A 230,686-nucleotide genomic window follows, 5' to 3' on the forward strand; every position below is an offset into this window, starting at 1 on the left:
GGTTTGTCAGTCCGAAATGCTAGCGCGGCAAAAAATGCGCTTGCAGGCGTCATGAATGCGTCGGCAGTGGTGCTATTTTTGACTTCTCCACAACTTCATTGGCACGAGGCGCTCGCTCTGGGCTCGAGCGCAACCGTTGGGGGCTTACTGGGCTCGTGGGCGCTTCATCGAGTGAACGAAAAGGCGCTCCGCGTTATAGTTGTTTTCATCGGAGGAGCGCTAACAGTCGGCCTGTTCCTAAGGCCGATTTGACTCAAATGGACTAACAGCTACCCTGCGCTTCGCGATACCGACCCAAAACGTCCCCATGAATGCCGAACTGTTTCCATTTCCCGTAGCACCATTGATCCTATTTTGCAGCATCATTACATCGCTGACTGCGGGTTGGCTCTATGGTAGACGTCGTGTTAGCGTCGATACACCGATATTGGTCAGCGTAGCTGTTGGGCTGTTGTCTGCACGAATCTCCTTCGTCATGAGGTATTTGCCCGCTTATCGGAAAGATTTCTTGACGGTTCTAGACATCAGAGACCTCGGCTTTGACCTGATCCCGGGAATTGTCGCCGGAGGTTGTCTCATGCTCTGGTATTTCGCGCGCCAACGTTCGTTTCGAGGCCCCCTACTCGTCGCGATAGTTGCGGGGGCGACGGTATGGATCGCGGCATCCGCAGTCACGACCATATCTAAACCGCCCCAATCAGTTCCTGCAGTTTCTCTGCTGGACGTAAATGGCGAACGTGAGCCCGTTGCCGGAAGGGACGGGCACCCCACAGTGTTGAACTTGTGGGCGACGTGGTGCGCTCCTTGTCAGGCTGAGATGCCACTATTGGCTGAAGCACAGGCGAGCCATCAAGACATCAATATCGTGTTTGTGAACCAAGGTGAGACGCACGATCGCGTTTTTGACTATCTCGATTCGCACGGTTTGCAAGTCAAGCATGTTCTGCTTGACCCAGGTCTCGTCATATCGAGAGCCATTTCCGTGAGCGGTTACCCGACTACCCTCTTCTACGACTCAAAAGGTAATCTGTTGGGAAGACATGTAGGACCATTCTCGCGCGCAACCTTCGCGGATGCTATCAATCAATTTTATTCACGGACGGAAACGAGGTCCATTCCTTGACGGAAGTGTCAATGGTTGAACCACGGGCGAGCCACGCACGGTAGACCCAAAAAATAAGCTGCAAGACTCGTGACCGTCACCGTGTATACCTAATGCCGTCCATTTAGTGAGGGATAACGTCGAACGAGTTCCCTTAAACGCAGGTGTAACCGGAGCCCCGACGGTGCTAACCTCCTCCGTCATGAGTACCCGGGATCTAAATGTCTCCAGAACAGCTAGAGGTGCAGTCGGATCCTACTGATTGCACGAATATGTTCCATTAGCCTGGATCGGCAGTGCCGTACGAGCAACTGGGACAGTATGCATTTAACGTAGCGGCCGCCTACCGGTGGGCGTCTGGTTAGTCATAGCGCTCACACTATATCGACCTCAGTCCGGGTGAGACGTTGTTGACGAGCTTGGCATCGCGTTGCCCTGACCGGACCGCGCGTTCATTAGTAAAAGCGCAATCACCCAAGCTCGTCAACGCATTGAACCGCACAAGTCGAACGGCTCCTTTTAGACTCTACAAAAAAATCAGATCGCAAAGGGCGCCGATCAAGCCTCGTTTCAGGAATTAAGCTTGTCGCCATTGATGGCACCGGTCTGCGTACCGCAAAAAAAATCAACGCAATCGAAACTATTTCGGTTCTCAAGTGAGCGGGGGTGGCCGGATCGGCGCTTACCAGCAGGTCCGAGCGGTGGCATCTATGTCAATTCAAACGTCTGCTATCCGAAACCGAGTCAGGTCCGTACGGCACGAACAAGCTGCTCACTGCCCTTCAGCTTGTACCCCGCATTCGTGACCGTTCGATTACCGCGTTTCTTAAGGGTTTCATGTCGGCTCAGGTCCTCTGCTTACGGCTAAGAGGCTTCATCGGAATTCGCCGAGCACCATCTAGTCGGCCGAGGACTCGACAAGTGCATCTGTCAATATTCTAACGGCCTCGTCCAGCAGCCCTTCAAGGGGCTTGTAACTCGTATGCACGAGCCGAAGTATATTTCCTAGGGTTGCCACACCTATGGCCTGCTCCCGGTCAAGTCCCAAAGACACAGAAGGCCCCCAGATCGCCCTCAGAGTCAACGCACCATAATTTGTCGGAATCGACAAATCTCCGAGATTGCTGAGCAGGATGTCCCAATTAAAACTGTTCGTCATAAGATCAGCGATCGCAAACGCGGGCGGATTTGAAGCGATGGCAGCTTCCAGACCGCCGACGGACCTCAGTAATCGTTCGGGCGCGCGCTCTTCGCGCAAAATTTCAGTGAACTCCCTCGCTAGTCGCCAGAACGTTGAATCGCCGGATTTTAAGCTTGTGATCACTGCGGCAAGGAAAACTCCGATTGCTTCCCCGTCTCTAACAAACTCGGGTCGCATGCTTACAGGCGAGAACAGCTGTATTGGCATTGCATCGCTGGCTCCCTCCATATTTCGGCTGGCAAGCGAGAATGCTGCGCCCAGCACAGCGTGGATAGTCACCCTCTCCCCATGCGCACGTCGGATCAATTGAGCGAGGAAAGTTCTCCCCAGCGCATGTGTCTGAACCTTTGGAGGGGGGCCGTCTACCGGACGGAGATTGACCTGCTTTCGCTGCGGGATGCGCTCACTATCGACGGAATAGTCTTTAGGCAACGAGGCTAAGCGGTCTCCCAATCGAGTTTCCAAAGGCTCGGAGAGTGTTGCTCGCCTGACTGGTTGTTTTGTCAAGGCGTCAAGGATTTCACGAATCAGATAGACAACGGACATCCCATCCGCGACAGCATGGTGAGCAACCACAATCAACGTCGCCATTGACTCCCTACGCTCAAGCACAAACCGGACAAGTGGTGCGGTCGATCGAGCAAATGATGACTGTAGCTCACGTGTCACCTCTAGCTCCCATCGCCAATCGGCTTCCTCGACGATGCGCAAAGCGTTCACGGGTTTTTGCAACGGTTGGAAAAACGGTAGTCCGTCGGCATTCACCTCAATGCTTGACCGTAGTATGGAGTGCATATCTCTAACCGTATCAATGGCACGCCTCCACTGATCCAGCGATGTTACTCCCGCTATTTCCGCTACCATAGCGAAGTGCGTCGGCCGGTTTTGGTCCGCAAGCCAAAAAAAGTGCTCCAATGCGCCTAAACGGCGCGAGGGTGGCAAGGCAACGCTCGCTGAAAGTGTTTCCATGAAAATTTTCTCGAAGATTGGACGCTGTTTATGCGGCGTGGCTACGCTGCTAGCATCCTGCGTGTGGATCCCTCGCCGAACAAAAACGACGTTTTGTCGGAGGTTCGATCAAACGGTATCGAAGGCGCATCCTGCATAACACAGGTAACCGAGCTTCGACCAATAATTGAATGTACGTCTGACCGCTAATCTTGCGAATGCTCAGGCGACTCAAATACATGTTTAAACGTATCAGCAGCCTGCCTGATCAACCCAGTCCGGAGGGCCAAGATCGGTGTAGAGAGTTCGGTAATCCGTTCGTTTTACTTTGAGCCGGTAGACGGCGCGGGTCTGATCCGACACGCAGTGGGCCAACATTTGCCAATTCGCCTTACGCCGCCCGGATGCACTGAACCAGTGATCCGAACCTACACATTCGCGACGGCTTCGGCGGACGGCCTGCACAGGATAAGCGTCAAGCGCCAAGGGCCCGTTTCCGCCATTTACACGCAACGCTCGGGATAGGGAGTGTCATTGAGACGCGGGCACCGGCGGGCCAGTTCACTGTCGACGCCGCCCAGCGCCGTCCGGCGGTGCTGCTGGCAGCAGGCGTCGGGTTCGTCCGGCGTCGTTCTCTCGTACTGCACGTTCGCTAGCCGAGGGGCCCTCACGAAAGAAATCGACCAACTGGCGGCCGCCGCCAACGGCGAAGTGCGCGTGGTGCGCTTGCTGACTGATAGCAAGGGCACAGAAATGATTAAGGATTTCAGTGTTGCTGGCCGGCTCGACGTTGCGCTTCTGGGCGAGACATTGCCGTTTAATGACTACGGTTTTCTATCTATGTGGACCGGGGGGTTCATGCAGTCGTTGTATGACGACCTTCTCAAGCTAAACATCGCCGACAACAGGAGTCACGCCGACGCTTTAGGTCCAGCAGGATTGCGTCGTGAGACGGGGGCGCGAGCGATGTGGACCCTATGCATTTGCCGGCAGACCGACCGACGCCGGTCGCGTTCGTTAAGTTCGACAAGGAAGCACGGTGGAACCCCTGGGGCCGGTTCGTTGCTGTATCTTGCCGAGTCACGCGGCGTGGCCCCGGAATTCGGTTGTCGCGGTGACAGTTGTGGGACCTGCCGCACTCGCATCGTCGAAGGCTGTGGCGTACCCGGTCGTGCCGGAGTTCAGGGTGGCGACTGGAGAGGCACTTAGGCGGCTATTGCTCGGTGTTCGTCGCCGTGCATTCTCGACAGTGGTCGTTCTTAACCGGTAGCACCGTTGCAGAAGGTGACAGATAATTCTACTTAGAACCTTCTTATGCTTAGACTAAGGAGTACAGAATGCCTATAATTTCAATGATTCAACCAGACCAAGCAAACGGCGCGGCAGCAGATATCTTCGGAAAAATCAAGAAATCGTGGGTGAGGTTTCGAACGTATATCTCACAGGCGACACACATAAACCGAGGCACTAAGCGCGTCCTTTCGGCAGACGATATTGTCAGCCTAAGCGCGTTAAATGACAGGGCCACGGAGCCATTAACCTTGGTGAGCGAGGCGGTTGGATGTGACTACTGCGTGGCTGCACATACTGGAATCGGAAAGATGGGGGGCCTGTCAGAAGACGCGACCCGGAAAATCCGCGCGGCCCAACCATCTGGCAACGTCAAACGAGACGCGCCTGCGCACCTTGTGCGAAATTTGGTTCTTATACACGGACGGTCAGAGACGAAGAGCTCTCCGCGATGATTGACGCAGGCTACACGCAAGCCGAGTTGGTGGATATCGCTGTTTCTAGGAAGGCAGCCATAAAAGACGACCCCACGACGCTATTCTACGACGCAAACGGAAATCTGTTGGCGGAACGCTTGGGCCCGCTGTCTCGCGCTACCCTTGCGGTAGCATCAAGAATCTTTCAGAAAGTGAAAGAAGGTCAATGATCTGCGAATCACGGGGCTCCAGATGCTAGGAATCATCTATGGCGGACGGTATGCGCGGGTCTTAGAGAAGACGGAACGACTGAAGGCTTCTTTTCGCTCCGAGCACCGCCTTCCTTGGTGACGTGCGACGAGCACGTCCAATTCAACAAAAGGAGTTTAAATGAGCAAGACACTTTCGGGAAAAGTAGCACTGGTCACAGGCGGGTCCTTGACCTTGGCGCTGCGACGGTCTCAGCGCTAGCAGAAAGCGGCGCCGACGTCGCAATCAGCTACGTAGCATCCGAGGAAAAAGCAGCTGCTGTGTTCGAAAGCCTCGAGAAAAAGCGCGTACGAGCTGCTGCTATACGCGCAGATCAAGGCGACTCCTCGATTGCCGATTCCGCAGTCCGCAGTCCGGCAGGTCGTAGACGCGTTTGGCAGACTCGACATCCTCGTCAACAACGCGGCAATCGCCCTGCAGGGAAAGACCATCGACGATCCCCGAAATTGACAACGCCGCAATGGATAGGCAATGGTCAATCAACACAGCAGGTGTGACCGCAAACATCCGGGCCGCCGCACGAATTCTGCCGGAAGGTGGGCGGATCATATCGGTCGGTCCACGCAACATTACAGTAAACGTTGGCAGGCGGGCATTATGGACACGGACATGGCAGCAGGATCGAAAGACAATTTGCGCCGATCATCATGGACTCCCATGCCATCCGTCGGATGGCTAAGGTCGAAGAAGTCGCCGCTGCGATTGTGTTTCTGGCAGGACCTGATGCCGGGTACATCACTGGCTCCGTTCTCGACGTAAACGGTGGCTATGTAGCATAGGCGGTCGACCGTGCACGAATTTCAACTGACACAATAATGCCCGCCTAAACAGCTGGCTGCAGTTCCAGTCCGCACATGTGCACACCTCAGCTTGCAGGCGATGTTCCCATGATATTCCATCAGATTGGGAAGAGCACTCCGATGAACGACCGTGCCCGTGGGAAGAATGCATAGGTATGGTTCAACCCATGGCGGTCTGTGCATGCGTCCGGCAGTGCGCGCCCGGTCTAGGTCTCGAGTCTGGCAACTCACGTGCACCAGGCTAACGCGCCCAGGATCTCGGCCGTCTCTGCTGGATACTCGGCGTCAGCACCAAGCACAAAGCGGCAACTCCGGTAGCGCGAGCACCTCATCTAGCGACGACGACTTGTACACCGGTCAACAGGCCGCTAGCAAGCCACGGAGAAGCATTCGCTGCGCGTCCACAGTAGACGTGGCAAAATCCGATTAGCCCCCAACCGCCTGGGAGATGCGATATGGCTGAAACTCCGCAGAGTCAATGCGACGCTCCAGTGGTTGGCCAATCTAACGCTGCGATTGGCATTCCAGGGCAGGTCGTTCTTGTTTTCCAAGGTGGCGGCGCGCTTGGCGCTTATCAGGCCGGCGTCTATGAGGCGCTTCATGACGCCACGGTCGAACCGGACTGGGTGATAGGAACATCTATCGGCGCCATAAACGGCGCGATAATCGCGGGGAACTCACCCGAGAACCGGTTGCCGCGTTTAAGGAAGTTCTGGGAGGGCGTCGCACATCAACAGTCCCCAATGGCGGCATGGTTGCCAGGTTTAGCCAACTGGTTACGCGACCTAGAAGTTATCACGCAAGGCGTCCCCTCATTTTTTTTGCCACGCCCGGAAGCGTGGGCTGGAATTGGCACGCGCCTCGGCACCGATCAAGCCGCGTTTTACTCGACTGGGCCCTTGCGGGAGACCTTATGCTCGCTCATCAACTTCGAATACTTGAATCGGAAGAAGACCCGGCTAACTGTTGGTACAGTCGCCGTCGGCAGCGGACGTATGCGCTACTTCACCAATCGCGACGACGCCATCCATATTCAGCACATAATGGCATCCACGGCGTTCCCTCCCGGTTTCCCATCTGTACGGCTTGAAGGAGAGTCGTACTGGGACGGAGGCATTTATTCGAATACACCGCTCGAAGCGGTTCTTGACGACCGTCCTAGACGGGATTCAGTGATATTTGCAGTGCAGTTATGGCCATCAAATGGCCCAGAACCGCAATCCATTTTGCAGGTGATGGGCCGCCAGCGTGACATTCAGTACTCTAGCCGCTCGGAAAGCCATCTCGAGCGCCAGAAACAAATTCACAGACTGCGTCACGTCATACGCGAACTTGGACAATACATTCCCGACGCTAAGCGCGACTCACCGGAGGTTCAAAAACTGCTCGACTGGGGATGCGGCACGACCATGCAAGTATTGGAACTTGATGCACCCGCTTTCGGCGATGACGATCTGAACAAGGATATTGATTTCTCGGCGACGGGAATTGAGCGACGCTGGACTGCCGGATATGATGATACCAAGCATATGCTGGAGCGAGCGCCATGGACGGATATACCGGATCCGATGGAGGGCATTGCAATCTATCGGATCTAGCAACATGGGTAGGGTTAGCGGGGAATCCTCACATAATCACCTGGCAAGGCTGGAGCGGCTACCCCTTCGGTCCACAAATGGCGTCCCAATTCCGTCTGTTTTCCTCCAACTATCTCGCCGATATTCCAGAGATCATCGATCTGTCGAAAGCGATCAAGGCCCCATGCCCTGCGATTGACTGCGTGCTCAAGGGCGAAGGCGAACCAAAGGTCCCACCCTCACCGTGCCGAATTCCTGCTAGACGCTCCCTTCAGCTGCCGGTACGACCGGTTCGGAGCGACCTCAGTGGCCACACAATTGCATTCTTTGCAGCGGCATGCCGGCTGATTACTTTTCTTGTCACCTGCTATTTCTCACGAGGCGCACCGCCGGCGGTCGTCAACGCCTTTGCCGCAATAGTCCCCTTCGGTGGAGCTGCTTTTTTTCTGGCCGCCTTTCTCGGCGTAGCTTTTTGGGCCACGCCCTTCTTCGCCGCTACCTTTTTCGCCCCTACCTTCTTCGCCGCGAGTCGCGCCGAACCAAGCTGGCGCACGACCTCGTCCGCTCCAAGTAGCCCGGATTCTAGATCGCGGTACATGGCGGGCTGCGGCCCTTCGGTTGTCCTTCGCGAGCACCGGTGGGAAAAGTCCTTCCAGCTTTCTCAATTGCATTCTTTGCCTTGCCTGTAGCTCTTTCGCCTCTCGCAGTCACTGTGTCAGATGCGATCATGAACTTAGTTCGGTGTATTAGCCTAGGCCGGACCTGACAGGTAGTCGGGGAAGTGAATTAAGGAAGGTGATTCAGTGAGGAATCAGTTTCTCCCTGGCGAGTTCGAGTGAGTCGAGGAAGGTACGCATGGGCGTCTTGCCATAACACCATCGGCCTTGATGTTCGCGTTCATTGATGTACTGGTCAAGCCATAAGTCGAGATCGGTCTGCAAGGCGGCGATCGAGTCGTAGATCTTCCTGCGGAAGGCGATGCGATAGAACTCGTTGAGCATGGTCTTGTGAAGCCGCTCGACAATGCCGTTGGTCTGTGGAGAACGAGCTTTGGTGCGGGTGTGATCGATGTTTTCCACGGCCAGATACAGCTCGTATTCATGGTGCTCCGGGTTGCCGCAATACTCGGTACCCCGGTCGGTCAGCAGCCGTGCGAGCGGGATGCCGTAGCTGTCGAAGAACGGTAAGACGCGATCGTTGAGCAGGTCGGCTGCGGGCAGCGGTCTCTTGCGGTCGTAGAGTTTGGCGGATGCCACCTTCGAGTAGGTATCGACGAAGGTCTGCTGGTAGACGCGACCCACGGCCCTTGAGCGTGCCGACGTAAAAGATGTCTTGGGCGCCGCAGTAGCTCGGACATTCGGATTCGAATTCGCCATGCGTTTCCTTTTCCAGCTTGGCCCTCCCCAACGCGGTGAGTTGCGATTCGGTCAGCACCAGCCCCTCCTGGGCGGACTTCGCTTCTAGCGCCTTTAGACGCTTGTTCATCGAGACACTGAGGGGTTGGCGTTTGAGCACCTCGTTGGCGATACGGATCTGGCCGTAAGCGGGCAGTTCCAAGGCCAGTTCGATCACCGCCGCCTCCACCTGAGGATCCACGCGGTTCTTCAGCAGTGGGCAGTGGTGAGAAATTTCCTGCAGGGCCGCTTCGCCGCCCTTGTCGTACAGTTCCCTGAAGCGGTAGAAGCTGTCGCGGGAATAGCCGACTACCGGCAGGCCTGACTGACATTGCCCAGTTGCCGCGCCAGTTCGGGCATGCCGAACTTGGCGCGGATGACTTTCTGTTCCTGAGTCATGGTGGACTCCTTGCGGTTCGCCGCGCGCGTTGTCGCTTCGGACTACGTCCTCCGCGCCCACGCGCAACAGCACGAGAAACCGACCACTGTCAGATTTAGTCTAGGCTATTGCACCTTATACGTCCTAACACTCCTTGCTTCAGGAAGCGACGTCCGTTCGGGGCGCTTTTGCCACCGATGCGACCTCGGAAGCCGTTGCTACTTCCTTATCTTCGACGGAGTTCCTTGTCGAGCCCTTCTTGACAGCAGCAGTCTTTCTGGCAGGCGCTTTCGCACCTTTCGTGGCTGATGCCTTCGAGATTGCGGACTTCTTCGCGGCAACCTTTTTCGCAACGGCCTTTTTCGTCGCTACCTTCGCGCGCACCTCTTTTGCCGCCACCAAAGCCTGCGGCTGGGCCGCCGCTGTCGCGTCGCCTTCTTCGACTGCCGCCACGCCGGCATCAGTTATCAGGAACTTCGCGCGATTAGTGCCCAACCAGGCTGGCGCCCTGCCGCGTCCGCTCCACGTCGCCCCCGACTTCGGATCGCGATACATGGCAGGCTGTGGTCCCTTCAGTTGCCCTTTCCTGGCAATAGGTCGAGTAGCGACTGCCGATTTCCTGGTTTCAGACTTCTTCGCGCCTTTCGCGCTACTGACTTTGGCATCAGTATCATGTGCGATCAGGAATCGGGTTCGGTCTTTAGCATCAGCAATCCATGCCGGCGCCCGACCGTGACCGCTCCAGGTTGCCCCTGTCTTGGGATGCCGGTACTTCGCGTCGCCTTTAGCTTTTACTTCCGTGGCAACGCGTTGTTTACCCCCAGTGCCGGTTGCCAGGCGTTTGCCTCCTCGCCCCGGCTTTGCATTTGCTTCTATGTCAGCGGTGGTCAATCCGTGTTCAAGCATCAAGGCGCGAATCCGGTCGACAGCGGTCTGTGCTTTTTTCGCGAGCAGAACCTCCGCTTGAGCCTGGAGCTTTCGCAGTTTCGCCTGAATCTGTTCTAACGTTGCCATTACACCTCCTCTTTTTTATAGCAATCGAACTATGCCATATCTCTCGTTCTTTCCGTAGATCTGACAGGGCTTAAAATTGGCGTCAGGATGCCGCTATAGTAGATATGTCGAAAGTCCATCAAAGTGGGTGCACGGGCGATCCGCCGCCGTCTGGAAGATTTGTCATCATTTGTGCCTGAAATCAAATTCTAATGCGGCAGCAACAAACAGTGTCCGTCCGAAGTCGTCGTTCTCAAACATTTGGTCGGCTGGCTAACGGCCAACAATACGCAGCGGTCATTACGGTGCGGGAAGTCGTGCCTGTTATAGACACGCCTGCCATCAAAAATCGAGCTACGGATTTACTGGTCCGTGTCAGCGGTCGCCAACGCTCTATATTGCGAGGCTTTGGTCGACGCCTCGCTAAAGCGTCGCCCATCGTTCTGATTTCCATCGCTGTTGCACTGCCGTTTTGGCACCCTCGGTTGTGGAAGTCTGACGCAAGCGCCGCTCCGACAGGCGGATTCAACCGGTCGATGCAATAGTTTGCTGGAACCGTTCGGCAGGCGTTTCGTAGCCTGCGAATACACTGACAGCTCGGTGCCTTCAGGGAAGTACTGCCGCAACAGCCCGTTTGTGTTTTCGTTCGATCCACGCTGCCATGGATGCTGGGGGTCGCAGAAGTAGACCTGGATATCAGTGGCGACGGTGAAGCGTTTGTGCCCGGCCGTCTCTGTTCCCCGATCCCATGTCAGCGATTTATAGAGTTCCTGGGCAACTTGCTGGCATGTCTGATGAGTGCATTAATGACCGTTTCGCTATCCTTGCAGGGGATCCTGACCAGCATGACATAGCGTGTCCGACGCTCGACAAGCTTTGCTATCTGGCTGCTTCCGCTGCCGTACAGCAGATCACCTTCCCAATGCCCGGGCACCGCGCGGTCTTCAACACTCGCGGGGCGTTCGCTGATTTATACGGTGTCCCGAATCCTGCCTGATCGTCCGTCTTCTGAGTGTGATGGCGCGACCGGCGCATGGCACGGGTACGCCGTAAATGCACCAGCAACTCCTTCTTCAGGGCACCACGGGCCTAGATGAAGAGACTGCGATAGATCGTCTCGTGAGACACGTGGTGGTCCTCGTCATCTGGATACGCCCGCCTGAGCCATCCGGCAATCTGCTGCGGTGACCACTGTAACTGGAGCTTACCTGCAACCATCTGGGCCAGCATCCGGTGCTCAACCAGCTTACAGACTTTGGGACGCTGTGCCCGATCCCAGGCAAGCTGATCGGCGTAGGTCGCCCGGTAACCGCCTGGTCCGCTGTTACGTTTGATCTCCCGACAGATATGGTGGCGGGCGCTCGCGAAAGTCGTTTTGCAATTGACTGGATCGAATCGTCAGCCACAAGCCCTCGCGAGATCTCTTCGCGCTCCACCAGCGTCAACGCCAATCCCGAGCGGTGCCTTTGTGGCGGCTGGATCCCGCCTGTCTCAGCCAGAATCCCCTGAACCGACGAGTGGTTACGATCGAAGAGCTGGGCGATCTTCTGCAGAGATTCGCCGTTGCGCCAACGTTCCCACATCAGCGCTTTCTGCGTTTCACTGTAATAAATCCGGCGTCTTTGCTTCATTTGCAACACTCCTGCTGCTTGCGCAGTCTTCAGTGTGTTGCATCGACGGGTTGAATCCGCCGGGTACTACGGCCGTTCGTCCTTTCATGGCCCGCGTCATCTACCGAGGCGAGGTTTCATACCGGAAGGCTCGTGGCCGTTCCTCAATGGCCGGTTTCCCGCAGCGCGGATATGAACGTGTCGTCATAATTCGTGTTTTGCCGCAGTCAGGGGCAGCCGTTGCAAGGACATCGCCACCCGTCACCAAACAGAGCGAGTCAGCGCTAGCCGCCCAGGAGTCTACTAAAGTGAACATCGGCGCGCAGCGCCGGGCCAGTGCTTCCCCCGTACGTCGAACGTTAATGCGCAGTTGCTGTGAGCCCTTCGCTTCTGTGCGCATTCGCTTCGCCATATTGCCGGTTCAACGTCGCCGAACCAGACGATTTGCACATACCTGTTCCCGGCACTGCAAATAAACAACACTCCGTAACTTATATTTGTGCCTCAATGAAATGACACGCTACGCTCCCTTCACGGTCTTATTTTCGAACGTTGAAAAACTTCCCCAGTCAGCTTACTAATTACTGTGGATTGCTAATGAAAAAGATACTTATTTCCAGCGCCACTGGCGCGCTTTTCGCTGCTGCGGCGTCGTCGGCATTCGCACAAAGCTCGGTCACACTGTACGGCATCATCGATGAAGCCATCCGGTATCAGACGAATGCTGGCCCGGGCGGCAATGACCAGGTCGCCATGACGTCCGGCCCGGAAACCCACAGCCGTTGGGGCTTGAGGGGCAGTGAGGATCTGGGGGACGGCTGGTCCGCACTCTTCCGCCTTGAGAACGGCTTCGAAGCCTTTAATGGGCAACTACATGTCCCTGGCACACTGTTCAGCCGGCAAGCTTTCGTGGGGCTGTCGAATAAAACGTGGGGCTCGCTGACCTTTGGCAGGCAATATGCGCCGGCCTACGACACCCTGGGCGATATCTTCGACCCGCTGACCGTTGGCAACTATTGGCAAAACAGCTGGATGTATAACGGCATCGGCCCTTACCTCGAAGTCAACAACTCGGTCAAGTACAAGGGCAGCTTCGATGGCCTGGATGTCAATGCCCTTTACGGCTTTGGCAACCAGCCGGGCGCGGTCGGTCTCGGCGCCACCTATGCCGTAGAACTGACGTACACATACGGCCCTGCCATGCTCAACGCAGGCTTCCAGCAGGTCTCCGTTCCGACATCTGCGACTGGCTCTTCGGTTGGCACCAGTGTCGGCAGCTCAATCAATGGCGCCAAGACCAACTTCCTGCACATCAGCGGCGCGTTTCAGGTCACCCACGACATCCGCCTCCTGGCCGGCTGGCTGCGGGGGCAGGATCAGACTGGTTTGACCGACAGCTACATGCAGCAATCCGGCGCGCCGACACTGAAGGGTGGCAGCCCCAACCGTATCGACGACACCTATTACGTCGGTGCGAACTGGCACGCCATGCCTGCGCTGCTGTTTACGTTCGCCTACTACTACGGGCAGACGCGCAATGCTGAACTGCTCGACGGCACGCTCGGCAGGGGAGTGAACCAATCGGCTACCGTTCTCGCCGAATACTCGTTCACGAAGCGCACGGAAGTCTACGGAATCACGGACTTCGCACGCGGCACAGGCGCCTTCTCCGCCGACTACCCGGGCGGGGTCAACGGCCAGGGCGTTCCGACCAACACCGTTGGCCGAACCAATCAGGTCGGCGTAGCAATCGGACTTCGCACGATGTTCTAAAGACGCGTTCATATCCTCAGACGCGGACCCCGCGTCTGCTGCACGGGCCAGCGCAACAGCGTCGGCCCGCGCGCCCTTTCTCGATGAGGCGAGTTCCCCGCTTCGATGCTTTCAGCGGTTATCTCTTGCGAACCTGGCTACCCGACGATGCCACTGGCGTGACACCCCGTATACTAGAGGTTTGTCCACTCCGTTCGTCTTGTACCAGCGTGTTGCGCTCCGACGGTCCGCTGCCGAGTGATAGCTGACGTTCGAGTGTCCATGCGCAAGCCATGGTGAACCGCTCTAGTTGGCCGAACCTTGTCGATCGTCTTGCAATCGAACGGCTCTTGCCCTGAGCGGCGACAGGCGGACTCGTTGCCGCCGTTCGGCCCAATGCCGCCGCCCCGTCCGCTTAAGAAGTAAAGCAGCGTCAAACTTTTGATGGCCCCCTCCCATGGTGGGTGGACGAGTGCGAGGGTTCGGCCCGATCTGTCAAGATGGGCGTCACCCGATCGAAGCGTTTGTGGCAAAAATGCACACCGGATTTTTTGCGCTGAATACTTTCGCAAACGATTGCTTATACTCTGTGCACCTCTTTCTCCGAGGCGCTTCGTATGCGGCAGGAATGGCTTGAATATCTCCAGCGACTTAGCTGGAACGCTCCGATAACTTTGGCGCTAGCGTCAGCGGCAGTCGGCTCTGTCGTAACGCTAGCGTGGATTTCGGCGCGGGATGCCCGGGAGTGCAGGCGTCAGCGACGCTACACTGCACTGGAGTTGGCGTTATCGCTGGAAAGCTACGCTCGAACCTGTCGGACAATGATGCATAAGGCCGTTTGGGCGGCAGCGGAGCCGGTCGGCCCTATCAGCCGCGAAGCCAGCAAGGGCGTGTCCCTCCCTGCTTTTGCCTATCCGGACAAGCTGCAGTGGCACGTCCTGAGCCGCCGAGTTATCTCCGAGCTGCGTGAGTACCCGGCTACAGTGCACGCTGCCCGAGAGTACGTGGAGGCATTTCGGGAGTTCGGCGAGCCGACGGACCTTTGCGGTCAGGTCGAATACGAATGTGCGAAAGCCGCGATGTCAGCACTAGCGCTGGCTAGGACCACGCGCCGCCGGCACGGCGCCGCGACGTGGAAACCGGGTGCCAAAGATTCAGCCATGGAGCGAGAACTGTCCGACCTCATCGCGACCGCTGAAGAAAAGCGCAAGGCGTCGCTCCAGCGTCGAGCGGAATCCACGCTTGGTCGGCGAGCTGACGCACAGCCGTTCAAACAACCGCTAAGCGCCTGAAACTTAGACGAGACAAAGGGATTATCAATCTCAATCTATCAGGCGCCTCGCGACCCTCAACACCCTGTGGTACTCACGAGAGGTTAACGCCAGCTTCCAGGGTGTCCATGTCTTTCGGAATGACGACAAGTCCGGTCGGCCTGAGCCGACGTTCGTGTATCGACGCTGGTATGCCCGCTCACTGCTGCAGACCGGTCGTTCGCCGAAAACAACCGCGAACGGCTGCTATGGTCTTCGATGGATGCGTACTTTCGACCCACTCCGGCCAGACAGCTTTCTCCAAACCCGTCAGTCAGATGAATTCAGATTTTGCTGACTGGAATTTCACTGAGCGGCCGTTGGCGACCCCACCAAATCGGCCATAAGTAGACGATGGCGGCCTTCGCCTGACCGGCCGATGTATGCCAACGAACAGCCATTTTTTCTTGGCTACATCGAGGTCGGTTCGGCCGAGCACTTGTCGGCCTGCCCATTTCTCGCTATGCGCTCCACAACCTATTGCCGCCCATGAACGGGGCGAACGCCGAGAATGCCTTAGTTCCTATCACGCTGGCGAATTCTGATGTTATGTGTTTGGAAACGCATGAACACCGCCCCTAGGTATTCCAAGCTCCTCCTTGAGGCGAGCGCGAATGAGCGCTGGTACGTAAGACATCTCAGCATCCGGAAAATCCCTAGCGAGCTTACCGAGTTCGAGCGCGCCACACCAGCTCTTAGCGCTTTGAGCGCAGTCTCACGTCTAGCAGGGCGCGGCGAACGTCGAGATCGCGCAGAGTTCTGGCTAAAGAAGCTGGTAATCGGGAGCAACTCTTCAAATCATAATCTTCAACGTTTCCAGCTGCAATTGCCACTACTTCGACCTCCTGTCCCTTTGCTTTTACTTTCACTTTCCGGGTCTTCACATCTTTGATCCTGTTGACAATGCCCATCAGGTCGCCTGCAGCAAGAAGCGATTTGATTTCGGTGCTCTTCAAAAGGCCGTTTGGCTTTGAAGAATCAAAGAGTTCGACCTTTGAAGGTATCGCCGCGAAACATCCGCCTCGTCCTATCCGCTCCAAAAACTCCCACGCAAAAGCCGATCGATCGACCGATTCGACAGCCGACGAGAGCTTCGGCAAATGATTGTTCGTGAATTCGCGAAAGGTCCAATTCCCGAAGTCATTGCGTCTCACAGCCAAAATTCTCTGGCTAATTGCAAGGGCCTGTGTAGGATCATCCCACGCCTGACCAGGCGGCGGCGCAAACTGAGATCTCTCTTGTCTTAGCGAATCTATAAACACTTGGAATTGATGGGCAAGATCCGCGCTGGCATCGGTAGTAGTCGCCGATGCCTTCGAAACAAAATTTTGGCAGCGCTCATTTTTCGTGAAGGTATAGAAATTTTTTGCCAACCCTTGTCCCGATAGGTCGCGAACAATGTCAATGGTGGGTTGATATCTTCCACACGCGGTAACAGTCGATACGACTCCGTTGGGTCCGGAAGTGGTGGTCTCCGTGTTCGTGTCAGTCCTATGCGGGGTTAAGCCGGTGACGCCGAGGTCGGCACCCGCAAAATAGCCCAGTATATGTTCGAGGTCAGGGTGTCGTGGCGTTTGTGAACCAATTTCAGTAAAAAGCGATATCTTGCTGTTACATAAGTTATTATCGGCAGAACCCGTCCCGTTAAAACACCATATCGGCAAACCCAAACCCTTCAAAGCTTGGCTATTCGCCTCAGCATACGCAAAATACGACGGCTCAACCTCGCGAAGAGCTGCCTCTAGATCATCGAGGGACTTAAGATAGGGTTGGGTAGTGTACTTCCCGCTAGTATCAGAATCGGCCTCGTACGCCACATCGAAAACACGCTTCAATCTTTCCGCTTCATCTAAAAAGCTTCTCAGAATAGACTTCTCGTTGTCATACGGCATCTCAGGAATTCGGTCTCGAAGCTCAATAAATGCGCTTACTCCGTCCGCAAGAGCATCAGGATGAGGCAAATTGGCAAAATCACTCGCCTGTAAATCTTTTACTTTGAAATTCGATAGATTCGAAAAAATCCCCACGCGCGAGAATATTTGCGGGGTCACTCCCAAAAAATCATATACATCCGGGAGTCCTTTCAGTGTGCTTAACGTCCCGGAGTCAAAGTTAAAGTCCGCATAGTTAAAGGCTTTGTCTTTCGAGGTTTCCAGTGCATATATTTGTGACTGACTCAAACAGTTGGAAGCTTGGACTCCCATATTGGAATCTTGTTTATCCACGAATTCCCTGCCAGAGGGTGCATTCTGACAGGCTACTTGCGCGGCCTTAAAAGGCTGTGCCAAAAGCGCAATGTGATCATTCCTCATATTTCGGAATTCGTCCCCTATTTGTCGATCTAAGGCATCAATGCGATTCACAACCGCTGCGGTCGATTCAGATTGACCTTGCTTGAGTTCCTGTATTCCGGAGATTACAAGAATGATATTATCATTTGCCACGTCCAGCTTATTGTTGATAACCGTAAGCTGATCGCTTATTTGAGACAAAAATGAGATGATCTGTTTGTGATGTACTGCGCTGACATCAGGAGACTTATCGAACAAGCCTGCAACCGCGAAGGCGGCTTGTACAATATTTCCGGTCGCGGCGAGGGATAGACCCTTGTCCGTGATCGTGGCCACAGCAACCGCAATATCTATAGATGCATTACCTCCGACGTCGACTATCCGTGCTCCCTCTGGGTCGCTAATGCCTATCAATTTCGAGGCGATGTAAATGCCCGCGCGACCCTCCGCGATATCGGCATCGCGTCGCTCTTTGGCTCTTTTTATGTCGGCTTCGTTTGTTAGACGGTCAACCTGTTCATTTAGAGTGTCGATTCGTTTATAGCCATTATCAATCTTCTCGCTCACAGCGTGAAATGCGGCGTCGCTAGATCCGAACTCCTGCTGGATAAACGATTTTAACGATTCGTTTGACGAGAGGATTGCCCTCTTATCGCTATCACTCTTCATGATTAGACGTTCCGCAATGGCATTCATCGCGGTTCCGGGTGCACCGTTCAAAAGCGTCTTGATGTCGGCATTCGGGGCCGGAATGGTACCCGATTTTATCTCTTTTTCAAGTACATTTCTATAGCCAAGCTCTCTGTCCGTCAACTCATCTTTGCGTTTGCCCAAGATATCGAACGTTTTTTCGCCAAGATGGTAAAACGCGCTTGGATCTTCGTTATAGTATTCCCGTAGTTTGTTTATAGTCTGAGGCCGCCCTGGAATGCTGTCCCGCAAGTAGTCAAAGCCAAGAGGCACCTTCTTTCCTGGGAAAACGTCTTCCGCTAGTCTCTGTGGTAGATTAATCAGATATTCGTCAAAAGCTCGGTTCCTAGTCGCAACCCGGTAGTCGCGTTCGGCCTCGCTCAAGAACAGCAATTTTTCTGGTTTAGATTTTATTTTCTCGACGAAGTTCGATACCCATAGAGTGCGTCGGACGTCGTCATTCGCCATCGCATAGTTCGAAAAGACGTATGCGAAGAAAATTACGGTTGTAAGTATCGTTCTTTGCATTTGCGTTTCACCGTCGGGCTCAATGAATACGTTTGCAATACATTCCATTGCTGACAATTATTCGGCAGATGAATTGAGTTTTCACGACGCTCGGAACTGCATCAAAGTCTAGTTCAAAGTCACCAAGTTTTGTTGCAACACCACGATTCCTCCTTAAGGCGCATCGGCCTCATTGGGAGCCTTACCTCGGCTTAGGCTCACGAGAAGTGTTGAAACCAAGCACGGACCTACACCGGCAGCCGAACGCGTCTGAGCGACACGCGAGCCGTTTCACTGGTCTAGCAGTGCCGGTGTACGCTCAGACGGATGTGCGTCGGCGGCGGTAGAGATACATTCTTGGTAGGCTCGCATGGCAGGTCACGTAGGTATTTGAATCCGCCACGTTTACCCGTATTAGTCGTCTGCTATCGGCTGGCATATCAAAGGTAATGGCCGGCCGACGCCGCGCGGCAGCGCTCATTGCTCCTTGTTACAGCATGTGCCCTGGAACCGGTCATTTTCCTGACGCCGGGTCAACGGAACTCGCCTCAGAGCCCTTTCTTCCGACGACCGTTACCGGTCTGCCCCCGTTATGTGCCCGAACTCTACGGCCTTTCTGCCCGTGGCACAACGTAACTGAGCACCAGGCAACAACAGCAGGTCAGCTCTTCGCTATACAGAGCGTCAGGGTTTCTGCAGTACTGCCCCTTCTTGCTATCATGATGTCCACACGGTCGAGGGAGGATGCGTATGGGAAATTTGAAACCGGATGAGCGCCAGCAAAACCTAATCGATGCCGCCCTCGCGTCACATCGAGAGGTGCAGTCGCGCGGTAGGTATGCACCCGACCGGCTCGTCGAGAAGTGGAGCAACGAAAGTGGCATCCGTGCACTGGAAGGCCCTCCTCAACCGCTGCGCCACCCTATCCTGAGTCTGGGCGTCCTGCACTCCATTGAACATCTGATGAGCGACGCAATAAAGCGCATTACCGGTCATTAAACTCTGAAATTTTTCTAGACAGGGCCGTCTGATGACAACCTTTTTGTGTCTTCTGCCCTTGGAACTCAAACAATAACGGCCTGCCATGGTCGCTCCGTTGTCACGCGCGAAGCACTGGGCTCAGCGACTCAAAATCGTTGAGCATGTGATCAACGCCGGGAGGTTTGATTGCTTGCCAGTGCGATCACCTTGCGTGCGACTTCTACAACATCGTCGGTTCTGTCAACGCGTACCGATGGCAACTCAGCCCGAGGATAGTCGGGGGTCACTAATCCAGTTCGTGCGAGCCCATTTTTGACAACGATATCGAGGCGCACCTCCTGCGTGGCGCCGAGCTCCCCTGCCACGGACCGCGAGATTAGAACTGTTACAGCAGTTGCCCTGGGATATGGACCATCCGGCCGCACATTTCCAGCAGATTCCAATGCGTCGAGTGCGCGGCGCCAGACAGAAATACGAGGATCAATTTCGGTGACGGCCGTGCACGCGAGTGGGAGAACACGATTGCCGGCGACGTATCTGCCGACCAGCACTTCAACAAGTGTACGAGACCATTCTGAAGCCCATCCGCGAGCCTTTACGAGCAATCTTTTGTAGCCCGCATCCGTACACATCGCTTCGAGCGGAGTTACTCCACCCAGGGCGGCGTTGCGGGCAGTCAGGAAATGTAACCGGCAGTGTGGCTCTGCGGGCCACAGGATCCGACAGACTGTAGCGAGGCGTCGACGGTTGTGCCTCGGATCGGCAAGCAAGGCAGGATAGTACTGCTGTCCGTCGACCTCGACCGAAAAGATGCTTCCGCTTGTCAGAAGGCGCGAGAGTTGTCCAGCGCGGATAGGCCGTCGCCGGCAAAATCCCTCTTCGGTCAAAAGCTCGCCGTCCCGTATCATCTGTCGGCGCGCCATGAGAGATTGGCGCCGCAGCCTGTTAAAGAACGTCCGTTGTGCTTGAGACACCACCATCAGCCTCGAGTGGAATTCATCGGCGCTCACATAGCCTTCGTGGCGTTCGGTAACTGATTACGCAGCCACCCGTGAAACGGCTGAGTCTCCGCAACCGTCTCCTCCGGGACTGACGGCAAACCTTACGACATATTCGCTGGGGTTATGCGAAGTCTTCCCGGATAGGAATGAGCCATAGTCTTCATAGCAGGTACCGGAAGATCGGCGCCCCCGCGCCTGACCTTCGTTCCTCCCGAGGACACATAGAAAATCAGTGGGTAAGCCCGATATAGCGGGACACTGTTTCCGTTCCGACGGGTTGTCAGTTGCGACCGTAGGCGGCCTGCTTGCATGCATTGTTGAATCATCAGGATGTTTCGTACGGCCTACCCTGGTCCAGTCCAGTTTCCCAAGTCCAATACTCGTCGGCGGCAATTACGTCGCCCAGTGGCGCACCATCTGATGCATCCGCGTGAGGCGGGAAAATCAGCACCATCGCATCCGGATCAAGGGTCCGCCAGCGCTCCAGCAAGTCTCTCACTTTCACTGGCTTTCTCCGGATGGGCTGTACAAATGATGGCAACGGTGGTCAGCGACAGCGCATAAAAACGGCAAACATCCGGTCCACATCGCCCGCTTTTTTCAGATCAGCGGGAGGTACCTCGGGAAACCCATCCTCACAAAGGTGAGTATTTCCAGAAGGACTGTTCAGCGCTCGCCGAATTGTTCCGCAAGTCGACGCAGCAGCAGCCCCCGCGTTTCGCGATTGCCTAGCCCTAAGTGCTCCTCGCATTTCACGACGTGCTCCTCGAGTCCATCGAGGCCGTCGATGCAATCGTCAACCGCTAACCATCGTTTCAGGCGATGTACTCGAACATATCGCAAGATCTGGATTCCACGCCCAATTGTCGACCATGCCAGCGCGTCAGCGTACTTGGAATGGTAGGTCGCTCCGCGAACCCTCCGTTGGAGCGAAGTCGGGAGACATTCTTTGGCGCGGTCAAATCCGACGACAGACACCCACGATGTTGAGAGGACGATTTCCAAATCGGGGTACGGCGCCAGTAATTCATCGACAAGCGGTGCGAACTCAAAGAGTCGGATTTGTTTCGGGTCACTGCTTACGATGCCTCGTCGCGTACGATACGATGGCCCACGGTGGATCGTTCCATCGTAGTCCAAGAAGAGAACCTGGCGTTCCCGGCCTCCGTCCACCGGGCCATTCGTGTTTGCATTCATGTTGGTGTGTCCAACTCAAACGGTCCGTTTTCACTGAAAGAATGCTTCCGCTTGCCAGAAAGCGCGACAGTCGACCCACGTCGAATGGGACGCCGCGACGAAATGCATTGGGCCTGGAAAACCATCATCAGATTTCCTCAGTGCAAGATCTCGTTGTTGGCGGCAGCGCCATCATCGTCGTCTATAACCGCCCCTACTCAAAGATCATTTCACGCTCGTTCTCCGTGACCGGTCAGGCAGTGAGGCAACGAAAGTTTTACAGGCGCTACAACAACAATAGCGAGCTCCCCAGCGCGTCCTGTAAACGAGATGGGCATTCCATGCACGAAATCATTCGTACCATTTCGCATCGGGGTCGGCCCAGACGTCCGGTAATATGCGCGCCGACACTTGCAAATGGTATTTCTCAGGAAAGTGTCGAAGGACAGAACGCGCCCGATCGCGCAGGCGCTCCAGGTCTGCTCCGTCGCTCGCACGCGCGAGTTCGTCCAGCAACTGTCGTGCGACCACAACTGAAAGCGTACGCTCGTAGGGAATCGTCACAGTCGCTTCTCCGCGTTACCGTTTTTGGCCCGCGCTTGAGTAGGCAAGGTTACTCATTCGACGGACTCCGGAAGATCTCGCTTGCCTCCTGGCCCGGGACTGTGCCCATCCCACTCGGGCAAGAACCGCATTACGGCTTCCCACAGGCCATCATTCAGCCCGATGCGGAGAGGGCCGAGATCAATGCGCGGTTGACCGCTCACAACAGCGCTGACATGCGTCCCGTCGTCATCCGACAGCATGTCAAACCTGGCGATCGGTTCCTTTATTTCCGTCTCCGCACTGAGCGGGTAAATACAGACGGTCATCAGCGGCTTCAAAAGGCTGACACCGTCAATCGGCTGTTCATGCGAAGCACGTCGTTCCAGCAGGATACGCACAGCAGCGAGGATCTGTTGAACGGAATCCTGGTGGGGGGCGCCGTCATGACGCACCCATCCGGCACCAGTGATTTCAGAAATCAGCGGCATCGGAATATCAGGCCCCACGTATTCGCCCTCATGCGCCGTCGCACGGAAGTGAAAAAAACCAACTGTCATTGCACTATCCGAGGCACCCATTTCTACCTGATTGCTGCTCGTCGTGCCGGATCCATAAAAACCCTTCGCTCGCACCGAACCGTCGTCCGCAGGCTCACCATCCGGGTCAGAAACTGACTCACTCAGGGGGTATGCCTCCCTCCAGTCTGGTACGAGAGAAGGAGTAATATCGGTCCACTGCGCAATTCCCCACCCTCTCGCAGCCCGACCCCAGACGTATTCGGCGTCGCGATCACGACCGGCGCGACCAACAAGACGATAGATACTGCCGCTGGCTGTCGTGCCCGTGCGCGTCTTCGGGTCAAATGACATGATAGGCGTGCTCACCCGCCCGTCATGATGCGCAAGATCGAAACCCACGAAATGCCGCGTTCCGCAGTCGGCCTCCCGAATCGACCAACGCTCCAGACTCACCTCCTCACCGCCTGTCAGGGAATAAAGTGACATGCCACTGTCCTTACTGGAGCGTGCGAGTACACATCCACCATGAAAAATGGGTCGAACTCAACGTCCTCATAGTCTTCAGCATGAGCACCGCTCCTACCTGGTCGCCCCCTCGGATTACATACAACGCGGCATTTCCCGATTCGATAGTCGGCAGACCAATGCACATGACCGTGAACCCACAAATCAGCGCGTATTACGAGCAACTCCAGGTTCGACGCGCTTGCTGGCACGAACGCATGCTGCCGATGTTTTGGCAAAACCGAGATCGCACTCGGCAGGCGATGAGTTGCAACGACCGTTTGGTCGTCGAACGGCGCATCGAGCCGCTCCCGCAGCCATAACAACGTCTCCCGCTGATGCGAAATTGCGTCCTCGGGCCGAAATAGCTTCCCACCCCTGCCTTGCCGAACCTTCCTGTAGTCCCGACGCTATTCGCCGAGCATTCTCAAGGGAAGCCGCAAAGCGCAGTGGAAACTGGAGGTAGTCAGTCCACGTGCATGCTCCCAAAAATTCACGCCTCCGAGGAAAGAAAATGTATCATATAAGCCGTATCTTTTAAAAGGCCTAAATTCAAAATAATCTTTTGAACGAAGCCACTCCGCTCATGCCCGCGCGAACGGCACGCCGCCGGCAAATAGCAGACCCGCATCGCGTGGCCCACGACCGGGTCCCCATCGTGCTTCATCAATCGCTTACGTCGCCCGGATCCGGCCGCCCGGAGCCCTGGAATTGCTCTCTTGAGATTCAGCGCAAGGCACCGCAGCGATGGTGGAACCTACGTCAACACCCAACGACTCGCTCCAATCGATCAGAAAAGCACGCTTGGATACGGCGCTGTACGATTTTTAAAAGATACGTCCTGTATTATACATTTATGGCCACACATAATTCCCCAGCATGGCGAGGGTGAGCATTAGATGACGTGCCCGTACTCCTGCGAAACCCGGACAAACGGCGGCCCATTCTGCGCGGGTTCGACGCGGTGGAATCGGTCTGGACGCCATGAAATCAGCGCGAAAACCATGAAATTACAAATCGCTTCCGACTTGCATCATGAAATTGCGTCTGACGCACCTTTATGCGGAAACCCGTTGCCGCTGGCCAGAGGAGCCGAGGCTCTGGTTCTTGCGGGTGACATCCATGCTGGAATGGGCGCGGTTGGTCTCTACCGTGACTATGCGGCTCCGGTCATATACGTACATGGAGACAACGAACAGACTCTTGCGACGTGCGCGCAACTCGTCGCCCAGTTGCGCAAGGAAGCAAAAGGTACGTCGGTTCACTTCTTGGAGAATGGCGAAAGAATCATTGATCGCGTGCGTTTCCTGGGTGCCTATCTCCGCACCGCAAGACCATTCTCGCTCGAAAAACATGATCGGTCCCAGATTCCGCAAAGCCGCGAGACTCGACGTTTCGCTATCCCACGAAGTTGGCCGCGACATTCATGAACCGGCGGATAGATTGCGAAGCCCTGAGAGAACACTGCAATGGTTGAATCGACGCCTCGACAAGCCCTTTGCGGGCCAAACGGTTGTTGTTACATACTATGCACCGGGTGGAATGTCAGTCCCCCAAAGTCATCGGCGACGCTATTTAGGCGGTGCATTTGCCAATGGCCTTGAAGCTCTGGCGATTAAGGCGGACTACTGGATTCACGGTCACATTCACCGATCAGCGGATTACAACATCGGCACCTGCCGTGTCATATGCAATCCGCGCGGATACCCGTTCAGAAGCCAGATTGGGCATTATCGGAATATTCCGGTGAAGTAAGCCACCGGCGCGCCCTGCTGATTGGATGAAGGAAAGTCGTCGTCAAGTCGGCGGAGACGGATATCCGGTCGATTTGCTATCGCCTAGCGCCAGACGCCCTCAGCCCTTGGAATTGACGGGTACATTACACGGAGACGTTAGATATATCTAATGGATTCGGGTAACAGTCGGATCAATTCGAGTCGGCGGGTAGCGTTTCGGTCGGCAAGTGGTGTTGTTCAACGACTACCCGGTCGGAGTTCCCGCCGAAAGCCTGCTCTTGGCATTGCTTTAAAATCAATTGCTTATGGCGCTTACTACCCGGGTACGGTTTCGGTACGCTCACTCCTAGTCCGCCCCGACGATTGCGTCATCGGTGGTCGCCGTGTAGTAATTCCGTCGACGACGACCGCTCTTTATGAAGTTTGCGAGATGACCAACGGACGGAAAAAAGGCAATTATGTCGGTATATCACGTCGGCTTGGCCCAATCGTCACGGCTTATCCCGGAAGCTCACGGCCGCCCCGCCTAGAATTTGCACAATGCTATCGGTATGTCTCGTTGAGGAGCAAAAACGGGATACACGGATGGTATGGCGCTAACAATGGCGATAGAATCGCGTTGCCCGTCTCCGGTCGAGCGCCGCGAGGATGGCCTCGCGTCGATCTGAGAGGAACCGTTGCAGTTGCCGAGAGCGGCCAGGCGACCGCGCTCATGCCACAGTTCAGCAGCCAATCAATTTGACATAATATAAATTATCAACAATTACAGTGTTAGTCTCAGGTTCCGATGTCCGCACCCCCAGAGTCCGAATCTTCCCGCGCGCCGGTGCACACGGCGAAGAAAAACAGTTCATAGTTTTGATTCGCCTCGAGCCCGGTTCCAGCAGCCGTAGCCCCAAGCCTTCGCAACCCGGGCCGCCATCTGACTTAGCTCGCTATCGTTTCTCCAATCAGGACACCAGGTCCTCATGTCGAGAATGACCCCCAACGCAATGAGCCGCCGGCATCTACTGACGCTGATCGGCAGGAACCTCGGCGCGGCCGCCATGATGCAAGGTATGGGCACGCTCGGGTTCGCCGCGGCCTCCACCTACGCCGGCCCGATGCGGCTCGACGGCGCGCCCAAAGGAACGCGCATTCTTGTGCTCGGCGCGGGCATGGCCGGCCTCGTCGCGGCCTTTGAGTTGAGGAACGCGGGCTACCACGTACAGGTGCTCGAATACAACGACCGCGCGGGTGGCCGGGCGTGGACTGTCAGGGGTGGCGATCGTTATACAGAACTCGGCGGTGCCACCCAGTACTGCGATTTCGCCGACGGTCTCTATCTGAACCCCGGGCCGTGGCGCATTCCGTATCATCACCAGGGTGTACTCGACTACGCAAGGCGCCTGAAGGTGCCGCTCGAGCCGTTCATCCAGGTCAACTACAACGCCTACCTGCATTCGACAGAGGCCTTCGCTGGTCAACCCCAGCGATTCCGCGCGGTGCAGACCGACTATCAAGGCTATATTGCCGAGCTGCTTTCCAAAGCGATCCGCAAAGACGCACTCGACGATGCGCTGTCAGCCGACGATGCGCAGCTGCTACTCGAATCCCTGCGCCAATGGGGTGCGCTCGGTCGGGATGGTCGCTACCAGATGGGCGACCGAAGCAGCGAACGCCGTGGATTCGAGACCGCCTATGGCGGTGGGCTGATGCCCGAGGCCGTGCCATCGAATCTGCTGCCGCGCGAACCGTTGCTTGCATCGCGTTTGTGGCAATGGCTGTCTTCGGGCAACGAGCTGGACTATCAGAGCACCCTCTTCCAGCCCGTCGGCGGCATGGACCGGATTGCCCATGCGCTTCATTCGCAGGTCGCGAGCGCCGTGGTGTTCAACGCCAGAGTCACGGGCATCCTGCAGGACGAGCACGGCGTCACCGTGCGCTATACCGATACGACCACCCGGACCGAACGGAACGCGCACGCGGACTGGCTCGTGTGCACCATTCCGCTCTCGATTCTGAGTCAGATCGACATTGCGGTTGGCCCGGCCATGCGCGCCGCAATCGATGCCGTACCTTACGAGACATCGGTGAAAATCGGCTTGCAATTTGGCCGGCGCTTCTGGGAGGAAGACGAGCAGATCTACGGCGGCATCACGCACACCGACCTGCCGATCTCGACGATCGGCTATCCGGCAACAGGTTACGGTTCGAGCGGTCCTGCGGTGCTGCTCGGCGCCTACATGTGGGGACCCGCCAGCTATGAGATGGGTGCGCTGCCGCCGGCCGAACGGATCGCCGTGGCATTGGGCCAGGGCAGCCAGATTCATCCGCAGTACGCGCGTGAGTACCAGAACGGCTTCGCGATGAGCTGGAGCCGGTCACCGTTTACGAATGGCTGTTTCGCTGCCTGGACGGATGCGTTGAGGCAGGCGCATTACGCGAATCTCTGTCAGATCGACGGACGGATCGTCCTCGCCGGTGAGCACGCTTCCCATATTCCGGCATGGCAGGAAGGCGCCGTGCTGTCGTCACTGGATGCGATCACCCGTTTGCATCGGAGAATCGTCAATGGATAGGCCAAAGCTGATCGTCGGCGTGATGCTGATCGCCTTGTCGATGGGCGCCGCGACGGTATCGGCTCAGGCGGTGACACAGGACGCGACGCGCACCTTCGCGATTTCGCCGGGCTACCGCTTCACCGAAAAAAGCGGCGAAGCGCTTTACAACGCCAGTTGCGCGGGATGCCATATGCCGGATGGAAAAGGCGCACAGGGCGCGGGTCACTTCCCCGCGCTCGCTGACAACCCGGCAGTCGAAGCCGCACCCTACGTCATCATCAACGTACTCCACGGGCGAAAGTCGATGCCATCGTTTGGCGACGCGATGGATGACGATCAGGTCGCTGCTGTCGTCAACTACACGAGAACCCATTTCGGCAATCGGTTTTCCGGAGGTGTCACGCCGAGCCAGGTTCGAAGTTTGCGCTGAGTTGACATGGTAGGGATATGGATGCGTGGTCTCCTTTGCGCACCCTCCTCCATCTGGCCATCACGTCCTGCGAGCCGACTGAACCTGAACGGGCGATAACGCCCAACCCCGTGCCATACTTGCGGATCTCCCTGCTACCTTGACGACCGTGATGATCGCCACTTCCGCGTCCATCGGCTTTAACTTCAACCCGCTCGACCGCCACTCCGACAAGCGGGACGACCACGCCTTCATCGAGCATCTACGCAACCATTCGGCGGCGCGCTTTCTCGTCTTTCATGGCGACGTCCCTTTGCTTAAGCGAGGCAACGAGTATGACCCGTGGTTCGCCGCAGGCGAAACCACCGCCTTCGGCGAGCCGCTTCATAGGATTTTCCTGGGCGAAGAAAGCGACGGCAGCGGGCGTTTCGCGCTCGGCTTCGCGACGACGGACCCAGAGCCGGACAGCGGGCATGAACACATCGACCTTCGCTCGCTAGCGCTGCAAGACCTCGTCGCTGCTGGAGCCCTCGGCGTTCTGGCTGAGGCCAAGTCGATGCTCGATTGGCATCGCCGCCATGGCTTCTGCGCGAACTGCGGCTCCGCAAGCCGCGTCACCAACGCCGGCTGGCAACGCATCTGCGATGTTTGCGGCGCGCGCCATTTCCCACGGGTGGATCCAGTCGTGATCATGCTGGTGATAGACGGCGAACGGTGTCTGCTCGGCCGCCAGCGGCATTTCGGCAAGGGCATGTACTCGGCGCTTGCCGGTTTCGTCGAACCGGGCGAGACCGCCGAAGACGCCGTGCGCCGCGAAGTAATGGAGGAGGCCGGCGTGACATGTGCGCGGGTTGTCTACTTTGCGTCGCAGCCGTGGCCGTTTCCTTCATCGCTGATGATCGGGTGCTTTGCGCAAGCGAGTGATACGGACGTCGTCATCGATACGATCGAACTCGAAGACGCCCGCTGGTTCTCCCGCCAGGAGGTCGCGGCGATGCTGGCGGGAACGCATGCCGACAGACTGTCGGCGCCCAAGCCATTCGCCATTGCCCATCATTTGCTGCAGGCGTACGTCGAGAAGGGTGATTCGGTATTGATCGGCTGAGCAGTCAATCCGCACCGCCGCTACACGCGCCGCGATACGCCCTTCCGCTTCACGCGCGGATCCCCATTGGGCGTCTGTATGCAAGTGGAAGTTCGGAAAGCGTGTAACGCGCTAAAGCAAGCACTGCCGGCGACATGTCGGCCGCGGCTATCGACGCGCAATCTACGCGCGATTGACGGATATCGCGTAAGCGCCAGGAAATGCGGCGCATTGATTGGGATATGCTAATCTCGGTCGCCTAGCTCAACTTTATTACAAAATAATGAACAGCTTCGATTCGTCTATCGAAACATATCTGTCCAACCTACACTTCGGCCATCTCGCGACGCGATCCATTGCAAGTATCGCCGACCTTTACACATTCAAAGGCCTCGTACTCATTCCCGTGCTTTGGTGGATGTGGTTTCAGCACGACGAGCGCCGCGAATGGCGACGAGAAATGGTTTTCGCAACGCTTTTCAGCGGCCTCGCGGCGCTCGTCGTCGGAAGACTGCTGACTCACTGGTTGCCGTTCAGGGTTCGCCCCGTCTACAACGCCGAACTGCATCTGCAATTTGCAGGTAGCGATCTCAACGACGCACTGCTGAGCAACTGGAGTTCCTTCCCCAGCGACCACGCGATGCTATGGATGGCGGTCGCCACCGGCATCTTCCTCGTGTCACGTCGCATCGGCGTGCTGGCGATTCTCTATACGGCGCTGTTCATTTGCCTTCCGCGCGCCTATCTCGGCTTTCACTACCCGACCGATTTGCTGGTGGGCGCCGCTGTGGGCATCGTCATTGCCTATGTCATGACGCGAGACGCCATCCGCGTGCGCTACGCCACTCCCGCGCTGCGATGGATCGAACGCCACCCGGCGCCTTCAGGGATGCTGGCCTTTGTTCTGTGCCTCGAACTCGTTACACAGTTCGACGAACTGCGCACGCTGGCGAGCAGTGTAGTCAGAAATTTATAAACCACGCGTGGCGCTGGAAGTGTCGGTGTGGAGTGTCCAGCGCCCTCTCGCGCATGAGCGGGCGGAAAAAGCCTTGTTTTTGGCGGAACCGGTTCAGTGATCGGCGGCCGGGTGTGCAAGTATCGTTGCCAAGGCGCACACCCCACCCTTTGCGAGGTTCAGGATGGTTTGGAGACTCTGGAAGACCGAGAAGCGGCAAGATGGGACGCAAAGCTGGCCAAGCGATACGAATCAGTCGATCAAGCAGCTTCTGGGCATGTACCTGAGCAGCGATGCCGCGCCGTTCGCAGGGTGGGCCGCGCCCGGCATCACATTCACGCCGGATGTCGAACCGGTCCTGCGAAACGGAGTCCGGGGATATCAGCTCGCCCTCTGGTTCTGGCTCTTTGCCGAGAAGCACGGCACGATCGCGGCGCGCATGGTGCGTGAGTCGTTCTGTCTGTTCGCTGAGGAAGCGCAACCGTCATCCGGTGAGAGGATCGATGCCCTCCTCGACTTCGAAAATCGCCTTGCGCATTCTATCGAGGGGATTTCCTCCGGGGAGCGTACGTTCCGGCTGGAGAGCCTGCCGGTCGAACTGCCGATGGAATTCTTTCTGGCCACGGGTTTCCTCCGGCTTGCACCGGAGTCCCCTTATGCCGGAGAAAATGAGAGCGCCAGTCTGCAAGGCAACGACTACAAGCTCGCTGACTGCTTTCGCCATGCAACGGAGGAGGCGCTGGCGGTCTTCCGGGCGATGATCGACAAAGTCGAATTTGACGCGAAATCGCTATCCAACTGGAAATGGAGCGCCCATCCGGGCGCTGCCGAGCGGCATCTGCAACGACGCCACGGCAATCCCCTGTTTCCCCTGCACCGCCAGATGGTGACGGCGCATGACGTCTATGAAGCACGTCTTGCCGACACCCAGGCCCTTCACGAAATCAGCAACGAGCTCGGTGAGCTCAACCACTCGTTCGCGCAGACGACCGAACTGCCGCTGAACTGGCAATCTTTCCTCGACGGGTATCGGGACTACGTCGACCGCCTCGATGAACGCCGCCTGGCGGCGGGTGGGCAGAACGCGCCGCTCGGTGACGCAATTGCCAGACTGCGCACCGACATCCTCACGACCTGGCGCACTTCCCTTCACAGAAGCCGCCATAGCCTTGCCGCGCTGGACCACGAAGAAGCGCAAAGGGCCGAGCGACGCGCGCTTCTGTACGGATGCGACTGGACCGCACAGCTTCTCAGTAACGGTTCTCTGATACCGCCGGAAGAGGTCGTCCCGGCCCTTCTGAGTGAGTCCCCGGCTGAGCTGGAAAAAGTGGTGACCGCCCTTCAGGCGGAGCCCCGACTGCATGACACGCTCGTGCATTGCCGTGCAACCGCGCATCGACTTGACAACGAAGCACGCTCGGGCGGCCGCAATATTCCCGACATAGCCGGCAAGCTCCGTATTCTCGACGGTCCGCCCGAACAGGTGCCGCACTGAACTCGCTGCCGGCCGAAAATCCCTGGATCAGCCGGGCGAGCGCCATCACGCGTTGACGTCGGCTACCGAATCGCGCGGATCGGCGAGCCGTCTGCATAGGATGCCTGAGGTTTCCGGTCGCCATGCCGAACACCCGAACAACCCCCGTTCAAGACGACGTCGAGAACGGCTATTCGCTTTGCGCCGCCGTCGATCAAAGATCCAGCGTCACATTCGCGTCGCCGGCCACCGGATGCGCCATGCAAACCAGCGCCGCGCCGGCTTCGATTTGCGCCTCCACTTCGCCGTCGTACTTGACCTGGCCCGACAACAAACGCGTCGAACACGTCCCGCACATGCCCGACCTGCAACTCGACGGCGCGTCGATACCGTGCGCTTCGGCAAATTCAAGCAGGCTGCCGTCGCGCGGCAGCCATTGAATCGTGCGCCCGGAGCGCGCAAAGGTCACTTGCACCGCGCCCGCGTCTTGTGCCGACGTGTCCACCGGCATCGGCTCACTCTTGATGGCAAGGACACGCTTGACACTCGCCGGACCGAACGCTTCGAAACGAATCCGTTCGTCGGCGACATTCAATCCGCGCAGACCTTCATACAAGTCACGCATGAACTGCTCGGGGCCGCACAGATAGAAGTCGTAGTCATCGAAAGGAAGCGCACGCTTTAACGCGTCGATGCTCACACGCCCGGCCGACACACCTGGGGCGAGCTCATCGGCGGCGCTATCGAAAAGGTGCAGGGAAAGCGCGGTGTTGTGCGCGGCAAGCTCTTTCAATTGCGCGCTGAACGCACGTTCGCGATCGCTACGCGCACCGTGAAAGAAGAACACCCGCTTCGCTTGCGCGGCCTCCGTGCGTGATGCTGTCAAGGCATGCCGAAGCATCGCCATCATCGGTGTGATGCCGATGCCCGCCGAGATAAACACGGCAGGCCGCGGGCTGTCCTCATCGAAGACGAAAGCACCACGCGGCTTCATCGCTTCGATCTGCGCTCCGGCAATGAGATGCTCATGCAGCCATTGCGAAGCCACGCCTTCTCGCTTCACGCTGATTCGATACCGGTGCGCATCGTGCGCATCGGACAGCGTGTAGGTCCGCGACAAAGGCGTGGTGGAGTCCGCCACCGGCACGCGGATCGGCAGAAACTGTCCCGGCTTGTACGAGGGCAACGGCGCTCCGTCGACCGATTCAAAATAGAAGGAACGGATCGACGCAGTCTCCTCGACCACCGCCGCGACCTTCAGCTTGTACCACGGCGATACGGCCACCGGCTTTTGCACCGCCGCCGCAAACTGCGGCGCGTACTCGACGTCCGACCAGCGAAACGGCAGCGCGCTACGGCTGCGCCGCACTTCCTGTACGTGAAAACGGACCAGACGTTGCGCGCCTTCGAAGGCAGCCAACTGCGCGCCGTCCCACACGATTTCCGCGCGCGCCGCGATATACAGCAGATCGCCGCTTGCAAAGTCGATGAACAACAGCCCGGCGCGCGGGTCATGAATCAGGTTGCCGATCGTGTTGAAGAAGTTGTTGCCGACGAAGTCCGGCGTGGTCAGCGTGTGCTCATCGTCGACACGCACAAATCCCGGTGCGCCGCCGCGATGCGAAACGTCGACGCCGCGCGCGAGACCCGCGTCCTCAGCAAGGTTTGCGCTTGCGATGAAAAACGTATCCGCCCGCATCAGGAATGCGCGGTCGGCACCGCTGAGTTGCGTCGCAATTTCCGGCGGCACGGAAGGTTCCGACGCACTCTGCTCCACCCAGGCCGGTGTACGGCTCTGGATGTACTTGTTGCAATTGCCGAAACTCTGACGAACCTCGAGCGTCAACGCCGCCCCGTCCGCCGACGTCACCATGCCGTTGATCCGGTTGCGCCGGCGAGTCTGCGGCTGCAGCCCGAGACCGCCGATCATCGAACCCTTCTGCCAGCTAGCCGCGAGCGGATCGCCGGCTAACGCACCGCCTTCGATGCGCAACGTCTTCGCATCCGGCGACGACACAAAGCCCGGCAGCCCGGCGCGCACCGTCGCCCACGGCTGCCCGTGCGCGTCGACGCCGCCGAACACCATGAAGGGCTGCTCGGAGTAAAACTTGCGATGCTGGTCTGGCATGTAGCGCCGGATCCCCCGGCGTCCCGACGCTTCCGCCACGCTTCTCACGCCCACGCGCTGCTGGGCGGCGAGCTCGGCGGCATGAAACGGCGAGGTGTCGGCGCCCCAGCCATTCAGAGGGATAACGGTGGACATGACCGGACTCCGGTGTCGTGAAGGATCAACCATTCATTGCGCGAGCAGCCCCGCTTTTGTCGAGGGCATCGCGACGAACCGCGGCAATGCCTCGACGCGGCGCAGCCACGCACGAATGTTCGGATAGGGGTCGAGCGACACGCCGCCTTCCGGCGCGTGGGCGATGTAGGTGTGCGCGGCGATATCGGCGATCGTCACCTGATTGCCTGCCGCGAACGGCTTGTCCGCCAGTTCCCGGTCGAGCACGTCGAACAGCTTCACGGCCAGCTTCTTCGCGGTCTCGTGATCGTGCGGCGCACCAAACACGGTGACGAGCCGCGCGGTGCACGGCCCATACGCGATCTGACCGGCGGCGAGCGACAGCCAGCGCTGCACAGCCGCCGCGCCGAGCGGGTCGTCCGGCAACCAGGAGGCGTCGCCATAGCGCTTGGCCAGGTACACCAGAATCGCGTTCGAATCGGACAGGGTGATGTCGCCGTCCTGAATCGTCGGCACCTGGCCGAACGGGTTGAGCGCCAGATAGTCGGGCTTGCGGTTGTCGCCGGCCTTCATGTCCAGTTCGACCACTTCGAACGGCAGATCCAGCAAGGTCAAAAACAGCTTCACCCGATGGCCGTGGCCGGAAAGCAGGGTCGTATAGAGGCGGATCGGCTGGGCGGGTCGGGCAACGGGCATGACAGGTTCCGGAAAGGTGAAGGGATGAAGCGAGCATAATCCGCACGCACCCCTTTGCAGAAGCCTGATAATCCGGGAAACACAGTCAATCGAAGATGGACAATCCACCATGGCCGATGTACGCGACGTAAACCTGAACCGGCTGGCGATCTTCGTCGCGGTCGTCGAGGCGGGCTCGCTAACCGCCGCGGCAGCGCGGCTGGGCCTCGCCAAGACGATGGTCAGCACGCACATGCAGCGGCTCGAAGCGGAGGTGGGCGCGAGCCTGCTGGTGCGCACGACGCGGCGGCTCGGTTTGACCGAGCCCGGCCGCGCATTCTACGAAGCGAGCGTGAAAATTCTCCGCGCCACGGAAGACGCGCTGGCGGCGATCGGCGGCGAAACGGCGCCCGTGCGCGGCACGTTGCGCGTGAGCTCGCCGATCGATTACGGTTCGCTTGCGGTCGCGCCGGTATTAGTGGAATTGCGCCGCACGCATCCGCAACTCAATGTCGAGTTGCTGTGCACCGATCGTTATGTGGATCTGATCGCGGACGGCATCGACGTCGCGATCCGCCTGGGCCGGCTTGCCGATTCCAATTTCCGCGCGGTGAAACTGGGCAGCTTCGTCAAATGGATCGTGGCGAGCCCGGATTTCGTCGAGATCTGGGGGCGACCGCAAACACCCGCCGAACTGTCGGCCATGCCCTTCTGCGCGTTGACGGTGTTGCCGCGTCCGCTGACGCTCGACCTGCAACGCAACGGTGGCAAAGGCGATGGCGACGCCGAAAGCGTGCGCTGCGAAAACGCGTTACTGGTGAATACGGCCGACGCCTGCCGCGCAGCGACCCTCGCCGGCGGCGGCTTCGGCCTGTTGACGGACTTCTCGATCGGCGGCGATATCGCTGCGGGTCGGCTGATTCGCCTGCTGCCGGAATGGGCGACCGAACCCGCGAGTATTCAGGCTATCTTTCCGCCCACGAGTCATTCTCCGCCTAAAGTGCGGGCGCTGATCGAGACGTTCAAGAAGCAGCTCGAGCGCGCAGCGTAATGGCACATCTGGTGTCCCGTGAACCGGGACACCTTCGAGCCTTCGCGTGTCGACGCGTCAGAACGAATGCCGCATGCCGATCCGCACATCGCTCTGCGTGTTCGACGTGGACGGCGTGAAGCTATAGCCGATCACCGCATTCACGCCATCCGACGCGCGCAGATAATCGCCGGAGACGTAGACGTCCGTGCGTTTGGACAGCAGGTAATGCAGCCCGAGCGAGCCCTGGTTCCAGTGATTGCCTTCGAACCGCGTGTGCTGATAGCCGCCGTACAACATCAACGCGGGCGTGAAGGTGTACGAGGCGCCCGCCTCATAGACCTGCATATGCGAGGTCTCGCCGACTCCCTTGATGGTCGTGTAGGTAAAGTTGCCGCTCAACATGACCTTGCCGATCGTATAGGCCGCACCGACTGCGAACGCCCCTTGCTTGTCGACCGGAAACGGCGACGAACTGTATAGATCCGTCACCGCGCCGGTCGCCGGATCGACAGACACGGTCGGCTTGCCGAGGAACGTGCGTGTGCCGATCATCGCGTACGGATCGAATGCATAGATGCCGTTCGGATTGTTCAACTGCGTATAGGCCGCACCCATGTTGAACGCACTGTGCTCGTAACGCGCGCCCACGCTCCACGCGCTCTTGTTGTGGAAGTCACCGGCGGTATTGCCGAACGAATACATGCCGCCGAACGAGAAGCCGGCATAGTCGTTGGAGAGGAACTTGATCGAATTCGGCAGCCGGTCGCCGTTCATCCGGTCGAAGTCGCCCTGATGGATCGCGTAGCCGCTCGCCCACGCCGAGATGTTGTAGAGGTAGACGAATTCCTCCGTCATGTCGAGCTGATTACCCAGCGAGAGTTGCCCCCAGTTGTTCTTCAGGCCCACATAAGCCTGACGTCCGAACTCGGCACCGCCGAATGCAAGTTGCCCGTTGCCGACATGAAAACCCGATTCGAGCACGAACACCGCCTGCAAGCCGCCGCCGAGATCCTCGACGCCCTTGAAGCCGATCCGGTTGCCGTATGAAATACCGTCGTCGAATTTAAACTGGTGAGCGCCGCCGGCATTGTTCACGTAGGTAATGCCGGCGTCCAGAATGCCGTAAAGTGTGACGCTGCTTTGTGCATGGGCAGCCGTCGGCGCGCATACAGCGCTTGCCGCGATAGCGAGTCCCGAAAGGCTGGCGGCATTTCTCTTCTTCATCTAATTCTCCCCTGCTCTTTGCCTGCGTATTTCGTTGGATAAAGCGATCCCTGCTGCGTGCTGTTGTCCAACGCGCGGCGCTTCTCGCATGACGGGCAGTTCAGAAACCGGCTGAGACCGAGTGAAACGAATTGGAGCTATCTACGATGCATGCAATAGCCACTCACGTCCGCATTGCCGGATCAAGAATACGGGTCCAGATTTACGAAGATTCGACCGGATGCGACATAAATCTGTCGCACCGCGACCTCATCGTTAGGAATGCGGCTGTTATTTCACGCCGAGTGCGGTTTGCACCGCTTGCAGGCCATTGGCGCCGCTCGCGGTGTTTACCCCGTCGAGCCACGACTTCAATAATTCAGGGTGACGCTTGAGTGCTTCCGTGGCGGCGACATCCACGCCCGTTTTCTTTTCGAGTACTTCGGTAATCACGCCGTTTTCCAGATCGACGTTGAAGGTGAGTTGTTTGAAAAGCCGCCCGACATTCGGACACTGTGTGGCATAGCCGCTACGCGCGACCGTATTGACCGTGGCACCGCCGTAGTTGGGCCCAAAGTACTTGTCCCCGCCGTCAAGGTACGTGAGCTTGAACTTCGTGTTCATCAAATGCGGCTCCCACGCGAGAAAGACGATCCACTTCTTCTCGCGCACCGCGCGCTCCACTTGCGTGAGCATGCCGGTCTCGCTCGATTCGACAAGCTTCCAGTTGCCGAGTCCGAACGCCTTGTCATCGACCATTTTCTTGATGTTCTGATTGGCCGGTGCGCCAGGCTCGATGCCATAAATCTTGCTGTCGAACTTGTCGGCATTTTTCGCCAGGTCCGCGAAAGAATGAATACCGGCGGCAGCCACATAGTCGGGCACGGCCAGCGTGAACTTGGCGTTGCTCAGATTCGGATGCACGACCTCGATCGACTTTTCTTCTTCGAACGGTTTGACGACTGGCGCCTGCGCCGGCATCCAGTTGCCGAGGAACACGTCGATCTGCCCTTTCTTCAGGCCTTGATACGTGATCGGCACCGACAGGTTCGCGACGTTCTGCTTATAGCCGAGCGCCTTCAACAATACGCCGGTCATTGCATTGGTCGCGTCGATGTCGGTCCATCCGGGCCCGGCCATGTTGACCTGCGTGCACGACTGGGGCTCGGCGGCCGACGCGAAAGTGGCTGCCGCGCACAGCAGCGCAACGCCGGTTACCGCCTGTCTGAAGAGCTTTTTCATTATGTCGGCTTCCTGTTCGTGGGGTGGATTGGATCGTGAGCAGCATGCGGATCAACGGGCGACGGCGGGAAAGCGCGCCATTGCTTCGAGCGTATCGAGGTCGATGTGATTGCGCATATAGCGCTGGCTCGCATCGACGCGCGGTTGCCAGTCCCAGGACGCGACCGTGCCTTGCGTAGTCGACGCGAAGTGAAAATGGCGGCGCCGCTGGCTTTGCAGCACTTCGTTGTGCAGCGCGGCGAGGTCCCAGCGTTGCGCCATTTCCTCACGAAATGCCGCGACCTGCGGTGCATATTCGCTGCGCGCGGCAAGGTTTTCGCGTTCCAGCGGATCGGCTGAGACGTCATAGAGTTGATCGGGATCGGCTGGCGTGTGAATGAACTTGAACGGCCCACGCCGCAGCATCACAATTGGCGCAATCGCGCCCTCGGCCAGGTATTCGCCGATGGCTTCATCATGGCCGCCTTGCCTGCCGAGCAGATGCGGCACGAGGGATTGTCCATCGAGCGAATCGGGCCACACGGCCGGTTGCTCGCCGCGCGCCAGTTCGACGAGCGTCGGCACCAGATCGAGATGCGAAACAGAGGCCTTTACGCGATGCGCGTCGAATTGTTGCGGCGCGTGCACGATCAACGGCACGCGGCAACCGCCTTCGAAGAAAGTCATCTTGTACCAGAGGCCGCGCTCGCCGAGCATCTCCCCGTGATCGGACGTCACGACGATCACCGTATCTTGCGCGAGCCCGGCCTGGTCCAGCGCTTCGAGGATCGCGCCGAACTGGTCGTCGACGTACGAGATCGCGCCATAGTAAGCGCGGCGCGCGTTGCGGATCTGCTGATCGGTAGGCGGCGTGCGATCTGCCTCATACACATGGCGCAGACGCTTCGAGTGCGGGTCCGCGTGTTCGAACGAATCGCGAAACGCGGGCATGTCGATGTCTTCGTCACGATACATATCCCAGTACTTTTGCGGAATCGCGTACGGGTCGTGCGGATGCGTGAGCGAGGCGACCATGCAGAACGGCCGTGCATCCTTGCCCGCATGACGTTCGCGCGCGATATCGAAGAGTTTCTGGCGGGTGGTGAACGTGACTTCGTCGTCGAAGTCGAGCTGATTAGTGCGCACGCACGGACCCGCGTCGATTACCGAACTCATGTTGTGATACCACGTGGGACGTGCTTCGAAGTGGTCCCAGTCGGGTGTCCAGCCGAAATCGGCGGGATAGATGTCGGTGGTGAGCCGTTCTTCGAAGCCATGCAACTGATCGGCGCCGCAGAAATGCATCTTGCCCGACAGAATGGTTCGATATCCTTCAGCGCGAAGATAATGCGCGAATGTCAGCGTTTGCGACGGAAATTCCGCTGCGTTGTCATAAGCGCCGATCGCGGACGGCAGCTTGCCCGACAAAAAAGAAAATCGCGAAGGCGCGCACAGCGGGCTCGCGCAATAGGCCGATTCGAATACCACGCCCTGCTTCGCGAGGCGATCGAGATTGGGCGTCTTCGTCAGAGGGTGTCCGTACGCGGCCAGCGCGAACGGCGTCATCTGGTCGGCCATCAGGATGAGAATATTCTTTTTGCTGTCAAGCATGAGTGCGCGCCTCGAATAGAATCGCATGTGTCGATGCGGATGCCGTGATGGATGCAACGGCGAGCGGGCTGCCAGTGTGCCGGGCCCGCCATGAGCACTACTATTGCCGTCCAATTCGCGGCTGTGAAGACGGCAATTCGTTATGTGCCTATAAGAGGGTGTTATGTCGAGACAGGACCGCTTGCCGCCTATGCAGGCCTTGACGATGTTCGAGTCCGCCGCGCGTCTGGCCAGCTTCACGGCGGCCGCGCGCGAACTGGGTTCGACCCAGCCCGCGGTGAGTCAACGCGTGGTGCAGCTAGAGGAAGCGCTTGGCGCGCCGCTGTTCGAGCGCGGCCATCGCGGCGTCACGCTCACTGAAGACGGCGAACGGCTCTTCGAAGCGGTACGCCATGCGCTGGACACGATTCGCCACGCCACCAGCGAAATCCGGGCGCGGCGCACGCCGCAAACGCTCACCCTCTCCACCGACTTCGGCTTCGCCACCTATTGGCTGATGCCGCGTCTATCGCAGTTCAAGGCGCTCATGCCGGACGTCGACGTGAAGATCATTACGTCGCAAAGCGTGTTCGATCCGTCGCACGATCAGGCGGACATCGCCATTGCGTTCGGCGACGAACACGCGGACTGGACCGCGCGAGGCGTGGTCAAGCTGTTTCCCGAGCGCGTCACGCCGGTGTGCAGCCCGGCGTTTCTCGCGGCGCACCCGTCGCTGCACGCGCCCGCTGATCTGCTGAATCTGCCGCTCCTGCATCTCGAGCCGACCCAGCCGGCGCGCTGGCTGTCATGGGCCGACTGGTTCGGCGCGCACGAACTCGATGCGCCCGCTGCGCATCGCGGCATCACGTTCAACAGCTTTACGCTCGTCGCCCATGCGGCGATCATGGGCCAGGGCGTTGCGCTGGGCTGGGCGCCGCTGGTCGACGAACTGCTTGCCACCGGGCAACTCGTCGAACTGTTCGACCCGCCGATCGTCACGCAGCGCGGCTATCTGCTCGTCACGCGGCGCGCGGCGACACCCGTGGTCAGCGCGTTTCGCCACTGGCTGCTCGGCGAATGCGGGCTCGACGCGGAATAAGCGCTGCGCGGCGGCCTGACGCTCCCGTTCCAGCGCGACGGCGGTTAGCTTCTATCCGCGTGCCCGCCTGATTTGCTCTACTGCGAAGATGCATGCCGCGCCCCGTGGCATCGTCCTATTGTCCAAGTGGAGTGCGCATGTCCGTCGATTCCCGTCCCGATCAGCTGGTTCTCACCGTCGCCTGTCCGAGCGCGGCGGGCCAGGTTGCCGCTGTCGTCGGCTTTCTCGACCGGCATCATTGCTATATCGACGAACTGACCGTTTTCGACGACGACCTCAGTGAGCGCTTTTTCGTGCGCTGCGTGTTTCACGGCGTCGACAATCAGGAGACGCTGCACGCCACGGCCCTCAGGCGCGAATTCGAGCCGATCGCCGAGCGTTTCCGCATGACGTGGGCGATGCACGATGTCGGCACGCGCCCGAAGGTGCTGATCATGGTGTCGAAACTCGAACACTGTCTCGCCGATCTGCTGTTCCGCTGGCGCATGGGCGAGCTGAAGATGGACATTGTCGGCATCGGCTCGAATCATCGCGATCTCGAACCGTTGGCGCAGCAGCACGGCCTGCCCTTCCACCATCTGCCGATCACCGCCGACACGAAACCGCAACAGGAAGCGCGTTTGCTCGATCTGTTCGAGACTTCGGGTGCCGAACTGATGATTCTCGCGCGCTACATGCAGATTCTCTCCGGCGAAACGAGCCGTGCACTGGCCGCGCGAGCGATCAATATCCACCATTCGTTTCTGCCCGGCTTCAAGGGCGCCAAGCCGTATCACCAGGCGCATACACGCGGCGTCAAACTGATCGGCGCGACCGCGCATTTCGTCACCGACGATCTGGACGAAGGTCCGATCATCGAACAGGTGGTGGAGCGCGTGGATCACTCGTATAGCCCGGAGCGTCTGCTTGCCACGGGGCGCGACGTCGAATGCATTACGCTTGCGCGGGCTGTCAAGGCGTTTATCGAACGGCGCGTGTTTATCAACGGCGATCGAACTGTTGTCCTGCAGTAAACGAAAAGAACGCCGCTAGAAGCGGCGTTCACGTTTTTTCAGGCGTTGCCGCTTCATCAAGGCGGCAACGCTTTCGTACGAGTGTGCCCGGCAGTGCCCGGCAGAATCACTTCACCCAGCTATCCACCCGGTCACCATGCGCACTGATCCATGCATCCGCCGCGGCGGTCGGCTTCTCGCCGTTCTGCGTCGCCAGCATCACGCTGTCGATCTCGCCCGGCTTCCATTGGAACTTCTTGAGGAACGCGACGACCGGCGGCGCCTTCTTCTCGAGTTCCGGATTCACGACGCTATCCACGTGCTCCGCTTCGCCGAACACCTTCTTCGGGTCGTCGAGGAATTTGAGCTTGTACTTCGCGAACATCCAGTGCGGCCTCCAACCCGTCACGATAATCGGCTTGCTCGCCGCTTCCGAACGCGCCAGTTCAGCGGTCATCGCGCTGCCAGAACTCGGCATCAACTGATAATCGAGTCCGTAGGCCTTGATCGCCTCGCTGGTTTTCTGCATCACGCCCGCGCCGGCGTCGATCCCGACGATGCGTGAGCCGAACTCCGCCTTCTTGGCTTCCAGATCGCTCAGGCTCTTCACGTCGACGTTATCCGGCACGATCAGGCCGATCTTCGCGTCGTTGAAGTTCGGTCCGAGGTCGATCACCTTGTCCTTGAAGTTGTTCCAGTACGCGCCGTGCGTGACCGGCAGCCACGCCGACAGCGTCGCGTCGAGATCGCCGCGCGCCACGCCCTGCCACATCACGCCAGCCGCGACCGGCACGAGTGTGACCTGATAGCCGAGGCGCTTTTCGATCACGCGCGCGGCCACGTTCGAGGTCGCGACGCTATCGTCCCAGCCTTCCACGTAACCGATCTTGATGGTCGGCTTGCTATCGGCCGACACGCTCACGCTGCTTGCCGCCAGCGCCGCGCTCATGGCGCTCAACACGAATATCTTTTTGATCAGTCTCATCGCCGTTCTCCCTTTGCCGTCAAAACAACCCAATGAGCATTTAGAATCGCCAGCCAGAATTACCGGGTAGCGTTGTTTTCCGACATGCAGTTGTCCGCACGCGACTTCCCGCCATTGGACCCATCTTCTTCTCGTCTTACTTATCGACGACGAGATCGCTCAACGGCTTGCTGCAGCACAGCAGCACCATGCCCTGATCGATCTCACGCTGGCGAATCCCGCCGGCGTGTTTCATCGCGACTTCACCCGACACCAGCTTGACCTTGCAGGTGCCGCACATGCCCTGTGTACACGACGCCGGCAACCTCACGCCCGCTTTCTTCGCCGCGTCGAGCACGTGCTGGCCGCTGCCGCATTCGATCTCGCGATTGCTTTTGGCGAAACTCACCTTGAAGCGGATTTCTGTTTCGATGGAAACGGGTGCGGGCGCGAATCCAGACGCCTCCTCGCGCGCCTCGACGAAGCTGTCCGCGCTCACCGGTGCTCCAACGCTCTGCAATGCGTCCGCGACATGCGCGGTGGTCAATTGCGCGGCCACTTCACTGACCGTCTCGAACGAAAAACTTTCCTCGTGATAATGACCGCGGTCGAAGCCGCCTTCATCCAGCAGATTGCGCACGGCTTGCATATACGGCGCGGGTCCGCAGGTGAAAATCTCGCGCTCCAGATAATCCGGCGCGATGAGCTTGAGCAACGGCAAGGTCAGAAAGCCAGTCACGCCTGGCCAGTTCGTACGCGCGCCAACCCGCTCGCAAACGAACGCCGTGCGGAAATGGGCCTGATTCGACGCAATCAGATCGAGCTCGCGCGCGAAGATGATGTCGTCCGGCGTGCGGGCGCTATGCACGAACACGATGTCGCTGTCTTCACCGAGTTCGTGATGCGCGCGGCTCATCGACATCAACGGCGTGATCCCCGAACCGGCGGATAGAAACAGGAACTTGCGCGCCGGATGCCGCGCGCAGGTGAACTCGCCCGACGGCCCGAGCACACGAACCTCCGCGCCCGCATGCAGATTGTCGTGCAGCCAGTTGGAGACCTTGCCGCCCGGCACGCGCTTCACCGTGATCGAGATCGTGTGAGGACGCGTGGGCGGCGAAGAAATCGTATAGCAACGGTTGATCGATTCACCGTCGATCTCCAGTTCCAGCGTAATGAACTGCCCCGGCTCGAACACAAACGCCCGCCCGGACGGCGCACGGAAGAAAAAGCTCTTCACGTCGTGCGTTTCCTGACGAACCTGGCAGCACACCAGCGTGTCGTCGGTCTCGCTATTCCAGCGTGGCGGCAACGTCTCCCAGAACCGCGGCTGCGTGACGCGGCTCGCAGCGTGATCTGGAGCCGGTTCGGGGCTCAGTTGGAACGTCGCCTGATCGCGCATCATTGTTTTCTCCGACTCCTGGTTGCAGCGTCGCGCTCAGCGCATGAAGGACACGACTTTTTCGCCATGCGAGGCCGGCGCGGTATCGCCGGCGTCGTGGGTTTGGGGCGCATTGCTGTAATCCGCCATGCGCGCGATGTACCACTCGCAGAACTTCTCGACGAGCCCTTCCGTGAACGGCGAATACGGGCCCGGCTCATACGCGCTGCTGGTCGCGCCGCGCTGCGAGTATTCGACGAGCGCGCGATCCTGGTCGTTGGTGGCGCGCCACACGGCTGTGAGGTTGTTCACGTCGTAATCGATGCCTTCGCGCGCGTCCTTGTGAACGAGCCACTTGGTGCGCACCAGTGTCTTGCCGGCCGAGAGCGGAATCACCGAGAAGCTGACGATGTGATCGCTCATGAAGTGATGCCACGAATTTGGCTGCGTCCAGAACGACAGTCCGCCGAGATCGGCCTGCTCGAAGCCGCCGAGCAGTTTCTTCGACGCCACTTTCGCGTCGAGCGTCTGCGATTCGCCGTCGCGATCGAGCGGCAGGCGTTGCGTGCGGAAACCCGTGACCAGATCGGCCAGCCGTTCGATTTCCGCCGACGGCAGCTTCATCGCCTCCCATTGCGCGGTACGGCGCGCGACGGTCTCTTCGAACGCGGCCATGCCCTCTTCGTTGGCCGGCGTGCGTTGATAACCGAAGCCGTATTCATAGAGCGAAACGGTCAGCTCGGGATGGTTCGCGACGCAGTGATAGCATTCGCGATTGTTCTCCATCGTGAGCTTCCAGTTGCCGTCTTCGATAATGTCGATCGAGGCCGCGATCTTGCATCCGGCCAGATCGTGCGGCAGCAGATACGGTTCCATCGCGGCACGCATCACGGCGAAGTCGGTCGGCGGATTATCGGCGAGGCAAATGAAAATGAGGCCCGCCAGATTCTCGACATGCACGGACTTCAGACTATGTTTGCAGCGGTCGAACTGATCGCCCATGTGTTCGGCGAACATCAGGTCGCCGTTCAGGTTGTAGGTCCAGCTGTGATACGGGCAGACGATATTGCCGAGCGAGCCTTTGTCGGTATTGCACAGGCGCGCGCCGCGATGGCGGCAGACGTTGTGAAACGCCCTCACCTGCATGTCGTCGTCGCGTACGATCAGGATCGAATCGTTGCCGATTTCCACCGTGATGTAATCGCCCGGTTCCGGCACGTCCGGTTCCACCGCAACCTGGATCCAGTGTTGCCGGAAGATTGCGTCCATGTCGAGCGCGAAAATATCCTCGCTCGTGTAGAACGGCGCTTCCAGCGTGTAATTCTTTTTGCGGCGTTCGATCATTGCGCGAACGTCTGCCGAAACTTTCATTGTGTGCTCCGTTGCATGTCACGTCTGGCGCCGCGCCAGGCCCTCCTGGACGCGTGCTGGCCCGAACCGGAAATCAGTAATCCACCAGTTGATGCTCGCGCAAATACGCCAGGATCACTTGTGCTTTTTCGACAGAACTTCCTTCAATTACGACGCTGCCGCCACGGCTTTCGGTCGTCGTCGCCGAGAGCATGCGGGCGTGGCCGGAGCGCTTTTCGGCCGCGGCGAGCCGCACCGGTTTGGCGGCTGCCGGGTGCACGGTCCAGGCGAGATCGTCGGGGTTGGCGGCGGCAGGCGCCGCAACCGGGCGGATCGTGCCTTCGCGCAAGCGTGCATACGCGTAGGTCGGTGCGGCGTTGGCGAGCGGATGCACGGCGATCAGCGCGGGCAGCCGCACTTCCACGCGGCGGCGCAAACCCTTCGGCATGAATTGACGGACTTCCGCGCAGCCGTCGCGCAGCGTGATGTCGACGGCGGCGCCGACCAGCGGCATTTCCAGCGCATTGGCGACGCGATACGGCAGCATGCCGCTGTCGAACGCGCCTTCAGCGCGCGTGCCGGTCAGAACGAGGTCGTAGCCACGCAGACGCGCGACGAGCGGCGCCGCTGCGTCGGTCTGCAATTCAGGCGTTGCGGCTATTTCGAGCACTTCGACTGAGCGTGCGCCAAGCGCCAGATATTCCTTCAACGCAGGGTTGGACGGATCGCCCGCATGCAACACGTCGAGCGTTGCGTTGTGCGTTCTGGCAAGCGAAAGCGCGAGAGTCAGCGCGGCGGCGTCGTTGCGGCTGTAGCGGGCGGTGCCGCTCACCGGATGACGGCCCACGGAAACGAGGACGGCGATCTTCATGCGAGCGCTCCTTCGGCCACAGCCGTTGAATTCAGCAGCGCCGCACCGGTTCCGCGTGCCGTGCGCGCCGCGGCCGCCGCTTCGTTGAGCGCCGCGATGGTTTCCTGTGCGTCCGCGATCACCGTGAGATTCGCGCGTTTGGCGATCGGCGCGCTGGCGTCGAGGTTCACCGCGATCACATGCCGGCAATCCTTGATGCCTTGCAGATGCTGCACCGCGCCGGAAATACCGAAGGCGATATAGACGCTTGCCTCGACGGTCTTGCCGGTCGCGCCGATCTGTTTGTCGCGTGTGAACTTGCCGTCGTCGACGGCCACGCGGCTCGCGCCGATTGCCGCGCCCAGCGTGACCGCGAGACGCTCGAACGCCGGCACGTCGCTCACGCCGTTGCCGGCCGAGACGATGAAATCCGCTTCTTCGAGCGCCAGTTGCGCGGCGTCGATTTCCTCGATGCCCAGATCGCGCACTGTGCCGTGGCCTTGCTGCTGCGATGCAGGTTCGCCGTCGAAACGCCACATGACGCGTTCGCCCGCACCGACAAACGGCAGCTTTGCATCCACTGCGTTGGGCGCGAGCAGCACCACCTCGGGCAAAGCGCGCGAGGCGAACGCTGTATTCGCTTGAACATAGCTCGCCACATGCGCGGCATCGATCTCGACGACATGCGCCGCCACGCTTGCATTCGCGGCTGCGGCATAGCGGCGGCCGAGATCGCCGTCGCCGGTTGCGTTGTCCGGCAGGAAAATGTGCACCGGCGCGTACGCCGCGACACACGCAGCCAGCGCGTTCAATTCGTCCAGCGGCGCAAAATTGCGGCGGTCGAACATCGGCAACTCGATCAGTTTGTCGGCGCCGAGCGCGGCAGCATCGCCGCTGAACTCGCCGAATACCAGCAGCACGACTTCGGTCGCGGCGTCGGCAATCAGCGCCGCGCCGGCCAATGTCTGGCGCGCGTGGTCGTCCAATGCGCCACGGTCCGCATGCGCGGCCACGAGTATCACGCGCTGAGGCGCCGCCGTGGTGCGGCGCGGTTTGGCCTGTTCGCGGTGCAAGGCGCCGGCGCCGTGCGTGGCCGTTTCCATTGAACCGGCCGCACCCACTACGCCGAGCGTGATGCGTTTGAGTCCGTCTGCCGTGATCGTGAACGGACGGCGCGGATCGATTCGTTTGAGCGTGTTCATCGCGTTACTCCAGCGCCGCTGCAACCAGTTCGGCGACGTCCAGCACTTCCGGACGCGGCCCCACCACGCCTTCGAGCATCGCCGTGCAATTCGGACAGCCCACCGCGACGATCTCCGCGCCGACGGTTTTCGCGTCGTCGATACGGATATCCGGAATACGCCGCTTGCCCGGAATATCGGTTAAGGGTGCACCGCCGCCACCGCCGCAGCAGCGTCCGCGCATGCCATTGCGCTCCATCTCCACGACCTTGATGCCGATGGTCTTCAACAGCTTGCGCGGCGCTTCGGTCTCACCGTTATAGCGGCCCAGATAGCACGGATCGTGATACGTGATCTTGCGATCCGCGAAGGCGGCCACCGCGCGCGGCGTCAGCTTGCCGCTCGCGACCAGTTGCTCGATCAGTGCCGTGTGATGCTGCACTTCGTAGAAACCGCCCAGCGCGCGATATTCGTTGCGCAGGCTGTGCAGCACGTGCGGATCGGCGGTGACGATCTTGCGGAACGAGTACTGCGAGAGCGTGCCGATCAGCTTCAGCGCGAGTTGCTGGAAGGTGGCTTCATCACCGAGACGCCGGGCCGTGTCGCCGGTATCGGTTTCCACGCCGCCTAACACCGCATAGTCGATGCCCGCGCGATTCAGCACCTTGATCAAAGCGCGCAGCGTACGCTGATAGCGCATGTCGAACGCGCCTTCGCCGGCGATCAGCAGCACGTCTACCGGACGGCCCGGCTGCGCGACCTGCACCTGTAGATCGACGGCCCAGTCGTAACGCGCGCCGATGTCGTAGCCGTTCGCGCTGCCCGTCTCCCGCAGATTCGCGAGCGTGATCGGGCCTTTGCCCGGCACGCTGCCTTCCACCAGCGTCTGATTGCGGCGCATATCGACGATTGCGTCGACGTGTTCGATCAGCATCGGGCATTCCTGCACGCACGCGCGGCAGGTCGTGCAGGACCACAGCGTGTCCGCTTCGATCATGGTCGAGATGAGCGGCTTATCGGGCGCGCCGGCATGCTTGCCGACCGGAATGCCAGGCGTGGGACTGCCCGCGTATTCCGCGTCCGTGCCGCCCACCATGCCCGTGACCAGATCCTGAATCAGCTTCTTCGGATTGAGCGGCTGACCGGCGGCGAACGCCGGACAGGCCGCTTCGCACTTGCCGCACTGCACGCACGCATCGAAACTGAGCAACTGGTTCCAGCGAAACTCGACCGGCTTGCCGACGCCGTACTCTTTCGCGTCGAGCAGCGGCGCTTTCAATGCCGTAGGCGGCACCACGTCGTTGTAATTGCGCTCGGCAAAACGCTCCTGACGCGGATGAAACGCAAGGTGCAGCAGACCAGCGAGCGCGTGTTTCATCGGCCCGCCGCGCGCCGCGCCGAACGTCATCGCAAACGCGCCAGCGGCGATCAGCAGCGCGACGATGATCGCAAGCGCGCCGGACATCGCACCGGCAGGCAGCGCGATGAACAGCACGAGACCGAGTGCGAACGAGCCGAGCAACAGCGGCAAATGATCCCAAGGTCCGCGTGAGAGCCGCGCCGGCACCGCTTTCGCTCCATGACGCCGACGCCAGACGAACACCGCGCCGACCAGCATCACCAGCGCGGCAAGAAAGATCAGCTTGTCGAGCCACGGCGAGTAGATTGCCAGGCCGTAGTTGACGAACACCAGCGCCATCGCGAGAATCGCGCCGCCCGCAGTCGCCACGTGCGTTTTGGCGATGTACGGGTCGCGCGCCACCACATGATGCAGATCCACGAAGTAGCGCTTGGGAATCGACAGCAGATTGGTCCAGCCGTACGCGCCCGCCGCCGTCGCGCGGCCTTCGCGCCAATACGCGGCGCGTTTGACGAGCGCGAACGCCAGACCCGCCACCGACAACCACAGCAGGACGGTGATGACAAACACGGGGCTCATCGTCAGAAATCCTTGCAAAGGCGCAGCGCGTCGTAAATCGCGCCGTGAATGTTGTGCATGGAAATGCAGTCGCCGACACGGAACAGCAGGAAGCGGCCATTGCCGAGTTCTTCGCTCAAGGACGGCTGCGGCTCGGAGGCGAACAGCTTATGCACGTCCACCTGGCCGCGATTCACCGACTCCGGCTTGAGCTTCCAGTACAACTCGTCGTTCGGCGTGCTGCCGTTCTCGATCACCACCTGATCGACCGCGCGCTCTTCCTGTTCTTCGGTGTACTCGTTGCGGATCACGGCGATCTTCTTGCCGTCTTCCTCGTAGACCTTGTCGAGCCAGTAGTTCGGCGTATGGATCACGCCTTGCGCGTAGAGCCGGCGGTAGAAGATCGGGAAGGTGGTGCCGCCCACATCGTCGGCAACCTTCACGTCCGGCGTCACGATCTCGACGTTCGAACCGCGACTCGACATGAAGTCGGCCACGCCCGCGCCGGCATGCGTGCTGACGCCGTCGTACACCAGCACGTTCTTGCCCGGCTCGACCTTGCCCGAGAGCACATCCCACGAACTCACGGCGAGGCCTTCGTCGACGCCCCACTCCGCCACTTGCGACGTGAACGACGAACCGCCGGTGGCGAGCACGACGATGTCCGCCTTCTCGGCCATGATGGTTTTCTCGTCGGCGGCGACGCCGAGACGCCGGTCCACGCCGAGGCGCTTCGTCTCCATGTCGAACCAGCGCACGATACCCGCCATCTGTTCGCGCTGCGGCGCTTTCGCGGCCAGCATGATCTGGCCGCCGACGTAGTCGTTCTTCTCGAACAGCACGACGTCATGGCCGCGCGACTTCGCCACGCGCGCCGCTTCGAGTCCCGCCGGGCCCGCGCCGACCACCACCACCTTGCGCTTCGGTCCGCGCGTTTTGGCGATCACGTGCGGCATCGTTTCTTCGCGCGAGGTCGCGGCGTTCTGCACGCACAGCACGTCGAGCCCGTTGTACTGGCGGTCGATGCAATAATTCGCGCCGACGCACTGCTTGATTTCGTCCTCGCGGCCATCGCGAATCTTGATGACCATATGCGGATCGGCGATCTGCGCGCGCGTCATGCCGACCAGATCGACCATGCCGCTGGCGAGCAGGCGCTCCGCCTGACCCGCGTCGCGAATACTTTGCGCGTGCATGACCGGCAGCTTCACCACCGACTTGATGCCGGCCGCGAGATGCACGAACGGTTCGGGCGGCAGCGCCATCGGCGGCATGCAGTTGGCGAGCGTGTTATGCGTGTCCGCACCCGAGCCGATCACGCCGAGGTAATCGATCAGGCCGGTTTCGCTCATCGCCTGGGCGATTTCCTTCAGTTGTTCGTGATCGAGCCCGTCTTCATGGAACTCGTCGCCGCACATGCGCAGGCCGACGCAGAAGTCAGCGCCAACTGCTTCACGCACGGCCTTCAATACTTCCGTACCGAAGCGCAGACGGTTTTCGAGCGAGCCCCCCCATTCGTCGGTGCGAAAATTGGTGCGTGGGCTCCAGAACTGGTCGATCAGATGCTGGTGCGCTGCCGATATTTCCACGCCGTCCATGCCCGCATCTTTCACACGTTTCGCGGCGGCCGCGAAATCGCTGATGATGCGGCGAATTTCCTCGACTTCGATGATCTTCGCGTTGCCGCGATGCACCGGCTCACGCACGCCGGACGGCGACATCAGATGCGGCCAATGCTCGCCATGAAACGCGGAACGGCGTCCCATGTGCGTGGCCTGAATCATGATTTTCGCGCCGTGCGTATGCATGGCTTCGGCAAGCCGCGCGAGCGGATCGATGATCTTGTCGGTCGACAGATTCACCGACTTCCACCAGCCTTGCGGGCTGTCGATCGACACCGGGCTCGAGCCGCCGCACACCGCGAGGCCGACGCCACCCTTGGCCTTCTCTTCGTAGTAACGGATATAGCGGTCGCCGGGCAGGCCGCCCGGCTCCGCATAGACCTCCGCATGCGCGGTGCTGACGATGCGGTTGCGCAAGGTCAGCTTGTTCAGCGTGAGAGGCTTGAAAAGGTTCGGGTAACGCATTGCGATCGACCTCGGAATGGAGTGCTTTTTTGCGGTGCCGTGCGCGCTCAGGAAGCCAGCGGCGACACTTCGAACACGCAGTGGTCGTGGTGCTCAGCCGCGCATTGCGCTTCTCTCGAATGCGACGGCGGGCCCTTGCGCGCCGCGTCCGGCGCGGTGTCGTTGACCCAGTCCATCGCGCCCGCGAACCAGCCGGCGAACATGTAGCAAAGCTTGCCGACCTTGTCCGGCTGCGCCAGCACGAACGACGAGTGATGCAACTCGATGCGCGCGTGCGAACTCGACGGATCGGCTTCGGTGATCGTGAAGATGCCCCAGCCGCGTTGCGACAGACGCTTCAGGTAATGCTCGAACACCGCCATGCCGGCGAGGCCGTGCTGTTTCGCTTCCTTATCGCACCAGAAATACGCGGACTTGTAGCCGGCCTTGTAGAGAATCTCGGCATACGTGTCGAGGCCGAGCGCTTCTTCCACGGCGGTGTGGTTATTGGTGAAGAAGTGACGCGGCACGTACAGCATGGGCAGCGCGTCGGTGGTCCAGACGCCGGTGTTCGCATCGACGTCGATAGGCAGTTGGGGTTGCATGTGGAGGCTCCGTTTTTTATGTGTGCGAGTGAGGTTTCAGCAGCGCTGGAAGGTCACACCTTCCAGACTTCGCCAAACACCCGCACCCAGTTTTCACCCATGATCTTCTTGATGCGCGTCTCGCTCCAGCCGGCGCGCTCCATCGCGGCCGTCAGGTTGGGAAACTCGCCGATCGTGCGGATGCCTTCCGGATTCACCACCTTGCCGAAGTTGGTCAACTGGCGATAACGGCCTTTGTCGTGCGTGATCCAGTCGAAGAACTCCGTGCTGTAGCCTTGCGTGAAGTCGGTGCCGATGCCGACCTGATCCTCACCGATCAGATTCACCACGTACTCGATCGCTTCGATATAGTCTTCGACGGTCGCATCCGGGCCGCGCTTGAGGAACGGCGCGAACATCGTCACGCCGACGAAACCGCCCGCGTCCGCGATCTCCTTCAGTTGCTCGTCGCTCTTGTTGCGCGGATGCTCTTTCAGGCCCGACGGGCAGCAATGCGAGTAGCACACCGGCTTGTTCGACGCGGCGATCGCCTCAGAAGAAGTCTTGCCACCCACATGCGAGAGATCGACCATGATGCCGACGCGGTTCATCTCCTGGATCACCTCGCGGCCATAGCCCGACAGGCCGCCGTCGCGCTCATAGCAACCGGTGCCCACCAGGTTCTGCGTGTTGTAGCAAAGCTGCACCACGTTCACGCCGAGGTCCTTGAACGCTTCGATATAGCCGAGGTTGTCCTCGAAAGCATGCGCGTTCTGGAAGCCGAAAATGATGCCTGTCTTGTTCTCTTTCTTCGCGCGGAAAATGTCGTCCGTGGTGCGCACCAGCGTGAGAATCTCGCCGTACTCGCGAATCTGCTGCTTCATCTCGGCGATGTTGTCGACGGTCTTCTGGAAGCTTTCCCAGACCGAGACCGTGCAGTTCACCGCGGTCACGCCGCCCTTGCGCATATCCTCGAACACCGAGCGCTCGAACTTCGAAATGTTCAGACCGTCGATGATGATGCTGTTGTCGTGCAATGTGCTCATCGTGTGCTCCAAGCGTACTCAGTAGATGGGGAAGCGTTCGCACAGCGCGAAAATCTCGCGGCGCACGCGTTGTTCGGTGGCGGCATGGCCTTCGGGTTGGTCGCGCAGCGCGTCGAGCACCTCGACGATCAGCCGCCCGATTTCGCGGAACTCGCTGACGCCAAAGCCGCGCGTGGTGCCCGCGGGTGTACCCAGGCGAATGCCTGAAGTGATCGTCGGCTTCTCGGTATCGAAGGGAATGCCGTTCTTGTTGCAGGTGATGCCCGCGCGTTCCAGTGCCTGCTCGACCTGGTTGCCCTTGAGGCCCTTGGGTCGCAGATCGACCAGCAGCAGATGGTTGTCCGTGCCGCCCGTGACCAGATCGACGCCGCCTGCCTTGAGCACTTCGCCGAGCGCCTGCGCATTCGCGAGCACGCTGTCGATGTAGGTCTTGAAGCCCGGTTCCAGCGCTTCGCCGAACGCGACCGCCTTGCCGGCGATCACATGCATGAGCGGGCCGCCCTGCAAGCCAGGGAACACGGCCGAGTTGATCTTCTTCGCGATGTCTTCGTCATTCGTCAGCACAAAGCCGCCGCGCGGACCGCGCAGTGTCTTGTGCGTGGTCGACGTCACCACGTGCGCATGCTCGACCGGATTCTGGTGACGCCCAGCCGCGATGATCCCGGCAATGTGCGCCATATCCACCATCAACTTTGCGCCGACGCTATCGGCGATCGCGCGCAGTCGTGCAAAATCCAGCGCACGCGGATAAGCCGAAAAGCCGGCGATCAGCAACGCGGGTTTGTGCTGCTGCGCGAGTTCTTCGATCTGCTCGTAATCGATCAGCATCGTGTCGCGATTCACGCCGTATTGCACCGCGTTGAACCACTTGCCCGACATGGCCGGCTTGGCGCCGTGCGTGAGGTGGCCACCGGCGTCGAGCGACATGCCGAGCACCGTGTCGCCCGGTTTCACCAGCGCGAGCATCACCGCGCCGTTCGCCTGGGCGCCGGAATGCGGCTGCACGTTGGCGAATTTCGCGTTGAACAGTTGCTTGATGCGGTCGAGCGCCAGCGTTTCAACCACGTCGGCGTATTCGCAACCGCCGTAGTAACGCTTTCCCGGATAGCCTTCCGCATACTTGTTGGTCAGCACCGAGCCCTGCGCTTCGAGCACCGCGCGCGACACGATGTTTTCCGACGCGATCAGTTCGACTTGCGACTGCTGGCGCTCGAGCTCTTTCAGAATAGCGCCGCGCACCGCCGTATCGCGCGTGGCGAGCGTTGCTTCGAAGAAAGGATTCGGGTTCGACATGGAAGGTCCGTGGAGTCGTTAACGGAAGGCCGGAAGCCGCGTCTGGGCTTTGCTTCGCCCCTGCTACTACCGGTGTGCATTGGGTCTATTCTTGACGCTCGCCTCGCCCGCCAATTTATGAATTCAGACGCGTTCTTTGCCTTTTCCGCCATACGCGTCCTTTTTTCACAAGTCGGCGCTGCCGCGCTCCCTCCCATGACCGAACGAGCGTGCCGAACCCGCGTTCATGCTGCACTGCACGCGAACGCCGTGCGCGCTTCAGGTGCGCAAGCGGACCCGTACGGCTCTGTTCTGGTGCCACCTGTTTAGTTATCCGAGTCGTATACGGGCTAACCGAGGGTTTAGCCTGATGGCACGGTAGTTGCCATAGTCATCAAAATTAAAGAAGTCGCTGCTCCCCACGGCGACGTGACATTACAGATTCGAAGGAATCATTCCTCTCATGTCCACCGATCGCACGGCGTCGCTGTCGCATTTCGCTTTCATGCCGGTTCCCAACTTCACCATGATTGCGTTCACCAACGCGATCGAAGTCCTGCGCATGGCGAACTACCTCACGGGCCAAACGCTTTACCGCTGGTCGATCGTGAGTCCCGACGGCGGCCCGGTCACGGCCAGCAACGGTTTGTCGGTCGATACAGGACCGGTCGAATGCGTGGGGCAGCCGGACATCGTGTTCGTGGTCGGCGGCATCGACGTGCAGCGCGCCACCACTCCCGCCCATCTTTCCGCGTTGCGCCGCTTCGCGCGGCTGGGCTGCGTGCTCGGCAGTCTGTGCACCGGCACTTACGCGCTGGCGCGAGCCGGTTTGCTGGCGGGCTATGCTTGCGCGATTCACTGGGAGAACATGTCGGCGCTCAAGGAAGAGTTTCCCGACACGCGCTTTCTGAAAGAACTGTTCGTGATCGATCGCGATCGCGTCACGTGTACCGGCGGCGTGGCTCCGCTCGACATGATGCTGAACCTCATCGCGCCACGCGTCGGCACGGCACGCGTCACGCAGATCGCCGAGCAGTTCATCGTCGAACATGTGCGCGACACCAGCGCGCAACAGAAAATGCCGCTGGTGGCGCGACTCGGCTCGGCCAACAAGTCGCTCTTCGAAGTGATCTCGCTGATGGAGAACAACATCGAGGAGCCGCTCTCGCGCGAAGAACTCGCGCGCCTCGCCGGCATGTCGCAACGCCAGTTGCAGCGCCTGTTCCGCGAACATCTGGGCATGACGCCAACGCATTACTACCTGACGCTGCGTCTGCGGCGCGCGCGCGAGTTGTTGCTGCAAACGGATATGTCGATCATGCATATCACGATGGCATGCGGCTTCCAGTCGGCGTGCCACTTCTCGAAGAGCTATCGCGACGCGTTCGGCACGGCGCCGACGCGCGAGCGGCGCAAGCAGGCGCCATCGCTCGCGGCAGTGCCGGTACTGGCGGCTTGAGGCGATTGATAGATTGACGGCTTGAGTGCACAGCCGCCGCAAATACAAACGCGTTGAGCGGTTTTCCGTTCAACGCGTTTTTTGCAGGCCAGCAGTTTCGGCTATTCACCTTTCCGCCCGACGACGACGGCGGCGCAGCGCCGCGCGAGACCGCGCATGCAGTCCCGCCGCCACTTCATGCCGCGCTCAAGCCACGATCAAGCCGCCTTCAGCAAGCCATGCGGATCGATCACAAACTTCTTCGGCGCGCCGCCATCGAACTGACGATAACCGTCAGGCGCCTGGTCGAGCGAGACCACGGTCACGTTGACGATATCCGCGATCGGCAAACGGTCCCACAAGATCGCCTGCATGAGATTGTGGTTGTACTTCATGACCGGCGTCTGCCCGGTATGGAACGAGTGCGACTTGGCCCAGCCCAGACCGAAACGGATACTCAGGCTGCCTTTGCGCGCGGCGGCGTCGGCGGCGCCCGGATCGTCCGTGACGTACAGGCCTGGAATGCCGATCGCGCCGGCGGCCCGGGTGATCTCCATCAGCGAGTTGAGCACGGTGGCCGGCGCTTCCTCGTGCGATCCGCTGCTGCCGTGGCCGTGCGCTTCGAAGCCGACGCAGTCGACCGCGCAGTCCACTTCAGGCTTGCCGAGAATCTGCTCGATCTGCTCGCCCAGCGTGGCGTCCTTCGACAGATCGATGGTCTGGAAGCCCATCTTGCGCGCGTGCGCGAGACGCTCCTCGTTCATATCGCCGACGATCGTGCAGGCCGCGCCCAGCAAGCGCGCCGAAGCAGCCGCCGCCATGCCCACCGGACCCGCCCCCGCGATATACACGGTGGCGCCGGGCTTCACGCCTGCCATCACCGCGCCGTGGTAGCCGGTCGGCAGAATGTCGGAGAGACACGTGAGGTCGCGGATTTTCGCCATGGCCTGCGCGCGATCGGGGAATTTCAGCAGATTGAAGTCGGCGTACGGCACCAGGACGTATTCGGCCTGGCCGCCGATCCAGCCGCCCATGTCCACGTAACCATAAGCGCCGCCGGCCCGCGACGGGTTCACGTTCAGGCACACGCCGGTATGCTGGGCCTTGCAGGTCGGACAGCGGCCGCAGGCCACGTTGAACGGCACCGAAACGAGATCGCCGATCTTGAGCGTTTCGACGTCGCGGCCCACTTCGATCACCTCGCCGGTAATCTCGTGGCCGAGCACGAGGCCGACTTCGGCCGTCGTGCGGCCGCGCACCATGTGCTGATCGGAGCCGCAAATATTCGTGCTCACCACCTTCAAGATCACACCGTGACCGATCGACCGGCCACGCGGATCGACCATCTTCGGAAAGTCGATCGACTGCACTTCCACCTTGCCCTGCCCCAGATACACGACGCCGCGATTGCTGCTCATTGTCTGTCTCCATGTCTTGTGAGCGGCGCGCCCGGTTCGCCCGGTTCGTCAAAAAGCACGCCGTTCAACGAGCGTAGCGCCCGGTGAACCAGGCGCATGTACCGAACGCGACATGGGTTTGGCCGGAACCGACACGGTGAGCGGAGCCCTTGCCCATCCTGCCGCAGATGGTTTTTTATTGATTGACCGTTCAATATAAAAAACCTAACATGGTCGTTCGAATCCACGTGGACGGATTGCTTTCGTTTAACGCAGTCCGCCCGCAGTCAACGCCAGCACCCAACGCCAGCAACAGCGCCCGCACCATGCCCAAACTTGGAATGCGCGAAATCCGCCGCGCGCAGTTGATCGACGCCACGCTCCACACGATCGACCAGACCGGTCTCGCGGGGGCCACGCTGGCTTCGGTCGCGCAGCGCGCGAGCATTTCCACCGGCATCGTCAGCCACTATTTCGGCGACAAGGACGGCTTGCTCGAAGCCACCATGCGTCACGTGCTGCGCGACTTATGGCAGGCCACGTCACGCAGGCGCCGCGCGGCGAAAGCGGACCCGCGCTCGAAATTACGCGCGGTGGTCGCCGCGAATTTCGACGCCGAACAGACCAGCGGCCCGGTCATGAAAACCTGGCTCGCGTTCTGGTCCGAGAGCATGCACAAGCCGGCATTGCGGCGGCTGCAGTACGTGAACACGCGCCGCCTGAACTCGAATCTGTGCGCGGATTTTTCCAAAGCCATGCCGCGTGCCGCGGCGCGCCGTGCGGCGAGCGGCCTCGCGGCGCTGATCGACGGCCTGTGGCTGCGCGGCGCGCTCTCGGGCGAGCCGTTCGACACCAGAGCCGCGCTGCGCGTGGCCAACGACTATATCGATCTGGTCCTCGCATCGCACGAGTAAGCACAGGATCAGACCGGCGACACATTCAGAAAGGAGTTAGTCATGGCGGTATTCGCAACGCAACGTCTCTATATCGGCGGCGTGTACGTCGACGCCACCAGCGGCGAAACCTTCGACACGCTCGACCCCGCCACCGGCGAAACGCTCGCGAGCGTGCAGCAGGCTTCGGCGGCCGACGTCGATCGCGCCGTACGATCCGCGCAGCAAGGCCAACGCGAATGGGCCGCGCTCACGGCCATGCAGCGTTCACGCATTCTGCGCCGCGCCGTCGAGCTTCTGCGCGAGCGCAACGACGAACTCGCCGCGCTCGAAACGCGCGACACCGGCAAGCCGATCGCGGAAACCCTCGCGGTGGATATCGTCACCGGCGCGGACGTGATCGAGTACTACGCGGGCCTCGCCACTGCGATCGAGGGACAGCAGATTCCGTTGCGGCCCACGTCGTTCGTCTATACGCGGCGCGAACCGCTGGGCGTTTGCGCGGGCATCGGCGCATGGAACTACCCGATCCAGATCGCGTGCTGGAAGTCGGCGCCAGCACTCGCGGCCGGCAACGCGATGATCTTCAAGCCGAGCGAGGTCACGCCGCTATCGGCGCTGAAGCTCGCCGAGATCTATACCGAAGCCGGCGTGCCCGCAGGCGTGTTCAACGTCGTGCAAGGCGACGGACGCGTCGGCGCGATGCTCGCCGCGCATCCCGACATCGAGAAAATTTCGTTCACCGGCGGCGTGGAAACGGGCAAGAAAGTGATGTCGATGGCGGGCGCGTCGTCGCTGAAAGAAGTGACGATGGAACTCGGCGGCAAGTCGCCCCTGCTCGTGTTCGACGACGCCAATCTCGAACGCGCCGCCGACATCGCCATGAGCGCCAACTTCTTCAGCTCCGGCCAGGTCTGCACCAACGGCACACGCGTATTCGTGCAACGCGGCGTGCTGGAACGCTTCGAGACTCTGGTGCAGGAACGCGTCAAGCGCATTCGCGTAGGCGCGCCCACCGACGCCGACACGAACTTCGGGCCGCTGGTCAGCGCCGCGCAATTGCACAAGGTGCTGGGCTATATCGAAAGCGGCAAGCAGGAAGGCGCGCGGCTCGTGGCAGGCGGCAAGCGTCTCACCGAAGGCCACTTCGGCAACGGCCAGTATGTCGAGCCGACGGTTTTTGCCGACTGCCATGACGACATGCGCATCGTGCGCGAAGAAATCTTCGGGCCGGTGATGAGCATCCTCGTTTTCGACGACGAAGACGAAGCCATCGCGCGCGCGAACCACACCGCTTATGGTCTTGCCGCAGGCGTCGTGACCGAGAACCTGGCGCGCGCGCATCGCGTGATTCATCGGCTGGAAGCAGGCATCTGCTGGATCAACACGTGGGGCGAATCGCCCGCGGAAATGCCGGTGGGCGGCTACAAGCAATCGGGCGTGGGCCGCGAAAACGGCATCACCACGCTCGAGCACTACACGCGCATCAAGTCCGTGCAGGTCGAACTCGGCCCGTATCAACCGGTGTTCTGAGGAGACGCGCAATGGCTGCGAACGAATACGACTACATCATCGTGGGCGCGGGTTCGGCGGGCAACGTGCTCGCCTCGCGTCTGACCGAAGACGCGGACGTGACCGTGCTCCTGCTCGAAGCAGGCGGCCCCGACTACCGCTTCGACTTCCGCACGCAGATGCCCGCCGCGCTCGCCTTTCCGCTGCAAGGCAGGCGCTACAACTGGGCGTACGAAACGGACCCCGAGCCGCACATGAACAACCGGCGCATGGAATGCGGGCGCGGCAAGGGGCTCGGCGGATCGTCGCTGATCAACGGCATGTGCTATATCCGCGGCAATGCGCTCGATTACGACGGCTGGGCCGCACACGCCGGTCTGGAAAACTGGACCTATCTGGATTGTCTGCCGTATTTCCGCAAGGCGGAAACGCGCGATGCGGGCGCGAACGCCTATCACGGCGGCGACGGCCCGGTGCACGTGACCACCAGCAAGCCCGGCAATAATCCGCTCTTCGCCGCGATGGTCGAAGCCGGTGTGCAGGCCGGCTTTCCACGCACCGACGACCTGAACGGCTACCAACAGGAAGGCTTCGGCCCGATGGATCGCACGGTCACGGCGAACGGCCGGCGCGCCAGCACGGCGCGCGGTTATCTGGATCGCGCGAAGTCGCGGCCGAATCTCACCATCGTCACGCATGCGGTGACGGATCGCGTGCTGTTCTCCGGCAAGCGCGCGGTCGGCGTCGCGTATCTCCATCATGGCAATGCGGTGAATGCGCAGGCGCGCCGCGAGGTGCTCGTGTGCAGCGGCGCGATCGCGTCGCCGCAGTTGCTGCAGCGCTCGGGCGTGGGACGCTCCACGTGGCTGCGCGAACTCGACGTGCCGCTCGTTCAGGATCTGCCCGGTGTCGGCGAGAACCTGCAGGACCATCTGGAGATGTATATCCAGTACGAGTGCAAGGAGCCGGTTTCGCTTTATCCGGCGTTGCAGTGGTGGAATCAGCCGGCTATCGGACTCGAATGGCTGGTCAAGGGCACGGGAATCGGCGCGAGCAATCAGTTCGAGGCAGGTGGCTTTATCCGCACGCGCGATGACGATCTGTGGCCGAACATTCAGTATCACTTCCTGCCGGTCGCGATCAATTACAACGGTTCGAACGCCATCAAGATGCACGGCTTCCAGGCGCACGTCGGTTCGATGCGCTCGCCGAGCCGCGGGCGCGTGAAGCTTACGTCGCGCGATCCGAACGCGCATCCGAGCATCCTGTTCAACTACATGGCCGATCCGCTCGACTGGCGCGAGTTCCGCGACGGCATCCGAATCACGCGCGAGATCATGCGGCAACCGGCGCTCGACCGTTATCGCGGCCGCGAACTGAATCCCGGCGCCGAACTGACCACCGACGAGCAACTCGACACGTTCGTGCGCATGCGCGCGGAGACGGCGTTTCATCCGTCGTGTTCATGCAAGATGGGCTACGACGATATGGCCGTGGTCGATAACGAGGGCCGCGTGCATGGCATGGAAGCGCTGCGCGTGGTGGACGCGTCGATCATGCCGCGCATCACGACCGGCAACCTGAACGCGCCGACCATCATGCTGGCCGAGAAGATCGCCGACCGGATTCGTGGACGCGAATCACTGGCGCGGGTGGATACGCCCTACTTCGTGGCGAATGGCGTGGCGTCGAGAAAGCGGGAGACCGCGACGGTTTGACGTGACGCCGTTGTCCGCGCATAAGATTTTCTTTACCCGCGCGCAACTTATCCTCGATTGTCAGTGTCTGGCAAAAGCCGGATAGTGCGGCCTCAAGGCGTTTCAAAGAATCCTTTGGAGCGCCTCCGCCGACAGACAACCCAGGAAACGCGAGAGATGAAGTTCAAAGCCCTCAGCCTCACGGCAACCTTGGCCTCTGCGTTGATCGCTCCCATGAGCCACGCAGCCGATACCACGCAAGACAGCATTAAACGGACAGTCGACGCGGCGATCCAGCCGCTCATGGCGAAAGACGGTATTCACGGCATGGCGGTCGGCATTGTCGTCGCGGGCAAGCCTTATGTGTACAACTACGGCGTGGCGTCGACGGAAACCGGCAAGCCCGTAACGCGCGACACGCTGTTCGAACTCGGTTCGATCAGCAAGACCTTCACGGCGACGCTGGCTTCGTATGCGCAGGTCAGCGGCGATCTTTCCCTGTCGGATACGACGAGCAAGTATTTGCCCGTGCTTCAGGGCAGCCCGTTTGGCAACGTGAAACTGGTCAATCTGGGCACGCATACACCTGGCGGGCTGCCCCTGCAGGTGCCGGACGACATCCATAACAACGACGAACTCATGCAGTATTTCAAGGCATGGCAGCCCAGTTGCGCGCCGGGCACGTGCCGGACTTATGCAAATCCCGGGATCGGCACGCTTGGATTGATCACCGCAAAGAGCATGGGGCAGGATTTCACGGCGTTGATCGAACAGCGCATGTTTCCTGCACTGGGATTGAAGAATAGCTATATCGATGTCCCGACAGCACGGATGCTCGACTACGCGCAAGGCTACAAGAAAGACGGCGCGCCAATCCGCATGGCGCCCGGCGTGCTGTCCGCCGAAGCCTACGGCGTCAAATCCACCGCTGCCGACATGACACGCTTCATGCAGGCCAACATGAATCTGCTTCAGCTCGACGCCAAGTTGCAGCGCGCAATCACGGACACGCACACCGGCTACTTCAAGGCAGGTGTGTTGACCCAGGATCTGATCTGGGAGCAATACGCGTATCCGGTCGCGCTGAAGACATTGCTGGCGGGCAATTCATCGGCGATGGTTTTAAAGGCGACGCACGCGGTCGAAATCAAGCCGCCGCTCGCGCCTCGTTCAAACGTGTGGATCAACAAGACCGGTTCGACCAATGGGTTCGGCGCGTATGTGGCTTTCGTGCCCGAGAAGCAGTTGGGCATTGTGATGCTGGCCAACAAGAACTTCCCGAACGAGGATCGGGTGGCTGCTGCTTATAAGATTCTGACGGCGCTTACTGAGGCCACGCATTGAATAGGGGCGACTCGATCATGAACAGCTTGCGCTGCGTGCCGTTGATCGTTGCGGTCCTTATGAATCTGCCTTCGGCCAATGCCGGCGAAAAGGCGCCCGATGCCAAGGAGACCGTGGTGCTTCAACGCGTCCCCGTTCCGGGAACCGATCGCGAAATGGGCATGGGCATTGCCGAATTCCCGCCCAATGCCGTCAAGCCGAAGCACAAGGCAACCGGGCCGGAGGTCGCCTATGTGCTCGAAGGTGAAGTCACGGTGCAGGTCGAGGGGCGACCGGCGCAAGTGGTCCACGCCGGCGAGAGTTACAGGATGCCGGCGAACGTCGTTCATGTGACGAGCGCCGGACCCGCGGGCGCGAAAGTGTTGGCGACGTGGGCCTGGGTGCCTGGGAAGCCGTTTAATATTCGCGCTCGGAATTGAATTAGAAAATGAGGATCGGGGTGGCTGCCGCTCCCGTATCACGTCACCTATCCATTTTGATAGGTGTTATCGCACGCGCATCGCCTTCTATACTCTTCCCCGTTTTTGAGGAGGTGGAGAATGCCCGGTGCCAATGACAGCATGCGGATGAGTGCAGCCGGTATGCAGCCTTACGATTCAACGAGGGCGTTGTGATGCGGTACTACAATGATGCGCCGGCGAACGGTAATTGCACGTGGGGCATCGGTACGTTAGCTCACTTGGGGCCATGCACGCAGGAAGAATTGACGCGAACTGTTCTTCCGGAGCAGGTCAACGCCGTGCTTCAATCTCGAGTACGCGATGCGGAGCGCCGCGTTAAGGCAATTGTCACGGAGCGTCAGTTGACGCAGGCGCAATTTGACGCCGCCGTATCGTTCGCGTACAACTCGAGCAACGTCAATACCAGGCAGACGCTTTCACCTGCAAATGACGGCAATATGAGGGGCGTGGTTTTCACAAATGATGAGTAACGTAATGATTACCCCACGCAGGCCGGATGGTAGCGCACTGGGGCCTGCTCAGCGCAGTCAGGGACTTGTGAATCGGCGCATGCGCGAGTCCGCTCCATTCCGGCAGCCCGCGCAATGAAAGCCCGTCAGTTGGGCGCTGCCATCGCGCTGATTCTCTCGACCGGACTCGCTGGCGCGCAACAGGGCGCGTCGGAGACAACACCGTCTGCGGCGGAATTCGCGGGCAAATGGGTGGTGACTGATGTCGTGTCCTATTCCCCTGTCTCGGCGGGTATCCCTGAGGCGAGGCGAATCCTCGGGAAGGTTCTGACGATCTCGCCAACGCGTATCGAGTTCAATAACCAGAACTGCACGCCGCATAAGGGCTTTGTGGTCAGTGAGGTGGACAGCGCCGCGAAGTTGAAAGAACTTTACGACGTCTACCCGCCGGATGTCGGCCTGCCTGCGCGCACCGCGTTGCTGGACAGCGCGAACTGTACGGCCGTTTTCCGCATGGCCGATAACCGTGTCGCATTCGGTTGGAACGGCGTCATGGTGCGCGCTATCCGCAAGCAATAATCTTTACTCCCGCACCGGACTCAACCCCCCTCGCGCATCCGTCTCAACCGCTTCCGACACCAGCGTCTCGAGCGCCAACCCACGCGTCTCGAGGCCCAAAATCCACACCGCCGCCGCCGCGATCACAAAACACATCGCGCCGAGCGAGAACACGCCGCTCTGGCCGAACATCGGCAACACCACGCCCACCACATAAGGTCCGATCAGCGAACCCACGCGGCCGATCGCCGACGCGAAGCCCGAACCCGTGGCGCGCGCACCGGTCCCGTACAGCTCCGGCGTATAGGTGTACAGCACCGCCCACATCGCGAACAGAAAGAACTGCATTGCCAGCCCGGCGCAGATCAACAAGGTCGGCGTCTGAGCATGCAGCGCGGTTTGTCCATACACGTAAGCCATCACCGCACTGCCCGCGAGCGACGCGATGCAAGTCGGCTTACGCCCCCAACGTTCGACCAGCCACGCCGCGCAAATAAACCCGGGAATCCCGCCGAGCGAAATCAGCACCGTGTACAGCACCGACTTCGTCACCGCAAAGCCTGCCTGCTGCATCAACGCGCCGAGCCACGACGTCAGTCCATAGAAACCGAGCAGCGCGAAGAACCATAGCGTCCACACCATGATCGTGCGGCGCCGGTAAGCCATGCTCCAGATCTCGCGGAACGCCCCCGTGCCCTTGGCGGCCGGCGGTTCTGCAAGCATGACGGGCGCGCGCAACTGGCTCAGCCCGGCCGCTTTCATCACCTTCACTTCGACTTCGGCGAGAATCTTGTCCGCTTCATCGAGACGGCCGCGATGTTCGAGCCAGCGCGGCGACTCCGGCACGACGCGACGCACGATCAACACGAATACAGCAGGAATCGCGAGGAGCGCGAACTCCGTGCGCCAGCCGAACGTCGGCAAGACGAAGTACGACACCACGCCCGAGGTAATGAAGCCGAGCGGCCAGAAGCCATCCATCAACGCGATCAGACGGCCGCGCGACGCAGCCGGCACGAACTCCGACAACAACGTCTGCGCGATCGGAAACTCCATGCCCATGCCGAAGCCAAGCAGCACACGATAAAAGATCAACGCTTCCACGCTCTGCGCCGTCGAGCACAGATACGACGCGAGCCCCCACAACACCATGCTCCACTGAAACACAGGCCGGCGTCCGAAGCGATCCGCCAGCAATCCCGCGATCGCCGCGCCGATCACCATGCCGAAGAAACTCGCGCTGGCCACCAGCCCCGCCGTTGCGGTCGATAGGCCGAATTCCGTCTTGATCGAACCGAGCACGAACGTCATCGTGCCGAGATCGACGGAATCGAAAAAGAACGCGATGGCGATGATGATAAAAATGGTCCGGTGATAACCGGAGAACGGCAGTCGTTCGAGTCGGGCAGCAGCGCTCGCGCGCGGCGAATAGGCGGTGGACATGTCATCCCCTGGTGGATGCGGCGCTTGCCGCGTGGGTACTCCTGAGTGTTTTCAGTAGACGCCGACATAAATCGGCCACATAGAAGAAATACGTCATCGGGATGGAACGGGTGCGCCGCTCCATGCGCGGCGACGGCGGCGGCGATAGCGACGCTCAGGCCCGCAGACGCGCCCGCGCGGCGCCGGCAATGCGCGCGAGCGCATCCGCGCTCAACCGTGCGGCGATCCGTTCGACGTATTCATGATGACGCGCCTGCAACGGCGCCCCGAGTTGCTGCGCGAGGAGATAACGGATCAACGCAATGCGCCGATGCCGCAGCACGATGCTCTGATCGAGCAGCGCAAGCGCGGCATGGGCATCGCCTTCGTGGCACGCGCGCTCGGTGAGGCGCGCGGTGGCTAGACGTGTCGACGTCATGGCGAATATCGAGGGATGAAACGCGCGAGCGGTTCGAACAGGACCGCTCGCCGCGCTTTACGACATCAGCGGCTCGGCTGCGTCGAGCATCATCTTCACGAAGTAGTCCGCGAAGCTGCGGCGCACGACGATATCGAAACTGCTCGCGCCGGTAGGCAGCAGCGTCATCGATGCCTTGAAATAATGGCTCTGCGCGCACTGCCCTTCGCCGAACAGCTTGGGATGCAGATCGAGCGGACAACCGCGCGCCAGCACTTCACGCGTGCGCGTGCCGCTGAGTTCGAGCACCGTATAGCCGCTGCCGATATCCACCGCCGAAGCGAACACGCCCGCGAACGCCGCGCCGAGTTTCGCCTGCAACGGCGCGGTGCGCGTTGCGTCGTGCGCGGCGGCCGAACGCACCAGCCACTCGTCCGGACCGAGCCACATTACGTCGTAGCCGTTGCCGCGCGCCACCGTGTTCGCCTTCTCAGGCGGACGGCAGCCGAGCACGCTGTCAACGGCGCGCACGAACGCGGCGTCACGCGTATCGCCGCGCACGTTCACGAGTTCCAGAAACGGCCGCTCGTTCAATCTGAACGCCGCGTTGGCCGTCGCCTGATGCTTCTTCAGCAGCGCGTCCGTGCCGACCAGCGGCGACTCCTGCCATACGCCGGTCTGTTTGCCGACAGCCCGATCCACGACCGACGCCGTCCCTCTCGTTTCATTCCACATGTTGACGTGCTCCCTCGCTGTCGTAGAACACCGAACTGGTGACCTTCGCTGCAATCTGTTTGCCGCTCGAAAGCGGGATCGTGACCGTTTCGCCGATTTTGTCGAGACCGCCCTTGACGACCGCCATCGCGATCGAGCGCTTCAGGATCGGGCTGTAGTAGCTCGACGTGACGTGGCCGAGCATCGCCGCCGTTTCGCCCTGGAAGGGACCCGCGACGATCTGCGAGCCTTCCGGTATCACGAACGACGGATCGTCCGAGAGCAAGCCGACCAGCTGCTTGCGCCCTGCCTTCGCGGTGTCCGAGCGGGTCAGCGAACGCTTGCCGAGAAAGTCCTTCGACTTCGCGACGAGCCCGCCCATGCCGAGGTCGTACGGTGTCATCGAGCCGTCCGTATCCTGGCCGACGATGATGTAGCCCTTCTCCGCCCGCAGCACGTGCATGGTTTCGGTGCCGTACGGCGTGATGTCGAATTCCGCGCCCGCCGCCATCAACGCTTCCCACACTGCACGCCCGACGTTCGCCGGCACGTTCACTTCATAAGCCAGCTCGCCCGAGAAGCTGATGCGCATCACGCGCGAGGCCGCGCCCGCCACCGTGCCTTCGCGATAGCTCATGAACGGGAACGCCGCGTTTGCGAAGTCGATGTCCTGGCAGACCTTCTGCAGTACCTTGCGGCTGTTCGGACCGACCACGGCGAAGGTCGCCCAATGATCCGTCACCGACGCGAGCCGCACGCGCATGTCCGGCCATTCGGTCTGCAGCCAGCGTTCGAGCCACGTGAGTACACGCGCGGCACCGCCGGTGGTGGTCGTCATCATGTAGTGCTGGTCGGCGAGGCGCACCGTCACGCCGTCGTCGAAGATCATGCCGTTCTCGTCGAGCATCAGACCGTAGCGGCACTTGCCGACCTCCAGCTTGCTCCACGGATTCGTGTAGACCCAGTTCAGCAGCTTCGCCGAATCGAGGCCCTGTATGTCGATCTTGCCGAGCGTGGAAGCATCCAGAATGCCGACGCTCGTACGCACCGCGAGCGATTCGCGCGCTACTGCCGCGTGCATGTCTTCGCCCGCTTTCGGGTAGTACCACGGACGCTTCCAGTTGCCCACGTCCTCGAAAGCCGCGCCGTTTTCCACATGCCATTCGTGCACCGCCGTCTTGCGCACCGGATCGAGAAACTCGCCCAGCTCGCGGCCGGCGAACGTGCCGAAGGTGACGGGCGTGTAGTTCGGACGGAAGGTCGTGGTGCCGGTCTCGGGAATCGTCTTGCCGAGCGCCTGCGCGAGAATCGCCATGCCGTTGATGTTGCCGAGCTTGCCCTGGTCGGTGCCGAAACCCATCGCCGTATAGCGCTTCACGTGCTCGACCGATTCGAAGCCCTCGCGCGCCGCGAGGAAAATATCCGCGGCCGACACGTCGTTCTGGAAATCGATGAACTGCTTCGGCCCGCGCGTGGCCATCTCGCGGCCGCCGACCAGCCACAGCGGCTGCATCTTCGCTTCCGTGATCTCGGCCACCTGCACCGGATTCGGCCGCGCGACGATGAAGCCCGCCGCGCGCGCCGCATCGATGCCGGCATCGACTGCAAAGCGGATGCCCTGACCCAGCGTAAAGTCGCCGGCACAGGCGCCGACGCTTGTCTCCGGCTGCATCGCCTTGCCCGGCACGAAGCAGGCCTTCTCGTCATGCCAGTGCGCCTTGCCGCCCGATTGCGCGAACAGATGCAGCACCGGGCTCCAGCCGCCGGACATGGCGAGCAGATCGCAGGCAAGTTCGCTCTGCTTCGCACCGACCTGTCCGTTCGAATACGACGCGAGATCCACCGACGCCACGCGCAGTTTGCCGTGCGCCGCCGTGATCACGACACCGTTCATCACCTTGACACCGTAGCGGCGTGCCAAAGCGGGCAGCGTGCCCTTCGATTCGCTCGCGCGCGGATCGACCACTGTCACCTGGGCGCCGGCTGCTTTCAGATCGAGTGCGCATTGATAGCCGTCGTCGTTATTGGTGAACACCACCGCGTTGCGGCCCGGCAGCACCGCATAGCGATGCAGATAGGTCGACACGGCCGACGCCAGCATCACGCCCGGCAGATCGTTGTTGCCGAACACGATGGGACGCTCGTGCGCGCCAGTCGCGAGAATCACGCGTTTCGCGCGGATCTTCCACATCAGTTCGCGCGTGCCCTTGCGCTGCGACACCGGCAAATGTTCGGTGAGCCGCTGCGTCACCGTCACGAGATTGTGGTCCTGATAGCCGAATGCCGTGCTGCGGCACAGGATCTTCACTTCGGGCATCTGCCGCAGTTCGTCTTCGATCTTCTGCACCCAGTACAGTGCGGGCTTGCCGTCGATCTCCGCGCGGCACGACAGCAGCGAGCCGCCGAGTTCCGGCTGATCGTCGACCAGCGTGACGCGCGCGCCGGACAATGCGGCGGCGTGCGCGGCCGCGAGGCCGGTCGGGCCGCCGCCCACCACCAGCACGTCGCAATGCGCAAAGCATTTGTCGTAGCGATCCGCGTCCGTGTGTTCCGGCGCCTTGCCGAGGCCGGCGGCGTCGCGGATCACTTCTTCGTACTTCGGCCAGAATTTGCGCGGCCACATGAAGGTCTTGTAGTAGAAGCCGGCCGGAATGAAGCGCGCGAACTTCTGGTTGACCGCCATGCGGTCTTTTTCGATGCTCGGCTTCGCGTTCACGCTGGTGGCGACCAGTCCCTGATACAACTCGACCTCAGTCGCGCGCGCATTCGGCACTGTGTACGCGCCGGTTTCGAGTTGCACGACGGCATTCGGCTCTTCCACACCCGCCGTGACGATGCCGCGCGGCCGATGGTATTTCCAGCTGCGCGCGACGAAATGCTCGCCGTTCGCGAGCAGCGCCGATGCCAGCGTGTCGCCCTGATAGCCCTGGTATTGCCGGCCGTTGAAGGTGAACGTCAGCGGCTGGGCGCGATTGATGCGGCCGCCGTTGGGGAGTCGGTCTTTCTGGCTCATGATGCCTTGCCCTCTTGTGCCTTGTTTTGTGCCGTGCTTTGCGTGTTAGCCTCGGCGCTGTCCATGGCGAGCAACGGACGCTCGAACGTCTCGTAGCCCTGGATCTCGTAGCTCACCGTGTCGCGCTGCGCCTTGAACCAGCGGCGGCAGCCTTGCGTGTGCATCCATTGCTCGCGATGCACGCCGCGCGGATTCTTACGCATGAATAGGTAGTCGCCCCATTCGCGGTCGGTGAGTTTGTCGGTGTCGAGCGGACGGGCAATGTCCGCTTCGCCGCCGCAGGAAAATTCGGTTTCGGCGCGCGGCCCGCACCACGGGCATTCGATCAATAGCATTGGTTTTTCCTCGTCGCAGTGCGTGGCGTTAGTGGGCAACAGCGGCGGCGCCGTGTTCGTCGATCAGGTGGCCGGTATAGAAACGCTCCAGCGAAAAAGCCGCGTTCAACGGATGCGGCTCATCCTTCGCAATGGTGTGCGCGTAGGCCCATCCGGAACCCGGCGTCGCCTTGAAACCGCCCGTGCCCCAGCCGCAGTTGAAGTACAGCCCTTTCACGTCGGTCTTGCTGATGATCGGGCACGCATCCGGCGAGACATCCACGATGCCGCCCCACTGGCGATTCATCCTCACTCGTGAGAACACCGGGAACATTTCGACAATGGCCTCAAGCGTGCCCTCGATAATCTGGAAACTGCCGCGCTGTCCAAAACCCGTGTACTGGTCCACGCCCGCGCCGATCACCAGATCGCCCTTGTCGGACTGGCTGATGTACGCGTGCACCGCGTTCGACATCACCACCGTGTTGACCACCGGCTTGATCGGTTCCGACACCAGCGCCTGCAACGGATGGCTCTCCAGCGGCAGCCGCACGCCGGCCATGTCGGCAAGCGTCGAGGTATTGCCCGCCGCCACGATCGCGACTTTCTTCGCCTTGATGAAACCCTTGGTGGTGTCCACGCCGGTCACCTTGCTGCCGTTGCGGCGAATGCCCGTGACCTGGCAGTTCTGCACGATATCGACGCCTGCCTGATCCGCGCCGCGCGCGAAGCCCCAGGCCACCGCATCGTGACGTGCCACGCCGCCGCGGCGCTGGATCGACGCGCCGAGCACCGGATAGCGGCTGTTCAGATTGATGGTCGGCTCGATTTCCTTGATCTGCGCAGGTGTGAGGAACTCGGCGTCCACGCCGTTCAACCGGTTCGCGTTCACGCGGCGCTCGGTGTCGCGTACGTCCTGCAGCGTGTGCGCGAGATTCATCACGCCGCGCTGGCTGAACATGACGTTGTAGTTCAGGTCCTGCGAGAGCCCTTCCCACAGCTTCATCGCTTTCTCATAGAGCGCAGCCGACTCGTCCCACAGATAGTTCGAGCGCACGATGGTCGTATTGCGCGCCGTATTGCCGCCGCCGATCCAGCCCTTCTCCAGCACGGCGACATTGCGCACACCGTGCTCCTTCGCCAGGTAATAAGCCGTGGCGAGACCGTGCCCGCCCCCGCCGACGATCACGACGTCGTATTCACGTTTGGGCTCGGGGCTCTTCCACTGTCGCTCCCAGTTCTCGTGATAGGACATCCCGTTGCGCAACAGGCTGAATATCGAATAGCGGCTCATCGTGGGTCCTTGTTGATGCTGTCTTTGCTGATGTTTCGTGTTTGATAAAACGGGTTTCAACACTCGATGACGTTCACGGCCAAGCCGCCGCGCGACGTCTCCTTGTACTTCGTCTTCATATCGGCGCCCGTTTCGCGCATCGTCTTGATCACGTTGTCGAGCGACACGTAATGCTGGCCGTCGCCCTTCATCGCCATGCGCGCGGCGTTCAACGCCTTGATCGCGCCCATCGCATTGCGTTCTATGCACGGAATCTGCACGAGTCCGCCGACCGGATCGCAGGTCATGCCGAGGTTGTGTTCCATGCCGATTTCGGCGGCGTTTTCGACTTGCGCCGGCGTGCCGCCCATCACGGCGGCGAGCGCCGCGGCGGCCATCGAGCAGGCCACGCCCACTTCGCCCTGGCAGCCCACTTCGGCGCCCGAGATCGACGCCGTTTCCTTATAGATGATGCCGATCGCCGCGGCCGTCAGCAGGAAGTTGACGATGCCCTCGTCGTTCGACGCATGCATGAACTTCACGTAGTAGTGCAGCACCGCGGGAATCACACCGGCGGCGCCGTTGGTCGGCGCGGTGACGACGCGCCCGCCCGCTGCGTTCTCCTCGTTGACGGCCATTGCGTAGAGGTTGACCCAGTCGAGCATGGAGAGCGGATCGCGCAGCGACTCTTCCGAGCGCGAACGCAACTGTCCGCACAGATCGGCGGCACGGCGCTTCACGTGCATCGGACCGGGCAACTCGCCGCGTACCTTGCAGCCGCGCTCGACGCACGCGGACATGGTGCGCCAGATCGCCAGCAAGCCTTCGCGCACTTCCTGTTCGGGACGCGCCGCGCATTCGTTGCGCAAGGTGATCTGCGCGATCGACAACCCGGTTTCGCGGCAGACGCGCATCAGATCGTCGCCGGTACGAAACGGATACGGCACGTCCGCGCCGGCGCGCACGCCGTTCACGCGATCGCCTTCGCGATTCACCACGAAGCCGCCGCCGATCGAGTAATACTCCTTCTCCACCAGCAACTGGCCGTTTTCGTCGAAAGCCTGAAAGCGCATGCCGTTCGGATGCACGATGCCCGAACCCGGCGCGCCCGGCATCAGCTTGCGGAAAAAGCCCAGATGCTCGCGCTCGTCGAATTTGACGGGATGCTTGCCGAGCAGCACCAGTTGCCTGGACGCGCGGATCGCTTGCAAGCGCGGTTCGATCAGGTCCGGGTCGATGGAATCCGGCAGATTGCCTTCGAGTCCGAGCAGCACCGCCTTGTCCGTGCCGTGCCCCTTGCCGGTCGCGCCGAGCGAACCGAACAGGTCGGCTTTCACGCTTCGCACGAAGCCGAGCAGATTGGCGTCTTCGATATGCGAGGCGAAACGGCATGCAGCGATCATCGGCCCCACGGTGTGCGAGCTTGAAGGACCGATACCGATCTTGAACAGATCGAAGACGCTGACGTTCATGGCGTGCCTTGTGCGTTGCGATGCCTTGGGTGGATTGGCCTCTATTGCAGCGCAGGTCAAATTGAACCGATAGAATAAAAACGGCATCGCAGTGGGATAGTGGCGTCAATGGACGCGCCGGCAAAGGCCCGCGGCGTATTTACGAAGACTTCTGACGCATTTGCGACATGCGCGCGGCTTGTGGCTAGCGATGCTGACGATGCCTGCGGCACAGCGCCGGTGGTGCCGCCCGCACGGCCGGACGCGGCAGACGCCGTCCCCGGTGCTATGCTTGATCCAACTCTTTCGCTCGCTGGCTGCATGCATGAATTCCGCTGAACCGCTTCCCCCTCGATCGATCGACGGCACCTCCAGGCAGCGCATCCGCTTCGGCATCATCCTGTTGCCGAACTTCACGCTGACGGCGTTTTCGGGTTTCGTCGACCTGCTGCGCCTGTCCGCGGACGAAGGCGATTTCAGCAAGCCCGTGCGCTGTTCGTGGAGCGTGATAGGGGAAACCCTTGCTCCGGTGCGCGCGAGTTGCGGCATCCAGATCACGCCGTGGGAAACGTTCGACAGCGCCGAGCCGTTCGATTACGTCGTGGTGGTCGGCGGCCTGCTGCATTCCGGACCGGCCGCGAACGACGCGACGCTCGCTTTCATCCGCCGCGCCGCCGCCACCGATGCGACGCTCGTCGGCATGTGCACGGGCGTGTTTTCGTTGATGCGCGCGGGCGTGCTCGACGGTTACCGCATCTGCGTGAGCTGGTTTCACTACTGGGATTTCATCGAGCGTTTTCCGTCGGTGAACGAGGAAGCGCTGATCGCGGACCGGCTGTTCGTGATCGACCGACGGCGCATTACCTGTTCCGGCGGACGCGCGTCGATCGACGTGGCCGCCGCGATCCTGTTGCGTCATTTTGAAACCGCCACGGTGCAGAAGGCGCTGCGTATTTTGCTCGTCGACGATATGCAGAAAGGCAACGCGCCGCAGCCGCATCCACCGGGGCTCGCGCCGGCCACGCATCCGAAGGTCAAGCGCGCGATTCTGCTGATGGAGCAGCATGTGGGGCGCTCGCTGTCGCTCGATGAGCTTGCGGGGAAGCTTGATCTCTCGCCGCGTCAGTTGGAACGGCTTTTTAAAGCGGAAACGGGTAAGGCGCCGCAGGCCTACGCGAAGCAGGTGCGGTTGCGCACCGCCGCGTGGTTGTTGACGAGTTCGGATAAGACGGTGGCGGATATTGCGTCGAGCTGTGGGTTTTCCGATGCTTCGCATCTGGGCCGCGAATTCCGCAAGCAATTCGGTTTGCCGCCGATGATGTATCGCGAGCAGCGCGGCACGGCGGCGGAAGCTGAGGATAGTGGGGATTTTGATGAGACGTTTCCGGGGCGGGCGCAGGCGATTTGAGCCGTAGTTTGCCAGGCATGCAGTTGGCATGCCGCGGCTTTCGCGTCGCATCGACGACAACGCGAAAGCCGCGCCATAAACCGAGCTAGTTCAGCAGTTTCACTTCCCCGCCACATAAGCCTTCACAGCCGGCAACCCATCCTTCCCGTCATACGTCTTCACTCCCGCCAGCCACTTGTCCAGCACCGCCGGATTCGCCTTCAGCCATTCGCGCGCGGCCTTGTTCGGATCAGTCTTGTTCATGATCGGCAGCATGACGTGATTCTCGATATCGGTCGTGAACTGCAGATTCGACACCAGCTTCGCGACGTTCGGACAGCGTGCCGAATAATCACTCGGCGTGACCGTCAGCACTTTCGCCTCGCCGTAGTTCGGCCCAAACACGGCATCGCCGCCGGACAGATAATCGATCTTCATCTGCACATTCATCGGATGCGGTTCCCAGCCGAGAAACACAATCGGTTTCTTGTCGCGAACCGCGCGGTTCACTTCGACCAGCATGCCCGCCTCGCTCGACTCCACCAGCTTGAACTTGCCGAGTCCATATTGATTGGTGTCGATCATCTTCTTGATCAACGCATTGCCGTCGTTGCCCGGCTCGATCCCGTAGATCTTGCCGTCGAGCTTGTCGTAGTTCTTCGCGATGTCGGCGAAGGTCTTGATACCCGACTGATACGCGTAGTCCGGCACCGCCAGCGTGTATTTCGCGCCAGTCAGATTCGGCGTCGGCAACACGCTGAGCTGGCCGGACTTCCTGAACGGGTCGATCATCGGGTCCATGGTCGGCGACCAGTAGCCGAGAAACACGTCGATCTGCTTGTTCTTCACACCGGCGAACGTGATCGGCACCGAGGCGATCGTCTTGGTCGGCTTGTAGCCAAGCCCTTCGAGCACGGTCGACGCCAGCCCGGTGGTCGCCGCGATATCGGTCCAGCCGACGTCGGCAAAACGCACGTCGCGGCAAGTGGCAGGTTCCGCGGCCAGCACAGACGACACAGACAGCGCGCACAACGACGCAGCCCACAAACGTTTCATGGCGTTCCCTTAGAGTGATTGATATTCGACTGGATTGGATGAAGCGGATTGTTTTACGCCAATCATTACTCGGGTGCTAAGCGGACAAGCGCCGCTCGACGCTCGGCGCATGGCCGAACTGCGCGCGATACGCCTTGCTGAAATGACACGCCGAATGAAAGCCGCACACGCTCGTCACGCGCGCAATCGACGCGTCCGTATTGCGCAGCAACTCACGCGCGCGCCGCAACCGCAGCGTCAGATAATAATGCGTGGGCGACACGCTCAGGAACATCTTGAACATGCGCTGCAAATGCCGCTGCGACAGATGCACGAGCCGCGCGAGTTCGTCGAGCGATAACGGCTCCTCGATATTCGCTTCCATCAGCCGCACCACCTCGACGAGTTCCGCGCGCGAAAACCCGACTCGTGCGTCGACGGGAATATGCTGATAGTCGGTCGAGCCGCGAATCCGCTCGACGATGAACTGCTCGGACACCTGCGCCGCCACCGCCTGACCCAGCCGCATGCCCACCAGTTTCAGCATCAGGTCGAGCGGCGCGGTGCCGCCGGTGCACGTCATGCGATCGCGGTCGATCACGAACAGTTCGTCGGCGAAACGCACGTGCGGATAGCTCTTGTGCAACGGCGACATGTCTTCCCAATGCACGGTGCAGCGATAGCCGTCGAGCAGGCCTGCGGCCAGCAAAGCATACGGTCCCGTGCAAATGCCGCCGAGCGGTATGCCCTTTTTCGCGACATCGCGCAGCAGCGCGATCACCGTGTCGTCCACGTAATCGCGCACATGCCAGCCGGCGCAGACGATCAGCACATCCGGCATGCCGGCTTCAGCGAGCGTCGTGGTGGGCTTCACGGTGATGCCGTTGCTCGCTCGCGCCGGTTCGCCGTCCGGCGTGATCACCGACCACCGGTAGTGCTGCGCGCGGCCCACGTAGTTGGCCATGCGCAGCACCTCGACCGCGCTGGTGAACGCGATCATCGAAAAATTCGGCAGCGTCAGAAAGCCGACGTGCGCGAGGCCGGACAGCGGCGAATCGGCCTCGGGCTCGACAGGCGTGAGCGCATCGCGCTTCATGGGCGGCTCAGCCGTGTTGCGCGGCCGGCTCGCGGCGCACTTTCATGACGCTGCGCAGGCCCGACAGCAGCGGCGCGCGCGCCGTGCCCGGCGAACGGCCGAAGCTTTCCGTGATGCGGTCCAGAATGATCGCGAGCATCACCACCGAGAGTCCGCTTTCGAAGCCGAGCCCGATGTCGAGCCGCTGAATACTGGCCAGCACGTCGTTGCCGAGACCGCCCGCGCCGACCATCGACGCGATGATCACCATGGAGAGCGCCATCATGATGGTCTGGTTGACGCCGGTCATGATGGACGGCAGCGCATTCGGAAACTGCACCTTGTAGAGCAGTTGCAACGGCGTGCAGCCGAACGCCTGCCCCGCTTCGACGATCTCGCGGTTCACATGCTTGATGCCGAGCGACGTGAGACGCACCGCCGGCGGCATGGCGAAAATCACCGTGGAGAGAATCCCCGGCACGCGGCCGAGGCCGAACAGCATCGCGGCCGGAATCAGGTAGACGAAGGCCGGCATGGTCTGCATCAGGTCGAGCACGGGCCGCACGATCATCTCGACGGTGCGGCTCTTCGCGGTCCAGATGCCGAGCGGCACGCCGAGCAGCAGACTGATCAAGGTGGACGACAAGGTCAGACCGAGCGTGATCACCATCTGATCCCAGAACCCGGTGCCGTAGATCAGCAGCATGGCGAGCAGCGTGAACAGCGCGAAACGCCAGCCCACCCGCCACAGGCCAATGCCCACGAAGAACGCCATCAGCGCCCACATCGGCACTGCTTGCAAGCCGTGTTCGATCACCGCGGCAAAGCTCTCGATCACCTTGCCGATCGAATCGAAAGTTTTTGCGTCGTGGTCGAGCAGGTAGTGAACGCCGTGATCGACCCAGGCGCCAAGTGGAATGACTTCAGACATGGGAACTCCGATGGCGCGTGAGAACGTTCAGCACGTTCGTCTTGTTGACCGAACCACAGTAAGAACCGTCGGCTTCGACGACCGGCAGCGGCGCGCGGCTCGCCACCACGAGTTCGACCACATCGTCGAGCGGCGTGGTGCGGCGGATGCATTCGATCTGGTTGAGCTGCGGCGAGGCGCTGCCCATCGCATCGCGGCACACGAAGCCGCGAATCTTGCGTTCGCTGTCCAGCACGAACGCGTAGTCGGCGCTGCCGTTGAGCGTGGCGGCCACGCTCGACGCGTCGATCTGCGGCGAGTGCTGCATGAGCGGCACGGCGTCGGTCTGCATCAGATCGCCGGCGGTCAGATAACGGCTGGTGTCGATGCCTTCGAAGAACGCGCGCACGTAATCGTCGGCGGGATTGGTGATGATCTGCTGCGGCGTGCCGACTTGCACGACGCGCCCGCCTTCCATGATCGCGATGCGCGTGCCGATGCGCATCGCCTCTTCCAGATCGTGCGACACGAACAGGATGGTGCGCTGCTGTTCGCGTTGCAGATCGAGCAGCACGTTCTGCATTTCCTTGCGCTTGAGCGGATCGAGCGCGGAAAACGCCTCGTCCATGATCATCAGCGACGGATTGACCGCCAGCGCCCGCGCGAGACCCACGCGCTGCTGCATGCCGCCGGAGAGTTGCGCGGGCAGCTTCTGCGCGAACGGCGCGAGGCCGACCTGTTCGAGCACGGTCATCGCGCGCTTTTCGCGCTCCTTGCGGCCCACGCCCGCCACTTCGAGCCCGAACGCCGCGTTGGACAGCACGGTGCGCTGCGGCATCAGCGCGAAGGACTGGAACACCATGCTCATGTCCTTGCGGCGCAGCGCCGTCAGCTCGGAGCGCGGCACGCTGGCCACGTCGCGGCCGTCGATCAGCACCTTGCCGGCCGTCGGCTCGACGAGGCGATTGATCAGGCGGATCAGCGTCGACTTGCCTGAGCCGGACAGGCCCATCAGCACGAAGATCTCGCCTTCCTTGACCTCGAAAGATACGTTGTGGACGCCGACAATCTGACCGGTGCGCGCGAACACTTCCTCTTTCGTCGCGCCGCCTGCCAGCATGCCGATCGCCTGTTTCGGGTTGGTGCCGAACACCTTGCACAACCCTTCGACCACGACCTTGGGGGAATTCATTGAATACTCTCCTGTGTCGACCAGAGTTAGCGCTTTAGCGCTTACTTCGGTCCCATGCAACGCTGTCGACCGGAGTTAGCGCTTTAGCACGACGACAGCTAAAAGCGCTTACTTCGGCCCCGTGCAAGATGGTTTCTGCGGTGACAAATGCCCGTCCGCGCTGTGCATACATAGTTGCCAGAAAAAAGTATCGCTAGCCGACTATTTGCGACAACCACATGTGTAAATACGACACCCGCTTTTTGGGCACGCTGGCCAGCGTGGTGCGGAGCCTTGTGGGGCAAGGGTTTGGAGGGTGTCGAGGGGCGCTTTGACGCGTGTCGCGTTAGAGCAAGTGGAGGCGATGCGACGCGGATAAACGCTGCCCGTGGAGGTCTGCAGGCCCTGATGCGGCAACGCAGCAAGCGCATGCACCGCAAACCTGGGCCAAAAAACCGCTGTTCCTGCCATTCAACGGCGAGTTGCGCTCGCCAATGGAGCGCTCACGACACCGACACCCCCAGCAATCGCCCCACCCCAAACGTGAACGCAGCCGCGATCAGCCCGATCACGACCTGCCGGAACGCGGAGAACCCTGCACTGCGTCCGTTGAACAGCGAAGTGAACACGCCGATCGACGCGAGCGCCAGCATGCTCAGCAGTACGCACTGCACGACCGCGTTGTACCCCTGCGTCCACAGAAACGGCATCACCGGAAAAATCGCGCCCACGGAGAACAGGCAGAACGACACGCCCGCCGCCGACCATGGATTGCCGCCCAACTCCGCCGGATCGAGTCCGAGTTCCTCGCGAGTGAGCGTGTCGAGCGCCTTGCCTTTGTCGCGCATCATTTGCGAGGCGACCCGCTTGGCCTCGCCCGCGTCGAGACCTTTGGCGCGATAGATCAGCGCAAGTTCGTGCTCTTCGGCTTCCGGCGATTCTTCGAGCTCCTGCGCCTCTTTCGCGATCTGCGTGCTGGCCAGCTCGCGCGCATTGGTCACCGAGAGCCATTCGCCGAGCGCCATCGAACACGCGCCGGCGATGAGCCCCGCCAGTCCCGTCAACAGAATCGCCTTGTTGCCGGTTCCCGCACCGGCCACGCCCATGATCAGGCAGAAGTTCGAAACGAGGCCGTCGTTGGCGCCGAGCACGGCGGCGCGCAAGTCGTTGCCCGCTCCCGCGCCCTTGTGCCACGACTCGGCCGCGGTGATTCGCGCGCCCGGCGACAGGCTCGCATCGCCGCCGCCATGAGCGAGCGCCTGCACCATCGCGGCGTGATGATGTTCGTCGGCCGACATGCGGCCCGCGTCCGGCTGCCCCTGGTATTTGTTGCGATCGGCATATTCCGCGGCCGCCAGCGTGGGCAGCACGAAGCCCGCGCCGAACATGCGGACCAGACCTTTCATTAAACGTGTTTTGACGGCCTGGCCGGTGCCTTTCGGATCGAGCCCGTTGGCTCTCAGCTTGTCGGCCCAGACTTGCGCATGATCGCGCTCGGACCTCGCGAGGTCGCTGTAGACCTGCTTGCGTGTGCCGTCTTTCTCGACTTTTGCGAGCGTTTCGTACAGCGCGGCGCTGTGCAGTTCATCGGAGAGATTGGCTTTGTATCGTTTGACTTCGCGTCTGGATGCCATGGTGCTGTGCCCGCCTATCGAGTCCACAGCATCGAAGCGTAATCGATTCAGATACGCAAAAGGTCAAACCCCTAAAGCGCGTCGTGAGCGAGAACGACTACGCTTCTCATCACCATTCGAGCGGGCTGGATCATTGCGCCGCGTGCGCGGCCCGATACCCGCGCCGACCGACCGCCAGCGTGAGCAGGGCCGAGACCGCGAGACTCGCCGCCACCACGTAGAGCCCGGCGGCATACCCGCCCGTCACACTTTTGAGCCAGCCGATCACGAACGGTCCGACGAAGCCGCCCAGATTGCCGATCGAATTGATCATGGCGATGCCGGCAGCCGCCCCCGCGCCCGAGAGAAACGTGCTCGGCATTGCCCACAGCGGCGCCTTTGCCGCGCTGATGCCGACGTTTACCACGACCAGCGCCAGCACGACGCCCACCGCCGTATCCGCGAGCCCGGCCCAGCCGAGCCCGATGGCGGCCGCCACGCAAGGAATCACCACGTGCCAGGTGCGCTCGCCGCGGCGGTCCGAATGACGCGCCCACACCACCATGCCGAGCACCGCCAGCACGCTCGGAATGGCGTTCAATGCGCCTGTGCCGAGCGCGCTGAAGCCGAACTGGCGAATGATGAGCGGCGCCCACAAGCCGAGCGTGTAGAGTCCCGCGGAGGTGCCAAAATAGATCATCGACATGATCCATACGCGCGAGTCGCGCAGTGCGGCAAGCGCACCGGCGGCATGGCCCGCCTGCGATTCGCGTCCCATCCGTTCTTCGCGCAAGGTGGCGATGAGCCACGCTTTTTCATCGGCGGCAAGCCATGTGGCTTTGTCCGGGGAATCGGTGAGCGCTTTCAATACGACGAAGCCGAGCAGCACGGCGGGAATCGCTTCGATGATGAAAAGCCACTGCCAGTCCTTCAGGCCGAACAACGCGGGCATCTGCATGATCGCGCCGGAAATCGGCGAGCCGATGGCCGTCGAGAGCGGCGCGGCCGCCATGAACGCGGCGGCGGCGACGGCGCGCTGGCGGGCGGGAAACCACTGGCTCAGATAAAGGATGATACCGGGGAAAAATCCGGCCTCGGCCACGCCGAGCAGAAAACGCAGCGTATAGAACGAAGTCGGCCCCGCCACGAATGCCGAGGCCGCCGACACGAGCCCCCACGTCACCATGACGCGTGCGATCCAGATGCGCGCGCCGACCTTGTTGAGGATGAGATTCGACGGCACCTCGAACAGAAAATAGCCGAGGAAGAAAATGCCCCCGCCGAGCCCGAACATGGTCGGCGTGAGGCCGAGATCCTTGTTCATGGTGATGGCCGCAAAGCCGACGTTCACCCGGTCGAGAAAGCTGACAAAGTAAAGCAGCATCACAAAAGGCAGGATGCGCCAGGTCAGCTTGCGCACCACTCGGGCCTGCAGTTCATTGTTCATACCTGTCTCCACTCAATCTCTGCGCGATGCAGTGAGATCGCCCGTGACGGGTTCGTCCGGGCGTTATGGTTTTGTGTGACTTTTTGCGCGTGGCGGCTTCAGGCGGCCTTGACGCTCGCCGCCGGCTCCACCGGTGCAGTGGTAGACGCATTGATCGGCGACTGCGCCTCCAGGATCGCGCACACGGCATCGGTCACCTGCACGGTCGTGGCTGTGCCGCCCAGGTCGCCCGTATGCAGCGACGGGTCCGCCGTGACGCGCTCGATTGCCGCCATCAATTGCCGCGCGGCGGCGTGCTCGCCGAGATGCTCCAGCATCATCACCACCGACCAGAAGGTGCCGACCGGATTCGCGAGGCCCTTGCCCATGATGTCGAATGCGGAGCCGTGAATCGGCTCGAACATGGACGGATAGCGGCGCTCGGGGTCGAGATTCGCGGTCGGCGCGATGCCGAGGCTACCGGCCAGCGCCGCGGCCAGATCGCTGAGAATGTCCGCGTGCAGGTTGGTGGCGACGATCGTGTCGAGCGTGGCCGGCCGGTTGACCATGCGCGCGGTGGCGGCGTCGACGAGTTCCTTGTCCCAGCGCACGTCCGGAAACTCTTTCGAGACCTGCACGGCGATCTCGTCCCACATGACCATGGCGTGACGTTGCGCGTTGCTCTTGGTGATCACCGTTAACAGCTTGCGGGGCCGCGATTGCGCGAGCCGGAATGCGAAACGCAGAATGCGTTCGACGCCCGCGCGGGTCATCATCGAGACGTCGGTGGCGACTTCGATCGGGTGGCCCTGATGCGCGCGGCCGCCCACGCCGGCATATTCGCCTTCCGAGTTCTCACGCACGATCACCCAGTCGAGGTCCTTCGGCCCGCAGCGCTTCAACGGCGCGTCGATGCCGGGCAGGATGCGCGTGGGGCGCACGTTCGCGTACTGATCGAAGCCCTGGCAGATTTTCAGGCGCAAACCCCACAGCGTCACATGATCGGGAATATCCGGGTCGCCAGCCGAGCCGAACAGAATCGCGTCCTTGTGACGAATCGCATCGAGACCGTCGGCCGGCATCATCACGCCATGCTCGCGGTAGTAGTCGCCGCCCCAGTCGAAATTCTCGAAGTCGAAACCGAAGGCGTCGCTGCGCGCGGCGATGGCTTGCAGAACGCGCCGGCCGGCAGGTACGACTTCCTTGCCGATGCCGTCGCCGGGAATGGTTGCGATGCGATAGGTCTTCATTGGGCGTCTCCATGATGTTGAAAGCATGGAATGCATCGTAGAACGGCTACTGCCTGGAAAAACGCTGGTAGACTCAAAGCATCCTTAACTTCAGGTTAACAATAGGCCGCTTCATGACCTCGTCGATCCAGCCGGATGATCTCGCCTTCTTCTCCACGCTCGCCGCAAGCGGCAGTCTGACGGCGGCCGCGCGCGAACTCGGACTGAGCACGGCGGCCGTGAGCAAGCATCTGGCGCAAATGGAATCCCGGGCGGCCGTCTCGCTCGTCAACCGCACGACACGGCGCATGAGCCTCACGCCGGAGGGCGAGCTGTATCTAACGCGCGCGCGGCGCATTCTGAGCGAGATGGACGACCTCGCCCAGTTGCTCGGCGGCTCACAAGCGGCGCCGAAAGGCCTGCTGCGCGTGAACGCGACGCTCGGTTTCGGACGCAGCCACGTGGCTCCGCTGATCTCGCGGTTCGTGCGGCGCTTTCCCGAAGTGGATGTGCAGTTGCAGCTTTCGGTCGATCCGCCGCCGCTCAGCGACGACGCCTTCGACGTGTGCGTGCGTTTCGGCGAGCCGCCGGATGCCCGCGTGATCGCGCGCCGGGTCGCGTCGAACCGGCGGCTGCTGTGCGCCTCGCCGCGCTATCTTGCCGAGCGGCGGGCGCCGCGCGGTCCGGCGGAGTTGGCGCAGCACAATTGCATCGGCATTCGCCAGGGCGGCGACGCTTACGGCGTCTGGCGTTTGACCAGCGGACGCGGCGCCACGGAAAAGACCGAAACGGTCCGTGTGCGCGGCAACCTGACCACCAACGACGGCGAAATCGCGGTGAAGTGGGCGCTGGACGGCCACGGCATTCTGATGCGCGCCGAATGGGATATTGCGGAGTATCTCGCCGATGGCCGGCTCGTCCAGGTCTTGCCCGACTACCGCACCCCCGGTGCCGATATCTACGCAGTGTACCCGCAGCAGTTACAGATGACCGCGCGGGTCAAGGCGTTCGTGGACATGCTGGTCGAGACGCTCGGCGCGCGTTGAGCGGGTCTTAAGTGGGTGGTTGAGTATAGGCGGCTGAAGCAGGGCTAAGTTGTGTCGCCTGACTCGCGCACGCGATCCATACCGGCAGCCGCGCGACGTTCAGTCTCGCCGCGCGGCTGCCTGGACGATTACTGGCTCGCGCCTGTTCCGACGCCGGCCTTCTTCTGCGCTTTCTGCAGTTTATCCGGATAGTTCGGGTCGTTCTGAGCCGGCTGATAACCGGCGTCTTCGAGCTTCTTCAGCTCGGCGTTCTTCTTGGCGCGGGCTTGCTTGCGCGCCTCTTTGCGCTCCGCTTTGGTGGGTTTCGCACTGCTCGACGCGGCAGGCGCGGCCGACATGGCAGCGTCGCTGGCGCCTTGAGCCGCGGCGAGCGGAATGGTGCCGGCGACCATGGCGGTGACGGCGAGGCCGAGCATGATCTGTTTAATGGCGAAGCTCTTCATCTTCAATTCCCCTCTCTCAAGTTGGCAAAAGCATTCAAGCGCATCCAGGCTTGTCTGTGAGTCTTCTGTGCACCACCGCGAGCCGTGCACGACACTCAGTCCCGACTCGCGCTCAAAGCTTACAGGCAAACCGTCAAAAGAGTCATTTCAGCGCCGCGAGCGAGTGTTGCGAGCGGGTGTTGCATCAGGCAGACGAATCTCACGAGCCGGCCACGCGCGCCGCATCCTCTTCCTGTAATTTGCGCCACAAGATCTTGCCGCTACCGGACTTCGGCAGCGACGTCACGAACTCGACGATGCGCGGAGCCTTATATGCGGCCATATGCTCATGCGCCCAGTCGATGATCTCCTGCGCAGTAATTGTGCCCGCATGCGCCGCGTCGGGCACCACCAGCGCCTTCACGGTCTCGCCTCGCTTCTCGTCTTTCACGCCGATCACGCAGACCTCGTGAATCGCCGGATGCCGGTACATCAGCGCCTCGACTTCAGCCGGCCATACCTTGTAACCGGACGCGTTGATCATACGTTTGAGACGGTCGGTCATGAAGAAATAACCGTCTTCGTCGATATGGCCGAGATCGCCGGTTCGCAGAAACCGCTTGCCGTCGAGTTCGATGAAGACTTCCGCCGTCGCCTTCGGATTGCCCCAGTAGCCCTGCATGACTTGCGGCGCATGAGTGACGATCTCGCCGGTCTCGCCTTGCGGCAGTTCCTCCAGCGACACCGGATCGATCACGCGCGAGTCCACGTCGAACACGGGAATGCCCAGGCACTGCGGCTTCGGACGATGCGGCGGATTGATGTGCGTGCCGGCAATCGTCTCCGTCATGCCGTAGCCTTCGACATAGTCGAGTCCGGTCAGCGCCTTCAGCTTGCGGGCAATCGCGTCCGGCATTGCCGCGCCGCCGCCGCGCGTGCCGGTTAGACTCGACAGATCGTATTCGTCGAGCTTCGGGTTCGAGAGGAAATCGACCATCATCGTCGAGATGGATTGCCACGCGGTGACGCGATATTTCTGCATGCATAGCGCGGCGGCCTCGCGATCCCAGCGCGGCAACAGCACGATGGTCGTGCCGGAAAAGACCGCGCTGTTCATGCCGCCTTGCATGCCGGTCACGTGAAACAGCGGCAGGACCGATAGATAAACGCCGTCCGGCGGCGACGAGAACCAGACGCAGCCGCCGAGCGCCGTGCTCATCACGCTGCGGTGCGTGTGCATGCAGCCTTTGGGCTTGCCGGTGGTGCCCGACGTGTAAGGCATGACGCACAGATCGTCGGGACCGGTCGTGAGCGGCCCCGGCTCGATATGTCGATCGATCACTTCTTGCCATGAGGTGACGCCGGGAAGATCGAATGTCTTGCGCGGCGCGGCGACGAATTCAGGCACGGGAATCGGCGAGATTTTCTTCAGATAATCGCTATACGTCGCGACGATTGCGTGCTCGATGCCCTTTCCAGGTCCGCTGCCGATCAGCGGCTCGACATTCGCGAACAGGCATTGCGGCGCGATGATCGTGGTCGCGCCGCTGTCCTCGACGTAGTGCGCCAGTTCGGCGGTCATGTTCATCGGATTGACCGGCACCACCACCGCGTTCGCCCGCAGGATGCCGTAGTAAGCGACGATCCATTGCGGACTGTTTTGCATGTACAGCAGCACGCGGTCGCCGGCCTTGACCTGACACGCCTGTTGCAGAAAACCCGCGATCCGTTCGGCTTCGTCTTTGAATTCGGCGAACGTGATCGGCGTGTCGTAGAAGATGATGAACGGCTTGTGGGGATAGCGCGCCGCCGAGACTTCGGCGTTATAGAAGAGATTGGTCTCGGGCAGCGTCAAGTGCAGTGGCAGTTGCGGCGGCCAATGCGGGTAATGGCGTTGGTTCATCAGCGTCTCCAGCTTTTTACTGTCGGTGCGCGTTGGCTTGCTGCCGCGCGCTTTCGTTCACATCGCCGCGTCGGATTCGCGTGGCGCTCAAACGATGATCGCGCCGCCATCCACCGCGAACTCCTGGCCGGTGACGTGGCGCGACGCTTCGCTGGCGAGAAACACGATCGGACCTTTGAGATCTTCTTCGCCGCCCAGACGCTGCAATGGCGTATGCGAGACGATCGTTTCTCCGAGCTTATCGAGCAAACCCGCCGTCATCTTCGAAGGAAAAAAGCCCGGGCAGATTGCGTTGACGTTGATGTTGTACTTGCCCCACTCCGCGGCGAGCGCCCGCGTGAAATTGATCGCGGCCGCCTTGGACGTGTTGTACGCAATCGTGTTCATGCCCGGCGGCGAACCCTTCAGGCCCGCCACCGAAGCGATATTGACGATCTTGCCGGCGCGCCGCGGGATCATGCTGCGCTTGCCGACTTCGCGAGCGAGAAAGAACGGTGCGTTGACATTCAGGTTCATGACCTTGTGCCACGCTTCGTCGGGATAGTCTTCGGCGGGTGCGCCCCATGTCGCGCCCGCGTTGTTGACGAGAATATCGATGCGGCCGTGCAGGCCCAGCACTTCATCCACGAGACCGGGGATGCCTTCGAAGCGCTGCAGATCATTGACCACCGTTTGCACTTCGATACCGAGTTGTTGCAAATGCGTTTTCGCTTCGGCAAGTTCGTCGGCCTTGCGCGCGGTGATGGCGACGTGGCAGCCCATTTCGCCGAGTGCCTCGGCCATTTGCAGACCGAGGCCGCGCGAGCCGCCGGTAATGAGTGCAACCTTGCCGTCCAGTTGAAACAGGTCCTTCACAGACATTGTGTCGCTCCTCCAGAATTGTTCTGCCCTGCAGATCGGTATGCCGTGTTTTGCGCCCATCATACGTGCCGAAATTCGGCCTGTAAATAAAAGCACGGTCATTCACTTTGAAGGTAGACTTGCACGCATCACCGCGTGGCGAAGCATCGGGAATTACCCGAATAGCGTGCTTTCCAGCTCGCGCCGAGCCGACATGTTCGCGGGCGTTTTATGCTTGCGTTGCGTCGCTGTTCCGCATAGCGGCTTACTTTTCTCAGGTCTTCTCTCATGCAAGATGCGCTGATCATCAACTCACGCGATCTCGAGTTTCAGTTGTTCGAAGTGCTCGAAGCGCAGACGCTCACACGCCGCGCGCGTCACGCCGATCACAGCCGCGAGACCTTCAACGCCGCGCTCGATACCGCGCATACGGTCGCCGTGGAAAAGTTCGCGACGCACAACCGTCTCTCGGACGAACACGAGCCGCAGTTCGACGGTGAACGCGTCGCCCTGCCCGCCGAAGTGAAAGACGCGCTCGACGCCATGCGCGCCACCGGCTTTCTCGCCGCGGGCAAGGACTATGAATGGGGCGGCATGCAATTGCCGTCGGTGATTTCGTTTGCGTGCCTGTCGCTCTTCAAGAGTGCGAACATTGCCACCGCGTCGTATGCCATGCTGACCACGGCGAATGCGAACGTGATCGAACGTTTCGGCAGCGAAACGCAAAAGCGCAAGTATCTGCAAGCACTCTTCGAAGGGCGCGCGTTCGGCACCATGGCGTTGACCGAACCGCAAGCAGGTTCGAGCCTCTCCGATCTCGTCACGAGCGCCACGCCCAATGCGGACGGCACCTATTCGATTCGCGGCAACAAGATTTTCATTTCAGGCGGCGACCACGAGTTGAGCGAGAACATCGTGCATCTGGTGCTGGCGCGCATTCCCGGCGGGCCGCCGGGCGTCAAAGGCATTTCGCTCTTCACCGTGCCGAAGTTCCATGTCAACGAAGACGGCAGCCTCGGCGCGCGCAACGACGTCGCCCTCGCGGGACTGATTCACAAGATGGGCTGGCGCGGCACGACGTCGACCATGCTCTCGTTCGGCGAGCACGGCGAGTGCATCGGCGAACTGGTGGGCGAGCCGCATCACGGCCTCGCCTACATGTTCCATATGATGAACGAGGCGCGCATCGGCGTCGGTCTCGGCGCGGTCATGCTCGGCTACCGCGGCTATCTCGCGTCGCTGGATTACGCGCGCGAACGGCCGCAAGGACGCCGCCCCGACAACAAGAATCCGCTCGACCCGCAGTTGCCGCTGATCGAACACGCCGACGTGCGCCGCATGCTGCTCGCACAAAAAGCCTACGTGGAAGGCGCGTATGCGTTGTGCCTGTACGCGGCGCGTCTCGTCGACGAACAGAACACCGGCGAGAGCGACACCGCGCGCGCCGAAGCGGGCCTGCTGCTCGATCTGCTCACGCCGGTGGTGAAATCGTGGCCGTCCCAATGGTGTCTCGAAGCGAATAGTCTCGCCATCCAGATTCACGGCGGCTACGGCTACACGCGTGAATATCCGGTCGAGCAGTTCTATCGCGACAACCGGCTGAACATGATTCACGAAGGCACGCACGGCATTCAGGCCATCGATCTGCTCGGCCGCAAGGTAACGATGAAACAGGGCGCGGCGCTCAAACAACTGGCCCGCGAAATCCAGCAGACGATTGACACGTCGCGCGAACACCCGGCATTGCATGCGCATGCCGATGCGCTCGGCGACGCATGGACCGATCTGACTGCCACCGTCGAGGCGTTGCTGGCAACACTGAGCCATGAAAGCGAACGCGCGCTCGCCAATGCGAATGCGTTCCTCGAAGCCTTCGGTCATATCGTGATTGCATGGACATGGCTGCGTCAGGCCATCGTGGCAAGCGCCGCGCTAGCTGCTTCGCATAGCGAAGCAGACGCGGACTTCTATCGCGGCAAGCTGCATGCGTGCCAGTGGTTCTTCCGCTGGGAACTGCCGCGCGTCGCGTTGATGCTTGCCACGTTGCGCACCCTTGACGACACCACGCTCAGCATGGCGCCGCAATGGTTCTAGGCGTCGCCGCATGGGCGCGCATTGACGCGCCCTGGCAAAATCGGCAACCCGATATATGGAACATCGTCGTCACTCGTGCGCAACACAAGCCGTCGCCATGATCGCCGGAATGGCCGCCAAGGCGGCGCTCCGGGCAGTTTTTCCAGCATGAGCGCTTCGGCTGGAGTATTGTTTAAGCGCGCCGGGAGCGTCGCGGCATCACTCTTCTACAAGACAGGGTGCTCCTCGTGAGCGAAAACGGCTCGCAAGCGCGTGGTTTTTTGCATGCAACGAAGCGACATCAACTTTTCGAGGATGGAGAAAACGTGAAAACAGTCAATCTTTTGAAGGCGCTCGGCATCGCATTGTGTTTGGCAATGACGGCCAGCGCCTATGCGCAGGCGAGCGACGCCATGGCAGCGTCCGGCGACATGGCGGCGCCCAGTGCCAAAACGGTCAAGAAGACGGACCGCGCGCTGGGTCTGCAAGTGCGCAAGGCTCTAGCGAAGGCGCAGGGTTTTGACGTGTCGAACGTGTTCGTCCGGGCCCGCGGCGGCGCGGTGACGCTCACCGGCTCGGTGCCCGACGGCGCGCAGATTCCGCAGGCAGAGGAAGTGGCGAAAGGTGTGGCCGGCGTGAAGTCGGTGAGCAACAAGCTTACGATCGGCACCCAAGGCGGCGGAGGTTAAGCCCGCTTTCACCCGATGAGCTGCCGGTGACCACAGGCAACGCCGCCCGTCGCTCCATGCGAGCGTGAGGCGTTGCCTGTGGTCCTGGTATCTGAAACGTCGATGAAGCACTCATTAAGCGCTCATTGAAACCTACGTGGAAGCGCCTAGCGTCGAACGAGGCCGACCACGTAACGGCACACGTCCAGGCCCGCGTTGAAGAACTCGCATTCGAGCGGCGCGCCGAGTTGCAGACAATCCCCCGCTTCCAGCCGATACACCTGCTGGCCTTCCCGGAAGGTCAATACCCCGAGCGTCACCCAGATCTGCTGATGCTGGAACACGAACGCGTCCGGCGGGTAAGGCACTTTCACGCCCGGCGGCAGCTCGATCTCCAGTAATTCCAGCACGCCACCCGTGGGCGGCGAGATGCGCCGGCGCGTGTAGCCGGTTTCCGGGTCTTGCCACACCGCTTGCTGCGCATACCGCACGAGCCGTTCGCCAGTCTGCTCGGCGAGCGCCAGCAAAGTCGACAGGGTCAGGCCAAATGCGCCTGACAGACGCCCGAGCACCGTCGCCGTGGGACTCGCCTCGCCTCGTTCGATCTTGCTGATCATCGCCTTCGACACCCCCGAGCGCTCCGCCAGTTCGCTCAGCGACCAGTTGCGCGCCTCGCGCTCGGTCTTCACGCGCAAGGAGATCGCCTGGGTCAGATCGATGGCAGCGGAATCGGACATGGAAAGATGGACGCGTTGGAGAGTGGAAAATTGGCACCGCAAATTATATCGAGGCGATAAGGGCACCGACGCTGATGTCCGCGCTCGCCTTGCCGCTCATTAAAGGCCGAAAGCAATGTCTTGCATAGTGATTTTTTGTCCACTATATTAAACGAACGATCTCGACAATAACCCGCACGGGCGTGCGCGGCTCGAACGTCAGCCGTCGACATTCGTCCACCCAGCCGGAAGACACCATGCCGAAGGAAATCGTTCTCAACGCTTTTGACATGAACTGCGTCGGCCACATCCAGCAAGGCATGTGGACCCATCCGCGCGATCAGTCCGCGCGCTATGCGGATCTGCAGTACTGGACCGACTACGCCCACACGCTCGAGGCGGGCCTGTTCGACGGCATTTTTTTCGCCGATGTCGCCGGCGTCTACGACGTCTACGGCGGCAACCCCGACGCCGCGATTCGCGGCGCCGTGCAGGTGCCGGTGAATGACCCGACGCTGTTGATTCCCGCCATGGCCGCGGTGACGCGCCATCTGTCGTTCGGTGTCACGTCCAATCTCACGGTCGAGCAGCCGTATCTGTTCGCGCGGCGCATGTCCACGCTCGATCATCTGACGCGCGGCCGGGTCGGCTGGAACATCGTCACCGGTTATCTGGACAGCGCGTCGCGCGCGATCGGCCTGACCGGCCAGATGGCGCACGACGATCGCTACGACCTCGCCGACGAGTACATGGAACTGGTCTACAAGCTGTGGGAATGCAGTTGGGAAGACGGCGCGGTGTTGCGCGACAAGGTCCAGGGCGTGTATGCGGACGCGTCGAAAGTCCATGTCATCCATCATCACGGCAAGCAGTATCGGGTGGACGCCATGCATTTGAGCGAGCCGTCGCCGCAGCGGACTCCGGTGCTGTATCAGGCGGGGTCGTCGGCGCGCGGCAAGCGGTTCGCCGCGGCGCACGCGGAGTGCGTGTTCGTCAACGGCCAGGCGAGGCCGGCCGTGCAGGCGATCGTCGACGATATTCGCGCGCACGCCGTTGCAGGCGGCCGCAAAGCCGACGACATCAAGGTGCTGCTCGGGCAAACCGTCATCACCGGACGCACGGACAGCGAGGCGCAGGAGAAGTACGCGGAGTACCGACGTTACGTCAGCTCCGAGGCGGCGCTGGTGCACGCGGCGGCGTCGCTCGGGATCGACTTCGCGCGTTACGACCTCGACGAGCCGATCGAAACCGGCAAGAGCCAGGCCATCGTCTCGAACGTCGAAGCCATGACGCGCGCGGCGGGTCCGCAGTGGACCAAACGCAAGCTGCTCGAACAGATGGTGCTGGGCAGCCGCCAGGCGCCGCTGGTCGGCTCGGGCGAACGGGTGGCGAACGAACTGATCGCGTGGACCGAAGAAGCGGGCGTGGATGGTTTCAATCTATCGCGTACGGTCGCGCCGGAATGCTTCGAGGATTTCATCGCACACGTCGTGCCGATTCTGCAGGAACGCGGCGCTTACAAGCGAGCGTATCGCGAGGGCACCTTGCGGGAGAAACTCTTCGGGCAGGCACGCCTGCCTGCCAGCCACACGGCGGCGAAGTTCCGTTCGCCGACTTGTGCCGCCGCTCCGGTTCCTGGCAATGCGTAGCAATCACGCCATCATGCACGCCTTGACTTCGTGCCGTCCGCGCCGCCATGCGGCGGCACGGCAATTCTTTCGCGGAGGCTCACATGCTTGACAGCGGCACCTTCCGCGACGCGATGGCGGGCCTCGGCGCCGCCGTCAACATCATCACGAGCGACGGCGCGGCGGGTCTGGCCGGCTGCACCGCATCCGCGGTGTGCGGCGTGACCGACGAACCGCCCACGCTGCTCGTCTGCATCAATCGCAGCAGCCGCAATAACGCGGCGTTCCGCGCGAACGGCAAGCTCTGCGTCAACGTGCTGAGCGCCGAACAGCAGACGCTCGCCGCGCACTTCGCCACCAGCACGCTGCCGATAGCGGAACGCTTTGCCACCGCGCAATGGGACACCCTCGCGACGGGCGCACCGGTCCTGCATGGCGCGCTCGCATCGCTCGACTGCGAGATCGAATCGGTCACCGAAGTCGGCACGCACACGGTGTTCTTCTGCGCGGTGAAAGCCGCGCATACTCACGGCGAAGGCGATGCGCTGATCTACTACGGCCGCCGCTATCACCGCGTCGGCGCGCGCTCCGTGCACGCGACGCATGCGGCCGAAGCCAGCGGCGCGCTCGCTGCCGAATCGGCCGGCTAACCCGACAGGCGCAAAAGGCACGAAAGGCACGCATGAAAGAAGCCTCGGCAAGCCCGCATCGACCGAGCCGCGCGACAGCCGGCAAGACGCGTTCGCTCGTGATTCTGCTGCTCTGCCAGGTGGGCGCGATGAGCGTGTGGTTTTCATCGTCGGCGGTCGTGGCGATCGTCAGGCAGGCCGAGAGTCTGTCTGCCTTGCAAGCGACCTTGCTCACGAGCGCCGTGCAGGCCGGCTTCGTGGCCGGCACAGTGACCAGCGCCCTGCTCTCGCTTGCCGACCGCTTCGATCCTCGGCGGCTTTTCATGATCAGCGCGTTGACGGCGGGCGCGGCCACCGCGTGTCTCGTGTTCCTTGCGCCGGCGAGTCCGCTCGCCATCCTGCTACGGCTGCTGACCGGCATCTGCATGGCGGGCGTTTATCCGGTCGGCATGCGGCTCGCGGCGACCTGGGCGAAAGGCGATCTCGGTTTGTTGATCGGCCTACTGGTCGGCGCGCTGACCTTCGGCTCGGCGAGTCCGCATCTGCTGGCGGCGCTCGGCGGTTCGAACTGGCGCGCGATCTATGGCATCTCGGCATGCTGCGCGCTGCTCGCGGGCGTGGCGATTCTGCTGTGCGGCGTCGGGCCGAATATGGCGCGCGCGACGCGCATCGAATGGTCCGCGCTGGCCGGCGCCTGGCGCAACCCCGCGCTGCGACTCGCGAACCTCGGTTATCTCGGCCACATGTGGGAGTTGTACGCGATGTGGGCGTGGCTCGCCGTATTCCTGCAAGCGAGCTTTGCGGCAGCCGGCATGCAAGAGCCGCGCGCGGCGGCCGAATGGCTGACCTTCGGCGCGGTCGCCGCGGGCGCGCTCGGCGCGTGGCTCGGCGGCGTGCTGGCGGACCGGCTCGGCCGCACCACGGTAACGATCGGCGCGATGTCCGTGAGCGGCGCGTGCGCGGCGCTGATGGGCTGGCTGCTCGGCGCGCCGGTCTGGCTGGTCGGCTGCGTGGCGCTGTGTTGGGGAGTCTCCGTGATCGCCGATTCCGCGCAGTTCTCGGCGAGCATTGCGGAGCTCGCCGAGCCGGCGTCGATCGGCACGTTATTGACCGCGCAGACCAGCGCGGGTTTTCTGCTGACGCTGGTGAGCATTCATCTGGTGCCGGACATCGTCGCGTTGGCGGGTTGGCGCGGCGCCTTCGGCATGCTTGCGGTCGGGCCACTGCTCGGCTGTATCGCGATGGCGCGTTTGCGGCGTCTGCCGGATGCGCGACGGCTCGCGGGTGGCCGGCGCTAGCGCCTTGGGCCGCTTTGCTCACACCCGTTCGCCACCACTACGCGCGCACGATGCCGCTCAACGGCCGACCCGCCGGCGTCGGGCCAAACAGCGCGCTCGCGGTGCGCTGCGGATCGAGCCCGAGACTTTCGCTCGCGGTGCCGGCGATCAATGCATCGAGCGAGGTGGTCGGCTTGAGATCGCGCGCCTCGTATAGATTGTGCGGCGCGAGACCCGGCCAGTCGGCGATCACGCGTCCGCCCTGCACCGAGCCGCCGAGCACCATCGCCACGGATCCCGTGCCGTGATCCGTACCGCCCGTGCCGTTGGCGGCGGCGGTTCTGCCGAATTCCGTCGCGACCAGCACCGTGGTCTTGCTCCACAGCGGGCCCATGCCGTCGCGCAACGACGCGAGCATCGTGTCGAGCGCCTTCAACTGATTGGCGAGGCGCGCGTTCTGCGCGCTGTGCGTGTCCCAACCGCCGGTCTCGATCATCGCGATCCGTGGCCCGTTCTCGCGTGACAGGAAACCCGCGGCGAGCTTGCCGAGGCTCGCCGGATCCTGGCGCGCGCCGGCGTCGCCCGCGAGGCCGCGCGCGGTCATCGCCGACTCCCACAGCGGACGCAACTGCGCGTCCTGATCGTAGAGTTGCGAGACGCGCGTGAGCAGATCGTCAGGGGCTTGCGGCAGCGCCGACGGCGCATACGACGTTACCGCCGCCGGGCCACGCAACGCCATCGGCACGGTCGGCGCGAACGCGATCGCGTTCTCACGCGTGGCCGGCAATTGCGCGACGAGCCGGTTCAGCCAGCCGTCTTTCATCTGATACGGGGACGTGCCGCCGGTCTCGAGCACGTTCTGTCCGTCGAAGTGCGAACGGTCGCGATACGGCGACGCCACCGCGTGCACGAACAGCGCCTGATGGTTCGCATACATCGCCGCTGTCTGGACCATCGCGGGATGCAGCGCAAAGGTGCCGTCCAGTCGCGACGCGTTCGACGTGTCGATGGCAAGCGCGCCGCGCAGTGTGGCGTAGGCCGGTTCGGCGTAAGGCACGACGATGTTCAGACCGTCGGCGGCGCCGCGCTGGATCACGAACACGAAACGGCTCTCGGTGGCGACGCTGGCAAACGCGATCCGCGGCGACACGAGCATCGCGCCCGCGCCGGCAGCGGCGACGCTCAGAAATTTGCGGCGTGACAGCATGGCATTCATCTCCGTTGAAAATCCGGCGAGACCAGCAATAAAGCGATCGCCGTCGACGCGCTTTCGGCGCGCGATACCGCCGTGGCCGTCGGCACACTGAGCGAACCGGCGAGCAGGGTCTGGCCGAGCGCGCGCGCATCGAGCCGGTCGCCCACTCGCGACGCAAAACGCTGCGCCACTTCGACCCGGCGCACGAGCGCGTCGGGCGCGGCCCAGCTCGCGGCGATGTCGTCGTAACCGGCGGGCGAGCCCGGACGCCATACCGGCTGGCCGAGCTGCGTGAGAATGGGCGCCGTTTGCATCTTGCCGAGGTCCTGCCAGCCGAGTCCGCGCATCGACGAAATGGTCCACTCCCACGGCGTTTTGAATTTGACGGCCGTGGGCGACCACGCTTGCGGCATGTCGATCAACGCGCGGTAGACGGCCGGCAGATCGCCGCCGCTACGCTCGAATGCGCTGGCCAGATGTTCGCTCACGCCGGGCGGCGGATTATCGGCGACGAAATGACGGGCCAGCTTGCCGCCGATATGCTTCGCGGTCGCGGGTGCGCTCGCGAGGTCGTGCAGAATCGCGAGTGCCTGTTCCTCCCCGGGCTGATCGTAGCGACGGCCCATGATGGTCCGCGAACCGGGTTCGTGCAGCGCGGCGCGAAACACGAAGGTGCCGGGCGCCGCGTTCTTCTGCATGGCTAGCCGGCCGGCGTTGCCGGGGTTGGCGGGATTACCCGCGACGCTCCAGCCGGTCAGTGCGCGGGCGAATTCGGTGACGTCGTCCTGGCTGTAGCCGCTGCGCACGCCGAGCGTGTGCAACTCCATGATTTCGCGCGCGAGGTTTTCGTTCAGACCGCGTTTGCGCTCGGGATTGCGCTGCGCGGCGCGCATGGCCGCCATGCTGTCCGGCCCGACTGAACGCGTCTGATCGAGAAACACCTGCATGGCCGGATGACGTTCGACGGCCACCAGCATGTCTTCAAAACGGCCTAGCACATGCGGGCGAATCGCTTCGGCCTCGAACGAACCGGCCAGCGCCGCGACGCCGGGCTTTTCGGTGGAGACCGCGAAGTGGTTGGACCAGAAATGCACCAGCCGCTCGACGAACGGCGTCTGCGTCGTCAGCGCACTCGTCACCCGTGCATTTACCGATGAGCGGTACATGTCGAGTATTTCACCGCGAATCGCTTTTCGTTCGGCTTGCCTGGCAGTTTGCGCGTCGGCTTGCGTTGAGTTGGCTGTGTCCGGCTGCCCGTTTGCTCGTGCGCTTGCTTGTACGTTTGCTTGTGCGTTTGCCTGAGTACGGGTTTGCCCATCAGGCGTGGTCAGGTTCTGTGCGTTCGCGGGGCCTGTCGCCGCGCCCTCGCTCGCGTTCTGACGCGCCTGCTGATTCAACTGCATGCGCTGCTGCAAGAGTTCAGTAGAAAGCGCCACCGAGTCGGGCTGATTCGCCCACGCGGCCGGCCGCGCCTGGTACTGTTCGAACTGCGCGAGCAGCCAGCCTTTCGGATCGGCGGGCGGCGTGTCGTCGGCACGCGCACCCAGGCCGAAACGGTTCAGCGCAATCGCCGCGGCGTTCAGGTTCGGTGAGTTGGCCATACCATCCTCTTCGGCTGTGGATAGTCTTTAAACGGATGTCACGCAAAAAACCGTCGCACCTGCTGCAGTTTTTTACTCGCCCGAAGTTTCGCTCGATGCCTGATTGGCCGGCTTCTTTACATTCGGCGTGGTCGCGGGTTCACGCCATTGCCCGCGCACCTTCAGGCTGTCGGCGAATTGAACCCGCTCCTCGGGCGACAAGGTCGCCGCGAAGTCGGCCACACTACCTTCCACTTGCGCACGCAGATGGCTGTCGGCCTGGCGCGTGCGTTCGAGCGCGGCGTCCAGCGCGGCACGATCGAACTGCGGCGCCGCCAGCAGACGCAACACTTCGCGCCGCCCTTCGCGGCCTTCGCGGGCATATTGCCGGCCTTCGCGGCGCGCATCTTTCAGGCCGTCGATAAAGGCTTTCTGGCGCTCGGCGGACAGCGTTTGCGCGGCAAAGCGCAGCGCGCGCTGTTGCGCCAGCACGGGCGCCGTCGCGCCGCGCGCGGCAAACCATTGATAGGCGCCCCCGACGATCGCGCCCACCAGAAACACATTCAGCACCAGCGAGGCCACCAGCACGACTTTCCATGATCGGCCGTTCATTCGTCGCTCCAATCGGCGGACGACCCACCGAAGCTCGAAGTTAAATAAGACGACTCATGCGCGAGCGGGGCCTGCACTCCGGTCTCCGTCAACACGAAGAACGATACGGCGAGAGCGCCGGCTACGCCGCCCAGCAGCCCAACGCCCGCGACCGCCGCGCCCGACCACCACAGGCGGCGTCGCGGCGCCCCCGGCTGCCGCACCGGCGCGCTGCCGAGCACGCGCTCGAGCAGCGCCGCACCCGGCGGCTCGACCTTGTCCGCTGAGAGCCACGCATCGACGCCGGCCGCCTGCGCCAGCAGCGCCTCGGCTTCGGCGCGATGCGACTGCGCCCACGCCTGCGCCGCCGCGCGCTCCTGTTGCGGCCAGCGGCGCGGCTCGGCGCCGTAGGCCTCGACGATCTGCTGAAATCTTTCGGGCGTCATGACTTATCCTTGCTAAGGCCGCTGCCGGCCAGTTGAGCGCGCAGATTGCGGCGCGCGCGTGCCAGCAGGCTTTCCAGCGCATCGACGCTGATGCCCATCAGGGCCGCGGCGTCGGTGTTCGACATCTCCTGGTAATAGTTGAGTACCAGCGCCTCGCGCTGACGTGCCGGCAACGCGGCGAGTGCATCGCGAACCTGCTGGTCCTGGGCGCGCGCTTCGAGTCCGGCCTCAGGCAGCGGCGCAGGGTCGACCTCCTCCGGCATCTCGTCGTGCGGCTCTTCGCGCCGGCCGCGCAGCCGGTCATAGCAGAGATTGAGCGCCACGCGATGAACCCACGTGTCCAACTTCGCCTCGCCTTCCCGCCAGCGCGACGCCTGTTTCCAGATGCGCACGAACACCTCCTGCGCCACGTCTTCCGCTTCCATGCGGTCGCCCAGCATGCGGGTGGCGAGCGCAAGCAGACGCGGCAGCTTGCGCGAGACGAGCGAGCGGACGGCGGCCGGATCTTGCCGGCCGACCTGTTCGAGTAATTCCGCGTCGGGGTCGCGTTCGCTCAAGACACCTCACACGGATGGTTGCGCGCGCACCGATTCGAACGGTGCGCGCGGATAGAGAAAACAGCGCCTCTCGCCACGCACAAGCGCAATCAATATACGACGACCGCCGGCCGATAGTAGGCCGGCCGCGCCGGGTACACCACACAGCCGGCGAGCGTGGCCGCCAGCAGAATCATCACGAGCGTTTTCATGGCAGTCTGCCTGGTTGGTGGACGCAGCGGGTCAAAAACGACGACAGCCGTGGTGCTACCGGGTCATGCCCAATGGCCTTCCACCCAGCGCCAGTTGGGACCACGCGCCACCCAGTGCCCCGGCACCCAGCGATGACCGACGCGCACCGCCTGCCAGTGGCCGCCCACCCACACATAACGGCCCTCGACCCAACGCCAGTGGCCCGGATCCCATGCGTAGCCCGCACGCGGCGGCGGCACCACTTCGACGCGCGGCGCAGGCGGCGCCATCGGCGCGACGATCACAACCTGCGCAAAGGCCGGCGTGGCGCTGAGCGCGGCGGCGCCGGTCAGCGCGGCAGTCAGCATGGCGGTAAGCAGGCGAACCGGTTTGGTGGATGTCATGTTGGTTTCTCCCATTAAAGCCGAAGCCGGAAAGCGGCTCCGTTTCCTGTTGAACGCGGCAGCGGAAAAAATCCGTCGCCGCGGGCGCGTCAAAAATCAAAAGGAGAGAAGGATGCGCGAAAAGCGGCGATGAAACGCGAGGCGCAGGGTCGCAGTGCATAGCCGCATCCCCGTGACGCGTCAGCGGAACGACAGCAAAGGTTAGGCAAATGAATAAGAAACGAGGGCTTCGGTAAGGTTGACGCCCCGAAATCTTAATTATCAAGTGGTCCAATGCGCGCAGTTTGTCGCGGCAAGACCACTAGCACTAGCTGTATTTCTAACAATATCCCCAGCGAACATCCACACCTACGTCGATGCAAACGCTGAACGGCGAAGTCGAATCTGGAGCCTTTCAAATGTTCCGTAGAACCCTCTTACCCATCCCGTTTGCGGCGCTGCTTACGCTCGCAGCTTGCGGCAACAACAGCGTGAACTCGCCTGCGCCGGTGGTATCGGCTCAGGACGCCGTGGCCACGGCCACGCCGATCAAACACGTCGTGGTGATTTTCGGCGAGAACGTTTCGTTCGATCACTACTTCGGCACCTACCCGAACGCGTCCAACCCGACTGGCGAGCCGCAATTCGTGGCAGCCGCGGGCACGCCGGCGGTCGACAACCTCAGCAGCAACAACCTGATCACGGCCAACCCGAACGCCTTGGCCACCTCGCCGAACACGGCGGGCCGCACGGTCGGCAGCGTGACGATCGCGGGTCTCGGCCTGCCCGCAGCCGATCTGCTGCCGTTCCGCCTGGACCGCTCGCAAGCCAATACGTCGAGCCAGAACCACGCCTACGCCGCCGAAGAACTCGCTTATAACAACGGCGCGATGGACTCGTTCCCGCTCTTCACCGCAGCCAACTCGACGATCGCCGGCAGCACCGGCGCGTTCGCGACGAAGGGCCAGGTGCTCGGCTACTTCGACGGCAACACGGTCACGGCTCTGTGGAACTACGCGCAGAACTTCGCGATGAACCAGAACGCCTACACGGACACCTACGGCCCGTCGACGCCGGGTGCGCTCGAAGTGGTGTCCGGCCAGAACAACGGCGTCGTCGTGAGCGGCGGCACGTCGGCCAATGCGATTCCCGACTCGGCAGGCAGCTTCACGATGATCGGCGACCTCGACCCGACCGGCGACGTCTGCACGATCGCGGCAAAGAGCGCGCCGACCGGCGCGATGTCGTCGAATAACAAGAACATCGGCGACCTGCTCAACGCGAAGGGCCTGACGTGGGGCGGCTTCATGGGCGGCTTCAACCTGCAGACCGTCAACGCCAACGGCACGACCGGCTGCCTGCGTTCGACCTTCTCGCCAGTGCTGAACGCGACCAAGACCGACTACGTGCAGCATCACGCTTGGTTCCAGTATTACGCGAGCACGGCCAACCTGGCGCATACGCGTCCGTCGTCGGCGGCGGTGATCGGCGCGACCGATCCGCTCGACAACACGGCCACGCCGGTGCACCACCAGTACGATACCGACGACTTCTTCGCCGCGGTGAAGGCGGGCAATTATCCGTCCGTCAACTTCCTGAAGGCGCCGGCGATCGGCGACGGCCACCCGGGCAACTCGGATCCGATCGACGAACAGGCTTTCGTGACCAAGGTGATCAACTTCCTGCAACAGCAGCCTGACTGGAAGAACACCGCCGTGATCATCGCCTACGACGATTCGGACGGCTGGTACGACCACCGTTACAAGGCACCGACGAGCGCATCGTTCGACTCGACCACGGCGCAATCCGCGGGCGGCAAGACGGTGGCGGGCACCGACAACCTGAGCGGCGTCGGTCAGTGCACGGCAGCGGGCGCAGTGCAGCCGCAAGGCGTGAACGGCGGCGTGGTCAACGGCCGTTGCGGCCCGGGTACGCGCACGCCGTTTATCGTGGTGTCGCCGTGGGCGAAGGTCAACTTCGTCGACGATACGCCGATCACGCAGGCTTCCGTGGTGCGCTTCATCGAGGACAACTGGCTGGGCGGTCAACGCCTGGGCGGCGGTTCGTTCGACGCGACGGCGGGCAGCATCATGAACATGTTCAACTTCACGGGCTCGGGCAACAATCCGCCGCTGTTCCTCGATCAGAACCTGGGTACGAAGCTGGCAGCCGCGCCGGCGATCTGATCCGCGGACGTGCGTCGCGCTCTTCTGTTCCGCTTGCCGCTGCGTGATGCGCGAGTCTCATGCGTGCCTCACGCCGCGCGGCGGCGCGCAGTGAAAAGTGTCACGCATCCAATGCCGTAGTAGGGCGTCGAGCCAGTGCAAACGTGCTGGCTCGATTTTGCTTTTTATCGAATCCGATCGAATCATCTGTCATCACCGCCATGAACCCTCCTTCTGACGCCGCCTTGCCTTCGCATCTGCCCGCGGGCGGCGAGCCCGGCCCCGTGATTACCCGCCGCTCGTGGCTCAAGCTGCTCGCGTGGAGCGCGGCCGGCATCGTGCTCGCGTGCATTGTCTACTGCGCGTACGCGCTCGTGTATCCGGAGCGCATGCCGTCCGCGGTCGGCGAGATCGTCGAGGAAATCACCGGCGCGAATCCGCATCCGGTGACGTTGATGCGTCCGCAGAATGTGCCGCTGAGCGCTGTGGCGCTGCTCGGCAAACAGATTTTCTTCGACCCGAGTTTGTCCGCGTCGGGCACGCAGTCGTGTGCGTCGTGCCACTCGCCGCAGCATTCGTATGCACCGGATAACGCGTTTCCGGTGCAGCTCGGCGGCGCGCATATGAACCAGGCGGGTTATCGTCCGCCGCCGTCGCTCACGTATCTGTATCGTCAGGCGCCGTTCAGCATCGGCCCGGATCAGGGCGACACCGACGTGCCGGTGGATATGACGCAACTGGCCACGCAAGCCGCCGGCGTGCAGCGCGCGCAGAAGACGGCGCTCGCCGCGCCCGCCGCTGCGGCGATGGTGCCGCAAGGTGGATTGTTCTGGGACGGCCGCGTCGATACTCTGCAGGACCAGGCACTCGGACCTTTGACCAACCCGGTGGAAATGGCCAATGCAACACCCGAGGACGTCGCTCACAAACTGCTGGCGACCAGGTATCTGGATCAATTCAAACAGATCTTCGGGCCGGGTATCGTCACCAATCCGAGTCTGATGATTTCCGAGGCGATGTTCGCCGTCGGGCGTTATCAGATCGAGGACCAGTCGTTCCATTTTTTCAGCAGCAAGTACGACTACTGGCTCGAAGGCAAGGCGCGCCTGACGCACGCCGAGTTGCACGGCTTGCATTTGTTCAACGACAAGGATAAGGCGAACTGCGCCGGCTGCCATTTGAGCCAGCCGAGCAAGGACGGCCTGCCGCCGGTGTTCACCGACACGCAATACGAAGCGCTCGGCGTGCCGCGCAATCCGGCGATTCCCGCCAACAAGGATCCGAAGTTCTTCGATATGGGCGTGTGCGGCCCGTTCCGCGACGACCTCGCCAAACAGACACAGTATTGCGGCATGTTCCTCACACCGACGCTGCGTAATGCGGCTGAACGCAAGGTGTTTTTCCACAACGGCGTGTACCACGATCTCAAGCAGGTGATGGACTTCTACAATCTGCGCAATACGTCGCCGGAGAAAATCTATCCGCGCGATGCGTCGGGCAAGGTGCAGAAGTACAACGATCTGCCGGCTCAGTACCATGCCAACGTGGACGTGGCCGACGCACCGTTCGACCGCAAGTTCGGCGATCAGCCGGCAATGAGCGATGAGGATATTCAGGACATCATCGCGTTCATGAAGACGCTCAGCGACGGGTACAAGAACTGAGATTGCATGTGTCGTCGTGCTGCGAAGGCCGCACACGCGGCCTTTGCGCCGCGGCGCGCGAGCCGGTGAGGTATCCTTGCCGGTTCCGCGAACTCTATCCGTACCCTGCCCGATGGCCGATTTCCCCTTCGACGCCGTACTCTTCGACTGCGACGGCGTGCTCGTCGACTCAGAGCCCATCACCAACCGCGTGCTCACCGAGATGCTGGGGGAGTTGGGCTGGCATTTGAGCGTCGAGGAGACGATGCGTATTTTCGTCGGCAAAGCCGTCCGGGACGAAGCCGCGCTGATCGAAGCGCGCACCGGCGTCGCGATCACGACCGACTGGCTCATGCAATTCCGCGAGCGACGCAATGCGGCGCTGGATCTCGAACTGGTCGCGATTCCCGGCGCACCGTCAGCCGTGCGTGCGCTTCACTCGGCGCTGAACGGACGCATTGCGGTGGCCTCGGGCGCGGACCGTATCAAAGTGGAAATGCAACTGGTGAAGGCGGGCATTTTCGACTGTTTCGAAGGACGCATTTTCAGCGGCCACGAAATGCCCCGCAGCAAGCCCTTTCCCGATGTCTATCTCGCGGCGGCTGCCGCGTTGGACGTGGACCCGCGCCGTTGCGCGGTGATCGAGGACACGGTGACAGGCGCCACGGCGGGCGTGGCTGCGGGCGCTACGGTGTTCGGCTATTGCCCGCTCGAACTCGGCCACAGCAGCGCGACCGCTTTGCATGGCGCGGGTGCCACGCATGTGTTCAGGGACATGCGCGCATTGCCCGCTTTGCTGGCAGGATGGCGCGCTGAAACGCGCTGACGAAGGTGCTGGCTTCGACGCCGGCCTTCGCGCCACAGCCCGCGTCGGCGACGGCGCGGAAAATATCGCGCCGACTCTGACGCTCTCCGCAGCCCTTACTCGAAAGCGGGATCGATGGGCACGCGGTATCCCACTGCCAATCGATTCGTCTCGTTGGCCATGCCCACGACCGCGAGCAATTCGCCGAACATCTCGTCGGTCATACCGGCGCGGCGCGCGGCCGCCGTATGGCTCGCCACGCAGTAGCCGCAATTGTTCGTCACGCTCACCGCGACATACAGCAGTTCCTTGATGAGCGGATCGAGCGCGCCGGGCGCCATCACGTCCTTCAGGCTGTCCCACGTGCGCGCGAGAGTTGGCGGATGCTGGGCGATGTACTTCCAGAAGTTGTTGACGTCGTCGACCTGACGGGTCTGCTTGATATCGTCGTACACGGTTTGGACTTCCGGCGATGCCGCAGCGTATTCGACGGCTTTGATCTGACTCATGCGTTCTCCTTTTCTTGCTGACGAGATTCGGTGAACCTTGCGCGCGAGGCGCAGGGTTCGCGGTGGCCGTCTATTGTGACGTGATTTTCAGCGCGCCTCACCACTGCATGACGCGGCAGACGGACGTCGCTGAATTGCCAACACTCGATATGCACCGAGTTGGCCGCTCGCCATCACACCACTGCGGGGAAATCGCGGAAAAGCATATGGCATGCCGCTTTGGCGCCGATGGCATGGTGCGTGCATCCAGCGGACGTGAGCGCGGCATTTTTCCGCTCTCCTCGATCCACTTGATGCACTCACTCCGCTGGAGATTCACCATGAAAACGCTCGTCCTCAAAGACCTCGCCCGCCTCGACGAACTCGATCGCGCGGCATCGCTATCCGTTCGCGGCGGCACTGCCTGCCTGACGCGCCAGGCACCTTCCGGTTGCGGCGGACTGGATCAGCCGATGCACATCGAACGCGGCTGGAGCCCATGCCCGCCCGTTCATTTCGGCTGCGGACCGGTCTACTTCCCGTTCGACCAGCTGCCTTCGCACAAGGAACTGAAGGTGGTGCCGCTGTAGTGCCGCGGCACGCCCAAAGGCAAACGGCGCCGCCTGTCCGCGCCGTGGCGTGGCGAGCGCGCAAGCCTGAACGCGCTCACCACGCCGATTTTCGTGCTACTCCGTCTGGTCGCGCAGCCGCAATATCTGGCCGCCCGCGCTGTCTTCCACCAGCCAGCCGGCCGCCGTCATCACGTCGCGCAGACGATCCGCTTCGCTCCATTGCTTCGCGGCGCGGGCTCTTTCGCGTTGATCCGCGAGGGCCTCGATCCCGGCCGGAAGCTCGGGCGTATCGACGTCCTTCCAATCGGCGAGACCCAGTCCAAGCACGACGTCGAAGCAATCGACGCTCGCCCTTCGCGTTGCCGGCGGCAGATCGCTTCTGACCACGTCCCACAGCACCGCGAGCGCGCGCGGCAGGTTCAGATCGTGATCGACCTCCTCCTTGAAGCGCGCCACGGCGGACGCATCGGCCGTACCGCCTGCCGGCCATTGCGCATAGCTGCGGCGCAAGCGGTCCAACGCGGCTTGCGCGGCATCCAGCGCGGCCTCGCTGAAGCGCAGGCTGCTGCGGTAGTGCGCGCCCAGGCATAGATAGCGATACGCGAGCGGATCGTTGCCGCGCTCGATCAGCGTCTGCAAACGTACGAAATCGCCACCCGACTTCGACATCTTGCCGGCGTCCAGCAACAGGAAATGGCCGTGCATCCAGAAGTTGGCGAGACGCGTGCCGTGGCGCGCCTGGGTTTGCGCGATCTCGTTGCTGTGATGCACGGGGATATGATCTTCGCCGCCGCAATGAATGTCGAACCACGGGCTCAAATACTTCGCCGACATCGCCGAGCACTCGATATGCCAGCCGGGAAAGCCTCGGCCCCACGGACTGTCCCACTCCATTTGCCGCGTGGCGCCGGGCGGACTGAATTTCCACAGCGCGAAATCGGTCGCGCGCTGCTTCTCGCCGGACGCGACACGTTTGCCCGCCTGCAAGCCCGCCACATCCAGACGCGCCAGATAGCCGTAGTCATCCTGCCTGCCGGTGTCGAAATAGACGCCGTCGGCCGTGCGGTAGGTGTAGCCGTTGCGCTCAAGTTCGGCGATAAAGTCGATCTGCTCCGCGATGTGATCGGTCGCACGGCACCACAGCGCGGGCTCCAGCAGATTGAGCGCGCGCCAGTCGTTCATGAAGGCCGCCGTGTACCGCTCGGCGATCGCCCACGCCGATTCGCCAGTGCGCCGGCTGCCCTTCTCCATCTTGTCCTCGCCTTCGTCGGCATCGGACACCAGATGGCCGACATCGGTGATGTTCACCACGTGCCGCACGTTATATCCGTTCAACACCAGCGTGCGCCGCAGCACGTCTTCGAACACGTAGGTCCGCAGATTGCCGATATGCGCGTGGTCGTACACCGTCGGGCCGCAGCAATACAGGCCGACGTGATCCGGATGAATCGGCGTGAATTCGCGCACGCTGCGCGTCCAGGTGTCGTACAGGCGAAGCGGCATGTGATGTCTCTAGGCGCCGGGTGTTCAAAAAAGCGTTCAAAAGCAAAAAGGCCACCGGTCGCGTGACGGGTGGCCTCAGGGATGCGGATGTGCGCAGATCGACTTGCTAGACGCAAGCTCCCCTCGGCAGGCTGCGACAGCATGCGCGCGAAGAATGCGGACGGGAAAGGATAGAAGCGATCATGGAAACGATCCTAACGCGGGTTCGCCGCTGCGGTCAATCGTCGACGCACTTTGGCGCTTTGGCGCTTCAGGCGCCTAGCGCGTTCGCGCCCGCGTTCGCCGCATGAAAAAGCCCCGCAAGACTTTCACCTTGCGGGGCTTCATGTCGAACGGGATGCTCGTTCGTTCAGCGCGACATCATGTGCATGCTGACGTTGTGCATGACCCACAACGTGCCGCCGATCACGATGACCGCGGTCAGCAGCGTGAAGGCAAACGCCATCACATTCCAGCGCTGCTCCGACGACGTATTCAGATGCAGGAAGAAAATCAGGTGCACGACGATCTGCACGAGCGCGAGGCCCGCGATCGCCAGCAGCGCATTCTCGCCCGTCAACGTGCCGGTCATGACGAGGCCGAAAGCGGCGACGGTCAGAACGACGGAGAGAATGAAACCCACCGTATAGCTGCCGATGCTGCCGTGACTTTCACCTGCGTGGGCGTTATGGCTATGGTCCATTCAGATCACGCTCGCAAGATAGACAAAGGTGAAGACGCCGATCCACACAACGTCCAGAAAGTGCCAGAAAAGGCTCAGGCACGTCAGGCGAATCATGTCGCGTTCGGTCAGATCGCGGTGGCTGATCACCTGAATGGCGAGCACCACCATCCAGATCAGGCCGCACGTGACGTGCAGGCCGTGCGTGCCGACCAGCGTGAAGAACGACGACAGGAACGCGCTGCGGCTCGGACCGGCGCCTTCGGCGATCAGGTGCGAGAACTCGCGCAATTCCAGCACGAGGAACGCGAGACCGAGCAGGAAGGTCACGCCGAGCCAGAACAGCAGTACGCCCTTGCGGTTCTTGTGCGCGCCCAGCATCGCGAAGCCGTAGGTGATGCTGCTCAGGAGCAGCATGGTCGTTTCGAGCGCGACGCCCGGAATCTCGAACAGATCCTTGCCGCTCGGACCGCCCGCGAACTGGTGGCCCATCACCGCGAACACTGCGAACAGCGCCGCGAAGATGATGCAGTCGGTCATCAGATACAGCCAGAAGCCGAACACCGATTGCGACGGTACGTGGTCCGCGTCGTGATGCGAGTGGGCATCAATAGTATTGGTCAACATCAATCCACCTCCAACGCGACCCGCGCACCAGCGCCAGAGCGTTTCTCTTCAATTTCCGCGACCGTGGCGGCCGGGATGTAATAGCCTTCGTTTTTCTGGAAGCTATAGACGATCACGGTGCCGATCGCGCCGACCAGGCCGACGATCGCCAGCCACCAGATGTGCCAGACACCGGCAAAGCCGAGCACCAGCGAGAACAGACCCGCGATCACACCCGCGGACGTATTCGACGGCATGTGAATGTCGCGATACACCGGCTTGGCTTGCGTATCCTTGCGCGACTTCATGTCGGTGAACGCATCGAGCTTGTGCACCGTCGGGATGATCGCGAAGTTGTAGACCGGCGGCGGCGAGCTCATTGCCCATTCCAGCGTGTGGCCGTTCCACGGATCGCCAGTGAGGTCGCGATTCTGCGGCAGGTTGCGATCGCGGATGCTGACGACGATCTGCAACACCTGCAACGCGATACCGATAGCAATCAGCGCCGCACCGCCCGCGGCCAGAATCAGCCACGGGTGCCACAGCGGGTTGTCATAGTGGTTGATACGGCGCGTCATGCCCATGAAGCCGAGCACGTACAGCGGCGTGAACGCCACCCAGAAACCGATCTGCCAGAACCAGAACGAAGCCTTGCCCAGCTTTTCGTTCAGCTTGAAGCCGAAGGCCTTCGGGAACCAGTAGTTGAAGCCCGCCAGATAACCGAACAGCACGCCGCCGATGATCACGTTGTGGAAGTGAGCGATCAGAAACAGGCTGTTGTGCAGCACGAAGTCCGCGCCCGGGATCGCCATCATCACGCCGGTCATACCGCCGATCGTGAACGTGATCATGAAGCCGATGGTCCACAAGATAGGCGGCGTGAACGTCAGCCGGCCCTTGTAGATCGTGAACAGCCAGTTGAACACTTTCACGCCCGTGGGAATCGCAATCACCATGGTGGCGATGCCGAAGAACGCGTTGACGTCAGCGCCCGAACCCATCGTGAAGAAGTGATGCAGCCACACGAGGAACGACAGCACCATGATCGCGCAGGTCGCCCACACCATCGTCTTGTAGCCGAACAGCGGCTTTTTGGCGAAGGTCGCCACGACTTCCGAGAAGATACCGAACGCCGGCAGGATCAGGATGTACACCTCGGGGTGACCCCAGGCCCAGATCAGGTTCAGGTACATCATGGCGTTGCCGCCGCCATCGTTCGTAAAGAAGTGCATGCCGAGGTAGCGGTCCAGACCCAGCAGCGCGAGCGTCACGGTCAGGATCGGGAACGAGGCCATGATCAGCACGTTGGTGCAAAGCGCCGTCCACGTGAACACCGGCATCTTCATGAACGTCATGCCCGGCGCACGCATCTTCACGATGGTCGCGAAGAAATTTACGCCTGTCAGCAAGGTGCCGATACCGGAGAGCTGCAGACTCCACAGGTAATAGTCGACCCCGACACCCGGACTGAACTGCAGTTCGGAGAGCGGCGGATACGCGAGCCAACCCGTTTGCGCGAATTCACCGATCACCAGCGAGATGTTGATCAGGATCGCGCTGACCGCAGTCATCCAGAACGAGAGCGAGTTGATGAACGGGAACGCGACGTCGCGTGCGCCAATCTGCAGCGGCACGATGATGTTCATCAGGCCGATCATGAACGCCATCGCCATGAAGAAAATCATGATGACGCCGTGCGCCGTGAACACCTGGTCGTAGTGATGCGGCGGCAGGTAGCCCGGGTTCGCATAAGCGAGGGCCTGTTGCAGACGCATCATGATCGCGTCCGCGAAGCCGCGGAACAGCATGATGAGTGCCACGACGATGTACATCACGCCGAGCTTCTTGTGGTCCACCGACGTGAGCCACTCGGTCCACAGGTAGCGCCACTTGCCGAAATAGGTGATCAGACCCAGCAGCGTCGCACCGCCGATGGCGATCATCGCGGCCGTGACCATGATGATCGGCTCGTGGTACGGAATCGCGTCTAGTGAAAGTTTACCGAACATGCGTTACCCCTTGCCCTTTGGCGCACAGTTGGCGTCCTTCATGTTGTCGAGGACGTTGCCGTTGTTGTATCGGGCAATGATGTTGTGAAAGAGCTTCGGATCGACGCTCGAGAAGTAGCGCACCGGCTCTTTCTCGGTCGGCGCGGACACCGTGTGGTAGCGGTCCATGCTGAGGTTGTCCGACGAAGCGCGCACTTTCGCAACCCATGCGTTGAATTCTTCAGGCGAGGTGGCGAGCGCACGGAACTTCATGTCCGAGAAGCCCTTGCCGCTGAAGTTCGCCGAGGCGCCGGCGTAGTTGCCGGCTTCGTCCGCGATCAGATGCAGGCGCGTTTGCATGCCCGCCATCGCGTAGATCTGGCCGCCGAGCTGCGGAATGAAGAACGAGTTCATCACCGTGTCCGACGTGATCGTGAAGTTCACCGGCGTGCCGACCGGGAACGCCAACTGGTTCACCGACGCAATGCCGAGGTCCGGATAGATGAACAGCCACTTCCAGTCGAGCGCGACGACTTCGACGTTGATCGGCTTGACCTGCGACTCGAGCGGCTTGTACGGGTCGAGCTCGTGCGTGGTCTTCCACGTCAACACGGCGAGGAACAGAATGATCAGCGTCGGAATCGTCCAGATGGCGATTTCGATACCCGTGGAATGCGTCCAGCCAGGACGGTAGTCGGCGCTTTTATTCGACGCGCGATAACGCCACGCGAACAGCAGCGTGAGCGCGATCACCGGAACGACCACGATCAGCATGGCCCAGGTGGACGTGGCAATCAGCTCACGTTCCGCCAGCCCCACACTCCCCTTCGGATTCAGAATATCGAGGTTGCTGCAACCCGAGAGCAACAACACGAGGCTCGCCGATACGAAACTCATCGACCCGCGCAGAGTCTTTCCTTTCATATCCATTGCCTCTTCTTTACGTCTTCAACGAACGTCATTCGACCGCTCTCCAATAGTAAGCGCTCGCATAATAGGGGCACGCCCGGTCGTAATAAACACTCGATTTAGCAACGATCTATTGCGTCGCAGCACGGTGTGACACGTTGCCGCACACTTGCGCGCGGGTCGGCAACTGAAGTGCGCCGCTGCAAGGAATCGAAGTATCGGCCGAACGAGAAAACCCCTTTAAACAAGCGCGAAAACGCGCCGCGGCCTGAGTGGCCGCGGCGCGCGTCATGCGTGCAAAGAGACTTGATCCATAAGGGAAAAGCGCATTGACGGCGCAGCACTCACCAGGTGAATGCTGCGCTCGTCCGATCAGCCCGGCGAGCGGGCGGTCGCGGCTGCCGGCGCGGGCACTGCGGCTTGCAGATGCTCGCCTCCCTCGCCGCCAGTCGGCGCCGCGTCCGACGGATGGGCCGAGCGCTCCGACTGCGCCAGCAACGTGCCGACCGACGGATCGATCGCGTCGGTGAACGGCTTCGGATTGATGCCGATGGCGAGCACCAGCAGCGCCATCGCGCCGAGCAACACGAACTCGCGCTTGCCGACATCCTTGAGATTCGCGACGCGCGCGTTGGCGATCGCGCCGAAGATCACGCGCTTGTACATCCACAGCGTGTAGGCCGCGCTCAGAATCAGCGTGGTGGCCGCCATCGCGCCGATCCAGAAATTGAAGCGGATCGCGCCCATCAGCACCATGAATTCGCCGACGAAACCCGAGGTGCCGGGCAAGCCGATGTTGGCCATGGAGAACAGCATCACGAACGCGGCGAAGCGCGGCATGGTGTTGGCCACACCACCATACTCGGCGATCGATGCGGTCTTGGTGCGGTCGTAGAGCATGCCCGTACACAACAGCATCGCGCCCGACACCACGCCGTACGACAGCATCTGCACGATCGCGCCGGCCTGGCCGATGCGGTTGAACACGAACAGGCCGAGCGTGACGAGGCCCATGTGCGCGACCGTCGAATACGCGAGCAGGCGGCGCATGTCGGTTTGCACGAGCGCGAGCAGGCTCGCGTAGATCACCGCGACGAGCGAGAGCGTGATCATCATCGGCGCGAAGAAGTGGCTGGCCTGCGGCGCGATCGGCAAGGCGAAACGCAGCAGACCGTAGCCGCCGAGCTTCAGCATGCCGATCATCACGGCGGCGCCCGTCGGGCCGTCGAGGTGGACGTCAGGCAGCCACGTGTGCAGCGGCCACATCGGCACCTTCACGCCGAACGCGGCGAGGAAACCGAGGAAGATCAGGACCTGCGGCCACGTGCCGAGGTGCGTCTCGCGCCACAGCGCGAGGTCGAAGCTGTGCGTCTGGCCGTACAGATAGAGCATCGACATCAGCATTAGCAGCGAGCCGAGAAACGACACGAAGAAGAATTTCACCGCGGCATACGAGCGGTTCGACTGGCCCCACGTGCCGATCAGCAGATAGAGCGGAATCAGCGTCGCTTCGAACGAGATAAAGAACAGCATGCCGTCGAGCGAGGTGAACACGCCCTGCATGAAGCCCGACAGCATCAGGAAGGCGCCGAAGTACTGCGCGGTCCGCTCGGTGATCGACTCCCACGAGGCGACCACGATGATGATCGTGGTGAGCGCGGTCAGCGCGACGAGCCACAGCGAGATTCCGTCCACGCCCACATGCCAGGCGATATCGAAGGTGGGCGACCAGCGCGCGTTCTCGACGAACTGCATCGACGTGACGTCGTTGCGGAAATTCGACACCAGCGGAATCACCGGCAGAAAACCCGCAATCGCGCCGATCAGCGCGAGCCACCGTGTGCGACCACGTGCCGCGTCGGATCCGGCACGCAAAACCACCACGCCGGCGACAATAGGGATCCAGATTAGAAGGCTAAGAAGAGGCAATGGCATGTGCTCTATCGAAACTTGAAGTACAAAAACGCCGCATCAACGCCTTCAAAATAGAAAGCATTGAAATGGATATGTAGGCTGGATTTCGCTGAAATTTGACGTGCAATCGGGGTTGGCCGCTACACGTTTACCCGCAGTCGAATGACCAAGGGTGGGAGATTACCAAGATAAGAATACTTTTGCAGCGCAACAACGCTGCAAAGCCGCTGGCAATGTATTGTTGCGACGCTTGGGCTTGCGGAATGGATAAAAATGTGCAGACGCACAAATCCGCCGGCGCGGGTTGCAGCGGCGGATTTTAGGGGGAAAAGCGAGCAGTTGATAGCCAGTTAGAAGCTCTTGCACAATCCTTCGGCGTGCGTCCGGAGCCGGAATAGATCATGCTCGTTCCTGACGTGGTAGCGGCGCGCATTTCGAGCTTTCGGAGAAAATTTTTTGCTTATCCGCGAGCATAAACTTTCGGACCCTCCACTCTAAATAATCCGGCGCATGGTGCCGAAAGTTCGGGACAGTAAACCGACGGTACCCGTGTGAGCGAGTTCCCCGGCACGCGCGTGGGGCGTCGGCGTGCCTTACAGAAGGCGAATATACTTCGGCGGTTCAAGGACAGATGTGCGTGCGCCGGTGCAGCGCTTTTCTGGTCTGCGTTTTGCCCATACGGACGCCGCTCACACTTTTCGGAAAACGCATGCCACGTGACGAAGGCGTCGTTCCCGCGCTCGAGTGCCGCGGGCTCAGCAAGACCTACGGCGCGGGCCGCATCGTGCTGGCGCAACTTGATTTCATACTCGGTCCGGGCGAGTTCGTCGCGATCATGGGTGACTCCGGTGTCGGCAAATCGACGCTGCTCAATCTCGTGGCCGGTCTGGACAGTGCGGATAGCGGCGACGTGATCATCGACGGCAGCGCACTTTCGCGCCTGGACGACAACGCGGCGACGCGCCTGCGGCGGCAAAAACTCGGCTTTGTCTTCCAGGCGTTTCACGTGCTGCCGCATCTGACGCTTGCGCAAAACGTCGCGCTGCCGCTGCTGCTCAACGAACTGCCCACCGCCGCCGCGCTCGACATGCTCGCGGCGGTCGGCCTCGGCGGACGCGGCGACGACTTTCCGCGTCAACTCTCGGGTGGCGAATTGCAGCGTGTCGCGATTGCGCGAGCGCTGGTACATCGCCCGAAACTGCTGCTCGCCGACGAACCCACCGGCAATCTGGATCCCGATACCGCGCACGAAGTGCTCGGCCTGTTCCGCGCGCAAAGCAAGGCGACCGGCGCGGCCACGATCATGGTGACGCACTCGGAAGCCGCCGCGGCCGTCGCCGACCGCATCCTGATCCTGAGCGACGGCGGTCTGCATGCGACGCCTCCTTCTACAGCCCTGACCTTCGGCTCCCGTAACCGCACGCCTTCCGCCGATGATGTCCGCTGATTCCCGTCTTCTACCGCGCTTGCGCGGCCATCGCGTTCTCGCGCGCTGGCTGCTGGGCGCCGAATGGCACAGCCATCGCGGACGCGCCCTGGTTGCAATGGCAACGATCGCGCTTGGCGTCGCGCTCGGTTACGCCGTGCAGTTGATCAACAGCGCGGCGTTCAGCGAATTTTCCGCGGCGGCCCGCAGTCTGTCGGGCGAAGCCGATCTGCAGGTGCGCGGCGCTCAACCGTTAGTCGACGAAGCAATCTATCCGCTAGTCGCCAACGAGCCCGGTGTCGCGCTGGCCAGCCCCGTGCTCGCACTGGATGTCACCGTGCCCGCGCGGAGCGCCGCACTGCCGGTGCTCGGCATCGACGTGTTTAAAGCGAGCCGCATTGCGCCCGATCTGATCGGCGTGCCGTCGCCGGATAAGCCGTTCGATACCCTCGCGGCCGACACCGTGTTTCTCTCGACGGCGGCGCAGCAATGGCTGAAGGTGAAAGCCGGCGACGAGGTGGCGCTGCGAAGCGGCACCTCGATCGTGCATTTGCGCATGGCGGGCGGCATCGTGAGAACACGGCCGGGCCAGCGGCTCGCCGTCATGGATATCGCCGCCGCGCAGTGGCGGTTCGGCAAAGTGGGCAAGCTCTCGCGAGTGGACGTGCAGCTCGAACGCGGCGTCGACCGCGAGCGCTTCAGACGTGAGATGCAAGCGCGGCTCGGCAACCAGTGGGTCATTGCCGAAACGCGTGACGCAGAGAGCCGCACCGATCGCCTCTCGCGCGCGTATCGGATCAATATGAATGTGCTCGCGCTGGTGGCGTTGTTTACCGGCGCGTTTCTGGTGTTTTCGACGCAGGCGCTGAGCGTCGTGCGACGGCGCGCGCAGTTCGCCATGCTGCGTGTGCTCGGCCTGACGCGGGGTCAGTTGTTGCGGCAGATCCTGATGGAGGGCGCGTTGCTGGGTCTGCTCGGCTCGCTCGCCGGACTCGCGCTCGGCTACGCCATGGCGAGCGGTGCGCTGCATTTTTTCGGCAGCGATCTGGGTGGCGGCTACTTTCCCGGCGTGCAGCCGCAAGTCGGCTTCGAACCGCGGGCGAGCGCGTTGTTTCTGATGCTCGGGCTGGCCGTATCGGTATTGGGCAGTCTCGCCCCCGCACTGGAAGCCGCGCGTGCGCGGCCCGCCACGGCGCTCAAGGCGGGCGCCGAAGAAGGCGCGTTGGCGCGGCTCGCCACACCGTGGCCCGCCCTGCTGTGTCTGCTGGCCGCCGCTGTACTGACGCAGGTGCCGCCGCTGTTCGACGCGCCGATTGGCGGTTATCTGGCCGTCGCGTTGCTGCTGGTCGGCGGGATTGCGTTGATGCCGCGCGTGACCGCGCTCATCTTCGGCGCGGCGAGCCGTGTTTTCGCCGCGCGACGCCGGACCGGCGCGGCCGTCACGCTGGCGCTCGCGCGACTGGCGAACGCGCCTGGGCATGCGTCGATCGCCATGGGAGGTGTGCTGTCGAGCTTTGCGCTGATCGTCGCGATGGCCATCATGGTGGCGAGCTTCCGGGTTTCCGTTGAAGACTGGCTGGTTCATCTGCTTTCCGCCGATCTGTATGTTCGCGTGGCGCCGAACGGCGACACCGGCGGTTTGCGGCTGGACGAGCAGAGCCGGCTCGCGGCTGTGCCCGGCGTTAGAACAGCCGCATTCGCGCGCACTTCGCATCTGACGCTCGACCCTGCGCGGCCCGACATCGCTCTGCTTGCGCGCGAGATCGACGCGGCCGATCCGGGCGCGAATCTGCAAATGACTGGTGCCGTGTTGCCGCCTGCTGAATTTGACGCGGGCGAAACACCTATTTGGGTATCCGAAGCAATGGTCGATCTGTATGGATACAAACTGGGTCAGCGCGTTCGATTGCCGTTTGGTGAACGCGGCCACGTGTTCGTGGTGGCGGGCATATGGCGCGATTACGTGCGGCAAACAGGCGCCGTTCAGATACGGCTCGCCGATTTCCGGCGCTTGACCGGTGACACGAGTGCAACCGACGTGGCCGTCACCGTTCAGCCCGGGACGAGTGTCGAGCAAATTGCCGTGGGGTTGCGCGCGCTGCCGTTCGGGGCATCGTTGGATTTGTCGCTACCGGGAGAAATCCGCGCGCGCACGCTGGTGATTTTCGACCGCAGTTTTGCGGTCACCTATCTTCTCGAAGCGGTCGCTATCGTGATCGGCTTGTTCGGCGTGGCGGCGACGTTTTCCGCGCAGACGCTCGCTCGTTCGCGTGAGTTCGGCATGCTGCGGCATGTCGGTGTGACGCGCTCGCAGGTGCTCGCCATCCTCGCGCTCGAAGGCGGCATGCTCACCGCTTGCGGCATAGCACTGGGTTTCGTGCTCGGGTTCGCGATCAGTCTGATCCTGGTGTTCGTCGTCAATCCGCAGTCGTTTCACTGGAGCATGTCGCTGCACGTGCCATGGATAGCGCTCGCTACCGTCGCGTTGGTGATGCTCGCTTCCTCGTGTTCGACGGCGGTGATTGCGGGACGCGGCGCAGTGTCGGTGGATGCGGTGCGTGCCGTGAAGGAGGATTGGTGATGAAGGCTTTATCGCGCGATCCGGCGCGGTGGGTTATGCGGGCGGTAGTGGCGCGCTTCGATCTTGCCGGCGAGGAAAGACGGTTCGTTTTGCGGCGGCGTGATCCGCGGATGGGGATCGTGGTTTTGGACGGGAACATGTCGAAGGACGCGTTGATTGGGCGCGAGGTGTCCTGGATGGGAACGTGCTTCGATTTGGCCTCCGCCGACGGGTATTGCACCGCTCTGCAACGACGTGAGTTGCGGATCACGGGCGCGGATTGGGGCGAGACTATTCCGAGCTGCGGGTCGATTGGACGCGAGGTGTCATGGATGTCGGCTCGCCGGGCTGTCGCGAGTGGCGGATCCGACGCCGCCCTGCGTTCACGTGGGCCGCAGCTGGCGTGCGCGGCGTCGGGCGAGACCGTGCCGGGCTACATGTCGAGTGCACGCAAGATGTCGTGCCAGCCGCCGGTTGAGTCCGCTCGTGTCGCGAATCGGCGCATAGGTACGCGTATTCGCGGCGTGTTGTCCATCTTGATGCTGACTGCCTGGCCCGCGTTCGCCGCGGCGCCCGAATTCGCGGCGGTCACACCCGATCACGCAATTGCCCTGCCGCAGGACACCGGTGCGCACGCGGCCTTTCGCACCGAATGGTGGTACGCGACAGGTTGGCTCACCACGCCGGATAACCAGCCGCTCGGATTTCAGATCACATTCTTCCGTTCCGCAACCGGGCATGACGCCGCCGATCCGAGTGCTTTCGCGCCTTCGCAATTGATCATTGCCCATGCCGCGTTAAGCGATCCCGCGCTCGGCCATCTTGCGCACGAGCAGCGCATTGCCCGTCAAGGATTCGGTCTGGCGTATGCGAAGCCGGCCAACACCGACGTCAAACTCGACGCATGGAAAATGGTTCGGGCCACTGACGGTCACTACGACGTCGTTGCGGACGCGAACGGTTTTTCGCTGCATCTCAAGTTGACACCGACGCAAGCACCTTTGATTCAGGGCGAACGCGGCTATTCACGCAAGGGGCCGCGGCCTGAGCAGGCGAGTTATTACTACAGCGAGCCGCAATTGCGCGTAACTGGCGGCGTAGTTCGACCGATCGCGGCAGGCGGTTCGTCGCATGGCGAGACTCCTGTGACGGGAATGGCGTGGCTCGATCACGAATGGTCGAGCACATTGCTCGACGCCAATGCGGTAGGCTGGGATTGGCTCGGCGCCAACCTCGCCGACGGCTCTGCGCTGATGGCATTCAAGGTACGAAGTCGCCATGGACACGCTGTGTGGGCGCATGCGGCATTTCGCAAACCCGACGGCGAGGTGACGACATTCGCCCCCGATCAAGTCGACTTTACGCCGCTTCGCACATGGCGCTCGCCGCGCACCAACACTTCTTATCCCGTCTCGATGATGGTCAAAACCGGTGTGCTGACGTGGAAACTCGATCCGCTGATGGACGATCAAGAACTCGATTCGCGGCAATCGACGGGCGCGGTGTACTGGGAAGGCGCAGTGCGGGTGAGCCGCGAAGGTGTGGATGTGGGACGGGCGTATCTGGAACTGACGGGCTACGCGAAAGCGCTGCGGATGGGGCGGGAGTGAAGGCGGGTTCTACGGTGGGGTTCTACGGTGGGGTTCTACGGTGGGGTTCTACGGTGGGGTTCTACGGTGGGGTTCTACGGCGGGGTTCTACGGCGGGTTTTTTTCCGTGTATGGGGGGCGGGGTAAACGCAGAAACCCCACCTTTTCGGGGTGGGGTTTCTGTCTGCTGCTGGGGAGCCTGACGATTACCTACTTTCACACGGGTAATCCGCACTATCATCGGCGTGGAGTCGTTTCACGGTCCTGTTCGGGATGGGAAGGGGTGGGACCGACTCGCTATGGTCATCAGGCATGACTTGTTGCTGCACTGCTCGTGGAGCAATACGGCCAATCTGGAAGAAGTAGTTTCTGGTGATGCTCACCAGGGGTAAAGCTGTTGGGGTTGTGTTGTTTCTGGCACAACACGATCACTTAACCTGGGTGTCCTTGCCCCCTTCGGGGTGGGATGCCCGTCAGTGCTGAAGCACTGACGATCATCGCAAAACACACCTGTTATAGGATCAAGCCTTACGGGCAATTAGTATCAGTTAGCTTAACGCATTACTGCGCTTCCACACCTGACCTATCAACGTCCTGGTCTTGAACGACCCTTCAAGGGGCTCGAAGCCCCGGGGATATCTCATCTTAAGGCGAGTTTCCCGCTTAGATGCTTTCAGCGGTTATCTCTTCCGAACATAGCTACCCGGCGATGCCACTGGCGTGACAACCGGTACACCAGAGGTTCGTCCACTCCGGTCCTCTCGTACTAGGAGCAGCCCCCTTCAAATATCCAGCGCCCACGGCAGATAGGGACCAAACTGTCTCACGACGTTTTAAACCCAGCTCACGTACCTCTTTAAATGGCGAACAGCCATACCCTTGGGACCGGCTACAGCCCCAGGATGAGATGAGCCGACATCGAGGTGCCAAACACCGCCGTCGATATGAACTCTTGGGCGGTATCAGCCTGTTATCCCCAGAGTACCTTTTATCCGTTGAGCGATGGCCCTTCCATACAGAACCACCGGATCACTATGACCTGCTTTCGCACCTGCTCGACTTGTCGGTCTCGCAGTTAAGCACGCTTATGCCATTGCACTATCAGCACGATTTCCGACCGTACCTAGCGTACCTTCGTACTCCTCCGTTACACTTTGGGAGGAGACCGCCCCAGTCAAACTGCCTACCATGCACTGTCCCCGATCCGGATTACGGACCAAGGTTAGAACCTCAAACAAACCAGGGTGGTATTTCAAGGTCGGCTCCACGCAGACTGGCGTCCACGCTTCAAAGCCTCCCACCTATCCTACACAGACCGGTTCAAAGTCCAATGCAAAGCTACAGTAAAGGTTCATGGGGTCTTTCCGTCTAGCCGCGGGGAGATTGCATCATCACAAACACTTCAACTTCGCTGAGTCTCGGGAGGAGACAGTGTGGCCATCGTTACGCCATTCGTGCAGGTCGGAACTTACCCGACAAGGAATTTCGCTACCTTAGGACCGTTATAGTTACGGCCGCCGTTTACCGGGACTTCAATCAAGAGCTTGCACCCCATCATTTAATCTTCCGGCACCGGGCAGGCGTCACACCCTATACGTCCACTTTCGTGTTTGCAGAGTGCTGTGTTTTTATTAAACAGTCGCAGCCACCAGTTTATTGCAACCCCTTCACCCTTCTGGCGCAGGCCAGTCAGGCTACAGGGGCGTACCTTATCCCGAAGTTACGGTACCAATTTGCCGAGTTCCTTCTCCCGAGTTCTCTCAAGCGCCTTAGAATACTCATCTCGCCCACCTGTGTCGGTTTGCGGTACGGTCTTGTTAAACTGAAGCTTAGAGGCTTTTCTTGGAACCACTTCCGATTGCTTCTTCACCGAAGTGAATGGCCTCGCACCCTTGAATTCCGCACCCGGATTTGCCAAAGCGCCTTCTCCAATGCAAGGACCGGGACTTCCAACACCCGGACAACCTTCCGCGATCCGTCCCCCCATCGCATTTAACAATGGTGCAGGAATATTAACCTGCTTCCCATCAGCTACGCATTTCTGCCTCGCCTTAGGGGCCGACTCACCCTACGCCGATGAACGTTGCGTAGGAAACCTTGGGCTTACGGCGAGGGGGCTTTTCACCCCCTTTATCGCTACTCATGTCAGCATTCGCACTTCCGATACCTCCAGCACACTTTCCAGTGCACCTTCGCAGGCTTACGGAACGCTCTCCTACCATGCACATAAATGTGCATCCGCAGCTTCGGTATATTGCTTAGCCCCGTTACATCTTCCGCGCAGGACGACTCGATCAGTGAGCTATTACGCTTTCTTTAAAGGATGGCTGCTTCTAAGCCAACCTCCTGACTGTTTTAGCCTTCCCACTTCGTTTCCCACTTAGCAATATTTGGGGACCTTAGCTGGCGGTCTGGGTTGTTTCCCTCTTGACACCGGACGTTAGCACCCGATGTCTGTCTCCCGTGATTGCACTCTTCGGTATTCGGAGTTTGCTATGGCGTAGTAATCCGCAATGGACCCCACAACCATGACAGTGCTCTACCCCCGAAGGTGATACACGAGGCACTACCTAAATAGTTTTCGGAGAGAACCAGCTATTTCCAGGTTTGTTTAGCCTTTCACCCCTATCCACAGCTCATCCCCTAACTTTTCAACGTTAGTGGGTTCGGACCTCCAGTACGTGTTACCGCACCTTCATCCTGGCCATGGATAGATCACCTGGTTTCGGGTCTACACCCAGCGACTGAATCGCCCTGTTCGGACTCGCTTTCGCTACGCCTGCCCTAATCGGTTAAGCTTGCCACTGAATGTAAGTCGCTGACCCATTATACAAAAGGTACGCCGTCACCCTCTTTCAAAGGCTCCGACTGTTTGTATGCATGCGGTTTCAGGATCTGTTTCACTCCCCTCCCGGGGTTCTTTTCGCCTTTCCCTCACGGTACTGGTTCACTATCGGTCGATCACGAGTATTTAGCCTTGGAGGATGGTCCCCCCATCTTCAGACAGGATTTCACGTGTCCCGCCCTACTTGTCGCATACCTAGTTCTTCCAATCTGTTTTCGCCTACGGGGCTATCACCCGCTATGGCCGCACTTTCCAGAGCGTTTGGCTAACAGTTCAGATAAAGAATGCAGGCTGGTCCCATTTCGCTCGCCACTACTCTGGGAATCTCGGTTGATTTCTTTTCCTGCGGTTACTTAGATGTTTCAGTTCACCGCGTTCGCTTCACGTAGCCTATGTATTCAGCTACGGATGACCCATACGGGCCGGGTTTCCCCATTCGGATATCGGTGGATCAAAGCTCGTTTGCCAGCTCCCCACCGCTTTTCGCAGGCTACCGCGTCCTTCATCGCCTGTGATCGCCAAGGCATCCACCACATGCACTTGTTCGCTTGACCCTATAACGGGTGTGTCTCCTGCATGATCCACTGGGAATCACACGCTCGCCACGCTCGCTACAGGTTGAGTATTCGTGTTGCGCCGTATTCCAAAAGCGATCTTTCGATCTCTCTTTTCATACATTGATACAATCACAACCCTGATTCACCTACTCGCACACCCATCTCTAAGTATGCTTTCGTGAATCTCTTTACTACTTCTTCCTGATTGTTAAAGAACGACAGCCGATATAAAGCTCTGCTTCATATCACTCTGACTGGCTCAATCGCCAATGCACAACGCTCTGCTTCTTGCACAGAACGCTACGCATTGAGGATTGGTGGAGGATGACGGGATCGAACCGACGACCCCCTGCTTGCAAAGCAGGTGCTCTCCCAGCTGAGCTAATCCCCCAGTCATGCACAGATAATCTCTACCTGCGTTGATACCCAGGGGTCTTAGTCGCCAAACTCGGCGATCAGCACACCAGACAAGACTTTGGTGGGTCTGGATGGATTCGAACCATCGACCCCCGCCTTATCAAGACGGTGCTCTAACCGACTGAGCTACAGACCCCTGAGTCTGTCCTGATTTCACAGCCGATAAGCGTGAGCGCTCAACGCATTGCTTTTACGCAACTGACACGTTCGCTCGAGAAAGGAGGTGATCCAGCCGCACCTTCCGATACGGCTACCTTGTTACGACTTCACCCCAGTCATGAATCCTACCGTGGTGACCGTCCTCCTTGCGGTTAGACTAGCCACTTCTGGTAAAACCCACTCCCATGGTGTGACGGGCGGTGTGTACAAGACCCGGGAACGTATTCACCGCGGCATGCTGATCCGCGATTACTAGCGATTCCAGCTTCACGCACTCGAGTTGCAGAGTGCGATCCGGACTACGATCGGTTTTCTGGGATTGGCTCCCCCTCGCGGGTTGGCGACCCTCTGTTCCGACCATTGTATGACGTGTGAAGCCCTACCCATAAGGGCCATGAGGACTTGACGTCATCCCCACCTTCCTCCGGTTTGTCACCGGCAGTCTCCCTAGAGTGCTCTTGCGTAGCAACTAGGGACAAGGGTTGCGCTCGTTGCGGGACTTAACCCAACATCTCACGACACGAGCTGACGACAGCCATGCAGCACCTGTGTTATGGCTCCCTTTCGGGCACTCCCACCTCTCAGCAGGATTCCATACATGTCAAGGGTAGGTAAGGTTTTTCGCGTTGCATCGAATTAATCCACATCATCCACCGCTTGTGCGGGTCCCCGTCAATTCCTTTGAGTTTTAATCTTGCGACCGTACTCCCCAGGCGGTCAACTTCACGCGTTAGCTACGTTACCAAGTCAATGAAGACCCGACAACTAGTTGACATCGTTTAGGGCGTGGACTACCAGGGTATCTAATCCTGTTTGCTCCCCACGCTTTCGTGCATGAGCGTCAGTATTGGCCCAGGGGGCTGCCTTCGCCATCGGTATTCCTCCACATCTCTACGCATTTCACTGCTACACGTGGAATTCTACCCCCCTCTGCCATACTCTAGCCCGCCAGTCACAAATGCAGTTCCCAGGTTAAGCCCGGGGATTTCACATCTGTCTTAGCGGACCGCCTGCGCACGCTTTACGCCCAGTAATTCCGATTAACGCTTGCACCCTACGTATTACCGCGGCTGCTGGCACGTAGTTAGCCGGTGCTTATTCTTCCGGTACCGTCATCCCCCCACCGTATTAGGGCAGAGGTTTTCTTTCCGGACAAAAGTGCTTTACAACCCGAAGGCCTTCTTCACACACGCGGCATTGCTGGATCAGGCTTGCGCCCATTGTCCAAAATTCCCCACTGCTGCCTCCCGTAGGAGTCTGGGCCGTGTCTCAGTCCCAGTGTGGCTGGTCGTCCTCTCAGACCAGCTACAGATCGTCGCCTTGGTAGGCCTTTACCCCACCAACTAGCTAATCTGCCATCGGCCGCCCCTGTAGCGCGAGGTCCTAAGATCCCCCGCTTTCATCCACAGATCGTATGCGGTATTAATCCGGCTTTCGCCGGGCTATCCCCCACTACAGGACACGTTCCGATGTATTACTCACCCGTTCGCCACTCGCCACCAGGATTGCTCCCGTGCTGCCGTTCGACTTGCATGTGTAAGGCATGCCGCCAGCGTTCAATCTGAGCCAGGATCAAACTCTTCAGTTCAAACCTGTTACTGTTTTTCGGTTCAGTTAAGAACCGGTCGCTCACTCAACGTACTGACGAATGATCTCTCCATCTTTCAATGGAAAAACCTTCCTTTCATTACTGTGTGAGACTTGATACTTTCGCTTCATCCGGCAGATCCCGAAGGGCCCGCCGGCGCGTCGCGCATCAAGCGCCCACACTTATCGGCTGTTAATTTTTAAAGATCGATTACGCATTCACCACCGAATCCGCACCGCAGGTCGCCAACATCACAACCACCCGGCACCGCTTCGTTCTGCGTCGCTGCATCAGCAGCAGAGAAACGAGATTATGGAGAGCGAGCGACACGTCGTCAACCCCTTCGCGCAATATTTTTCGAAAAGTTAAGAGGCACGGAAACAGACCGCTCCAACAACGCCGCCCAATTAGTTAGCCATCCGATTTAATTGACTGCTCACGAGGCAATCGTACTCGCGACGGCCAGCCAGTCGATCAGCGGCCGCGCCTCCCCGCTGTCAAAACAGCCAAGCGAGCCTCCTCACTATATATAGACACAAGGCGCACACCCGACAGCAGCGTCGAAACAACTGGAACGCCGGCACCACCGCAAAAAACTAAAGTTTCGCAGTCGCCAGCCGTCAACCAGGATACCCCGTCACTTAAATAGCCGCCGACCATGGACAATCCAGTCGAGGAACACGTCGAGGAAGCCTCATCCGCAGCGCAGACGACAGCGCTGAATCCGGAGCAGGTGCCAGTAGGCGCGCCCGTGGACTGGCCGATCGTCGACGCCGACGGCACGCTGCTGTTCGCCAGCGGCACCATCGTGGCGACCGCGGACGAGCGCAAATTCCTGTTCGGGCACTTCCGTCCGCAGCGCGGCGACTTACTGGACGCGACCGCGCAACCGCCACTGCCAGCAGAGCCGCAAGCGGATCCCAACGGCGCACTGACGCTCAAGGACATGCATCTGGAAATCGGTGCTTTGGTCGGTGTGCGCTCGCAGCTCGGCAGCGGCGCGCCCATGCACCCGTGCCGCATCATCGGTTTCGCGCCGAATCATTCGCTCTTCGTCACTCCGCCGATACACGCAGGCCGCATCTTCCCGCTGGGCATCGGCGAAAACATCGAGATCGTCGCGATCGCCAGCCATGCGGTGTTCCGTTTCGTCTGCACGATTGAAGCGATCTGCCGCACGCCGTTCGACTACGTCGTGCTGTCGAAGCCCGGCGTGGTCCGCCGCCTGCGCGAACGCAAATCGATCCGCGTCCGCGCGCACCTTGCGGTGCGTTTTGGCATCGGTCAAAGCGGGGAATCGTATGAGGGCCTTGGACTCGCGAAAGGCATCAGCGCGCTTGGCATGTCGCTGGACGCCTCGTGGACTCTGGGCGCCGTCGGCGACCGGTTGCGCGTTGCGTTCCGCCTGAAGTCGAAGGATCTCGACATGGAGATCGAAACCACGGCGCTGATCCGCAACGTGCAGAAAGGCCGCGGCTCCGGCGAGCCTTCAACGCATGGGCTCGAACTCGATCAACTCGATGCAGCCCAGCAGATGGCGATGAAAGTCTTCGTATTCGACCGTCAGGACGATGTGGTGTATTGGTCGAACGGCCTGAAATAAGCGCTCGCCCGTGAGCGGCACGGCCCGCGAGCCGCTCAGCCCATGAGCATCAGTTCTTCCGGCGTCAAGCGCCGCGCGCCCCAAGCATCGGCAAGCACTTCGCAGCGGCCCAGCCGGATCGCTTCGCGCTCGAAATCGACGAACACCACCTCGTCCGCATCCGGCGGACGCGCCGGCATGTCACGCGTGCGGCCATCGGTCAGAATCCACAACCAGCGTTGCTGCCCGGGCTTGCGGCGCGCGCAGCGATCCAGCAGCTGGGATGCACGCTGAACGCCTGCCGTCAGTGGCGTGCCGCCTCCGCCGCCCACTGGACTCAGCCACCGCTCGTTCCACCAGCGCGGCACAGCGGGGCCGAAACGCACATCCGCACCGGCGCCGCCGAAACAGACCAGCGCCGCCTCGGCTCGCGCCGCGCTTGCATGGTCGAACAAGGCGATCAGCAATCCCTTGGCGAGCGCGAGGCGCTGCCCGGCCAGCATGGAACCCGAGCAATCGAGTACGAAGCAGTGCAGCACGCCGCCGCGCGGCGCCTCGCGCACGAAATGCAGATGCCCGGCGCGCAGCGCATCCTGGCGTTTCGCGCCGAGTGTGGCCGGCCAGTCGATGCGCTTGCCCGGCTCGCCGCGCAAACGCCCGCGCGGACCGGCAGCTGTGCCCGCGCCTTGCAGCCATCGAAAACCGCTGCGCAAGTCAGCGGCGGCGCCCTTCCGATGGCTCAGCGTTTTTTTACGTTAAGCGGAATGACGCCCTTGACGTGCGTGGTTGCGGCCGGCTCGGGCGCGAGGTAGCCCCAGTCGCTATCGCCGGTCGCGGCGGCCGGCTGCGCATTGCCTTGCGCGGATGAAGAGCGGCTCCCGGCAGGCGCCTCCCGTTCGCCGTCACTCTCACGCGTCTCACCCGCCGCAGGCGACTCGCGAACATGCCGCCGATGAGCCAACACCGCCTCAGCCACCCGATCGACATGCTCCGCCGTCACCGTAGCCGCCTGTTCGAGCGCCGCCAACGCACGCGCCGCGCGCAGCATCACGAGATCGGCGCGCAAACCGTCCACGGCGGCGTCGATGCACAGCGCGCTCACATGCGCATGCACGGCGTCGTCGAATGCGAGCTGCGGCAGCGCTTCGCGCGCCACTCGAATCCGCTCGACATAGGCCGCCTGCTGCTGCGCGCAGCCCGCACGAAAACCCTGCGGATCGAGATCGAACGCCAGCCGCGCTTTCACGATCGCCTGACGCACGAGCGGTTCGAAACAGTTCTGCAACTCGACCATCAAGCCGAAACGGTCGATCAATTGCGGCCGCAGTTCGCCTTCTTCAGGATTCATCGTGCCGATCAGCACGAAGCTCGCGTCGTGGCTATGCGATACGCCATCGCGTTCGACGGTATTCACGCCGCTCGCGGCCGCGTCGAGCAAGGCATCGACAAGCGCGTCGGGCAGCAGATTGACTTCATCCACATACAGCACGCCACGATGCGCTTTCGCAAGAAGGCCGGGCGAGAAGCGCACCGAACCGTCGCGCAACACGGTTTCGATATCGAGCGTGCCGATCAGACGATCTTCGCTGGCGCCAAGCGGCAGATTCACCAGTTGCCCTTCCGGCAGCAACTCAGCCAGCGCGCGCGCCGCGGTCGACTTCGCCGTGCCACGCGGCCCGGTAACCAGCACGCCGCCCAACCCCGGATCGATGGCGGCTAACAGCAGCGCCTGCTGCAACGGCGCCTGGCCGATCAGCGCGGCAAAGGGAAAAACGGGCCGCGCGGCAGCCGCGCTCATCGCTGGATTCATGTTTGCATCCCTTCGATCTGCTGCTCGCTCGCAAGCAGATGCTGTTCGACTTGCGCGCGATAGTCGCCGGGCGCCTGCCACAAACCGCGCTGCATGGCTTCGAGCAGGCGCTCGCAGACCGACTGCAACGCGTGCGGATTGTGCCGTTGCAAGAACTCGCGGGTGTCTGTGTCGTTCAGATAAGCGTCGGTCACGAGCGCATATTGATGATCCGCGATCACGCGCGCCGTCGCATCGTAACCATACAGATAGTCAACGGTCGCGGCGATTTCGGCCGCGCCCTTGTACCCATGACGCTTCACGCCATCCAGCCATTTCGGGTTGACCACGCGCGAGCGGATCACCCGCGCGATCTCCTCATGCAGCGTACGCACGCGCGGCGCCGCAGGATTGCTGTGGTCGGCGTGATACACGCTCGGCTGATCGCCGGCCAGATGCCGCACCGCGGCGACCATGCCGCCCTGGAACTGGTAGTAATCGTTCGAATCGAGCAGGTCGTGCTCGCGGTTGTCCTGGTTCTGCAGCACCACGTCCATTGCAGCGAGACGCGCGCCGAACGCGTGACGCGCTTCTTCGCCCGCGCTCTTTTGCGTGTACGCGTAGCCGCCCCACGCCTGATACGCGTTCGCGAGATCGGCGTCGGTTTGCCATTGCCGCGAGTCGATCATGTCCTGCAGACCCGCGCCGTAGGCGCCGGGCCGCGCACTGAACACGCGCCAGCCGGCGCGCTTGCGCGCTTCGGCGGCGTCCATGCCGCGCGCGATCAGCGCATCGCGTTCGCGCAGCACGCGCGCGCGAATCGGATTCAGGTCCTCGGGTTCGTCGAGTTCGGCGACGGCTTGCACGGCGGCGTCGAATAAATGCATGACGTTGGCGAAGGCATCGCGGAAGAAACCGGACACCCGCAACGTGACGTCGATTCGCGGCCGGTCGAACGCCTCGATCGGCATAATTTCAAAATCGGTCACGCGATGGCTGCCCGGCGCCCACTTCGGCCGCACGCCGAGCAACGCGAGCGCCTGGGCGATATCGTCGCCACCGGTGCGCATGGTCGCGGTGCCCCAGACGGACAGACCGATGGCGCGCGGATAGTCGCCCTTCTCCTGCAAATGCCGTTCGATCAGTTGCTGGGCGGATTTCAAGCCGAGCGACCAGGCGGCCTGCGTGGGAACCGCACGCGTGTCGACGGAATAGAAGTTGCGGCCGGTGGGCAGCACGTCGGGCCGGCCGCGCGACGGCGAACCGCTCGGCCCGGGCGGCACGAAACGGCCTTCGAGGCCGCGCTTTAGCTGAAGCATTTCCTGCGGACCGCAGGCGTCGAGCCGCGGCAGCACGTCGTTACGCAGACGTTCGATCACTTGCTCCGCTTGCGGCAAGCCGGCGGCCATCGTGGTTACCGATGCTTGCGTTCGATCTCCGCACACGTCTCGCAGCAACTCAGCCGCCAGCAACTCCAGCCGCTCACGCGTATCGCCACAGTGCCGCCACGGCGCATCGCTCACACGCTGAAGTACATCGGGACGCGGACCGTCCCACACCGCCGCCCAATCCACCGACAACGGATCGAACAGATGATCCATCTGCAGATCACGCGCCAGTGCATCGATCAAGCCGGCCTTGCCGCCTTGCCCGTCACCGACAGGAAAACGCCCCAATGCCAGCAACGTATCGCGTCGCTGCACGCCATCGGGCGATTGCCCGAACGTATGCAAACCATCGCGAATCTGCGCTTCCTTCAACTCGCACAGCCACGCATCGACGCGCGTGAGCAGCGCGTCTTCGTCGTCCTGTCCGTTCGGTGCGGCGAGACTCAGTTCCTCATGCAGCTTATGGTCGACGATGGTCGCCAGAATCGTGCGCCGCAACAGCTTCGAGCGGCGCGGGTCGACCATCAGCGCTTCATAATATTCGTCGACCTGCCGCTCCAGGTCCTGCAAAGGCCCGTAGCTTTCGGCGCGCGTGAGCGGCGGCATCAAATGATCGATGATGACAGCCTGTGCGCGGCGTTTCGCCTGGCTGCCCTCGCCCGGATCGTTGACGATGAATGGATACAGATGCGGCATCGGCCCGAGAATCAGATCGGGCCAGCAGGTGTCGCTCAACGCGACGCTTTTGCCGGGCAGCCATTCGAGATTGCCGTGCTTGCCGACATGCACGATTGCGTCGATACCAAAGTGGTGACGCAACCAGAAATAGAACGCCAGATACGCATGCGGCGGCACGAGTTCGGCGTCGTGATAGCTCGCGTAGTCGCCCTGCTCGCGCGAACGCGACGGTTGAATGCCGACGAACACCTGTCCGCAACGCCAGCCCGCGATCATGAAGCGGCCGCGTCGCAGCGTCGGGTCCTGGTCTGGCGCGCCCCAGCGCGCGTTCAACGCCTGACGCGTTTCGGCGGGCAACGCGTTGAAGTGCGCGAGATAGTCGTCGAGTGCGAGGCTTTGCAGCGCGGGACGCAGATCGCGCACGACCGGATCGTTGGTCACGCCTTCGGTGAGCTTTTTCAGCAACGCGTCGCCGCCCGAGGGCAAATCGGCGAGACGATAACCTTCGTCGCGCAGCATCGACAGAATGCCGACTACCGAAGCCGGCGTATCGAGTCCCACGCCATTGCCGATGCGCCCTTCGCTCATCGGATAGTTGGCGAGGATCAGCGCGAGTTTCTTGTCCGCGTTATCGAGTGAACGCAAACGGCACCAGCGGCGGCTCAGTTCGGCGAGAAAGCCCACGCGTTCAAGGTCAGGCTGATAACGCACCACGTCGACCTGAGTATGCCCACAGCGGTACGCGAGTCCCTTGAAACTGATCGCGCGCGTGATGATGCGGCCGTCCACTTCCGGCAGCGCGATATGCATGGCGATATCGCGCGAATTGAGACCCTGATTGTCCTTGACCCAATCGTCGCGATTGCCGCCGCTCAGGATCACCTGGAGCACCGGGGCGTCGCCGGCGAGCGCGAGCGGCTCGGGGTCGTCGATCGCGGACGCGGCGAATGCGGTCGTATTCAGCACCAGCGCCACCTCGTGCTGCGCGCACAGCGATTGCACGACGTCGCGGCTCATCGCATCTTTCAGCGAGGTAATCGCGATCGGCAGCGGATTCAGACCTTGCGATTCGAGCGCGTCGATCAGCGCGTCGAACACGGCCGTGTTGGCGGCCTTCAGATGCGCCTTGTAAAACAGGATCGCCGCGACCGGCGCTCCCGGTTTCCAGCGCGACTGCCAGTCGGCCATGGTCGGCATATCGCGTTCCGGATGGTAGAGCGTGGCGGCGGGCAACGCGCGCGGCGGCGCAGGTTCGCGTCCCCAGCCGAAGGCGCGGTGGGCGATACAGCGCAGGAACGCCTCGGCATTTTGCGGGCCGCCTTCGCGCAGATAGCGCCACAGTTGATGGCACAGATCCGCGCTTGCCGTGCTGCGCGCGAGCAGGTTCGGATCCTCCTGCAGATCACCGGAGAACATCGCGAGCGTCTGCTGCTTGCGCTCGGCGAGCGCCACCACCTGCTCGATGCCGTAAGGCCAATACGCTTCGCCGCCCAGATGATCGACCACCACCACGCGCGCATGCTGCAAGACGTCTTCGAGATAAAAATCCACCGACGCCGGTTGCCGCAAATACGTGACGTTCGCGAGCCGCACGCTCGGAAAGCCTTCGCCCAGCCGCGGAAAAACGCTCGCCAGCAGCGACAGCGTGGTATCGGCGGAGCTGAGCACCACGATATCCGCGGGCTGCTGATCGATCCGGATCACGCCTTGCGTGTCGTCGACAAAACCGCCCGGCGTGGTGCGCAGCAAATGCATATGCGCTTACGCCTGTTGCGTTTCGACGCTCGACGGCACGCCCAGCGCCGCGTCGAACGCACGTTGCAACGCCGGCTGATCGAGGTCTTCGCCAATCAGCACGAAGCGGCTCGGGCCGCTTTCGCCGGCCTGCCAGCGTCGATCGAAATAGCTGTCAAAGCGCCGCCCAACGCCTTGAATCACCAGACGCATCGCCGCGCCCGGCAGCGCCGCGAAGCCTTTGATGCGATAGATGGTGTTGGTTTCGACCAGCTGTTGCAGCGCGGCGATCACCGCCTCGCGCGACGACGCATTCGCCTGCACGACCACGGAGTCGAACTCGTCGTGATGGTGGTCGGCGTCGTCGGCGGAGCCGTGGTGATCGTGGCGCAAGTGGATCGTGTCTTCCGACGCCGCTTCGAGGCCCAGCAATGTATGCAGATCAAGTTGGCCCATGTGCGCGCGAACGATCTTCACTTGCGGCGGAATTTCCTCGCGGATCGAAACTTCTACCGCGCTTTGCTGCGCGTCGTCGAGCAAGTCCGTTTTGTTCAGAATCACCAGATCGGCCGCGGACAACTGATCTTCGAACAGTTCGTGCAGCGGCGACTCGTGATCGAGATTCGGATCGGCCTTGCGCTGCGCATCCACGGCGACCGGATTGTCAGCAAACTGACCGCTCGCGGCGGCCGGGCCGTCCACCACGGTGACCACGGCATCCACGGTGAAGCTGTTCTTGATTTGCGGCCAGTTGAACGCCTGCACCAAGGGCTTCGGCAACGCCAGACCCGACGTCTCGATCAGCACGTGATCGATCTGATCGCGGCGCTCAACGAGCTTTTCCATCACCGGGAAAAACTCTTCCTGCACGGTGCAGCACAGGCAGCCGTTCGCGAGTTCATACAATTGGCCTTCGGTTTCGACGCCGTTTTCATCGCAACCGATGCCGCAACCCTTGAGGATTTCCCCGTCGATACCGAGCTCGCCGAATTCGTTGACGATCACCGCGATGCGCTTGCCGCCCGCATGCTGAAGAATATGCCGCAGCAGCGTAGTCTTGCCGCTGCCGAGAAAGCCCGTGACGATGGTGACGGGGATCTTGCGCATTTGAGTTTGCATCGTGAGGTCCATCCGTAGGAGTTGCACGTGCACGCCGGCGTGTTTTCAGCGCATGCCGAGGCAAACAGAGCACACGCCCGGCCAGCCACGACCATAACAAAACACGGGGACGAAAGTCGGCGTTGCCGCGACAACAGAAAAGCAGAAAGCGGGAATGAGTCATGAACGCAGCGCCGCATCCCCGCGGCGTTCGTCCTTCGTTATCTGGCCGGTATCCGGGCTGGCGAAAGCGCCGCTCCCCCTTCCCGGACGAGTGATTTCTCGCCCAGTGGTGATATGCCGACGCGGCCTTGCGCGTGGACATCGAAGCCGGCTCCGCGGCGCTAACCGACTGCGTTCGACACGGCAGTTAGCACCACATTTCGCTTACCGTTGCGGGGGCAGCACAGGTTGGCCCGATCCATGGCAGGTGGGCACCCTGTTTCCCGTTTAACTGCATGCGCACGAGCGCGCACACGAGCACCAAAGTGCGTGCGAGTGTAGGCCCGCCGCCCGGTGCCGTCAAGGAAACCCCAGGCCGCAAGCGCTTATCGGACGGGGCGCCATGTGCTATCGTATGCGCGCGTTTGGTGCCCGCACATGCATTCGCGTGTGCAGTTAAACGGGAAACAGGCAGCGCGCCATGCGCTTAACCTGTGCTGTCCCCGCAACGGTAAGCGACCTGCGGCGCGATGTTGAATCGACTCGCGCCGCGCATGCGTTTTTTAAGCCACTGTCCGGCAATTTCCAGCGAATGCGGACGGGAAGGCAAAGCGCGTGAGGCCGCCAGCCCGGATACCGGCCAGACGCGGAGGCGGCGAACCTCAGGGCAACATCACGCCGCCGGCCGCCGGAATCCGCGAGGGACGGATGCGAAGGCGCTAAAGCACGACGCAGAGTGTCCGCGTAGGCGAGTTTCGTGTGAAACTCGCTACGAACCACGCATTGCGCCATGCCTGAATCCGTAGCACTGCATGACCCCAACGTCCGCCGTCTGGCGACCCTTCGCGCTTCACCCTTTCCCGCTTGTCACGACATGGCGCCCGCCGTGCACGCCGCGATGACCCGCGCCTGGCTGATCGGCGCCGGCCCCGGCGACGTCGAACTCATGACCATCAAGGCCACCCGTGCATTGGCGCAAGCCGACGTGGTGCTGGTCGACGATCTGGTGAATCCCGAGGTGCTGCAGTTCGCGCGCGCTGATGCGCTGGTCGTCTACGTAGGTAAACGCGGCGGTCATCCGTCGACACCGCAGGAAGGCATCGTCGCGCAGATGCTCGAACATGTGCGGGCCGGGCGCAGTGTCGCGCGTTTGAAAGGCGGCGACCCGTTCGTGTTCGGCCGGGGCGGCGAGGAACAGCAGGCGCTGCACGCGGCCGGTATCGAGGTGGAAGTCGTCAACGGCATCACGGCGGGAATCGCGGCGCCCGCGGCGATCGGGATTCCGGTCACGCATCGCGATCATGCGCAGGGCGTCGTGTTCGTCACCGGGCACGGCGCGGGCAGCGGCGAGCCCGACTGGGCCGCACTCGCGGCCACGCGCATGACGCTCGTGATCTACATGGGCATGCGGCGGCTCAACGATATCGTCGGCGCGTTGCTTGCGGCCGGCATGAGCGCCGACACGCCGTGCGCGGCGATCGAATCGGCCACGCGTCCCGAGCAACGCCACGCGCTTGCGCGCCTCGGTGAATTTGCCGACACCGTCGCGCGTACCGGACTTGGGTCGCCGGCGATCGTGGTGATCGGCGGTGTGGCGTCGCTCGCGTTGGCGCGTGAGGCGGCGCATGCGGAACGCGCTGCAACGCCGCTCGCGGACGGAACGGATACGCGATGAAAACGCTCAGCGTCGGCATCGGTTGCCGTTTGCATAGCTCGGCCGAGGAGATCGAAGCCGCGGTGCGCAGCGCGCTCGGCGCGCATTCGTTCGACGAAATCCGCACCGTCGCCTCGCTCGATACCAAAGCCCGCGAAGCGGGCCTCCTCGAATTCTGCGCGCGTCATGCGCTGCCGCTGACGTTCTTCAGCCTTGAACAGATCGCGGCGTTGCCTGTCGCGGTGCCTTCGGCGGCAGCGCGCGAGCATCTCGGCGTGGACGGCGTCTGCGAGCCGTGCGCGCTGCTTGGCACTGTGGCCGACGTCGCAGCCGGGCTCGGTGAATCCGTCATAGGTAATGCGCCTCGCGCCACGCTCCTCGTGCGCAAAACCGTTTATGCCGGCGTCACCGTGGCGATCGCCTCAACCACCGCTCACGCCGCTCGCGCCGAACACCCAGACAACGACACACAGCAACAGGACCTGCCATGAAGACCGATCCCGAATCGCATCAACGCATGACCGAGCGCCGCCGCGAAGGCCACGAGAAAAAACAGGCCAACGCCACCGTCGAAAAAGGCCTGCTGATCGTCAATACCGGCACGGGCAAAGGCAAAACTACTGCCGCATTCGGCATGGCCGTGCGCGTGCTGGGCCACGGCATGCGTCTTGGCGTCGTGCAGTTCATCAAGGGCGCGCTGCACACCTCGGAGCGCGACTTTCTCGGCGCGATCGCCAACTGCGATTTCGTCACAATGGGCGACGGCTACACCTGGAACACGCAGAACCGCGACGCCGACATCGCGACCGCGCGCAAAGGCTGGGACGAAGCGCGCCGCATGATCGAAAGCGGCGAGTACCAGATGGTGATCCTCGACGAGCTGAACACGGTGCTCAAGTACGAATACCTGCCGCTCGACGAAGTCCTGTCGGTAATCAACGCGCGCGCGCCGATGCTGCATGTGGTGGTCACCGGCCGTCACGCGCCGGACGCGCTGATCGAAGCCGCCGACCTCGTCACCGAAATGCGCATCGTCAAGCATCCATATCGCGAGCAAGGCGTGAAAGCGCAGCGCGGCGTGGAGTTCTGAGCGATGGCCGCGTGCCCCGCCCTGTTCATCAGCGCACCCGCTTCGGGTCAAGGCAAGACCACGATCACGGCGGGTCTCGCGCGCTACCATCGGCGGATGGGGCGACGCGTGCGCGTCTTCAAGACCGGACCGGACTTTCTCGATCCGATGATTCTGGCGCGCGCGAGCGGTGCGCCGGTCCTCTCGCTCGATCTGTGGATGGTCGGCGAAGCCGCCTGCCGCACGCTGCTCGCGCAAGCCGCCGCCGAAGCCGACCTGATCCTGATCGAAGGCGTGATGGGTCTGTTCGACGGCACGCCGAGCAGCGCCGATCTCGCCACCGCATTCGGCGTGCCGGTGCTCGCGGTGATTTCGGCGAAGGCGATGGCGCAGACCTTCGGCGCGGTCGCTTTCGGTCTCGCGCAATTCCGGCCGCAGGTGCCGTTTTACGGCGTGCTCGCCAACCGCGTCGGCTCCGCGCGGCATGCGCAGATGCTAGAAGAAGCGTTGCCGCCGGATCTGCGCTGGTGCGGACACATTGCTGCCAGAGATGAAATCGCACTGCCCGATCGTCACCTCGGCTTGCATCAGGCGCAAGAAATCGACGACCTCGACGCGCGGCTGGATCACGCCGCTGACACTCTAGGACGCACCGCGCTCGCCGAATTGCCGCCGCCGGTCGAGTTCGGCACGCCGACACCCGAGATCCTGCCGCGCCTGCTTGACGGCAAGACGATCGCCATTGCGCGCGACGCCGCGTTCTCGTTCATCTATCCGGCGAACGTCGCACTGCTGGAAACGCTCGGCGTGCAAGTCGCTTTCTTCTCGCCGCTCGCCGACGAAGCGCTGCCGGAACACACCGACGCTGTGTATCTTCCAGGCGGCTACCCTGAACTGCACGCCGCCACGCTGGCCAGCAACACGCACAGCGCGGCGAGCATCCGCGCGCACGCGGCGGCGGGCAAACCGCTCGTCGCCGAATGCGGCGGCATGCTGTATCTGCTCGACCAACTCACCGACACGCACGGCGTGACCACACCGATGCTCGGCCTGCTGCCCGGCCACGCGACCATGCAAACGCGCTTCACCGCGCTCGGCATGCAGCAGATCGACAGCCTGCACGGGCCGATGACCGGCCACACGTTTCACTACTCGAAGCTGAACACGTCGCTCACGCCGCTGCGCTCGGCCACCAGGCCGCAGGGCGACGCGCCCGGCGAGGCCCTTTATCGCGCCGGCTCGATCGTGGCGACTTACATGCACGCTTACTGGCCCTCCAACCCGGCCTTCACGGCCGCCCTGTTCCATGGCGAAGCCTTTTAACGATTCCGAGCGCGACGCCGTCTACCGCGCAATTTACGAACGCCGCGACATGCGCCATTTCGTGCGCGATCCGGTCGATCCGGCCGTGCTGCAGCGCCTGCTCGACGCCGCGCATCACGCGCCGAGCGTCGGCTTCATGCAGCCGTGGCGGATCGCGCGGATCACCGATCCCGCGCTGCGCACGGCTTTGCATGATGCGGTGGAAAGCGAACGGCTCGCCACCGCCGATGCGCTCGACCAACGCCGCGAAGAGTTCATGAAGCTGAAAGTGGAAGGCATGCTGGACTGCGGCGAACTGCTGGTGATGGCGCTGATGGACGGCCGCGAGCGCCACATCTTCGGCCGGCGCACCTTGCCGGAGATGGACCTCGCGTCGGTGGCGTGCGCGATCCAGAACATGTGGCTGGCCGCGCGCGCCGAAGGTCTCGGCATGGGCTGGGTGTCGCTGTTCGACGTCGACGCGGTTCGCCAACTGCTGCGCATGCCCGAGGGCGCGCGTCCCGTGGCGATTCTGTGTCTCGGCCACGTCGACCGGTTTTATAGCGAGCCGATGCTGGAAACCGAACGCTGGGCGAGCCGCGTGCCGCTCGCCGATTGCGTGTTCGAAAACCGCTGGCCGGAAGACAGCGATGCGCCGGAATGAACTCGTCGCGTGTTACAGCTCTTACGGCTGAAGCGGCTTCACTGACATCACCATCGGCACGCCGCCGGTTTCGTCGGCGCGCAATTTCACGCGCCAATCGGGTGGCGCATCGAAGGGAAACCTGGCGAGCGCACTTTTGACGAGCGTCGGCATGGCATGCAGTGGGTCCGCGTCGCGGTCGCTGCTCACCGCGCTGACTTTATAGACCTCCTGTCCGCTCGCGCGCTCGAAAAACCGCAGCGTCAGCGCATGCTGGTACGCGGGACCGCCGAACAGAGAGAACGGCGCAGCGGGGCCGCGCCGGCAGTCGCCTGACGTACAGCCGCTTTCATCGACGCCGATGGTCGCCGGCCGCGTGTCGTAGGCAACCGAGAGCAGATAACGCGCGGGCTCGCCCTTCGTTTCGACAAAGCCCTGCTTCGCCAACTCGTCCACCAACAGGCGCTCGAACTGCGGACGATCCGCGCTGACTTCTTGCGACGGCATGCGCGCAATCGTGTAAGTCCGCTCGCCTTGCAGCGCGGCGGTCGCGTTCCCGGTACCGGCGGTATGCACGTCGGCGCTCAGACCCGTGCAACCGGTGAGACTCGTCGCGGCCAGCGCGGCACAGATCAGGAGTGCTTTCACCATCTTCTCGCTTCGATAAGGTGTGTGTTCGTATGTCATGGGCGCGGCGTGAACGAGGCACTCGATTGTGCGTCTTCGAGCACCGGCAGGCATATCGTGAATGCCGTGCCCTGACCGGGTTCACTCGCCACCTCGACATCGCCGCCGTGGCGCGTGACCACCGTCTTGACGAAGGCCATGCCGAGCCCTGCGCCGCCCACTTCCGGCCGCTCGGTTTCGTGAAACCGCCGGAAGCGCTCGAACAACCCGGCCTGCTGCTCTTTCGGAATGCCGTAGCCCTGATCGCGAATCGTGCACGACACGCGCGTCGCCGCCGGCACGCCCTTCGGCGTCAGGCTCGCAATGCTGCACACGATCCGCGTATCCGGCGGGCTGTACTTGACCGCGTTGTTCAGAATGTTGACGAGCGCGCGCGTCATCAGCGAACGGTCGGCGCATATCCAATGGCCGTCGTCGGCAGCATCCGTCTCCGTGTGCAGCGTGATGCGCCTGGCGTGCGCCTGCGGCCAGACTTCGTCGCTCGCGTCGATCAGCAACTCGGCGAGACTCACCGGTTCGAGCACATAGGTTTGCGATTCCGCGCGCGCCAGTTGCACGAAGTCGTCGGCCAGCGTGAGCGCGCGCTGCGCGTAGCGTTCGATGCGCTCGAGCACGCCGCGCGCGAGTACCGGCTCGCGGCGGGCACGTTCGATCTCCACCAGCGCGAGAATCGACGCCTGCGGCGAACGCATGTCGTGCGAGAGCAGCCGCAACGCGTCTTCCCGCTGACGCTCGGCCGCATGCAAGGCCGACACGTCGACGAGGCCCGCGATCCAGCCGGTCGTCTCGCCCTGCTCGTTGGTGCAGTTCGCGTAGCGCAGCAAATGGTCGCGCTCGTGGGCGTCGCGCACCTCGACGCCGTGCGCCATCAGCGCGGCGGATTCGTGGCGCGTGGGATCGAGCGGCGCCGGCCAGTGCGTGCGGGCGAGCAGATTGTTTTCGGCATCGGAGGCGGCATCGGTGTCGATCGTCTTTACGAGGGTCAAGCCGCCCAGCACGTCCTGCATCGGCCGGCCTTCGGGCAGCGGCGCGCCGAGCCGCGCGAAATGCGCCTTGGCGGCATGGTTGGCGATCAGCACGACACCGCGCACGTCGCTCACGAGGATCGGCTCCGGCATGCTGTCGAGGCTGTCCCATACGAAACGCTTCATGTCCTGCACGCGCTGCGCGGCCTGCGCCATCAGCGCCATGTGCTGCTCCAGCACGTCGCCGCCGAACTCGCGCCGGCGCTGCGGGGTTTCCGGCAGCAGATGGGGTTCGTCGGCGAGACGCTGCAGTTCTCCGCGCAGATACGCCATGGTCATTTCGAGGCGCCGCCAGTTCCAGATCGGATACACGGCCACCAGACCCACGATCGCCGGCACCGGCGACATCCAGAGCCGCGCGCCGTACAGCAAGGCGGCGCTGCCGGCCGCCGCGAGCAGACACAGTGCGCCCGTCAACAGCAACGAACGGCGCGGCGACAGTACGAGAAATCCGGCCAGCAACGCGGCAAGCGGCGCGAGCGACACCGCGAACAGCATCCACGGATAGACCGGCTCGATCTCGCGGCCGGTAAGCAGCGTGTCGAGCACGTTCGCGTGGATATACACGCCGGGCAGCGGACCGAGTTCACCCGAGACGGGCGTCGCGAAGCGGTCGTACAAGCCGGACGCGGTCACGCCGATCAGCACGATGCGGCCGCGCAACTGCTCCGGCGTCACATTACCGGCGAGCACGCGCGCGAAACTCAGCTTCGTGTAGTTCTGCGCGTTGTGACCGAATGGGATCAGGAAACGGCCTTCGCCGGCGTTGTCGGCTGTGGGGTCGGTTTCGGCTGCGGGCAAAGCGGGGCCGCGCCGCGAGCCGATCAGATGGAGCGAGCCGTGCTCCACCGCCTGGGCGACCGGCACCATCAGTTGCGGCCAGCGCGAATCGGCATCGCCCTCGTAGCGCGCGACGCTGCGCACAATGCCGTCGCTGTCGACTTCGAGATTGATATGGCCGAGCCCCGCCGCCGCATGCGCGAGCGGCGCCACCGGCTCGACCACGACGCGTCGGCCGCTGTCATCGGGCGCGGTGAGCAAGATCGGCAGATAGGTCGGACTCAGCGCGATCGCGCGGGCGAGGTCGGCGTCTTGCGGATTGGCTTCGGTGAACAGCACGTCGTAGATCACCGCGGCGGGTTTCGCGCTGGCGATCTGTTCCAGCAGCTTCGCGTGAACACTGCGCGGCCATGGCCAGCGGCCGAGTTGCGCGATGCTTGCGTTGTCGATTTCGACCACCACGATATCGCGCAGCAGAGGCGGCGCATGCAGGCTCAGAAAGCGGTCATAGACCAGGTGATCGACGCTCGCGCTCATGCGGCCGAGCGAACTGAGCAGAATCACCACGATGCCGAGACAGCCGATACCCACCCATTCGATCAGGAAGCGGCGGCCGGCGCGCCGTCCGAGACGGGCGCGCGGATCGAGGCTCAGGCGCGTAGGAGTGGTCGGCAAAGGGTTGCTTGGTTCGAAACCAGGAAGCGGGCTGATGCATGGCTCAGCCCCGTGAATCTACCAGCGTCAGCGCGCAAGCGTAAACGAGCGCACCGCACTGCTCTTTTCATAGAAGCGGCCGTTCTCGAACTGCTCGGCGACGATCGTCCAGTAATAGACGCCCGGCGGCAGATCGCTCACGCTCAGTTGTCCGCCGGACAGATCGGTGCGGTCCACGAGCGGATGGCGCAGATCGGCCGTGCTCGCCAGCACGAAACGGAAGCGTGTCTGGACCGTGGCGCGGCTGACGAACCAGCGGAATTCGTAGTCGCGGCTGCCGGCCCGCTGCGTCGCCGACGCAGCCAATCCGAGCTGGCGGCGTTCGAACGCATACACCTGCGGCAAGCCTTCGAGGCCGTGAGCGTCGATCGCGGCGATGCGTACGAAGTAGGTGCCGTCGGCCAGGTCGCCGAAATCCGCGTGCGGCTCGCTCACGCGCTGGTCGCGGATCAGGTCGAGCTGGTCCGCGTCGCGCGCGATCTGCACGCGGTAGGCCACCGCGCGGTCGGCCGGCACGAGGTCGAACGCGACTGTTTTGCCGTCCTGCACCTTGGCCGGCTGCGCGAGCGCCGGCGCGGGCAGCAATTCGACCGGGCCGCCGATCGCGCCGCCCGCCTGCGTCACACTGCCGAAGCGCGCCATCACGAGTTGTGCGGAGGCCTGCAGCGGCATGCCGGGCGGCGGCGCAAAAGCGCGAGCGCCGAGCGCGGCCGGGTCGACGCCGACCGCGCCGTCCAGCACTTGCACTGCGGTGGTTTGCGCGCCGCCGTCGTAGGCGACCTTGAAGCGCGTGCCGCGCACGCCCGCCACAACGGACGGCGAGCGGATCTGGAAGCGGTCGTCCTTTTTAGTCGCGTGCGTGACCTGGCTTTCAACTTCGCCGTTGCGCAGTTCGAGCAGGCGATCGCCGGCGCCGGTCAGCGTGGTGCGCCTCAGCGCGCCGATATCCAGCAGGCCGTTCTGCCCCACCGTAACGTGCGAGCCGTCCGGCAATTCCAGCGTCACAAAACCGTTGTCTCCCGTGCGCACGCGGTCGCCTTCGCCGAGCGTCGTGCCTTCGGCGAGCGGCACGTAGGGGTTCTTGCCGAACGCGTGCTCGGCCGGCCCGCTGGTGGCGATCACGCGGGCGGATTCCTGTTCCTGTTTGAGCTTGTCGGCGGGCAGAAGCAACGCGATGCCGGCCGGCAAGCGGCGTGGCGCGGGCACATGATTCAGGCGGCTCAGCACGGCCCAATCGCTCGGGTCGCGCAGATAGCGGCCGGCGATCTCGTAGAGCGTGTCGCCTGCGTGGGTCAGATACGAGACATAGGCGGGCGCGACGGCTTTCGCACGCGGCTTGGGGGCGCGCGACGCGTGCGACGCTTGCGCGGACGCCGACACCGGCGCGAAACAGGTCATCGCGAGCAGGCCGGCCGCCGCGAGCCATGCGCCGCTGCGGCGGCCCGGCGAAACCAGGCTGCCGCGTGCCGCCCCAGCGACGGAAATCGTCACGCCTTCCCCTCTTCAGGGCGCTCGTCGGGCGCTGCCGGCGGCGTGGCGGAATCGATTCGTTCCAGCCGGTAGCCATAGCCGTAAATCGGCGTCAGCCGGTAGCCCTGCTCCGGGCGCAGGCCGAGCTTGCTGCGCAGCATCGACACGTGGGTGTCCATGGTGCGCGACGGAATGTCGGTCGCCTGCTTCCAGATCACGTCGAGAATATGCGCGCGCGACAGCGGCCGGCTCAGATGCTGGAACAGCAGCAGCGCGAGTTCGAACTCTTTCTGCGTGACGGCGACCGTCGTGCCGCGCACCACCACGTGCTTGGCGCCCAAATCGAATTCGAATTCACCGAAGACTTCCTTCGCCGCGGGCGGCTTGAGGTGGTACGCCCGGCGCAGAAGTGAACCGACGCGCGCCAGCAAGACCGCGGCGGACACCGGTTTGACGACATAGTCGTCCGCGCCCGTGTTGAGAATCGACGTGATGTCGGTTTCGCGGCCGCGGCTTGTCATGAACAGAACCGGCAAGCGCTCGGAGAGGCTTTCGCGCACCCAGCGCAGCACCTCTTCGCCCGACATGTCGGGCACGTTCCAGTCGAGCACCAGCAGATCGAACGTCTGGCGCCGCAGTTGCCGCACGAGTTCACGGCCCGCGCCGAATGCGTGACAAATATGGCCCGCCGCCGACAGTGTCTGGCAAACCAGGTCGGCCTGAGCCGAATCGTCATCCAGGACAGCAATTCTCATAACACCCCGCAACGCGACATTCTTCGTAACTGGTGGCCGGTTAGCCGGCAGATGACCGGGATGACGGCGTAAGCACCGACGATCCGGCTTCCAATTTCATCTTCGGCTGCACATTCTTCGACTTATGGTCCCTTGCCTTGCGCCCTTTCAGGCCTGCCCGCCGCCATCTCGGTATTAGGACGCGCGATTCGCTTTATCGCGCCGGGTATCGAGGGGAAGGTCATCATAATCGAAAAACGACCGCTCTTTTCGGATGCGATTAAGCCGCTATCCGGTCCGGCTATGCGACGCCATTATTGGTATCGACCGCTTGGGTCGTGGTTCGGGTCGGCTGGTCTCGCTCGCGCGGTGATTGGCCCCGTTCGCCGCAATGCTCTCAACTTAAGCTCCGCTGGATCATGCGAGTTTGTACGCGAGATGGAAGTGGGGCTTGGCTTTTCTGGGTGGTCTTGTATAGGAGCGTGAGGGCTGTATCCGGCATCGGGTCTGGCGGATCAGTTCCAGCACACCGGCGAGGCCGTCCAGACATCGCTGGATGCGCAGAAGACACGCGCCGAGGATGGGCTTGAGTGCGCCCAGTGCATACACCCGGTTAGGACGGCTGGCATGTCTGTCGTCGTGCGGCGCATCGAGATCGCTGAGCAGGGTGAACAGGTTGTCGGCGAGGATTTTTGCGCCGAAGTCCTGCTGTAACGCCAGGTAATCGAGGCCTGTGACGGCTTCCAGCCGCAGCCGGTGCTTGAGTCGTTTGAACGCTTCCTCGACCCGCCAGCGCTGGTGATAGAGCGCGCCGAACGATGCCGCCGGATAACGCCCGCCATCGAGCAGCGAGGTCATCAGCACCCGCACGCGACCGCCCGGCGTGACGTCGCGGATCAGGCGAACAGTGGTGGGCGTACGCGCCAGTTCATAGTCGCGGGCATCCAGTTCGCTGGGCGCGTCCAGTGTCACCACACGCTCGGCTTTACCGCTGCGGGCAAAGGCGCTGACGCATTTCCAGTTACGCGCATCGACGCGCATGCAGAACGGGATTTCGCGCTGTGCGAGCGCCGCCACCATCGCGTTGCCGATATAGCCGCGATCGAGCAGCAGCAGGTCGGTATGCGGTTGCAGCACATCGAGGGCTTCGAACAGCATCTGCCGCTCGCCGCCGTCGGCGGGATGAAGTGCAGCGTGCAGGGTCAGTTCGGAACCCGGCAGGAATAGCGCAAACGCGTAGTGATCGGCGCGCAGTTCATGGCCGCGACGCGTGCCCACACGCAGGCGGCTGCCATCAGCGGCGACCAGCCTCAGGCCGTGCCAGCGCATCGAATCGATATGGGGTTGGGCCAGCGAGATCAGGCGGGCGCGGGCCAGCTCGAACAGTTCGGCAGACACTCCCCGTCGCGCCTTGCTGAAGGCCTGTGCGCTCACAGCGCGGGTGCGCCCGCCGCGGCTTCCCAGTGCGCCGAATAGCGCGTCAAGTTCGGCCTGCACACTGGCGCACATGCCCGACATCATCAGCGCGGCCATGCGCGGCAAGGTCAGTGTGCGATTGCGGGTAAAGGCGGTGGGAGAACGACGCACGCGATCGGCGAGCGCCGGATCGAACAGGAATTCGGAGAACTCAGCCAGAAGCCTTGAGGACGCTGGTATTTGAGTTCATATCGTTGATTTATCAGTGAGTTATGCGATGAAGCTTACAGGGCTAACGCCCTGTATACAAGCCCTTCGAGGCTTAAGTTGAGAGCATTGCCGTTCGCCGTTGTCGTTTCACGCCGCGTCCTGCATTCAGCTCGTGGCGATTTGACAATTTGCGAGTCAGTATAGGAACAGTCTCAAAATAAATCGTTTAAGAATTGTTAAACCGCAGGGACTCGCGGTCCGGACAAAAAAATGCGGCGCGGCCTCAATCCGAAGGCCGACGCCGCCCAAAACATCACACGCTCGCCGGGGTCTAGCCGCACGAGTGAAGTTAAATTAGCCTGTCAGAAAATTGCGCTCAAGATGAAAGAACTGCCTTTGTAACTGGCAGTGAGGTAGTTATTACGTCGGACGTAATTCTTGCGGAGGAGAGAGCTTGAGCCCTATGCGCTGAAAATAGTATGAATTGAAGCACCCGCGTCGGCGAATTTACATACGCAGCGGTTTTGTTACAGTTGCGCGATTGTCGGAGTCTTACGGTTGTCTTTAATCGATCGGGTCATCTGTTCAACCGTAACCTTTTGTCATCGGGATTCGGCCTTAGGCGCCGGCTTCCTGGCAGCGGCGTGTTGTCGCGACGCGTTCCAGCGTGACCTGCGCATTGCCCGCCGCGCCCATACCGAGCGCCTGCGCGGCGGCATACGACAGATCGACGATCCGGCCACGCACGAACGGTCCGCGATCGTTGATACGAACGATCACCGAACGCGCACCGCCGAGCGCCGTCACCCGCACGCATGCGCCCAGCGGAAAGGTGCGATGCGCCGCCGTAAGCGCGTGCATGTCGTAGCGCTCGCCGCTCGCGGTGCGGCGTCCCTGGAACTGCTTGCCGTACCACGTTGCCATGCCGGTTTGCCGGAAGCTGTTGCCGCAGGCGCAGGCGTGTGTGGACGATGCGGCATTGCCGTTCGCCGCTGGATCGGGCGTCGCCGCGTCGCTCGCGGTGCCCGATGTATTCGATGCATCGCTGTCGCCCGTTTGAGCTGCGTGCCGCGTTGCGTCGTAACCGAGGTGATCGACGGCAGCGCGGCCGCTCAGCGAATCGCGACCCGCGCCCGGTTGCGCGCATCCGGCGAGCGCGAGCAGCACGCCGAGCAGCAGAACTGCCGGCGCGCGCCGGCCTGCCGCAAAGCACTGTAGATAGAAAGTCATAGGCATTACGTCACGCGACGCGCTGGCCATGGCAAGCGCCGCGTCGCGTTCGAGTTCGAGGTCACTGCGGATGAGCGGCGGGGCCGCGAGCGCGCCGCGTTACTGGCGCTTCGGGAGGTACTTGAGCGGATCGACCGGTTTGCCATCCGCGCGCACTTCGAACCGCAGCGACGCCTGGCCTTTGTCGTCGGCGCCCATTTCGGCGATCACGTCGCCTGCCTTGACGGCCGTGCCTTCCTTGACGAGCAACGCGCGGTTGTTGCCGTACGCCGTCAACAGATCGGTGTCGTGCTTGATGATGATCAGCTTGCCGTACGCCGCGATGCGCCCGCCCGCGTAGACAACCCGGCCGCTGGACGCCGCCCGCACGGGTTCGCCGACGCGCCCGCCTATCACGATCCCCTTCGTCTTGCCCGCTACGAACGGCGCGCTCACGAGACCGCTCACCGGCCACGCGAGTCGTGCCTTTGCGGACGCAGGCTCGCTCGAGCTATCCGCGAAGATGGCTCGCGCTTGTGCGAGCGAATTCGATGGAGCGCCGGCTATGCCCGGTGCGCCGGCCATTGGCGGTGGCGCGACGCGCAGCACCTGATCGACGCGCAGGCCATCCGCCGGCGATAAGTGATTCCACTGCGCGAGCGCCGAAGGCTCGCGGCCGAACGCCTTGGCGACACCGATCTGCGTGTCGCCGGGGTTGACGCGGTAGAAGCCCGCAGGGACTTGCGAAGTGGGCACCGGCGCAGGCAACGTTGCAAGCGCGAGCGGCGCTGCATCGTCAACATGGGTCGAGCGCGCCGGCGACACGGGCAGCGCGCAACTTGTCAACGACGCGGCGAGCGACAACGCGAACACCATGGAAGAGCCCGATCTGGCAAAGCGGGACGTACAGGTTTTCATCGGGGAGATCCGGGTCAATCGATGCGGGCCGACGACTTGCGCCGGCCCGCATCGTCACATCGTCGGGCGATGCTTACGGCTTAGCCGGCGCCGCGTCGTCATTCGACGGCGCGTTTTGCGCGCCGCCGGCCGCCGAAGCAGCCTGATGGTGATGCGCGTGCTTGTGATGCTTTTTCTTGTGGTGATGCTTCACAGCCGGCGCCGAGGCCTCCTGCGTAGCCACACCGGCTTGCGACGAGACGCCGACCGGCGTGGATGCCTGGGCGAATGCGCCGATCGAGAACAAACCCGCGACGGTAGCGGCGAAAATGTGCTTCTTCATGGACGTTATTTCCTTAACGAACTGCGTTGACTGACCGCTTCACGGTCGCGTGTTCAACGAGTGTCAGGACAAAGCGTTGACGGTGGCGCCGGGAACAGGGCGTTCCTTGACGATTTGTCACGCTTGCGCTCAAGACAGCGTCAAATGTGGAGATATTTGAGCGCCCGCGAGCGGGCGCGACGTCGCGCGGCGCGGCATGCGCGCCGGACGTTTCGAGATGGCTTTCCGGCTTGCCGGTTCCTACCGGCCGCCTTCGATTTCCGGCATCGGCGCGAACAGCGCGTCGAGGTCGTCGTCCGAGAACTTTGCGGCCCCGGCGGCGTCTTCGGAAAGAATGCTGTCGGCGAGCCCGGCCTTCTGCTCCTGCAACTCGACGATCTTTTCCTCGATGCTGCCCGCCGCGATCAGCTTGTAGACGAACACCGGCTTGTCCTGGCCCAGCCGATGCGCGCGATCGGTCGCCTGATTCTCGGCGGCCGGGTTCCACCACGGGTCGTAGTGAATCACCGTATCGGCGGCGGTCAGGTTCAGGCCGACGCCGCCCGCCTTCAGGCTGATCAGGAACAGCGGCACCTCGCCCTTCTGAAAACGCTCGACCGGCGTGACGCGATCCGTCGTGTCGCCGGTGAGCATCACGTAGGGGATCTCGACCTCTTCGAGCGCTTGCGCGATCAGCGACAACATGCCGGTGAACTGCGAGAACAGCAGCACGCGGCGGCCTTCCTCGATCAGTTCGGGCAGCATGGACAGAAGCAGGTCGAGCTTGGCCGAACGCATGGCGCGCGCGCCCTTCTCGACCTTGCTTGCCCTGTCAGCTTTTTCAGGCACGTCGCCCACGTCGCCGGCTGCCTTCAGCGTTCTGACGAGTCGCGGATCGCAGCACACCTGGCGCAGCTTCAGCAAAGCGTCGAGCACGATGATGTGACTGCGCGCGAGACCCTGCGCGCTGACAGCGGCGCGCACTTTCTCCTGCATCGCCGTGCGCACGGTTTCGTAGAGATCGCGCTGCGCGCCTTCGAGATCCACCGAGCACAGGATCGTGGTCTTGGCCGGCAACTCCTTGGCGACCTCGTCCTTGCGACGGCGCAGCATGAACGGCCGGATACGGCGCGCGAGCAACGAGCGGCGCACGCCGTCGCCGTTTTTTTCGATCGGATTGCGCCAGCGCCTGGTGAAGTCTTTCTGGCTGCCGAGAAAACCCGGCAACAGAAAGTCGAACTGCGACCACAGCTCGCCAAGATGATTCTCCAGCGGCGTGCCCGTCAAACACAGCCGATGCCGCGCGCGCAGCCCGCGAATCGCCTGCGCGGCTTTGGTGGTGGCGTTCTTCACGTACTGCGCTTCGTCGAGAATCAGCAAGTGATACTCATGCTCGGCGAGCACCTTCTGATCGCGCCACAGCAGCGCGTACGTGGTCAGAATCAGTTCGTGTTCGCCGATCTGCTCGAAACGCTCCTTGCGCTGCGGTCCGTTCAACACCAGCACTTTCAATTCGGGCGCGAAGCGGCGCGCTTCCTCGCGCCAGTTGTGCACGAGCGTGGTCGGCACGACGATCAGCGCCGGCTGTGTCAGACGCCCCGCTTCTTTTTCCGCGAGGATATGCGCCAGCGTCTGCACGGTCTTGCCGAGACCCATGTCGTCGGCGAGCACGCCGGCGAGATTCTGTTCGCGCAGAAACTGCATCCAGTTCAGGCCTTGCTGCTGATAGGTCCGCAGTTCGGCCTTCAGCCCACGCGGCACCTGGACTTCACGCAGGCCCGGCCCGGCTTGCAGACGCTGCGCGAGCTGGCGGATCGAATCGTCGCCGCGGAATTGCCAGCGGCCGGTGCCGTTCAGCGCTTCCAGGCGGCCGGCGTCGACGGATGCCACGCGCAGCGGCGCACCCTCCGCCAGCGAGCCGCCGAGAGTGTCGAACAGATCGACCAGCACGCGCACCACCGGCTTCAGACGATCGGCGCGCAAACGCAGACGCTTGTTCTCCTCGGTCTTCAGCTCGATCGGCTCGTCGTCGGCGATGGCTTCGAGCGCGCCGCCCAGCCAGCGCCGGTCGCGCCGGAACAGGTCGGCGAGCAACGGTTCGAGCCGCACGTTGCGCTCGCCGATGCGAATGCCCATCTCCAGATCGAACCAGCCGTCGCCGGCCTGATGCGCGGTGCCTTCGATCGCGTCGATCTCGATCACGTTGTAGCGGAACTCGGGCGCCATCGTCACACGCCAGCCTTTGCTCACGAGTTCCGGCACGGCGTCGTTGACGAACGTGGACCACGCCTCGGCATCGGGCAGGCCGAGCATGGTGTCGGGCAGCAGCCGCGAGGCGTGGACCCGGCTGGTCGGCACCTTCTGCAAACCGGTCTTGCGCAGTTCGAGCAGACGTTTTTTCTCGGCCTCATAACGGCGGCGGATATGAATGACATCGCCGCCCGGCATCGGCACGAGCGTCACGCTGCTGTCCACGTTGATGCTCACGCCGTCGTAATCGAAACTCACGCCGGCCAGTTCGACAGCCGCGGTTTGCCGCAGCCCCGCCTTGCCCGCCGACGACGGCAGCGCGTGACTATTGAGCGAGAGCACCGGCACGGGCTCGACATCGATCACGCGAATCGCGGACGCGTCTTGCGTGGGCGGCAGCGGCAACTCGGGCGCGATCTCGCGCAGCACCGAGGCGACCAGCGGCGCTTCGGCGAGCGAGATTGGCGGCATGGCCAGATAATCGGGCAACTGCTGGAACGGCAGCGACGACTGGACAATGCCCGCCTCGTTCGCAACGCCGTCCACGTACCAGACCGGCTCGGTCGGCAGCACCATGCTCGCGCGCGGCTCGGTGCAGAGCACAGGCCGCAGACGTTCGTCGGCGAGCGGCTCCCATTCGATCCGGCCGGGCCGGTCAGCGCCACGCGACAGCGCGGTCGGGCCCGCCTCGCCGGGCGCGGGCTTGAAGTCGAAGAACAGCCGCCCCGTGGCGATCAGTTTTTGCAGCGTCTCCGCGCCGCTCGTGCCACGCAGAATGAACTGGCCGAAATCCTCACGCGAGCGGCCGAGCCACAGACCGCGCAGGATCGACAGGTCTTCGTCGGAGACGAACTTCGGCTGTTTGAGCAGCGCCGCTTCCACATTGCCCCAGGCTTCGTCGACCGCGACGACCGCGCCGGCGGCATTGCAGCGCGCGCGGTGCAGCACCACCTCGTGGCGCTTGTGGAAGCTGGACCAGTTCAGCTGGTACGCGAGCGTCTGCGTGCGTGGGGCGCTCGCCTTCTGCGCGTCGGCATCCGCGGCCTCGGCCCGGGCGCGAAAACGTTCGAGCCAACTGACCAGTTCGGGCCGCACGCCCGACGGCTGTCCCATGTGCCCCATGTGTGCAATCCGCTTCGGCGGCAGATCGCCCGCGGTCTCGCCGTCGTCCAGTTCGACCTGGGTGATATGGTCCATCTCGTCGTGATACTCGAGCTCGGCGAACAGCAGCGCGGCGACGTGCTTGCAGTTGCGGCCGACCGGACACGAGCAGTCGCCCTGCGCCCAGGGCGAACCGCCGTCGGTGCGGAACTGCACCCGCGTTTTGTACGGTGTCGGCCGGGTGCCCTGCACGTCGCCGCTGAGCGTGGCGCCGTGCCATTTCACGTTGCTGACAGGGCCGACCGAGCGCGCCTTGGCGACGGTGTGGTCCCCGAGCCACTCTGCAATCCGTTCCCGATCAAAGAAAACTGACGACATCAGCGTCCAATCCTATTCAAGCCGGCTTGGGCAAGCGCGCGGACAGAATCAGCCCGACAGCGCGCGGAGGGCGGCGGCCGGTGACTGTCTGTGCGGCATCGATTGCCTGTGGTAACCGGCCATTTTACGCGTTGGACGAAATTGCTTGTGTGCCCACCTCCACATCCACCCCCGCCGCCGCGAACACCTGAGCCAGTGCGGGCGCCGGCGCTTCGTCCGTCACCAGCAGATCGACGGCGTCGGCGCCGAACGCATGCACCAGCGCGCTGTGGCCGAATTTCGCGTGATCCGCCGCGACCACGCGGCGTTCGGCCTGAGTGAAAGCCGCCTGCGAAAACGCAGCGTCGGCGGGCAGCGCGTCCATGAAACGCCCCTGCATGTCGATCGCGGTGACCGAGACGATCGCGTAGCGCACGTAAAACTGCCGTAGAAAAGCCAGCGCGCTGTCGCCGACCGCCGCGCAATCGTCCGGCCGCAACTCGCCGCCCGTGATGAAAACCCGGTTGCCATTGCGCGGCGCCAGCACGCGCGCGACTTCGATGGAAGGGGTCACGACGGTGAGCCGCGAGCGGGCGGCGAGCGCCTGCGCAATATGCAGACAGGTCGTGCCACCCTCCAGGATCAGTGAATCGCCATCCCGCACCAGTTCGCCGATGCGCGCGCCGATTGCCCGCTTGCCCTCCTGGCTCGCCGTCATGCGCCGCTGGAACGGCGGCTCGTCGAGCCGCTCAGGCAGCATGACGCCGCCGTGGACCTTGATCAGCAGGCCGTCCGCGATCAGCGGTTTGATATTGCGGCGGATGGTCTCGTCGGACACGTCGAAACGGCCGGCGAGATCCGTGATCGTGCAGGTGCGCTGCTCGCGGAGGAGTCGCAGGATTTCGGCTTGGCGCTGGTTGGAAAACATGGCGATTGGGCGGTGACGGTTTAGTGGAGTCTAGCAAAAGACACAGTCTGCTGGGTCGGATAGCCACACGTTTCCAATCAAAACCACATTTTGGCAGTGGTAACGGCAAGTCCGGTTCTTCGGAAACACGCCCTTGGTGCGACAGCTACGTTTCAAAACCACGATCGTATGACCATTGCATGACGCCGCTCCAATCACAACAAGGTTGCGCGTTCGTTGCATTTCGTGGCTTTTTGCCGCAATCTGTTCACACTCAATCCACGCATTTCCACACATGCCCACATCCATTCCTACTCACGCTCGCGTCGTCATCGTCGGCGGCGGGATCATCGGCTGCTCGGTCGCCTACCATCTGACGAAGCTGGGTTGGACCGATGTGGTGCTGCTCGAACAGGGGCAACTCTCGTGCGGGACGACCTGGCACGCCGCCGGTCTCGTCGGCCAGTTGCGCGCCCAGGAAAGCATGACGAAGCTGATCCGCTATTCGACCGCGCTGTATGCCGAACTCGAAGCCGATACCGGCCTCGCCACCGGCTGGAAGCAATGCGGCTCACTCTCGGTAGCGCGCACGGCCGAGCGCATGACACAATTGAAACGCACCGCCGCCGTCGCGCGCGCTTACGGCGTGGCCTGCGACGTGATCAGCCCGCGCGAAGCCGGCGACCTGTGGCCGGTCATGCGCACCGACGACCTGCTCGGCGCCGTCTGGCTGCCCGGCGACGGCAAGGCGAATCCCACCGATCTGACCCAGGCCCTCGCCCGCGGCGCCCGCCAGCGCGGCGCGCGCATCGTCGAAAATACCCGCGTTACGGCGATCCATACGCGCACCGCGCAGGACGGCAAGGCGAACGGCGCGCGCGAAGTCAGCGGCCTCGCGTGGCGCAACAAGGACGGCGAGGAAGGCACGCTCGGCGCGGACATCGTCGTGAATTGCGCGGGCCAGTGGGCCAAGGCCGTCGGGCGCCTGTGCGGCGTGACCGTGCCGCTGCACTCGGCCGAGCACTACTACATCGTCACGGAACGGATTGCCGGCGTGCATCCGGATTTGCCGGTCATGCGCGACCCGGACGGCTTCATCTATTTCAAGGAGGAAGTGGGCGGCCTCGTGATGGGCGGCTTCGAGCCGGACGCGAAACCGTGGGGCATGAACGGCATCCCCGAGAATTTCGAGTTTCAACTGCTGCCGGATGATTGGGATCAGTTCGAAATCCTGATGGAAAATGCATTGCAGCGCGTGCCCGCGCTCGAAACGGCGCAGGTGAAGCAGTTCTATAACGGCCCCGAATCGTTCACGCCGGATAACAACTTCATGCTGGGCGAAGCGCCCGAACTGCGGCGCTTTTTCGTCGGCGCGGGTTTTAATTCGATGGGGATCGCGTCGGCGGGCGGTGCGGGCATGGCGCTCGCGGAATGGATCGTCGCGGGCGAGCCGACCGTGGATCTGTGGCCGGTCGATATTCGCCGCTTCGCGCGCTTCAACGGCAACGACACGTGGCTGCACGATCGCGTGAAGGAAACGCTCGGCCTGCACTACGCGATGCCATGGCCGAATCGCGAACTCGACAGCGCGCGGCCGTTTCGCCGCTCGCCGCTGTATTCGCTGCTGCGTGACGAAGGCGCCTGTTTCGGCAGCAAGATGGGCTGGGAGCGCGCCAACTTTTTCGCGCCTTCGCCTGATGAGGCGAAGATCGAGTACGCCTTCGGCCAGCAGAACTGGCTGCCGTGGAGCGGCGCCGAACACCGCGCGTGCCGCGAAGGCGTCGCGCTATTCGACATGACGTCGTTCTCCAAATTTCTCGTCAAGGGGCGCGACGCGCAAAGCGTGCTGCAAGGCATCGTCGCCAACGACGTGGATGTGCCGACCGGCACCACGGTATACACCGCCATGCTCAACGAGCGCGGCGGTTACGAGTCCGACTTCACGCTCACGCGGCTCGCGGACGATCAATACCTGCTCGTCACCGGCACGGCGCAAAGCACGCGCGACTTCGACGGCATCGAAAAATTGATTCCGCACGACAAGCACTGCACGCTCGTCGACGTGACCGGCCAATATGCGGTGCTCGCCGTGATGGGCCCCCGTTCGCGCGAACTGCTGCAAAGCATGTCGAAAGCGGACTGGAGCAACGAAGCGTTCGGCTTCGGCCAGAGCCGCGAGGTCGACCTCGGCTATGCGACGGTGCGAGCCACGCGCCTCACGTACGTGGGTGAACTTGGTTGGGAACTGTACGTGCCGGTGGAATTCGCGGTCGGCGTGTACGAGGCGCTGCACGCGGCGGGTAAAGCGTTCGGCCTCGTCAACGCGGGCTACTACGCGATCGACTCCTTGCGCATCGAAAAAGGCTATCGTGCGTGGGGCCGCGAACTCACGCCGGATACGAACCCGTTCGAAGCGGGGCTCTCGTTCGCGTGCAAGCTCGACAAGGACATTGCATTTCGCGGCCGCGACGCGCTGCTCAAATTGCGCGCCGAACCGCCGCGCCGCCGCATGGTCGTGCTGACCGCCGACGGCGCCGCGGATCGCATGTTGTGGGGCGGCGAAGCGATTTTGCGCGACGGCAAGCCGGTGGGCTTCGTGAGTTCGGCGGCGTTCGGCCACACGCTCGGCTGTCCGGTGGCAATGGGTTACGTGAACAATCCCGCCGGCGCTGCGGATGCGGCGTATCTGAACAGCGGCAGCTATGCAATCGACGTTGCGGGCGAACTGCTTCCGGCCACGCTGCATCTGAAGGCGCCTTACGATCCGCGTTCGGAACGCGTGAAGCGCTAAAGAAGCACTAGCGTTCGCCGCGCGCCATGCTCGAAAACACGCCGTCGCGCCGGATCAGCCCATGAAACAGCGCGGCCGCGAGATGCAGCAGCACGGTGGCGAACAAAGCGAATGCGAGCCACGTGTGCAACGCGCGCAGCAACGCGAACAGCTCGACGTTTTGCGGCGCGATGGGCGGCAGATGCAGCGGACCGTAGAGCGTGACCGGATAACCCGCGGCGGACAGCATCGCCCAGCCGATCAACGGCATGGCGGCCATCAACACATACAGCGGCAGATGCGAGGCCTTCGCCGCGAGCCGCTGCGGCGCGGGCATATCGTCGGGCAACCGCGGACTGCTGCTGGTGATGCGCACGCCCGCACGCAGCAGCACCAGCAGCAGCAACGCAATGCCGAGCGGCCGGTGAATCGCGATCAGCGTGTCGTGCGCGCGCGAGACGGTGGCGACCATGCCCACGCCGATGAACAGCATCGCGATGATCAGCGGCGCCATCGTCCAATGCAACAGGCGCGCGAGCGAACTGAAATGGGTGCGCGTCGAACTCATGAGTGATCTCCGTTTGTCTGGGCTTGATGAATCGCGGGATGCAAGGCTTCCTCGCGCGTGCGGCGCTTGTATGACAGCGCATACGCCGCTGAACGCGCGGCGAGCAAGGGATCGTCAGATGGCTCGATGCCCGCCGGCAGGATCGTCGGATCGAAGTTGACGTCGCGGCACGTGCCGTTTGCCTGCGAGGTCGTGTGATCGATCACGAGCGTGCCCGCGTCGATATGTTGACGATCGTCGGGCCATTGCAGCGTGGCGTCGTTAGTGGGGTCGCCGGGTTTCGCGACGGTCAGGATCAGATGCCAGCGCAAAGGTCCGTTTTGCAGGCGCTGATCGAGGTCGGCTGCGAGGAAATTCTTTTCGGCTTTTTCGGCGTCCGTGATCGGCGCATACGGCGTCTCGGGCACCATCGCCCAGCGCACTGCGCGCGTGTTGCCGGCGGCGTCGGTAAAACGGAATGCGTTGATGCTGTAGTACGCCGCATTCGCCAGACTCGACGAAGGCGGATGCGCCTTCACCCACGCCTGAAACGGCTGCGTTTCGGGATTTGCGGCGTAGAACGCCTTGAGTTTCGCCGGGTCCGGTTTGCCGGTCGCCGGATCGGGCTTCGCGGCGCTCAGTTGCTGATAGAACTGCTCGGGCGTGTGCACCGCGAACACCGGCGTCGAATTCATGCCGGTGCGCCACTGTTCGCCGTTTCGCAACTGGAACAGCAACGCGAGGCTGCGCACGGGCGAACTGGTATCCGGCGCGGACGGATTGCCGCCGGGCACCGCGAAGCGTCCTGTGACCGGCGTGCGGCCGGCCGCGAAAACCTCCGCGCTGGACAGCGACGCGCCCTCGCCGTTGCTGTCGAAATAGCCTTCGATGCACAGACCCTTCGCATGATTGCGCCGATAACCGGGATGCGGCTGACCCGCCACCGATTCGAATGTATTGACGATGCGCGGCGCGGTGAGACGCGCCGGCGTCAGCCAGCCTGCTGTGTAAGCGAAGCCGCCGGCGAGCACCAGCACGGCCGCGCCGATCACGGCGAGTCGGCAAGGCACGCAGGCAGGCGCTGGATTGGGAACGGATGGTTTTGCCACGAAAACTCCTCTGTCGGATAGATACGCTTACCGGGCAAACACACGATGCAGCGATCTATTCCATTCGATATCCGGCGCGCCCGTTCCGGTTGCGCGCCGGGTATCGCCACTTCAATTGACGCTGCCTGCTTGCGCGTCGTGATTCGCGACGCGGGGGGTGGCTGCCGCTTCTTTCGCGAGTGCTTCCTTGTGCTGCGCGACCTGCTGCGCGAACACCGGGCTCACGTCGGGATAAGATGCATCGGTGACGTAGTTCAGGCCGTTCTGCTGGGCCTGGATCAATTCCTGGTACACCTCAGCACGCGTCTTGCCTTGCGCGAAAGCGCTCGACGAAGCAGCGAGAACAACAACGGACAATGCGGCGAAAGTGATCTTCTTCATGATGAACTCCAATGAGTTTTGTGCGGGTTTGCATGAGGGAGAACCACGGGTCGGCGGCTTTTATTCCTGCCTCGACGCGAGAGAGAAAACATATTCGAAAGCGGGAATAAACGGACGCGCAACCGGGTTAGCTCGCGTGCGGCCGGCGCGGTGAGGGCTGCACGAAGATGCGCTCGCCTGAGCGCCGGCAGCGTAGAAATTGGCGTGCGAAACATATGGAATAAACTGGGGTGTGTGCGTGTTCGCCCCTCGACAGCCGAACTTCGACGCACGCCGACACCATGAACACTGACGCCCCTTCCGATTCGCCGCTTTCCGAAGCGGACATTCAGGCCTACGCCGACGGCACGCTGACGCCGGAGCGCGCCGCGTTTCTGCGGGAGTATCTCGGCAAGGATCCGGCGGAGGCACGCCGCGTGGCGTTTTACGGCAGACTGAACGCGCAGATCCAGCAGGCTTTTCAAACAACTGACGAACCGGCGCCGGGCCGTGTCAAAGGGTGGCGCCGCGTGCCGGAGCGCATCAACATGTCAAAACGCACGCGGAAGTGGCTCAACGCGCTGGCGGCGCTCGCGCTGACGTTGGCGGTGGCGAGCGGCTGGCTCGCCGCCACCCAGGTGTCCGCCCAGGCGCTGAACAATGCCGCGGTGATGGCGCTCGCGGAAAGCGCCGCCGGCCAGCTTTCAGCTGCATCGCCCACGCGCGTCGATCCGTCCGCGCCGAATCTCTCGGCGATCGGATTGCGCCTCGTGGACCGACGCGTGGTGGCGCTGGGGCCGCTGCAGCGGGTCAGCGAATTCATCTATCTGAACGGCGACAATCAACCGGTGGTGCTGCTGTCGGCTCTGGCCCTGTTCGCGCCGACGCAGGCGCAGTGGTCCGCCAGACGCATCGGCGAGATTCGCCTGTTGCTGTGGACCGCGCAGCGGCAGCGTTTCGTGGTCGCCGGCGACGCCCGCACCCACGGCCTGATGCGCGCCGCCGACGCGATGACCATGCGATGACCATGCGATGACGATGTGATTGATACAGCATGCAATTCACGACCTCAGACACGGCGGCGGAATAAAGTGCGCGCAACCGTGTTCGCATCTCAAATGCGTCTTTTCGCGCGACCGCAGTACACCTCCCTGCCCGCGGAAAACCCCACGACTGGGATAAAAAATGGATGTCCGTGACGAGTTGATGGAACATGTGCCGCGATTGCGGCGCTACGCACGAGCGCTGATCAACAATCGCGACCTCGCCGACGATCTGGTGCAGGACACGCTGGAGCGCGCGCTCGGCCGCACCGGCATGTTCCAGCCAGGCACCGACCTGCGCGCGTGGCTGTTTACGATCATGCACAACGTGTTCGCCAATCAGGCGCGCAAGGCGTCGGCGCGCGCCGTCCACGTGGCCGTCGACGACGAAAGCGTGTCCGAGAGCGAATTCGCCGTGCCCTCCGAGCAGACCCGTTCGCTGGAAATGCGCGACCTCGACTACGCGTTGCAGCGCCTGCCCATGGAGCAGCGCGAAGTCGTCCTGCTGGTGGGCCTCGAGGAAATGAGCTATGCCGACGTGGCGCTTGCGCTGAACATTCCCCTCGGCACGGTGATGTCGCGGCTGTCGCGCGGACGCGAACGCTTGCGGGCGTTGATGGCGGGCACGCAGCCCGGTGCAAAATTACAGGTGGTGCGATGAGCGACCAGACTATGCCGATCGGTGAAGAAGACCTGCATGCGTATGTGGATGGCACGCTGTCCGACGAACGCCGTGCCGATGTGGAGCGCGCGCTCGAACAGAATCCCGAGCTGGCCGCGCGCGTCAGCGATTATTTTTCGCTGAATAGCATGTTCCATGAGCGCTATGACCGCGTGCTGAACGAGCCCGTGCCGAAGCGCCTGCAAGCACCCGCGCCGCGCCGCTGGCGGCTTGCCGCCAACTGGCCGCAATTCGCCGGGATGGCGGCGGCGCTGGTGATGGGCGTGGGCATCGGCGTGGGCACGCATATGGGCCAGGACGTGATCGCGCCGGTCGCGGGCGGCCACTCGGACACGCGCCCTGTCAGTGCGGACAGCTCGGAAATGTTCGCGCGCCAGGCGGCGGTGGCGCATGTGGTTTATATGCCCGCCGTCGACCGGCCGACCGAGTTGAGCACCGACGACCACGAACAGGATTTCGTGCAGTGGCTCGCCAACCGGCTCGGCACCAATGTGCATCCGCCGGTTCTCTCGAAGAGCGGCTTCAACCTCTCGGGCGGGCGCCTGCTGCCCGGTGCCGATGGACCAACCGCGCAATTCATGTATCGCGGGCCGAACGGCGAGCGCGTCACGCTGTGCATTTCGCGTCGCCAGCAGAACTCGAATACGACGGCGTTCAAGCTGTATCAGGACGGCCCGGTGAACGTGTTCTACTGGATTGACGGCGACTTCGGCTATGCGGTGTCGGGAGGAATCGACCGCAAGGAGTTGCTGCAACTTTCACATGACGTGTATTCGCAGTTGACGGGCGCGGCGCCGGGTTGATGACCCGGCTGCATTGCGGTTTGTTTTTTATTTTGCGGGCGCGCGGCCTCGAACGTGTGGGGCTGTGCGCACCGCGCGTTTCAAGACGCTATCGCGGTATGGCAATGCTGCGGACCTGGTTCGATTCGAACTCGACAACGCTGCTTGCATTTGCCGTTGAGCGGATCAGCTCGCGCGGCGTCACGCCCAACAGGCGACCCATCCAATGCGCCATGTGACTCTGATGCGCGAAGCCCGTATCCAGCGCAATCTGGCTCGCGCTGAGCTTGCCTTGCAGCAGCAGCGTTCGCGCGCGCTCCACCCGCCGCTGCACCACGTATTGATGCACCGGCATGCCGAGCGTTTCGCGAAACAGCGCCTTGAAATGCGGCACGCTCAACCCGACGAGCACGGCCAGCTCACTTAGCGTGAGCCGCTGGTCCAGATGCGCTTCGATGAACTCGATCACGCGCGCGGCCGTTTTCGGCGCGAGCGGGCGCCGCTTGTTGTCGAGCATCGGCGCGCCGCCGATCAGGCGCACCACCATCGCCGTACACAGGCTTTCAGCGTAAAGCGGATCGGATGGTTCGTCCGCTTCGAGCTCGGCGCGCAAAGCCCACGCGAGATGCTGGAAGCGCGGATCGCGCATCTGGAATTGCGGACGCAATTGCGCATCGGCCGATTTCAACGACAGTTGCTCGACGGTCCGCTGCGCAAACGCCTCGCTGATCCACACGCTGAAAATCGTGCAGGCGGTTTCGTCGCTCCACTGCCCGTCGAGTCCGGCGGGAATCACGTCGGCGTCGCCATGCGCCTGGATTCGCGAGTGGCGCCGCTCGTTGCACAGGCAGCGCGCCCTGACCGGCGCACCGACATGCACGCCCACCCGGTGGTAATTGAATGCGGGAATACGGTGCAGCCCGGCCGACACGTTGACCAGTTCCGCGCCGAAGCCCTCCCAGCCGAGCAGCCTGCTCGAGCGCAACGCGAGGCGGGAACCGCTATGCGGCAACGGTTGCCCTACTGGTGTCGGTATCGCTGCATTCATTGTTTCCCTCGTGGGTGACGGCGAGTGAGTCTGCATTGTGCGGCGTTTTGCGCGGGTTCGCTCGACTCTACGTGATTCAACGCTTCCGCTGCGGTTCCGCATGCGAAAACCGTCATCCGAATCTGCGCGGCGCAATCCTTGCCCGCGCGCTTTCTGGCCGCTGCGTCCCTAAGATGAGGTCATACCGAGTCAACCAGGGAGCGCAACGTGTTCGTGATTTTTGGAGCCGCCGGCAATGTCGGCAAAGTAAGCGCGGCGGCATTGCGCCGGGCGGGCCGCGACGTGCGCGCGGTGGTCCCCGATCAGCAACAGGGCGAATTCCTCGCGGAACTCGGCTGCGAAGTCGTCGTGGCCGATCTGCTCGACGCCGCCACGGTGGCACGCGCCATCGAAGGCGCGCATGCGGTGCAGCTGCTATGTCCGCTGCCGCGTGGGCACGCCGATCGCGCGCAGGCAATGCGGCGCATGATCGACGTGAGCGTCGCGGCATTGCGTGTCGATCCGCCGCCGCGCATTGTCGCGCTCTCCGACTACGGCGCGGAACATCCGGCCGGCACGGGCATCACCACGCTGTTTCACGAGCTTGAAACGCAATTGCGAACGGTCGATTCGCAGTTGACGTTTCTGCGCGCCGCCGAACATATGCACAACTGGGCGCGTGTGCTGCCGCTCGCGCTCGCAAGCGGCGCGCTGCCGAGTTTGCATCATCCGTTGAGCAAGCGCTTTCCGACTGTCGCCGCACAGGACGTGGGCGCGCTCGCCGCCGAGTTGTTGCTCGACGATGGCGCGCAGCCGGTCTCGCCGCGCGTGGTGAGTATAGAAAGCGCCGAGCGCGCCAGCGCATTGGATGTGGCGCGCACGCTCAGCGAACTGGCGGGCCGTGCCGTCGTCGCGCGCGAGGTGCCGCGCGGCGAATGGGGCGCGATGCTGCAAGGCGCGGGGCTCGGCGAACACCATGCGCGTTTGATCACCGAACTTTATGACGCGCACAACGCGGGCCGTATCGACGTTGAAGCCGGCATCAGTGAGCGGCGTTTCGGCGCAATGACGCTAGCGGAAGTATTCGCGGCGATTCTGCCGCGCGCGGCCGCGACCGCGGCGACTGCCGCCGGCACCGCCCCCTGAAAAGGAGACACTGCATGCCTACCTGCCCTTTGCACCGTGGCTCGCTCGACGCGCGCAAGGTCGAAGCCCAACATCGAGCGCCGACGACGCGCACGAGCACGCACGCGTCGCGCTGGCTGGCGATGTCGGCGAATCTCGCGGGATGGTTCGGCTGGCGCGCGCTGCGGGACGTGCTTAACGCCATCCCCGATAGCAACGACGACTTCAGCCTGTTCTGATCGACGGCGCTTCGGCGCTTCGGCACTTCGGCGCTTTGGCGATTCGATATCGCGAAGCCACGAAGCAAAGCGCCCGGCATGCCGGGCGCAAGCTACTTCGAATCCGCCGCTACAGCACGGGCCGCCATGCAATACGGCGGTCTTCGCGTGAGCGGGCCTGTACGATCCTGGCCCGCTCTGCATGGAGCAAAGCGGCCGGATCGATTTGCGCTCAGCGCGGCAGAGGATGCGGCGAGTGTGCGGACGTACGTGCGCTGAGAGCAGCGGCCGCCTCATCTTCCGGCTCTGCCGACAGATCCCGCCTGAAAGTCTCAGCGAGGAAAAACGCGCACACCAGGCTCAGCAATCCGGTCGCCGCGATATAGATCGAAATGGGCAGCGTCTGGCCATACGTGGCGAACAGATAGGTGGCGATCAACGGCGTCGGTCCCGACGTGATGATGCCGGCAATTTGATACGGCAGCGAAGCACCCGTATAACGCACCCGCGTACCGAACAGTTCGGCAAACCACGTCGATTGCACGCCGTACACCGACGCCTGGCTCAACGCGATACCGCAAACGTACGCCACGAAAATCAAGGTCGGATTGCGTGTCTCGAGCAGTGGAAAGAATGCGAATCCATAGATCGCCACGAACACCGCGCCGAGCATGAAGACGGTCCGGCGTCCGATCACGTCCGACAGTTTGCCGAACAGCGGCAGCGTGATCAGGGCAAACGCGCAGCCCAGGATGATGGCGTTCAGCAGTAGACCACGCGACAAGCCGAGCCGCGTCGTTCCATAGACCAGCACGAACACGTTAATCACGTTGAAAGTGATGTCGACCGCGAAGCGCGTCCCGATCGTCAGCACGAGGTCTTTCGGATGCCGGCGCAGCAATTCGATCAGCGGCGCCTTCACGACCTGCTTGCTCGCCTTGATCTGTTCGAATACCGGCGACTCCATGACGCGCAAGCGGATGAACAGGCCGATCGCGATCAGCGCCACGCTCAGCAGGAACGGCAGGCGCCATCCCCATGAATAGAACGCGTCTGACGGCAGACTCGAAACGGCTTTGAACACCGCGGTCGAGAGCATCAATCCGAGCGGCACGCCCAATTGCGGGAACGCGCCGAAGAAGCCGCGTTTGCTGGCCGGCGCCGTTTCGACCACCATCAGCACCGCGCCGCCCCATTCGCCGCCGACGCCGAGCCCTTGCAGGAAGCGCATCGCCACCAGCAGGACCGGCGCCCAGACGCCGATCGAGGCGTAAGTCGGCAGCAGGCCGATGACGAAGGTGCCGACGCCCATGATTGTCAGCGTCGCGACGAGCGTCGCCTTGCGTCCGATGCGATCGCCAAAGTGCCCGAAGAACACGGCGCCAAAGGGCCGTGCGAGATAGCCGACCGCAAAACTGCCGAACGCCGCGATGGTGCCGACCACCGGATCGAACGAGGGGAAGAACAGCTTGGCGAAGACCAGCGCCGAAGCGGTGGCATACAGAAAAAAGTCGTACCACTCGATGGCGGTCCCGACCACCGATGCAACCAGCACACGGTTGACGGCCGACCGGCTGATAACCGGCGCGTTGCCGGATGAAATGGGCGATGTGTTCATGTCTCCTCCCTTCTCTGGGAATCTAGGTCTTGCACTGCTGCGTGCCGGCGGCGCGGGTCCGCCGGCACGTTACGATAAATTCGCTGCACTCACCAGTGCAGCTCCATCGGGAACTGGTCGAGCGTTTCGACGCCGCCCGAGGTCAACCGCACGATACGTTCCGTGCGCAGGCCGCCGACGTTCGGCACCGTGATCGTCGCCTTCAGGGTAAAGACCATGTTTTCCTGCAACACGGTCTTGTTGCCCGGCCCGATCCACGGCGCTTCTTCTTCCGGGTCCATGCCGGTGCCGTGACCGGTGCCATGGCCGCGCGCTTCGCTCGAGTATTGCTCGTAGTTCGATTTCACCAGCGCCTGCTGGATCACCGCGTTCAGTTCCAGGGCCGCCATGCCGGGACGCGCGGCGGCAAGCCCGGCTTCAACCGCGCGCGCCGCTGCCGCGACGATCGCCATCTTCTCGGGATTCGCCGGACCGTAGGTAAAACCGCGTCCGCCATCGGCTACGTACCCACGATAACGCGCACCGATGTCGGTCATGATCAGGTCGCCCGATTGCAGGATGCGGTCGGTGGGGCGCGCCAGGTTATACGCCGAGCGCGGACCGGATTGCACCATCGAATCGAACGCAGTCCGGTCCGCTCCTCCCGCGAGCATCGCGCGGTCGGCGATCAAAGCGAGTTCACGCTCGGTGTAGGGACGGCCGTCGGCGAGCGCGTCGCGAATCGCGGCCATCGCCGAATCGGTCAGGGCGGCGGCTTTGCGCATCAGCGCCACTTCGGCGTCGCTCTTGATCGCCTTGATTTCGGCCAGCACCATTGTCGGTTCGAGCTTCAGTTCGCCGAGACCGGCGTTCAGGCGCTGCAACAGGTCCGCCGGGATATAGGCGGCGCCGGCAAGGCCGACCGTGCCGCTGCGGTGCCGTGCCGAAAATGCCTGCACCTGCTGCGTGACGTCCCGCAGGCTGCGCACCTCGAAGGCGGTCACGCTGGTCGCGTAGTCGAAGCATTGATCGGACACGAACAGCACGGGGTCGCCGTCCACGGGCAGCAGCAGGATCGCGTTGGCGATGTCCGATACGCCGTCGAGCGGACGGAACTCGGTAAAGTAGCCGATATTCGCGCCACGCCAGCAATCGCCAAAGGCGAGCAGGCCGACCAGGCCCGCCTTGTCGAGTGCGCTGCGGACCTTGGCGACGCGGCCGAGGAACTCGTCGGTAGTGATGCCTTCCGGCGGGATGTCTGCGGTACGGGTGTTCATTGCGTCTTCGTCTCCTGTGCGGCTGCCTGCGCGAATGCCGGATGCAGCCGGTCTCGATGCCCATGATGGAATCCGCCCCGCATCGGAATGCGAGACGTCATCTGCATAGTAGAATCGATCGATATTCTTTTATAATGAAAAATAACTCAAAATCTATATCGATACGGAATACATGGAGACGACATCGTGACCTCGGCCATTCATCCTGATAACGGCGTGGGCGCCACCGCGACGGGACGCTTCGACCCCACGCGTCTGAAGACGCGCCAATTGGCCCTGATCGTTCAGTTGGACATCCATCGCTCGGTTTTGCGCGCGGCGGAAGCCGCATACATGACGCAGCCCGGGGCGACCAAGTTACTGCGTGAATTGGAAGAAACCATGGGGGTGCAATTGTTCGAGCGGCATCCGCGCGGTGTCGAGCCCACCTGGTACGGCGAGGTGCTGATCCGCCACGCGCGCAGCGTGCTGGCGGAGCTGCAGCACGCGTACGACGAAGTGTCCGCGCTCAAAGCCGGCCTGACCGGGCAGGCGATGATCGGCACCGAGGTTACAGCGGCCACCAACCTTGTGCCGAAGGCCGTGGCGCTGCTCAAGAAGCGCTTCCCTCAGATTCGCGTCAACATTGAAATGGAGTTCAGCGAAGTGCTGGTGCAGCGTCTGCAGGAAGGCAAGCTGGATATGATCGTCGCGCGAATCCGCAATCCGGACGACCTGGCGGAACTGCACTACGCCCCACTCGCAGAAGCGCAGCACGCGCTGTTCGCACGCGTTGGCCATCCGCTCGTCAAGCGCAAGACTCTGAGCTGGAACGAACTCGCGCCGCAAACGTGGATCCTGCCGCCTAAAGGCAACGTCATGCGCAATCAGTTCACGCAACTTTTTCTCGAACGGCAGCTCGCGTTGCCGACGGATGTAGTCGAGAGCTCATCATTGCCTGTCATCACGAGTCTGCTGCAAATGAGCGATATGATCGCGCCGCTTGCGCGCGAACCAGTGCGGCCGTATTGCATTGCCGGCGCGCTCGAACCGCTACCGTTCGAACTCGATCTGAAGCTCGGACCGGCGGGCATCGTCACACGGCGCGGCGACAGGCTCTCACCGGGTGCGCGGGCGATGCTGCAAGCGCTGCGCGAGGCTGCCGGATTCGACACCCAAGGCACCGACGCCGACAGCGACTGACTTATCGCAACGAGACTCAGCGCGCGCCGCCCACCGCGGCGCTTGCGCCTGGCTGTAGCAACCATTCATGCGCCGGCTCGTTGTGTACGTGCCAGGTGCGACGCGGACCCGCCATCACATTCAGGTAATAGAGGTCGTAGCCGTGCGCCGCGGCAACCGGATGATAGCCGCGCGGCACCAGCACGACATGCTTGTCGTACGCCGCGAGCGTTTCGTCGAGACTGCGGTCATCGGTGTAGACGCGCTGAATCGCGAAGCCCTGCGGCGGCGAGACGCGATGGTAATAGGTTTCCTCGAGATAGGTCTGCTGCTCGCCATCGTCGGTATCGTGGCGATGCGGCGGATAGCTCGACCAGTTGCCCGCCGGTGTCACGGATTCCACCACCAGCAAGCTTTCCGCCGGCTCGGTTTCCGGCAGGATGTGGCGCACGTGACGCAGATTGGCGCCAGCGCCGCGGGTTTCCTGCTTGACCTCATCAGGTGCGATGAAGCGCGGCGGCAAGCCGCCCTTCGCGGGCGCGGAACAGATGCCGAGTTCGACATCGTCCACGGCCACGATCGTGTAGCGCGTATGCGGTGGCACGTACATGGACCACGGCGCGCCATCGAATGGCGAGAGCCGCCCGCCGATTGCGCGGCTCGCGAGCCCTTCACAACCGACCGTTGCGTGCCCCTTGACGAGCACGACCACGACTTCGCGATCGCCCGTCTCACGAGTAACGGTCGCGCCAGGCTTCAGGTCGAATACATCGAAGCCGACGTATTTCCAGCCGGCGTTCGCCGGCGTGATATGGATGATCTGACCGTCTTCGGCATGCATTGACGGTTTGACGAGCAGGTCGCTCATGTCTTCCTCCATTTGTTCAGGATTGCCGACCGTCAGAAAGCGGCGGTCGTTACGGCTAGGTGAATGGCCTGACGCGGTAAAGCGTTCATCGCTTTGACGACGCCCTGCGTGCGAATCGCGTCCAGATGGCGTGCGACTTGCGCGACGAAACGCGGGTGCGCGCGCAGATCGCAACCAAAGATCGACTCGATTCCGAACAGTGTTCGTACCGCATCGACTGCATCCGCGAGCAAGGTCGAGCGGACCGCGTCGGTCAGTGTGTCGGCGAGCGGATCGGCGATCGCGTAGGTGCGGCCTGTCTCATCCACGCCGCCGAGGTACGCGATCCAGCCGGCCAGCGCAAAGGCGAGACGTTCGGTCGGCGCGCCGCTTTTCAGGTTGGCGCGCACGCTTTCCAGCCAGCGCTGCGGCAGTTTCTGTGAGCCATCGGTCGCGATCTGCTGCAAGCGGTGATCGAGCGCGGTGTTCCGAAAACGCGTGAACAGTTCAGCGCGATAGGTAGCCAAAGCGGGTCGCGACAGCGTCGGCTCCACCTCGTCGCGCAACATGCTTTCGACGAAGTTCAGCACCGCCGGCGCGCCGATCGCCTGATCGACGGTGTCATAGCCGATCAGCGACCCGAGGTAGGCGAGCGCCGAATGCGCGCCGTTCAACATCCGCAATTTGGCCTGCTCATAGGGACGCGCGTCATTCACGAGCGTCGCGCCTGCGTGCTCCCACGCCGGCCGCGGCCCCGCGAAGCGGTCTTCAATCACCCACTGCGAAAATGGCTCGGTCATCACCGGCCACGCATCGTCGGCACCGAGTTGCTTCGCTACGCGCGTGCGATCGGCGTGGGTGGTGAGCGGCACGATCCGATCCACCATCGTGTTGGGAAATGCGCCCTTTTGCTCGATCCAGTCGGCCAGCGCAGGATCCGCTTCGCGCGCGAACGCCAGCGTCAACGCGCGCATCGTGTCGCCATTGGACGGCAGGTTGTCGCACGACAGCACGGTAAACGGGCCCAAACCGGCCGCGCGGCGCAACGCCAGCGCGCGCACGACGAAGCCGATCGCGCTACGCGGCGCGGCGGCCTCGCGCAGATCATGTGCGATGTCGGGATGATCGAATTGCAATGCGCCACTCGCCGGATTGCGGCAATAGCCTTTCTCGGTAATCGTCAAGCTGACGATATGGCAGCGCGGATCGGTCATCGCATTGAGGACGGCGGCGGGCGACTGCGGCGCGACCAGCGAAGTCATCAGCGCACCGATCACCTGGAACGAATCCGCGGTGCCGTCGCGCACGTCCACCGCATACAGATGATCCTGCGGAGCGAGCGCCTCCGACGTGTCCGCGCGCCGCAGCGACACGCCGACGATTCCCCAACGGTGGTCGCCAGCACGCAACGCGTGCTCGGTGTACACGGCCTGATGCGCACGATGAAACGCCCCGAGGCCCAGATGGACAATGCCGGGTGCAAGGCTCGCGCGATCGTAGGCGGGAACGACGACTTCGCCGGCGGCGCGCGCGGCTAGCGTTGTGAGAGCAGCATTACTCAGCCGCATGATCGCCCGGATGTTTGGCGAGGCCTTCCCAGATGCCGTTCAGGTAGACCGCGCCTAGCGCGCGGTCGAATAGCCCGTAGCCGGCGCGGCCCGTTTCGCCCCAGATCATTCGTCCATGGTCCGGCCTTGCATAGCCTTCGAAGCCGGTTTCGAAATAGGCTTTGACGATTTCCGCCATGTCGAGCGAGCCATCGGCCGAGCGATGCGAGGTCTCGTGAAAGTCGCCCGCCGTATTGACTTGCACGTTACGCAGGTGTGCAAAATGGATCCGGCCACGCGCGCCGAACTCGCGCACGAGTGCCGGAATATCGTTTTGCAGGTCCGCGCCCAGCGACCCCGAACACAGCGTCAGGCCGTTAGCGGGATCGTCGACGATAGCCAGCACGCGCTGCAAATCCGCGCGATTCTTGACGATGCGAGGCAGCCCGAAAATCGGCCGCGGCGGATCATCGGGGTGGATCGCCATCTTGATGCCGGCTTCTTTGGCCACAGGAATGATCGCGCGCAGGAAGTAGTCGAGGTTGGCCCACAGACCGGCTTCGTCAAGCGCTTCATAGTCGCGCAACAGGGCCTTCAATTGCTCGGGCCGATAGCTCGCGTCCCAGCCGGGCAACTGGATCCCCTGGCTGACGTCGAGTTCGCGGATCGCTTGCGTGTCGAACGCGAGCGTTGTCGATCCATCGGGCAGCGGCATTTCCAGCGAGGTGCGGGTCCAGTCGAACACCGGCATGAAGTTGTAGCAGACCACCTTCACACCGCAAGCGCCGAGGTTACGCAGCGTCTGGCCGTAGTTGGCGATGAGTGTGTCGCGCGTCGGTTTGCCGAGCTTGATGTCCTCGTGCACCGGCACGCTTTCGATTACTTCCAGTGTCAGCCCGTGAGCCTCTACCTTCACTTTCAGCGCCAGGATCTTGTCGATCGGCCACACGTCGCCCACAGGCACGTCGTAGACCGCCGAGACAACCCCCACCATGCCGGGGATCTGCCGGATATAAGCAAGCGGCACGGGGTCCGTGTCGCCGTACCAGCGGAAGGTCATTTTCACGTTCGGGTCTCCTCGCAGACGCTCGCCTCGCCGTCGACGTCGCTGCGCACAATGAATGGTTGAACCGGCGCTTACGCATCGGCCCGGCGCGGCGGGCTACGGGCGCCGGCCGCCCCTGGCGCGCCACGCGGCGCGACCAGGAGTCTGAATACTAGCGGCGATTGACATATCTTTAAAATGAAGAAAAACCACTCTTCTATACGATTATGGAATACATTGAGGTGGCGGATTTTCTCTCGCGTCCGACAGCATCGCGACGCGGTGCATGTAACATGTACTCGCCGAAACTGACCGTTATATTGAGGAAGGCAAGGTATGAAGGCCGTCCACGACAGCACGTACGTCCTGGTGTGGCTGACGTCACGGAATGTAGCGCTGCTCCCTGAGGTCCGTCAGCATCTCTATATACATTTCCTCTGAATCGATGCAATCGTGGAAGCCATGCTTGCGCGCCTTTATCGTGCTGGTGATGTTGTCGAAGGTCGTTTTGAAAATCATGTCGCCAAACCTCCACGATACGATTTGCTCGTACGGGTAGTCTCGAAGGTTGTGCTTCCCGACCAGGCTATTCCACAGTTCTGCCTTGTCGGCCATCATCTGCTCTAACGACATGGGGAACGGCTCACCGACCGGCACATCAAAAAACTCCGCCAGTCGTGGCCAAACGCGGGACCACCTGAAGTAGTCGCCATTCGTGATGTTGTAGACCTCGCCTCGGCACGCGTCGGTTTCGCCCGCCCAATCGACAGCGTTCGCGAGAATTCGAGTGTCGGTAATCTGATAGAGCGCGTCGTACGCGGGGCGTGGGCCGGGAAATGACATTGGAACGCCCAGGGCCTTCGCCACCGTTCCATAGACAGCAATCACCATCAGCAGATTCATGGGATTGCCCACGGCAACGCCTGCGACGCCCTCGGGACGAAGTGCAGTCCAGGACCATGATTTGCCGCGTGAACTTTCCCGAAGAAAATCTTCCTGGTCGTAATAGAAGTTCGGCGGCATATGGCGCGGGTCGCTCTCCTTCGCGGGCGACGGGATCGGGCCGATATGCACGCCGTACGCCTTGCCTCCTTGCATCAGCGTGATGTGCCGCAGGTTCGGCGCGTGCTTCTCCATGACCTCCACCATGTTCTTCAGCATCCGCAGATTCACCTCGACCAGTTCCGCAGGCGTCGGCTTCTCCTGATAGGCCGCGAACACGAGATGCGTGGCTTCCGGCACTTGTGCAAGCAACGCCTCGCAGGAGTCTCGGTCCAATAGGTCAACCGCCAAATGCCTGGCGCGCGTCGGGAAATCAGGTGCGCGCCGGGAAACTGCGACCAGATTGACCTCCTCGCTCTCATAGTGTGCGAGTACTCCGCGTCCGATGACTCCGACCGCGCCTGCGACGACTACTGTTTTCATGTTCGTCTGCTCTCCAACTATTCGCCAATAGAATGTCGGCCCATCACGCCGATTACCGCGACATCGCGCATCGTGGAACCGAACCGGCGCCCTTCCATGTTCTCGCTTGCGCGCCCCACAATATCAAGCAGCGTGACGCCGCCCGCGCGCCGTGCTGAACAGCTTGATCATTTCTCGATTGAATGCGGGGATATCGTCGGGGCTGCGGCTCGTGACCAGGTTTTGGTCGACGACGACCTCCTGATCCACCCAATCCGCTCCGGCATTCTTAAGGTCGGTTTTGAGCGATGCCCACGAGCTCATGCGTCTGCCGCGCGCCGCGCCGGTCTCGATGATGGTCCACGGGCCGTGGCAGATCGCTGCCACCGGTTTGCCGTCGTCGAAAAAAGCCTTTGCGAAAGCCACCGCTTTCGGCTCCGTCCGAAGCACATCCGGGTTCAAGACGCCGCCCGGCAGGAGGAGCGCGTCGAAATCCTGCGGCTTGGCCTGGTCGAGGGCGAGGTCGACCGGGAACTCGTCTCCCCATTTAGTGAAGTTCCAGGCGCGCACGTGCTTATCCCTGGGCGAGACGATGCGGGTCTCGGCGCCGGCCTGGTCGAGCGCCTGACGAGGCTCGACCAATTCGACCTGCTCAAATCCTTCCTCGATCAGGATCGCGATCTTCAGTCCCTTGAGAGTGTCATTCGTCATGTTCCGATCTCCAATGATGAGGGTCCAATAGACTTTCAGGATGACCCCGTGATCGTGCTTGCGCGCGAGCGGGGTCTGGCATTGCGAGTCCGGGAGGGTCTCGACGGCGACTTTGCCCGGACCTCCAACAGACGACGACGTGATTGCTTGCCACGACTTCGTGCTCGATGTTCCAGCGTGATGTCGCGGATCTATCTTCGGTGCCCTCGCGAGGCGATGATCCGTCCGGTTGTCTCACTCGCCTCATGTGACGGATGGGGGTGCCTGAAGGAGAGGAGCAGTCGAGCGCCCCGTATCGTCTTCCGGCTCTATGCGGCTTTCTTCACGCTGCCGTGCGGATCGATGACGAATTTCTTCGGCGAGCCGTCGCTGAACGTCTTATAGGCATCGGGCGCCCGCTCCAGCGTGATGATCTCGGTGTTCAGCATGGCGCCAAGATAGGGCATCCGATCCCACAGGATCGCCATCATCAGGTCGCGGTTGTAGTGCATGATCGGTGCCTGGCCCGCCGTTAGTTTCGGCGATTTGATCCAGGCCTTGCCGAAGTCTATCGGAAGCTTGCCCTTCTTCGTCAGATCGGTGCTGGCCTTTGGGTCGGCGTCGGTATAGATGCCGGGAATGCCCATTGCTCCACCGGCCCGCACCACTTCGATAAGCGTGTTGATTACTGCCTCGGAGTGCTCGCTGTTCGCCTCCGGACCCGAGCCGTGCGCCTCGAGCCCGACGCAATCCACGCCGCAATCCACCTCGCGCTTGCCCAGGATCGCTTCGATCTGGTCGGGCACCGGCGTGTCGCTGGTGAGATCGACCACCTCGCAACCATTATTTTTCAGCAGGTCCAGCCTGGCCCGGTTCGTATCGGCCACGATGATGCAGGACGCGCCGATCAGGCGGGCGCCCGCCGCGGCACACCGGCCCACGGGCCCTGCCCCGGCGATATAGACCGTGGAACCCACCTTGGCCCCGGCTTCCATCAGACCGTGAAAGCCGGTCGGCAGGATGTCCGACAATAGTGTGAGATCGCGGATCTTCTCCATCGCCTGGTCCTTGTCCGGGAACGACAACAGGTTCCAATCGGCGTAAGGCACCATGAGGTAGTCGGACTGGCCGCCCTGCCAGCCGCCGAGATTGAAACCATAGGCGCCGCAATCGACGGTGTCATTGACGTTCATGCAGACATCGGTATGCCGCTCCTTGCAATTGCGGCAGCGTCCGCAAGAGACGTTGAACGGAACCGAACATATGTCGCCCACCTTGATGAACTCGACGTCCGGCCCGACCTCGATGACTTCCCCGGTCATCTCATGTCCCATCACCATTCCCTTGGGCGCGGCAAAGCGGCCGTGGTAGATGTGCTGGTCGCTGCCACAGATATTCGTCGTCACGATCTTGAGGATGGCGCCGTGATTGGCTTTCTTGCCTGTCGGTGTGACGAGCTTCGGGTAGTCGAAAGTCTGCAACTCCATCTTCATGGGACCCATGAACGTTACAACGCGATTGCCACTCGCAGCCATGATATTTCTCCGTGTTGGGTGTGTGAGCTGTTGTGCGCGCCAGACACGCGCGATTCCGGCGGCCGCCAAGCGCTGCTTGCGCGCAGCGAACAAAGCGGTGCCCACTTCGACGATTGCCTGATCCTGCCGACCCAAGCGGCAGCCCGCGACGGCGCGAACCGTCGCGAAACTCGCTGGGGCGGTGGGGATAGCTTCGGGATCGATACGTCCAGCCGAGGCCGCGTGATGATCTTCGCCGGCGGCATCTCTCTTTACCGGGAAGACATGGCGTGACCGATCTCGTCGGCCTTCGCTTCCGTCGCGGCAATGATTGAACGTGCGTGGTTCAGAGGGAGTATAGGAGCTTTATAGGATGTTCCTAGGTGATCTTAGGAGAGCCGAACAAATTAGCGGCAGGAAGCTATGTCCCTGAATGTTTGTAAACTTGCGTCGTCATGAATGAAAAACCGCGCGTCGCGATTTGTCGGCTCCCAGTATGGCTTCGCGAGATAAGGTCAAGTCTGGTGTACGGACAGTTGATAGCCGGCGACGTCAAGCGGCACGGTTTCTGCTGAACCGGTTGATCGCTTTGCACTGTCTCGCCGTCCTTGAAGGCGCTGCACTTCAGCAACAGCTTGATCTGTTCGGGCCCGTTGATGCGGCGCCAGGTGTTCCGGCATCCTCGATCAGCTTGAATGCGAGACTAAGGAAGGTGGTCATGACACGCAGTTGCGCATATGCGTCGTACGATGGCGCACCGTCACCAGCCTCCACTCGATCGCATCCGTCGTTCGCAAATGCTGGCAGTGGTCGGCCGGGAAGTCATAGAAGGCAAGCAGGCTTCGCGATTTTCTTTAACGTCTCGGCGACCTTCGGATACTTCGGGACGTTCACTGGAATCGGCTCGCCTGCCGTAGAAACTTCGCACTCCGGATATGTTGCGGCAATCTTTTCCGGGTGATGTGACAGTTTCGTGAACCACACGCGCCGTTCTCTGTCGTAGGCTGGTTGGTTAGAGATACCAATGATTCCAGGCTGGAAATGACCGAGGACTGCCTCGGCTATTTCGTTCGGATAACCAGGCGTTTCTAGCGGTGTGCGGGTGGCGCGTGGAAGATCGTGAGCGGATCAACGCGTTGCAGGGAAGCGCGGGCGATTAGGATCCTGTGCGATTTTCGATTTCTTCCGTAATCTCCGTGTTCTCCATAGCGAAAATTGCAGCGATACGTTCACGATTTCCGGTTCGTAGGCGCTTGCAAGCGCAGTCCGGGAAATCCATCAAAGGTCATGTGATCGCCGCTGGCAGGTTGGCTGCGGCACGCGGCGTAGTTTTCCTTGGCAACGCGGGGAAAACCTACGCCTACGTTGCAAGTTCAGACACACGGAGACGAGCGTCGATGTGCCGGCCGGAGCGGCCAGCACGGACACTTTCCGTTTCATTTTCAACCGCTTGCGGACTGTTTTGGCTCGCCTTGAGAGACCGCAGACCGATTCCGGATTCGCGCTACTCGTTTTCGTCGAAGTAGTGACCGAACTTCACCTGCTTGGTGCGGATATAGCGCTCGTTTTCCTCGCGCATCGGAATCGCCAGCGCGACCCGCTCGCACACCGGAATGCCGTGCTTGGACAGCGTGTCGAACTTCTCCGGATTGTTGCTCATCAGACGCACCGACGTGACCTTCAGCGTGCGCAGAATGCCCGCTGCCGAATCGTATTCGCGCGAGTCGTCCGGCAAGCCGAGATCGAGATTGGCTTCGACCGTGTCACGCCCTTGCTCCTGCAGCGCGTATGCGCGAATCTTGTTCGACAGGCCAATGCCGCGCCCTTCGTGGCCGCGCAGATACAGCAGCACGCCGCAGCCTTCCGCCGCGATGTAGCGCAGCGCGAGGTCGAGCTGCTCGCCGCAGTCGCAGCGGTACGAGCCGAGCACGTCGCCGGTGAGGCATTCGGAATGCAGGCGCGTCAACACGGACGACTGGTTGGCGACGTCGCCCATCACGAGCGCGAGATGTTCGGCGCCGCTTTCGCATACGCGGAACACGTAGGAAGTGAACGTGCCGTAGCGCGTGGGCAGCGTGGCGGTGGCGTCGAGAATGACGCATTCGCCGTTGGGTGCGCCGTCTACTGCGGGCGACGGATCGTGAGACGTGAGCATGGCGTTAGACAATGGTGCTGACATGAACCCGATCAAACCGGGAATAAGATACGGACTGGGAGTTTACCGCTAATCGGCGTCGGGCACCCGCATGCCCTTGCATGGAGCACGGAACCGCCGTCGCGTCGCGACGCTACTCGAGTTAAACGGCCGCCGCGCCACAGGTATTCCCGAAGTACCTCGGTGCCGCGTCACGCCTATACTGGAATGGCCTGTCCCTCACGACAGCGCGCCGCGCCGGCGTGCTGCACTGCGAAACGGAGCCGCTCCATGACAAGCGTCGCACAGCTTCTTAAAACGAAACCGAACAACACCACCGTTTTTACTGTCGGGGCCGACGATTCGGTCTATGAGGCAATCAAGCTGATGGCCGAAAAGGGCATCGGCGCGCTGGTCGTGACAGACGGCGACAGCATCGCCGGAATCGTCACGGAGCGCGATTACGCGCGCAAGGTCGTGCTGATGGACCGTTCGTCGAAGGCCACGCCGGTGCGCGACATCATGAGCAAGGCGGTGCGCTTCGTGCGTCCCGATCAGACCACCGACGACTGCATGGCCCTGATGACGGAGCGGCGCATGCGCCACTTGCCGGTGATCGAGAATGACCGGCTGGTCGGCATGGTATCGATCGGCGACCTGGTGAAGAACATCATCGCCGAACAGCAGTTCACCATTCAACAGCTCGAGTTCTATATTCACGGCGAGCGGCCCTGACGCACGGCCCACGCTGCGGAACCGGACGCGCAAAAAAGCCCAATCGGTCAACCGGTTGGGCGAAGCTACCTTGCGGCAGCGGAGGTTCCTTGATGGGTTGGCCGCGACACGCGCGACGCGCGTGGCACGGCGCTTTTGTGGCGCTCTCGGCCCCGCTGGCGCGAGGCGCGCTCAAGCAATTTAACGTTCGCGGTCGTGCCCGCCGTGACTGGGCGCGCGCGTTGTTGTTCTCAACTTCGAATTGCTTGCTGCGGTTTCAATTTCGACTTTCAGACACCGAGACGCTGGTCGGAGCCCTGCTGTATTGATCCGCAGGGCTCTGCGTCCTTCGGCGCCCGGCCGGCCAAGCCGGCCACTGAACGCCGAATCCGCTTGCCCGCCTACCTCGCTTAATTACCGAAGTACACCGACCTCGGGCCCGACGTCGGTTGAACCACGCCACCGGCTTGCGACGAACCACTCTTCGCGCCACCGTAGCCGCTGGTATCGGCGACCGGTTCTTGCGTCTGGGCAACAGCCGGGTTTTGCGCCTGGACGCGCTGTTCAGCAGCCTGAATGTCCGCCGGATAAGTCGGATCGTTCGACGCGCCCGGGTTATAACCCGCTTGTTCAACCCGGATCAGATCGGCGCGAACTTCCGCGCGGGTCACCGGTTGCTGGCTCGCTTGAGCGAACGAAGCGATCGGAGCGGCGAGAACGGCTGCAATGGCGACTGCCTTGATAAGCGATTTCATGATGATTTACCTCCAGACCTGGTTTTATTTGCGACGCTTGCCACACCATGTGAGAAGCGAGTGAATCCAGTCTAGTCATCAGATCGTCAAGGGAAAACCCTTGATTGTGAGATAGATAATTGTTCGAATCGCAAAAATGGTCCGGAAGTTACCGTCAGCTCCGATTCAAACCGCATCGTTGGCGTAATAATTGTCGGGATCGTAACCCTTTGTGTCTGAAGTTTGCAAACTACGTCTGATCGGGCGTCTTCTACCATCTCACGCGGCATTGCCGGGCAAATTTACGCCCCTTTGGGCGCAGCGGACTGGGGCAGCAGGAGCTTGCGCGGCCCGCTGACAAAGGCGCTACCGGGTTCAAAGAATCTGAGCGGCTGATGCATTTCGCGCGACAAGCCAATGCGCGTCGTCACACCGACCGGCACTTCGCCCCGCTCGATGACGCCGATCCACAAGCCCTGCCCCGAGCATAGATCCCAGCCGTCGAACGAAGGGCCGATGCCGAACGCCATCGTGAGCCGGCCGGGCCCGCGCGCGAGGTCGCGCAGCGGCACGCCGGGGCGCCGCGCTTCGATCAACGGCAGGCCTTCGAGCGGCTCGATCGCGCGCAACAGAATGCCGGCGCCGACTTCCTCTGCTTCGGCGGACATATTGAGCATGTACGACAGCCCATAGGTCAGCCGCACATACGCGTGCCCCGGCGCGAGAAACATCGAACCGTTATGCGGCCGACGGCCCATGAATGCATGACTGGTCGAATCGCCAAGCGGATACGCCTCGGTTTCGACGATTCGCCCGCTCACGCGGCCTTCGGGCAAATCATGCACGAGGTATTTGCCGATCATGAAACGCGCGAGTTCGACGGTATCCAGCGGTAAATCGTCACGAAACAATGGCACGATGGGGAGTTGATGTTTGCGCATGCGTCAGGCCTTATTTTTAAAGCGCGTGGCGTGGAGCTGAACAGAAATGCGGACGGCATGAAATGCGTGCGATCGGCCCACCGCCCGAGCCCTCAACGACGCGATGCGCGCCTCGGTTCCAGCGATTGCGCGCCATCGGCCAGTTTTCATCGGCCCATTCGTTGTACCAAAACCTCACTTCTGTGCAGCGCCGGCATCACCATGGCACTAATTGGAGTATCGTGTGTTTCCGGCCTGCAGCACAGCCTTTGCCGGCTCGCGTGTGTTTCGGCCCGCCCGAATCAGCACAGATAGAAAGCATTCGCACGTCCGCAGCACCGTTCCATTCAGTTTTGATCCCGATGTACCTGCTGGTGTAGCGCACTGCCTCATTCGGGGGCGGTTGTACCCATGACAATAGGAGAGAGTTGAATGAAAGCATTCCCGGCAATCAAGATGATCGGCGGCGCGCTGATCGTCCTCGCGTCCCTCAACGTGTATGCACAGAGCAGCGACGCCTCAGCCCCGGCAGCGGCAGCGCCGACGGCCAAGCAGACCAAAGCGGCCGACCGCGCGTTGGGACGCAAGGTCCGTTCGGCCCTGTCGAAGACGAAAGGCCTGAGCGTGGCAAACATCACCGTACGCGCACGCGGCGGCGCAGTGACGCTGGCCGGCTCCGTGCCCGAACAACCGCAGGTCGATCTGGCCACCCAGGCTGCTCAAGGCGTGGCAGGCGTGACGTCAGTCAAGAACGCGCTGACCATTCGCCCGGTCGGCCAGTAATCGAGTGAACGTGCTGTAGCAATGTAGCCGGACGCCAATGCCTTCTCGCAGGGCATTGGCGGCACCGGAGCGGTTTCGCGCAGTTTCGCCGGGCTTTGCGCACCCGTAATATGCTCGGCACGCCGAGCTTCGCCCCGCATCCCGCGTTCAGCCAGCGGAACCTCAATGCATACCGGTCGCCATCGCCGCCGCGCTAACCACGCACCAGCCAGCGCCCGCCACGCGTTATCCGCGCAATTCTGCGTGACCTACGATCCCTTTCTCCAGCAGTCGCCGTTTGCGCTAGTGCACGCCGGACGACGCCGTCGTCATGCGGCCCTGAAAATCGACAAAGCCTCTTGCATAAACAATTATCCTTTATAATTTAATACGTTAGACCGTGTTGCTTAGAAGTTCCATGAACATGCGCGCTCGCTTCAAGCCCACGGCGGAAGCCATTCGGCCCCGCCGGGCCGTTCCCGACAAGCGTTAAAAGGAAGCCCGAATGACCACGCCCGCAATCGTTCTGCCTCGCTGGACCATTGCCGCGCCATTTATCGCGTGGATCGTTCTCGGCATCTCGTATGCCATGCCGGGCAATGGACTGCTGCTCGTGCTGGTGGGCGTGGCGTTGTGCGCGGCGGTCTTCACCGCCGTGCATCACGCGGAAGTCGTCGCGCACCGCGTCGGCGAACCGTTCGGCACCCTGGTGCTGGCGGTGGCCGTCACTGTGATCGAAGTCGCACTGATCGTCTCGGTCATGCTCACATCCGGTCCGGAGAAAGCCGCCCTCGCGCGCGACACTGTTTTCGCCGCGGTCATGATCGTCTGCAATGGCATTGTCGGGATTTGCCTGCTGGTGGGCGGCATTCGCCATCGCGAGCAGGATTTTCAAAGCCGCGGCGCCGCTGCGGCACTGGCTGTGCTGGCGTCCCTGTCCGTGCTGACGCTGGTCATGCCGAACTACACGACCACCCGCGTCGGTCCGGTCCTGTCGCCTTCGCAGTTGGCGTTTGCCGGGGTGTCGTCGCTGGTGCTGTACGGCGTGTTCGTGTTCGTGCAAACCGTGCGCCATCGCGATTACTTCCTGGCTGCTACGCCGGATGAGGACGTCCACGCCGCGCCGCCGAGCGCCGGCCAGGCGCTCGCGGCCGGCGGTCTGCTGCTGGTGTGCCTCGTCGCGGTGGTGTTGCTGGCGAAGGTGCTCTCGCCGGTGGTCGAAACCGCGGTCAAGAATGCGGGCGCGCCGGCCGCCGTGGTCGGCATTGTGATCGCCGCGCTGGTGCTGCTGCCTGAAGGGCTGGCCGCCGTGCGCGCGGCGCGCGCCGACCGCCTGCAGAACAGCCTGAATCTCGCGCTCGGCTCGGCGCTGGCCAGTATCGGCCTGACCATTCCGACTGTCGCCTGCGTCTTCCTGTATACCGCGCAGCCGCTGGTGCTCGGCATCGACGGCAAGGAAACCGTGCTGCTCGTTCTCACGTTGATCGTCGGCACGCTCACGCTCAGCTCGGGCCGCACGACGATTCTTCAAGGCGCCGTGCATCTGTCGCTGTTCGCGGCGTATCTGTTCCTGTCGTTCGCGCCTTGAGCGTGAAGGCCTGATCGTTAAAGAGAGCATCACGCCGGCGGCCCCACGCCGCCCGCCTACTCTTCCCAGTGCGCGGCGATCCAGTCGCGGAACAGATTCAGCTTCTGCTGATGCGCGACCGAGTCCGGATAAACGAAGTAATAGCGCCAACCGGTCTTGAGCACCGTATCGAACGGCCGCACCAGACGCTTGGCCGCCACGTCCTCGTCGATTAGCGCGAGGTCGCTGATCGCCACGCCGAAGCCTTGCAGCGCGGCGTTGGTCGCCATATCGAGCGTATCGAAACTCGGGCCGTGCCCGGCGTCGATCGCCGCGCCGTTCGCGGCATCGATCTCGGTTACCTTGGCGAGCCACATCTTCCAGTCGCGATGATCGCGGGTGGGATGCAGCAGCGTATGGCGCGCGAGGTCGGCCACCTCGGCAAGCGGCTTGTCTTTCAGCAGATCGGGCGCGCAAACGGGCGTCAGACGTTCCTCGAACAAGGGCACCGCCTGCACGCCCGCGCCGGGCGAAGAACCGTAGATGATCGCGGCGTCGAACGGTTCGAGCTGGAAATCGACATCGTGCTGCCACGTGGTCGTGATCTGCACGTGCAGCTCGGGATACTCGGCCTGGAAGCGCATGATCTTCGGCAACATCCAGCGCATCACGCAGGTCGGCACTTTCAGCGCGAGATCGGTGCGCTGCCGTGTGAGACGCAGCGAAATCTCCTCGATGCGCGCGAAGCTTTCCTTGACGGCCGGCAGCAGCAATTCCCCTTCGGCGGTGAGCGTCAGGCCTTTCGCATGGCGCTTGAAGAGCGGAAACTTGTAGTAATCCTCGAGCGCGATGATTTGCCGGCTGACCGCGCCTTGCGTCAGGCACAGGTGATCGGCGGCGCGCGTGAAACTGCGATGCCGCGCCACGGTTTCGAAAATCTGCAGCGCGTTCAGCGGCGGTAGGCGTCGCATCGTGAGTGTCCAGTACGATCAGGAAAAGTCATTGCGTGAGCGTGGCGGCGCGACTCGTCGCATGCCGCCCGAATGCCGCGCACGGGCCTACAGGATACGCGATCACAAATCTCCGCACGAGGATCATGCCACGCGCCTCATGCATTCGGCTCATGCCGCCGCCAAACCGCGCGGCCCGGCAAGCTGCCATGCACCGGCACAGGGCAACGCGCGTCCCATGATCGCACCAGAACCGAGCTTTCCTCATACCTCCTGAAGGGCTTAAAGCGTCGAGGAAACATGGACGTTAACCCGCATGCGCTACTGCCTCGGCACTCCCGCCGCCTGACGGGTCCGCGCCATCGCAATTGCGCGACCGCCTCCGTATGAGCTTATGTCATGCCGTCCATGCGCATATTTCGTTTGTTGAGGGATTTTGACAAACCTAGAGTGCTTCAACACGCAGCGCAGGCGGACAACGCCAATCAGCGAGGCGACGGCGGTAATCACAGCATCATCGGGCAACAAGGCGTTCAACACAGGAGACCGCCATGCAAGAGATCAAACGGGGTAGAAGGCAGGCCATCAAGACGCTCGGCGCCGCACTTGCGGCATCCACCTTGCCCATGCCGTTCATCAACCTGCGCGCGCAGGAACACAACTTCAGCGGCAAAACGCTGCGCCTCTTGACCTGGTCGGACGACACGGGCGCGGCCGCGTTGCGCAATATCGCCGCCACCTTCACCGCGAAAACCGGCGCCAAAGTGATCGCCGACCGCGCCGACGGCACCTCCGGCATGGTCGCAAAGGTCAAGGCCGCGGGCGATCGCCCGACTTACGACGTCATCACCCTGGCCGGCGTCGGCGCGTCGGGTCTCGGCGACGCCGGTTTGCTGATGAAGCCCGATCTGGACAAACTGCCGAACCTGAAAGACGTCGCGCCGCAGTACCGCACGGGCGCGAACGGCTTCGGCGTCGGCTATCTGCTGTGGTCGGACGGCTTGATCTACAACACATCGACGGTGAAGACCGCGCCCGCATCGTACGAAGCATTGTGGGACCCCAAGTACGCCGGACGCCTGTTCCTGCCGCCGCCCGAGTGGGCCGAAGCGGTGGACCTCGCGATCATCGCCGCGAAGATGAACGGCGGCTCGCAGCAGAACATCGAGCCGGGCTTCAAGAAACTGATGCAGTTGAAAGATCGCGTGATGACGCTCGGCGAGAATCCGAACCAGGTGGCCGATCTGTTCCGCACCGGCTCGCTCGATATCGGCGGCATCTATTCGCCGGCGTTCTTCCCCGACCAGATCCGCAAGCCCGAGTACAAGATGGGCGTGACCTACGGCATGAAGGAAGGCTTCGCCACACAACTGATGTTCACTGTGATCCCCAAGTCGCATCCGGGTGACAGCGATCTGATCCACGCCTTCATCAACCATTCGCTCGACGCCGGCATGCAAGGCCGCATGGCCGCCGACGTGCTGAACGGCCCGGTGAATTCGAAAGCGGTGATTCCCGCCGAAAGCCGGGCGTTCGTGCCGAGCCCGCAGCAGATCGCCGAGAAAGCCGTGCTGCACGACGACAAGGCGCTCGCCGTGGTGCAGCCGGCGTGGATCAAGCGTTACACCGAAATCTTCGCGGCATGACGACGATGCTTGCACGCTTCTCGCGGCGTGTTACTTCGTCCGGTCCGGCCTCGGACCCGGCGGCGGGTGCGTCCGGTCTCGGACCGGACACGCCTGCCGCCACCGCGCTGGCAAAGGCGCGGCCGTGGCTGCTGCTCGCGCCGATCCTGCTGTTTCTCGCCATCCTCGGCGCGGCGGCACTGGTCGTGCTGCGCATGAGCTTCGGCACGCAGGGCAACGAGTGGCACGGCTTCACGCTGCAAAACTACGCGGACCTGCTCGACGGTTATTTCTTGAAGTCGTTGTGGCTCACATTGAAGCTCGCGTTCCAGAGCATGATTTGCGCGGTGCTGCTGGCGATTCCGGTCGCACTGGCGATGGCGCGCACGAAGTCGCGGCTTGCAAGGCGGCTTCTGCTTGCCGGCGTGCTGCTGCCGCTGCTGGTCAATCTGCTGCTGCAAGGCTATGGCTGGCTGATCATTCTCGGGCCGGCCGGTCTGCTCAATCACGCGCTGCTCGGCAGCGGCCTCGTGCAACGTCCGTTGATGTGGCTGTACCGCGAAAACGGCGTGCTGCTCGGACTGATCCAGACGGCGTTTCCGCTCGCCGTGCTGCCGCTCTCGAGCGCGATGCGCGCGGTCTCGAGTTCCTACGAAGAAGCTGCCGCCACGCTCGGCGCGACACGCTGGCAAACGCTGCGTCACGTGCTATTGCCTTTGGCGATGCCCGGCCTCGTATCCGGCGCGCTGCTCGTGTTCGCGTACAACGCGAGCGCGTTTGCCGTGCCGCTGCTGCTCGGCGGACGCCGCGTGCCGATGCTCGCCGTGCTGGTCCACGATCAGGTCGCGCCCTTGCTGAACTGGCCGGCGGCTTCCGCGTCGGGTGTCGTATTGATGATCGCCACGTTGACGGTGATGGCGCTGTCGCAGCGCCTCGTGCGCCGCACGCAAAAACTTGCCGAGGAGCCGCACGCATGAGCACGCCCGTTCAAACCGCTCCCTCGCGCATGCCGGGCTCGCCGCGCTCTCCACGCTCACCACGACTAACGGCCGTCATGCCCGGCCAGTTAGGCAAGGCGACCGCCCTGCTCGCGGCGATCGTGCTGTTCCTCGCTGCGCTGCCGATCCTCACGATGATCACCATGTCGTTCAGCGCCGCTGACACGCTCGAATTCCCGCCGCACGCCTACGGCCTGCACTGGTATCGCGCCGCGTGGCACAGCTTCGCGTCGCCGGACGCGAGCGACTCGCTCTCGATGGGCGCCGCCTTGAGCACGAGCCTGATCGTCGCGCTGTCTACCATGGTCATCGCCACGCTGGTCTCGGTGCCCGCCGCTTATGCGCTGAGCCGCTACCGCTTTCGCGGCAAGCCCGCGGTCGAACAACTGGTCGCGTTGCCGCTCGTCTATCCGCTCGTGATGCTCGGCCTGTCGCTGCTGCTGGTGTTCAACGTGCTGCCGGTCGAACTCGGCGTGTTTCGCCTGATCATCGCGCACGTGATTCTCGCGCTGCCGTTCACCGTGAAGAATTGCGCGGCGTCGGTTGCCTCGATCGGTCCTGAGTTCGAAGAGGCCGCCTGCGTGATGGGCGCGAGTCCCAGCCGTGCGCTTATCGACGTAATCCTGCCGCTGATGCGTCCCGGCATTCTCGCCGGTATGCTGTTCGCCTTCATCATCTCGTTCAACGAATTCACGGTCACGTTCTTTCTCTACGGCATCGATACGATGACGCTGCCGGTGTGGCTCTACAGCCGCACCGTGTCGTCGCTCGATCCGACCGTGTTCTGTTTCGCCGTGTTCATCGTCGCGATCGACTTCGCGCTGATCTGGCTGCTCGAAAAGCTGATCGGCGACGAAGGCGTTGCCTTGTGAACGGACGCGCTTGTAGCGCTTGATTGCTGGAGCATTCGATGACCCATTTAACGTTGCAGGCCGTGACCCGGCGTTTCGGCGCGGCGCATGCCGTCGACAATGTCGATCTGAGCGTGCCCGACGGCAAGCTGGTGTGCTTTCTCGGTCCGTCCGGCTGCGGCAAGACCACGCTGCTGCGCATGATCGCCGGGTTGGAAACGCCGACCTCGGGCACGATCCATTTCGCCGGACGCGACATCACGCGACTGCCCGCGAACCAGCGCGACTTCGGCATGGTGTTTCAGTCGCTCGCGCTGTTTCCGCACATGACGGTTGCGCAGAACATCGCGTATCCGCTGAAGTTGCGCAATACCGCGAAGGACCAGCAAACCCGCCGCGTGGCGGAATTGCTGGAACTGATCCAGTTGCCGCACATGGCGAACCGGCCCGTCACGCAACTCTCCGGCGGCCAGCGCCAGCGCGTGGCGATTGCGCGCGCGATCGCCTCGCAGCCGAAACTGCTGCTGCTCGACGAGCCGCTCTCCGCCCTCGACGCCAAGCTGCGTGAAGCAATGCAGGTGGAAATCCGCCTGCTGCAGCAGCGCCTCGGCATCACCACGATCATGGTCACGCACGACCAGCGCGAAGCGATGACAATGGCCGACGAAATCGTCGTGATGGAAAAAGGCCGGATTGCCCAGGTCGGCAAGCCGCTCGATATTTATCGCGATCCGGTCAGCGAGTTTGTCGCCGACTTCATCGGCCTCGGCAATATCCTGCCGGTCACCTACGACGGCGCAGGCGTCGTGAGCTTGCCGGGCGGCCGGCGCATCAGCGTCGCGCAACCGGCGCGCGTGCCGGAGTCGAGCAGCGATATCCGTCTGCTGATCCGCCCGGAAGACGTGTGCGTGAAAGCGGCCTCCGACGCGGCGGGTCCGAACCGGCTGGCAGGCACCGTAACGTTTATCCGCGACGTGGGTGCGTCGCTCGAAGCGACCATCGACTGCGCCGGCTTCACGTTGACGGCCGCCACCACGCCGCGCGAAACGCCGGGGCTCGCGCTCGGCACACCGGTGCTCGCGGAATTGCCCCCGCACGCGTGCAAACTGATCGCCGCCCGCGCGCCGCATTGAGCCGCACGCCACCGACCCACGCAAACTCGCCCATTCCAATACCGACATTTTCGACAGAGGACAGACCATGAACCACCGCCCCGCTCACCCGACCCGCACCCGCCGCGTGTTCGCCACGCTCGCCGCGACGCTGGCCTTCACCGCTCTCGGCGCGCTGTGCGCGTTGCCTTCGGCTGCGCATGCGGACGCGCTCGACAACATCGCCAAATCGGGCACGGTACGCATTGGCGTGTTCGAGGACTATCCGCCGTTCGGCTCGATCGGCCCGGACATGAAGCCGATGGGCTACGACATCGACGTCGCCAACCTGATCGGCAAGGCGCTCAACGCCAAGGTCGAACTCGTGCAGGTGACGGGCGACAACCGCATGGCCTATCTCGCCGACCACAAGGCGGACATGCTGCTGTCAGTCGGCCAGACGCCGGAACGCGAAAAAGTGATCGATTTCTCGCAACCGTACGCGCCGTACTATCTCGCCGTGTTCGGCCCGAAAGCCCTGCCGGTTAAGAACGCCGCCGACCTCGCCGGCAAATCCATTTCGGTCGCGCGCGGCACGCTGGAAGACCTGAGCGTGACCAAGATCGCGCCGCCCACGGCGAACATAAAAAGATTCGACGATCCTAACGGCGCAATTTCGGCGTTCCTTTCTGGTCAGGTACAGTTGATGGTAGTCGGCAACGACGTCGGCGCCACGATTCTCGCGCGTCATCCGGCCAACGATCCCGAGCAGAAATTCTCGCTGTTCAGCTCGCCCGATCACGTCGGTTTGAACAAGAACGAGCCGCGTCTGAAGCAGAAGGTCGACGAAACGATTGCCAAGGCCCGCAAGGACGGCACCATGAACGCGATTTCGCAGAAGTGGCTGCGTGCGCCGCTGCCGGCCGACCTCTGAACCTTTTTGCGCGGACCACGCTGCGTGGTCCGCGCCGGAGTTTGACCTCACGATGAGCGCCACGCCATGACCTATGCGTTCGATTTCAGCGGCTTCGGCCTCTATGCGGGGATGCTCGCGCGCGGCGTCGCCGTGACTTTGGGGCTGACGGCGGTCTCGACCGTGCTTGGCGGGATCGTCGGCATTGCCGGCGCGAGCGTGGCGGTGGCCGGGCCGAAATGGGCGCGCTGGGTGGTGGCGAGTTATGTGGAATTGATCCGCAACACCCCGTTCATCGTGCAGTTGTTCTTTGTGTTCTTCGGCTTGCCGAGTCTCGGCATTCATATCGATGAAGTGCAGGCCGCGATTCTGGCCATGACGGTCAATCTCGGCGCTTACGCCATCGAGATCGTTCGCGCCGGCATCGATTCGATTTCGCGCGGCCAGGTGCAGGCGGCGCAGGCGCTCGGTCTGCATGGGCGGCAAGTGTTTCGCTTCATCGTGCTGCCGCAGGCCATCGCCAATGTGTTTCCCGCGCTGCTGAGCCAGGTGCTGATCGTCATGCTCGGCTCGGCGGTGGTCTCGCAGATCTCCGTGCCCGATCTGACTTACGCGGCCAACTTCATCCAGTCGCGCAACTTCCGCTCGTTCGAGAGCTACCTGATCATCACCGCGACGTATCTGGTGCTGTCGATCGTATTGCGGCAAATCATCAACCGGCTCGGCCGCGGTCTGTTCGCGGGCCGTGCGGCGCGCGGCAACGAGAGCGCGCCGCGTAACTGGCGCAATCGCCTGATGTGGCGCGGCGCCCGCACTCTGCCCACGGAGCGCTGATCATGGTCGAATTCACGCTGTGGGACATCGCCCGCAATCTGTTGCTTGCCGCGCGCTGGACGGTATTGTTGTCGCTGATCGCGTTTGTCGGCGGCGGCGTTGTCGGACTGATTCTGCTCGCGATGCGCGTGTCGCCGATCGCCTGGCTGCGCCGGATCGTCGTGCTGTATGTGGAGGTGTTTCAGGGCACGCCGCTGCTGATGCAGCTCTTTCTGGCGTTTTTCGGCTTGCCGCTGCTCGGTGTCGATGTGTCGCCGTGGGTCGCCGCCACCGTCACCTTGACGCTCTACACGAGCGCGTATCTGGTCGATATCTGGCGCGGCTGTGTCGAAGCCGTGCCGCGCGGCCAGTGGGCCGCGGGCGCGAGTCTCGGCATGACGTTCGGCCAGCAGTTACGCTATATCGTTTGGCCGCAGGCGCGCAAAATCGCGGTGGCGCCGACGGTCGGTTTTCTCGTGCAGGTGGTGAAAAGCACCGCGCTCGCGTCGATCATCGGCTTCACCGAATTGACCAAGACCGGCACCATGATCACCAACGCCGCATTCCGCCCGTTCCCGATTTACGGCATGGTCGCGATGATCTACTTCGCGATGTGCTTCCCGCTGACGTGGTACGCGCGGGTGTTGGAAAAACGGCAGAAGGTGGGGCAACATCGCTGATGCCTCGCTCCCGCGCAGGAACAAAAAACGGCAACCGAATGAAGCGGCGCCCTCTTTTCAACCGACTTGCTGAGTCATTTGGTTACGACCACCCGCGTCCGCATCAGTTTTTCCATCACCCGTGATGCCGGCTGCCGCTTTGACAAACACGCGCTTTACGCTGACCCGCTCTGGAATGTCGGCTTAGGCGGCAAGATAGCTGCGTAGCTGATCGGGTGATGCTTGCGCGACGATAGTACGTTGGTCCAATGTCGAGGCGTCGCTTGTCGCCGCGCGCCAGCGCTTCATGCCCTGCGCGAGTGAAGATATCTGAAAAACTCTACGCCTTCCTGCAGGCGCCGTTTCATCATCTCCCAACTTATCAGCATCTCGCGGACGATTTCCCAGATCTTTGTCGGTCTGAAATAAAAGCGTTTGTAGAATTCCTCAACGCCAAGGTAGATCTCTTCGCGCGACAGATGCGGATAGCCGATAGTGGAAGCTTGGGTGCCAGTCGAATTGATGAGGGCGATGACCTTCCCTTCATTCAACCATCCATTCTCAACCGCCTGCTTATGAAGGACGGTTCCCGGATAGGGCGCAGCGAGTGAAACCTGAATCGTGTGGGGGTTGATCTCTTTCGCGTATTCGATCGTCTTCTGGATCGTTTCGCGCGTCTCGCCGGGAAGCCCGAGAATGAACGTGCCGTGGATCTTGATGCCGAGCTTGCGGCAATCGTCACTGAACTGGCGAGCCATATCGGTCCGCAGGCCCTTTTTGACATTCACGAGAATCTGGTCGTCGCCGGATTCGTATCCGACGAGCAGGAGCCGCAGCCCGTTTTCTTTCATGACCTTGAGGGTTGAATACGGCACGTTCGCCTTTGCGTTGCACGACCACGTCACCCCTAACTTGCCAAGACCACGAGCGATCTCTTCGGCTCTCGGTCTGAGATCCGTAAAGGTATCGTCGTCGAACATGATCTCCCTGATTTCGGGCATGTTGTCCCTGATCCATTTCACTTCTGCGAGGACGTTCTCGACCGAACGCGTGCGGTAGCGATGCCCCCCGACCGTATGCGGCCAGAGGCAAAAGGTGCACCTGGATTTGCAGCCTCGCCCAGTGTAGAGCGACAGATACGGATGCTTGAGATAGCCGCTGAAGTAGTTCTCAGGCGTCAGGTCGCGCTTATAGATCGGCGAGACGAACGGTAACTGGTCCATGTCTTCGAGAATCGGCCGGGCCTCGTTGTGCATGATCCTGCCGTCGGTCAGGCGATAGCTGAGACCGAGAATCGATGCGAACGGGAGGCCCTGTGCGATCTCGCGGCAAGTGAAGTCGAATTCTTCACGGCACACGAAGTCGAGTGCGCCGCTCGCGGCTAACGAGCCCTGAGGATCCACGGCGACTTTTGCCCCGATCATCCCGATGAGGATTGAGGGCTTGCGCTGCTTTAAGTGCTCTGCGAATTGAACATCAGTCTGGAACGATGGGGAGCTTGTGTGAATGATGACCAGTTCGTATTGCTGAGCAATATCGAGTGTCGTTTCCAGCGACAGGCCGTCCGCGGGAGCATCCACGACGCGGCTATCCTCAATCAGCGCAGCGGGCTGGACTAGCCACGTTGGGTACCAGAATGATCGAATCTCGCGCTTCGTCTGGAAGCGTGAGCCCGCTCCGCCGTCGAAGCCTTCATATGAAGGTGCCTGCAGAAACAGCGTTTTCATGAATGCCCTCGAAGAGAATAGTCTGCGTGGCCGGGATCGGTCACCCGTACGAACTCGCCAGGCCTCAGCGATGTTCGCCAAGTGTTTCGAAGCCTTCAAAAAGATGACAATGACTGCACGGTTGCTTTGGACGTTCTCGTCTCCTGTAAGCCTTGGGGGAACTGGCGTGCAGCGATTCGCCGCACCATCATATTCTCAGAGCCGCACGACAGTCGACGCGAAGTAGTGAGGCAGCGGCTAAAGCTGGGGAGCAGGAGGCGGATCAAGAATACTACGACTTGGGATGTCGGCATGGCAAAAAATTTACCTGTTAACCTGCCGGCCGTCGCAGCGTGATTACGTTGGAATTGGAAAGGTCGTATCAACCCGGTGTCGATGCCCAGCTTAGCGAAACACACACTTAAAAGACAACGCTGTGGCAATCCTAGCCGCTTTTGACGGCATTGGCGATTCATCCTGTACTAGACTATCTCTGCGCCGCCCGAGACTCACCCCAGACATCAGAGGGTGTCCGGCGCCGCGCAGCACCGGGCCGTCGTCGAATCCCCTACGGAACGGCCAGCGGCAATAGCGACACGGATTCGCGCAATCACAGCGCTTGCTGCTGCAAAGCGGGAGACGAACCATGATGCAAGATCGAGTCGATACAGACGGTGTTCCTCTTGGTAATGGCAAGCACATCAGCCCGACCGAATTTTTGCTGATGGCAGGCTTTCTTACCTATCGCGCTCCGCTGGCGCCGATTGCGGCCCGAGTTGCGGCCCGTCGCGTTCTCGATGCCGTACTCGAGGCAGCGGCAGCTCACGGGTTCGCAGATTCGGACGCGCTCGAGACGATGATGGCGCGCGCCGAAAAGTCAGCGTACATGCGGATGCTTGCGGAGCAGGCCGCCGCTGCCGTCGGGGATACGGTCGCTTACCTGCACGTGCTTCGATGCGCCGGCGTAACGCTGGAGGTGGACCCGTAGACGCGCTCTTCGACGAACGTCCGCGCGTCGGCTCGATAAGACATCCCGCCTATAGCAAACAGTTGGTCAGTAAAGGCTATTTGCACATCAGAACCCGCAGCAGCGATGCCGGCACTTTGAAGCAACCCGCCTCCCGCATAGCCCAACTTGTGCGCGCGAATCGCTTTTGCTTCATCAATCGATTACCCGTTCGTCCTGAACGGACGACAACAGGCCGTCGCTGTCCACTTCGAAACGGAAGCCGCGCCATGTCACACGCGACGACCAGAAACTCGCGACGAATATCGCAAAGGAAACGATATCCCACAACGGCGACAGCCATAGATCGCGATGTGCATGGCGCAAAACGCGGTCCGACACCAGCTCGAGCGCGAGCCTGGCGCCCATTGTCGCGAGGACGAGTTGCCACGACCACGCGGCGGCGCCGGACAACATCACGGCAAACAGTGAGAATGCGAGCGGGTGAACGAGCACCGACCCTAGATACCCGAGTGGATCGACACGGCGGATCGTGCGGCTCCAACGCAGTTCGTGCGCGATCAGCTGGCGCGCACTGCTTTCAACACAGGCATGCGCGACCGTGAAGGGCGGAATCGACACCTTTTCGCCGGCGAGCCGCACCGCCTCACCGATCGCATGATCCTCGGCCAGATGCCTGGCGAATTGCTCAAAGCCGCCGATCTTGTCGAGCGTCGTGCGTCGCATCGCGATGGTCTGTCCAAAACATGGCCGCGCGAGGCCCAGTTCGAGGGCGATTACCACGCCGGGAAGGAACTGGTAGTTGGTGGCTTTCGCCGAAAGGCGCGGCCAGAAACCCGCGTCGGGTTTGCCGCAATAAATGCACGTGACGAGTCCGACGCCCGGCTTCTGCAACTCGCCGATGACCTTGCCCAGGTAGTCGGGTGCGACGCTCACATCGCTGTCAGCAAACACCAGTACGTCGTATCGCGCTTGCGGCATCATGTTCAGGATGTTGCTGATCTTGCGGTTCGGCCCATACAGCCGCGCATCGGCGACCACGGTGATGTGTGCTTCGGGATGCAGGCGCCGCAGGGCATCGACCGTGAGTAGCGCCGGGTCCGCCGGGTCGTTCACGCCGAACAGAAACTGCACCGGGCCGGGATAGTCCTGGTGGCAAAAGCTCGAAAGATTGGCGAGCAGTCCCCGCTCGTCGCCGTAGAGCGGTTTGACGATGGTGACTGGCGGATAGCTGCTCGGCACGCACGCCGAGCGCCGGAAAAAACGTCTGATTAGCAAGGCCGCGACGATCGTATAGGCGATTCCGAATACCGCCCCCGCGCCACACGCCACCGCCATGGCCGCGATCAACAGACGCACGGCGCTCACGCTGCGTGACCAGGCAGGAAGTGGAAGAACCTGACGCCCTCGCGTAGGCACCGCCTCGTTGCAAAACGTCGTGCCCGCACACGGCGCGCCGCGCAAAGCACCTGCGCATCGGCGGCGACTGACGCAAGCTGGGCATCAGGCTCCACTGAACATGGTTCCTCGGTCCTCTCGATGAAAGCAAACGCAGGATCGAAATATTTCTCAAGAATGTCGTACAACGGGGCCTGCAAGAATGAAGTTTTCATGAAGCCTCGCGTAAGCACCGCTGGTGCGCTTACAGTTTTTGACCAATGAAATGCTTGCAAGTAAAAACTCGCTCTGGACGAACTGCGCCGTGTAGATGGAGGTAAAACTAGAGCCTGCCTAGGGAGCGGTGGCTTCGCCGGAGCCCTCCGGGCTTAACTGCGGGACCGTGGTGCCGCCTTCGCTTGCACCGGGAGTGGCGGCTGGCACAATCACCGCCGGCGGGGTCGGCGCTAGCGCAGCGTCGACAAGGAATCCAGTCGACGTTAGGAAAATCACGGCTGACAACACAAAGCCCATTGAGCGTGCCTCCCGGTGCTTGTGACCCGTGCCGACGACCGGGCCATTCGCTTTCTGGCTTTTACATCCTAGACCAAAATGGGCTAATACGATGCATCATTTCAAACTGGGTATCAGCAACGCGTGAACGACGGTTAACGAACTGCAACGTAAGCAATACTTTGCATATCGATTCGACTTTACTCCGCGAACCGTACTGCGACAAAACCATTCACCGTGCCCGTGCGGCAAGGCGCTCAATGATCCGGTCAGCCATCGCGCGGTCGATGACTTCGAATGAGCGGCTCGTGCGCAGGTAGGCATACATGTCGCCCGTCGCGATGTCGAACCACCAGCCGCTCAGCACCAACGCCCCAGCCGCGACCTGCTGGCGCACAATCGGATAAGTCATGAGATGCTCGAGTTGCACAAGTACGTTGAGTTGCGACAATTGATCGTGCGGTTTCAGCGTGTCATCGAGCGGACCTTCGTGTTCGAGGCGAAACGCTGCGGTGTTGGCGTGGCACAGCCATTTATCGAGGTTCGGCGTTTTCAGCTTGGCGTTGCGTGTAGAAACGGCTTTCATCGCACCGCACCCGGAATGCCCGCACACAACGATATTCGCGACTTTCAACACCAGCACTGCGTACTCGATCGCGCTCGCCTCGGAGAGGTCCCCGGTAGACACTCCCTCTGCGGTCGCCGGCGGCACCAGGTTGCCGACGTTGCGCATCGTGAACAGATCGCCCGGATGGGTCGAGGCAAGCAGATCGGGTACAACCCGGCTGTCCGAGCACGTGATGAAGAGCGCGTCAGGCGCTTGCGAAAGCGCGAGCTTGCTGAACTGCTTCGCGTATTGCGGCAGCATTTTCTCGCGGAATTCGACGATACCCATTATGAGTTTGCGCACGGCTTGCCTCCGCAAGGCTAGTTGTTCGCCGGCGAGGCTGCCGAACCTCCAAGCCCTTGCGAGTCAGGGATACGTGCCAACGCCAGGTCCTCCGGAAACGGATGCTTCAATGCAATCGCGCGATCGAGCAGCATCAACTCGACGAGCAACGCGGCATGACGATGCTCCGGCAGCCTCTGGATGAGGTTCTCTATCGCCGCGCGCAGACGCCGCGCGATTTGAATGCTGCCCGCGCCGCACTGTCGTATCTCGCGGAAACTAATGTGCACGAAGTCTTCCCATTTGGGCGTCCACAAGATCACACGCACCCGTCCCGATCCATCCACCATCTCTTCGATGTGCAAAGACCGTTTGCCCACCACCCGCAATAGCCGGTGCAACTGATCGATCGCAAGCACCGCTGTGGTGGGATCGTTGATCGCTGCCGAAAGCGCTTTCAGCGCAATATCCACCAGGATGCGAAACGCGAACATAGGGTCCTGCTCCATCGTGCGTTCCGTTCCGAAAGCAACGAGCGCGCGCAGCCTGCTGTCGTCGATTGCGCCAGAGTTCCCGTACAAATGGAACAAGGGTTCGCCCATCGCGACGAAATCACCGACTTGCGGCACGAATTCGATGACTGCGTCGGCACGCCGTGCCTTGGTCACCAGCATTTCCAGATTCAAGGCCAGAACGATGCCGGACTTGCCATGGTGACGAACAATGTGGTCCGGCACGTCTCGCTCTTTGTCACGTTTCGCGGGAGTCGCTCCGTCCGCAGACAGGGCTGGATAAACGCTCTCGATGACGGCGATCCCCTGCTCTCCGACGCGAGCCACAAGACTCACGGGACGCAGAAATTTCGCGGCGTAATCAATCAGGAAAAGAAAAGCGACGACCGAAGCGAACCCAAATAGCGCCGCAATGAACAACTGAAGCTGGTGTACCTCATTTTCCCCCATCCACGCCAGCGTTCTATTTGCAAACAGCAGTGTGAAAACGAATAATCCCGAGATGCCACGAATGATGTTGTCGCGCAGCAGTGTCGTCGCGATGATCCGCGGGGTGTACTGACCGCCAGCGACCTGGATTGCGACGAGCAGCGAACCGAACGTAAACACCAGAAACGCCATGTCTGCGGAAACGATGTCACCGAGCAACGACCGCGCGCCAGTCATGGACAGCCCAAGAAAGCCGGTCTTAGGATCAAGGCTCCCCTGCCTGATCATCCACCTGCCCACCATTTCGGCCACAGGCTTCACCACGGCATAGATCGCGACGGCGAAGAGCGGCACGGTCCACAGCGAAGATCTCAGATAGCTCTTCAAACTGTACCAGCGATTCCAGCCCATGCCTGCTATCTCCCTACGATTCATATTGCAGCGGACACCCGTCGGTGTCCAGTCCAGCGCTGCGGGAACGTCCACGGCCTCCCGTTCTAGCCGCGGTGCACGACCGGCCAACACGTGAACCTTCCTGACACAATATGTTCCCTGAACTTCAGGCCGGTCAATGAGACCTTAGGCCCACAGGATAGGGACGCCGCGCTCAGCTACAGTAATTGGCGCCGAAATCTATCGGCTCGTTCAGCGATACAATTGGGCGGGCTTCGATGTAGCCTGCTCCTGGTGCTGCGAACGGTTGAGCGGTCGTGACGCGCCAGGTCGGTTGTCTCGAACTATTGTGCTGGCACGGAATGGCGGTCTCGTGGAAGACAAGCAGAACGATCTAACTGGCAGGAGTGTGTCATGCTCGTTCGGTACGCTGTGTGGCAGGTTGCAATTGTGCGGGCGATGGCGAGGTCGCTTGAAATGCCCGCGCTCCCGACGCGTCGGCCCCGGCGCGCAGCATGGGTGTGCGGCGCTCTGACCTTCGCCCTGCTGCCGTGCCCGTCGAATGCGCAGACCGCACCGAGCCAACCGCCGGGGAGTGCCGTGGTCGGTGGAAATGTGAAGCAACATGCCAACGCTGTGCTCTCCATCATGACCTACACAACAGTGCCCGACGTTACGACCAGTAACCTGTCGGTCAATAACGGCACTACGGGCAATCCCGGCTTCGGTCAGACGCAGTTCGGGGGCGGCTTCACTATCAGCAAGTCGTTCCCGTTGTACATGGAGGGCACGCTCGCCTATAGCCGTTACGATCCGACCTTTGTGGCTACAGAGGGCGCTGAGCAGCGTCCGGTGCCGACACGATGGAACACTTTCAGCGGCACGGTGGGCCTCGGCTGGGATTTCCGGATCACAAATGAACTGGTGTTCCGTCCGATCCTGAACGGTACGATCGGACGCGTTTCCAGCGATCTGAAGGTGGGGCAGTCGATCTTCAATCACGTCACTGATCGCAATCTACAGTTTCTCGAGAATGGCTCGCTGGACGCGTACGGCTACGGTGGCTCACTCATGCTCGACTACGAGCATTACCGCGAAAACTACGAGATCGATGCCGAACTGCGTGCCACCGACATCTACCTGCGCAGCTTCGGCGGTTCATCGGAGGCAGTTCAGGGATCGGCCATGGCGCAGCAACTGAGCCTGTGGACACGCTGGCGGGCCCCTACCGGCTGGCACGCGCTGGACCGGCCGATCCGCTATGTGCTGGAAGCCGCGTACTCGCACTATTATGGCGACAGCGCCGGCGTGCTGGGGTTCAACGACCTCACGTCGTTGGGAGTTGGGCTTGAACTCGATAGCAGCAGGTATCCCATCATCATCACGCGCACGCGCGCGATGGTGCGGTACGTGTTCGGACACAACGTGCATGGCGTTTCATTCGGGTTTGCAATGAGTTTCTAGCTCTTTTGCACCGTCGCCCTCAAATCCCGGTTTGCCAGCAGCACGTTGCGAGCGGCTGGCCGACTCCGCAGAGCGTGCAGGCGGTCCAACCCGCCTCATTGGACCAAAGTCCTATATAACATCTCGCTCAATCTGTATAGGCTGAAGTCCGCTGCCTGGCAGACCAACGCGGAGATATTCATGAAAAGCACCATCGCGGCCGTCATTACGGCTTCCGCTGCACTGTTGTCCCTTCCTGGCGCCTGGGCGCAACAAAGTTCCGGCGCGAGTTCATCGTCAACCTCTGAACATCCTGATGAGATCGTCAGGATGCACCAGCAGGTTGCCGCAGCGAATCGCGAATACAACCGTGAGGTCGCGGCTGCCAAAAAAGTCTACGACCACAAGAAAGCGGAAGCGAAAAAGAAGCGCGACACTGCGGTTGAAGCCGCCCAACACGGCACGAGCCAGTAAAAGTATTCTGATTTTTTCAATGGCTCACGTACCGCATCTTAAAGACGTCCGGTATCGCTACCGGGGGAATTGATGGACGATTTGGAACCTGTCTGGACCACGGGCTGAGTTGCGGGCGGCTCCTTGAGCACCCGCGGTTCCACTGGCATGGTACTAGCCGGGCCGCGCGCTGCCTCATTGTTCGCGTCGTTCGTTTGCCCGCTGTCGTCCTCGGCGTCCTCGTCAGACTGCGGCCATGCATTGGGCCCGTTTGCCCGGGTATGAAGCCGCATATGCGGTACAGGAATTTCAATACCCGCTTCATCCATCTTGCGCTTGAGTCGGGCGTTAAAAGCGCGCGCCACGCTCCACTGCTGCAACGGCCGCGTCTTGATCTGCCCTTTCACGACCATCCAGTTAGCCTCGAATCGGTCTAGCCCCCACACTTCGACGGGCGCAAGTATTTCGTTGCGCAGGCGAAAATCTTCCTGCAGGTCGGCGCCCACTTCCACAATCATGCGTGTGACGTCATCGAGTTCAATGGCGAAGGGCACCCGTACCTCGAACACCGCGTTGGCGAAGTCGCGCGACAGGTTCTTTACGATCTTGATCTGCGAGAAGGGAATGGTGTGAACCGCACCTTGTCCGTCGCGCAACCGGACCGTGCGGATCGTCAGATCCATAACGGCGCCAGCATGGCTGCCGTCAATCTCAATCCAGTCGCCGACCGAGATCGTCTCCTCGATAATGATGAAGAGGCCCGTGATCAGATCAGTGACGAGTGCCTTCGCACCGAAGCCGACCGCGAGACCGATCACGCCCGCACCCGCAAGGAGAGGTGTCAGATTGACGCCCAGAGTGGCAGCGGCAACGATGGCAGCGAGCGTCACAACCGTCACGGAAACAGCGTTGCGTACGAGCGGCAACATCGTGCGCGCCCGCACGCCGGGATCGAGTGCTTTGTTTCGCGAACTGCTCGGGCCCAGCGCGTTAAGGATTGCGGTATCGCAAAGTATCCATATGAACCAGGCGCAGAAAACCGTCGCGATGACTGTAACCAGCGCGTGCTTGAAACTGGGTGTCATCGTGCCGTGCTTGATCATCCGCGCAATCGGACCGCTCCACAGGTCCAGTTCGAATTGAATGAACGCAAGCCACATCAAAAGAACGAGTAGCGTGCTCGCGAAGCGCAAGAGTCGCATCAGGTGAGGCGCGCGGCGGTGCACGCGGGTGTCCCTTCGGCGCGTCAGGTGCATCAGCAGCGCCGACACGAACAGCGTGAGCACGAGTAACAGCGCACTGAGAAGCGACGGCTGCAATACGTTTTCTTCCGAACCGCGCGCGTCGATAATCGCAACGACCGACGCGATCGCGATTAAAAGGATCGGGATGTGCCACAGCGATGCGAGGATATCGAGCGCCTCCGTGGCGAGTTTGTGGTCACGCCTTCCCGCATACGGGCGATTGCGTATCAGATGCGTGACCGGCCGGCGGTAAGCGATTGCGAAATAACCGATCAGGACGGCCGCTGCCACGTTGGCGGATGCCGACACGAGCCCGGCGAGATTCACGCCGAGCAGGCCAGTGACGTCCGGATTGGCTGTCGCGTCGCCGAGCGCGCCACATGCACCGATCGCGAAAAGCGGCCAGCGGCTTTGCGCGAGCAACTGGTGAACCGCGACACGCCGGTGGGCCGTATTGAACACCGAGAACACGATCAGGCAGAGCGCCGAGAAAATCGAACCCGCGACTATTGTATAAACGATCACAAGCCCTAACGTGCTGCCGAGCGCGTCAGGCATGCCTCGCATGAACAACGCCACCGCCACGAATGCGACGATCCATGGCGCCGTGCGCCAAAATGCAAAACTCAAAAGTTCGAATGAAGTTGGACTCGGTTCGAGCGTGACCTTCCAGCCATAACGTGCACTGACGCTCCGCCCGAGATAGATCAACAGGCCGGCGCACGCGGCCCAGCCCGCAAGCGTCCCGATCAGGCCAAGCAGGACGTTGCCGAACGACTCTCCGCTTGCGCCTCTGAGAATGGTCAAAAGATCGTTGGCCGCCGCGCTCGAACGAGCCGCCCAGTAATGCAACGGTGTGCGGCCCTCGCTCAAATCCGTCTCGACAGACGCAATGCCTGAGGCAATCGCGCCAAGCAGATCGCTGTTGTCCTGTGCGGACGATGCCGGCACCACGGGTGCGGCACTTTGGGTACCTGCACGAAGCCCCTTCAGCTGGGCGACCAGCGCTTTGCGCTCTGGGTCGCTCTCGAGCGTGCCGATCAGGCTGTCCAGCGAGCGCGCCAATTCGGCCTGACTCGCGAGCGTTGGTGTCGATGCAGCCTGTGCCGCCGAGGCGGCCGGCGCGGAGCCACCCGTCGCATTGTCGACGAGGTTTTGCAACCCGGATGGCAACGCGGCGGCCGCCGGATTGATGACCGCCGCGGACAGAACGAGGAAGCCTGTCACGCTCAGCCATAAGCAGGCGAAACTCACCCGCCCGCACGTTACGTCCGCAGAGGGTTGCATTCAGCTCGCGCTAATCTGATTCGAAAGCGGCTTGCCCGTCTCGAACTCCGTGACGCTTTGCAGGGTCGTGGCGCAGATCGTCGTGACCGCCTCGCGCGTGAGAAAAGCCTGGTGTCCCGTCACGATCACGTTCGGGAATGTGATGAGCCGCTGCAGTATGTCGTCCGCGATGATGGTGCCGGACAGGTCGCGAAAAAACAACTCTGCCTCCTGCTCGTACACATCGATCGCAAGACCGCCCAACTGGCCACTTCTCAGCGCGGCGATCACCGCCTCAGTGTCGATGAGCGCGCCGCGGCTCGTATTGATCAGCAGCGCGCCGGGCTTCGCGCGCGAAAGCGTATCGGCGTCGATGACGTGATAAGTCTCGGGGGTAAGCGGACAATGCAGCGAGATGATGTCCGCGCTCACGCCGATTTCTCCCGGCAGCGCGTAACGCGCTCCTAACGCCTCGAATTCCGGCGACGGAAACTTGTCATAGCCGATCACGTTACAGCCGAACCCCACCATGATCTTACCGAAGACCCGCCCGATCTTCCCTGTGCCGATAACGGCGACCGTCTTGCCGCACAAGTCGAAGCCCATCAGACCGTCGAGGGAAAAATTGAAATCGCGCGTGCGATTGTAGGCGCGGTGGATCTTGCGGTTGATCGCCATCAGCAGCGCGACAGCGTGCTCGGCCACCGAGTTCGGCGAGTAGTCCACCACACGAACCACCTTGATCCCAAGGCTCTCCGCCGCTTTCAGATCGACGTTGTTAAACCCGGTGCAGCGCAAAGCGACAAGCTTCGTGCCGCCCTGCTTTAGCGCCTGAAGTACGGGCGAATCCGCGAGGTCATTGACGAAGATGCACACGGCGCCGTGCCCTGCGGCGAGCGCCGCCGTCTCGACGTCGAGGGGCACGTCGAAGTACTGAAGACGGTGGCGGTGCGCCGCGTTCGCGGCGTTGAGATACTCGCGGTCGTAAGGCTTCGCGCTGAAGACGGCTATGTCCATCGAGGGCCTCCGTGGCTGGTCGAGGTTCGGGGGTTCGGCTGACGCACTATCCGCCCGTCAGTAGCACGGCAACCTGCACGAACAGGATTTTCACAATGGTCATCGACGGGAAAATCATTGCGTAGCCGACGTCGGGCCGATCGGTCGGTGCGACACGGTTAGCGAATGCGAGGATCGCCGGATTGCCCGTCGCGCCGCTGATGACGCCCACCGTCATGTCGAACGGCAGCCTGAAAATCCATAGGCAGACAAGCGCCGTAACGACGACGAGCGCGAGAAGAATAGCGACGCCATAGAGCAGGAACGACACGCCCGTTACGCCGATGGTCGCGAAGAATTTTGGGCCAGAGGTAATGCCCACCTGCGCAAGGAAGATAGTCAGGCCGAAGTTGCGCAGTACGAGATTGGCCGAGAGCGGCATCGTCCAGACGAACGGCCCGAAGCGCCGCACGCGGCCGAGGACGAGCGCCGTCAGAAGGAGCGCCGCGAGCCCGAGCGCGAGCTTGCCGACACCCGGAATCGTGAGCGGAATCGCGCCTACCAGGAGGCCCAGCGCCGCGCCGGCGCCAATCGAGATGAAGTTCAGCTCGGCCGTGCCCTTGATGGAATCGCCGAATAGAGCACGAATCGGCTTGAGATGCGCGCGATTGACGAGCACGCCGACCCGGTCGCCGAATTCGAGGACGAGCTCCGGGTTCGGCATGAGGTCGGCGTCGCCGCGGCGCACGTGTGCGATCGTGCAGACGACGCCCTCGGGGAAACGGATGTCGCGCAACATGCGTCCGACCACGCCCCGGCTCGACGCGAACACACGCGCGTAGTCGAGATCCTCCCGATGGCTCGCCATGCGGCCGGGCTGCAGTTCGCCGGACATCGAGGTGGCCTCGCGCAGCACGGCGGGGTCCGTGGCGGTGGCGAGAAGGACATCGTCGGCGGCGAGGACGAGATCGTCGGCGGGCGGCCGATTGTGGTGGTCGCGGCGAACCGCGGCGATCCCAAGCCCTGACGGCATGCGTGCCGCGAACTCCGCCAGCGTCACACCGATGAACGCCGGATTTCTCAAGGCGATCTCGGCGGTCTCGACGAGCTTGGGCGGCGGCCGCGCGATGTTCGGCTTGAGCAGTGCGCTAAGGGCATACAGGAAGAGGATCGGCCCCGCGACGCCCACCGGATACGCGACGCTGTAGCCCACCGTCGGGCCGTCGCTCTTCATGGCGGCCATCGCGGCTTGCAGGCTCGCGGTGCTGGTGCCCGCGCCCGCAAACATGCCTAGCGCCTCCTCCAGCTTCACGCCGAAGAGCGGCACCAACGCAACGGACACAAGCCCGCCGATCACCACCCCGAGCACCGCAGCCGCATTGGCCTTGAGACCCTCGATGCTCGTCAGGCCCTTGAAGAACTGGTCGCCGTACTGGATGCCGATACCGTACAGAAAGAGTAGCAGCCCGAGCGTGCCGAGCAGCGCGGGCGGTGCTGCCTTGGGCGCGAAACCGCCGATGGCCAACCCGACGAACAGCACCGCCCCGGCGCCGAGCGACACCCCCTTGATGCTGATCTCGCCGACCAGATAACCCAACGCGACCGTCAGAAACAACGTGAAGAGTTGCTGGGTTTCGAGCAATGTCCTGAGTGCATCCATAACAGTTCCTTTCGAGGCACAAGGACGCTGCGGCGTATCGAACCGCCGCGCCTGGGTCGCTCCACCCGCTTGACGCTCGTCCGGTCACATTAGCTGGGATTGAAGCTTTTCGACTGTCTGAAGGCGAAATTTCAATCTAGGTTTAAAGACCTGGAATGACAATACGACCATGGTCCGATGCCTTAGCAACAGGCGGAGACTCGTAGCTTGAACTACGATGGTAAGCGGAGTCAGAGCATTAATTTGGGTAACGAACCATCAAGTCGGTGCCTACTATTCAGGGGGCGTCAAACCAGACGTCGAAGCGCAGAAGTACAAACCCGACATCCGCGCGGCGCTCGCGGCGCCAACATCCAGAAGTTTGAAGCGCTTGCTGCCACGCGCCCGCGTGTCGTGCTGATCGATGCGTCCCGGTTCGACACTGCGGCCCCGAAGACGGCCGACGTCCCCGCAACCCAGTCCTTCAGCAGCGGCCCACGCACCCTACTGGAGGTCATGCCATGTCTAAATGGAACCGTCGATTCACCGGGCTTGTAGTCGCAACGCTTCTAACGGCTTCGACGGGAGCGTGCTGGGCGACGGAGCAGGCGCAGCAACGCCGCGCCGGACGCGATGTTCGCCAGGACACTCGCCAGGGCGCGCGACACACCAAGCAGGATTGCCGCGCCGCCAATCAGCAAAGCAATTCGCAATGCCGGCAGGACAAGCGACACACCAAGGAGCAGGGACGCCAGGCGGCCCGAAACATCAAGTACTGAGTCTGGGTCGATGCCCACCACCAAACTGAGCGTCGCCAGATTACCGCAGCCTCGTTGTTTCGAGCGTAGCAAGCACGTCCGACAGCAACCCATGCCTGCGTTCGTCTGTTAAGCGAGGCGCGATGTTCCGTGAGAACAGAGACTGTCAGGTCTGATCACCCGTACCGGAGCATTCACATGCTTAATCGACTCGTATTTTTAATGGCATGTACCGCGGCGCTGGTTCTCGCGGCTTGCACGGAGCCGCACCGGCAGGTCGAGGCTGGTGCAGACCAGTCCGTACTTATCGGCCGGTTGGGTCCACCCAAGGAAACTTACGATCTGCCGAACGGCGGCAAGCGGCTGATGTGGCCGACCCAGCCCATGGGTACGACGACTACCGCAGCCGACATCGACGCTTCAGGCAAAGTGCTGGGTGTTCGACAAGTACTTCAGGACAATGAGTTCCATCGCGCGGAGATAGGTAAGTGGACCCGCAACGACGTGCTCGTCAACTTTGGCCGCCCCTTCGAAACCGCCTACTTTAAGCGAACGAACCGGGAGGTATGGTCATACCGGTACCTGGAAAACAATATCGACCATCTGCTCTACCACTTCTACTTCGATGATCAGGGCATCCTGCGGCAGACGCAGAGACAGCCCGATCCGAGATTCGATCCCAGCATGCGCAACCGGTTCTAGTGACAAGGCGATGATCTCTGTCAGGTCGATGCGTTCGAGGTTAACCGCATCGATCGGATCACGCCATGATGTGCACCCCTCCATCGACATATAACGTCTCACCCGAGAGACGTCGCGCATACGGCGTCGCGAGAAAGGCACAGGTGAAACCGACGTCCATAATGTCGACCAGCTCGCCGAGCGGTGCGCGCTCGGCCGCTTCTGTCAGCAGAAGATCGAAGTCCTTCAGGCCCGATGCCGCACGCGTCTTCAACGGGCCAGGCGAGATCGCGTGTACGCGGATACCCTGCGGTCCGAGTTCATAGGCAAGATAGCGCGCGCAAGCTTCGAGCGCAGCCTTGACGGGGCCCATCAGGTTGTAGTTCGGGACAACCTTGTTCGCACCGTGATAGCTCATGGTGAACATCGAGCCTCCATTTTTCATCAAGGGTGCGGCAAGCCGCGCCATGCGCACGAACGAATGGCAGGAGATATCCATCGCGGCGCCAAACCCTTCAGACGAGCTATTGAGCAGCCCTCCCTGAAGGTCGGCCTTCGGCGCCCACGCGATGGAATGCACCATGATGTCCAGCTGATTCCATTCACTTGTGATCCGCCCGAATACTGCTTCCAGCTCTTTCTGGCTCGACGCGTCGAGCGGCATGAAAATCGGCGCGTTAAGACCCGTGGCAAGCGGTTCGACATGGGGCTTCGCCTTTTCATCGGCGTAGGTAATGGCCAGTTCGGCGCCCAGTTCGCGAAACGCCTTTGCGCAGCCATAAGCGATCGAGTGTTCGTTCGCAATACCCGTCACGAGCGCTTTCGCGCCTTGCAAAACAGGCTGTGGATGATCCAGACTCATCACAAGATCTCCTTACACTCTCACGCTCGTTCAGTGAGCGCCAATCAGATTACGGGTGTGCCGCGCGATCATCAGTTCCTCATTGGTGGGAATGACCCATACGCTGACTTTGCTCGAAGCAGCACTGATGCGCGGACCGTCCGCAGCGTTTGCGTTCTCGTCAAGTTCGATGCCACACCAACGCGCCTTTTCAGCGACCCGCCGGCGGATTTCCGCCGACCGCTCACCGATGCCGGCCGTGAAGACCAGTGCATCGAGTCCATCGAGCGCGGCCACGAGCGATCCGAGTTCGCGCCCGATCCGGTACGTGTACAGCTCGATCGCGAAACGCGCGCGGGCGTCGTCGCTCGCGAGCAGAGTGCGCATATCGCTCGATATACCGGACACACCCAATAGACCCGAGCGGCGATACACCAGGTCTTCCACCTCGCGCGCGTTCATGCCCAGTTCGTCGAACAGATACAGGATGACGCCGGGATCGAGATTGCCGCAGCGCGTGCCCATCGGCAGTCCGTCTACAGCGGTGAAGCCCATCGTGCTCGCGACGCTGCGGCCTCCCAACATGGCGCACATGCTCGCGCCGTTGCCCAGATGCGCGACCACGGTGCGCCCTTTCGCGGCCTCCGGTGAGATGTGCGGCAACGCTTTCGCGATGTATTCGTATGAAAGACCGTGGAAACCATAGCGCCGCACGCCGCGCGACGTAATCGACTCGGGCAGTGCGAAGGCGTAAGCGAGTTCCCCCTGGGTTGCGTGAAATGCGGTATCGAAACAGGCCACCTGAGGCATCGCCGGATTCTGCGTCGCGATGATGCGAATCGGCTTCAGATTGTGGACCTGATGTAAGGGCGCCAGTGGTGCAAGCTTGTCGAGTTCGTCGAGTACATCGGGGGTGGCAAGCGCCGGTTGCGCGAAATGCTGGCCTCCATGCACGACGCGATGCCCCACTGCGATAAGGCGATTGCCGCCGCGATTGCTGCGCAAGAACTCACCGATATAGGCAATCGCGCTTTCATGTTCGAGCCGTGCGGCAGCGCCCCACTCTTTGACGCCGAGTTGTTCGCCGGACTGGTCGAACGCCAGGAACCGGGGCGCGGAGAAAAGGCCTTCGATCTGGCCACGCAGCACCAGCGCCAGATCCTGCGACCCGGCATCGAAGGCGCTGAATTTGATGCTGGACGAGCCGGCATTGAGTACGAGAATGACATCGGCCATCGCTTCACCCCATGAGTCTGGCTTCTTCCTTGCGCATCCGCGCCACCATCGATGCGACCGCACAGGACGCTAGCCGCGTCCTGACCGAATCCGCGCGACTCGTCAGAATGATCGGCACGCGCGCGCCGAGCACGATGCCCGCGGCATCCGCGCCCGCAAGAAAAGACAGACTTTTTGCCAGCATGTTGCCCGCTTCCAGATCGGGCACCATCAGCACGTTCGCACGGCCGGCTACTGGCGAGTCGATCTTCTTGGTTCGTGCCGCTTCGAGATCGATTGCATTGTCGAGCGCAAGAGGCCCATCGACGAGCGCGCCCGTGATCTGGTGGCGGTCGACCATCTTGCACAAGGCCGCGGCCTCGATCGTCGATGGCACCTTCGGACTCACTGTTTCGATCGCCGACAGGATAGCCACGCGCACCTCAGGCATCTGCATCGCGTGCCCAAGATCAATGGCGTTCTGCAGAATGTCGACTTTCTCCGCAAGCGTGGGCGCGATGTTGATGGCGGCATCCGTGATGATCAGCGCGTTCTCGTGCCCAGGCACGTCCATCACGAAACAATGGCTTACCCGGCGCGCCGTGCGCAGCCCCCTTTCGCGGCTCACGACCGCACCCATCAGTTCGTCCGTGTGCAGACTGCCCTTCATCAGCGCCTCCGCTTTGCCTTCGCGCACCAGTTCGACTGCCTTTGCAGCGGCGGCGTGACTGTGCGATGCATCGACGAGGGTGAAGTCCGCGATGTCCAGGTTCTCTTGCGCGGCGATCGCCCGGATGCGCTGCTGCGGCCCAACGAGAATCGGTATGATCAGCCCAAGCTGCGCTGCCTGAACCACGCCTTCCAGCGAGCTTCGATCGCACGGGTGCGCGACTGCGGTGATGACTGGCTGTTGCGTGCGGCAAAAGTCGATGAGCCGTTGATACTTGTCATGCTCGCGGTCCATGAGATCTCCTTCGTGCCGGAGGCCCGGCTGGCTGGCACCGCTGTCAAGGACCTAACGCGCGGATGCCGATGCTTGAGGCCCGCGCTGGGCCTTCACAGGTAGAATCGATTGAATGCCTTCTAGCATGCTCAACTGTGCGGGTGTCGGCTCTGCGCCTTGCACGCGGCTATCGGCAAGCAGCTTGGCGATCAGCCCGAGCAGTTTCCTGCGATCTTCGCGGTCGCCGAGCAGGACGGGAAGCGTGGCAAGCGCCTGATCCGGCTCGTAGGACACGATGATTTCCTGCTCGCCGCGAATGCGCCGCCACTGATCCGGCGGAAGTTGCGGCAGGTACTCCGCGTAATCCTCGGCGAGTTGCTGGCGCAATACCAGCCGCGCAAGCGGAAGTGCTTCGCCTCGCCGCGCCAGCAGACAGGCCACCCGCGCAACGGCTTCGCTGTAGCCGCCCTCGGTCATTGACGAAAGCGCATCTTTAACGAACGGCAGGTCTCGCGGATTCGCCTCGGCTCGAGCGGATTTTTCAAGCGCATCGTTCCGCTCGCCGCCCTCATACGCGGAAAACATGTTGCCGTAGAGCGAGAAGAATGCACTTTCGGTCGCGGCGTCACGCATCGCGCGATAGTAGTCTAGCGATGCGCTGACCATGTCGGCGCCATATCGTTCGAACTGCCGCAGCGGCATGTCAGCCTGTGCGTCCGTTTTGCGTGTCGCGCTGACCGCTTCGGCGGCCGGTCCAAGCCAGGCGAGCCACGGGTTCATGTCCGAGAATGCCCAACGCTGCGCGCGCAGCGGATGAAACTGCCGTAGCAAAGTGGCCGTCGTCTCGTTCGACATGGCCTGCACGAACGGCTGAACGAAGAACTCGTACGCCCGCTGATTCAACTCCGAGACCCGCTTCACGGCCTCGAATGGCTGCTCGTCCACTCGCTCGAACCGGTTAAACCGCGCGCTGACCTCTTCAAGCCGATGTTCGCGCAGTTCCACGTCGTATTCAGTCGCGCCGTTCGCTCCTTCGCGTTCGGTGATCTCCATGCCATACAGTCCCGGTGGAAACGTCTCAATCGTCTCCAGCACCGACGTGATCTGCGTATGCTCTTTTTTCGCCACCTTGCCTGACACGAAGATGCCGAGGTGGCCGATGCTCTTGTGCATGAGCCCGACAATCACCTGGCCGCGCGCCTTGATTTCTTCCGTGCTGCCGTAGATGTCGGCGACCCAGTTGAACGCCTGTTGCGGTGGCGTGATGTTATCGCCGAGCGAGGCGAACAGAATGATTGGCGACTTGATGTCGCGTAGATCGAATGCGCCGCCACCTACGCCTCTGACTTCGCCGGACCACAGTTTGTTGCCGATGAACAGATTCTGCGTAATCCACTGGATCTCTTCGCGGTTCATTAAATAGTACCCACCCCACCAGCGTTCGAAGTCAAGGAAACGCGGCGGCTCCGTATCGACGTTATCAAAGAGGTGGTAATACTTGTCCCACAAGCTATTGGCGGGATTGAGGTTCTCGAAGTTCTGAACCAGATGGGCACCGTCGAACTTGCCGTTGCCGAGATCCGCGGTGAGTGACGCGAGCCAGGTGCCTCCCAGCATGCCGCCAGAATAACGCATGGGGTTGTCGCCCTCCCCTTCGCTCCACGCGCCGCTCCAGTAAGACATCGGCGCGCCGTTGATGACGAGCGGCCCCGTATGGTCCGGGTCGGAACTCGCCACCATCATCGCGGCCCAGCCGCCCTGGCAATTGCCGACGATCGCGGGCTTAGCGCTGTCGGGATGCAACTCGCAGACTTTCCGGACGAACTGTTGCTCCGCCGCGCAAACATCGAGCATTGTCTGGCCGGGTTCCGGGTCGCGGAAAAAGATGACGAAATACACCGGATGCCCGGCCTTCAGCGCCACCCCCGCCTGTGAATCGTCCTTGAAACCGCCGATGCCCGGGCCATGACCCGCGCGCGGATCGATGATCACATAAGGGCGTTTGCGCATGTCGATCGACACGCCTTCGGGCGGCAGGATACGCAGCAACGCATAGTTGACAGGACGCGCGAACAGGCGGGCGTCGAGCACGGTCTCGTAAGCAAAATGCAGCACCGGCTGCAATCCGCGAGACGTCTGGTCGACAAAACTATTTCCGCGCTGGCGCAGCGTGTCCCAAAAGAGTACCGTGCGCTGCATCACGTCGACGGCATGGCGGTAGCCAGCCCACGGGTCGAGCGCGGCAGCCCACGCGCTGCCTGGCGACCCGGCGCCGCGGTCGGCTCCGAGACGGGTCGCGGCATCATGTACGCGTTGGCTGAAACCCTGCTGCGCGATTTGCGAGCGCTTCTGATAAAGACGCGCAACCTTCGCGGTGATCTCCTGACTCCGGGAGATCTGATTTTTTGCGTCCAACATGGCATGATCCTCCACATAATGGCCAACGTTGTAGCGTCATGCCATTGCAACGCCAATCTGTGGTTTGCCGATCGATACGGCTCACCACAATGGCCCTTCTCCCGACAACAGGCAATACGACCTTGGTCCGACGAACCCACCCCCGGTTATCCAGACCCAAAAGTAATTCCTCGCTCCCGCAGCGGCGCCTGATGTCCTAAACTGAAGTTCAACTTCGCGCGAGTGCCGGGGGACGTTAATGAAACGCTCTGAATTCAGAATCGGCTGTGCGGCGGTTGGCGTTTTTATCTGGATCGGGGGACTCTATGCGACGATCCGGGGTCTGCTCTATGAAGTGCCACAAGAATTCCGCTATGGCGTCCTGGCACTCATCATTGGCGTGGCGACATTCGTCATAGCACTAAACCCCATGGCAAACCACCGGTCGAGAAAGCGAGGCGAACCCCGCTGACGGGCGGCGCAATCGCTGCTGCCGTATCCGCCGCGAATGGCTGGCAGCATCGCCAGGTTCGCCGCGCTCAACCGCGCCTCCACCCGCCACCTTGATCAATTCGTCTTTGAATTCCGAACGGACTGAGCGCGGCGAGCCCCGCCGCCTTCCCGGTATCCTGCGTTTCCCGCTTGCTCATTTGCACTCTCCAGGAAAAACTTTCCCCGGTCGGCGTCGCCCGTTGCGACGCTCGGCTCATTGCCTGAGGATCTTCCAGGGGCCGCTGCCCTGTTTGCAGACAGTCGGCGTCCAGCTTTGCGTCTGGCCTTTTGCGATCGCGACAAGCGTCGTGGTGCGGCAAGTTTTGTCGCCCTCCTTCGAGGTATCGCGCGGAGTCACCGTGCCCTTGATCGAAACGGAGTTGCCGGTGCCCGAGTTGTTCCATTCCATCGATTCGCCATCTTTCTTGGTTTCGAGCGCCACCTGGGCTGCGTCGTTGAGCGCTTTACGGTCAGCTTCCTTCATGTAGCTCACCGGCGTGTCTTTCAGGAAATTCAGATTCGCGGCATGGCTAAAAGTCGCGCCGGCCAGCAACGCGGCGCCGGCGAGCCGGCGCGCGAACAAATGGACGGTCAGGGGGGAATGCGCTTGCATGGATCATCTCCGTTGATAGCGGTACGGCCACATATCACGTAGCGGCCCGTGGTGCCACACCTGGGCCATCGGCAATTTTCCCCTGCGACTGAAACTCGTCGACGAGGTCCGCCACCGAGCCGCGCCGACCGATGTGGCCAAAACGGTCTTCGAGCCCCTCGGCACGAAGCATGTCGCGCACCTCCGCGTGTGCGGCAACCACTTTCATCGCCGTGCCGGCGGCCAGCAGCGCGTCGTGCAACGCCTTCAGCATCCGCGCGCCCGCGAGGTCGACAACCGGCGACGCGGACAGGTCACAGATCACCAGTTCGACTGGCTCGGAAGCTGCGCGGATTCTCCGCCAGACGGTCTCGCGCACATGCTCGACATTGAAGTAAAGCAGCGACGCCTCGACGCGCACGGTCAGCACATGCGCAATCGCCTCGTTCTCGGCATGCCGCTCGATGTCCGAGAAAATTCGCGTGCCAGGGATACGCCCTAGCACCGCCACATGAGGATGCGCGGCACGCCGGATGATCAGGAGCATCGAGACAATGACCGCGACGATCACGCCATTCAGAATTCCCAGCACCAGCACCGCCGCGAACGCGACCATGGAGATAGCGAATTCAAAATGGCTGACGCGCCAGAGATGGCGTAGCTCACCGATATCGACCAATCCCTTCACGGCCACCAGCACAATGGCCGCCAGCACGACATTGGGCAAGTTGGCGAGCAGACCCGTCAGGAACATGAGACAGAGCCCGATGGCAATCGACGCGAATACGAGCGCAAGCGGAGTCTTCGCGCCCGCCTTGTCATTCACGGACGATTGAGAAAGTCCGCCGGCGACCGGATACGCCTGGAATAATCCGGCAGCCAGATTTGCGGCTCCCAGAGCGAGCAGTTCCTGGCGCGCGTCGATCTCGTAACCGTGGGCCTGCGCGAGCGCGCGCGCGGCCGAAACGCTTTCGACGTACGCCAGCAACAGGCACGCAAAAGCGAGTGGAATGACGCCATCGACATCGCGTATCCGCAGCCCTGGCAGGCGGAATTCAGGCAACCCTTGAGGCAGGGCGCCCACCAGCTTGAATCCAGAACTGGCCAGCGGCGTGACGGACAACACGACAATCGACGCGATCACGACGAAGAGCGCAACCGGACGCCCCGGCAGATATTTTTCGCCGAGCAGCAGCAACGCAATGCAGACCAGACCGAATCCGAGCACGACGAGATTGGTCTGCCCCAGCTGCCCGCCGAGCACGGCAATCCGCTCGAAGAACGACTCTCCGCCACCCTTGACCCCGAAGAGTTTAGGCAGTTGGGTCATCGCGATAGTCAACGCCGCGCCCGCCTTGAACCCGAGCAGGATCGTCTCGCTGATGAAATTGACCAGTGAACTCAAGCGTAGCAGCCAGGCCACCAGACACATGCCGGCGATCACCACGGCCGTGAGCGCCGCGATCGAAGCCCAGCGCGCCGGATCGCCGTTGGCCATCGCCGCGACGGTCACGCCGACCAGCATCGAGATCGCCGAAGTCGGACCGATCGCGAGTTGGCGCGACGAGCCGAACAGTGCGTAGAAGAGTCCCCCGACGAGATAACCGTAGATACCGTATTGCGCAGGTAAACCGGCCAGCAGCGCATACGCGAGCGAAACCGGAATCCCGTAGGCCGCGAGCGTGACTCCGGCTACCGCGTCCTTCACGAGCCATCGAGGCTGATAGGCTCCGAGCCATTGCGCGGGCGGAAACACGTTGCGCCACCCGCGCGCGGGCATCTGATCCGTCACCGGCTCGGTGACGCTGGATTCGTTGGTCAACGTAGCGCCTCGCAGACGGAAGCAAACTCGACAGGAGCACGGCCGCACGCCGTTGCACGATATGGTGCGCGATGCCCCCGGGCCGGGCCGTGCTGCTCCTCAAGCATAGTCGGTGGTCTGCGCGGTCCACATCGGACCTTGGTCCTAGATGCCTGCGTAGCCACGCTGTCGTACTGTCGTACCGTCGAAGCCGCCGGCGCCCCACTGGAGCCGGGCATAAAACGCGGCGACCGCCTCAATAGGGATCGTTGACGCGCTGCCATGTTTGGTCCGGATCGAACACCGTGACGGGCGGCGCGTTCGCGCCACGATCTTTCTGGTAAATCACCCCGTTGTTGTTGACCACGAAAGTCATCACACCGGTCGTGCCATATTCGGCCGGATAGGCGACCATCGCAAAACCGGCCAGCATGTGCCCGTTGATGATGTAGCTGAAGGCGCCGCCCGCCGCGTTCTTGCCTTGCCGCGTCAAGATGCGGAAGTGATATCCCCGATAAGCGTCACCCGCCTGGTGGCCCTTCAGATACGCTGAGCTGGCGGCGATCAGCGGTCCGAATGGACTGGCTTCCTCACCGCTGCTCTCGTCCGTCCGCCAGTAAAGGCCGTCCTGCCTGCCGGGCGTGCTGGCAAGTTTTTGCGCGTATTCCAGCAGGCCATCGTTGGTTCGATCACGTGACGCATATTCCCGCTGTGCTTCGACATAGGCGCGCAGCACGTGGATTGCCTCGCGCTCGTTTGCGCCGATACGGCGATTGAGGATTTCTTCCTCGCCGAGTTCCGTGGCAAACCGCCAGCTACCCTTCTCCTTCACGATGGGGATCGGCATCGGCCAAGCCTCGTCGCCGACCAGCAGAATCCGCCTGTCCGGTCCGGCTTCATCGAGGACATGGAAGGCATCCAGTTCCGCGCTCGCCTTGGCCCAATTCGCTTCGTTCTCCGCCTGATCCGGCGACACCACCAGGCGCTTGTGCGCTTCGCCGAAAATGGCGACCAGCGTCGCTTCATCGCGGGCCTTCAGCGCCTCGGACAAAGCGGTGACCGCCTGCTCCGGCGTCGCGAACGTGCGCTGCTCCGCGGCAAAGGCACCAAGCGGAATCAGCAATGCGAGAACCATCGCGTATAACCCGCACCATATTGCCAGGCGGGGCCGCCATTCCGCGCGCCGGTTCGTGCCGGTCCTGATCGGGTCAGTCATTGTCATCCCCTATCGCCGTCCACCACCGCGGCCGCCACCACCGCCACGTTGGAACCCGCCGCCACCGCCACCGCCCCGGCCGCCGCCCGATGAAAATCCACCGCCGGAATGGCCAGAAGCCCGGCTGTGGGAGTCGGAGAACGACTGACGACTCGCCGCGCCCCTTGAACTATTCGCCTGTGCGTCGCGCGCCGATCCGTAGCCGCTAAACGCATCGCCCCCGCCCCTTTGCGAGGCCCCCGCGCCTTGGTCCCGCGTGCCCGCCGAAGCGGGGCGCTGAGCACCCTGGTCTCTCGTGGCCGGCGTAGCCGGACGTTGAGCCGTTTGCTGCCGTCCTCCCGAAGCCGCATTACCACCTCCCGCGGCGCCGCGGGCCGGTGCGTCGCCGACCCGTTGCATGCCGGCGGCGCGGCCTGTCGTGCCGCTCACCTGGCCTGGCTTCTTCTCGGATCGCCATGCGGACGACTGCCCTCCCTGGCCTCGCGTGCGGTTGACATCGCCCGTGTTGATATTGCCTCGCTCGACATTCCTTTCCCGATCGCCTCGCTCGACGTTCCTCTCCCGGTTGATGTTGATGTTGTTATTGCCGCCGCCTCCGTAATGAGCCTCGTAGTGTCCGCCATTCCAGGCCGCGCCAATCGCCGCTCCCCATATCAGGCCCGTCGCGAGCGCCGCACCCGGAGCGTACGGATAGTAGTAGGCCGGATAAGGTGCAGGCAGGTAGGCATAACTCGGAGGCGCGCCGGCTACCACGACGGTGGTTGGGTTGTATTGCGGCACGTAAATTACCTGCGGGTCGGCCGGGACGATCTTGATCACCTCCTTCTCCACCACCACGACCTGCTTGTCGTCGGTTTTGAGCTGACCCGCCGCCTGCGTTTGACGCCGGAAGCGCTGCACCGCCTCCAGTACCGCGCCCTGATCGGCGACGACGGCTTCGCCGACGCTGATCGTCCAGTCGAGATCCGTACTCATTCTTTTGACGACCTCGGGGTAATTCAGCAAGGCCTTCACGGGATCGTGCCAGTTCTCGTTGACTTTGAGCGACTTGTCACTTTTGCGCTGATCGAGGAAGCGATCCGCCTGCACGATCTCCACCGGGTAAGTCGCGGCGGGAAGAATGATGGCGACGAGGTCGTCCGGATATAACGCAATGGGTCCGACAAGTTTGTCGAGCGTCGCAGCGGGAACGGCGGCCGCGCCGACGTCAGCCGCGGGGGCCTGCGCAATTGAGACCGTGGCGGACGACATGACGTAGAGCGCCAGCATTGCGACGATAACCGCATGGATCGAGATCCGGGGCAACTTGAGTTCCTGCACGACGATCGCTCGCGGCCACCTGTCGGGCGCCCACTCAAACGGGATGATCCGTTCAAAAGCACGCATAACGCGGTCCATTGTTGCTTCCCCTCACTCTTCACACTCAAGCAGGCTTGCGGCCTTTAAACGACCTTTAAAAGACAGTTATCCGAAGCAATGGAAACGAGACACACGTGCCCTACAAACAGTTTGGACCCGACGGGTGCCCTGTTGCAAATACGACCTTGGTCCGATTGCGCACTGCATGCCCTGGACGCAATGATGAGAGCGAAGATGCCATCGCTGCCGACACCTCGCCGAGCGCTCGATCCTGACAGGACTCAACACCCACGCCAGCTTCGATTTCACGCTCGTCCAAAAAGGCAGCCGGCGGTCCGCATAGGTGTGGACTTACGCAAGGAGTCGCCGTGATCACGTTGAGAAAGTACATTCTTCTCGCCGCTTTAGCGGGTTCGATGTCATGCGATGGTATGGCGCAATCGAAGCCAATTGCCTATCCCGCGAAAGGGCAAAGCGCGCAAACGCAACAGCAGGATGACGGCGCCTGTTATTCGTGGGCCAAGAACAACACCGGCGTGGACCCGGCGGCGATGGCCAACGCCCCGCCTCCGCCTTCCGGACCGGCGGTGGGCGGCGGCGAGCGGGTTCAGGGCGCCGCACGTGGCGCTGCCGGAGGCGCGGTCATCGGAGCCATAGCGGGCGATGCGGGCAAAGGGGCGGCGATCGGAGCCGCAACCGGTACGATGGTCGGCGGATCGCGTGCGCGGCAGAACCGGCGCGCGGCCGCGGCATCGACACAGTCCCAGACACAGGGTTCGATGGACACATTCAATCGCGCCTATGCCGCGTGTATGGAAGGTCGTGGCTACTCCATCAAATGAACTTTAGCGTGTAAGCCGAGTAATCCGCCCTGTCATGAAAGACCGGCGGCCATTCGGGCCTAAGTCGACGTGCGCGCAGGCGTTCAAGGAGAGCAGCATGAGAAACAGCAGACTCATCGTCGCAGCGGCGTTCGTGTCTTTCGCTACTATGGCTTCCGCCCAGACAGAGCCACAAGTGGCGGTCAACAGCGCGCCCGGCAAAGTATCCATGAAGGGCACAGTGAAGACGAGCTCGACTGTGGTGGGTATCGAGCCGGCCACCCGAACGGTGTGGCTCAAGGACGCCAAAGGCAAGGTCGTGCAAGTCGTGGTGAGTGAAGAAGCACGCAACTTCGACCAGCTGAAGATCGGCGACGTCGTCACGGCGGAGTATTCGCAGGCCGTTACCGTCACGCTCAAAAAGGGCGGCGCACCCCTGGCCGTCAACGAGAGCCAGACCTTGGAGCGAGCGCCGATGGGCGCCAAACCCGGCGGCTCGGCAAGCAGGGAGATAACGGTCATGGCCAGCGTGACCGCCGTCAACCACCAGACCGGCGCGATTACGTTGAAAGGCCCGCAAGGCAATTCAGTGGACCTTGTCGTACAGGATCCCGACCAGCTCAAGCTGATCAAAAAGGGGGACCGGTTGGAAGTGCTCTACAACGAAGCCGTGGCAATTTCCGTCGAACCTCAAGCCAGGTAGCCAGGTGGCCACGCAGGGTTGATTGCACAGTTGAACCGGAGCCGAACAGACAATGGATGATTTGGCCCAATCCTCTCCCGAGCCGCAGCGCCAGGTAATTCGGCCCCAAGTAGATCTAGCCCGAATCGTGCTGGCTGTCGGGACGCTTCTGCTGCTCATTGGCGGCAGCCTCTATATCGTGCATCCGTTCGTGCCCGCGTTGATCTGGGGCACCACGATTGTCGTCACGACATGGCCGCTCATGCTCAGAATCCAGCCGTGGCTCGGAGGACGGCGCGGACTCGCCGTCACCGTCATGCTGTTGCTGGAAATCGTGGTGATATGCATCCCCACCTACGCCGCGGTGTCGACGCTTGCCGGCCATACGGCCGACATCATGAACTTCGTGGAGGGCCTGCCTGGCTACGCACTTCCGTCGCCGCCTCATTGGCTCGGCAGTGTCCCGCTAATGGATCGTGTAACGGATGAGTGGCAAAAGCTGTCCGACGCGGGTCCGGGGGGCATCCTCGCGAAGGTGGAACCCTACGCCGCCGTCGTCGCGAAATGGCTTCTGCTTCAGATGGGTCTTGTCGGCTCGTTTGCCGTGCATCTGATACTGATGCTTATCGTGTGCGGCTTGCTCTATGGCCAGGGCGAGGCTGCGGTCGCCCTCGCGACCGCTTTGGCTTTGCGAGTGGCGCCCGGGAACGGCGCGAACATTATCCACCTCACAGGTCAGTCGATCCGCGCGATCGCACTCGGCGTCGTCGTCACGGCACTCGTGCAGGCTTCGCTCGGCGCTGTCGGGGTCTGGCTCGCGGGCATTCCATTCGCCGGTGTGCTCAGCGCGTTGATGCTTGTCATGTGCCTCATACAATTGGGTCCATTGCTGCCCATGCTGGGTTGCGTGATCTGGCTATTCATGCATGACGCGCAGTTGACGGCCAGCGTGCTGCTCGTCTGGACCATCGCCGTCTCGGCGCTCGACAACATTTTGCGGCCGATACTCATCCGTCGCGCGGTTGCGCTGCCGATGGTGCTCATCCTCTCGGGTGTACTAGGCGGTCTGATCGCAATAGGAGCAGTCGGTCTGTTCATCGGCCCGGTTATCCTTGCCGTCACTTACCATCTGCTCCGCGCGTGGATAGACCAGCCGGATAAGTTGGTAGCACAAGGCAATCAGGACGGTCAGGGCCACTTCGTCCCTCGACGGACCGATTGAGGCGAGACCACCCGACCGCCTTCCGTCGAACATGGGCACCCGGCAACGCGAGTACCTTGCAGACCATCTGCAGCCGCGCTCCAGCGCCTCTGTCTTCAGGCCCAGATTGGACAAAGCCCGATCGTTCTCATCGAGCTGCGCCTGCAGTCGCGCCCCTTCCGTGAAGCTGCACGATGCCTCGCTCGCCAACAGCGACCGGCCCCCGTCCCCTGTTGCCAACGCGCGGCGTCTCGACGACCACCACGACAGCAGACCCATACGCGGCTCCGGGCGTTCTATGATTCATCGCGCTCCGGAAGAAGCAACGCGGTGATCGTGCGGCCCTTCCAGAACAGGTTGTGGACGCGCGGCTGCAGCATGCGCAACCCGTCCGCCGTCACGTCGTCGAAAATCACCAGCGCCGCGGGCCGGGAGCCCGCGCCCGGGATACGGCGGATCGTACTGAATTGAGGGAAGCCATACCGGATAAGGAACGCCCCGATTTCCTCATCGGAGACGCTTTCTTCCACGTTGCCCAGCATCAGTTCAGCCATGATATTTGCTCCTCGATCGTTACCCTGCGCGCGGCGTTGCACCACGATGTCGATGCACGATCCGCACGCCGCGTCACTGAGCCGGACTCCCCTGCACCGCCGCCGCGATATCGCGGCTCACCGACGCCAGCGCGCGATCGTGCGCGGCAACGAGCGCATCGAAGCCCGGACCGGACACCGCCTCGCGCGCAACAGAGCGGCCCGTGACGGAATGGCCATTACCCGGCGGGCGCACGGCCCATAGCACGTCGACGGTGACGTCCCGCCCCGGTGTGGACTCGAAGCGCATCACGTCGATACGTACGCGCCATACGCCAGGCGGCTCGCGCGTCAGATCGAACACCGAAATCTGCGGTGAGTTCAGCAGCACGGCAAGGTTGGCGGCAATCACACCGCCGATGTCGCCGCTCAACGGTTGCGCCCAACGGGCGAATTCGTTGATCTCGACCTCGTTGTCTCCGACCCGGGTCACGATTTGCGGCCGATCCACGAGGTCCGGTATCGTTACTGGCCCGATCACGGCGGCGATCGAGCGCGTTGTGCCGGAGTTGGCGAGAGAGCGGTCGGGGCTCAGCGTGTAGAAACTGGCCGATGGCGATTTACATCCGCCGAACCAGCCGGTGACAAGTGCGAGAATCAGACATGCGGTCGCGTACCTCATGGCTTGTCCTCAGACTTGCCGCGCACGAGCGCTTCCGGATGCCGGGACAGATAGTCGGCCAGCGTGCGCAGCGTGGCTGCCGTCCGGGTCATTTCGTGCATCGCCTGTTCCGTGGATTGCTGCAGCGACGAATCCGGTTGCAGCGCGGTATTCGCGGAATCGAGCGCGGTTTGCGCCGACGTGAACGTGTCACGCGCCTTCGGGACGACCTCGTTATTGAGCTGGGAGATCATCGAGTTGGTCGTGCGTAGCGTCGTACGCGCATCGTTGCCGATCGCCTCGAACGGAATATTGTTGAGCTTGGTCAGCAAGCGTGTAACCGAGTCTTGCAGCGACTGAAGCGTGCGCGGTATGGCAGGCAATTCCGGCGGCGACTTGCTCCAGTCAATCTTCGCCTTGGGCGCATCCGGGTAATAGTCCAACGCGACGTAAAGCTGACCCGTCAACGGATTGCCGCTCTTGAGCTGGAAGCGGAATCCATGTTCGATCAGATAGTCGGCTAGTCCACGTGGGTTGTCGCTTAGACGCCCTCCGTCGCGCCCGTTCTGATAGCGTGACGTAAAGCGCTCGGGATAGATCGCTATCTCGACGGGAATGCTGAAACGGTTTTGTGCCGGCTCGAAGCGTGTATAGATCGCCGTCACCTCGCCGACGACTACACCTCGAAAATCGACCGGCGCGCCAACCGTCAGGCCGCGCACCGAATCGATGAAATTGACGACGTATTTATCGACGATCCGATCGTGCTGTTTCATCGCGTCGGCGCGCGTTGCGTAAAGTTCGAATCCCGTATTGGCGGCGGCGCTGGTCACTTCCTGCGACTCCGGCGGCGACTCGAACGCCACGCCGCCGATGATGATGGAAACGATCGACTGGGTTTCGACCCGCAGACCGTTCGTGTCGAACGCCATGTCTACCCCGCTCGCGTGCCAGAAGCGCGTATCGGTCTTTACGAATTGGTCGTAAGGCGCATTGACGAACGCCTTCACCGTGACGCCTTTGCCGTCCGGGTCCAGTTTGTAAGAAGCAATCTGGCCGACCCGGAGTCTGCGGAAATAGATGGGCGTGCCTACGTCCAGCGAGCCGAGACCCGCACCCTTCAAAATGAACTCCCGCCCTGGCACGTCGCTCGCAAACACCGGGGGCTCTTCGAGCCCGACGAAATCACGCCGCGCTTTCGCGGCATTGCCCACATCGACGTCGATGTACGACCCGGAGAGCAGCGTGCCGAGCCCCGAGACCGTGCCGCCTGAAATGCGCGGGCGCACGACCCAGAACCGGGTGTTCTCGACCAGCAGACTCGCCACGTCGCGAGCCACCTCTGCCTTCGCCACGACGCTCTTATGATCCGGCGAGAGATTCACGGCCTCGACCACGCCAATATCGACGTCCTTGAACTTGACCTTTGTCTTTCCGGCCTCAAGGCCCTCGCCGGTCTTGAAACTGATGGTGATATTCTCGCCGCGTTCCAGGATCGCTTTCGTAGCCAGCCATCCGCCGATCAGCACCGCCACGATCGGCACGAGCCACACCAGTTGCATACGCCAGCGCGAGCGTGGAACGGAATCCGCCAGGGGGAGTTCGGGAAGATCCGGCTCGTCATTTGGTCGTGACATGAGCGCTCTCCGCTGCATCCCAGATGAGGCGCGGATCGAAAGCCATCGCCGCCAGCAGTGTCAACACGACCACCGCCCCGAACGCTATCGATGCCGGACCGGCCTCGATCGTCGCCAGCGCCTGGAATTGCACCAGCGCGACGAGCATCGTGATGACATAGATATCGAGCATCGACCAGCGCCCAACCAGTTCGATGGCGCGGTAGATTCTGGTGCGCTGCTCGGGAAGCCATTGCGAGTGAAGCTGGGTGGAGACCGCCAGATACGCAAGGCCAAGGATCTTGAGCATCGGCACCACGATGCTTGCGATGAACACGAGAACGGCAAGCGGCCATGAACCGGATACCCACAGATAGACCACGCCGCTCATGATCGTGTCTTTCTGCGCCCCGAAGATCGAACTCGTTTTCATCACGGGCAGCACATTGGCGGGGATATACAGCACGATTGCCGCCGACAGATACGCCCACGTCCGCGAGATGCTCGCTGGCTTGCGCATATGCAAGCGCGCTCTGCAACGCGGGCAGCCCTGCTCGCCCGATCGCGCCGGATCGCGTACCAGTAGCCCGCACTCTTCGCACAGCGCGAGCCCGCATGCGGAGGCCGTCACCGCCGTGCGGTGCTGCTCCACGGGAGGCAGCCGCCACGCGCCGTCGGCATTTTTGAGGGCGCAGATGCGCGACCATATCTCGCGCGGATCGAACGTCGCCGACGCCGCGGCGAGCAACAACATCAGCACCATGAACGACCACAACGCCGTGCCTGGCACGACCTTCGCGATATGCGTCAGCTTGACGAGCGCGACCAGCAGACCGAGGATCAGAACCTCGGTCATGCCCCACGGCCGCGCCAGTTGAAACAGCCGGAAGCCCTCGACCGCGTGCCACGGCACACGTCCCAGACGCAGCGGCACGAGCAGCCACAGCATGGCCAGGGTCTGCAGCACCGGCGTCAGAATCGTCGTCAGGAAGACCAGCGCCGCGAGCGGCCAGGTGCCATGCGCGTAGAGCACGCGGACCGACCCGGCCAGTGTCGTTTGGACGAGATGGCCGTTGACCGACAAACCCACGATAGGAAAGGCGTTGGAGATGACAAGCAGCACGGCGGACGCAAGGGTAAAGGCGAGAGCACGTTCGGGCCCGTTCGTACGTTCCCTGCCGAGCTCCGCGCGACAACGACGGCAACGCCACGAACCGCCGGGCGACAGAGGCGCTGCAAGCTGGAGCATGTCGCACTCCTCGCAAGCAATGATTTCCCCGCGTGTCATCTCGCCTCCAGCGCGACCGCTGGGTCGCCCGTCGGCGCCGTGCCACGCGCGACGGGCGCGGCGGGCGTGGTGTCCGGCGACGGCGTGCCCGGTGCGGGCGGTGCGGCCGGTGGAACGGACAGTTTCTCAGCGGCGAGAACCCAGCCGCCGCCCATCGCCTTGTAGAGGTTGACGAATGAAGTCAACTCGGCTCCCTGGGTCTGCGTATAGCTCAGTTGTGCGTTGAAGAGGCTGCGCTCGGCGTCGAGCACTTCGATGTAGCTCGTGTAACCGCCTTCGTAACGCAGACGCGCGAGCCGCGCGTAGGTGTGCAGCGCCTCGACCTGGTTGGCCAGCACGGCCAGTTGCTCGCGCGTCTTCTGCACGGAGATGAGCGCGTCTTCGACCTCCTGGAATGCCACCTGAATCGCTTTCTCATATGCGAACAGCGCTTCCTGCTGACGCGCCTCGGCCTGCCGCACCTGCCCGGAGATATTGCCCGCCGTGAAGATAGGCTGCGTCACGCTGCCGGCAAAAGACCATACCCGCGCCGGGCCGGTGAAAAGGTTTGAAAACTGCGTGCTGACCGTACCAAACAGCCCGGTCAGCGAGATGGACGGAAAGTAAAGCGCCTTGGCCGCACCGATCAGCGCGTTTTCCGACACCAGGGCCTGCTCGGCCTGCAGCAGATCCGGACGGCGTTCCAGCAAGTCCGAAGGCAGCTGGTTCGGAATCTGCGGCGAGCCCAACGTCGACAGTTCGCGGCCGCGCAGAATTGCGCCCGGGTTTTTGCCGATCAGCACGGACAACGCATTTTCCTGCTGGCCGATCTGCGCTTCGAGCTGCGGGATGGTGGCTTTCGCTGCCTCGTATTCCGACTGGCTTTGCGCCAGCTCCATTTGCGACACCTCGCCGCCCCTGAAGCGCAACGTGAAAACCCGGACCGATTCGTCGCGGCTTTCCACGGTCGACTTCGCGATCTCAAGCTGCCGATCAAGACTGCGCAAGTTAATGTAGGCTGATGAAACGGAGCTGACCAGCGTCAGAATGGTGGCCCGGCGGCCTTCCTCGCTGGCCAAAAGGTTAGCGCGGGCAGCCTCGGTCTGGCGGCGAACCTTGCCGAAAAGATCGATTTCCCATGCCACCGACACGGTCGCGTCGAACTGGTTGTAGATCGGGCTGACGCCGTTCGGTATCGGTATTCCGCTCGCCTGAGACGCGCGTTGGCGAGATGCATCCGCGCCCGCGACCACCTGTGGAAACAGCGCGGAACGCGTCGTCACGAACTGCGCCTGGAACTCGTCGACCCGCGCGGCCGCGATCTTGACATCACGGTTCTCCAGCAACGCGGTTGCGATCAACTGGTCGAGCACCGGATCCTGAAACTGCTCCCACCACGTCGTGTTGGCAATCTCGGCCGCCTCGCCCTGCGCAAAGCGATACGTTGCCGGCACCTCCACCGTGGGCCGCACGTAATTGGGGCCGAGCAGGCACCCGCCCAGCGCAAGCAGCGTGGCCGAAGCGAGCAGGCGCGCCAAAGCGGTCGCGTTCATGTCAAGGGCTCTCTTGCGACGGCGCGTGCGGCGGCAGGCCGGGCTCCGCGGCGCCCGACTCCCGCGTCGTTCCGGCTGCGCCGGGGTCGGACTTCTGCTTGCCGCCACTGGAGCGCGAGGACATCGACTCAAGCAGGTAATAGAACATCGGAATGAAGAATACGGCGATGGCCGTCGCGCCGATCATGCCGCCAATCACCCCCGTGCCGATCGAATGGCGGCTGTTGGCCGACGCGCCCGTCGCAATCGCGAGCGGCACACAGCCGAGAATGAAGGCCAGCGACGTCATCACGATCGGACGCAAGCGCTCTTCCGCCGCCGTCATGGTGGCGTCGAACACCGACGCGCCGGTCTCGCGGTTCAGCACCGCGAATTCGAAGATCAGGATCGCGTTCTTGGCCGCGAGCGCAACCAGCATCGTCAAGCCGATCTGGAAGTAGACGTCGTTACTCAGGCCGCGCAGCAGAATGGCGAGCAGTGCGCCAAACAGCGCGAACGGGACCGCCATCAGCACGCCGAACGGCAAGCTCCACTTCTCGTACTGCGCGGCGAGGATGAGGAACACCATCACCAGGCCGAACACGAAGACGAGCCCCGACGTGCCGCCCGATTGCCGTTCCTCGTAAGCCTCTCCGCTCCAGGCGACGTCATAGCCGGCCGGCATTTGCGTCGCCAGTTCCTCCAGGGTGGAGATGACCTGACCGGAGCTGAATCCGGGAGCGGCGTTCGCCGTGATTTTGATCGCGGGAAAATTGTTGAAGCGCGTGACCAGATCGGGGCCCACGACAAACTGGTAAGTGGCCACCGACGTCATCGGCAGCATCGTGCCAGTCTTGCTGCGCACGAAGATCTGATCGAGGTCGCCTGGCTTTAGCCGGTACGACGGCTCAGCCTGCAAGATCACTTGCCAGAGCCGGCTCGAGCGGTTGAACTGCGAGACGTAGAGCGAGCCGAACATCGTCTGCATCGAGCTGTACGCGTCTTCAACGGGCACGCCGAGCGTCTCGGACTTGTCGCGGTCCACCTGCACCAGCAGTTGCCGCGACGAGGCGTTGAACGTCGAAGTCACGCCCGCGAGTTCCTGACGCTGCTTCGCCCTCTGAACGAAGTCTTGCGCAACCTCCGCGAGTTGCGCGATGCTCGAGTCGCCCTTGCTCTGAATCCACACTTCCGTGCCGCCGGTCGTGCCGAGACCGGGAATCGATGGCGGGTTGACGGGAATCACCACGCCCTCTTTCACGTTGGCGAAATGGCGGTACGCATCTTGCAAGACGGTTCGCGCGTTCTGCGTGCGGATGTTGTCCGAAGAATAGCGTTCATCGAAGCTCTTGAAACCGACAAAGAAAGTACTTGCGTTGTTTTTGTTCTGGTTATCAAGCAGGCTATATCCGTCGACCACCGTGATGCTGCCGACTGCCGGCTGTTTGATGAAGTAGTCGGTGACCTGTTGGGACACTTCTCCGGTACGGTCGAGGCTCGCCGCGTCGGGCATGACGACCGCGCCGAGCAGATAGCCCTGGTCCTCCGGTGGCAGGAACGCGGAGGGAATCGACCGCACCATGAGCACCGCGAGTACGATCATGGCTACGAAAAACACCAGCGCGAAAATCGATCGCTTGATTACCAGCCTGACCGCTCGCGAATAGCCCGATGTCATGCGCGCGAACTGTTTATCGAACCAGCGGAAGAAGCCCTTCTTCTCGTGGTGGGAACTCTTCAGCAGCAACGCGGCGAGCGCCGGCGACAAGGTCAGCGCGACGATGCCCGACAGCACGACCGATATCGCAATCGTAATGGCGAACTGCTTGTACATTTGGCCTGTGATGCCGCCGAGAAACGCCACCGGTACGAACACCGCGCACAGCACCAGCACGATGGCGACGACTGGTCCCGCCACCTCGTCCATGGCCTTTTTGGAGGCATCTTTGGGATTGAGCTTGAGCACCGTGATGTTTCGTTCGACGTTCTCGATCACGACAATTGCGTCGTCGACCACGATCCCGATGGCGAGCACCATCCCGAACAGGGTCAGCATGTTGATCGAGAACCCCAGCGGAAGCATGAACATGCATGTGCCGACAATCGAGACCGGGACCGCCACGATCGGAATCAGCGTCGCGCGAAGGCTCTGCAGAAACACGAAAACGACAATAACGACGAGCACCAGCGCTTCAAAGAAGGTGTGAATGACATCGGAAATGGAGGACCGGGTGAACTCGGTCGTATCCATGGCGATTTCATAAGTCATGCCTTCCGGAAACGATTTTTTCAGTTCCGCCAGCGTTGCGCGAACGCTCTTCGAGACATCGAGGGCATTCGCGCCCGGCTGCTGATAAACAGCGAGGACGGTCGCGGGCTTGCCCTGGAACCGGCTGCGGATGGAGTAATCTTTTTGCCCCAGTTCGGCACGCCCGATGTCCTTGAGGCGCACGATTGCCGCCCCGCCATTCGCAGCGCGCACGATGATATTTTCGAACTCGGACGGCTCGGTCAGACGGCCAGTCGTCGTCACGGCAAAGGACTGCTCAACCGATTTTCCCGTAGGCGACTGCCCGATACTGCCCACGGCGAACTGCTGATTCTGGTTCGCCACCACGCGCTGAACGTCCGCGGCTGTCACGCCCAATTGCGCCATCCGATCGGGCTTCAGCCAGATACGCATCGCGTAATCCGGATTGCCGAAGATACTGGACTGATTCGCGCCCGGCACCCGCTTGATCGCGTCGAGCACGTAGACGTTGGCGAAATTCGCGATGTAGACCGAGTCGTAGCGGTCGGAAGGTGAATAAATTGCAATCACCATCATGAAGGCGGACGACTTCTTCTGCACCTGAATGCCCTGCGCCTGGACCGATTGGGGCAGTTGCGGCAAGGCGAGATTCACGCGGTTCTGAACGTCGACTTGAGCCAGTTCCGGGTTCGTGCCGATCTGGAAGTACGCATTGATCGTCAGGTTGCCAGTGGACGAACTCGACGAATTCATATAGATCATGTTGTCCGCACCATTGACCTGCTGCTCGATCGGCGCGGCGACATTGTTCGCCACAACCTCCGCGTTCGCGCCCGGATACGTGGCGGAAATGGTGATCTGCGGCGGAGTGATGTCGGGATACTGCGCGACCGGCAGGGCGAGCATCGCCAACGCCCCACCTAGCGTAATGACAATCGAAATGACCGAAGCGAAAATCGGCCGATCGATGCAGTAGTGCGAGATGCTCATATCGGTCGGCCTTTCATTGGGTCGCACCGCTACCGGTTCCTTGCGCCTCAGACTCCTTGGCCTGCGTGGAAGGTGCAGGCGCCTGCGCCGCACTTTCAGACCCGGCAGGTCCGGGCGGCGCTGCGTTCTTCTCCGCGGACGGCCCTTTAACGATCTTGAGTTGCGCTCCCGCTGCGACACGCAGTGCGCCATCCACCACGATGCGCTCGCCCGGCTTGAGTCCCTCCGAGACGAACCAGTCGTCGCCTTGCCAATCGCCCACTTCGACAACCCGCTGGTGCGCTTTGGACTGGTCGTCGACGACCCAGACAAAGTGACTCTTCGAGCCTTGCAATACGGACCTCTGCGGCACGAGAATCGAGTTGGGCCTGATGGCCCCGGAAACGCGTGCTTTCACGAATTGACCGGGCCGCAATGCTCCCTTCGGATTATCGAATACCGCCCGCACCAGAAAGGTCCCCGTTTCAGTGCTGAAAGCAGGATTCGCAAAGTCGATACGGCCGACCTGCGAGAACACCGACCCGTCGGCCAGAATCAGCTTGACGACAAAACTGTCGTGCTCCGGGAATTTCAGAAGACCTGCTGCAATCTGGTCCCGGTACTTCAACATCTCGTTTTCGGAGATGCTGAAGTTCACCCACATCGGGTCCAGTTGATAAACGTAGGTCAGCAAGCCGTTGGAAGTCGCCGTGACATAGCTGCCGTCCTGCTGGCGTGCAAAGCTCGACAGACCCGCGAGGGGGGACTTGATCGTCGTATAGCCGAGATTGAGCTGTGCCGTATCGACTTCCCCTTTTGCCGCGATCACTGCGGCAGCGGACTGCTTTTCGTTGCCTATCGCGTCGTCGAGATCTTTCTTGCTCAACGCGTTTTGAGCAGCGAGCGGCTCGACCCGCGCCAGGTTCGCCTTGGCAACCTGATAACGCGCCTGCTGCTGCGCGAGTTGTCCTTTCGCGGTTTGCAGCGCGGCCTCGAACGGCTTGCGGTCCATCTGGAACATCGTCTGCCCGGCCTTGACGAGTTGCCCCTCAACGTACAGGCGTTTGTCGAGAAAACCGTCCACGCGAGCACGAATCTCGACCTCGCGGGAACTCTGGGTCTGAGCGGTAAATTCGAAATCGACAGGCGTGTCCTTCTGTACGACGGTCGTAACGGTCACCTCCGGCGCGGCGGCGGCGGGCGCGGCAGGTTGCTTTTTGCAGGCGGCGAGCAAGCTCATCGCCGCTGCCATCAGCAGCAGCGCGCGCCACGAACGATGAAAGACAACCGAGGTGTCCGCAGCACTGAGACAATGCGGCCCCCGCGCGGAATGATGGATGGCGACAGTTTTCATTGCGCGCCCGCCTGATCACAAGACCGTACAGTTGCCGAAGAGCACCAGCGCATCGTCGCTATTGACGATCGTCAATGTCATTGATCCGTCGGTCGAATCGAGCACCAGGGTCCACCCAAATCCCATCTCTGTCCCGTCCATGATGATTTGATTGGCATCTTTGCTGGCGATACGCATGGGCGTCGTTCGCGCGGGTCCGATGATCACCTTCTTGTCGAAGTCGAGCGAGAGAAACCGGGGCGCTCCGATATCCGCCGGTAAAGAGCGGCTGCAGGTTAGTCCGGGATCGCATGAATGCGCGTCGATCGTCGCGCAGATGAGTCGTTTGCTGCCATCGAAGTCGGCGGCCGACGTGTCGAATGCAATGGCGCTGAACAGAATCGCAATTGCAGAAGCGAGTAAGGTGGGCCCTGGTTTCATCACGTACTCCGGCTTTTTCTTTGAGCGCTGCGCGCGCAGTAACCCGCGCACGACGACGGCTGGCGATTTGAGCCGCGCGCTGATGTAGGTCAGTTTGGTAGCTGAAATACAGAGAGGCAATCAGACCTTGGTCTCATATCGCCCGGCCGGGCACGGATACTTCAAGGGCGCAGCGGACCATTCATCGCCATTTCCACAGCCTTGATCAGGATGGCGGCATTGAACGGTTTTCGCAGATAGGCGGCAGCGCCTGACGCGAGCGCGGTCTGTCTGACGGAGAACTCGTCGTGCGCGGTGATCATGATGACCGGCAGGCCCATCGGCGCAAGTTGACGCTGAACTTCCAGTCCGCCTGTGCCAGGCATCTGGATGTCGAGAATAACGCACGCAGGCCGGTACGACGGAATCGCCGAGAGTGTATTCAAGAATTCGTCGCCGCTGGAGAACGTCTCCGCCTCAATACCTGAGGCGCGCAGCAGCCGCTTGATGGCTCGGCATACCGATTCATCATCGTCGACTATGGCAACGATCTGATTGGGGTTGACCATTTTGATATGCGAAAGCGCGGTCGCTCCACGAGAAAACCCGTTCGGAGTTCCAGCGTAACGTGAGATTTTAAAGCGAGATATAGGACCTTGGTCCACTAGCGGCGTCAACAGGATGGAATTGCGCCGGCCTCCCTTCCCGCGCAATCCCGATCGGGGCAATGCAAACTTATAGGTCGTCGGCCGCGTCCATGCCGACCTTTTCCGCGAGCCGAACCAGTTGGGCAATCGATCGCGCCTTCATCTTCTTCATCACCCGGGCGCGATGAATCTTGATAGTCTTTTCAGCCGCGCCAAGATCGCTGGCGACCTGCTTGTTCAGACGCCCTGTCAATAAGAGCGCCATGACTTCACGCTCGCGGTGCGTGAGACAATCGAGCCGTTCCTGCAGCTCGGCCTTTTCGCTCCTCTTCGCCCACTCCATGCAAGCGACCTTTAGCGCGCGGTCCACCGCGGCAAGCAGGAGAGACTGGCATACCGGCTTGGGCAGAAAATCGAGCGCACCACCCTTCATTGCTTCAACGCTCGACCCGACATCGCCGTGCCCGGTCAGAAAAACGATAGGCAAGAGCTGATTGAGATTGCGCTGCACGTCAAGCCCCGACATGCCCGGCATCTGCAAATCCAGAATGAGGCATGCAGGTACGCTGGCGAGGTCGGCTCTATCCAGAAAAGCTTCGGGACTGTCGAAAGTTTCGACCAGATAACCGGATACGCGAAGCAGTCGGGAGAGCGCGCATCGCACCTGCTCGTCGTCGTCCACGATGAAAACACGCGCGGTGTCCGGATTTATGGCGACCCGCGGGGCCCCCTTCGTACAGCCGCTTTCTGAGGCAACATTATGTGAAACGACGCTCCCTTGCACTCGTTGTTCTCCGCCCATAACCAGCCTCCGTGCGCTGTGACGATCGTGCGGCTGATGGAAAGACCAAGACCGAGTCCCTGGGGCTTCGTCGAAAAGAATGGCCTGAATATTTTATTCATCTTGTCGACGGTCAACCCTTGACCTCGATCCTTCACCGTAATGCGTACTCCGCCCCCGACCCCCTCTCGCACCGTTGTTTCGATGACGCGTTCAGCCGGATCGCAATCCTTCACCGCGTCGAAGGCGTTCAGCAGCAGATTGAGCAACACCTGCTGCAGTTGAACCCTATCGCCGAACAACGTCTGCAGATTGTCGGCGATGTCGAATTCGGTGCGAACTTCCCGCGCTACCGCGTCGCTATGCACGAGCAGGGCAATGTCGCGGACCACATCGCCGATATCTACCGGCTGCAGCTCCAGGTCACCTTTTCGTACCATCGTCCGGATCTTCTGGATAACTTCACTCGCGCGCCGATTATCCAGAATGATATCGCCCAATGTCTCACGGAGTTCCGCCGTATTGACCTTCTCCGATTCAATCAATTTCTGCGCCGCTTGCGCGTTGCTCAGGATAGCGGTAAGCGGCTGATTCAGCTCGTGTGCGAGAGAACTCGCTAGTTCTCCCAAAGATGAAACCCGCACCAGATGAGCCATTTCCTTGCGGTTTTGATCCACTTCGCGGCAGGCCACGAGCCCTGCTATGGCAATGATCTGCAAACCCTGATCAGACGCGCTGTATCTGCTGGTATCGGCTTCCACGTGAAACCCTTCACCGTCGCGCCGGCGCGCGACCAGCACCTGTGTCGTCGCCCGATCGGCGCTCCTGTGACGGGTGCCGCGGTCTTCGGCCATGGAATCGCAACCCTGCCAGGCATGGACCGGAAACAGCATCTCGATCGGTGCGCCGGTCAATTCTTCGCTGGTGTAGCCGAACAGTTCTATCGCTCTGGCGTTCGCAAAGACTATCTGATTTTTCCGATCGAGCGTAAGCATCGCGAGCGGCAACATTTCAAGCGCGTCCCGCAAATGAATTCTTTCGTCCAGAATCCCGCGCCTGCCGCAGCGTTCTGCTTGCAGACCGGCCGCGCTTGCGCCTGCATGTGCGTGCCGTCCCGGCTTTGCATTGGCAAGCTCGCGCTCATTGGCAGCAATCCATTTTTCGGGCTGATCCGCAAGGTCGCCAAAAAACGCCAATGATTTCGCGCCTGGTGTTCTCAGCCGCCAATATGCTCGTTCCCGAGGCGAACGGGCGCTGATGGGTGACGCACGCGACTGGCGGTGGACATCTCGAGGCGAGCGCAGTCGGGCCACGTAGCAGGACATGGCGATACCGACCATGCCTTGCACCAGGTCTTTGCCACGCACGATCAGATTGATCACTGGTCTCTCCGTCACCAATGTTGAGTGCATGTCCAAAGTCGCCGTCTCGCCACGTGGGGATTCGGTCAACTATACTGATTCTTAGCGTTGAACCTGGAGCATCGGTAACTTGAAAACAGTATAGAGCCTCAGGCAAGGATGTGAAGGTTTATGAAAGACTTTTTTGAGACTTGCAATCCGTGCCCGATGCGTACTGTAAGAACACTCGCTAGCACTTATCTGAACGTTGAAAAGCCTTGCTAAATACAACGTAGCGGTGCATCTCCTCGTGTGAATCGAGCACGGGCCTGCGCACATGCAAGTATGCCCTTACCGGGCACCGTGAATTCGCGTCATATAGCGATCAGCGGACAATATCCAGGCGGCAACGGGCCGGAGGTCTAAAGGACTATTTAGATATATCCCGTGCGTCGTCCTATTGCCACCAGCGGATGTACAACAAGCTTTTTATCCGGAAAGATCTGTGTGCACTGCGTGAATCAGATTATGAGTCTCCTGGTAAAATCGCCCTCCACGCCATCAATAGCGATCATTGCGCGCGCCAAATGATAATAAAGACGTGCCGACCTGGCCAGCTCACGAACGTTGATCGCATCGTACCGCGCCGTCCGCTATGCGGAGGTTCGAATCAATATGGCATTCCTTAAGCATGCTGATTAACTTTGTATGCCAGAGCGCGTAGCGCACGCTTACAGATCAAGTTTGGTCACCTTCGTCCCGGCGAGCGACAGATCCGCCATCAGACCGACGTTGGTCAAGACGAGCGCAACCACTTGCGAGGTCGCTGATGTTGTATCTATCGCGCCGTTGGCACCCATTTTCGCGACCGAGACTCCTGTGTCGGCTCCAGCCGACCACCCCGCCGAATTGCGGAAACCGTCCAGCGCGGATTGCGTCATGAAGAGAAATATGACCGCGGTCGACTGGACCCCCGCCTGGAGTCCGAATGAAGCGGAGGTCGTGTTGTAGTAGCCGACTGTCGCGCCACCCACTCGCAACGCACCCTCGCCGTGCTCGGCGCCGACGACGAAGGCCGCCTTTTTCACCGATGGGAAAACCAGCACCCCTTGAGCCTTCGAGACCAGTTCACTCGAACCTTTTACTGTCGTGGCCAATCGTGACAACGTGCCGTCCACGGCTGCATTGATCTCTTGCCGCTTTGCCGCGTCAGTTTCAGGACTCTTGCCGCTGCCGGATGTCGCGGTGCACCCCGTCAAAGTCAAACTCGCGGCGGCGCTTGAAATCGCGATCTTTTGCATAAAATTCCGTCTGTTCATTATCGACCTCCATTGTGGTTACAGTGCGGACTGCCAGCTCGATTTCTGGCCGCTTTGTTCCCTGCCCAATCGCGATCCAATGGTTGCCCGCAATCCGGCTCGCCTTACTGGCTCATCCAGCGAGCAACGCAGCGGTGCACAATCACCCGTGAAGTCCTCACGCGGCTGCCGCTCCTGTCCACATGGCACAGACGAGCAGTCCCCCGCGAACATGCAAGCTGTCGCGTCTTCGGTGAACGGGCGCGTCGGTGGCGACGTCTCCGATTACATAATGTCACGATGCGACAATCGGAAAATCAGACCTTGGTCTTACGCCGGGCGACCTGATCGGCGGTCGCGGCGCGGGGAGCCGAGCACGTGAGGTTGTAGCCGGCCCGGTACGCGGTCCGGCGAGCCGCGCCCGCTTTATCCTCCCAATGCAATGATCGCCATGGTCAGCAGTACGCCGAGCGCTGCCATGGCCAATCCCGCTTTCCATTCACCGAACCCGGAATGACGGCCCAGCGCTATTCCGCTGCCAAACAGGATGACGATCGTCAATGCACGCGAGACGATCAAGGCAGTCGGGACGTGGCTGAACACGACGAACGGCAAGGCAACCGGAAACGTCGAGGAGACCACGATAAGAAAGATGGCCAACGCTGCGACCATGTCAGCCCGCAAAAAGCGCGGCCGTTGCGGTAAATCCGGGATGGCGGCAATGCGCGCCCGGATGAGTTCCAGTTCCGTATCGGCGATCAGCGGCGCGACCCACCTGGGCAATGCGGCACGAAGCGCGCGAACTCCCGCCGCCGCATCCGGCTCATGTCTCACGGTCAGCGCAAGCCTCAGCCGCCGGCCGCGATTCGTCAGCGTGCGGACCAGAAACATGACCGCATCGGCGAGGCCCCACGCGAGGTTGCAGCCCAGCGCCGTATAAAACATTTTCCGCCCGGCACCTTCGCCGGCTGTGACGGCCGACACGGCGCCGACAAACGTTAGCGCCATAAACAGGCCAAAACACAATTCGGACACCCGATCGACGGTGTCCAGAACCGGCTCGCGGGTGTCGATGTTTCCCTGATCCATCAGGCCGATAGCGTACATGAGGTCTCTCGCCGCGGTTGGCATGTGTTTATCGTCACCCGGCCGAACGCGCTCATGGCATGTCGACACGCGGCGGCGGGCGAATGCCGTCGCAGGGTGAATTTTCCTCGCGCCGATCACGAACGCGGCAGCAGTCCCAATGCTGTTGCGGCGACGACAAGTGCCTCTTCGTCGGTAGCGATGGCGCTGTTCGAATCAGCACGTGGACATAGCATGGCGACGCCCGTCGGATCGACGATCCAATGGCGGACTCCAGCAAGATACTGCGCACGTTTTAGCGACGATATTGGACCAAAGTCGTATGGCCTTCCGGTGTCCGGCGTCCTACCTTGCTAAAGGATCACGGGAAAATTATGCAGGTCACGTCCGCGCGGAGATATGGGAATGGCGAAGACTCGGGGGAAAGAAGTGCCTTCCGCGGAAGGCAACGCTCTCTCTTACAAGGAATACCGGAAGGCGTTGTTTGATCTGCACGTTGAACTGGTCAAGCTTCAGCAATGGGTCGTGCAAACGGGAAGCAAGATCTGCATCGTGTTCGAAGGACGCGACGGCGCCGGTAAGGGCGGCACGATCAAGGCGATTACCGAACGGGTGAGTCCGCGGGTAT

General features: G+C 61.9%; 185 protein-coding genes, 2 tRNA genes, 3 rRNA genes, 4 pseudogenes, 2 riboswitches and 1 other annotated feature (2 of these 197 cut by a window edge). Of the genes and pseudogenes, 74 read left to right on the forward strand and 120 right to left on the reverse strand.

All coding sequences use genetic code 11. The features are described 5' to 3' along the window. Positions 1-252: pseudogene (locus tag B0G80_RS29255) on the forward strand (sulfite exporter TauE/SafE family protein); it begins 502 nt to the left of the window's first position. Between the two features lie 55 nt (positions 253-307). Beyond that, positions 308-1,123, forward strand: coding sequence for a TlpA disulfide reductase family protein (locus B0G80_RS29260; protein WP_116121471.1), 816 nt, complete (start codon positions 308-310; stop codon positions 1,121-1,123). A gap of 877 nt (positions 1,124-2,000) precedes the next feature. On the opposite strand, the gene B0G80_RS29265 is transcribed toward B0G80_RS29260, so the two are convergent. Continuing rightward, the gene (locus B0G80_RS29265) at positions 2,001-3,272 is read right to left on the reverse strand and encodes a condensation domain-containing protein (RefSeq protein WP_116121472.1); all 1,272 of its coding nucleotides are present in this window, start codon (positions 3,270-3,272) and stop codon (positions 2,001-2,003) included. Between the two features lie 945 nt (positions 3,273-4,217). On the opposite strand from B0G80_RS29265, the gene B0G80_RS47320 reads away from it, so the two are divergent. The 3 genes from B0G80_RS47320 to B0G80_RS29285 all read left to right on the forward strand — a co-directional run bounded on the left by B0G80_RS47320 (position 4,218) and on the right by B0G80_RS29285 (position 7,625). Continuing rightward, positions 4,218-4,460 (forward strand): 2Fe-2S iron-sulfur cluster-binding protein, encoded by a 243-nt coding sequence (locus tag B0G80_RS47320; protein WP_258879235.1) that lies wholly within the window; start codon positions 4,218-4,220, stop codon positions 4,458-4,460. A 1,438-nt stretch (positions 4,461-5,898) separates the two neighbouring features. After that, positions 5,899-6,006 (forward strand): SDR family oxidoreductase, encoded by a 108-nt coding sequence (locus B0G80_RS47325; RefSeq protein WP_258879236.1) that lies wholly within the window; start codon positions 5,899-5,901, stop codon positions 6,004-6,006. A gap of 476 nt (positions 6,007-6,482) precedes the next feature. Continuing rightward, entirely contained in the window at positions 6,483-7,625 is a 1,143-nt protein-coding gene (locus B0G80_RS29285) for a patatin-like phospholipase family protein (RefSeq protein ID WP_116121474.1), read from the forward strand. Positions 7,626-7,971: 346 nt separating this feature from the next. Here the strand turns inward: B0G80_RS29285 and B0G80_RS46125 are convergent, their stop codons facing one another. From B0G80_RS46125 to B0G80_RS29305, 4 genes and pseudogenes are all read right to left on the reverse strand, one after another. Next, the gene (locus B0G80_RS46125) at positions 7,972-8,202 is read right to left on the reverse strand and encodes a hypothetical protein (RefSeq protein ID WP_181920093.1); all 231 of its coding nucleotides are present in this window, start codon (positions 8,200-8,202) and stop codon (positions 7,972-7,974) included. A gap of 202 nt (positions 8,203-8,404) precedes the next feature. Continuing rightward, a pseudogene (locus B0G80_RS29295) lies at positions 8,405-9,397 on the reverse strand (IS481 family transposase). A gap of 139 nt (positions 9,398-9,536) precedes the next feature. Further along, positions 9,537-10,391, reverse strand: coding sequence for an H-NS family nucleoid-associated regulatory protein (locus B0G80_RS29300; RefSeq protein ID WP_116121476.1), 855 nt, complete (start codon positions 10,389-10,391; stop codon positions 9,537-9,539). Positions 10,392-10,895: 504 nt separating this feature from the next. Then, positions 10,896-12,001: pseudogene (locus B0G80_RS29305) on the reverse strand (IS30 family transposase). A gap of 576 nt (positions 12,002-12,577) precedes the next feature. On the opposite strand from B0G80_RS29305, the gene B0G80_RS29310 reads away from it, so the two are divergent. Together B0G80_RS29310 and B0G80_RS29315 are read left to right on the forward strand one after the other, a co-directional pair. Next, complete coding sequence (locus B0G80_RS29310; protein WP_116121477.1) at positions 12,578-13,753, forward strand: porin; 1,176 nt, start codon at positions 12,578-12,580, stop codon at positions 13,751-13,753. Between the two features lie 84 nt (positions 13,754-13,837). Continuing rightward, positions 13,838-13,974, reverse strand: a sequence feature (23S ribosomal RNA rRNA prediction is too short). 579 nt (positions 13,975-14,553) lie between these two features. Then, the gene (locus B0G80_RS29315; RefSeq protein ID WP_258879070.1) at positions 14,554-15,024 is read left to right on the forward strand and encodes a hypothetical protein; all 471 of its coding nucleotides are present in this window, start codon (positions 14,554-14,556) and stop codon (positions 15,022-15,024) included. Between the two features lie 713 nt (positions 15,025-15,737). On the opposite strand, the gene B0G80_RS29320 is transcribed toward B0G80_RS29315, so the two are convergent. Further along, positions 15,738-18,491 carry a hypothetical protein gene (locus B0G80_RS29320; protein WP_147309939.1) on the reverse strand — a complete coding sequence of 918 codons (2,754 nt, stop codon included), beginning with the start codon at positions 18,489-18,491 and terminating at the stop codon, positions 15,738-15,740. Between the two features lie 789 nt (positions 18,492-19,280). Between B0G80_RS29320 and B0G80_RS45460 the strand changes: the two genes are divergently transcribed. Continuing rightward, positions 19,281-19,529 (forward strand): hypothetical protein, encoded by a 249-nt coding sequence (locus B0G80_RS45460; protein WP_147309940.1) that lies wholly within the window; start codon positions 19,281-19,283, stop codon positions 19,527-19,529. 1,649 nt (positions 19,530-21,178) lie between these two features. On the opposite strand, the gene B0G80_RS29325 is transcribed toward B0G80_RS45460, so the two are convergent. From B0G80_RS29325 to B0G80_RS46130, 3 genes are all read right to left on the reverse strand, one after another. Then, positions 21,179-21,709, reverse strand: a complete 531-nt coding sequence (locus tag B0G80_RS29325; protein ID WP_116121480.1) for an HAD domain-containing protein — start codon at positions 21,707-21,709, stop codon at positions 21,179-21,181. Between the two features lie 330 nt (positions 21,710-22,039). Next, a complete protein-coding gene (locus tag B0G80_RS45465) occupies positions 22,040-22,252 on the reverse strand; it encodes a BPSL0761 family protein (protein WP_147309941.1) in 213 nt (70 codons plus the stop codon). Between the two features lie 53 nt (positions 22,253-22,305). Next, complete coding sequence (locus B0G80_RS46130) at positions 22,306-23,238, reverse strand: hypothetical protein (RefSeq protein ID WP_181920094.1); 933 nt, start codon at positions 23,236-23,238, stop codon at positions 22,306-22,308. A 1,022-nt stretch (positions 23,239-24,260) separates the two neighbouring features. Here B0G80_RS46130 and B0G80_RS45470 point away from each other — a divergent pair. The 6 genes from B0G80_RS45470 to B0G80_RS29365 all read left to right on the forward strand — a co-directional run bounded on the left by B0G80_RS45470 (position 24,261) and on the right by B0G80_RS29365 (position 31,478). After that, positions 24,261-24,686, forward strand: coding sequence for a hypothetical protein (locus tag B0G80_RS45470; protein ID WP_147309942.1), 426 nt, complete (start codon positions 24,261-24,263; stop codon positions 24,684-24,686). A gap of 1,274 nt (positions 24,687-25,960) precedes the next feature. Beyond that, positions 25,961-27,553 (forward strand): flavin monoamine oxidase family protein, encoded by a 1,593-nt coding sequence (locus tag B0G80_RS29345; protein WP_220377502.1) that lies wholly within the window; start codon positions 25,961-25,963, stop codon positions 27,551-27,553. Next, positions 27,546-27,965 (forward strand): cytochrome c, encoded by a 420-nt coding sequence (locus tag B0G80_RS29350; RefSeq protein WP_116121484.1) that lies wholly within the window; start codon positions 27,546-27,548, stop codon positions 27,963-27,965. Before B0G80_RS29345 ends, B0G80_RS29350 begins: the two co-directional genes overlap by 8 nt. 151 nt (positions 27,966-28,116) lie before the next feature. Then, on the forward strand, positions 28,117-29,049 hold the full coding sequence (gene nudC / locus B0G80_RS29355; RefSeq protein WP_116121485.1) for an NAD(+) diphosphatase: 933 nt from the start codon (positions 28,117-28,119) through the stop codon (positions 29,047-29,049). A 262-nt stretch (positions 29,050-29,311) separates the two neighbouring features. Then, a complete protein-coding gene (locus B0G80_RS29360) occupies positions 29,312-30,004 on the forward strand; it encodes a phosphatase PAP2 family protein (RefSeq protein ID WP_116121486.1) in 693 nt (230 codons plus the stop codon). 256 nt (positions 30,005-30,260) lie between these two features. Further along, positions 30,261-31,478, forward strand: a complete 1,218-nt coding sequence (locus B0G80_RS29365) for a tryptophan leader peptide (protein WP_258879072.1) — start codon at positions 30,261-30,263, stop codon at positions 31,476-31,478. Between the two features lie 193 nt (positions 31,479-31,671). Here B0G80_RS29365 and B0G80_RS29370 read toward each other — a convergent pair whose 3' ends face one another. Further along, the gene (locus tag B0G80_RS29370; protein WP_116121488.1) at positions 31,672-33,720 is read right to left on the reverse strand and encodes a pyridoxamine 5'-phosphate oxidase family protein; all 2,049 of its coding nucleotides are present in this window, start codon (positions 33,718-33,720) and stop codon (positions 31,672-31,674) included. A 33-nt stretch (positions 33,721-33,753) separates the two neighbouring features. Further along, positions 33,754-34,395, reverse strand: a complete 642-nt coding sequence (locus B0G80_RS29375) for a glutathione S-transferase family protein (RefSeq protein ID WP_116121489.1) — start codon at positions 34,393-34,395, stop codon at positions 33,754-33,756. 109 nt (positions 34,396-34,504) lie between these two features. Between B0G80_RS29375 and B0G80_RS29380 the strand changes: the two genes are divergently transcribed. Further along, complete coding sequence (locus B0G80_RS29380; protein ID WP_116121490.1) at positions 34,505-35,425, forward strand: LysR family transcriptional regulator; 921 nt, start codon at positions 34,505-34,507, stop codon at positions 35,423-35,425. 57 nt (positions 35,426-35,482) lie between these two features. Here B0G80_RS29380 and B0G80_RS29385 read toward each other — a convergent pair whose 3' ends face one another. The 3 genes from B0G80_RS29385 to betC form a co-directional block, all read right to left on the reverse strand. After that, on the reverse strand, positions 35,483-36,631 hold the full coding sequence (locus B0G80_RS29385; protein WP_116121491.1) for a porin: 1,149 nt from the start codon (positions 36,629-36,631) through the stop codon (positions 35,483-35,485). 270 nt (positions 36,632-36,901) lie between these two features. Further along, on the reverse strand, positions 36,902-37,852 hold the full coding sequence (locus tag B0G80_RS29390) for a choline ABC transporter substrate-binding protein (RefSeq protein WP_106280811.1): 951 nt from the start codon (positions 37,850-37,852) through the stop codon (positions 36,902-36,904). Between the two features lie 51 nt (positions 37,853-37,903). After that, on the reverse strand, positions 37,904-39,442 hold the full coding sequence (betC, locus tag B0G80_RS29395; protein WP_116121492.1) for a choline-sulfatase: 1,539 nt from the start codon (positions 39,440-39,442) through the stop codon (positions 37,904-37,906). Positions 39,443-39,605: 163 nt separating this feature from the next. Between betC and B0G80_RS29400 the strand changes: the two genes are divergently transcribed. Further along, the gene (locus tag B0G80_RS29400) at positions 39,606-40,520 is read left to right on the forward strand and encodes a choline sulfate utilization transcriptional regulator (protein WP_116121493.1); all 915 of its coding nucleotides are present in this window, start codon (positions 39,606-39,608) and stop codon (positions 40,518-40,520) included. 137 nt (positions 40,521-40,657) lie between these two features. Continuing rightward, on the forward strand, positions 40,658-41,533 hold the full coding sequence (gene purU / locus B0G80_RS29405) for a formyltetrahydrofolate deformylase (protein WP_116121494.1): 876 nt from the start codon (positions 40,658-40,660) through the stop codon (positions 41,531-41,533). 106 nt (positions 41,534-41,639) lie between these two features. Here purU and B0G80_RS29410 read toward each other — a convergent pair whose 3' ends face one another. The 10 genes from B0G80_RS29410 to B0G80_RS29455 all read right to left on the reverse strand — a co-directional run bounded on the left by B0G80_RS29410 (position 41,640) and on the right by B0G80_RS29455 (position 54,145). Continuing rightward, positions 41,640-42,497: a glycine betaine ABC transporter substrate-binding protein gene (locus tag B0G80_RS29410; protein WP_116121495.1), complete on the reverse strand. Its 858-nt coding sequence runs from the start codon at positions 42,495-42,497 to the stop codon at positions 41,640-41,642. Between the two features lie 136 nt (positions 42,498-42,633). Continuing rightward, positions 42,634-43,881: a hybrid-cluster NAD(P)-dependent oxidoreductase gene (locus B0G80_RS29415; protein ID WP_116121496.1), complete on the reverse strand. Its 1,248-nt coding sequence runs from the start codon at positions 43,879-43,881 to the stop codon at positions 42,634-42,636. A gap of 33 nt (positions 43,882-43,914) precedes the next feature. Beyond that, entirely contained in the window at positions 43,915-45,228 is a 1,314-nt protein-coding gene (locus B0G80_RS29420; RefSeq protein WP_116121497.1) for an SRPBCC family protein, read from the reverse strand. Positions 45,229-45,301: 73 nt separating this feature from the next. Beyond that, positions 45,302-46,078 (reverse strand): electron transfer flavoprotein subunit beta/FixA family protein, encoded by a 777-nt coding sequence (locus tag B0G80_RS29425; RefSeq protein ID WP_116121498.1) that lies wholly within the window; start codon positions 46,076-46,078, stop codon positions 45,302-45,304. After that, positions 46,075-47,259 (reverse strand): electron transfer flavoprotein subunit alpha/FixB family protein, encoded by a 1,185-nt coding sequence (locus tag B0G80_RS29430; protein ID WP_116121499.1) that lies wholly within the window; start codon positions 47,257-47,259, stop codon positions 46,075-46,077. Before B0G80_RS29430 ends, B0G80_RS29425 begins: the two co-directional genes overlap by 4 nt. A gap of 4 nt (positions 47,260-47,263) precedes the next feature. Continuing rightward, complete coding sequence (locus tag B0G80_RS29435; protein WP_116121500.1) at positions 47,264-49,177, reverse strand: (Fe-S)-binding protein; 1,914 nt, start codon at positions 49,175-49,177, stop codon at positions 47,264-47,266. A 2-nt stretch (positions 49,178-49,179) separates the two neighbouring features. Continuing rightward, entirely contained in the window at positions 49,180-51,243 is a 2,064-nt protein-coding gene (locus B0G80_RS29440) for an NADH:flavin oxidoreductase (protein ID WP_116121501.1), read from the reverse strand. A 47-nt stretch (positions 51,244-51,290) separates the two neighbouring features. After that, positions 51,291-51,827: a DUF5943 domain-containing protein gene (locus tag B0G80_RS29445; RefSeq protein ID WP_116121502.1), complete on the reverse strand. Its 537-nt coding sequence runs from the start codon at positions 51,825-51,827 to the stop codon at positions 51,291-51,293. A 53-nt stretch (positions 51,828-51,880) separates the two neighbouring features. Beyond that, positions 51,881-52,852 carry a dipeptidase gene (locus B0G80_RS29450; protein ID WP_106280831.1) on the reverse strand — a complete coding sequence of 324 codons (972 nt, stop codon included), beginning with the start codon at positions 52,850-52,852 and terminating at the stop codon, positions 51,881-51,883. Positions 52,853-52,870: 18 nt separating this feature from the next. Then, positions 52,871-54,145: a serine hydroxymethyltransferase gene (locus B0G80_RS29455; RefSeq protein ID WP_106280833.1), complete on the reverse strand. Its 1,275-nt coding sequence runs from the start codon at positions 54,143-54,145 to the stop codon at positions 52,871-52,873. Between the two features lie 442 nt (positions 54,146-54,587). Here B0G80_RS29455 and B0G80_RS29465 point away from each other — a divergent pair, with 442 nt between their 5' ends. Continuing rightward, on the forward strand, positions 54,588-55,583 hold the full coding sequence (locus B0G80_RS29465) for a GlxA family transcriptional regulator (protein WP_106280835.1): 996 nt from the start codon (positions 54,588-54,590) through the stop codon (positions 55,581-55,583). Positions 55,584-55,780: 197 nt separating this feature from the next. On the opposite strand, the gene fdhA is transcribed toward B0G80_RS29465, so the two are convergent. Beyond that, on the reverse strand, positions 55,781-56,980 hold the full coding sequence (fdhA, locus tag B0G80_RS29470) for a formaldehyde dehydrogenase, glutathione-independent (protein WP_116121504.1): 1,200 nt from the start codon (positions 56,978-56,980) through the stop codon (positions 55,781-55,783). A gap of 305 nt (positions 56,981-57,285) precedes the next feature. On the opposite strand from fdhA, the gene betI reads away from it, so the two are divergent. From betI to B0G80_RS29505, 7 genes are all read left to right on the forward strand, one after another. Further along, the gene (gene betI, locus B0G80_RS29475; protein ID WP_106280839.1) at positions 57,286-57,873 is read left to right on the forward strand and encodes a transcriptional regulator BetI; all 588 of its coding nucleotides are present in this window, start codon (positions 57,286-57,288) and stop codon (positions 57,871-57,873) included. A 42-nt stretch (positions 57,874-57,915) separates the two neighbouring features. Then, positions 57,916-59,385: a betaine-aldehyde dehydrogenase gene (gene betB / locus B0G80_RS29480; RefSeq protein ID WP_116121505.1), complete on the forward strand. Its 1,470-nt coding sequence runs from the start codon at positions 57,916-57,918 to the stop codon at positions 59,383-59,385. Positions 59,386-59,396: 11 nt separating this feature from the next. Beyond that, positions 59,397-61,082, forward strand: a complete 1,686-nt coding sequence (gene betA / locus B0G80_RS29485; protein ID WP_116121506.1) for a choline dehydrogenase — start codon at positions 59,397-59,399, stop codon at positions 61,080-61,082. Positions 61,083-61,238: 156 nt separating this feature from the next. Continuing rightward, complete coding sequence (ampC, locus tag B0G80_RS29490) at positions 61,239-62,405, forward strand: class C beta-lactamase (RefSeq protein WP_116121507.1); 1,167 nt, start codon at positions 61,239-61,241, stop codon at positions 62,403-62,405. Positions 62,406-62,422: 17 nt separating this feature from the next. Next, positions 62,423-62,824, forward strand: a complete 402-nt coding sequence (locus B0G80_RS29495) for a cupin domain-containing protein (protein ID WP_116121508.1) — start codon at positions 62,423-62,425, stop codon at positions 62,822-62,824. Between the two features lie 194 nt (positions 62,825-63,018). Then, positions 63,019-63,336, forward strand: coding sequence for a glycoside hydrolase family protein (locus tag B0G80_RS48290; RefSeq protein WP_408968508.1), 318 nt, complete (start codon positions 63,019-63,021; stop codon positions 63,334-63,336). 114 nt (positions 63,337-63,450) lie between these two features. Then, complete coding sequence (locus B0G80_RS29505) at positions 63,451-63,894, forward strand: hypothetical protein (protein WP_116121509.1); 444 nt, start codon at positions 63,451-63,453, stop codon at positions 63,892-63,894. A 3-nt stretch (positions 63,895-63,897) separates the two neighbouring features. Here the strand turns inward: B0G80_RS29505 and B0G80_RS29510 are convergent, their stop codons facing one another. From B0G80_RS29510 to B0G80_RS29540, 7 genes are all read right to left on the reverse strand, one after another. Further along, positions 63,898-65,316, reverse strand: coding sequence for an MFS transporter (locus tag B0G80_RS29510; RefSeq protein WP_116121510.1), 1,419 nt, complete (start codon positions 65,314-65,316; stop codon positions 63,898-63,900). Positions 65,317-65,470: 154 nt separating this feature from the next. After that, positions 65,471-65,734, reverse strand: coding sequence for a hypothetical protein (locus B0G80_RS29515; protein ID WP_116121511.1), 264 nt, complete (start codon positions 65,732-65,734; stop codon positions 65,471-65,473). Between the two features lie 57 nt (positions 65,735-65,791). Beyond that, the gene (locus B0G80_RS29520; protein WP_116121512.1) at positions 65,792-66,448 is read right to left on the reverse strand and encodes a sarcosine oxidase subunit gamma; all 657 of its coding nucleotides are present in this window, start codon (positions 66,446-66,448) and stop codon (positions 65,792-65,794) included. Beyond that, entirely contained in the window at positions 66,438-69,440 is a 3,003-nt protein-coding gene (locus B0G80_RS29525) for a sarcosine oxidase subunit alpha family protein (protein ID WP_116121513.1), read from the reverse strand. The genes B0G80_RS29520 and B0G80_RS29525 overlap by 11 nt, the downstream gene beginning before the upstream one ends. Continuing rightward, the gene (locus B0G80_RS29530) at positions 69,437-69,775 is read right to left on the reverse strand and encodes a sarcosine oxidase subunit delta (RefSeq protein ID WP_116121514.1); all 339 of its coding nucleotides are present in this window, start codon (positions 69,773-69,775) and stop codon (positions 69,437-69,439) included. The genes B0G80_RS29525 and B0G80_RS29530 overlap by 4 nt, the downstream gene beginning before the upstream one ends. Before the next feature lie 28 nt (positions 69,776-69,803). Continuing rightward, complete coding sequence (locus tag B0G80_RS29535) at positions 69,804-71,048, reverse strand: sarcosine oxidase subunit beta family protein (protein WP_116121515.1); 1,245 nt, start codon at positions 71,046-71,048, stop codon at positions 69,804-69,806. Positions 71,049-71,104: 56 nt separating this feature from the next. Next, positions 71,105-72,499: an L-serine ammonia-lyase gene (locus B0G80_RS29540; RefSeq protein ID WP_116121516.1), complete on the reverse strand. Its 1,395-nt coding sequence runs from the start codon at positions 72,497-72,499 to the stop codon at positions 71,105-71,107. A gap of 304 nt (positions 72,500-72,803) precedes the next feature. Here B0G80_RS29540 and B0G80_RS29545 point away from each other — a divergent pair, with 304 nt between their 5' ends. Continuing rightward, positions 72,804-73,886 (forward strand): GlxA family transcriptional regulator, encoded by a 1,083-nt coding sequence (locus tag B0G80_RS29545; protein WP_116121517.1) that lies wholly within the window; start codon positions 72,804-72,806, stop codon positions 73,884-73,886. Between the two features lie 99 nt (positions 73,887-73,985). On the opposite strand, the gene B0G80_RS29550 is transcribed toward B0G80_RS29545, so the two are convergent. The 7 genes from B0G80_RS29550 to B0G80_RS29580 all read right to left on the reverse strand — a co-directional run bounded on the left by B0G80_RS29550 (position 73,986) and on the right by B0G80_RS29580 (position 82,345). After that, positions 73,986-74,921: a choline ABC transporter substrate-binding protein gene (locus B0G80_RS29550; RefSeq protein ID WP_116121518.1), complete on the reverse strand. Its 936-nt coding sequence runs from the start codon at positions 74,919-74,921 to the stop codon at positions 73,986-73,988. Between the two features lie 76 nt (positions 74,922-74,997). Next, on the reverse strand, positions 74,998-75,996 hold the full coding sequence (locus B0G80_RS29555) for a GlxA family transcriptional regulator (protein WP_116121519.1): 999 nt from the start codon (positions 75,994-75,996) through the stop codon (positions 74,998-75,000). A gap of 7 nt (positions 75,997-76,003) precedes the next feature. Beyond that, on the reverse strand, positions 76,004-76,906 hold the full coding sequence (gene choW, locus B0G80_RS29560) for a choline ABC transporter permease subunit (protein ID WP_106280865.1): 903 nt from the start codon (positions 76,904-76,906) through the stop codon (positions 76,004-76,006). Next, positions 76,899-78,077, reverse strand: coding sequence for a glycine betaine/L-proline ABC transporter ATP-binding protein (locus tag B0G80_RS29565; protein WP_106280867.1), 1,179 nt, complete (start codon positions 78,075-78,077; stop codon positions 76,899-76,901). Before B0G80_RS29565 ends, choW begins: the two co-directional genes overlap by 8 nt. A gap of 482 nt (positions 78,078-78,559) precedes the next feature. Then, entirely contained in the window at positions 78,560-79,690 is a 1,131-nt protein-coding gene (locus B0G80_RS29570) for a VIT1/CCC1 transporter family protein (protein ID WP_116121520.1), read from the reverse strand. A gap of 130 nt (positions 79,691-79,820) precedes the next feature. Continuing rightward, positions 79,821-81,116 (reverse strand): MFS transporter, encoded by a 1,296-nt coding sequence (locus B0G80_RS29575; protein WP_116121521.1) that lies wholly within the window; start codon positions 81,114-81,116, stop codon positions 79,821-79,823. A 98-nt stretch (positions 81,117-81,214) separates the two neighbouring features. Continuing rightward, positions 81,215-82,345, reverse strand: coding sequence for a tartrate dehydrogenase (locus tag B0G80_RS29580; RefSeq protein ID WP_116121522.1), 1,131 nt, complete (start codon positions 82,343-82,345; stop codon positions 81,215-81,217). 113 nt (positions 82,346-82,458) lie between these two features. Here B0G80_RS29580 and B0G80_RS29585 point away from each other — a divergent pair, with 113 nt between their 5' ends. Then, entirely contained in the window at positions 82,459-83,370 is a 912-nt protein-coding gene (locus B0G80_RS29585; protein ID WP_116121523.1) for a LysR family transcriptional regulator, read from the forward strand. A gap of 128 nt (positions 83,371-83,498) precedes the next feature. Here the strand turns inward: B0G80_RS29585 and B0G80_RS29590 are convergent, their stop codons facing one another. From B0G80_RS29590 to B0G80_RS29600, 3 genes are all read right to left on the reverse strand, one after another. After that, on the reverse strand, positions 83,499-83,813 hold the full coding sequence (locus tag B0G80_RS29590) for a hypothetical protein (RefSeq protein WP_181920096.1): 315 nt from the start codon (positions 83,811-83,813) through the stop codon (positions 83,499-83,501). A 199-nt stretch (positions 83,814-84,012) separates the two neighbouring features. Then, entirely contained in the window at positions 84,013-85,695 is a 1,683-nt protein-coding gene (locus tag B0G80_RS29595; RefSeq protein WP_116121524.1) for a long-chain fatty acid--CoA ligase, read from the reverse strand. Positions 85,696-85,782: 87 nt separating this feature from the next. Then, positions 85,783-86,556: an SDR family oxidoreductase gene (locus B0G80_RS29600; protein ID WP_116121525.1), complete on the reverse strand. Its 774-nt coding sequence runs from the start codon at positions 86,554-86,556 to the stop codon at positions 85,783-85,785. 267 nt (positions 86,557-86,823) lie between these two features. On the opposite strand from B0G80_RS29600, the gene B0G80_RS29605 reads away from it, so the two are divergent. Both B0G80_RS29605 and B0G80_RS29610 read left to right on the forward strand, forming a co-directional pair. Beyond that, entirely contained in the window at positions 86,824-88,629 is a 1,806-nt protein-coding gene (locus B0G80_RS29605) for an acyl-CoA dehydrogenase (protein ID WP_116121526.1), read from the forward strand. 305 nt (positions 88,630-88,934) lie between these two features. Then, complete coding sequence (locus B0G80_RS29610; protein WP_116123754.1) at positions 88,935-89,297, forward strand: BON domain-containing protein; 363 nt, start codon at positions 88,935-88,937, stop codon at positions 89,295-89,297. A gap of 146 nt (positions 89,298-89,443) precedes the next feature. Here B0G80_RS29610 and B0G80_RS29615 read toward each other — a convergent pair whose 3' ends face one another. After that, positions 89,444-90,013 carry an XRE family transcriptional regulator gene (locus B0G80_RS29615; RefSeq protein WP_116121527.1) on the reverse strand — a complete coding sequence of 190 codons (570 nt, stop codon included), beginning with the start codon at positions 90,011-90,013 and terminating at the stop codon, positions 89,444-89,446. 236 nt (positions 90,014-90,249) lie between these two features. On the opposite strand from B0G80_RS29615, the gene B0G80_RS29620 reads away from it, so the two are divergent. The 3 genes from B0G80_RS29620 to B0G80_RS29630 all read left to right on the forward strand — a co-directional run bounded on the left by B0G80_RS29620 (position 90,250) and on the right by B0G80_RS29630 (position 93,547). Further along, the gene (locus tag B0G80_RS29620; RefSeq protein WP_116121528.1) at positions 90,250-91,641 is read left to right on the forward strand and encodes an LLM class flavin-dependent oxidoreductase; all 1,392 of its coding nucleotides are present in this window, start codon (positions 90,250-90,252) and stop codon (positions 91,639-91,641) included. A gap of 83 nt (positions 91,642-91,724) precedes the next feature. After that, positions 91,725-92,270: a flavin reductase gene (locus B0G80_RS29625; RefSeq protein WP_116121529.1), complete on the forward strand. Its 546-nt coding sequence runs from the start codon at positions 91,725-91,727 to the stop codon at positions 92,268-92,270. A gap of 32 nt (positions 92,271-92,302) precedes the next feature. Next, complete coding sequence (locus B0G80_RS29630; RefSeq protein ID WP_116121530.1) at positions 92,303-93,547, forward strand: nitrate/nitrite transporter; 1,245 nt, start codon at positions 92,303-92,305, stop codon at positions 93,545-93,547. Positions 93,548-93,584: 37 nt separating this feature from the next. On the opposite strand, the gene B0G80_RS29635 is transcribed toward B0G80_RS29630, so the two are convergent. The 6 genes from B0G80_RS29635 to B0G80_RS29660 form a co-directional block, all read right to left on the reverse strand. After that, the gene (locus B0G80_RS29635; protein WP_116123755.1) at positions 93,585-94,733 is read right to left on the reverse strand and encodes a DUF1501 domain-containing protein; all 1,149 of its coding nucleotides are present in this window, start codon (positions 94,731-94,733) and stop codon (positions 93,585-93,587) included. Between the two features lie 5 nt (positions 94,734-94,738). Further along, positions 94,739-96,322: a DUF1800 family protein gene (locus tag B0G80_RS29640; RefSeq protein ID WP_116121531.1), complete on the reverse strand. Its 1,584-nt coding sequence runs from the start codon at positions 96,320-96,322 to the stop codon at positions 94,739-94,741. A gap of 72 nt (positions 96,323-96,394) precedes the next feature. Next, complete coding sequence (locus B0G80_RS29645; protein ID WP_116121532.1) at positions 96,395-96,913, reverse strand: periplasmic heavy metal sensor; 519 nt, start codon at positions 96,911-96,913, stop codon at positions 96,395-96,397. Further along, on the reverse strand, positions 96,910-97,338 hold the full coding sequence (locus B0G80_RS29650) for a hypothetical protein (RefSeq protein ID WP_116121533.1): 429 nt from the start codon (positions 97,336-97,338) through the stop codon (positions 96,910-96,912). The genes B0G80_RS29645 and B0G80_RS29650 overlap by 4 nt, the downstream gene beginning before the upstream one ends. Then, positions 97,335-97,895: an RNA polymerase sigma factor gene (locus B0G80_RS29655; protein ID WP_116121534.1), complete on the reverse strand. Its 561-nt coding sequence runs from the start codon at positions 97,893-97,895 to the stop codon at positions 97,335-97,337. Before B0G80_RS29655 ends, B0G80_RS29650 begins: the two co-directional genes overlap by 4 nt. A gap of 254 nt (positions 97,896-98,149) precedes the next feature. After that, positions 98,150-98,470 (reverse strand): YXWGXW repeat-containing protein, encoded by a 321-nt coding sequence (locus tag B0G80_RS29660; protein ID WP_116123756.1) that lies wholly within the window; start codon positions 98,468-98,470, stop codon positions 98,150-98,152. Between B0G80_RS29660 and B0G80_RS47330 the strand changes: the two genes are divergently transcribed. The 4 genes from B0G80_RS47330 to B0G80_RS29675 all read left to right on the forward strand — a co-directional run bounded on the left by B0G80_RS47330 (position 98,469) and on the right by B0G80_RS29675 (position 103,083). Continuing rightward, on the forward strand, positions 98,469-98,603 hold the full coding sequence (locus B0G80_RS47330) for a hypothetical protein (protein ID WP_258193281.1): 135 nt from the start codon (positions 98,469-98,471) through the stop codon (positions 98,601-98,603). The genes B0G80_RS29660 and B0G80_RS47330 overlap by 2 nt on opposite strands. Before the next feature lie 265 nt (positions 98,604-98,868). After that, positions 98,869-100,635 carry a phospholipase C gene (locus B0G80_RS29665; RefSeq protein ID WP_116121535.1) on the forward strand — a complete coding sequence of 589 codons (1,767 nt, stop codon included), beginning with the start codon at positions 98,869-98,871 and terminating at the stop codon, positions 100,633-100,635. A gap of 200 nt (positions 100,636-100,835) precedes the next feature. Then, positions 100,836-102,278 carry a cytochrome-c peroxidase gene (locus B0G80_RS29670; protein ID WP_116121536.1) on the forward strand — a complete coding sequence of 481 codons (1,443 nt, stop codon included), beginning with the start codon at positions 100,836-100,838 and terminating at the stop codon, positions 102,276-102,278. Positions 102,279-102,390: 112 nt separating this feature from the next. Continuing rightward, positions 102,391-103,083, forward strand: coding sequence for an HAD family phosphatase (locus B0G80_RS29675; RefSeq protein ID WP_116121537.1), 693 nt, complete (start codon positions 102,391-102,393; stop codon positions 103,081-103,083). Positions 103,084-103,178: 95 nt separating this feature from the next. Here B0G80_RS29675 and B0G80_RS29680 read toward each other — a convergent pair whose 3' ends face one another. After that, positions 103,179-103,571: a carboxymuconolactone decarboxylase family protein gene (locus B0G80_RS29680; RefSeq protein WP_116121538.1), complete on the reverse strand. Its 393-nt coding sequence runs from the start codon at positions 103,569-103,571 to the stop codon at positions 103,179-103,181. A gap of 320 nt (positions 103,572-103,891) precedes the next feature. On the opposite strand from B0G80_RS29680, the gene B0G80_RS29685 reads away from it, so the two are divergent. Then, positions 103,892-104,140: a hypothetical protein gene (locus tag B0G80_RS29685; RefSeq protein ID WP_116123757.1), complete on the forward strand. Its 249-nt coding sequence runs from the start codon at positions 103,892-103,894 to the stop codon at positions 104,138-104,140. A gap of 96 nt (positions 104,141-104,236) precedes the next feature. Here B0G80_RS29685 and cysS read toward each other — a convergent pair whose 3' ends face one another. The 6 genes from cysS to B0G80_RS29715 form a co-directional block, all read right to left on the reverse strand. Beyond that, positions 104,237-105,625, reverse strand: a complete 1,389-nt coding sequence (cysS, locus tag B0G80_RS29690) for a cysteine--tRNA ligase (protein WP_116121539.1) — start codon at positions 105,623-105,625, stop codon at positions 104,237-104,239. Between the two features lie 349 nt (positions 105,626-105,974). Then, positions 105,975-106,307, reverse strand: a complete 333-nt coding sequence (gene cyoD, locus B0G80_RS29695; RefSeq protein ID WP_106280901.1) for a cytochrome o ubiquinol oxidase subunit IV — start codon at positions 106,305-106,307, stop codon at positions 105,975-105,977. Then, on the reverse strand, positions 106,308-106,913 hold the full coding sequence (gene cyoC / locus B0G80_RS29700) for a cytochrome o ubiquinol oxidase subunit III (protein WP_106280903.1): 606 nt from the start codon (positions 106,911-106,913) through the stop codon (positions 106,308-106,310). Beyond that, positions 106,913-108,901, reverse strand: coding sequence for a cytochrome o ubiquinol oxidase subunit I (gene cyoB / locus B0G80_RS29705; RefSeq protein ID WP_106280904.1), 1,989 nt, complete (start codon positions 108,899-108,901; stop codon positions 106,913-106,915). Before cyoB ends, cyoC begins: the two co-directional genes overlap by 1 nt. A 3-nt stretch (positions 108,902-108,904) precedes the next feature. Further along, entirely contained in the window at positions 108,905-109,804 is a 900-nt protein-coding gene (gene cyoA / locus B0G80_RS29710) for a ubiquinol oxidase subunit II (protein WP_116123758.1), read from the reverse strand. Between the two features lie 357 nt (positions 109,805-110,161). Next, on the reverse strand, positions 110,162-111,724 hold the full coding sequence (locus B0G80_RS29715; RefSeq protein WP_116121540.1) for a NuoM family protein: 1,563 nt from the start codon (positions 111,722-111,724) through the stop codon (positions 110,162-110,164). Positions 111,725-112,412: 688 nt separating this feature from the next. On the opposite strand from B0G80_RS29715, the gene B0G80_RS29720 reads away from it, so the two are divergent. From B0G80_RS29720 to B0G80_RS29730, 3 genes are all read left to right on the forward strand, one after another. Then, positions 112,413-113,150, forward strand: a complete 738-nt coding sequence (locus tag B0G80_RS29720; protein ID WP_116121541.1) for an ABC transporter ATP-binding protein — start codon at positions 112,413-112,415, stop codon at positions 113,148-113,150. Then, a complete protein-coding gene (locus B0G80_RS29725) occupies positions 113,137-115,710 on the forward strand; it encodes an FtsX-like permease family protein (protein ID WP_408968525.1) in 2,574 nt (857 codons plus the stop codon). The genes B0G80_RS29720 and B0G80_RS29725 overlap by 14 nt, the downstream gene beginning before the upstream one ends. Positions 115,711-116,228: 518 nt before the next feature. Further along, positions 116,229-117,299 carry a carotenoid 1,2-hydratase gene (locus tag B0G80_RS29730; protein ID WP_258879237.1) on the forward strand — a complete coding sequence of 357 codons (1,071 nt, stop codon included), beginning with the start codon at positions 116,229-116,231 and terminating at the stop codon, positions 117,297-117,299. Positions 117,300-117,475: 176 nt separating this feature from the next. On the opposite strand, the gene rrf is transcribed toward B0G80_RS29730, so the two are convergent. The 5 genes from rrf to B0G80_RS29755 form a co-directional block, all read right to left on the reverse strand. Continuing rightward, positions 117,476-117,589: ribosomal RNA gene (gene rrf / locus B0G80_RS29735) — 5S ribosomal RNA — on the reverse strand. A 206-nt stretch (positions 117,590-117,795) separates the two neighbouring features. Beyond that, positions 117,796-120,677, reverse strand: a 23S ribosomal RNA gene (locus B0G80_RS29740). A gap of 318 nt (positions 120,678-120,995) precedes the next feature. Further along, a tRNA-Ala gene (locus B0G80_RS29745) sits at positions 120,996-121,071 on the reverse strand. 85 nt (positions 121,072-121,156) lie between these two features. Further along, positions 121,157-121,233, reverse strand: a tRNA-Ile gene (locus B0G80_RS29750). Between the two features lie 80 nt (positions 121,234-121,313). Next, a 16S ribosomal RNA gene (locus B0G80_RS29755) occupies positions 121,314-122,844 on the reverse strand. Together the 16S, 23S and 5S rRNA genes with 2 tRNA genes alongside form the textbook arrangement of a ribosomal RNA operon. 658 nt (positions 122,845-123,502) lie before the next feature. On the opposite strand from B0G80_RS29755, the gene B0G80_RS29760 reads away from it, so the two are divergent. Then, positions 123,503-124,447 (forward strand): flagellar brake protein, encoded by a 945-nt coding sequence (locus B0G80_RS29760; RefSeq protein WP_116121542.1) that lies wholly within the window; start codon positions 123,503-123,505, stop codon positions 124,445-124,447. A gap of 35 nt (positions 124,448-124,482) precedes the next feature. On the opposite strand, the gene B0G80_RS29765 is transcribed toward B0G80_RS29760, so the two are convergent. From B0G80_RS29765 to cobW, 4 genes are all read right to left on the reverse strand, one after another. Continuing rightward, positions 124,483-125,079 carry a VWA domain-containing protein gene (locus B0G80_RS29765; protein ID WP_116123761.1) on the reverse strand — a complete coding sequence of 199 codons (597 nt, stop codon included), beginning with the start codon at positions 125,077-125,079 and terminating at the stop codon, positions 124,483-124,485. An 86-nt stretch (positions 125,080-125,165) separates the two neighbouring features. Further along, positions 125,166-126,236, reverse strand: a complete 1,071-nt coding sequence (locus B0G80_RS29770) for an ATP-binding protein (protein WP_116121543.1) — start codon at positions 126,234-126,236, stop codon at positions 125,166-125,168. Then, positions 126,233-130,036, reverse strand: a complete 3,804-nt coding sequence (gene cobN, locus B0G80_RS29775) for a cobaltochelatase subunit CobN (protein ID WP_116121544.1) — start codon at positions 130,034-130,036, stop codon at positions 126,233-126,235. The genes B0G80_RS29770 and cobN overlap by 4 nt, the downstream gene beginning before the upstream one ends. A gap of 6 nt (positions 130,037-130,042) precedes the next feature. Further along, positions 130,043-131,134: a cobalamin biosynthesis protein CobW gene (cobW, locus tag B0G80_RS29780; RefSeq protein ID WP_309568798.1), complete on the reverse strand. Its 1,092-nt coding sequence runs from the start codon at positions 131,132-131,134 to the stop codon at positions 130,043-130,045. 188 nt (positions 131,135-131,322) lie between these two features. After that, positions 131,323-131,616, reverse strand: a riboswitch (cobalamin riboswitch). A gap of 68 nt (positions 131,617-131,684) precedes the next feature. Further along, positions 131,685-131,935, forward strand: a riboswitch (cobalamin riboswitch). 238 nt (positions 131,936-132,173) lie between these two features. Between cobW and cobA the strand changes: the two genes are divergently transcribed. Genes cobA through bluB form a run of 5 tightly spaced genes read left to right on the forward strand, consistent with a single transcriptional unit; the run spans position 132,174 to position 135,964 of the window. After that, complete coding sequence (cobA, locus tag B0G80_RS29785; RefSeq protein ID WP_116123762.1) at positions 132,174-132,950, forward strand: uroporphyrinogen-III C-methyltransferase; 777 nt, start codon at positions 132,174-132,176, stop codon at positions 132,948-132,950. Then, positions 132,947-133,420, forward strand: a complete 474-nt coding sequence (locus B0G80_RS29790) for a cobalamin biosynthesis protein (protein ID WP_116121546.1) — start codon at positions 132,947-132,949, stop codon at positions 133,418-133,420. Before cobA ends, B0G80_RS29790 begins: the two co-directional genes overlap by 4 nt. After that, entirely contained in the window at positions 133,417-134,019 is a 603-nt protein-coding gene (gene cobO / locus B0G80_RS29795; protein WP_012426872.1) for a cob(I)yrinic acid a,c-diamide adenosyltransferase, read from the forward strand. The genes B0G80_RS29790 and cobO overlap by 4 nt, the downstream gene beginning before the upstream one ends. 3 nt (positions 134,020-134,022) lie before the next feature. Continuing rightward, positions 134,023-135,321 carry a cobyrinate a,c-diamide synthase gene (locus tag B0G80_RS29800; protein ID WP_116121547.1) on the forward strand — a complete coding sequence of 433 codons (1,299 nt, stop codon included), beginning with the start codon at positions 134,023-134,025 and terminating at the stop codon, positions 135,319-135,321. Then, complete coding sequence (gene bluB, locus B0G80_RS29805) at positions 135,305-135,964, forward strand: 5,6-dimethylbenzimidazole synthase (protein WP_116121548.1); 660 nt, start codon at positions 135,305-135,307, stop codon at positions 135,962-135,964. The genes B0G80_RS29800 and bluB overlap by 17 nt, the downstream gene beginning before the upstream one ends. A gap of 21 nt (positions 135,965-135,985) precedes the next feature. On the opposite strand, the gene B0G80_RS29810 is transcribed toward bluB, so the two are convergent. The 10 genes from B0G80_RS29810 to B0G80_RS29855 all read right to left on the reverse strand — a co-directional run bounded on the left by B0G80_RS29810 (position 135,986) and on the right by B0G80_RS29855 (position 150,043). Continuing rightward, the gene (locus tag B0G80_RS29810) at positions 135,986-136,630 is read right to left on the reverse strand and encodes a DUF4136 domain-containing protein (protein WP_116121549.1); all 645 of its coding nucleotides are present in this window, start codon (positions 136,628-136,630) and stop codon (positions 135,986-135,988) included. Then, a complete protein-coding gene (locus B0G80_RS29815; protein WP_116121550.1) occupies positions 136,627-139,110 on the reverse strand; it encodes a CHASE2 domain-containing protein in 2,484 nt (827 codons plus the stop codon). Before B0G80_RS29815 ends, B0G80_RS29810 begins: the two co-directional genes overlap by 4 nt. A gap of 66 nt (positions 139,111-139,176) precedes the next feature. Next, positions 139,177-140,640: a FecR domain-containing protein gene (locus B0G80_RS29820; protein WP_116121551.1), complete on the reverse strand. Its 1,464-nt coding sequence runs from the start codon at positions 140,638-140,640 to the stop codon at positions 139,177-139,179. Further along, positions 140,637-141,374, reverse strand: coding sequence for a response regulator transcription factor (locus B0G80_RS29825; protein ID WP_116121552.1), 738 nt, complete (start codon positions 141,372-141,374; stop codon positions 140,637-140,639). Before B0G80_RS29825 ends, B0G80_RS29820 begins: the two co-directional genes overlap by 4 nt. Positions 141,375-141,770: 396 nt before the next feature. Next, positions 141,771-143,009 (reverse strand): IS4 family transposase, encoded by a 1,239-nt coding sequence (locus B0G80_RS29830; protein ID WP_309546282.1) that lies wholly within the window; start codon positions 143,007-143,009, stop codon positions 141,771-141,773. Between the two features lie 588 nt (positions 143,010-143,597). Next, on the reverse strand, positions 143,598-144,209 hold the full coding sequence (locus tag B0G80_RS29835; protein ID WP_116123763.1) for a septal ring lytic transglycosylase RlpA family protein: 612 nt from the start codon (positions 144,207-144,209) through the stop codon (positions 143,598-143,600). A gap of 99 nt (positions 144,210-144,308) precedes the next feature. Next, positions 144,309-145,106 carry a peptidoglycan DD-metalloendopeptidase family protein gene (locus B0G80_RS29840; protein ID WP_116121553.1) on the reverse strand — a complete coding sequence of 266 codons (798 nt, stop codon included), beginning with the start codon at positions 145,104-145,106 and terminating at the stop codon, positions 144,309-144,311. 73 nt (positions 145,107-145,179) lie between these two features. Further along, positions 145,180-145,428 (reverse strand): hypothetical protein, encoded by a 249-nt coding sequence (locus B0G80_RS29845; protein WP_116121554.1) that lies wholly within the window; start codon positions 145,426-145,428, stop codon positions 145,180-145,182. A gap of 240 nt (positions 145,429-145,668) precedes the next feature. Further along, positions 145,669-149,136 carry a DEAD/DEAH box helicase gene (locus B0G80_RS29850; RefSeq protein ID WP_116121555.1) on the reverse strand — a complete coding sequence of 1,156 codons (3,468 nt, stop codon included), beginning with the start codon at positions 149,134-149,136 and terminating at the stop codon, positions 145,669-145,671. Between the two features lie 124 nt (positions 149,137-149,260). Further along, complete coding sequence (locus tag B0G80_RS29855; RefSeq protein WP_116121556.1) at positions 149,261-150,043, reverse strand: DeoR/GlpR family DNA-binding transcription regulator; 783 nt, start codon at positions 150,041-150,043, stop codon at positions 149,261-149,263. 274 nt (positions 150,044-150,317) lie between these two features. On the opposite strand from B0G80_RS29855, the gene B0G80_RS29860 reads away from it, so the two are divergent. After that, positions 150,318-152,813 (forward strand): FAD-dependent oxidoreductase, encoded by a 2,496-nt coding sequence (locus B0G80_RS29860; protein ID WP_116121557.1) that lies wholly within the window; start codon positions 150,318-150,320, stop codon positions 152,811-152,813. A 7-nt stretch (positions 152,814-152,820) separates the two neighbouring features. Here B0G80_RS29860 and B0G80_RS29865 read toward each other — a convergent pair whose 3' ends face one another. The 3 genes from B0G80_RS29865 to B0G80_RS29875 form a co-directional block, all read right to left on the reverse strand. After that, on the reverse strand, positions 152,821-153,360 hold the full coding sequence (locus tag B0G80_RS29865; RefSeq protein ID WP_116121558.1) for a cytochrome b: 540 nt from the start codon (positions 153,358-153,360) through the stop codon (positions 152,821-152,823). After that, positions 153,357-154,448 carry a catalase family peroxidase gene (locus tag B0G80_RS29870; RefSeq protein WP_116121559.1) on the reverse strand — a complete coding sequence of 364 codons (1,092 nt, stop codon included), beginning with the start codon at positions 154,446-154,448 and terminating at the stop codon, positions 153,357-153,359. The genes B0G80_RS29865 and B0G80_RS29870 overlap by 4 nt, the downstream gene beginning before the upstream one ends. Positions 154,449-154,559: 111 nt before the next feature. Continuing rightward, positions 154,560-154,829 carry a DUF4148 domain-containing protein gene (locus B0G80_RS29875; protein ID WP_116121560.1) on the reverse strand — a complete coding sequence of 90 codons (270 nt, stop codon included), beginning with the start codon at positions 154,827-154,829 and terminating at the stop codon, positions 154,560-154,562. Between the two features lie 281 nt (positions 154,830-155,110). Between B0G80_RS29875 and B0G80_RS29880 the strand changes: the two genes are divergently transcribed. From B0G80_RS29880 to B0G80_RS29890, 3 genes are all read left to right on the forward strand, one after another. Beyond that, positions 155,111-155,833: an anti-sigma factor gene (locus B0G80_RS29880; protein WP_116123764.1), complete on the forward strand. Its 723-nt coding sequence runs from the start codon at positions 155,111-155,113 to the stop codon at positions 155,831-155,833. A gap of 160 nt (positions 155,834-155,993) precedes the next feature. Continuing rightward, positions 155,994-156,512, forward strand: a complete 519-nt coding sequence (locus tag B0G80_RS29885) for a sigma-70 family RNA polymerase sigma factor (protein ID WP_012426855.1) — start codon at positions 155,994-155,996, stop codon at positions 156,510-156,512. Further along, entirely contained in the window at positions 156,509-157,336 is an 828-nt protein-coding gene (locus B0G80_RS29890) for an anti-sigma factor (RefSeq protein ID WP_116121561.1), read from the forward strand. Before B0G80_RS29885 ends, B0G80_RS29890 begins: the two co-directional genes overlap by 4 nt. A gap of 88 nt (positions 157,337-157,424) precedes the next feature. On the opposite strand, the gene B0G80_RS29895 is transcribed toward B0G80_RS29890, so the two are convergent. Then, on the reverse strand, positions 157,425-158,363 hold the full coding sequence (locus B0G80_RS29895; RefSeq protein ID WP_116121562.1) for an AraC family transcriptional regulator: 939 nt from the start codon (positions 158,361-158,363) through the stop codon (positions 157,425-157,427). A 207-nt stretch (positions 158,364-158,570) separates the two neighbouring features. Between B0G80_RS29895 and B0G80_RS29900 the strand changes: the two genes are divergently transcribed. Together B0G80_RS29900 and B0G80_RS29905 are read left to right on the forward strand one after the other, a co-directional pair. Then, positions 158,571-159,488 carry an NAD(P)H-binding protein gene (locus B0G80_RS29900; protein ID WP_116121563.1) on the forward strand — a complete coding sequence of 306 codons (918 nt, stop codon included), beginning with the start codon at positions 158,571-158,573 and terminating at the stop codon, positions 159,486-159,488. A 14-nt stretch (positions 159,489-159,502) separates the two neighbouring features. Continuing rightward, positions 159,503-159,706, forward strand: a complete 204-nt coding sequence (locus tag B0G80_RS29905) for a hypothetical protein (protein ID WP_116121564.1) — start codon at positions 159,503-159,505, stop codon at positions 159,704-159,706. A 211-nt stretch (positions 159,707-159,917) separates the two neighbouring features. Here B0G80_RS29905 and B0G80_RS29910 read toward each other — a convergent pair whose 3' ends face one another. Next, positions 159,918-161,303, reverse strand: a complete 1,386-nt coding sequence (locus B0G80_RS29910) for an MFS transporter (protein WP_116121565.1) — start codon at positions 161,301-161,303, stop codon at positions 159,918-159,920. Between the two features lie 89 nt (positions 161,304-161,392). Continuing rightward, positions 161,393-162,559 carry a Xaa-Pro peptidase family protein gene (locus tag B0G80_RS29915; protein ID WP_116121566.1) on the reverse strand — a complete coding sequence of 389 codons (1,167 nt, stop codon included), beginning with the start codon at positions 162,557-162,559 and terminating at the stop codon, positions 161,393-161,395. A gap of 186 nt (positions 162,560-162,745) precedes the next feature. Here B0G80_RS29915 and B0G80_RS29920 point away from each other — a divergent pair, with 186 nt between their 5' ends. Next, the gene (locus B0G80_RS29920) at positions 162,746-163,741 is read left to right on the forward strand and encodes a LysR substrate-binding domain-containing protein (protein ID WP_116121567.1); all 996 of its coding nucleotides are present in this window, start codon (positions 162,746-162,748) and stop codon (positions 163,739-163,741) included. A 16-nt stretch (positions 163,742-163,757) separates the two neighbouring features. Here B0G80_RS29920 and iolB read toward each other — a convergent pair whose 3' ends face one another. The 6 genes from iolB to B0G80_RS29950 form a co-directional block, all read right to left on the reverse strand. After that, positions 163,758-164,588 carry a 5-deoxy-glucuronate isomerase gene (gene iolB, locus B0G80_RS29925; RefSeq protein WP_116121568.1) on the reverse strand — a complete coding sequence of 277 codons (831 nt, stop codon included), beginning with the start codon at positions 164,586-164,588 and terminating at the stop codon, positions 163,758-163,760. Positions 164,589-164,620: 32 nt separating this feature from the next. Then, on the reverse strand, positions 164,621-166,135 hold the full coding sequence (locus B0G80_RS29930) for a mannitol dehydrogenase family protein (RefSeq protein ID WP_116121569.1): 1,515 nt from the start codon (positions 166,133-166,135) through the stop codon (positions 164,621-164,623). Beyond that, entirely contained in the window at positions 166,122-167,174 is a 1,053-nt protein-coding gene (gene uxuA / locus B0G80_RS29935) for a mannonate dehydratase (protein ID WP_116121570.1), read from the reverse strand. The genes B0G80_RS29930 and uxuA overlap by 14 nt, the downstream gene beginning before the upstream one ends. Before the next feature lie 366 nt (positions 167,175-167,540). Further along, on the reverse strand, positions 167,541-168,584 hold the full coding sequence (locus tag B0G80_RS29940; protein ID WP_116121571.1) for an SDR family oxidoreductase: 1,044 nt from the start codon (positions 168,582-168,584) through the stop codon (positions 167,541-167,543). A 123-nt stretch (positions 168,585-168,707) separates the two neighbouring features. Beyond that, positions 168,708-169,274, reverse strand: a complete 567-nt coding sequence (locus B0G80_RS29945; RefSeq protein ID WP_116121572.1) for a type 1 glutamine amidotransferase domain-containing protein — start codon at positions 169,272-169,274, stop codon at positions 168,708-168,710. A 308-nt stretch (positions 169,275-169,582) separates the two neighbouring features. After that, on the reverse strand, positions 169,583-170,788 hold the full coding sequence (locus B0G80_RS29950) for an alcohol dehydrogenase catalytic domain-containing protein (RefSeq protein WP_220377503.1): 1,206 nt from the start codon (positions 170,786-170,788) through the stop codon (positions 169,583-169,585). 30 nt (positions 170,789-170,818) lie between these two features. Here B0G80_RS29950 and B0G80_RS29955 point away from each other — a divergent pair, with 30 nt between their 5' ends. After that, entirely contained in the window at positions 170,819-171,061 is a 243-nt protein-coding gene (locus B0G80_RS29955; RefSeq protein ID WP_116121573.1) for a hypothetical protein, read from the forward strand. A gap of 274 nt (positions 171,062-171,335) precedes the next feature. Here B0G80_RS29955 and B0G80_RS48295 read toward each other — a convergent pair. Continuing rightward, positions 171,336-171,652, reverse strand: a pseudogene (locus B0G80_RS48295) (transposase); the annotation flags it as partial. 619 nt (positions 171,653-172,271) lie between these two features. Beyond that, positions 172,272-172,922, reverse strand: coding sequence for a GTP cyclohydrolase II (gene ribA, locus B0G80_RS29965; protein WP_116121574.1), 651 nt, complete (start codon positions 172,920-172,922; stop codon positions 172,272-172,274). A gap of 270 nt (positions 172,923-173,192) precedes the next feature. Here ribA and B0G80_RS29970 point away from each other — a divergent pair, with 270 nt between their 5' ends. Further along, the gene (locus B0G80_RS29970; RefSeq protein ID WP_012426849.1) at positions 173,193-173,636 is read left to right on the forward strand and encodes a CBS domain-containing protein; all 444 of its coding nucleotides are present in this window, start codon (positions 173,193-173,195) and stop codon (positions 173,634-173,636) included. Between the two features lie 389 nt (positions 173,637-174,025). On the opposite strand, the gene B0G80_RS29980 is transcribed toward B0G80_RS29970, so the two are convergent. Next, positions 174,026-174,370 carry a DUF4148 domain-containing protein gene (locus tag B0G80_RS29980; protein ID WP_116121576.1) on the reverse strand — a complete coding sequence of 115 codons (345 nt, stop codon included), beginning with the start codon at positions 174,368-174,370 and terminating at the stop codon, positions 174,026-174,028. A gap of 281 nt (positions 174,371-174,651) precedes the next feature. Then, on the reverse strand, positions 174,652-175,290 hold the full coding sequence (locus tag B0G80_RS29985) for a DNA-3-methyladenine glycosylase (RefSeq protein WP_116121577.1): 639 nt from the start codon (positions 175,288-175,290) through the stop codon (positions 174,652-174,654). A 411-nt stretch (positions 175,291-175,701) separates the two neighbouring features. Between B0G80_RS29985 and B0G80_RS29990 the strand changes: the two genes are divergently transcribed. Then, positions 175,702-176,052, forward strand: coding sequence for a BON domain-containing protein (locus B0G80_RS29990; protein WP_106277811.1), 351 nt, complete (start codon positions 175,702-175,704; stop codon positions 176,050-176,052). Between the two features lie 484 nt (positions 176,053-176,536). Further along, positions 176,537-177,619, forward strand: a complete 1,083-nt coding sequence (locus B0G80_RS29995; protein ID WP_116121578.1) for a calcium:proton antiporter — start codon at positions 176,537-176,539, stop codon at positions 177,617-177,619. Positions 177,620-177,675: 56 nt separating this feature from the next. Here B0G80_RS29995 and B0G80_RS30000 read toward each other — a convergent pair whose 3' ends face one another. Next, on the reverse strand, positions 177,676-178,569 hold the full coding sequence (locus B0G80_RS30000) for a LysR substrate-binding domain-containing protein (RefSeq protein WP_106277814.1): 894 nt from the start codon (positions 178,567-178,569) through the stop codon (positions 177,676-177,678). Positions 178,570-179,099: 530 nt separating this feature from the next. On the opposite strand from B0G80_RS30000, the gene B0G80_RS30005 reads away from it, so the two are divergent. The 7 genes from B0G80_RS30005 to B0G80_RS30035 all read left to right on the forward strand — a co-directional run bounded on the left by B0G80_RS30005 (position 179,100) and on the right by B0G80_RS30035 (position 185,519). Further along, positions 179,100-180,194, forward strand: a complete 1,095-nt coding sequence (locus B0G80_RS30005) for a PotD/PotF family extracellular solute-binding protein (RefSeq protein WP_116121579.1) — start codon at positions 179,100-179,102, stop codon at positions 180,192-180,194. Continuing rightward, on the forward strand, positions 180,191-181,150 hold the full coding sequence (locus tag B0G80_RS30010; RefSeq protein WP_116121580.1) for an ABC transporter permease: 960 nt from the start codon (positions 180,191-180,193) through the stop codon (positions 181,148-181,150). The genes B0G80_RS30005 and B0G80_RS30010 overlap by 4 nt, the downstream gene beginning before the upstream one ends. Continuing rightward, positions 181,147-182,043, forward strand: a complete 897-nt coding sequence (locus tag B0G80_RS30015; RefSeq protein WP_116121581.1) for an ABC transporter permease — start codon at positions 181,147-181,149, stop codon at positions 182,041-182,043. Before B0G80_RS30010 ends, B0G80_RS30015 begins: the two co-directional genes overlap by 4 nt. A gap of 38 nt (positions 182,044-182,081) precedes the next feature. Next, positions 182,082-183,155 carry an ABC transporter ATP-binding protein gene (locus B0G80_RS30020; RefSeq protein WP_116121582.1) on the forward strand — a complete coding sequence of 358 codons (1,074 nt, stop codon included), beginning with the start codon at positions 182,082-182,084 and terminating at the stop codon, positions 183,153-183,155. A gap of 67 nt (positions 183,156-183,222) precedes the next feature. Then, a complete protein-coding gene (locus B0G80_RS30025) occupies positions 183,223-184,047 on the forward strand; it encodes a transporter substrate-binding domain-containing protein (RefSeq protein ID WP_116121583.1) in 825 nt (274 codons plus the stop codon). 66 nt (positions 184,048-184,113) lie between these two features. Next, positions 184,114-184,860 carry an amino acid ABC transporter permease gene (locus tag B0G80_RS30030; protein ID WP_116121584.1) on the forward strand — a complete coding sequence of 249 codons (747 nt, stop codon included), beginning with the start codon at positions 184,114-184,116 and terminating at the stop codon, positions 184,858-184,860. A 2-nt stretch (positions 184,861-184,862) separates the two neighbouring features. Beyond that, positions 184,863-185,519, forward strand: a complete 657-nt coding sequence (locus B0G80_RS30035; RefSeq protein WP_116121585.1) for an amino acid ABC transporter permease — start codon at positions 184,863-184,865, stop codon at positions 185,517-185,519. A 284-nt stretch (positions 185,520-185,803) separates the two neighbouring features. Here B0G80_RS30035 and hpnJ read toward each other — a convergent pair whose 3' ends face one another. Next, entirely contained in the window at positions 185,804-187,225 is a 1,422-nt protein-coding gene (gene hpnJ / locus B0G80_RS30040) for a hopanoid biosynthesis associated radical SAM protein HpnJ (protein ID WP_116121586.1), read from the reverse strand. Between the two features lie 598 nt (positions 187,226-187,823). On the opposite strand from hpnJ, the gene B0G80_RS30045 reads away from it, so the two are divergent. Continuing rightward, the gene (locus B0G80_RS30045) at positions 187,824-188,192 is read left to right on the forward strand and encodes a hypothetical protein (protein WP_258879073.1); all 369 of its coding nucleotides are present in this window, start codon (positions 187,824-187,826) and stop codon (positions 188,190-188,192) included. 174 nt (positions 188,193-188,366) lie between these two features. Here B0G80_RS30045 and hpnI read toward each other — a convergent pair whose 3' ends face one another. From hpnI to B0G80_RS30065, 3 genes are all read right to left on the reverse strand, one after another. Then, complete coding sequence (gene hpnI, locus B0G80_RS30050; protein WP_181920205.1) at positions 188,367-189,509, reverse strand: bacteriohopanetetrol glucosamine biosynthesis glycosyltransferase HpnI; 1,143 nt, start codon at positions 189,507-189,509, stop codon at positions 188,367-188,369. Between the two features lie 784 nt (positions 189,510-190,293). Continuing rightward, positions 190,294-190,971, reverse strand: coding sequence for a carbonic anhydrase (locus B0G80_RS30060; RefSeq protein ID WP_116123766.1), 678 nt, complete (start codon positions 190,969-190,971; stop codon positions 190,294-190,296). Positions 190,972-190,988: 17 nt separating this feature from the next. Continuing rightward, the gene (locus tag B0G80_RS30065) at positions 190,989-192,302 is read right to left on the reverse strand and encodes a DUF2254 domain-containing protein (protein ID WP_116121590.1); all 1,314 of its coding nucleotides are present in this window, start codon (positions 192,300-192,302) and stop codon (positions 190,989-190,991) included. Between the two features lie 459 nt (positions 192,303-192,761). On the opposite strand from B0G80_RS30065, the gene B0G80_RS30070 reads away from it, so the two are divergent. Both B0G80_RS30070 and B0G80_RS30075 read left to right on the forward strand, forming a co-directional pair. Continuing rightward, the gene (locus B0G80_RS30070) at positions 192,762-193,748 is read left to right on the forward strand and encodes a hypothetical protein (RefSeq protein WP_258879238.1); all 987 of its coding nucleotides are present in this window, start codon (positions 192,762-192,764) and stop codon (positions 193,746-193,748) included. 180 nt (positions 193,749-193,928) lie between these two features. Then, positions 193,929-194,201, forward strand: a complete 273-nt coding sequence (locus tag B0G80_RS30075) for a hypothetical protein (RefSeq protein WP_106277844.1) — start codon at positions 193,929-193,931, stop codon at positions 194,199-194,201. Between the two features lie 38 nt (positions 194,202-194,239). On the opposite strand, the gene B0G80_RS30080 is transcribed toward B0G80_RS30075, so the two are convergent. From B0G80_RS30080 to B0G80_RS30090, 3 genes are read right to left on the reverse strand one after another with little or no spacing between them, the layout of a single operon-like run. After that, positions 194,240-196,711: a mechanosensitive ion channel family protein gene (locus B0G80_RS30080; RefSeq protein ID WP_116121592.1), complete on the reverse strand. Its 2,472-nt coding sequence runs from the start codon at positions 196,709-196,711 to the stop codon at positions 194,240-194,242. Beyond that, a complete protein-coding gene (locus tag B0G80_RS30085) occupies positions 196,712-197,707 on the reverse strand; it encodes a 2-hydroxyacid dehydrogenase (protein WP_116121593.1) in 996 nt (331 codons plus the stop codon). It abuts the gene before it with no gap. Positions 197,708-197,753: 46 nt separating this feature from the next. Further along, the gene (locus tag B0G80_RS30090) at positions 197,754-199,346 is read right to left on the reverse strand and encodes an aspartate:alanine exchanger family transporter (protein ID WP_116121594.1); all 1,593 of its coding nucleotides are present in this window, start codon (positions 199,344-199,346) and stop codon (positions 197,754-197,756) included. A gap of 500 nt (positions 199,347-199,846) precedes the next feature. Between B0G80_RS30090 and B0G80_RS30095 the strand changes: the two genes are divergently transcribed. Together B0G80_RS30095 and B0G80_RS30100 are read left to right on the forward strand one after the other, a co-directional pair. Continuing rightward, complete coding sequence (locus B0G80_RS30095; RefSeq protein WP_106277851.1) at positions 199,847-200,104, forward strand: hypothetical protein; 258 nt, start codon at positions 199,847-199,849, stop codon at positions 200,102-200,104. Positions 200,105-200,281: 177 nt separating this feature from the next. Continuing rightward, a complete protein-coding gene (locus tag B0G80_RS30100) occupies positions 200,282-200,785 on the forward strand; it encodes a hypothetical protein (RefSeq protein WP_116121595.1) in 504 nt (167 codons plus the stop codon). Between the two features lie 58 nt (positions 200,786-200,843). Here B0G80_RS30100 and fabI read toward each other — a convergent pair whose 3' ends face one another. Genes fabI through B0G80_RS30120 form a run of 4 tightly spaced genes read right to left on the reverse strand, consistent with a single transcriptional unit; the run spans position 200,844 to position 206,178 of the window. Then, positions 200,844-201,626 (reverse strand): enoyl-ACP reductase FabI, encoded by a 783-nt coding sequence (fabI, locus tag B0G80_RS30105; protein WP_116121596.1) that lies wholly within the window; start codon positions 201,624-201,626, stop codon positions 200,844-200,846. Positions 201,627-201,656: 30 nt separating this feature from the next. Beyond that, positions 201,657-202,841 (reverse strand): acetate/propionate family kinase, encoded by a 1,185-nt coding sequence (locus tag B0G80_RS30110; protein ID WP_116121597.1) that lies wholly within the window; start codon positions 202,839-202,841, stop codon positions 201,657-201,659. Between the two features lie 4 nt (positions 202,842-202,845). Continuing rightward, complete coding sequence (locus B0G80_RS30115; protein ID WP_116121598.1) at positions 202,846-203,784, reverse strand: phosphate acetyltransferase; 939 nt, start codon at positions 203,782-203,784, stop codon at positions 202,846-202,848. A 51-nt stretch (positions 203,785-203,835) separates the two neighbouring features. Beyond that, complete coding sequence (locus B0G80_RS30120) at positions 203,836-206,178, reverse strand: DUF3141 domain-containing protein (protein ID WP_116123767.1); 2,343 nt, start codon at positions 206,176-206,178, stop codon at positions 203,836-203,838. A gap of 241 nt (positions 206,179-206,419) precedes the next feature. Here B0G80_RS30120 and B0G80_RS30125 point away from each other — a divergent pair, with 241 nt between their 5' ends. Next, complete coding sequence (locus B0G80_RS30125; RefSeq protein WP_116121599.1) at positions 206,420-206,632, forward strand: DUF2964 family protein; 213 nt, start codon at positions 206,420-206,422, stop codon at positions 206,630-206,632. Positions 206,633-206,866: 234 nt separating this feature from the next. Here B0G80_RS30125 and B0G80_RS30130 read toward each other — a convergent pair whose 3' ends face one another. From B0G80_RS30130 to B0G80_RS30145, 4 genes are all read right to left on the reverse strand, one after another. After that, entirely contained in the window at positions 206,867-207,265 is a 399-nt protein-coding gene (locus tag B0G80_RS30130) for an RT0821/Lpp0805 family surface protein (RefSeq protein ID WP_116121600.1), read from the reverse strand. A gap of 34 nt (positions 207,266-207,299) precedes the next feature. Continuing rightward, positions 207,300-209,024 carry a SulP family inorganic anion transporter gene (locus B0G80_RS30135; protein ID WP_116123768.1) on the reverse strand — a complete coding sequence of 575 codons (1,725 nt, stop codon included), beginning with the start codon at positions 209,022-209,024 and terminating at the stop codon, positions 207,300-207,302. A gap of 277 nt (positions 209,025-209,301) precedes the next feature. Next, entirely contained in the window at positions 209,302-210,267 is a 966-nt protein-coding gene (locus B0G80_RS30140) for a DUF2950 domain-containing protein (protein WP_258879074.1), read from the reverse strand. A 3-nt stretch (positions 210,268-210,270) separates the two neighbouring features. After that, positions 210,271-211,647, reverse strand: coding sequence for a DUF3300 domain-containing protein (locus B0G80_RS30145; protein ID WP_258879075.1), 1,377 nt, complete (start codon positions 211,645-211,647; stop codon positions 210,271-210,273). Between the two features lie 389 nt (positions 211,648-212,036). Here B0G80_RS30145 and B0G80_RS30150 point away from each other — a divergent pair, with 389 nt between their 5' ends. From B0G80_RS30150 to ydiK, 3 genes are all read left to right on the forward strand, one after another. Continuing rightward, positions 212,037-212,462, forward strand: a complete 426-nt coding sequence (locus B0G80_RS30150; protein ID WP_106278373.1) for a glycine zipper family protein — start codon at positions 212,037-212,039, stop codon at positions 212,460-212,462. A 97-nt stretch (positions 212,463-212,559) separates the two neighbouring features. Continuing rightward, positions 212,560-213,144: a hypothetical protein gene (locus B0G80_RS30155; protein ID WP_116123770.1), complete on the forward strand. Its 585-nt coding sequence runs from the start codon at positions 212,560-212,562 to the stop codon at positions 213,142-213,144. Between the two features lie 52 nt (positions 213,145-213,196). After that, positions 213,197-214,345, forward strand: coding sequence for an AI-2E family transporter YdiK (ydiK, locus tag B0G80_RS30160; protein WP_116121602.1), 1,149 nt, complete (start codon positions 213,197-213,199; stop codon positions 214,343-214,345). Between the two features lie 275 nt (positions 214,346-214,620). Here ydiK and B0G80_RS30165 read toward each other — a convergent pair whose 3' ends face one another. The 13 genes from B0G80_RS30165 to B0G80_RS30225 form a co-directional block, all read right to left on the reverse strand. Further along, the gene (locus tag B0G80_RS30165; protein WP_106277869.1) at positions 214,621-214,878 is read right to left on the reverse strand and encodes an RNA-binding protein; all 258 of its coding nucleotides are present in this window, start codon (positions 214,876-214,878) and stop codon (positions 214,621-214,623) included. A 73-nt stretch (positions 214,879-214,951) separates the two neighbouring features. Further along, complete coding sequence (locus B0G80_RS30170; RefSeq protein WP_116121603.1) at positions 214,952-215,539, reverse strand: membrane integrity-associated transporter subunit PqiC; 588 nt, start codon at positions 215,537-215,539, stop codon at positions 214,952-214,954. Then, positions 215,536-217,155: an intermembrane transport protein PqiB gene (locus B0G80_RS30175; protein ID WP_116121604.1), complete on the reverse strand. Its 1,620-nt coding sequence runs from the start codon at positions 217,153-217,155 to the stop codon at positions 215,536-215,538. Before B0G80_RS30175 ends, B0G80_RS30170 begins: the two co-directional genes overlap by 4 nt. Then, positions 217,139-218,422, reverse strand: a complete 1,284-nt coding sequence (locus B0G80_RS30180) for a paraquat-inducible protein A (RefSeq protein WP_116121605.1) — start codon at positions 218,420-218,422, stop codon at positions 217,139-217,141. Before B0G80_RS30180 ends, B0G80_RS30175 begins: the two co-directional genes overlap by 17 nt. Further along, positions 218,419-219,954: an efflux transporter outer membrane subunit gene (locus B0G80_RS30185; protein ID WP_116121606.1), complete on the reverse strand. Its 1,536-nt coding sequence runs from the start codon at positions 219,952-219,954 to the stop codon at positions 218,419-218,421. Before B0G80_RS30185 ends, B0G80_RS30180 begins: the two co-directional genes overlap by 4 nt. 1 nt (position 219,955) lies before the next feature. Next, positions 219,956-223,174: an efflux RND transporter permease subunit gene (locus B0G80_RS30190; RefSeq protein ID WP_116121607.1), complete on the reverse strand. Its 3,219-nt coding sequence runs from the start codon at positions 223,172-223,174 to the stop codon at positions 219,956-219,958. Positions 223,175-223,187: 13 nt separating this feature from the next. After that, positions 223,188-224,405, reverse strand: a complete 1,218-nt coding sequence (locus tag B0G80_RS30195) for an efflux RND transporter periplasmic adaptor subunit (RefSeq protein ID WP_408969450.1) — start codon at positions 224,403-224,405, stop codon at positions 223,188-223,190. A 117-nt stretch (positions 224,406-224,522) separates the two neighbouring features. Continuing rightward, positions 224,523-224,978, reverse strand: a complete 456-nt coding sequence (locus tag B0G80_RS30200; protein WP_258879076.1) for a hypothetical protein — start codon at positions 224,976-224,978, stop codon at positions 224,523-224,525. Positions 224,979-225,088: 110 nt separating this feature from the next. Then, positions 225,089-225,475 (reverse strand): response regulator transcription factor, encoded by a 387-nt coding sequence (locus B0G80_RS30205; RefSeq protein ID WP_116121609.1) that lies wholly within the window; start codon positions 225,473-225,475, stop codon positions 225,089-225,091. A 166-nt stretch (positions 225,476-225,641) separates the two neighbouring features. Continuing rightward, on the reverse strand, positions 225,642-226,265 hold the full coding sequence (locus B0G80_RS30210; protein WP_408969452.1) for a response regulator transcription factor: 624 nt from the start codon (positions 226,263-226,265) through the stop codon (positions 225,642-225,644). Continuing rightward, a complete protein-coding gene (locus B0G80_RS30215; protein ID WP_116121611.1) occupies positions 226,262-227,716 on the reverse strand; it encodes a nitrogen regulation protein NR(II) in 1,455 nt (484 codons plus the stop codon). The genes B0G80_RS30210 and B0G80_RS30215 overlap by 4 nt, the downstream gene beginning before the upstream one ends. 689 nt (positions 227,717-228,405) lie before the next feature. Next, entirely contained in the window at positions 228,406-228,993 is a 588-nt protein-coding gene (locus B0G80_RS30220; RefSeq protein ID WP_116121612.1) for a YSC84-related protein, read from the reverse strand. 405 nt (positions 228,994-229,398) lie between these two features. Next, positions 229,399-230,079 (reverse strand): hypothetical protein, encoded by a 681-nt coding sequence (locus B0G80_RS30225; RefSeq protein WP_106278377.1) that lies wholly within the window; start codon positions 230,077-230,079, stop codon positions 229,399-229,401. A 384-nt stretch (positions 230,080-230,463) separates the two neighbouring features. On the opposite strand from B0G80_RS30225, the gene ppk2 reads away from it, so the two are divergent. Beyond that, a protein-coding gene (gene ppk2, locus B0G80_RS30230; RefSeq protein WP_116121613.1) for a polyphosphate kinase 2 crosses the window boundary here: on the forward strand, positions 230,464-230,686 show its start. The gene runs 593 nt beyond the window's last position; only the first 223 of its 816 coding nucleotides appear in the window; its start codon is at positions 230,464-230,466; its stop codon lies beyond the right edge, outside the window.

This window comes from Paraburkholderia sp. BL6669N2, from assembly GCF_003387275.1.
Lineage (GTDB): Bacteria > Pseudomonadota > Gammaproteobacteria > Burkholderiales > Burkholderiaceae > Paraburkholderia.

Excerpts from the sequence above, each read along its gene's own strand:
- B0G80_RS29260 (WP_116121471.1), top strand. The coding sequence starts at position 308 with ATGAATGCCGAACTGTTTCCATTTCCCGTAGCACCATTGATCCTATTT.
- B0G80_RS29265 (WP_116121472.1), bottom strand. The coding sequence starts at position 3,272 with ATGGAAACACTTTCAGCGAGCGTTGCCTTGCCACCCTCGCGCCGTTTA.
- B0G80_RS47320 (WP_258879235.1), top strand. The coding sequence starts at position 4,218 with ATGTGGACCCTATGCATTTGCCGGCAGACCGACCGACGCCGGTCGCGT.
- B0G80_RS47325 (WP_258879236.1), top strand. The coding sequence starts at position 5,899 with ATGGCTAAGGTCGAAGAAGTCGCCGCTGCGATTGTGTTTCTGGCAGGA.
- B0G80_RS29285 (WP_116121474.1), top strand. The coding sequence starts at position 6,483 with ATGGCTGAAACTCCGCAGAGTCAATGCGACGCTCCAGTGGTTGGCCAA.
- B0G80_RS46125 (WP_181920093.1), bottom strand. The coding sequence starts at position 8,202 with ATGTACCGCGATCTAGAATCCGGGCTACTTGGAGCGGACGAGGTCGTG.
- B0G80_RS29300 (WP_116121476.1), bottom strand. The coding sequence starts at position 10,391 with ATGGCAACGTTAGAACAGATTCAGGCGAAACTGCGAAAGCTCCAGGCT.
- B0G80_RS29310 (WP_116121477.1), top strand. The coding sequence starts at position 12,578 with ATGAAAAAGATACTTATTTCCAGCGCCACTGGCGCGCTTTTCGCTGCT.
- B0G80_RS29315 (WP_258879070.1), top strand. The coding sequence starts at position 14,554 with ATGATGCATAAGGCCGTTTGGGCGGCAGCGGAGCCGGTCGGCCCTATC.
- B0G80_RS29320 (WP_147309939.1), bottom strand. The coding sequence starts at position 18,491 with ATGGCGAATGACGACGTCCGACGCACTCTATGGGTATCGAACTTCGTC.
- B0G80_RS45460 (WP_147309940.1), top strand. The coding sequence starts at position 19,281 with ATGGGAAATTTGAAACCGGATGAGCGCCAGCAAAACCTAATCGATGCC.
- B0G80_RS29325 (WP_116121480.1), bottom strand. The coding sequence starts at position 21,709 with ATGAATGCAAACACGAATGGCCCGGTGGACGGAGGCCGGGAACGCCAG.
- B0G80_RS46130 (WP_181920094.1), bottom strand. The coding sequence starts at position 23,238 with ATGTCACTTTATTCCCTGACAGGCGGTGAGGAGGTGAGTCTGGAGCGT.
- B0G80_RS45470 (WP_147309942.1), top strand. The coding sequence starts at position 24,261 with ATGAAATTACAAATCGCTTCCGACTTGCATCATGAAATTGCGTCTGAC.
- B0G80_RS29345 (WP_220377502.1), top strand. The coding sequence starts at position 25,961 with ATGTCGAGAATGACCCCCAACGCAATGAGCCGCCGGCATCTACTGACG.
- B0G80_RS29350 (WP_116121484.1), top strand. The coding sequence starts at position 27,546 with ATGGATAGGCCAAAGCTGATCGTCGGCGTGATGCTGATCGCCTTGTCG.
- nudC (WP_116121485.1), top strand. The coding sequence starts at position 28,117 with ATGATCGCCACTTCCGCGTCCATCGGCTTTAACTTCAACCCGCTCGAC.
- B0G80_RS29360 (WP_116121486.1), top strand. The coding sequence starts at position 29,312 with ATGAACAGCTTCGATTCGTCTATCGAAACATATCTGTCCAACCTACAC.
- B0G80_RS29365 (WP_258879072.1), top strand. The coding sequence starts at position 30,261 with ATGTACCTGAGCAGCGATGCCGCGCCGTTCGCAGGGTGGGCCGCGCCC.
- B0G80_RS29370 (WP_116121488.1), bottom strand. The coding sequence starts at position 33,720 with ATGTCCACCGTTATCCCTCTGAATGGCTGGGGCGCCGACACCTCGCCG.
- B0G80_RS29375 (WP_116121489.1), bottom strand. The coding sequence starts at position 34,395 with ATGCCCGTTGCCCGACCCGCCCAGCCGATCCGCCTCTATACGACCCTG.
- B0G80_RS29380 (WP_116121490.1), top strand. The coding sequence starts at position 34,505 with ATGGCCGATGTACGCGACGTAAACCTGAACCGGCTGGCGATCTTCGTC.
- B0G80_RS29385 (WP_116121491.1), bottom strand. The coding sequence starts at position 36,631 with ATGAAGAAGAGAAATGCCGCCAGCCTTTCGGGACTCGCTATCGCGGCA.
- B0G80_RS29390 (WP_106280811.1), bottom strand. The coding sequence starts at position 37,852 with ATGAAAAAGCTCTTCAGACAGGCGGTAACCGGCGTTGCGCTGCTGTGC.
- betC (WP_116121492.1), bottom strand. The coding sequence starts at position 39,442 with ATGCTTGACAGCAAAAAGAATATTCTCATCCTGATGGCCGACCAGATG.
- B0G80_RS29400 (WP_116121493.1), top strand. The coding sequence starts at position 39,606 with ATGTCGAGACAGGACCGCTTGCCGCCTATGCAGGCCTTGACGATGTTC.
- purU (WP_116121494.1), top strand. The coding sequence starts at position 40,658 with ATGTCCGTCGATTCCCGTCCCGATCAGCTGGTTCTCACCGTCGCCTGT.
- B0G80_RS29410 (WP_116121495.1), bottom strand. The coding sequence starts at position 42,497 with ATGAGACTGATCAAAAAGATATTCGTGTTGAGCGCCATGAGCGCGGCG.
- B0G80_RS29415 (WP_116121496.1), bottom strand. The coding sequence starts at position 43,881 with ATGATGCGCGATCAGGCGACGTTCCAACTGAGCCCCGAACCGGCTCCA.
- B0G80_RS29420 (WP_116121497.1), bottom strand. The coding sequence starts at position 45,228 with ATGAAAGTTTCGGCAGACGTTCGCGCAATGATCGAACGCCGCAAAAAG.
- B0G80_RS29425 (WP_116121498.1), bottom strand. The coding sequence starts at position 46,078 with ATGAAGATCGCCGTCCTCGTTTCCGTGGGCCGTCATCCGGTGAGCGGC.
- B0G80_RS29430 (WP_116121499.1), bottom strand. The coding sequence starts at position 47,259 with ATGAACACGCTCAAACGAATCGATCCGCGCCGTCCGTTCACGATCACG.
- B0G80_RS29435 (WP_116121500.1), bottom strand. The coding sequence starts at position 49,177 with ATGAGCCCCGTGTTTGTCATCACCGTCCTGCTGTGGTTGTCGGTGGCG.
- B0G80_RS29440 (WP_116121501.1), bottom strand. The coding sequence starts at position 51,243 with ATGCGTTACCCGAACCTTTTCAAGCCTCTCACGCTGAACAAGCTGACC.
- B0G80_RS29445 (WP_116121502.1), bottom strand. The coding sequence starts at position 51,827 with ATGCAACCCCAACTGCCTATCGACGTCGATGCGAACACCGGCGTCTGG.
- B0G80_RS29450 (WP_106280831.1), bottom strand. The coding sequence starts at position 52,852 with ATGAGCACATTGCACGACAACAGCATCATCATCGACGGTCTGAACATT.
- B0G80_RS29455 (WP_106280833.1), bottom strand. The coding sequence starts at position 54,145 with ATGTCGAACCCGAATCCTTTCTTCGAAGCAACGCTCGCCACGCGCGAT.
- B0G80_RS29465 (WP_106280835.1), top strand. The coding sequence starts at position 54,588 with ATGTCCACCGATCGCACGGCGTCGCTGTCGCATTTCGCTTTCATGCCG.
- fdhA (WP_116121504.1), bottom strand. The coding sequence starts at position 56,980 with ATGAGCAGCAATCGCGGCGTCGTGTATCTGGGGCAGGGCAAGGTGGAA.
- betI (WP_106280839.1), top strand. The coding sequence starts at position 57,286 with ATGCCCAAACTTGGAATGCGCGAAATCCGCCGCGCGCAGTTGATCGAC.
- betB (WP_116121505.1), top strand. The coding sequence starts at position 57,916 with ATGGCGGTATTCGCAACGCAACGTCTCTATATCGGCGGCGTGTACGTC.
- betA (WP_116121506.1), top strand. The coding sequence starts at position 59,397 with ATGGCTGCGAACGAATACGACTACATCATCGTGGGCGCGGGTTCGGCG.
- ampC (WP_116121507.1), top strand. The coding sequence starts at position 61,239 with ATGAAGTTCAAAGCCCTCAGCCTCACGGCAACCTTGGCCTCTGCGTTG.
- B0G80_RS29495 (WP_116121508.1), top strand. The coding sequence starts at position 62,423 with ATGAACAGCTTGCGCTGCGTGCCGTTGATCGTTGCGGTCCTTATGAAT.
- B0G80_RS48290 (WP_408968508.1), top strand. The coding sequence starts at position 63,019 with ATGCGGTACTACAATGATGCGCCGGCGAACGGTAATTGCACGTGGGGC.
- B0G80_RS29505 (WP_116121509.1), top strand. The coding sequence starts at position 63,451 with ATGAAAGCCCGTCAGTTGGGCGCTGCCATCGCGCTGATTCTCTCGACC.
- B0G80_RS29510 (WP_116121510.1), bottom strand. The coding sequence starts at position 65,316 with ATGTCCACCGCCTATTCGCCGCGCGCGAGCGCTGCTGCCCGACTCGAA.
- B0G80_RS29515 (WP_116121511.1), bottom strand. The coding sequence starts at position 65,734 with ATGACGTCGACACGTCTAGCCACCGCGCGCCTCACCGAGCGCGCGTGC.
- B0G80_RS29520 (WP_116121512.1), bottom strand. The coding sequence starts at position 66,448 with ATGTGGAATGAAACGAGAGGGACGGCGTCGGTCGTGGATCGGGCTGTC.
- B0G80_RS29525 (WP_116121513.1), bottom strand. The coding sequence starts at position 69,440 with ATGAGCCAGAAAGACCGACTCCCCAACGGCGGCCGCATCAATCGCGCC.
- B0G80_RS29530 (WP_116121514.1), bottom strand. The coding sequence starts at position 69,775 with ATGCTATTGATCGAATGCCCGTGGTGCGGGCCGCGCGCCGAAACCGAA.
- B0G80_RS29535 (WP_116121515.1), bottom strand. The coding sequence starts at position 71,048 with ATGAGCCGCTATTCGATATTCAGCCTGTTGCGCAACGGGATGTCCTAT.
- B0G80_RS29540 (WP_116121516.1), bottom strand. The coding sequence starts at position 72,499 with ATGAACGTCAGCGTCTTCGATCTGTTCAAGATCGGTATCGGTCCTTCA.
- B0G80_RS29545 (WP_116121517.1), top strand. The coding sequence starts at position 72,804 with ATGAATTCCGCTGAACCGCTTCCCCCTCGATCGATCGACGGCACCTCC.
- B0G80_RS29550 (WP_116121518.1), bottom strand. The coding sequence starts at position 74,921 with ATGAAACGTTTGTGGGCTGCGTCGTTGTGCGCGCTGTCTGTGTCGTCT.
- B0G80_RS29555 (WP_116121519.1), bottom strand. The coding sequence starts at position 75,996 with ATGAAGCGCGATGCGCTCACGCCTGTCGAGCCCGAGGCCGATTCGCCG.
- choW (WP_106280865.1), bottom strand. The coding sequence starts at position 76,906 with ATGTCTGAAGTCATTCCACTTGGCGCCTGGGTCGATCACGGCGTTCAC.
- B0G80_RS29565 (WP_106280867.1), bottom strand. The coding sequence starts at position 78,077 with ATGAATTCCCCCAAGGTCGTGGTCGAAGGGTTGTGCAAGGTGTTCGGC.
- B0G80_RS29570 (WP_116121520.1), bottom strand. The coding sequence starts at position 79,690 with ATGGCATCCAGACGCGAAGTCAAACGATACAAAGCCAATCTCTCCGAT.
- B0G80_RS29575 (WP_116121521.1), bottom strand. The coding sequence starts at position 81,116 with ATGAACAATGAACTGCAGGCCCGAGTGGTGCGCAAGCTGACCTGGCGC.
- B0G80_RS29580 (WP_116121522.1), bottom strand. The coding sequence starts at position 82,345 with ATGAAGACCTATCGCATCGCAACCATTCCCGGCGACGGCATCGGCAAG.
- B0G80_RS29585 (WP_116121523.1), top strand. The coding sequence starts at position 82,459 with ATGACCTCGTCGATCCAGCCGGATGATCTCGCCTTCTTCTCCACGCTC.
- B0G80_RS29590 (WP_181920096.1), bottom strand. The coding sequence starts at position 83,813 with ATGAAGAGCTTCGCCATTAAACAGATCATGCTCGGCCTCGCCGTCACC.
- B0G80_RS29595 (WP_116121524.1), bottom strand. The coding sequence starts at position 85,695 with ATGAACCAACGCCATTACCCGCATTGGCCGCCGCAACTGCCACTGCAC.
- B0G80_RS29600 (WP_116121525.1), bottom strand. The coding sequence starts at position 86,556 with ATGTCTGTGAAGGACCTGTTTCAACTGGACGGCAAGGTTGCACTCATT.
- B0G80_RS29605 (WP_116121526.1), top strand. The coding sequence starts at position 86,824 with ATGCAAGATGCGCTGATCATCAACTCACGCGATCTCGAGTTTCAGTTG.
- B0G80_RS29615 (WP_116121527.1), bottom strand. The coding sequence starts at position 90,013 with ATGTCCGATTCCGCTGCCATCGATCTGACCCAGGCGATCTCCTTGCGC.
- B0G80_RS29620 (WP_116121528.1), top strand. The coding sequence starts at position 90,250 with ATGCCGAAGGAAATCGTTCTCAACGCTTTTGACATGAACTGCGTCGGC.
- B0G80_RS29625 (WP_116121529.1), top strand. The coding sequence starts at position 91,725 with ATGCTTGACAGCGGCACCTTCCGCGACGCGATGGCGGGCCTCGGCGCC.
- B0G80_RS29630 (WP_116121530.1), top strand. The coding sequence starts at position 92,303 with ATGAAAGAAGCCTCGGCAAGCCCGCATCGACCGAGCCGCGCGACAGCC.
- B0G80_RS29635 (WP_116123755.1), bottom strand. The coding sequence starts at position 94,733 with ATGCTGTCACGCCGCAAATTTCTGAGCGTCGCCGCTGCCGGCGCGGGC.
- B0G80_RS29640 (WP_116121531.1), bottom strand. The coding sequence starts at position 96,322 with ATGGCCAACTCACCGAACCTGAACGCCGCGGCGATTGCGCTGAACCGT.
- B0G80_RS29645 (WP_116121532.1), bottom strand. The coding sequence starts at position 96,913 with ATGAACGGCCGATCATGGAAAGTCGTGCTGGTGGCCTCGCTGGTGCTG.
- B0G80_RS29650 (WP_116121533.1), bottom strand. The coding sequence starts at position 97,338 with ATGACGCCCGAAAGATTTCAGCAGATCGTCGAGGCCTACGGCGCCGAG.
- B0G80_RS47330 (WP_258193281.1), top strand. The coding sequence starts at position 98,469 with ATGTTGGTTTCTCCCATTAAAGCCGAAGCCGGAAAGCGGCTCCGTTTC.
- B0G80_RS29660 (WP_116123756.1), bottom strand. The coding sequence starts at position 98,470 with ATGACATCCACCAAACCGGTTCGCCTGCTTACCGCCATGCTGACTGCC.
- B0G80_RS29665 (WP_116121535.1), top strand. The coding sequence starts at position 98,869 with ATGTTCCGTAGAACCCTCTTACCCATCCCGTTTGCGGCGCTGCTTACG.
- B0G80_RS29670 (WP_116121536.1), top strand. The coding sequence starts at position 100,836 with ATGAACCCTCCTTCTGACGCCGCCTTGCCTTCGCATCTGCCCGCGGGC.
- B0G80_RS29675 (WP_116121537.1), top strand. The coding sequence starts at position 102,391 with ATGGCCGATTTCCCCTTCGACGCCGTACTCTTCGACTGCGACGGCGTG.
- B0G80_RS29680 (WP_116121538.1), bottom strand. The coding sequence starts at position 103,571 with ATGAGTCAGATCAAAGCCGTCGAATACGCTGCGGCATCGCCGGAAGTC.
- B0G80_RS29685 (WP_116123757.1), top strand. The coding sequence starts at position 103,892 with ATGAAAACGCTCGTCCTCAAAGACCTCGCCCGCCTCGACGAACTCGAT.
- cysS (WP_116121539.1), bottom strand. The coding sequence starts at position 105,625 with ATGCCGCTTCGCCTGTACGACACCTGGACGCGCAGCGTGCGCGAATTC.
- cyoD (WP_106280901.1), bottom strand. The coding sequence starts at position 106,307 with ATGGACCATAGCCATAACGCCCACGCAGGTGAAAGTCACGGCAGCATC.
- cyoC (WP_106280903.1), bottom strand. The coding sequence starts at position 106,913 with ATGTTGACCAATACTATTGATGCCCACTCGCATCACGACGCGGACCAC.
- cyoB (WP_106280904.1), bottom strand. The coding sequence starts at position 108,901 with ATGTTCGGTAAACTTTCACTAGACGCGATTCCGTACCACGAGCCGATC.
- cyoA (WP_116123758.1), bottom strand. The coding sequence starts at position 109,804 with ATGAAAGGAAAGACTCTGCGCGGGTCGATGAGTTTCGTATCGGCGAGC.
- B0G80_RS29715 (WP_116121540.1), bottom strand. The coding sequence starts at position 111,724 with ATGCCATTGCCTCTTCTTAGCCTTCTAATCTGGATCCCTATTGTCGCC.
- B0G80_RS29720 (WP_116121541.1), top strand. The coding sequence starts at position 112,413 with ATGCCACGTGACGAAGGCGTCGTTCCCGCGCTCGAGTGCCGCGGGCTC.
- B0G80_RS29725 (WP_408968525.1), top strand. The coding sequence starts at position 113,137 with ATGATGTCCGCTGATTCCCGTCTTCTACCGCGCTTGCGCGGCCATCGC.
- B0G80_RS29730 (WP_258879237.1), top strand. The coding sequence starts at position 116,229 with ATGCTGACTGCCTGGCCCGCGTTCGCCGCGGCGCCCGAATTCGCGGCG.
- B0G80_RS29760 (WP_116121542.1), top strand. The coding sequence starts at position 123,503 with ATGGACAATCCAGTCGAGGAACACGTCGAGGAAGCCTCATCCGCAGCG.
- B0G80_RS29770 (WP_116121543.1), bottom strand. The coding sequence starts at position 126,236 with ATGAATCCAGCGATGAGCGCGGCTGCCGCGCGGCCCGTTTTTCCCTTT.
- cobN (WP_116121544.1), bottom strand. The coding sequence starts at position 130,036 with ATGCATTTGCTGCGCACCACGCCGGGCGGTTTTGTCGACGACACGCAA.
- cobW (WP_309568798.1), bottom strand. The coding sequence starts at position 131,134 with ATGCAAACTCAAATGCGCAAGATCCCCGTCACCATCGTCACGGGCTTT.
- cobA (WP_116123762.1), top strand. The coding sequence starts at position 132,174 with ATGACCCGCGCCTGGCTGATCGGCGCCGGCCCCGGCGACGTCGAACTC.
- B0G80_RS29790 (WP_116121546.1), top strand. The coding sequence starts at position 132,947 with ATGAAAACGCTCAGCGTCGGCATCGGTTGCCGTTTGCATAGCTCGGCC.
- cobO (WP_012426872.1), top strand. The coding sequence starts at position 133,417 with ATGAAGACCGATCCCGAATCGCATCAACGCATGACCGAGCGCCGCCGC.
- B0G80_RS29800 (WP_116121547.1), top strand. The coding sequence starts at position 134,023 with ATGGCCGCGTGCCCCGCCCTGTTCATCAGCGCACCCGCTTCGGGTCAA.
- bluB (WP_116121548.1), top strand. The coding sequence starts at position 135,305 with ATGGCGAAGCCTTTTAACGATTCCGAGCGCGACGCCGTCTACCGCGCA.
- B0G80_RS29810 (WP_116121549.1), bottom strand. The coding sequence starts at position 136,630 with ATGACATACGAACACACACCTTATCGAAGCGAGAAGATGGTGAAAGCA.
- B0G80_RS29825 (WP_116121552.1), bottom strand. The coding sequence starts at position 141,374 with ATGAGAATTGCTGTCCTGGATGACGATTCGGCTCAGGCCGACCTGGTT.
- B0G80_RS29835 (WP_116123763.1), bottom strand. The coding sequence starts at position 144,209 with ATGACTTTCTATCTACAGTGCTTTGCGGCAGGCCGGCGCGCGCCGGCA.
- B0G80_RS29840 (WP_116121553.1), bottom strand. The coding sequence starts at position 145,106 with ATGAAAACCTGTACGTCCCGCTTTGCCAGATCGGGCTCTTCCATGGTG.
- B0G80_RS29845 (WP_116121554.1), bottom strand. The coding sequence starts at position 145,428 with ATGAAGAAGCACATTTTCGCCGCTACCGTCGCGGGTTTGTTCTCGATC.
- B0G80_RS29850 (WP_116121555.1), bottom strand. The coding sequence starts at position 149,136 with ATGTCGTCAGTTTTCTTTGATCGGGAACGGATTGCAGAGTGGCTCGGG.
- B0G80_RS29855 (WP_116121556.1), bottom strand. The coding sequence starts at position 150,043 with ATGTTTTCCAACCAGCGCCAAGCCGAAATCCTGCGACTCCTCCGCGAG.
- B0G80_RS29860 (WP_116121557.1), top strand. The coding sequence starts at position 150,318 with ATGCCCACATCCATTCCTACTCACGCTCGCGTCGTCATCGTCGGCGGC.
- B0G80_RS29865 (WP_116121558.1), bottom strand. The coding sequence starts at position 153,360 with ATGAGTTCGACGCGCACCCATTTCAGTTCGCTCGCGCGCCTGTTGCAT.
- B0G80_RS29875 (WP_116121560.1), bottom strand. The coding sequence starts at position 154,829 with ATGAAGAAGATCACTTTCGCCGCATTGTCCGTTGTTGTTCTCGCTGCT.
- B0G80_RS29880 (WP_116123764.1), top strand. The coding sequence starts at position 155,111 with ATGAACACTGACGCCCCTTCCGATTCGCCGCTTTCCGAAGCGGACATT.
- B0G80_RS29885 (WP_012426855.1), top strand. The coding sequence starts at position 155,994 with ATGGATGTCCGTGACGAGTTGATGGAACATGTGCCGCGATTGCGGCGC.
- B0G80_RS29890 (WP_116121561.1), top strand. The coding sequence starts at position 156,509 with ATGAGCGACCAGACTATGCCGATCGGTGAAGAAGACCTGCATGCGTAT.
- B0G80_RS29895 (WP_116121562.1), bottom strand. The coding sequence starts at position 158,363 with ATGAATGCAGCGATACCGACACCAGTAGGGCAACCGTTGCCGCATAGC.
- B0G80_RS29905 (WP_116121564.1), top strand. The coding sequence starts at position 159,503 with ATGCCTACCTGCCCTTTGCACCGTGGCTCGCTCGACGCGCGCAAGGTC.
- B0G80_RS29910 (WP_116121565.1), bottom strand. The coding sequence starts at position 161,303 with ATGAACACATCGCCCATTTCATCCGGCAACGCGCCGGTTATCAGCCGG.
- B0G80_RS29915 (WP_116121566.1), bottom strand. The coding sequence starts at position 162,559 with ATGAACACCCGTACCGCAGACATCCCGCCGGAAGGCATCACTACCGAC.
- iolB (WP_116121568.1), bottom strand. The coding sequence starts at position 164,588 with ATGAGCGACCTGCTCGTCAAACCGTCAATGCATGCCGAAGACGGTCAG.
- B0G80_RS29930 (WP_116121569.1), bottom strand. The coding sequence starts at position 166,135 with ATGCGGCTGAGTAATGCTGCTCTCACAACGCTAGCCGCGCGCGCCGCC.
- uxuA (WP_116121570.1), bottom strand. The coding sequence starts at position 167,174 with ATGACCTTCCGCTGGTACGGCGACACGGACCCCGTGCCGCTTGCTTAT.
- B0G80_RS29940 (WP_116121571.1), bottom strand. The coding sequence starts at position 168,584 with ATGAAAACAGTAGTCGTCGCAGGCGCGGTCGGAGTCATCGGACGCGGA.
- B0G80_RS29945 (WP_116121572.1), bottom strand. The coding sequence starts at position 169,274 with ATGACGAATGACACTCTCAAGGGACTGAAGATCGCGATCCTGATCGAG.
- B0G80_RS29950 (WP_220377503.1), bottom strand. The coding sequence starts at position 170,788 with ATGGCTGCGAGTGGCAATCGCGTTGTAACGTTCATGGGTCCCATGAAG.
- ribA (WP_116121574.1), bottom strand. The coding sequence starts at position 172,922 with ATGCTCACGTCTCACGATCCGTCGCCCGCAGTAGACGGCGCACCCAAC.
- B0G80_RS29970 (WP_012426849.1), top strand. The coding sequence starts at position 173,193 with ATGACAAGCGTCGCACAGCTTCTTAAAACGAAACCGAACAACACCACC.
- B0G80_RS29980 (WP_116121576.1), bottom strand. The coding sequence starts at position 174,370 with ATGAAATCGCTTATCAAGGCAGTCGCCATTGCAGCCGTTCTCGCCGCT.
- B0G80_RS29985 (WP_116121577.1), bottom strand. The coding sequence starts at position 175,290 with ATGCGCAAACATCAACTCCCCATCGTGCCATTGTTTCGTGACGATTTA.
- B0G80_RS29990 (WP_106277811.1), top strand. The coding sequence starts at position 175,702 with ATGAAAGCATTCCCGGCAATCAAGATGATCGGCGGCGCGCTGATCGTC.
- B0G80_RS29995 (WP_116121578.1), top strand. The coding sequence starts at position 176,537 with ATGACCACGCCCGCAATCGTTCTGCCTCGCTGGACCATTGCCGCGCCA.
- B0G80_RS30000 (WP_106277814.1), bottom strand. The coding sequence starts at position 178,569 with ATGCGACGCCTACCGCCGCTGAACGCGCTGCAGATTTTCGAAACCGTG.
- B0G80_RS30005 (WP_116121579.1), top strand. The coding sequence starts at position 179,100 with ATGCAAGAGATCAAACGGGGTAGAAGGCAGGCCATCAAGACGCTCGGC.
- B0G80_RS30010 (WP_116121580.1), top strand. The coding sequence starts at position 180,191 with ATGACGACGATGCTTGCACGCTTCTCGCGGCGTGTTACTTCGTCCGGT.
- B0G80_RS30015 (WP_116121581.1), top strand. The coding sequence starts at position 181,147 with ATGAGCACGCCCGTTCAAACCGCTCCCTCGCGCATGCCGGGCTCGCCG.
- B0G80_RS30020 (WP_116121582.1), top strand. The coding sequence starts at position 182,082 with ATGACCCATTTAACGTTGCAGGCCGTGACCCGGCGTTTCGGCGCGGCG.
- B0G80_RS30025 (WP_116121583.1), top strand. The coding sequence starts at position 183,223 with ATGAACCACCGCCCCGCTCACCCGACCCGCACCCGCCGCGTGTTCGCC.
- B0G80_RS30030 (WP_116121584.1), top strand. The coding sequence starts at position 184,114 with ATGACCTATGCGTTCGATTTCAGCGGCTTCGGCCTCTATGCGGGGATG.
- B0G80_RS30035 (WP_116121585.1), top strand. The coding sequence starts at position 184,863 with ATGGTCGAATTCACGCTGTGGGACATCGCCCGCAATCTGTTGCTTGCC.
- hpnJ (WP_116121586.1), bottom strand. The coding sequence starts at position 187,225 with ATGAAAACGCTGTTTCTGCAGGCACCTTCATATGAAGGCTTCGACGGC.
- hpnI (WP_181920205.1), bottom strand. The coding sequence starts at position 189,509 with ATGGCGGTGGCGTGTGGCGCGGGGGCGGTATTCGGAATCGCCTATACG.
- B0G80_RS30065 (WP_116121590.1), bottom strand. The coding sequence starts at position 192,302 with ATGGGCTGGAATCGCTGGTACAGTTTGAAGAGCTATCTGAGATCTTCG.
- B0G80_RS30070 (WP_258879238.1), top strand. The coding sequence starts at position 192,762 with ATGCCCGCGCTCCCGACGCGTCGGCCCCGGCGCGCAGCATGGGTGTGC.
- B0G80_RS30075 (WP_106277844.1), top strand. The coding sequence starts at position 193,929 with ATGAAAAGCACCATCGCGGCCGTCATTACGGCTTCCGCTGCACTGTTG.
- B0G80_RS30080 (WP_116121592.1), bottom strand. The coding sequence starts at position 196,711 with ATGCAACCCTCTGCGGACGTAACGTGCGGGCGGGTGAGTTTCGCCTGC.
- B0G80_RS30085 (WP_116121593.1), bottom strand. The coding sequence starts at position 197,707 with ATGGACATAGCCGTCTTCAGCGCGAAGCCTTACGACCGCGAGTATCTC.
- B0G80_RS30090 (WP_116121594.1), bottom strand. The coding sequence starts at position 199,346 with ATGGATGCACTCAGGACATTGCTCGAAACCCAGCAACTCTTCACGTTG.
- B0G80_RS30095 (WP_106277851.1), top strand. The coding sequence starts at position 199,847 with ATGTCTAAATGGAACCGTCGATTCACCGGGCTTGTAGTCGCAACGCTT.
- B0G80_RS30100 (WP_116121595.1), top strand. The coding sequence starts at position 200,282 with ATGCTTAATCGACTCGTATTTTTAATGGCATGTACCGCGGCGCTGGTT.
- fabI (WP_116121596.1), bottom strand. The coding sequence starts at position 201,626 with ATGAGTCTGGATCATCCACAGCCTGTTTTGCAAGGCGCGAAAGCGCTC.
- B0G80_RS30110 (WP_116121597.1), bottom strand. The coding sequence starts at position 202,841 with ATGGCCGATGTCATTCTCGTACTCAATGCCGGCTCGTCCAGCATCAAA.
- B0G80_RS30115 (WP_116121598.1), bottom strand. The coding sequence starts at position 203,784 with ATGGACCGCGAGCATGACAAGTATCAACGGCTCATCGACTTTTGCCGC.
- B0G80_RS30125 (WP_116121599.1), top strand. The coding sequence starts at position 206,420 with ATGAAACGCTCTGAATTCAGAATCGGCTGTGCGGCGGTTGGCGTTTTT.
- B0G80_RS30130 (WP_116121600.1), bottom strand. The coding sequence starts at position 207,265 with ATGCAAGCGCATTCCCCCCTGACCGTCCATTTGTTCGCGCGCCGGCTC.
- B0G80_RS30135 (WP_116123768.1), bottom strand. The coding sequence starts at position 209,024 with ATGCCCGCGCGCGGGTGGCGCAACGTGTTTCCGCCCGCGCAATGGCTC.
- B0G80_RS30140 (WP_258879074.1), bottom strand. The coding sequence starts at position 210,267 with ATGACAATGACTGACCCGATCAGGACCGGCACGAACCGGCGCGCGGAA.
- B0G80_RS30145 (WP_258879075.1), bottom strand. The coding sequence starts at position 211,647 with ATGCGTGCTTTTGAACGGATCATCCCGTTTGAGTGGGCGCCCGACAGG.
- B0G80_RS30150 (WP_106278373.1), top strand. The coding sequence starts at position 212,037 with ATGTCATGCGATGGTATGGCGCAATCGAAGCCAATTGCCTATCCCGCG.
- B0G80_RS30155 (WP_116123770.1), top strand. The coding sequence starts at position 212,560 with ATGAGAAACAGCAGACTCATCGTCGCAGCGGCGTTCGTGTCTTTCGCT.
- ydiK (WP_116121602.1), top strand. The coding sequence starts at position 213,197 with ATGGATGATTTGGCCCAATCCTCTCCCGAGCCGCAGCGCCAGGTAATT.
- B0G80_RS30165 (WP_106277869.1), bottom strand. The coding sequence starts at position 214,878 with ATGGCTGAACTGATGCTGGGCAACGTGGAAGAAAGCGTCTCCGATGAG.
- B0G80_RS30170 (WP_116121603.1), bottom strand. The coding sequence starts at position 215,539 with ATGAGGTACGCGACCGCATGTCTGATTCTCGCACTTGTCACCGGCTGG.
- B0G80_RS30175 (WP_116121604.1), bottom strand. The coding sequence starts at position 217,155 with ATGTCACGACCAAATGACGAGCCGGATCTTCCCGAACTCCCCCTGGCG.
- B0G80_RS30180 (WP_116121605.1), bottom strand. The coding sequence starts at position 218,422 with ATGACACGCGGGGAAATCATTGCTTGCGAGGAGTGCGACATGCTCCAG.
- B0G80_RS30185 (WP_116121606.1), bottom strand. The coding sequence starts at position 219,954 with ATGAACGCGACCGCTTTGGCGCGCCTGCTCGCTTCGGCCACGCTGCTT.
- B0G80_RS30190 (WP_116121607.1), bottom strand. The coding sequence starts at position 223,174 with ATGAGCATCTCGCACTACTGCATCGATCGGCCGATTTTCGCTTCGGTC.
- B0G80_RS30195 (WP_408969450.1), bottom strand. The coding sequence starts at position 224,405 with ATGGCAGCGGCGATGAGCTTGCTCGCCGCCTGCAAAAAGCAACCTGCC.
- B0G80_RS30205 (WP_116121609.1), bottom strand. The coding sequence starts at position 225,475 with ATGGTCAACCCCAATCAGATCGTTGCCATAGTCGACGATGATGAATCG.
- B0G80_RS30220 (WP_116121612.1), bottom strand. The coding sequence starts at position 228,993 with ATGAACAGACGGAATTTTATGCAAAAGATCGCGATTTCAAGCGCCGCC.
- B0G80_RS30225 (WP_106278377.1), bottom strand. The coding sequence starts at position 230,079 with ATGTACGCTATCGGCCTGATGGATCAGGGAAACATCGACACCCGCGAG.